This window comes from Pseudomonas sp. 7-41 (genome assembly GCF_021233075.1).
In the GTDB taxonomy this organism is placed as follows: Bacteria; Pseudomonadota; Gammaproteobacteria; order Pseudomonadales; family Pseudomonadaceae; genus Aquipseudomonas; species Aquipseudomonas veronii.
In genome coordinates this window covers 2066005-2296690 of record NZ_CP089551.1, presented here as the reverse complement: position 1 = coordinate 2296690, position 230686 = coordinate 2066005, and the positions used below count along the sequence as shown (strand labels likewise).

The 230686-nt window shown below is 59.8% G+C and carries 220 protein-coding genes and 2 pseudogenes (2 of these 222 running past the window's edge); 79 read left to right on the top strand and 143 right to left on the bottom strand.

All coding sequences use genetic code 11. The features are described 5' to 3' along the window. Positions 1–984: the 3' portion of an NADP-dependent oxidoreductase gene (locus LQ249_RS10420; protein WP_126587887.1), read on the top strand. The gene continues 24 nt to the left of window position 1, outside the view; only the last 984 of its 1008 coding nucleotides appear in the window; the start codon falls outside the window, past its left edge; the stop codon is at positions 982–984. Between the two features lie 63 nt (positions 985–1047). On the opposite strand, the gene pyrF is transcribed toward LQ249_RS10420, so the two are convergent. After that, a complete protein-coding gene (gene pyrF / locus LQ249_RS10415) occupies positions 1048–1746 on the bottom strand; it encodes an orotidine-5'-phosphate decarboxylase (RefSeq protein WP_017846795.1) in 699 nt (232 codons plus the stop codon). Positions 1747–2005: 259 nt separating this feature from the next. Between pyrF and LQ249_RS10410 the strand changes: the two genes are divergently transcribed. Both LQ249_RS10410 and LQ249_RS10405 read left to right on the top strand, forming a co-directional pair. Then, on the top strand, positions 2006–2767 hold the full coding sequence (locus LQ249_RS10410; RefSeq protein ID WP_046385333.1) for a response regulator: 762 nt from the start codon (positions 2006–2008) through the stop codon (positions 2765–2767). Next, a complete protein-coding gene (locus LQ249_RS10405) occupies positions 2767–3801 on the top strand; it encodes a sensor histidine kinase (protein WP_046384182.1) in 1035 nt (344 codons plus the stop codon). The genes LQ249_RS10410 and LQ249_RS10405 overlap by 1 nt, the downstream gene beginning before the upstream one ends. Before the next feature lie 43 nt (positions 3802–3844). Here the strand turns inward: LQ249_RS10405 and LQ249_RS10400 are convergent, their stop codons facing one another. The 9 genes from LQ249_RS10400 to LQ249_RS10360 all read right to left on the bottom strand — a co-directional run bounded on the left by LQ249_RS10400 (position 3845) and on the right by LQ249_RS10360 (position 11708). Continuing rightward, positions 3845–4906 carry an AI-2E family transporter gene (locus tag LQ249_RS10400; RefSeq protein WP_046384183.1) on the bottom strand — a complete coding sequence of 354 codons (1062 nt, stop codon included), beginning with the start codon at positions 4904–4906 and terminating at the stop codon, positions 3845–3847. A gap of 72 nt (positions 4907–4978) precedes the next feature. Continuing rightward, on the bottom strand, positions 4979–5797 hold the full coding sequence (locus LQ249_RS10395) for a DUF4892 domain-containing protein (protein WP_057003699.1): 819 nt from the start codon (positions 5795–5797) through the stop codon (positions 4979–4981). Positions 5798–5911: 114 nt separating this feature from the next. Next, on the bottom strand, positions 5912–6766 hold the full coding sequence (locus tag LQ249_RS10390; RefSeq protein ID WP_057003700.1) for an alpha/beta hydrolase: 855 nt from the start codon (positions 6764–6766) through the stop codon (positions 5912–5914). After that, entirely contained in the window at positions 6763–7566 is an 804-nt protein-coding gene (locus LQ249_RS10385; protein ID WP_057003701.1) for an alpha/beta fold hydrolase, read from the bottom strand. Before LQ249_RS10385 ends, LQ249_RS10390 begins: the two co-directional genes overlap by 4 nt. A 97-nt stretch (positions 7567–7663) precedes the next feature. After that, a complete protein-coding gene (locus LQ249_RS10380) occupies positions 7664–8107 on the bottom strand; it encodes a hotdog fold thioesterase (RefSeq protein WP_017846788.1) in 444 nt (147 codons plus the stop codon). Positions 8108–8137: 30 nt separating this feature from the next. Further along, positions 8138–9793: an AMP-binding protein gene (locus tag LQ249_RS10375; protein ID WP_177030007.1), complete on the bottom strand. Its 1656-nt coding sequence runs from the start codon at positions 9791–9793 to the stop codon at positions 8138–8140. Positions 9794–9878: 85 nt separating this feature from the next. Continuing rightward, positions 9879–10328 carry a phosphohistidine phosphatase SixA gene (sixA, locus tag LQ249_RS10370; protein ID WP_057003702.1) on the bottom strand — a complete coding sequence of 150 codons (450 nt, stop codon included), beginning with the start codon at positions 10326–10328 and terminating at the stop codon, positions 9879–9881. Further along, on the bottom strand, positions 10325–10672 hold the full coding sequence (locus LQ249_RS10365; protein WP_017846785.1) for a DUF4389 domain-containing protein: 348 nt from the start codon (positions 10670–10672) through the stop codon (positions 10325–10327). The genes sixA and LQ249_RS10365 overlap by 4 nt, the downstream gene beginning before the upstream one ends. A 10-nt stretch (positions 10673–10682) precedes the next feature. Then, on the bottom strand, positions 10683–11708 hold the full coding sequence (locus LQ249_RS10360; RefSeq protein ID WP_017846784.1) for an NAD(P)H-dependent glycerol-3-phosphate dehydrogenase: 1026 nt from the start codon (positions 11706–11708) through the stop codon (positions 10683–10685). A 195-nt stretch (positions 11709–11903) separates the two neighbouring features. Between LQ249_RS10360 and LQ249_RS10355 the strand changes: the two genes are divergently transcribed. The 7 genes from LQ249_RS10355 (at position 11904) to LQ249_RS10325 (ending at position 20420) form a co-directional block, all read left to right on the top strand. Then, positions 11904–14024, top strand: a complete 2121-nt coding sequence (locus tag LQ249_RS10355; protein ID WP_332840619.1) for a TonB-dependent receptor plug domain-containing protein — start codon at positions 11904–11906, stop codon at positions 14022–14024. A 1-nt stretch (position 14025) separates the two neighbouring features. Next, positions 14026–14955, top strand: coding sequence for an ABC transporter substrate-binding protein (locus tag LQ249_RS10350; protein ID WP_046384189.1), 930 nt, complete (start codon positions 14026–14028; stop codon positions 14953–14955). After that, a complete protein-coding gene (locus LQ249_RS10345; RefSeq protein ID WP_232566436.1) occupies positions 14952–16853 on the top strand; it encodes an ATP-binding protein in 1902 nt (633 codons plus the stop codon). The genes LQ249_RS10350 and LQ249_RS10345 overlap by 4 nt, the downstream gene beginning before the upstream one ends. A gap of 249 nt (positions 16854–17102) precedes the next feature. Further along, positions 17103–17618 carry a 3-hydroxyacyl-[acyl-carrier-protein] dehydratase FabA gene (gene fabA / locus LQ249_RS10340; RefSeq protein WP_003190035.1) on the top strand — a complete coding sequence of 172 codons (516 nt, stop codon included), beginning with the start codon at positions 17103–17105 and terminating at the stop codon, positions 17616–17618. Positions 17619–17629: 11 nt separating this feature from the next. Then, a complete protein-coding gene (gene fabB, locus LQ249_RS10335; protein ID WP_017846780.1) occupies positions 17630–18850 on the top strand; it encodes a beta-ketoacyl-ACP synthase I in 1221 nt (406 codons plus the stop codon). A gap of 222 nt (positions 18851–19072) precedes the next feature. Next, positions 19073–19489, top strand: coding sequence for an OsmC family protein (locus LQ249_RS10330; protein ID WP_046384191.1), 417 nt, complete (start codon positions 19073–19075; stop codon positions 19487–19489). A 64-nt stretch (positions 19490–19553) separates the two neighbouring features. After that, positions 19554–20420, top strand: coding sequence for a pirin family protein (locus LQ249_RS10325; RefSeq protein ID WP_057003704.1), 867 nt, complete (start codon positions 19554–19556; stop codon positions 20418–20420). Between the two features lie 98 nt (positions 20421–20518). Here the strand turns inward: LQ249_RS10325 and LQ249_RS10320 are convergent, their stop codons facing one another. From LQ249_RS10320 to LQ249_RS10305, 4 genes are all read right to left on the bottom strand, one after another. Beyond that, complete coding sequence (locus LQ249_RS10320; RefSeq protein WP_046384193.1) at positions 20519–21247, bottom strand: dienelactone hydrolase family protein; 729 nt, start codon at positions 21245–21247, stop codon at positions 20519–20521. 67 nt (positions 21248–21314) lie between these two features. Further along, complete coding sequence (gene htpG, locus LQ249_RS10315; protein ID WP_017846776.1) at positions 21315–23219, bottom strand: molecular chaperone HtpG; 1905 nt, start codon at positions 23217–23219, stop codon at positions 21315–21317. An 89-nt stretch (positions 23220–23308) separates the two neighbouring features. Beyond that, positions 23309–23761, bottom strand: coding sequence for a PaaI family thioesterase (locus tag LQ249_RS10310; protein ID WP_017846775.1), 453 nt, complete (start codon positions 23759–23761; stop codon positions 23309–23311). Further along, complete coding sequence (locus LQ249_RS10305) at positions 23758–24234, bottom strand: PaaI family thioesterase (RefSeq protein WP_126587901.1); 477 nt, start codon at positions 24232–24234, stop codon at positions 23758–23760. The genes LQ249_RS10310 and LQ249_RS10305 overlap by 4 nt, the downstream gene beginning before the upstream one ends. A 158-nt stretch (positions 24235–24392) precedes the next feature. Between LQ249_RS10305 and LQ249_RS10300 the strand changes: the two genes are divergently transcribed. Continuing rightward, positions 24393–24644 carry a hypothetical protein gene (locus tag LQ249_RS10300; RefSeq protein WP_017846773.1) on the top strand — a complete coding sequence of 84 codons (252 nt, stop codon included), beginning with the start codon at positions 24393–24395 and terminating at the stop codon, positions 24642–24644. Positions 24645–24757: 113 nt separating this feature from the next. On the opposite strand, the gene LQ249_RS10295 is transcribed toward LQ249_RS10300, so the two are convergent. From LQ249_RS10295 to sdhC, 11 genes are all read right to left on the bottom strand, one after another. Beyond that, positions 24758–25498, bottom strand: a complete 741-nt coding sequence (locus LQ249_RS10295) for a DUF599 domain-containing protein (RefSeq protein WP_017846772.1) — start codon at positions 25496–25498, stop codon at positions 24758–24760. Between the two features lie 179 nt (positions 25499–25677). Beyond that, entirely contained in the window at positions 25678–26991 is a 1314-nt protein-coding gene (gene brnQ, locus LQ249_RS10290) for a branched-chain amino acid transport system II carrier protein (RefSeq protein ID WP_057003705.1), read from the bottom strand. A gap of 431 nt (positions 26992–27422) precedes the next feature. Continuing rightward, positions 27423–28304, bottom strand: coding sequence for a succinate--CoA ligase subunit alpha (sucD, locus tag LQ249_RS10285; RefSeq protein WP_003172813.1), 882 nt, complete (start codon positions 28302–28304; stop codon positions 27423–27425). Next, entirely contained in the window at positions 28304–29470 is a 1167-nt protein-coding gene (gene sucC / locus LQ249_RS10280; protein ID WP_017846770.1) for an ADP-forming succinate--CoA ligase subunit beta, read from the bottom strand. The genes sucD and sucC overlap by 1 nt, the downstream gene beginning before the upstream one ends. A 203-nt stretch (positions 29471–29673) precedes the next feature. Beyond that, positions 29674–31110 carry a dihydrolipoyl dehydrogenase gene (gene lpdA / locus LQ249_RS10275; RefSeq protein ID WP_046384196.1) on the bottom strand — a complete coding sequence of 479 codons (1437 nt, stop codon included), beginning with the start codon at positions 31108–31110 and terminating at the stop codon, positions 29674–29676. A gap of 101 nt (positions 31111–31211) precedes the next feature. Then, entirely contained in the window at positions 31212–32435 is a 1224-nt protein-coding gene (odhB, locus tag LQ249_RS10270; protein ID WP_017846768.1) for a 2-oxoglutarate dehydrogenase complex dihydrolipoyllysine-residue succinyltransferase, read from the bottom strand. A 44-nt stretch (positions 32436–32479) separates the two neighbouring features. Continuing rightward, positions 32480–35311, bottom strand: coding sequence for a 2-oxoglutarate dehydrogenase E1 component (locus tag LQ249_RS10265; RefSeq protein WP_046384197.1), 2832 nt, complete (start codon positions 35309–35311; stop codon positions 32480–32482). Between the two features lie 261 nt (positions 35312–35572). Continuing rightward, complete coding sequence (locus LQ249_RS10260; RefSeq protein ID WP_017846766.1) at positions 35573–36277, bottom strand: succinate dehydrogenase iron-sulfur subunit; 705 nt, start codon at positions 36275–36277, stop codon at positions 35573–35575. 11 nt (positions 36278–36288) lie between these two features. After that, positions 36289–38061, bottom strand: a complete 1773-nt coding sequence (gene sdhA / locus LQ249_RS10255; RefSeq protein WP_017846765.1) for a succinate dehydrogenase flavoprotein subunit — start codon at positions 38059–38061, stop codon at positions 36289–36291. 3 nt (positions 38062–38064) lie between these two features. Continuing rightward, positions 38065–38433 (bottom strand): succinate dehydrogenase, hydrophobic membrane anchor protein, encoded by a 369-nt coding sequence (sdhD, locus tag LQ249_RS10250; RefSeq protein ID WP_017846764.1) that lies wholly within the window; start codon positions 38431–38433, stop codon positions 38065–38067. Then, a complete protein-coding gene (sdhC, locus tag LQ249_RS10245; protein WP_017846763.1) occupies positions 38427–38801 on the bottom strand; it encodes a succinate dehydrogenase, cytochrome b556 subunit in 375 nt (124 codons plus the stop codon). The genes sdhD and sdhC overlap by 7 nt, the downstream gene beginning before the upstream one ends. Before the next feature lie 363 nt (positions 38802–39164). On the opposite strand from sdhC, the gene gltA reads away from it, so the two are divergent. Next, positions 39165–40454, top strand: coding sequence for a citrate synthase (gene gltA / locus LQ249_RS10240; protein WP_017846762.1), 1290 nt, complete (start codon positions 39165–39167; stop codon positions 40452–40454). 529 nt (positions 40455–40983) lie between these two features. On the opposite strand, the gene LQ249_RS10235 is transcribed toward gltA, so the two are convergent. The 3 genes from LQ249_RS10235 to LQ249_RS10225 form a co-directional block, all read right to left on the bottom strand. Further along, positions 40984–42642, bottom strand: a complete 1659-nt coding sequence (locus LQ249_RS10235) for a cation acetate symporter (RefSeq protein WP_128192191.1) — start codon at positions 42640–42642, stop codon at positions 40984–40986. Continuing rightward, positions 42639–42950: a DUF485 domain-containing protein gene (locus tag LQ249_RS10230; RefSeq protein ID WP_017846760.1), complete on the bottom strand. Its 312-nt coding sequence runs from the start codon at positions 42948–42950 to the stop codon at positions 42639–42641. Before LQ249_RS10230 ends, LQ249_RS10235 begins: the two co-directional genes overlap by 4 nt. Before the next feature lie 262 nt (positions 42951–43212). Further along, positions 43213–44064, bottom strand: a complete 852-nt coding sequence (locus tag LQ249_RS10225; RefSeq protein ID WP_057003706.1) for a glycine betaine ABC transporter substrate-binding protein — start codon at positions 44062–44064, stop codon at positions 43213–43215. 331 nt (positions 44065–44395) lie between these two features. Here LQ249_RS10225 and LQ249_RS10220 point away from each other — a divergent pair, with 331 nt between their 5' ends. Continuing rightward, positions 44396–45949 carry a glycoside hydrolase family 17 protein gene (locus LQ249_RS10220; RefSeq protein WP_177030009.1) on the top strand — a complete coding sequence of 518 codons (1554 nt, stop codon included), beginning with the start codon at positions 44396–44398 and terminating at the stop codon, positions 45947–45949. A gap of 94 nt (positions 45950–46043) precedes the next feature. Here LQ249_RS10220 and LQ249_RS10215 read toward each other — a convergent pair whose 3' ends face one another. After that, on the bottom strand, positions 46044–46412 hold the full coding sequence (locus tag LQ249_RS10215; protein WP_232566435.1) for a hypothetical protein: 369 nt from the start codon (positions 46410–46412) through the stop codon (positions 46044–46046). Between the two features lie 236 nt (positions 46413–46648). Here LQ249_RS10215 and LQ249_RS10210 point away from each other — a divergent pair, with 236 nt between their 5' ends. Then, positions 46649–47947 (top strand): serine/threonine protein kinase, encoded by a 1299-nt coding sequence (locus LQ249_RS10210; protein WP_046384200.1) that lies wholly within the window; start codon positions 46649–46651, stop codon positions 47945–47947. Further along, complete coding sequence (locus LQ249_RS10205; RefSeq protein WP_046384201.1) at positions 47940–48728, top strand: MlaA family lipoprotein; 789 nt, start codon at positions 47940–47942, stop codon at positions 48726–48728. The genes LQ249_RS10210 and LQ249_RS10205 overlap by 8 nt, the downstream gene beginning before the upstream one ends. 71 nt (positions 48729–48799) lie before the next feature. Here LQ249_RS10205 and LQ249_RS10200 read toward each other — a convergent pair whose 3' ends face one another. The 4 genes from LQ249_RS10200 to LQ249_RS10185 are packed head-to-tail and all read right to left on the bottom strand — an operon-like array spanning position 48800 to position 51799. Next, positions 48800–49576: an amino acid ABC transporter ATP-binding protein gene (locus LQ249_RS10200; protein ID WP_269783951.1), complete on the bottom strand. Its 777-nt coding sequence runs from the start codon at positions 49574–49576 to the stop codon at positions 48800–48802. A gap of 17 nt (positions 49577–49593) precedes the next feature. Beyond that, complete coding sequence (locus tag LQ249_RS10195; protein WP_046384203.1) at positions 49594–50316, bottom strand: ABC transporter permease; 723 nt, start codon at positions 50314–50316, stop codon at positions 49594–49596. Next, positions 50313–51029, bottom strand: coding sequence for an ABC transporter permease (locus tag LQ249_RS10190; protein ID WP_046384204.1), 717 nt, complete (start codon positions 51027–51029; stop codon positions 50313–50315). Before LQ249_RS10190 ends, LQ249_RS10195 begins: the two co-directional genes overlap by 4 nt. Before the next feature lie 17 nt (positions 51030–51046). Beyond that, positions 51047–51799, bottom strand: coding sequence for a transporter substrate-binding domain-containing protein (locus LQ249_RS10185; RefSeq protein WP_108524425.1), 753 nt, complete (start codon positions 51797–51799; stop codon positions 51047–51049). Positions 51800–52082: 283 nt separating this feature from the next. Here LQ249_RS10185 and LQ249_RS10180 point away from each other — a divergent pair, with 283 nt between their 5' ends. Beyond that, positions 52083–52688 carry a TetR/AcrR family transcriptional regulator gene (locus LQ249_RS10180; protein WP_046384206.1) on the top strand — a complete coding sequence of 202 codons (606 nt, stop codon included), beginning with the start codon at positions 52083–52085 and terminating at the stop codon, positions 52686–52688. Positions 52689–52823: 135 nt separating this feature from the next. Here the strand turns inward: LQ249_RS10180 and LQ249_RS10175 are convergent, their stop codons facing one another. Continuing rightward, positions 52824–53264, bottom strand: a complete 441-nt coding sequence (locus tag LQ249_RS10175; protein ID WP_057003710.1) for a GlcG/HbpS family heme-binding protein — start codon at positions 53262–53264, stop codon at positions 52824–52826. Positions 53265–53530: 266 nt separating this feature from the next. Here LQ249_RS10175 and gcl point away from each other — a divergent pair, with 266 nt between their 5' ends. From gcl to LQ249_RS10135, 8 genes are all read left to right on the top strand, one after another. Next, complete coding sequence (gcl, locus tag LQ249_RS10170; protein ID WP_232566434.1) at positions 53531–55306, top strand: glyoxylate carboligase; 1776 nt, start codon at positions 53531–53533, stop codon at positions 55304–55306. Positions 55307–55316: 10 nt separating this feature from the next. Then, positions 55317–56099, top strand: coding sequence for a hydroxypyruvate isomerase (hyi, locus tag LQ249_RS10165; RefSeq protein WP_126587907.1), 783 nt, complete (start codon positions 55317–55319; stop codon positions 56097–56099). A 107-nt stretch (positions 56100–56206) separates the two neighbouring features. Beyond that, positions 56207–57097 (top strand): 2-hydroxy-3-oxopropionate reductase, encoded by an 891-nt coding sequence (locus tag LQ249_RS10160; protein ID WP_046486391.1) that lies wholly within the window; start codon positions 56207–56209, stop codon positions 57095–57097. A 130-nt stretch (positions 57098–57227) separates the two neighbouring features. Beyond that, positions 57228–58586, top strand: a complete 1359-nt coding sequence (locus LQ249_RS10155) for a glycerate kinase type-2 family protein (protein WP_201022057.1) — start codon at positions 57228–57230, stop codon at positions 58584–58586. A gap of 69 nt (positions 58587–58655) precedes the next feature. Further along, positions 58656–59531: an urea transporter gene (locus LQ249_RS10150; RefSeq protein WP_126587911.1), complete on the top strand. Its 876-nt coding sequence runs from the start codon at positions 58656–58658 to the stop codon at positions 59529–59531. Between the two features lie 31 nt (positions 59532–59562). Beyond that, positions 59563–60387 (top strand): ion transporter, encoded by an 825-nt coding sequence (locus LQ249_RS10145; RefSeq protein ID WP_046384212.1) that lies wholly within the window; start codon positions 59563–59565, stop codon positions 60385–60387. A 95-nt stretch (positions 60388–60482) separates the two neighbouring features. Continuing rightward, complete coding sequence (locus tag LQ249_RS10140; RefSeq protein ID WP_046384213.1) at positions 60483–61487, top strand: sulfate ABC transporter substrate-binding protein; 1005 nt, start codon at positions 60483–60485, stop codon at positions 61485–61487. 322 nt (positions 61488–61809) lie between these two features. After that, positions 61810–63006: an MFS transporter gene (locus LQ249_RS10135; RefSeq protein ID WP_082643794.1), complete on the top strand. Its 1197-nt coding sequence runs from the start codon at positions 61810–61812 to the stop codon at positions 63004–63006. Between the two features lie 30 nt (positions 63007–63036). Here LQ249_RS10135 and LQ249_RS10130 read toward each other — a convergent pair whose 3' ends face one another. After that, a complete protein-coding gene (locus LQ249_RS10130; RefSeq protein ID WP_232566433.1) occupies positions 63037–64545 on the bottom strand; it encodes a M10 family metallopeptidase C-terminal domain-containing protein in 1509 nt (502 codons plus the stop codon). A 461-nt stretch (positions 64546–65006) separates the two neighbouring features. Here LQ249_RS10130 and LQ249_RS10125 point away from each other — a divergent pair, with 461 nt between their 5' ends. After that, on the top strand, positions 65007–65888 hold the full coding sequence (locus tag LQ249_RS10125; RefSeq protein WP_169864005.1) for a LysR family transcriptional regulator: 882 nt from the start codon (positions 65007–65009) through the stop codon (positions 65886–65888). Here the strand turns inward: LQ249_RS10125 and phnN are convergent. The 15 genes from phnN to ccmA form a co-directional block, all read right to left on the bottom strand. Beyond that, positions 65877–66440, bottom strand: a complete 564-nt coding sequence (gene phnN / locus LQ249_RS10120) for a phosphonate metabolism protein/1,5-bisphosphokinase (PRPP-forming) PhnN (protein ID WP_017849448.1) — start codon at positions 66438–66440, stop codon at positions 65877–65879. The two genes, LQ249_RS10125 and phnN, sit on opposite strands and share 12 nt — an antisense overlap. 168 nt (positions 66441–66608) lie before the next feature. After that, complete coding sequence (locus LQ249_RS10115; protein ID WP_046384216.1) at positions 66609–67205, bottom strand: LysE family translocator; 597 nt, start codon at positions 67203–67205, stop codon at positions 66609–66611. After that, positions 67206–67373 carry a rubredoxin gene (locus LQ249_RS31720; protein ID WP_017849446.1) on the bottom strand — a complete coding sequence of 56 codons (168 nt, stop codon included), beginning with the start codon at positions 67371–67373 and terminating at the stop codon, positions 67206–67208. Between the two features lie 32 nt (positions 67374–67405). Next, positions 67406–68218: an iron-containing redox enzyme family protein gene (locus LQ249_RS10110; protein WP_046384217.1), complete on the bottom strand. Its 813-nt coding sequence runs from the start codon at positions 68216–68218 to the stop codon at positions 67406–67408. A 377-nt stretch (positions 68219–68595) separates the two neighbouring features. Continuing rightward, positions 68596–68865: a hypothetical protein gene (locus LQ249_RS10105; RefSeq protein WP_046384218.1), complete on the bottom strand. Its 270-nt coding sequence runs from the start codon at positions 68863–68865 to the stop codon at positions 68596–68598. Between the two features lie 363 nt (positions 68866–69228). Further along, entirely contained in the window at positions 69229–69624 is a 396-nt protein-coding gene (locus tag LQ249_RS10100; RefSeq protein ID WP_017849443.1) for a hypothetical protein, read from the bottom strand. Positions 69625–69639: 15 nt separating this feature from the next. Beyond that, complete coding sequence (gene ccmI / locus LQ249_RS10095) at positions 69640–70824, bottom strand: c-type cytochrome biogenesis protein CcmI (protein WP_057003715.1); 1185 nt, start codon at positions 70822–70824, stop codon at positions 69640–69642. Beyond that, positions 70817–71290, bottom strand: coding sequence for a cytochrome c-type biogenesis protein (locus LQ249_RS10090; protein ID WP_017849441.1), 474 nt, complete (start codon positions 71288–71290; stop codon positions 70817–70819). Before LQ249_RS10090 ends, ccmI begins: the two co-directional genes overlap by 8 nt. After that, positions 71287–71823 carry a DsbE family thiol:disulfide interchange protein gene (locus LQ249_RS10085; protein ID WP_017849440.1) on the bottom strand — a complete coding sequence of 179 codons (537 nt, stop codon included), beginning with the start codon at positions 71821–71823 and terminating at the stop codon, positions 71287–71289. Before LQ249_RS10085 ends, LQ249_RS10090 begins: the two co-directional genes overlap by 4 nt. After that, positions 71820–73808 carry a heme lyase CcmF/NrfE family subunit gene (locus LQ249_RS10080; protein ID WP_017849439.1) on the bottom strand — a complete coding sequence of 663 codons (1989 nt, stop codon included), beginning with the start codon at positions 73806–73808 and terminating at the stop codon, positions 71820–71822. Before LQ249_RS10080 ends, LQ249_RS10085 begins: the two co-directional genes overlap by 4 nt. Before the next feature lie 3 nt (positions 73809–73811). Continuing rightward, positions 73812–74267, bottom strand: coding sequence for a cytochrome c maturation protein CcmE (ccmE, locus tag LQ249_RS10075; protein WP_017849438.1), 456 nt, complete (start codon positions 74265–74267; stop codon positions 73812–73814). Continuing rightward, positions 74264–74440: a heme exporter protein CcmD gene (gene ccmD, locus LQ249_RS10070; RefSeq protein ID WP_017849437.1), complete on the bottom strand. Its 177-nt coding sequence runs from the start codon at positions 74438–74440 to the stop codon at positions 74264–74266. Before ccmD ends, ccmE begins: the two co-directional genes overlap by 4 nt. Further along, entirely contained in the window at positions 74437–75192 is a 756-nt protein-coding gene (locus LQ249_RS10065; protein WP_108524408.1) for a heme ABC transporter permease, read from the bottom strand. Before LQ249_RS10065 ends, ccmD begins: the two co-directional genes overlap by 4 nt. 90 nt (positions 75193–75282) lie before the next feature. Continuing rightward, the gene (gene ccmB, locus LQ249_RS10060; protein ID WP_017849435.1) at positions 75283–75951 is read right to left on the bottom strand and encodes a heme exporter protein CcmB; all 669 of its coding nucleotides are present in this window, start codon (positions 75949–75951) and stop codon (positions 75283–75285) included. After that, positions 75948–76583, bottom strand: coding sequence for a cytochrome c biogenesis heme-transporting ATPase CcmA (ccmA, locus tag LQ249_RS10055; protein WP_017849434.1), 636 nt, complete (start codon positions 76581–76583; stop codon positions 75948–75950). The genes ccmB and ccmA overlap by 4 nt, the downstream gene beginning before the upstream one ends. Before the next feature lie 200 nt (positions 76584–76783). On the opposite strand from ccmA, the gene fliK reads away from it, so the two are divergent. Then, positions 76784–78367: a flagellar hook-length control protein FliK gene (gene fliK, locus LQ249_RS10050; RefSeq protein ID WP_232566432.1), complete on the top strand. Its 1584-nt coding sequence runs from the start codon at positions 76784–76786 to the stop codon at positions 78365–78367. Further along, positions 78364–78693 (top strand): EscU/YscU/HrcU family type III secretion system export apparatus switch protein, encoded by a 330-nt coding sequence (locus LQ249_RS10045; RefSeq protein ID WP_046384221.1) that lies wholly within the window; start codon positions 78364–78366, stop codon positions 78691–78693. Before fliK ends, LQ249_RS10045 begins: the two co-directional genes overlap by 4 nt. 67 nt (positions 78694–78760) lie before the next feature. On the opposite strand, the gene LQ249_RS10040 is transcribed toward LQ249_RS10045, so the two are convergent. Both LQ249_RS10040 and moaB read right to left on the bottom strand, forming a co-directional pair. Further along, the gene (locus LQ249_RS10040) at positions 78761–79987 is read right to left on the bottom strand and encodes a molybdopterin molybdotransferase MoeA (RefSeq protein ID WP_232566431.1); all 1227 of its coding nucleotides are present in this window, start codon (positions 79985–79987) and stop codon (positions 78761–78763) included. Continuing rightward, a complete protein-coding gene (moaB, locus tag LQ249_RS10035) occupies positions 79971–80510 on the bottom strand; it encodes a molybdenum cofactor biosynthesis protein B (RefSeq protein WP_017849430.1) in 540 nt (179 codons plus the stop codon). Before moaB ends, LQ249_RS10040 begins: the two co-directional genes overlap by 17 nt. Before the next feature lie 76 nt (positions 80511–80586). On the opposite strand from moaB, the gene mobA reads away from it, so the two are divergent. Then, entirely contained in the window at positions 80587–81189 is a 603-nt protein-coding gene (gene mobA / locus LQ249_RS10030; RefSeq protein WP_046384223.1) for a molybdenum cofactor guanylyltransferase MobA, read from the top strand. A gap of 79 nt (positions 81190–81268) precedes the next feature. After that, entirely contained in the window at positions 81269–81490 is a 222-nt protein-coding gene (locus tag LQ249_RS10025; RefSeq protein WP_017849428.1) for a YgdI/YgdR family lipoprotein, read from the top strand. Positions 81491–81544: 54 nt separating this feature from the next. On the opposite strand, the gene LQ249_RS10020 is transcribed toward LQ249_RS10025, so the two are convergent. The 3 genes from LQ249_RS10020 to LQ249_RS10010 all read right to left on the bottom strand — a co-directional run bounded on the left by LQ249_RS10020 (position 81545) and on the right by LQ249_RS10010 (position 83153). After that, positions 81545–82435, bottom strand: a complete 891-nt coding sequence (locus tag LQ249_RS10020; protein ID WP_128192182.1) for a pseudouridine synthase — start codon at positions 82433–82435, stop codon at positions 81545–81547. Between the two features lie 71 nt (positions 82436–82506). Then, positions 82507–82842 (bottom strand): hypothetical protein, encoded by a 336-nt coding sequence (locus tag LQ249_RS10015; RefSeq protein WP_017529348.1) that lies wholly within the window; start codon positions 82840–82842, stop codon positions 82507–82509. Positions 82843–82916: 74 nt separating this feature from the next. Further along, positions 82917–83153 (bottom strand): glutaredoxin family protein, encoded by a 237-nt coding sequence (locus LQ249_RS10010; protein ID WP_079443162.1) that lies wholly within the window; start codon positions 83151–83153, stop codon positions 82917–82919. 152 nt (positions 83154–83305) lie between these two features. Here LQ249_RS10010 and LQ249_RS10005 point away from each other — a divergent pair, with 152 nt between their 5' ends. Continuing rightward, positions 83306–85036 (top strand): cation:proton antiporter, encoded by a 1731-nt coding sequence (locus LQ249_RS10005; RefSeq protein ID WP_026140340.1) that lies wholly within the window; start codon positions 83306–83308, stop codon positions 85034–85036. Here the strand turns inward: LQ249_RS10005 and LQ249_RS10000 are convergent. Continuing rightward, a complete protein-coding gene (locus tag LQ249_RS10000) occupies positions 85023–86231 on the bottom strand; it encodes an ammonium transporter (RefSeq protein WP_026140339.1) in 1209 nt (402 codons plus the stop codon). The two genes, LQ249_RS10005 and LQ249_RS10000, sit on opposite strands and share 14 nt — an antisense overlap. Before the next feature lie 346 nt (positions 86232–86577). Between LQ249_RS10000 and LQ249_RS09995 the strand changes: the two genes are divergently transcribed. The 8 genes from LQ249_RS09995 (at position 86578) to LQ249_RS09960 (ending at position 95365) form a co-directional block, all read left to right on the top strand. Continuing rightward, positions 86578–86892, top strand: coding sequence for a DUF883 family protein (locus LQ249_RS09995; protein ID WP_017849423.1), 315 nt, complete (start codon positions 86578–86580; stop codon positions 86890–86892). 4 nt (positions 86893–86896) lie between these two features. Then, a complete protein-coding gene (locus LQ249_RS09990) occupies positions 86897–87286 on the top strand; it encodes a phage holin family protein (protein WP_017849422.1) in 390 nt (129 codons plus the stop codon). Further along, entirely contained in the window at positions 87283–87624 is a 342-nt protein-coding gene (locus tag LQ249_RS09985) for a hypothetical protein (RefSeq protein WP_017849421.1), read from the top strand. The genes LQ249_RS09990 and LQ249_RS09985 overlap by 4 nt, the downstream gene beginning before the upstream one ends. Positions 87625–87716: 92 nt before the next feature. Next, positions 87717–88880, top strand: a complete 1164-nt coding sequence (locus LQ249_RS09980; protein ID WP_057003720.1) for an EAL domain-containing protein — start codon at positions 87717–87719, stop codon at positions 88878–88880. A 71-nt stretch (positions 88881–88951) separates the two neighbouring features. Continuing rightward, a complete protein-coding gene (locus tag LQ249_RS09975; RefSeq protein ID WP_017849419.1) occupies positions 88952–90283 on the top strand; it encodes a deoxyguanosinetriphosphate triphosphohydrolase in 1332 nt (443 codons plus the stop codon). A gap of 172 nt (positions 90284–90455) precedes the next feature. Continuing rightward, positions 90456–90842 carry a response regulator gene (locus LQ249_RS09970; protein WP_017849418.1) on the top strand — a complete coding sequence of 129 codons (387 nt, stop codon included), beginning with the start codon at positions 90456–90458 and terminating at the stop codon, positions 90840–90842. A gap of 255 nt (positions 90843–91097) precedes the next feature. Beyond that, positions 91098–91721 carry a response regulator transcription factor gene (locus LQ249_RS09965; protein ID WP_017849417.1) on the top strand — a complete coding sequence of 208 codons (624 nt, stop codon included), beginning with the start codon at positions 91098–91100 and terminating at the stop codon, positions 91719–91721. Positions 91722–91729: 8 nt separating this feature from the next. Then, the gene (locus LQ249_RS09960) at positions 91730–95365 is read left to right on the top strand and encodes a transporter substrate-binding domain-containing protein (RefSeq protein WP_201022051.1); all 3636 of its coding nucleotides are present in this window, start codon (positions 91730–91732) and stop codon (positions 95363–95365) included. Between the two features lie 39 nt (positions 95366–95404). Here the strand turns inward: LQ249_RS09960 and LQ249_RS09955 are convergent, their stop codons facing one another. After that, positions 95405–95887, bottom strand: coding sequence for a GAF domain-containing protein (locus LQ249_RS09955; protein WP_017849415.1), 483 nt, complete (start codon positions 95885–95887; stop codon positions 95405–95407). Beyond that, positions 95884–96774 carry an ATP-binding protein gene (locus LQ249_RS09950; protein ID WP_026140337.1) on the bottom strand — a complete coding sequence of 297 codons (891 nt, stop codon included), beginning with the start codon at positions 96772–96774 and terminating at the stop codon, positions 95884–95886. The genes LQ249_RS09955 and LQ249_RS09950 overlap by 4 nt, the downstream gene beginning before the upstream one ends. Before the next feature lie 169 nt (positions 96775–96943). Between LQ249_RS09950 and LQ249_RS09945 the strand changes: the two genes are divergently transcribed. Then, positions 96944–99253, top strand: coding sequence for a hybrid sensor histidine kinase/response regulator (locus LQ249_RS09945; RefSeq protein ID WP_232566430.1), 2310 nt, complete (start codon positions 96944–96946; stop codon positions 99251–99253). Here the strand turns inward: LQ249_RS09945 and LQ249_RS09940 are convergent. From LQ249_RS09940 to msrB, 3 genes are all read right to left on the bottom strand, one after another. Beyond that, positions 99234–99698, bottom strand: coding sequence for a MarR family winged helix-turn-helix transcriptional regulator (locus LQ249_RS09940; RefSeq protein ID WP_046384229.1), 465 nt, complete (start codon positions 99696–99698; stop codon positions 99234–99236). The two genes, LQ249_RS09945 and LQ249_RS09940, sit on opposite strands and share 20 nt — an antisense overlap. Beyond that, positions 99695–100180, bottom strand: a complete 486-nt coding sequence (locus LQ249_RS09935; RefSeq protein WP_017849411.1) for a glutathione peroxidase — start codon at positions 100178–100180, stop codon at positions 99695–99697. The genes LQ249_RS09940 and LQ249_RS09935 overlap by 4 nt, the downstream gene beginning before the upstream one ends. Before the next feature lie 127 nt (positions 100181–100307). Then, complete coding sequence (gene msrB, locus LQ249_RS09930) at positions 100308–100700, bottom strand: peptide-methionine (R)-S-oxide reductase MsrB (RefSeq protein WP_134939760.1); 393 nt, start codon at positions 100698–100700, stop codon at positions 100308–100310. A gap of 202 nt (positions 100701–100902) precedes the next feature. On the opposite strand from msrB, the gene LQ249_RS09925 reads away from it, so the two are divergent. Beyond that, on the top strand, positions 100903–102114 hold the full coding sequence (locus tag LQ249_RS09925) for a pyridoxal phosphate-dependent aminotransferase (protein WP_017849409.1): 1212 nt from the start codon (positions 100903–100905) through the stop codon (positions 102112–102114). Between the two features lie 305 nt (positions 102115–102419). Further along, positions 102420–103307 (top strand): protease HtpX, encoded by an 888-nt coding sequence (htpX, locus tag LQ249_RS09920; protein ID WP_017849408.1) that lies wholly within the window; start codon positions 102420–102422, stop codon positions 103305–103307. A gap of 71 nt (positions 103308–103378) precedes the next feature. Here the strand turns inward: htpX and LQ249_RS09915 are convergent, their stop codons facing one another. After that, entirely contained in the window at positions 103379–104035 is a 657-nt protein-coding gene (locus LQ249_RS09915) for a thiopurine S-methyltransferase (RefSeq protein WP_126587923.1), read from the bottom strand. Positions 104036–104137: 102 nt separating this feature from the next. Between LQ249_RS09915 and LQ249_RS09910 the strand changes: the two genes are divergently transcribed. Then, complete coding sequence (locus LQ249_RS09910) at positions 104138–104905, top strand: DODA-type extradiol aromatic ring-opening family dioxygenase (RefSeq protein ID WP_232566429.1); 768 nt, start codon at positions 104138–104140, stop codon at positions 104903–104905. 189 nt (positions 104906–105094) lie between these two features. On the opposite strand, the gene LQ249_RS09905 is transcribed toward LQ249_RS09910, so the two are convergent. Beyond that, positions 105095–106090, bottom strand: a complete 996-nt coding sequence (locus LQ249_RS09905; protein WP_232566428.1) for a hypothetical protein — start codon at positions 106088–106090, stop codon at positions 105095–105097. A gap of 369 nt (positions 106091–106459) precedes the next feature. Further along, positions 106460–108133 carry a DEAD/DEAH box helicase gene (locus tag LQ249_RS09900; RefSeq protein WP_017849506.1) on the bottom strand — a complete coding sequence of 558 codons (1674 nt, stop codon included), beginning with the start codon at positions 108131–108133 and terminating at the stop codon, positions 106460–106462. Between the two features lie 423 nt (positions 108134–108556). Between LQ249_RS09900 and LQ249_RS09895 the strand changes: the two genes are divergently transcribed. Continuing rightward, complete coding sequence (locus LQ249_RS09895; protein ID WP_046384235.1) at positions 108557–109348, top strand: crotonase/enoyl-CoA hydratase family protein; 792 nt, start codon at positions 108557–108559, stop codon at positions 109346–109348. A gap of 117 nt (positions 109349–109465) precedes the next feature. On the opposite strand, the gene LQ249_RS09890 is transcribed toward LQ249_RS09895, so the two are convergent. After that, positions 109466–110221 carry a spermidine synthase gene (locus tag LQ249_RS09890; protein WP_017849508.1) on the bottom strand — a complete coding sequence of 252 codons (756 nt, stop codon included), beginning with the start codon at positions 110219–110221 and terminating at the stop codon, positions 109466–109468. A 125-nt stretch (positions 110222–110346) separates the two neighbouring features. Between LQ249_RS09890 and LQ249_RS09885 the strand changes: the two genes are divergently transcribed. Then, positions 110347–111693: a class II 3-deoxy-7-phosphoheptulonate synthase gene (locus LQ249_RS09885; RefSeq protein ID WP_017849509.1), complete on the top strand. Its 1347-nt coding sequence runs from the start codon at positions 110347–110349 to the stop codon at positions 111691–111693. Between the two features lie 102 nt (positions 111694–111795). On the opposite strand, the gene LQ249_RS09880 is transcribed toward LQ249_RS09885, so the two are convergent. Both LQ249_RS09880 and LQ249_RS09875 read right to left on the bottom strand, forming a co-directional pair. Next, entirely contained in the window at positions 111796–113019 is a 1224-nt protein-coding gene (locus LQ249_RS09880; RefSeq protein WP_232566427.1) for a winged helix-turn-helix domain-containing protein, read from the bottom strand. A 45-nt stretch (positions 113020–113064) separates the two neighbouring features. Beyond that, positions 113065–113271 carry a DUF1127 domain-containing protein gene (locus tag LQ249_RS09875; protein ID WP_164887030.1) on the bottom strand — a complete coding sequence of 69 codons (207 nt, stop codon included), beginning with the start codon at positions 113269–113271 and terminating at the stop codon, positions 113065–113067. A gap of 70 nt (positions 113272–113341) precedes the next feature. Between LQ249_RS09875 and LQ249_RS09870 the strand changes: the two genes are divergently transcribed. Beyond that, positions 113342–114223, top strand: coding sequence for a LysR family transcriptional regulator (locus LQ249_RS09870; protein ID WP_032805034.1), 882 nt, complete (start codon positions 113342–113344; stop codon positions 114221–114223). On the opposite strand, the gene LQ249_RS09865 is transcribed toward LQ249_RS09870, so the two are convergent. Continuing rightward, complete coding sequence (locus LQ249_RS09865; RefSeq protein WP_108524459.1) at positions 114213–114962, bottom strand: sulfite exporter TauE/SafE family protein; 750 nt, start codon at positions 114960–114962, stop codon at positions 114213–114215. The two genes, LQ249_RS09870 and LQ249_RS09865, sit on opposite strands and share 11 nt — an antisense overlap. 108 nt (positions 114963–115070) lie before the next feature. On the opposite strand from LQ249_RS09865, the gene LQ249_RS09860 reads away from it, so the two are divergent. The 3 genes from LQ249_RS09860 (at position 115071) to LQ249_RS09850 (ending at position 117151) form a co-directional block, all read left to right on the top strand. Further along, positions 115071–116021: a LysR family transcriptional regulator gene (locus LQ249_RS09860; RefSeq protein WP_046384239.1), complete on the top strand. Its 951-nt coding sequence runs from the start codon at positions 115071–115073 to the stop codon at positions 116019–116021. An 80-nt stretch (positions 116022–116101) separates the two neighbouring features. Next, positions 116102–116554, top strand: a complete 453-nt coding sequence (locus LQ249_RS09855; protein WP_026140352.1) for a MarR family winged helix-turn-helix transcriptional regulator — start codon at positions 116102–116104, stop codon at positions 116552–116554. A 177-nt stretch (positions 116555–116731) separates the two neighbouring features. Then, positions 116732–117151: an organic hydroperoxide resistance protein gene (locus tag LQ249_RS09850; RefSeq protein ID WP_010211852.1), complete on the top strand. Its 420-nt coding sequence runs from the start codon at positions 116732–116734 to the stop codon at positions 117149–117151. A gap of 151 nt (positions 117152–117302) precedes the next feature. On the opposite strand, the gene LQ249_RS09845 is transcribed toward LQ249_RS09850, so the two are convergent. Both LQ249_RS09845 and earP read right to left on the bottom strand, forming a co-directional pair. Beyond that, positions 117303–117875: an elongation factor P gene (locus LQ249_RS09845; protein WP_057003728.1), complete on the bottom strand. Its 573-nt coding sequence runs from the start codon at positions 117873–117875 to the stop codon at positions 117303–117305. 49 nt (positions 117876–117924) lie between these two features. Beyond that, complete coding sequence (gene earP / locus LQ249_RS09840; protein ID WP_134939759.1) at positions 117925–119058, bottom strand: elongation factor P maturation arginine rhamnosyltransferase EarP; 1134 nt, start codon at positions 119056–119058, stop codon at positions 117925–117927. 132 nt (positions 119059–119190) lie between these two features. On the opposite strand from earP, the gene LQ249_RS09835 reads away from it, so the two are divergent. Then, the gene (locus LQ249_RS09835) at positions 119191–119559 is read left to right on the top strand and encodes a hypothetical protein (protein WP_017849518.1); all 369 of its coding nucleotides are present in this window, start codon (positions 119191–119193) and stop codon (positions 119557–119559) included. 12 nt (positions 119560–119571) lie between these two features. Further along, positions 119572–120060, top strand: coding sequence for a GreA/GreB family elongation factor (locus LQ249_RS09830; protein ID WP_046384241.1), 489 nt, complete (start codon positions 119572–119574; stop codon positions 120058–120060). Between the two features lie 6 nt (positions 120061–120066). Here the strand turns inward: LQ249_RS09830 and cysB are convergent, their stop codons facing one another. The 5 genes from cysB to LQ249_RS09805 form a co-directional block, all read right to left on the bottom strand. After that, positions 120067–121041, bottom strand: coding sequence for an HTH-type transcriptional regulator CysB (gene cysB / locus LQ249_RS09825; protein ID WP_017849520.1), 975 nt, complete (start codon positions 121039–121041; stop codon positions 120067–120069). Positions 121042–121145: 104 nt separating this feature from the next. After that, positions 121146–121646, bottom strand: a complete 501-nt coding sequence (locus LQ249_RS09820) for a universal stress protein (RefSeq protein ID WP_046384242.1) — start codon at positions 121644–121646, stop codon at positions 121146–121148. A 70-nt stretch (positions 121647–121716) separates the two neighbouring features. Next, the gene (locus tag LQ249_RS09815) at positions 121717–122634 is read right to left on the bottom strand and encodes a 5'-nucleotidase (protein ID WP_046384243.1); all 918 of its coding nucleotides are present in this window, start codon (positions 122632–122634) and stop codon (positions 121717–121719) included. Positions 122635–122649: 15 nt separating this feature from the next. Then, the gene (locus LQ249_RS09810; protein ID WP_057003730.1) at positions 122650–123603 is read right to left on the bottom strand and encodes a putative 2-dehydropantoate 2-reductase; all 954 of its coding nucleotides are present in this window, start codon (positions 123601–123603) and stop codon (positions 122650–122652) included. After that, positions 123600–123986 carry a hypothetical protein gene (locus LQ249_RS09805; protein WP_017849524.1) on the bottom strand — a complete coding sequence of 129 codons (387 nt, stop codon included), beginning with the start codon at positions 123984–123986 and terminating at the stop codon, positions 123600–123602. The genes LQ249_RS09810 and LQ249_RS09805 overlap by 4 nt, the downstream gene beginning before the upstream one ends. Between LQ249_RS09805 and LQ249_RS09800 the strand changes: the two genes are divergently transcribed. Further along, a complete protein-coding gene (locus tag LQ249_RS09800) occupies positions 123985–124419 on the top strand; it encodes a PilZ domain-containing protein (protein ID WP_017849525.1) in 435 nt (144 codons plus the stop codon). The two genes, LQ249_RS09805 and LQ249_RS09800, sit on opposite strands and share 2 nt — an antisense overlap. Before the next feature lie 131 nt (positions 124420–124550). Then, complete coding sequence (locus LQ249_RS09795; protein WP_017849526.1) at positions 124551–125627, top strand: 3-deoxy-7-phosphoheptulonate synthase; 1077 nt, start codon at positions 124551–124553, stop codon at positions 125625–125627. 70 nt (positions 125628–125697) lie between these two features. Here LQ249_RS09795 and LQ249_RS09790 read toward each other — a convergent pair whose 3' ends face one another. After that, the gene (locus LQ249_RS09790; protein ID WP_003189869.1) at positions 125698–125979 is read right to left on the bottom strand and encodes a GNAT family N-acetyltransferase; all 282 of its coding nucleotides are present in this window, start codon (positions 125977–125979) and stop codon (positions 125698–125700) included. 612 nt (positions 125980–126591) lie between these two features. Here LQ249_RS09790 and oprI point away from each other — a divergent pair. Further along, the gene (oprI, locus tag LQ249_RS09785; RefSeq protein ID WP_003172710.1) at positions 126592–126843 is read left to right on the top strand and encodes an outer membrane lipoprotei OprI; all 252 of its coding nucleotides are present in this window, start codon (positions 126592–126594) and stop codon (positions 126841–126843) included. Positions 126844–126977: 134 nt separating this feature from the next. Here oprI and LQ249_RS09780 read toward each other — a convergent pair whose 3' ends face one another. The 3 genes from LQ249_RS09780 to LQ249_RS09770 form a co-directional block, all read right to left on the bottom strand. Further along, the gene (locus LQ249_RS09780) at positions 126978–127946 is read right to left on the bottom strand and encodes a L,D-transpeptidase family protein (RefSeq protein WP_017849528.1); all 969 of its coding nucleotides are present in this window, start codon (positions 127944–127946) and stop codon (positions 126978–126980) included. Positions 127947–128032: 86 nt separating this feature from the next. Further along, entirely contained in the window at positions 128033–128326 is a 294-nt protein-coding gene (locus LQ249_RS09775) for a hypothetical protein (protein ID WP_017849529.1), read from the bottom strand. A 58-nt stretch (positions 128327–128384) separates the two neighbouring features. After that, entirely contained in the window at positions 128385–128990 is a 606-nt protein-coding gene (locus tag LQ249_RS09770; protein ID WP_026140353.1) for an arylesterase, read from the bottom strand. A gap of 10 nt (positions 128991–129000) precedes the next feature. Here LQ249_RS09770 and LQ249_RS09765 point away from each other — a divergent pair, with 10 nt between their 5' ends. Both LQ249_RS09765 and LQ249_RS09760 read left to right on the top strand, forming a co-directional pair. Further along, entirely contained in the window at positions 129001–129684 is a 684-nt protein-coding gene (locus LQ249_RS09765) for an ABC transporter ATP-binding protein (RefSeq protein ID WP_017849531.1), read from the top strand. Then, on the top strand, positions 129684–132194 hold the full coding sequence (locus LQ249_RS09760; protein ID WP_057003731.1) for an ABC transporter permease: 2511 nt from the start codon (positions 129684–129686) through the stop codon (positions 132192–132194). Before LQ249_RS09765 ends, LQ249_RS09760 begins: the two co-directional genes overlap by 1 nt. Positions 132195–132237: 43 nt before the next feature. Here LQ249_RS09760 and greB read toward each other — a convergent pair whose 3' ends face one another. Together greB and LQ249_RS09750 are read right to left on the bottom strand one after the other, a co-directional pair. Beyond that, entirely contained in the window at positions 132238–132711 is a 474-nt protein-coding gene (gene greB / locus LQ249_RS09755) for a transcription elongation factor GreB (RefSeq protein WP_026140354.1), read from the bottom strand. A gap of 126 nt (positions 132712–132837) precedes the next feature. After that, positions 132838–134001 carry a hypothetical protein gene (locus tag LQ249_RS09750; protein ID WP_057003732.1) on the bottom strand — a complete coding sequence of 388 codons (1164 nt, stop codon included), beginning with the start codon at positions 133999–134001 and terminating at the stop codon, positions 132838–132840. 257 nt (positions 134002–134258) lie between these two features. On the opposite strand from LQ249_RS09750, the gene LQ249_RS09745 reads away from it, so the two are divergent. The 3 genes from LQ249_RS09745 to LQ249_RS09735 are packed head-to-tail and all read left to right on the top strand — an operon-like array spanning position 134259 to position 137611. After that, positions 134259–135185 carry an ABC transporter ATP-binding protein gene (locus LQ249_RS09745; protein WP_057003733.1) on the top strand — a complete coding sequence of 309 codons (927 nt, stop codon included), beginning with the start codon at positions 134259–134261 and terminating at the stop codon, positions 135183–135185. Further along, positions 135182–135907 (top strand): ABC-2 transporter permease, encoded by a 726-nt coding sequence (locus LQ249_RS09740; RefSeq protein WP_046384248.1) that lies wholly within the window; start codon positions 135182–135184, stop codon positions 135905–135907. Before LQ249_RS09745 ends, LQ249_RS09740 begins: the two co-directional genes overlap by 4 nt. A gap of 15 nt (positions 135908–135922) precedes the next feature. Continuing rightward, positions 135923–137611 (top strand): Gldg family protein, encoded by a 1689-nt coding sequence (locus LQ249_RS09735; RefSeq protein WP_057003734.1) that lies wholly within the window; start codon positions 135923–135925, stop codon positions 137609–137611. Positions 137612–137615: 4 nt separating this feature from the next. Here LQ249_RS09735 and LQ249_RS09730 read toward each other — a convergent pair whose 3' ends face one another. The 3 genes from LQ249_RS09730 to LQ249_RS09720 all read right to left on the bottom strand — a co-directional run bounded on the left by LQ249_RS09730 (position 137616) and on the right by LQ249_RS09720 (position 140150). Then, positions 137616–137924, bottom strand: coding sequence for a hypothetical protein (locus LQ249_RS09730; protein ID WP_017848810.1), 309 nt, complete (start codon positions 137922–137924; stop codon positions 137616–137618). Between the two features lie 260 nt (positions 137925–138184). Next, positions 138185–138619, bottom strand: coding sequence for a DoxX family protein (locus tag LQ249_RS09725; protein ID WP_232566426.1), 435 nt, complete (start codon positions 138617–138619; stop codon positions 138185–138187). 103 nt (positions 138620–138722) lie between these two features. Then, positions 138723–140150 (bottom strand): transglycosylase SLT domain-containing protein, encoded by a 1428-nt coding sequence (locus LQ249_RS09720; protein ID WP_057003735.1) that lies wholly within the window; start codon positions 140148–140150, stop codon positions 138723–138725. 236 nt (positions 140151–140386) lie between these two features. On the opposite strand from LQ249_RS09720, the gene LQ249_RS09715 reads away from it, so the two are divergent. From LQ249_RS09715 to LQ249_RS09705, 3 genes are all read left to right on the top strand, one after another. Beyond that, a complete protein-coding gene (locus tag LQ249_RS09715) occupies positions 140387–141193 on the top strand; it encodes a TatD family hydrolase (protein ID WP_046483457.1) in 807 nt (268 codons plus the stop codon). Positions 141194–141291: 98 nt separating this feature from the next. Beyond that, complete coding sequence (locus LQ249_RS09710; RefSeq protein WP_046384251.1) at positions 141292–142773, top strand: methyl-accepting chemotaxis protein; 1482 nt, start codon at positions 141292–141294, stop codon at positions 142771–142773. A gap of 109 nt (positions 142774–142882) precedes the next feature. Beyond that, positions 142883–143245: an Mpo1-like protein gene (locus tag LQ249_RS09705; protein WP_017848815.1), complete on the top strand. Its 363-nt coding sequence runs from the start codon at positions 142883–142885 to the stop codon at positions 143243–143245. Positions 143246–143248: 3 nt separating this feature from the next. On the opposite strand, the gene LQ249_RS09700 is transcribed toward LQ249_RS09705, so the two are convergent. The 3 genes from LQ249_RS09700 to LQ249_RS09690 all read right to left on the bottom strand — a co-directional run bounded on the left by LQ249_RS09700 (position 143249) and on the right by LQ249_RS09690 (position 145259). Then, on the bottom strand, positions 143249–144046 hold the full coding sequence (locus tag LQ249_RS09700; RefSeq protein ID WP_046384252.1) for an acyl-CoA thioesterase: 798 nt from the start codon (positions 144044–144046) through the stop codon (positions 143249–143251). A 90-nt stretch (positions 144047–144136) separates the two neighbouring features. Further along, entirely contained in the window at positions 144137–144898 is a 762-nt protein-coding gene (locus LQ249_RS09695; RefSeq protein ID WP_128192174.1) for a CHAD domain-containing protein, read from the bottom strand. Positions 144899–144980: 82 nt separating this feature from the next. Further along, the gene (locus LQ249_RS09690) at positions 144981–145259 is read right to left on the bottom strand and encodes a hypothetical protein (RefSeq protein ID WP_017848818.1); all 279 of its coding nucleotides are present in this window, start codon (positions 145257–145259) and stop codon (positions 144981–144983) included. Positions 145260–145476: 217 nt separating this feature from the next. On the opposite strand from LQ249_RS09690, the gene LQ249_RS09685 reads away from it, so the two are divergent. Next, on the top strand, positions 145477–146514 hold the full coding sequence (locus LQ249_RS09685; protein ID WP_017848819.1) for a patatin-like phospholipase family protein: 1038 nt from the start codon (positions 145477–145479) through the stop codon (positions 146512–146514). Between the two features lie 146 nt (positions 146515–146660). On the opposite strand, the gene LQ249_RS09680 is transcribed toward LQ249_RS09685, so the two are convergent. From LQ249_RS09680 to kdpF, 6 genes are all read right to left on the bottom strand, one after another. Then, entirely contained in the window at positions 146661–147350 is a 690-nt protein-coding gene (locus LQ249_RS09680) for a response regulator (RefSeq protein WP_026140251.1), read from the bottom strand. Positions 147351–147387: 37 nt separating this feature from the next. After that, positions 147388–150039, bottom strand: coding sequence for a sensor histidine kinase (locus LQ249_RS09675; protein WP_057003736.1), 2652 nt, complete (start codon positions 150037–150039; stop codon positions 147388–147390). A 106-nt stretch (positions 150040–150145) separates the two neighbouring features. Further along, complete coding sequence (gene kdpC, locus LQ249_RS09670; RefSeq protein ID WP_057003786.1) at positions 150146–150691, bottom strand: potassium-transporting ATPase subunit KdpC; 546 nt, start codon at positions 150689–150691, stop codon at positions 150146–150148. Positions 150692–150758: 67 nt separating this feature from the next. After that, positions 150759–152816 (bottom strand): potassium-transporting ATPase subunit KdpB, encoded by a 2058-nt coding sequence (gene kdpB / locus LQ249_RS09665; RefSeq protein WP_232566425.1) that lies wholly within the window; start codon positions 152814–152816, stop codon positions 150759–150761. An 11-nt stretch (positions 152817–152827) separates the two neighbouring features. Continuing rightward, a complete protein-coding gene (gene kdpA / locus LQ249_RS09660) occupies positions 152828–154522 on the bottom strand; it encodes a potassium-transporting ATPase subunit KdpA (protein WP_057003737.1) in 1695 nt (564 codons plus the stop codon). Between the two features lie 9 nt (positions 154523–154531). After that, positions 154532–154621 (bottom strand): K(+)-transporting ATPase subunit F, encoded by a 90-nt coding sequence (gene kdpF / locus LQ249_RS09655; RefSeq protein WP_003218754.1) that lies wholly within the window; start codon positions 154619–154621, stop codon positions 154532–154534. Between the two features lie 412 nt (positions 154622–155033). Between kdpF and eat the strand changes: the two genes are divergently transcribed. Together eat and LQ249_RS09645 are read left to right on the top strand one after the other, a co-directional pair. Continuing rightward, positions 155034–156398 (top strand): ethanolamine permease, encoded by a 1365-nt coding sequence (gene eat, locus LQ249_RS09650; protein ID WP_079443147.1) that lies wholly within the window; start codon positions 155034–155036, stop codon positions 156396–156398. A gap of 109 nt (positions 156399–156507) precedes the next feature. Next, a complete protein-coding gene (locus LQ249_RS09645; RefSeq protein WP_079443146.1) occupies positions 156508–156675 on the top strand; it encodes a DUF2897 family protein in 168 nt (55 codons plus the stop codon). A 57-nt stretch (positions 156676–156732) separates the two neighbouring features. On the opposite strand, the gene LQ249_RS09640 is transcribed toward LQ249_RS09645, so the two are convergent. The 6 genes and pseudogenes from LQ249_RS09640 to LQ249_RS09615 all read right to left on the bottom strand — a co-directional run. Then, positions 156733–157581, bottom strand: coding sequence for an urea carboxylase-associated family protein (locus LQ249_RS09640; RefSeq protein WP_046384258.1), 849 nt, complete (start codon positions 157579–157581; stop codon positions 156733–156735). Between the two features lie 15 nt (positions 157582–157596). Further along, a complete protein-coding gene (locus LQ249_RS09635) occupies positions 157597–158241 on the bottom strand; it encodes a GntR family transcriptional regulator (protein ID WP_169863973.1) in 645 nt (214 codons plus the stop codon). Between the two features lie 178 nt (positions 158242–158419). Further along, positions 158420–158752 (bottom strand): ComEA family DNA-binding protein, encoded by a 333-nt coding sequence (locus LQ249_RS09630; RefSeq protein ID WP_126585891.1) that lies wholly within the window; start codon positions 158750–158752, stop codon positions 158420–158422. Positions 158753–158866: 114 nt separating this feature from the next. Further along, a complete protein-coding gene (locus LQ249_RS09625) occupies positions 158867–160861 on the bottom strand; it encodes a polysaccharide biosynthesis protein (protein WP_232566602.1) in 1995 nt (664 codons plus the stop codon). A 184-nt stretch (positions 160862–161045) separates the two neighbouring features. Continuing rightward, the gene (locus LQ249_RS09620) at positions 161046–162218 is read right to left on the bottom strand and encodes a DegT/DnrJ/EryC1/StrS family aminotransferase (protein WP_232566424.1); all 1173 of its coding nucleotides are present in this window, start codon (positions 162216–162218) and stop codon (positions 161046–161048) included. Between the two features lie 493 nt (positions 162219–162711). Continuing rightward, positions 162712–163047 (bottom strand): annotated as a pseudogene (locus tag LQ249_RS09615) (IS3 family transposase); the annotation flags it as partial. A gap of 316 nt (positions 163048–163363) precedes the next feature. Between LQ249_RS09615 and LQ249_RS09610 the strand changes: the two are divergent. After that, positions 163364–164518, top strand: a complete 1155-nt coding sequence (locus tag LQ249_RS09610; RefSeq protein ID WP_134939660.1) for a hypothetical protein — start codon at positions 163364–163366, stop codon at positions 164516–164518. 564 nt (positions 164519–165082) lie between these two features. Here the strand turns inward: LQ249_RS09610 and tnpC are convergent. The 29 genes and pseudogenes from tnpC to mtnA form a co-directional block, all read right to left on the bottom strand. Then, on the bottom strand, positions 165083–166615 hold the full coding sequence (tnpC, locus tag LQ249_RS09605) for an IS66 family transposase (RefSeq protein ID WP_232566423.1): 1533 nt from the start codon (positions 166613–166615) through the stop codon (positions 165083–165085). Positions 166616–166633: 18 nt separating this feature from the next. Next, complete coding sequence (gene tnpB / locus LQ249_RS09600) at positions 166634–166993, bottom strand: IS66 family insertion sequence element accessory protein TnpB (RefSeq protein WP_019412232.1); 360 nt, start codon at positions 166991–166993, stop codon at positions 166634–166636. A 166-nt stretch (positions 166994–167159) separates the two neighbouring features. Continuing rightward, entirely contained in the window at positions 167160–167756 is a 597-nt protein-coding gene (locus LQ249_RS09595) for a sugar transferase (RefSeq protein WP_134939661.1), read from the bottom strand. Beyond that, complete coding sequence (locus tag LQ249_RS09590) at positions 167753–168982, bottom strand: glycosyltransferase family 4 protein (protein WP_232566422.1); 1230 nt, start codon at positions 168980–168982, stop codon at positions 167753–167755. The genes LQ249_RS09595 and LQ249_RS09590 overlap by 4 nt, the downstream gene beginning before the upstream one ends. A 15-nt stretch (positions 168983–168997) precedes the next feature. After that, a complete protein-coding gene (locus tag LQ249_RS09585; RefSeq protein ID WP_134939663.1) occupies positions 168998–170818 on the bottom strand; it encodes a glucosamine 6-phosphate synthetase in 1821 nt (606 codons plus the stop codon). A gap of 143 nt (positions 170819–170961) precedes the next feature. Continuing rightward, positions 170962–171996: a glycosyltransferase family 4 protein gene (locus tag LQ249_RS09580; RefSeq protein ID WP_332840618.1), complete on the bottom strand. Its 1035-nt coding sequence runs from the start codon at positions 171994–171996 to the stop codon at positions 170962–170964. 112 nt (positions 171997–172108) lie between these two features. Next, complete coding sequence (locus tag LQ249_RS09575) at positions 172109–173257, bottom strand: N-acetyl sugar amidotransferase (RefSeq protein ID WP_134939665.1); 1149 nt, start codon at positions 173255–173257, stop codon at positions 172109–172111. Then, the gene (locus tag LQ249_RS09570) at positions 173244–174458 is read right to left on the bottom strand and encodes a hypothetical protein (RefSeq protein WP_232566420.1); all 1215 of its coding nucleotides are present in this window, start codon (positions 174456–174458) and stop codon (positions 173244–173246) included. The genes LQ249_RS09575 and LQ249_RS09570 overlap by 14 nt, the downstream gene beginning before the upstream one ends. A gap of 73 nt (positions 174459–174531) precedes the next feature. Next, complete coding sequence (locus LQ249_RS09565; RefSeq protein ID WP_232566419.1) at positions 174532–175278, bottom strand: AglZ/HisF2 family acetamidino modification protein; 747 nt, start codon at positions 175276–175278, stop codon at positions 174532–174534. Beyond that, a complete protein-coding gene (hisH, locus tag LQ249_RS09560; protein ID WP_134939668.1) occupies positions 175279–175893 on the bottom strand; it encodes an imidazole glycerol phosphate synthase subunit HisH in 615 nt (204 codons plus the stop codon). Continuing rightward, the gene (locus LQ249_RS09555) at positions 175890–177170 is read right to left on the bottom strand and encodes an oligosaccharide flippase family protein (RefSeq protein WP_232566418.1); all 1281 of its coding nucleotides are present in this window, start codon (positions 177168–177170) and stop codon (positions 175890–175892) included. Before LQ249_RS09555 ends, hisH begins: the two co-directional genes overlap by 4 nt. A 103-nt stretch (positions 177171–177273) precedes the next feature. Then, on the bottom strand, positions 177274–178356 hold the full coding sequence (locus tag LQ249_RS09550; protein WP_232566417.1) for a DegT/DnrJ/EryC1/StrS family aminotransferase: 1083 nt from the start codon (positions 178354–178356) through the stop codon (positions 177274–177276). Beyond that, a complete protein-coding gene (locus LQ249_RS09545) occupies positions 178357–178938 on the bottom strand; it encodes an acyltransferase (protein ID WP_080761408.1) in 582 nt (193 codons plus the stop codon). A gap of 573 nt (positions 178939–179511) precedes the next feature. After that, positions 179512–181365, bottom strand: coding sequence for an acyltransferase family protein (locus LQ249_RS09540; protein WP_232566416.1), 1854 nt, complete (start codon positions 181363–181365; stop codon positions 179512–179514). A 95-nt stretch (positions 181366–181460) separates the two neighbouring features. Beyond that, positions 181461–182411 carry a Gfo/Idh/MocA family protein gene (locus LQ249_RS09535; RefSeq protein ID WP_134939672.1) on the bottom strand — a complete coding sequence of 317 codons (951 nt, stop codon included), beginning with the start codon at positions 182409–182411 and terminating at the stop codon, positions 181461–181463. Positions 182412–182491: 80 nt separating this feature from the next. Next, positions 182492–183805: a UDP-N-acetyl-D-glucosamine 6-dehydrogenase gene (wbpA, locus tag LQ249_RS09530; RefSeq protein ID WP_134939673.1), complete on the bottom strand. Its 1314-nt coding sequence runs from the start codon at positions 183803–183805 to the stop codon at positions 182492–182494. 321 nt (positions 183806–184126) lie between these two features. Then, positions 184127–185476, bottom strand: coding sequence for a Wzz/FepE/Etk N-terminal domain-containing protein (locus LQ249_RS09525; protein ID WP_232566415.1), 1350 nt, complete (start codon positions 185474–185476; stop codon positions 184127–184129). A 422-nt stretch (positions 185477–185898) separates the two neighbouring features. After that, positions 185899–186129 (bottom strand): LapA family protein, encoded by a 231-nt coding sequence (locus tag LQ249_RS09520; protein WP_232566414.1) that lies wholly within the window; start codon positions 186127–186129, stop codon positions 185899–185901. 24 nt (positions 186130–186153) lie between these two features. Next, positions 186154–186450, bottom strand: a complete 297-nt coding sequence (gene ihfB, locus LQ249_RS09515) for an integration host factor subunit beta (protein WP_008437689.1) — start codon at positions 186448–186450, stop codon at positions 186154–186156. 200 nt (positions 186451–186650) lie between these two features. Next, entirely contained in the window at positions 186651–187313 is a 663-nt protein-coding gene (locus tag LQ249_RS09510; RefSeq protein ID WP_134939675.1) for an acetyltransferase, read from the bottom strand. 361 nt (positions 187314–187674) lie between these two features. Then, positions 187675–188601: pseudogene (locus LQ249_RS09505) on the bottom strand (reverse transcriptase domain-containing protein); the annotation flags it as partial. A 528-nt stretch (positions 188602–189129) separates the two neighbouring features. Then, positions 189130–190824, bottom strand: a complete 1695-nt coding sequence (gene rpsA / locus LQ249_RS09500; RefSeq protein ID WP_003218806.1) for a 30S ribosomal protein S1 — start codon at positions 190822–190824, stop codon at positions 189130–189132. Between the two features lie 119 nt (positions 190825–190943). Next, on the bottom strand, positions 190944–191633 hold the full coding sequence (gene cmk, locus LQ249_RS09495) for a (d)CMP kinase (RefSeq protein ID WP_017848848.1): 690 nt from the start codon (positions 191631–191633) through the stop codon (positions 190944–190946). Beyond that, a complete protein-coding gene (locus LQ249_RS09490) occupies positions 191630–193840 on the bottom strand; it encodes a bifunctional prephenate dehydrogenase/3-phosphoshikimate 1-carboxyvinyltransferase (RefSeq protein WP_057003756.1) in 2211 nt (736 codons plus the stop codon). The genes cmk and LQ249_RS09490 overlap by 4 nt, the downstream gene beginning before the upstream one ends. Before the next feature lie 28 nt (positions 193841–193868). After that, entirely contained in the window at positions 193869–194981 is a 1113-nt protein-coding gene (gene hisC / locus LQ249_RS09485; RefSeq protein ID WP_232566413.1) for a histidinol-phosphate transaminase, read from the bottom strand. A 9-nt stretch (positions 194982–194990) separates the two neighbouring features. Further along, complete coding sequence (pheA, locus tag LQ249_RS09480; RefSeq protein ID WP_017848851.1) at positions 194991–196085, bottom strand: prephenate dehydratase; 1095 nt, start codon at positions 196083–196085, stop codon at positions 194991–194993. Next, entirely contained in the window at positions 196085–197170 is a 1086-nt protein-coding gene (serC, locus tag LQ249_RS09475; protein ID WP_046384280.1) for a 3-phosphoserine/phosphohydroxythreonine transaminase, read from the bottom strand. Before serC ends, pheA begins: the two co-directional genes overlap by 1 nt. 237 nt (positions 197171–197407) lie before the next feature. Beyond that, positions 197408–200062 carry a DNA gyrase subunit A gene (gene gyrA / locus LQ249_RS09470; protein ID WP_017848853.1) on the bottom strand — a complete coding sequence of 885 codons (2655 nt, stop codon included), beginning with the start codon at positions 200060–200062 and terminating at the stop codon, positions 197408–197410. Positions 200063–200485: 423 nt separating this feature from the next. After that, on the bottom strand, positions 200486–201562 hold the full coding sequence (mtnA, locus tag LQ249_RS09465; protein ID WP_057003757.1) for an S-methyl-5-thioribose-1-phosphate isomerase: 1077 nt from the start codon (positions 201560–201562) through the stop codon (positions 200486–200488). A gap of 109 nt (positions 201563–201671) precedes the next feature. On the opposite strand from mtnA, the gene LQ249_RS09460 reads away from it, so the two are divergent. The 4 genes from LQ249_RS09460 to LQ249_RS09445 all read left to right on the top strand — a co-directional run bounded on the left by LQ249_RS09460 (position 201672) and on the right by LQ249_RS09445 (position 205283). Then, entirely contained in the window at positions 201672–203003 is a 1332-nt protein-coding gene (locus LQ249_RS09460) for a TRZ/ATZ family hydrolase (protein ID WP_046384283.1), read from the top strand. A gap of 62 nt (positions 203004–203065) precedes the next feature. Beyond that, complete coding sequence (gene ubiG / locus LQ249_RS09455) at positions 203066–203764, top strand: bifunctional 2-polyprenyl-6-hydroxyphenol methylase/3-demethylubiquinol 3-O-methyltransferase UbiG (RefSeq protein ID WP_017848856.1); 699 nt, start codon at positions 203066–203068, stop codon at positions 203762–203764. A 4-nt stretch (positions 203765–203768) separates the two neighbouring features. Then, positions 203769–204440 (top strand): N-acetylmuramic acid 6-phosphate phosphatase MupP, encoded by a 672-nt coding sequence (gene mupP, locus LQ249_RS09450; protein ID WP_026140262.1) that lies wholly within the window; start codon positions 203769–203771, stop codon positions 204438–204440. Positions 204441–204542: 102 nt separating this feature from the next. Then, positions 204543–205283 (top strand): YciK family oxidoreductase, encoded by a 741-nt coding sequence (locus LQ249_RS09445; protein ID WP_017848858.1) that lies wholly within the window; start codon positions 204543–204545, stop codon positions 205281–205283. 118 nt (positions 205284–205401) lie between these two features. Here the strand turns inward: LQ249_RS09445 and LQ249_RS09440 are convergent, their stop codons facing one another. From LQ249_RS09440 to LQ249_RS09415, 6 genes are read right to left on the bottom strand one after another with little or no spacing between them, the layout of a single operon-like run. Further along, entirely contained in the window at positions 205402–206916 is a 1515-nt protein-coding gene (locus LQ249_RS09440) for an ABC transporter substrate-binding protein (protein WP_134939678.1), read from the bottom strand. A gap of 47 nt (positions 206917–206963) precedes the next feature. Then, positions 206964–207935 carry an ABC transporter ATP-binding protein gene (locus LQ249_RS09435; RefSeq protein ID WP_232566412.1) on the bottom strand — a complete coding sequence of 324 codons (972 nt, stop codon included), beginning with the start codon at positions 207933–207935 and terminating at the stop codon, positions 206964–206966. After that, complete coding sequence (locus tag LQ249_RS09430) at positions 207932–208888, bottom strand: ABC transporter ATP-binding protein (RefSeq protein ID WP_169863928.1); 957 nt, start codon at positions 208886–208888, stop codon at positions 207932–207934. The genes LQ249_RS09435 and LQ249_RS09430 overlap by 4 nt, the downstream gene beginning before the upstream one ends. Next, positions 208885–209742 carry an ABC transporter permease gene (locus LQ249_RS09425; protein WP_017848862.1) on the bottom strand — a complete coding sequence of 286 codons (858 nt, stop codon included), beginning with the start codon at positions 209740–209742 and terminating at the stop codon, positions 208885–208887. The genes LQ249_RS09430 and LQ249_RS09425 overlap by 4 nt, the downstream gene beginning before the upstream one ends. Next, positions 209739–210686, bottom strand: a complete 948-nt coding sequence (locus tag LQ249_RS09420; RefSeq protein WP_046384288.1) for an ABC transporter permease — start codon at positions 210684–210686, stop codon at positions 209739–209741. Before LQ249_RS09420 ends, LQ249_RS09425 begins: the two co-directional genes overlap by 4 nt. Positions 210687–210689: 3 nt before the next feature. Then, positions 210690–211577, bottom strand: a complete 888-nt coding sequence (locus LQ249_RS09415) for a proline iminopeptidase-family hydrolase (protein WP_017848864.1) — start codon at positions 211575–211577, stop codon at positions 210690–210692. A gap of 184 nt (positions 211578–211761) precedes the next feature. Between LQ249_RS09415 and LQ249_RS09410 the strand changes: the two genes are divergently transcribed. Together LQ249_RS09410 and LQ249_RS09405 are read left to right on the top strand one after the other, a co-directional pair. After that, positions 211762–212526 (top strand): LuxR family transcriptional regulator, encoded by a 765-nt coding sequence (locus LQ249_RS09410; RefSeq protein WP_046384289.1) that lies wholly within the window; start codon positions 211762–211764, stop codon positions 212524–212526. Between the two features lie 94 nt (positions 212527–212620). Then, complete coding sequence (locus LQ249_RS09405) at positions 212621–213553, top strand: proline iminopeptidase-family hydrolase (RefSeq protein WP_057003762.1); 933 nt, start codon at positions 212621–212623, stop codon at positions 213551–213553. A gap of 87 nt (positions 213554–213640) precedes the next feature. On the opposite strand, the gene LQ249_RS09400 is transcribed toward LQ249_RS09405, so the two are convergent. Beyond that, positions 213641–215143: a nucleobase:cation symporter-2 family protein gene (locus LQ249_RS09400; RefSeq protein WP_046490485.1), complete on the bottom strand. Its 1503-nt coding sequence runs from the start codon at positions 215141–215143 to the stop codon at positions 213641–213643. Positions 215144–215301: 158 nt separating this feature from the next. On the opposite strand from LQ249_RS09400, the gene LQ249_RS09395 reads away from it, so the two are divergent. Beyond that, positions 215302–216135 carry a hypothetical protein gene (locus LQ249_RS09395; protein WP_046384292.1) on the top strand — a complete coding sequence of 278 codons (834 nt, stop codon included), beginning with the start codon at positions 215302–215304 and terminating at the stop codon, positions 216133–216135. 118 nt (positions 216136–216253) lie between these two features. Here the strand turns inward: LQ249_RS09395 and punC are convergent, their stop codons facing one another. Then, complete coding sequence (gene punC / locus LQ249_RS09390) at positions 216254–217438, bottom strand: purine nucleoside transporter PunC (RefSeq protein ID WP_134939682.1); 1185 nt, start codon at positions 217436–217438, stop codon at positions 216254–216256. Between the two features lie 122 nt (positions 217439–217560). Between punC and punR the strand changes: the two genes are divergently transcribed. Beyond that, the gene (gene punR / locus LQ249_RS09385; RefSeq protein WP_046384294.1) at positions 217561–218475 is read left to right on the top strand and encodes a DNA-binding transcriptional activator PunR; all 915 of its coding nucleotides are present in this window, start codon (positions 217561–217563) and stop codon (positions 218473–218475) included. Positions 218476–218593: 118 nt separating this feature from the next. Here the strand turns inward: punR and LQ249_RS09380 are convergent, their stop codons facing one another. Then, complete coding sequence (locus LQ249_RS09380; protein WP_046490477.1) at positions 218594–219763, bottom strand: aspartate aminotransferase family protein; 1170 nt, start codon at positions 219761–219763, stop codon at positions 218594–218596. Positions 219764–219866: 103 nt separating this feature from the next. Between LQ249_RS09380 and LQ249_RS09375 the strand changes: the two genes are divergently transcribed. Further along, the gene (locus LQ249_RS09375) at positions 219867–220772 is read left to right on the top strand and encodes a LysR family transcriptional regulator (RefSeq protein ID WP_057003766.1); all 906 of its coding nucleotides are present in this window, start codon (positions 219867–219869) and stop codon (positions 220770–220772) included. Here LQ249_RS09375 and LQ249_RS09370 read toward each other — a convergent pair. Beyond that, entirely contained in the window at positions 220769–221392 is a 624-nt protein-coding gene (locus LQ249_RS09370; protein ID WP_057003767.1) for an HAD family hydrolase, read from the bottom strand. The genes LQ249_RS09375 and LQ249_RS09370 overlap by 4 nt on opposite strands. 176 nt (positions 221393–221568) lie before the next feature. Then, a complete protein-coding gene (gene fabV / locus LQ249_RS09365) occupies positions 221569–222762 on the bottom strand; it encodes an enoyl-ACP reductase FabV (RefSeq protein ID WP_046384297.1) in 1194 nt (397 codons plus the stop codon). 320 nt (positions 222763–223082) lie between these two features. On the opposite strand from fabV, the gene LQ249_RS09360 reads away from it, so the two are divergent. The 4 genes from LQ249_RS09360 to LQ249_RS09345 all read left to right on the top strand — a co-directional run bounded on the left by LQ249_RS09360 (position 223083) and on the right by LQ249_RS09345 (position 226245). Next, complete coding sequence (locus tag LQ249_RS09360) at positions 223083–223907, top strand: aspartyl/asparaginyl beta-hydroxylase domain-containing protein (RefSeq protein ID WP_046384298.1); 825 nt, start codon at positions 223083–223085, stop codon at positions 223905–223907. Positions 223908–224056: 149 nt separating this feature from the next. Continuing rightward, positions 224057–225430 (top strand): nucleotide 5'-monophosphate nucleosidase PpnN, encoded by a 1374-nt coding sequence (ppnN, locus tag LQ249_RS09355; protein ID WP_046384299.1) that lies wholly within the window; start codon positions 224057–224059, stop codon positions 225428–225430. A 165-nt stretch (positions 225431–225595) separates the two neighbouring features. After that, complete coding sequence (locus LQ249_RS09350; protein ID WP_026140263.1) at positions 225596–225853, top strand: AbrB/MazE/SpoVT family DNA-binding domain-containing protein; 258 nt, start codon at positions 225596–225598, stop codon at positions 225851–225853. Further along, entirely contained in the window at positions 225850–226245 is a 396-nt protein-coding gene (locus tag LQ249_RS09345; RefSeq protein ID WP_057003768.1) for a PIN domain-containing protein, read from the top strand. Before LQ249_RS09350 ends, LQ249_RS09345 begins: the two co-directional genes overlap by 4 nt. A 7-nt stretch (positions 226246–226252) precedes the next feature. Here the strand turns inward: LQ249_RS09345 and LQ249_RS09340 are convergent, their stop codons facing one another. Together LQ249_RS09340 and LQ249_RS09335 are read right to left on the bottom strand one after the other, a co-directional pair. After that, positions 226253–226582 carry a YXWGXW repeat-containing protein gene (locus tag LQ249_RS09340; RefSeq protein WP_046384301.1) on the bottom strand — a complete coding sequence of 110 codons (330 nt, stop codon included), beginning with the start codon at positions 226580–226582 and terminating at the stop codon, positions 226253–226255. A gap of 176 nt (positions 226583–226758) precedes the next feature. Beyond that, on the bottom strand, positions 226759–227655 hold the full coding sequence (locus tag LQ249_RS09335; protein WP_169863919.1) for a LysR family transcriptional regulator: 897 nt from the start codon (positions 227653–227655) through the stop codon (positions 226759–226761). Positions 227656–227754: 99 nt separating this feature from the next. On the opposite strand from LQ249_RS09335, the gene LQ249_RS09330 reads away from it, so the two are divergent. Beyond that, complete coding sequence (locus LQ249_RS09330; protein WP_046384302.1) at positions 227755–228426, top strand: NADPH-dependent F420 reductase; 672 nt, start codon at positions 227755–227757, stop codon at positions 228424–228426. An 84-nt stretch (positions 228427–228510) separates the two neighbouring features. Here LQ249_RS09330 and mqo read toward each other — a convergent pair whose 3' ends face one another. Then, positions 228511–230157, bottom strand: coding sequence for a malate dehydrogenase (quinone) (gene mqo / locus LQ249_RS09325; protein ID WP_046384303.1), 1647 nt, complete (start codon positions 230155–230157; stop codon positions 228511–228513). A gap of 506 nt (positions 230158–230663) precedes the next feature. After that, positions 230664–230686, bottom strand: the final stretch of a protein-coding gene (locus LQ249_RS09320; RefSeq protein WP_057003769.1) for a hypothetical protein. Its footprint extends 199 nt past the window's final position; 23 of the gene's 222 nt are visible here — the last part of the coding sequence; the start codon falls outside the window, past its right edge; it ends in the stop codon at positions 230664–230666.

The window sequence follows — 230686 nt, the reverse complement described above, 5'->3', positions numbered from 1 at the left end:
TTCCTGCTCGCCAAACGCCCGGTCGGCGCGGCCACGCGGGAGACCTTCACCTACCAGGAAGTGCCGGTGGGCACGCCACAGGATGGGCAGGTGCTGGTGCGCAACGAATACCTGTCCCTCGACCCGGCCATGCGCGGCTGGATGAATGAGGGCAAATCCTACATTCCGCCCGTCGGCATCGGCGAAGTGATGCGGGCGCTGGGTGTAGGCAAGGTAATCGCCTCGAACACCCCTAAATTCGCCGTCGGGGACTACGTGAACGGCGCCCTGGGGGTGCAGGATTACTTCCTCGGCGAGCCGCGTGGTTTCTACAAGGTCGACCCCACGCTTGCGCCCCTGCCGCGCTACCTGTCGGCGCTGGGCATGACCGGCATGACCGCCTACTTCGCCCTGCTCGAGACCGGCGCACCCAAGGCCGGCGAAACCGTGGTGATTTCCGGCGCGGCCGGGGCGGTGGGCAGCATTGCCGGGCAGATCGCCAAGATCAAAGGCTGCCGTGTGGTGGGTATTGCCGGTGGCGCCGACAAGTGCAAATTCCTGGTGGATGAACTGGGCTTCGACGCCGCCATCGATTACAAACACGAAGACCTGCCCACCGCGCTCAAGCGCGAGTGCCCCAAGGGCGTGGATGTGTATTTCGATAACGTCGGCGGCGACATTCTCGACGCCGTGCTCAGCCGCCTGGCATTCAAAGCCCGCGTAGTGATCTGCGGTGCGATCAGCCAGTACAACAACAAGGACGCGGTAAAAGGCCCGGCCAACTACCTGTCATTGCTGGTCAATCGCGCACGCATGGAAGGCTTCGTGGTGATGGATCACGCGGCGAACTTTGCCGCCGCCGGGCAGGAAATGGCCGGCTGGATGGCGCAGGGCAAGCTCAAGAGCAAGGAAGACATTGTGGAGGGACTGGAGACGTTCCCGGAGACGCTGATGAAGCTGTTCAACGGGGAGAACTTCGGCAAGCTGGTGCTCAAAGTCAGCTGATACACAGCAGATGTCAATGTGGGAGGGGGCTTGCTCCCTCCCACATGGTTGATCGGTGATCGATCAGGCGATCTCGGCGACGACTGCCGCCAATGCCTTGGCCGGGTCCGCCGCCTGGCTGATCGGGCGGCCGATCACCAGGTAGTCCGAGCCGGCGTCCAGGGCCTGACGCGGCGTGAGGATACGGCGCTGGTCATCCTGGGCGCTGCCCGCCGGGCGAATCCCCGGGGTGACCAATTGCAGCGACGGGTGGGCGGTCTTGAGCGCCCGGGCTTCCAGCGCCGAACAGACCAGGCCATCGAGGCCGGCTTTTTGCGCCAGGGCCGCCAAGCGCAGCACTTGCTCCTGAGGTTCGATATCCAGGCCGATCGCGGCCAGGTCTTCGCGCTCCATGCTGGTCAGCACGGTCACACCGATCAGCAAGGGTTTAGGGCCGCTGCGCTGTTCCAACACTTCACGGCAGGCGGCCATCATGCGCAGGCCGCCGGAGCAGTGTACATTGACCATCCACACGCCCATTTCGGCGGCAGCCTTGACCGCCATCGCGGTGGTGTTGGGGATGTCGTGGAATTTCAGGTCGAGGAACACCTCGAAACCTTTGTCACGCAGCGTGCCGACGATGTCCGCGGCGCAACTGGTGAACAGTTCCTTGCCGACCTTGACCCGACACAGCTTCGGGTCCAACTGGTCAGCCAGCTTCAGTGCGGCGTCACGGGTGGGGTAATCCAGGGCGACGATGATAGGAGTCTGGCAGACGGACATTGGAATGGGCTCTCAGGCAAGTCGAAATCGGCGCGGATTGTAGCGCAAGCGACGCCGTTGCGGGATCCGATGATCGGTAAATACTGACCAAGCGCACTCAGGCGGACCTTTCGGCTATTTGTATCAAAGCAGATACATTCACGACATGCCCTCAACACGCCCTACCGCTAGCCTCGCCCGCACGACCCACCGACCAGCACTACCAGCCATGGGGCTGGGCGCCTATGCTGACCGCTACCACCAGGCAGATGATCGCACTATGCATACTTCCGTCCCGCTGAACGACGAGCAAAAAAACGCGGTGAGCGCCGATGAAAAGCGCTGGAACACCCGCGCGCTGATTGTCGACGACGATGTGCCGATCCGCGAACTGCTGATCGACTACCTGGCGCGCTTCAATATTCTCGCCACCGGCGTCACCGACGGCACCGCGATGCGCGTGGCGATGCAAGCCGAAACCTTTGATGTGGTGGTGCTCGACCTGATGCTGCCGGGCGAAGACGGCCTGTCACTGTGCCGCTGGCTACGCGCCGAGTCGGACATTCCGATCCTGATGCTCACCGCCCGCTGCGAACCCACCGACCGCATCATCGGCCTGGAACTGGGCGCCGACGACTATATGTCCAAGCCGTTCGAGCCGCGTGAATTGGTGGCGCGCATCCAGACCATCCTGCGCCGGGTGCGCGACGACCGCACCGAGCAGCGCGCCAATATCCGCTTCGATAACTGGCGGCTCAACAGCGTGTTGCGCCAATTGGTGGCCGACGATGGCCTGGTGGTGCCGCTGTCCAACGCCGAGTTCCGCCTGCTGTGGGTGTTTATCGAGCGGCCGCGCCGGGTGTTGAGCCGCGAACAGTTGCTGGATGCGGCCCGCGGTCGTTCCATCGAGGCCTTCGATCGCAGCATTGACCTGCTGGTCTCGCGCCTGCGCCAGAAGCTGGGCGATGACCCCAAAGCACCGCAGTTGATCAAGACCGTGCGCGGTGAAGGCTATCTGTTCGACGCACGGGATATCGGCTGATGCGCAACGCCCTCAACACGCTGTTCGGCCGCTTGTTCGGAGTGTTGCTGTTGGCGATTGTACTGGCCCATGCGTTGGCATTTTTCTGGTTCCACCACTATGACCCGCCTCCGCCACCGCGCAAGGACACCTTCGTCGAGCAACCGGACGGCACGATGAGGCCGCTGCCTAAACGCCCTCGCCCATGGTTTGGCGGCCCGGTGGTGCCGCTGACGTTTCAGTTTTTCTCGTTGATCATCGCCGCCTGGTATGGCGCCAAATTGTTGAGCCGGCCGATCCAGCGCCTGAGTGAGGCCGCCGAGCGCTTGAGCCTGGACCTCGACAGCCCGCCTCTCGACGAATCGGGCCCCCGCGAAGCCCAGCAGGCCGCGTCAACCTTCAACCTGATGCAAAAACGTATTCGCGAACAAGTCGGTCAGCGCGCGCGCATGCTCGGCGCGGTCTCCCATGACCTGCGCACCCCGCTGTCGCGCCTCAAGCTGCGCCTGGAGCAGATCGAAGACGCCAAGCTGCAAGGCCAGATGCGCCAGGACCTGAACGACATGATCGGCATGCTCGACGCCACCTTGAGCTACCTGCACGAACAACGCACCAGCGAAAGCCGGCACTGGCTGGATGTGCAGGCGCTGGTGGAGTCGATCAGTGAGAACGCCCAGGACCAAGGTTCCAATGTGCAATGTGCCGGCACCTGTGCGCCTTTGCAGGTGCAGCCGATGGCGTTGCGTTCATGCCTCAACAACCTGATCGACAACGCCTTGCGCTACGCCGGCAGCGCGCGCGTGGAACTGGAGGACAGCCGCGAGGCCCTGACCATCCGCGTGATTGACCACGGCCCCGGGATTGCCGCCGACAAGCGCGAGGCGGTGTTCGAACCGTTCTATCGGCTGGAAGGCTCGCGCAACCGCAACTCCGGCGGCGTGGGCCTGGGCATGACCATCGCCAAGGACGCGGTGGAACGCCTGGGCGGACGGTTGAGCCTGGAGGAAACCCCGGGCGGCGGGTTGACCGCCGTGATGTGGTTGCCCCGCGCCTGACGGCCAACGCCGGCCAGCTCCCCCATAAATCTTGGCCACTCAGCTACAGCGGTTCGTCTTCGCGGCGGCTCTGGGCCTGGGTCGCGCTCCAATCCATCAGCAGGCTGTACGCCACGGCGAGCAAGGTCGGGCCGATAAACAGGCCGATGAAGCCAAACGCGATCAGGCCGCCGAATACCCCGAGCAACACGATCACCAGCGGCAGGTTACCGCCACGGCTGATCAGGTACGGCTTGAGCACGTTGTCCACGCCGCTGATGATGAACGTGCCCCACACGCCGAGGAACACTGCGTAGGTGTAATCGCCCTTCCACGCCAGCCAGGCCGTGGCCGGAATCCACACCAGCGGCGGCCCCATGGGGATCAGGCTGAGCAGGAACGTGACGATACCCAGCACCAGCGCGCCCGGCACCCCGGCGATCAGGAAGCCGATCAGCGCGAGCACGGCCTGGGCGGCGGCCGTACCGATCACGCCATTGACCACGCGCTGCACGGTGCCGGCCACCAGTTCGATGTAGTAACCGGCACGTTCGCCGATCAAGCGCTCCAGCAGGCGGTGGACGAACATCGCCAGGCGCGGCCCGTCACGGTAGAAAAAGAACACGAACACCAGGCTGAGGGTCAGCTCCAGGATGCCGCCGCCGATCTGCGCGCTGCGCGCCAGCAGCCAGTTGCCCACCTGCCCCAGGTACGGCTTGAGGCTGACCATCAGCGCCGCGCCCTGCTGGTCGATGCTGTCCCACATCGCCACCAGCCGTTCTCCGACAAAGGGAATCGACCCCAACCAGGCCGGCGCCGCCGGCAAACCGTCGACCTGAATATCCTTGATCAACGTCACCGCGTCGCGCACATGGTCCGCGAGGTTGAACCCCAGCCATACCAGCGGCACCGCCACCAGCAGCATCCAGCCCAAGGTCAGGATGCCAGCGGCCAGGGATTCGCGGCCGCCCAGCCAGCGGGTCAGCAACACCATCAGCGGCCAACTGGCAAACGCCAGCACCGCCCCCCAGAACAGCGCCGACCAGAACGGCGCCATCACCCAGAAGCTGGCACCGAACAGCACCAGCAGCAGGATTTGCACCAGCAGGCGATCGTTATTGAGCATGGAGTTTCTCTAGGAAAAGGCTGAAGGCAGTCAGTTTAGGCGAACGGCGCGGGTCCGTTCGCCCTGTTTCGGTCAGCGTATCAGATGCAGGTGCAGGCCTTTGGCTGGCTCGGTACCGGTTTCCAGGCGTGCGGCCCGCACGCCCTTGTCAATCAGGGCCTGGCGCCACGCTTCGGCATGGGGGCCGGTCAAACTGACACGCAGGGTGGTGTCGAGGTTCAAACCGCGAGAAATCAGGGTCAACCAGGTGGCATCGGGGTCTGCACCCAAAGCCGGGAAATCCAGCTCACCGGTGCTTTTGAGTTCGCGCAACAGCGTGGCGGAGGTCGGCAGCAGTTCCCCGAGCGGGGCGTCGGCATCGATCTGTTCGACATGCAGGTAAGCCCGGCGATTGCCGCGGGTGATGCCGTACAACGCCACCAGGGAATTGTCCTGCGGGGCGGCCAGACGCAACAGCAGGTATTCCTGCTGGCCATCGGCGCCGACCAACTTGGCATTACCGAACACTTCATTGGCCCACAGGCTGCTTTCACCGCAGTCACGGGCCTGGCACCAGAACAACAGCTGCGCGCCCTGCTGCTGCAGCGCTTCGCGCGTGGCGGTGAACGCAGCGCTGGAGGTGTGCTCGGCGGGCAGTTCATAGGTGATGGCGGTGGCCTGGCCGCGCGCGGTGGCCTGGGCTTCGTAACGCAACTGGCCGCTGATCTTGCGGATCGCGCCCATGGGGTAGATGCGCTCTTTTTCTTCGGCGGGACGATAATCGACGATTTGCGCGTCGACCTGACGGGCCACGGCGGGCAAGTCCTGGCTACCCGGAACATCGGCGGCGAACACCAACGGGCTGAACACACACAGCCCGAGGGCACGGATACAGCCTTTACGCACGCTCATCGGATAGTTGAGCCCTGGCCATCGGAGGTCGCAGCAGTTTCAAGATCGGTGTTGAGATCGTTCATGGTTGACTCCCTTTCAATCCGCCCAGCCTCGGCAGTTGACCGCGCCAAGTCAAGGTGCAGAGAAGAACCGATTGAAACAGTCTGCAACAAGGACCGCGCCCGCCTCGTCATTCAAGTGCAAATGATGGCCACCGGGCAGGGTCGTCACGGTAAACGGTAGCTGGGAAAGCAATTCGGGATGTCTCGCCAGCATGCCGTCAGCGGCGACCACCAGTTGAGTAGGACAACCTACGCGGCGCACGAAAGCCATGGCTTGCTCGTCGGTCAGACGCATCGGCGATGCCAGGGTCAAGCGGCTGTCCGTTCGCCAGGTGTAACCGCCCGGCACCGGCATCAACCCGCGCTGGGCCAGCAGTTCAGCAGCTTCGCGGCTGACGGCCACCAGCCCTTTCATCCGCGCTTCGACGGCGCGATCAAGGTTGCTGTAGACCGGCTTGCGCTTGCCCTGCAGGTTCAATTGCGCCTGCAACGCCATGCCCAGGCGTTCGGCGGCGTTCTCGCCGGAGGCGGTCGGCGGGATCACACCGTCGATCAAACCCAGGTGCGTCACCCGCTCCGGCAAGGCACCGGCCAATACCAGAGAGACGATGGCGCCGAGGGAATGGCCAAGTAATGCAAAACGTTTCCAGCCCAGTTGTTCGGCGACCTGCAGCACATCGTGGACGTAATCCCACAAGGCATAACCGGCCCCCGTCGGACGATGCGCCGAATGCCCGTGGCCGGCCATGTCGAGGGCGACGATACGCATGCCCTGCAGTTTCGGCGCCAACCGCGCGAAGCTGTTGGCGTTGTCCAGCCAGCCATGCAAGGCGATCACCGGCAGACCGTCTTCGGGACCGAACAGATGCGCGGCCAATTCGATATGCGGCAGGCTCAGGCGCACTTCTTCGACCGGCGTACTCATGCGCAACTGCGCTCGCGGGCTTCCCAACGGGCGAACAGTTGCTTGAGCAAGATCGCGGTGTCCTGGGGGCGTTCGAGGGGGAACATGTGGCCGCCGGGCATGGTGAGCATTTCTCCCATGGGCAGGCGCCCGACGCCGCTGGCGTGGTGGCGCATCACCACCCGGCTCTGGCGCCCGCGCACCACCGCCAGCGGCACTTTCAACTGGCGCACCTGGCCCGGGCTGGTATGGGGCACGCCCCGGTAGATACTGATTTCAGTGGCCGGATCGAAACGCAGGCGCAGGCGATCGCCGACCTGATACAGGCCATGTTGCAGGTAAGCGTCGAAGCATTCCGGGTCGAAGCCGCGAAACAGGGTCTTGCCGGCGAAGTAACTGCGCGCGGCGTCCAGGTCGGCGAATTCTTCACGGCGGCCCAGGGTGCGCCCGGCCGGGGTGAGGCGGTCGATAAAACCAAAGCGCTTGGCGGCGCGGATCACCCAGCGGTCGGCACGGGTCAGCACCGGCGAGTCGAGCATCACCACGCCGCGATACAACTGCGGGCAGCGCATGGCCGCGTGCAAATGCAACACGCCGCCCAGGGAATGGCCCACGCCCCACACCGGCTCGGGCTGCTGTTGCAGATGGTGGATCAGTTCGTCCACCAGGTTCTGCCAGTTGTCGTCCACCGGAAACCGTGGATCGTGGCCGTGCTGCGGCAGGTGCGCGACGGTATATTCCGGGGCCAGGCCGGCAAACAACTTGCCGTAGGTAGCCGAAGGGAAGCCATTGGCGTGGGCAAAAAACACGTGCTGCGACATACCGGTTCCATCTATAAAAACAGACATTGATTGTCACCACGCCCGACCGTTACGGCAATGACCGTAACCGCCAGGAATGATGACACTCACGCCACGCCTATCGCGCCGGCGGGTTCTCGCCCAGGGGCACTACGGCCATGGTCAGGCGCGAGACGCAGCTGGACTTGCCATCATCGTTGGTCAGGCGGATGTCCCACACCTGGGTGGTGCGGCCGATATGAATCGCCCTCGCCACCGCCGTCACCCGCCCGCTGCGCACCCCGCGCAGGTGGTTGGCATTGACCTCGAGGCCGACGCAATAGAACTTGCTCGCATCGATGCACAGGTAGGCCGCCATGGAGCCGACGCTTTCGGCCAGCACGACCGACGCGCCGCCGTGCAGCAGGCCGTAGGGCTGATGGGTACGCTGATCGACCACCATGCTGGCGGTCAGGGATTCTTCGTCGAAACTTTCGAAGCGAATGTCCAGCACTTCACCGATGGTGTTTTTCTGCAGAGCGTTGAGTTGTTCGATATTGGGTTGGGTGCGCCACAGGCTCATACCGTTGTCCCTATTGGTTATATGATGGCCCTAATCCTGCCACAGAATGACTTCGGTGCGCTCGCTCCACACCTGAAACTGTGGGCCGTAGGTCGATTCGATGACATTGCGCCTGATCTTCAAGGTCGGTGTCAGGAAGCCGTTTTCCACCGCCCAACTGTCTTTCACCACCACCAATTGACGCAGGCGCTCATGCTTGTCCAACGCCGCGTTGACCTGCTCCAGCCAGCGTTCAAGGCTGCCGTGCAAGGCCTGGCGCGCATCCGCCGGGCCCGCCGCCGACAGCACGCACAGGCCCATCGGCGCAGGCAGGCCGTCGCCGACCACACACACCTGTTCGATCCGTGCATGTTCGGCCAGGCGGTTTTCGATTGGCGCCGGGGCCACGTACTTGCCCTTGCTGGTCTTGAAGATTTCCTTGAGGCGCCCGGTCAGGCGCAGACGGCCCTCGGCGTCCTGCTCGCCCTTGTCGCCGGTGCGCAGGAAGCCGTCCGGGGTGAGGGTTTCGGCGGTTTTTTCCGGGTCCTTGAAGTAACCGAGCATGGTCGCGCCACTGCGCACCTGCACTTCGCCGAGCGGGTCGATACGCACTTCAACGCCCGGGCATGGCAGGCCGATCCAGCCGATTGTCTGCTGGCCGGGGCGACACACATGGGAATAGCCGCAACTCTCGGTCATGCCGTACACCTCCAGCACATCCAGGCCCAGGCGCTGATACCAGCGCAACAAGGCTTCGGGCACCGGCGCCGCGCCGGACAGCGCAATGCGTAACGCGTCCAGGCCCAGGCCGGCCAGCACCTTGCGGCCCACGCGTTTGCCGATAAAGGGCAGCCGCAACAGGCGCTCCAGGCGCGTCGCCGGGATCTTGCCGTAGACGCCCATCTGGAATTTGGTCCAGATACGCGGCACCCCGAACAGCGCCGTCGGCCGTGCCCGACGCAGGTCCCGCAGAAAAGTCTCAAGGCTTTCGGCGAAATACACGGTTTGCCCGGTATAGATCGCCGCCAATTCCACAAACATCCGCTCCGCCACATGGCACAAGGGCAGGTACGACAGCAGCCGGTCACCCTCCCCCAGGCCGAACAATTCGGTGCCTCCGGTGGCGGCAAAGCCCAGGGCGCCGAAGCTGTGCATCACGCCCTTGGGCAGGCCGGTGGTGCCGGAGGTGTAGATGATGGTGGCCAGATCCGACGCGGCAGGTAGCGGCTGATCCTGGATCGGTGAACAGGCTTGCAGCTCGGCCCAGCTGAAATCCAAGTCGCCCGCCGGACACAGCGGCAGGCCGATGGTGGGCACGTCGGCCGGAACCCCGGGCGCCATGGCGGGCCAGTCATCGAGCTTGCCGATGAACACCAGCGCCGCCTCGGAGTGCTTCAGCACATGGGCGACGGAATCGGCGGTGAGGTTGGGATAGAGCGGCACCGAGACATGCCCGGCCATCCAGATGGCCAGGTCAGCGATGATCCAGTGCGCGCAATTTTTCGAGATCAGGGCTACGTGCGAACCCTGGGGCAGTTCCCTCGCACGCAGCCAATGCGCGGCGCAGCGGGCCTGGTGGCCGACCTCGGCCCAAGTGAGGGTCTGTACCTCGTCGCCGCCGACGGGCTGCACCAGGAAGGGTTTGCGCGGATGCCGCGCTTCACGTTCGAAGAAGACCTGCAACGGCAAACGAAAAGCGACGGGCATGGGACGCGCTCCTTTGTGGTCCGATGATAGCCAACCAAGCACTTGCTCGGCTGACTATATAGCACACACAAAGCAGTGAAAGCGCCTACGGATGTTTCACACTGACCAGGCTCATCAGCCCCGCCAGCGGGCATTCCCCCTCCAACTCCGCCAGGCTGGCGGTGTACATCGGCAGCGGTTGACGCTGATGACCATGCTGCAAAAAGCTGATCAGGCTGCCGACCAGCGGCTGATGGCTGACCAGCAGCACATTCTCATCCGTGTCGAGCTTTTCCAGCACCTGCTGCGGATTGCCGTCCGGTGTCAGCCAGGGCACGGTGCGGATGTCCGGCACGAAGCCCAGCGCTTCACGCACCAACTGCGCGGTCTGCTGCGCCCGTACATACGGGCTGGCAATGATCGCGCTGATGGGCTGGCCGATCAGGTGCGCCGCGCTGCGCAAGACTTCGGCGCGGCCATGCTCGGTCAGCTCGCGCTCGGCATCGGTGCGGGCATGCGCTTGGGCCTCACCGTGCCGCAAAATCCACAGTTTCACAGTTTTGGCTCTTCATCGCGCACCGGGTGCGGTGCTGGCGGCACGCTGTGGGCGGCTTCGCCTTCCGGCGCACGCGGCGTCGGCCAGTCGGCGAATGGCCAGGGCTTTTGCTCGGTGTGGAAACTGCCGAAGCGGCCGATCTGCGCGAGGAACTGGCTCAGGCTGTCGCCAAAATTCATCAGGCCCAGGTTCGGCGCGCCGTAGACCAACCGGTAAATCAGTTGCACCACCACCAACGCACCGAGCAGGAATTGCGCCACTTGCCACACCAGGGCAAACACCAGCATCCACAAGATGCGCAGGGCGATGGACTCGTACTTGGGAGCTGCTTTCGGATCGTTCATGACGCGTTCCTCAGTTGAAACCACTGGTGGAAATAAAGTCGACATCGGTTTTCGGCTCGGCGCGCATCAGCAACTCGATGACCTGATTCAGGGTGCGCCCTTCAAACAGGATCGCGTGCAACCCGGCGACCAGCGGCATGTACACGCCGGCCTCCTGGGCCTTGGCCTTGAGCACCTTGAGGGTATTGACCCCTTCGGCCACTTCGCCCAGGCGCGCCACGGCGTCTTCCAGGCTCAGGCCCTGGCCGAGGGCGAAACCGACCTGATAGTTACGGCTTTTCGGCGACGAGCAGGTGACGATCAGGTCGCCCACGCCCGCCAGGCCCAGGAACGTCATCGGGTTGGCGCCCTGGCTCACCGCGAAGCGGGTCATTTCCGCCAGCGCGCGGGTAATCAGCATGCTCTTGGTGTTCTCGCCCATGCCCAGCGCCACCGCCATCCCGGCAATGATCGCGTAGACGTTTTTCAGCGCACCGCCCAGCTCGACGCCGAAGCGATCGCCACTGGCGTACACGCGGAAGGTGCGCCCATGCAGCACGGCCTGGACCCGCTCACACAGTGCTTCATCTTCACTGGCGATCACGGTGGCGGTCAGCGCATGTTCGGCCACTTCCCGCGCCAGGTTCGGCCCGGACAGCACGCCGATGCGCGCCTGCGGGGCGATCTCTTCGAGGATTTCGCTCATCAGCTTGAAGGTGTGCGCCTCGATGCCCTTGGTCAAACTGACCAGCAGCTTGCCCGCCAGGCGTTCGGCGTGAGGCGCGAGTACCGAACGCAACGCACTCGAAGGCAGCGCGACGAAACACAGCTCGCAGGCCTCCAGGGTCGCCTGCAAGTCGGTGACCGGCTCGACCGCCGGATGAATCTTGATGCCTTTAAGGTAACGAGGGTTTTCTCGATGGACGCGAATGGCCTCGGCCTGTTCGGGATCGCGCATCCACTGGCGCACCGCATGACCGTTCTCAGCCAGCAGGTTAGCCACGGCGGTACCAAAACTTCCGCCTCCCAGGACCGCAATAGGGCGCTGTTCAGTCATATGCAATCCGTTAATCCATACCAGTGGCGATGGCCGCATTATACGGAGCCCCCCGCTTGCGGCCAGCCCCCGTATCAATTCACACGCCTGTCGGAAAATGCCATAGCGACGCGGGGTAATTGCAAAGGCGACGACTGGCAAATGGCCCGGCCTCGGTTAACATGGTCGGCTATCCGTAATTATCAAGGCCGTGCCGTGTATTTGGGCCCTCCTCCCCGTTCATCGTTGTGGTTGATGCTGTTGTGCAGCGGCGCGGTGTTCGCCGACGACCTGTTCCTCGACAACCAACCGCTGCCACAGGTGCTGACTGCCACTCGCCTCAAACAATCGGCCGCCGCCGTGCCCGGCAGCATGACCGTGATCGACAGCGAACTGATCAAGGCCAGCGGCGCGCGGGACATCGCTGAGTTGCTGCGGCTGGTGCCGGGCATGATGGTCGGCTACACCAGCGGCAACCAGGCGGCGGTGAACTACCACGGCACCAATGCCAGCGATGCGCGACGCATGCAGGTCTTGATCGACGGCCGCTCGGTGTACCGCGCAGGCCTGGCCACGGTGGACTGGAGCGATATTCCGGTGGCCATGGAAGACATCGAGCGCATCGAAGTGTTCCGCGGGCCCAACACCGTCAGCTACGGCGCCAATGCGTTGATGGCTGTGGTGAATATCCTCACGCGCTCACCGGCCGACAGCCACGGTTCAAGGGTAAAAGTGGTACGCGGCGAACGCGGGATCAACGACTTCTATGCCAGCCAGGGCGTAGGCTGGGAAACCGGCGACCTGCGCCTGTCGATGTCCGGGCAGCAGGACGATGGCTTTGACAGCAACGCGGTGGGCGCCGACCGTCGTGACGGCCGGCGTCTCAACCGCTTCAGCCTGGCGGTGAGCCAGACGCTGAACACACTACAGAGCATCGACTGGCAACTGAATGCCAAGGAAGGGACCAACCAGCGTCCTTATACCTACACGCCGGTATTCGCCGGGATTACCGAGGGCGGCAACAATTCCGACGTTACCGCCAAGGACTATGCCGGCTCCCTGCGCTGGAATTTCGATTTCAATCCCGAACACAGCCTGTATATCCAGGGCTCGGCCCAACAATGGGACCGCCGGCAGATCTGGAAAGCCTGTGACGCCAAGGTGTCGTTCAGCCCGGAATTGACCCGGCTGTGGCAGCTCAACCCCAATTATGCCGAGCGATTGGCCCGGCATATGGACACCTACAGCCAAGGTGTTGCGCCTCCCGGCAGCGCCGACGAACAAGCACTGGGCAACCAAGTATTGGACCAATGGCGCAACGGCGCCAGCCAGAGCGTATGCGGCGACATCGACCAAAGCACCCGCGAAAGCCGCTACGACCTGGAGATCCAGGACACCCTGAGCCTGTCCGACAGCCTGCGCCTGGTCAGCGGTATGAACTATCGCTATGACCGCGCCGACTCCGACACCTATTTCAACGGCACTCTGGATGACACCACCTGGCGCCTGTTCGGCCAGCTTGAATGGCGCGCCAGCGAACACTGGTTGCTGCAGGGCGGCGCCATGTACGAAGACACCCACCTGAGCGGCAACTCGCTGACGCCGCGGGTGGCAGTCAACTACCTGATCAACCCGCGCCACGGCCTGCGCGCGGTGTACTCCGAGGCGATCCGTTCGCCGGACATGTTCGAGAACAACGTCAACTGGAGCTATCGCGTCACCAACCTCGACTCGCCGGCCTACGGGCAGAATTCCGGGCAGTACTTCGTGGTCACGCGCGGTCCGGGCAACCTCGACAAAGAACTGATGAAATCCCGCGAATTGGGCTATAACGGCTTTTTTGCCGACATCGGGCTGAACATGGACGTGAAACTGTTCTACGACGAAATCACCGACATGATCAGTTCGCCGCTGCGCAACAATCAGTACATTGCCAGCAACGCCAACAGCTCGCGCTTTACCGGCGCAGAATCCCAATTCGATTGGCGCATGAGCAACGCCGACCGCCTGCGGCTGACCTACGCTTACGTCGACGCCAGCACCAGCAACCCGCTGGACAAGGCGCAAACCGCACGCAACAGCGGTTCGGCCGGCTGGTTGCGCGAATGGGGGCAAGGCTGGTCCAGCGCCCTGTTCTACTATGGCGACGACGCCCTTAACCGCTATCGCTTCGAACGGGTCGACCTGCGGGTCGCCAAGCGCATGGCCCTGGGCAACGCCAACGTGGAACTGGCCGGCATGTTGCAACAACGCCTGGACAACCAGCCCACCACCTGGGCCGACAACAACTACGACCATCGCCAAGTGCTCTACTTCAGCGCGGAGTTAGAGTTCTGACATGGGCGCTCAGTCACGGATGACCCTCCTCTCTCTCCCCAGACGCTGGCAACGCGGCCTGCTGCTGCTGTGCCTGCTGCTCAGCGTACCGGCCTGGAGCGCCGATATCCTGCTGACCGCCGCCGAAGACGGCGCCGGAGTGCAGGCCTTCGTCCAGGCGCTCACCCAGCAGCGCCCCGACGACCGTGTAACCTTCACCCCCCTCGCCAACCTGCCCGTGCCCAGCCGCCTACCGGCCAATACGCGCCTGATCCTGTTGGACCTGCCCAGCCTCGACTGGCGCCTGCAAGACGCCCAGGGGCCGTCGACCCTGGTGTTGCGCATCAGCCGCCTGCAGGCCCACCAGCGCATGGGCCAGGGCGTGCCGGGCAAAATCAGCCTGCTGTGGAGTGACCCGCCGCTGGAGCGCCAACTGCGGCTGATCGCCACAATCCTGCCCCAGGCCCGCCGCATCGGCGTGCTCTACGGCGCCGACAGTGAATTCCTGCTCCGCGAGTTGCGCCAGTACGCCGCGCCGATGGGCCTGGAGATCGTGCCCCAGCGCTGGGACGACATTAACGACAGTCGCCCGCTGCAGCATTTGTTCAGAAACAGCGATGTGCTGCTCGGCCTTGACGACCCGCAGTTATACAACCCGAAAACCGCGAAGAACCTGCTGCTCAGCAGTTATGCCCGGCAACTGCCGCTGGTGGGGCCCAATGCCGGCTTCGTCAAGGCCGGCAGCCTGGCCAGTACTTACAGCGACCAGACCGACTGGCTGGCCGTGCTCGACCGCCTGCTCGATCACCCGCCGGCCGGCTGGCCGCGCGCCGTGTACCCGGAGCGTTTCAAAGTCGTGGGCAACCCGCAAGTCGCACGCTCACTGGGCATCGAACAGGTCGACGAAGCCAACGTCGCCGCCCGCCTGGCCGAAGGAGAACAACGCCCATGACCTTACGTCGTCGTTGGGACATCAACACCCGCACCCAGCTCATCACCCTGGGGCCGGCGCTGTTGCTGACGTTGCTGTTGATCAGCTTCTTCACCTTCGTGCGGATCCAGGACCTGCGCCAGGAACTCGACCACACCGGCCAGTTGATCGCCAACCAATTGGCCCCGGCCACCGAATACGGGGTGATCTCCGGCAACAACGACGTGCTCGACAGCCTGCTGCGCGCGACGCTGGCCACGCCCCATGTGCGCTTCCTGGAGATCCAGGACAGCGCCGAGAACATCCTGGTGTACGTCGAGCAACCGTCGGAAAACCACGACCGCTCGCTGTCGGTCAAAGTGTTCCAGGCCCCGATCCGCCTGCAACACATCCAATTGGGCAATGACTTTTTCCAGGACAACCTCAACGAACCCAAGGCGCCGCGTGCCGACTACCTGGGCCGGGTGATCGTCGGCATGTCCAACGATGCCTTCAGCCAGCGCCAACAGGAGATTCTGTTCAAGGCCGGCGTGCTCGCGCTGTTTGCCCTGCTGTTCACCTTTTTGCTCGCGCGGCGCCTGGCCGCCAGCCTGTCGCAGCCGATCAGCGCGATGGGCAATGCAGTCAAGGCGATCCAGCAAGGCGACTACAAGACCCCGCTGCCGATTGTCGATGACTCCGAACTGGGCGACCTCTCGCGGCACATCAACAACCTTGCCGAAGGCCTCAACCAGGCCAGCCGCGAACAGCAGCAGGCCATGGCGCAACTGATCCAGACCCGCGAGGAAGCCGAACGGGCGAACAACGCCAAGTCGGACTTCCTGGCGATGATGAGCCACGAGCTGCGCACGCCGATGAACGGCGTGCTGGGCATGCTGCAGTTGCTGGAAACCACCGAGATGACCGAAGAGCAGACCGAATATGCCGCGCTGGCCTCCGAGTCCACGGAACATTTGCTCAAGGTCATCAATGACATCCTCGACTTCTCGCGCATCGAACGCGCGGCCCTGGAGCTGGAACACATTCCGTTCAACCTCGCAGACCTGATCAACAGCTGCGCCCAGGCCTTCCAGCACAGCGCCCAGCAGCGCGGGCTGAGCCTCGAACTGCCGATCCCGCCGGGCTTGGACACGTTGCGCGTGCAGGGCGACCCGACGCGTATCCGCCAGATTCTGGTGAACCTGATGGGCAACGCGCTCAAGTTCACCGAGCACGGCAGCGTCAGCGTCGAGCCCCATTGGCAACCCCTCGACCATGAACTGGTGTGGTTCACCTGCACCGTGCGCGACAGCGGCATTGGCATTTCCGCCGAGCGCCTGGAACTGATGTTCGATGCGTTCCAGCAGGCCGACAGTTCCATTTCAAGACGTTACGGCGGCACCGGCCTGGGCCTGCCCATCGCCCGCACCCTGGCCGAACGCATGGGCGGCACCCTGCGCGCGCAGAGCGAAGAAGGTCGCGGTTCGGTATTCACCCTGGAAATCCCGCTGGCCATCGACCAGCACAGCGTGCCGGCCATCGCCGCCAACACCGAAGGCAAAGCCAGCGCGGGCGACGGCCGCCATGTGCTGCTGGTGGAAGACAACCCGGTCAACCGCACCGTGGTCGAAGCCATGCTGCGCAGCCTGGGCTTTGAAGTCAGCCTGGCCACCGACGGCGCCGAAGCGATCCGCAGCGCCGAGAGCCTGATTTTTACCGCGATCCTGATGGATTGCCGGCTACCGCTGATCGACGGCTACGAAGCCACCCGCCAGATTCGCCAACTGCCGGGCTGCGCCGAGCTGCCGATCATCGCCCTCACCGCCAACGCCTTGCAGGGCGATCGGGAACTCTGCCTGGCCGCCGGAATGAACGATTACCTGGCCAAGCCGTTCAAACGCACGGATTTGCAGCAAATCCTGCAGCGTTGGGTGCAATAGCGCCGCGCCATCAGCCAACTGCGACTGGCGTGAAAGACGAAAGTGCGGCAGTCTTAGGCACCCGAACGGACCGATAAACAGGCCCGGTTTAAAATTTCAGTGAACAAGTGTACATTCAGTGCCTTGACGCTGTGACTTTCACTACAACGCAATAGTCTATGTGTAGGCTGCCGATGTGAGGCATGAACGCTTCAGTCGGTTCGGGAAGATTTGCCCTACCCTGCCGCATGGGATTATTGAGGAGCTCGCATGACCAAACAAAACGCCTTTACTCGGGAAGACCTGCTGCGCTGCAGTCGCGGTGAGCTGTTCGGCCCAGGTAACGCGCAACTGCCCGCCCCGAACATGCTGATGGTGGATCGCATCACCCATATCAGTGAAGAGGGTGGCAAGTACGGCAAAGGTGAATTGGTCGCCGAGCTGGATATCACCCCGGACCTGTGGTTCTTCGCCTGCCATTTCGAAGGCGACCCTGTCATGCCGGGCTGCCTGGGCCTCGACGCCATGTGGCAACTGGTCGGTTTCTACCTCGGCTGGCAAGGCTTGCCGGGCCGCGGTCGCGCCCTGGGTTCGGGCGAAGTGAAGTTCTTTGGCCAGGTTCTGCCGAGCGCCAAGAAAGTCACCTACAACATTCAAATCAAGCGCGTCCTCAAGGGCAAGCTGAACCTGGCGATCGCCGACGGTTCGGTGACTGTCGACGGTCGCGAGATCTATACTGCCGAAGGCCTTCGGGTCGGCGTATTCACTTCCACTGACAACTTTTAAGGGTTATCCGCATGCGCCGCGTCGTTATCACTGGTCTGGGCATCGTTTCTTGCCTGGGCAATGACAAAGAGACCGTCACCGCTAACCTGCGTGCAAGTCGCCCTGGCATCCGCTTCAACCCGGAATATGCCGAAATGGGTCTGCGTAGCCAGGTTTCCGGCTCCATCGACCTGCCCCTCGAAGAGTTGATCGATCGCAAGATCTACCGCTTCGTCGGCCACGCTGCCGCCTACGCCTACCTGGCCATGAAGGACGCCATCGCCGATTCCGGCCTGAGCCACGATCAGGTCTCGAACGTGCGTACCGGCCTGATCGCCGGTTCCGGCGGCGCATCCACCCTGAACCAGATGGAAGCGCTGGACATCCTGCGCGAGAAAGGCGTGAAGCGCGTTGGCCCGTACCGTGTCACGCGGACCATGGGCAGCACCGTTTCCGCCTGCCTGGCCACGCCGTTCCAGATCAAGGGCGTGAACTACTCGATCTCCTCCGCTTGCGCCACCAGTGCTCACTGCATCGGTAACGCGGTTGAGCAGATCCAGCTGGGCAAGCAGGACATCGTGTTCGCCGGCGGCGGCGAAGAAGAACATTGGAGCCAATCGTTCCTGTTCGACGCCATGGGCGCGCTGTCCACCCAGTACAACGACACCCCGGAAAAGGCCTCCCGCGCCTACGACGCCAAGCGTGACGGTTTCGTCATCGCCGGCGGCGGCGGCATGGTGGTGGTCGAGGAGCTGGAACACGCTCTGGCCCGTGGCGCGAAGATCTACGCGGAAATCGTCGGCTACGGCGCCACTTCCGACGGCTACGACATGGTTGCGCCAAGCGGTGAAGGCGCCATCCGCTGCATGCAGATGGCCATGTCCACCGTGGATACCCCGATCGACTACCTGAACACCCACGGCACCTCGACTCCGGTCGGCGACGCCAAGGAAATGGAAGGCGTGCGCGCGGTATTCGGCGACAAGGCACCGGCCATCAGCTCCACCAAGAGCCTGTCGGGTCACTCCCTGGGCGCCGCCGGCGTTCACGAAACGATCTACTGCCTGCTGATGATGGAAGGCAACTTCATGGCCGGCTCGGCCAACATCGAAGAGATGGACCCGGTCGTGGCCGATATGCCGATCCTGACCAAGACCGTCGAAAACGTAAAAGTCGACACCGTGATGAGCAACAGCTTCGGCTTCGGTGGCACTAACGCCACCCTGGTGCTGAAACGCTGGCAGGGCAAGTAAGCCCCGCAGCTTGATCAGATGAAAACGCCCCGACTGGTTCGGGGCGTTTTTTTTGCGCTTGAATTCGGGGTCGCCTCGCTTGTACGCGGGTGTTGTTCCGCTGCCTCGAACTGATGCTGGGAATCCTGCTCGCCGCTACCTGGAAAAAATCCTGGAACACTTGAGTGCCAGCATGTTCTATAACTGCATGACTTTCTTCCTGCCACGCTTGAGAGGTTCGCCATGCCTGTTACCGTCAACACCCTGAATGCCGACAACTTCCGCCACAGCCTCAACATCGATAACCACGAGTTGTTCACCGATCTGCCCAAAAGCCTGGGCGGTGACGACACCGCGCCCTCGCCCCACGACTATTTCGACGCAGCCCTGGCGTCGTGCAAGGCCCTGACCCTGAAGCTGTATGCGCAGAGAAAGGGCATCCCGCTGACCGGCGTAACCGTGGAAATCACCCACGACGACAGCGAAGAGCAAAAGGGCAAGTACCACCTCAACGTCAAGCTGACGCTCAAGGGCGTGCTCACCGATCAGCAACGCGACGAACTGCACCGCATCGCCGACCGCTGCCCGATACACAAGCTGATGACCACCGCCGAGGTGAGTATCGAGACAAAATTGTCGGAAGGTGCCTTCAGCCAATAGCGGCAACCTCCGGTCGAGCGGGTTATGCTCAGGGCTATCCAACCCGCTCCGACAGGGACGCACCATGACCACCCTCACCGTGATCCGCCCTCGCCTCGAAGATGTCGAAGGCCAGCCCATCCTGCGCCCGCTGCCATCGCGAGAATGCCGTAGCGTCGGGCCGTTCGTGTTTTTCGACCATATGCTGGCGACCCGCTATGCACCGGGCAGCGGCATGAATATCCGCCAGCATCCGCACATCGGCCTGTCGACCCTCACCTACCTGTTCGAAGGCACCTTGCAGCACAAGGACAGCCTCGGTTCGGACCAAATGGTTCAGGCCGGCGATGTGAGCTGGATGACCGCCGGCAGCGCGATTGCCCACGTCGAGCGCACGCCCGAAGCAATCAAGAGCAAGGGGTTCAGCCTGCATGGGCTGCAAGTGTGGCTCGCCTCCCCCAAGGACCACGAGAGCGGCCCGGGGCATTACAGCCACCATCCGGCAGCCAGCTTGCCCACCAGCGACAACCTGGGCGTGCAGATCCGCCTGATCGCCGGCAATGGCTTCTGCCTCAAATCACCAGTGCCGGTGCTGTCGCCCACGCTGTACGCCGATGTGCAGATGCAGACGGCCACCACCCTGCTGATCCCCGACGAGCATGAAGAACGCGCGGTGTATGTGCTGGAGGGTGACGTACAGTTGGACGGTGAGCCGCTTGAGGCACACAGCCTGGTGGTGTTGCCGAGCGGACAGGCGATGACCCTGTCTGCCGACAGCGATTGTCACCTGGTGGTGTTCGGTGGCGCGCCGCTGGATGGGCCACGCCGGATCAACTGGAATTTTGTCGCGAGCGACCCGGCCGTGATCGAGCAGGCCCGGCAGCGTTGGGCGGCTGGGGATTGGCCAACGGTGCCCGGTGAAACCGAAAGAATTGAGTTGCCGATGAGATAGCCGCCTGCTCCCACATATAACCGCGTTTACCCTGTAGGAATGCGCTCGAATGTGGGAGCTGGCTTGCTCGCGATGAGGCCAGGACAGACGCCAGAGACTTAGCCCTTGAACACTTCATCCAACAAGTTATGCATCGACTGGAACGCCCGCGCAGCGGTCTTCGCGTCGTACATCATCATGCCCGGCACGTTGGCGTGCGGGTCGGTGAAGGAATGCACCGCACCGCCATAGCTCAGCAGTTGCCAATCCACACCGGCCGCGTTCATCTCATCTTCGAACGCCGGCAGTTGCGCTTTCGGCACCAGCGGGTCGGAAGCACCATGCAACACCAGCACGGAACCCTTGATGTTCTTCGCATCCGCCGGGTTTGGCGTGTCGAGGGTGCCGTGGAACGACACCGCAGCCTTCAACGCTGCGCCGGTGCGCGCCAGCTCCAGCGCACAGCAACCGCCGAAGCAAAAACCGAAGGTGGCCAACCTGGACGTATCCACCGCAGCTTCGCTCTGGCCTTGCAGTTGCGCTAACGCGGCCTGCATGCGCTTGTTCAGCAAAGGGCGGTCATTCTTCAACGGCATCATCGCCGCACCGGCCTCATCGTTATTCGACGGGCGCACGGTTTGCCCGTACAGGTCGGCGATCAGCACCACGTAGCCTTTGCTGGCGACGCGCTTGGCAATCTCTTCGGCCCCTGCACTCACGCCCATCCAGTTCGGTGCCATCAACAGGCCCGGCAGCGGGCCGGTTTGGCTGGCATCGAAGGCCAGGCGGCTTTCATAAGACTGGCCATCAATCTGATAGACCACGGAACGCACAGTGACTTGGCTCATCATTTACTCCAGTTGAGGTTGCACAAGAACGAAAAAACCCGCCGAAGCGGGTTTTTCTACAACGGGGTTAAACCGACAGTTCAACCAACAGCTTGTTCAGTCGGCGCACATAGGCGGCCGGGTCTTTCAGGCTGTCGCCGGCAGCCAGGGCTGCCTGGTCGAAGAGGATGTGCGACAGGTCGCCAAAACGCTCTTCGCTCTGTTCGCCGTCGAGTTTCTCGATCAGCGGGTGAGCCGGGTTGAATTCGAAGATCGGCTTGGAGTCCGGCACCTTCTGACCGCTGGCTTCGAGGATCTGACGCATCTGCATGCCCAGGTCCTGCTCGCCGATGGCCAGGATCGCCGGGGAGTCGGTCAGACGGTGGGAAACCCGCACTTCGCTGACGGCGTCGCCCAGGGAGGCCTTGATCCGCTCAACCAGGCCTTCCTTGGACTTGGCCACTTCTTCAGCGGCTTTTTTGTCTTCTTCGGAATCCAGGTTGCCCAGGTCCAGGTCGCCACGCGCCACGTCGACAAAGGTCTTACCGTCGAATTCGCTGAGGTAGCTCATCAGCCACTCATCGATACGGTCGGTCAGCAGCAGCACTTCGATGCCTTTCTTGCGGAAGACTTCCAGGTGCGGGCTGTTCTTGACCTGAGCGTAGGTCTCGCCGGTCAGGTAGTAGATCTTGTCCTGACCTTCCTTGGCACGTGCCAGGTACTCGGCCAGGGACACCACCTGCTCGCCGTCTTCGCCCTGGGTGGAGGCAAAACGCAGCAGGCCGGCGATTTTTTCCTTGTTGGCGAAATCTTCCGCCGGGCCTTCTTTCATGACCTGGCCGAAGTTCTTCCAGAAGCCTTTGTATTGCTCAGGCTCGTTCTTCGCCAGTTTTTCCAGCATGTCGAGGACGCGCTTGGTCAGCGCCGACTTCATGGAGTCGATGATCGGGTCTTTCTGCAGGATTTCCCGCGACACGTTCAGCGACAGGTCGTTGGAGTCGACCACGCCTTTGATAAAGCGCAGGTACAGCGGCAGGAACGATTCCGCCTGGTCCATCACGAACACGCGCTGCACGTAGAGCTTCAGGCCCTTTGGCGCTTCGCGCTGGTACAGGTCGAACGGCGCGCGGGCCGGTACGTAGAGCAGCGAGCTGTATTCCAGCTTGCCTTCGACCTTGTTGTGGCTCCAGCTCAGCGGGTTTTCGTAGTCGTGCCCGATGTGCTTGTAGAACTCCTGGTATTCCTCGTCCTTGATCTCGGTACGCGGACGGGTCCACAGAGCGCTGGCGCGGTTGACGGTTTCCCACTCAACGGCCGGTGCTTCTTCGCCTTCGGCGGCGGCCTGCTCTTTCGGCAATTCGATCGGCAGGGCGATGTGGTCGGAATACTTCTTGATGATGTTGCGCAGGCGCCAGCCATCGGCAAATTCGTCTTCACCGGGTTTCAGGTGCAGCACGATGCGCGTACCGCGATCAGCCTTGTCGAGGGTGGCGACTTCAAACTCGCCCTCGCCTTTCGAAGACCAATGCACGCCTTCGCTGGCGTCAAGGCCGGCGCGGCGGCTGAACACTTCAACCTTGTCGGCGACGATGAAGGCCGAGTAGAAGCCCACGCCGAACTGGCCGATCAGGTGCGAATCTTTCTTCTGGTCGCCCGAAAGGTGCTTCATGAAATCGGCAGTGCCGGATTTGGCGATGGTCCCCAGGTGGGTGATCGCATCCTCACGGCTCATGCCGATACCGTTATCTTCGAGGGTGACGGTCTTGGCGTCTTTGTCGAAGCTCACGCGGATTTTCAGTTCGGCGCCACCTTCCAGCAACTCCGGCTTGGACAGGGCTTCGAAACGTAATTTGTCGACAGCGTCAGAGGCGTTCGAGATCAACTCGCGAAGGAAAATTTCCTTGTTGGAATACAGCGAATGGATCATGAGGTGCAGCAGTTGCTTCACCTCGGTCTGGAAGCCCAGGGTTTCCTTTTGAGTTTCCACACTCATGGTCATCAAACTCCAATTGGATGGCAGTGGCCGCGCCCTGAAGGGTTGGCGGCGGGTTGTCATCAAAGTTGGGGGCTAAGACCAGGATTTCAAGGGCGGGACACTTCTCCGATCTTGAAATGCGCGCGGGCGGTGGCGATGGGTTCGGCCGCGGTGCTTTGCCAGGCGGTGATCGACACGTTCGCCACCCGTCGACCCTGGCGCCAGACCTGGCACTTGGCGTAAGTGTCGCGAAACTGGCCGGCGCGCAGGTAATCCAGGGAAAAGTCGATAATTTTCGGCAGGCCCGGTGCGCCGGTGAACACCAGCAGGTGCAACGCGGCGCAGAGTTCCATAAAGCCTGCAATCACACCGCCGTGCAGTGCCGGTAATATCGGGTTACCAATGTTGTCCTTGTTGGCCGGCAGGCGGAACAGCAGCTCATCGCCTATCCGCGTGCATTCGATGCCGATCAGCTTGGCGTAGGGGATCAGATCGAGCAGCGCCTTGTAGTTACCGTGCTCATGGGCCTGCTCCAGACGTGTCTTGAAGTGATGTGTCATACCTGTTCTCCCGTGACTGTACTGCCCAGCCCCTGCGCGCCCTTGAGGCGCTTGCCCATACGCATGAACGTCCCCACCGTGTGGGCGACGGGTTGTTGCGGGTCATCCTGGTAAGCGAAACCACGGGTGAAAATCACGTCGGTGGTCACCCGGTAGCACTGGGCGAAACCATACACCGGCTTGTGCGGTTCGGCGGGATGCATGTAGTCGATGCGCAGGTCGAGGGTCGGGCACACCTCGAACTCCGGTAACACGCACAGGGTGGCCATGCCGCAGGCGGTGTCCATCAGCGAGGTCAATGCGCCACCATGGATCACGCCCGTCTGGGGATCACCCACGATCATCGGGCTGTAGGGCAGAACCAGGGTAATCCCCTCCTCGCTGGCTTGATGAACGGTAATGCCCAGCACTTGGCAATGGCGCAACGCTGAAATAAAGCGCTTGGCACGCTCTAACAAGGGATTTTCGGTCATTCGGTTCAGACTCTGATGAATGTGGGTCCGGCGCAGTATGGACCGTCGGAAAAAGTTCCTTGGGAAAATGCTTTATATATCTGTGGGATATAAGGAACTAATGCTGGCCCCATGTGCTCGAAAGGCCAGTAGATATCTTCACTAAGGAGAAACACCCAATGCGCAAGACTTTAGCTATTTCCATGATGCTGGCCGCTGCCCTCGGTCTCGCTGCCTGCGACAAGAAATCCGAAAACAAAGCCCAAGATGCCGCCGCGCACTCTGAGCAAGCTCAGAAAGATATGGCTGCAGCACAGGATAAAGTGAACGAAGCTGCGAAAGAAAACGGCGATGCTGCCAAAGCTCAGGCCGAATCGAACAAAGCCGCAGCACAAGAAGCAGCACCTGCTACCCCAGCAACCGGTTCTTGATACCGGGGCTTGAAATAGCTTGGCTGCAAAAAGAAAGCCCGCTTAGATAGCGGGCTTTACTTTGTCTGCTGTTGGCGCGCAGTGCGATAAACCGGCGCTATGCCTGCAGCGCTTTACGCCACCGGGTCTTTGGCCACGTCCGGCAGCGACGTATCGGTCTGCGTATACACCATCACTTGCAGTACGTCGGAATGAAACTCTCGGCGATACAGCACCAATACCACCCCGGCGCTCATCGACATGAACAGCCAGGGACTGACAAACCATGCCAGCATGGTCATCCCGAAGTAGTAAGCGCGCAGGCCAAAGTTGAACTGGTTGGCCGCCATCGAAATCACCCGCGCCGCCCGCAGGGCAAACGCCTTGCGCTCCTGTTCCGACACGTGCCGCTCACCGATCATCGGCGCCGACCCCACCAGCACCGCGGCAAAGTTGTACTGGCGCATGCACCAGCTGAACGTGAAGAACGCGTAGACGAACACCAGTGCCAGGCACAGCAGCTTGATCTCCGACATACCCTGGGATGCCTGCTGCACCAGCGGAATATCGGCCAGCAATGAAACCGCCCGCTCCGAGGCGCCCAACACGGTGAGAATGCCCGCAAGGATGATCAAGGTGCTGGAGGCGAAGAACGAGGCGTTGCGCTCAAGATTGCCAATCACACTGGCGTCGGCGATGCGGTTGTCACGCAGCAGCATGCGACGCATCCAGTCTTCGCGATACAGGTGCAGCACGCTGGCCAGACAGGCAGTGTCGCGGGCTTTCCAGGTGGCATAACGGGTGTAGCCGCCCCAACAGAGGACGAACCAGAGGGCGGCAAGCAAGTGGATCAGGTTGGCTTCGATAAACGGCATGCGGGTCCTTATACACGAAAGATTTCATGAACCCGGTTAAGTGTGGGCGCCGAGTTCCAGCTTGAGCTTTGCGTTACTCCTTCGACGTTAGCCCACGGAAAAAGACACTGCTCGCCGCCCATAAAAAATGCCCCGTATCAATCGATACGGGGCATTTCAATACAGCGTGAAGCCGGGGGTTACGCGACCGCTTCGCTGCGCTTGCCCAGCATGCGGTCAACCACCACCGCGGCCACCAGCATCATCACCGATGGCACCAGCCACGCCAGGCCCTGCTCGCTCAACGGCAGGTTGGCCAATTGCGACGGCATCCAGCCCGCCAGGCCGGCGCCCTTGAGCGCATCGATGCAGCCGAAGATGAACGACACCAACATCACCGGGCCAACGATGCGGCTCTGCTCCTGCCAGAAGTCTTTGCAGAAGCTCAAAGCCACCAGCACGATGCATGGCGGGTAGATCGCAGTGAGCACCGGGATCGAAAACGCGATCAGTTTGGTCAGGCCCAGGTTGGACACGAACAGCGAGAACAGCGCCAGGATCACCACCAGGGTCTTGTAGGACAGCGGCAGGATCCGGCTGAAGTACTCGGCGCAGGCACAGGTCAGGCCGACGGCGGTGACCAGGCAGGCCAGGGAGATCAGCACGGCCAGGAAGCCACTGCCCAGGGAACCAAAGGTGTGTTGCACGTAGGCATGCAGGACAGCGGCGCCATTGGCGGCACCGGCGGCGATCTCATGGCTGCCCGCCCCGAGGCGGAACAGGCTGACATACACCAACGCCAGGCCGACGCCGGCAATCAGCCCGGCAATGATCGCGTAGCGGGTGATCAATTTAGGCGATTCGACACCACGGGAACGGATCGCGTTGACGATCACGATACCGAACACCAGCGCGCCCAGGGTATCCATGGTCAGGTAACCATTGATAAAGCCTTGGGAGAACGGCGCGGCCACGTATTCCGGGTTGGCGACGCCCACGTCACCGGCCGGCAAGGCAAACGCGGCGATACCAAGGATGGACAGCGCGATGATTTTCAACGGTGCCAGGAAACGGCCCACGGTGTCCAACAGACGGCCCGGGTACAGGGAGACGAAAAACACCACCAGAAAGTACACCGAGCTGTAGAGGAACAGCGCCAGCGGGCTTTCACCGGTCAACGGCGCCAGGCCCACTTCAAAGGACACTGTCGCGGTACGCGGGGTGGCGAACAGCGGCCCTACCGCCAGATACGCTGCCGCCGCCAGCAGGCCACCGGCGATCTTGCCGATCGGGCTGCTCAACGCATCCATACCACCACCGACCTTGGCCAGGGCGATCACGGTGACCACCGGAAGCCCGACTGCGGTGATCAGGAAACCCAACGCCGCCATCCAGACATGGGGCCCGGACTGCAAACCAACGATAGGCGGGAAGATGATGTTGCCGGCCCCTACAAACAGGGCAAAAGTCATGAAGCCCAACGCCAGGATGTCCTGACTTTTCAACACTTTCATTTGAGGAAATACCACACTACTGAATCGGAATTTAGAGAGGGCTTCCCTATGGATGAGGGAAATGCTGCCGGCCCTTGTGGGCACCGACCGGTCTAGCGCGCGGCTTCCTTTTGGGATGCGAGCGCTTAAAGAGGCGGCAAGGTTACAGAATTTGGCCGATAAACGCACTGTTGCAGGGCGAACTGTCCGATAAGCGACATTGGAATGTCGTGTTTTCATACTTAATGTGGCGATACAGACAAAAAATGTGGGAGGGAGCTTGCTCCCGATAGCGGAGGTTCAATCACATCATCAGTGACTGAGCCACCGCTATCAGGAGCAAGCCCCCTCCCACATGGGACCACGTACATTTCAATAAATGGGCCGCCCAGAATGCACAAAGGCCACCCGAAGGTGGCCTTTGCTGGTGAAGCGTCAGTTAAGCGCGAGGCTTACTTGACTGCCCAACCGGTCAGCTCGGCCAAGGCCTTGCCGATGTCTGCCAGCGAACGCACGGTTTTTACGCCTGCGTCTTGCAGTGCAGCGAATTTCTCGTCTGCAGTGCCTTTGCCGCCAGAGATGATTGCGCCAGCATGGCCCATGCGCTTGCCAGCAGGGGCAGTCACACCAGCGATGTAGGAAACAACCGGCTTGGTCACGTGGGCCTTGATGTAGGCAGCCGCTTCTTCTTCAGCCGAACCGCCGATCTCACCGATCATGACGATCGCTTCGGTCTTCGGGTCTTCCTGGAACAGCTTCAGGATGTCGATGAAGTTCGAGCCTGGGATCGGGTCACCGCCGATGCCGACGCAAGTCGACTGACCGAAACCGGCGTCAGTGGTCTGCTTCACAGCTTCGTAGGTCAGGGTGCCGGAACGGGAAACGATACCGACTTTACCTGGCAAGTGAATGTGACCAGGCATGATGCCGATCTTGCATTCGCCTGGAGTGATCACGCCTGGGCAGTTAGGACCGATCAGGACCACGCCCAGCTCGTCGCACTTGACCTTGGCATCCAGCATATCCAGGGTAGGAATGCCTTCGGTGATGCACACGATCAGCTTGATGCCGCCGAACGCCGCTTCCAGGATCGAGTCTTTGCAGAAAGGAGCCGGAACGTAGATCACGCTGGCGGTCGCGCCAGTGGCAGCTACTGCGTCTTTAACGGTGTTGAACACTGGCAGGCCCAGGTGCTCGGTGCCGCCTTTGCCCGGCGTTACACCACCAACCATCTTGGTGCCGTATTCGATGGCTTGCTGGGTGTGGAAGCTACCTTGCGAACCGGTAATACCCTGGCAGATAACTTTGGTGTCTTTATTGATCAGGACGCTCATTATTTGCCCTCCGCAGCTTTGACAACTTGTTGAGCAGCGTCGGTCAGGCTGGTAGCCGCGATGATGTTCAAACCGCTTTCTGCCAGTACTTTAGCGCCCAGTTCAGCGTTGTTACCTTCAAGGCGAACAACAACCGGGATTTTCACGCCGACTTCTTTCACTGCACCGATGATGCCTTCGGCAATCATGTCGCAACGAACGATGCCGCCGAAGATGTTGACCAGTACTGCAGCGACGTTGGAGTCGGACAGGATGATCTTGAAGGCTTCGGTTACGCGTTCTTTGGTAGCACCACCGCCCACGTCGAGGAAGTTGGCTGGTTTGCCGCCATGCAGGTTGACGATGTCCATGGTACCCATGGCCAGGCCGGCACCGTTGACCATGCAGCCGATGTTACCTTCCAGGGCTACGTAGTTCAGTTCGAACTTGGCAGCGTGCGCTTCGCGCGGATCGTCTTGCGACGGATCGTGGAAAGTCTTCAGCTTAGGCTGACGGTACATGGCGTTGGCGTCGATGTTGATCTTGGCGTCGAGGCAATGCAGATCGCCGTCAGCCTTGATCACCAGCGGGTTCACTTCCAGCAGGGCCAGATCGTGATCCTGGAACAGTTTGGCCAGACCTACGAAGATCTTGGCGAACTGGGCAACTTGCTTGCCTTCCAGACCCAGCTGGAAAGCCAGCTCGCGACCCTGGAATGGCTGAGCGCCAACCAGTGGATCGATAGTGGCTTTCAGAATTTTTTCAGGGGTATCGTGAGCGATCTTCTCGATGTCCACGCCACCTTCGGTGGAAGCCATGAACACGATGCGACGGCTCGAACGGTCAACGACAGCGCCCAGGTACAGCTCTTTAGCGATATCAGTGCACGATTCAACCAGGATCTTGGTGACTGGCTGGCCATTGGCATCAGTCTGGTAAGTCACCAGACGCTTGCCCAGCCACTGCTGTGCGAAGGCCTTGGCGTCTTCTTTGCTGCGAACCAGCTTAACGCCGCCCGCTTTACCGCGACCACCTGCGTGAACCTGGGCTTTTACAACCCATTCGGTCCCGCCGATTTTATCGCAAGCTTCTGCTGCTGCTTCCGGGGTGTCTACTGCGTAGCCCTGGGATACTGGCAGGCCGTATTCAGCGAACAGCTGCTTACCCTGATACTCGTGAAGATTCATGCTTTTTACCGTCTTCGTTAGGTACTGCGCATTCGGCGCTGCGCTCATTATGAGTGCCGCGCCACCTGTGACTGCTGCTTACGCAACTTGCCGGACTCAAGCCCGGTCAAGCTGCGCAAGACTGCGTCCAGCGGATATTCCGCGGTGAGTCTTGCGCGCAAGGCTCACGACGGGCAACCGCCGTGGTTTCTTATTATCTCGTTTTAGCGCTTCTTCTTGTTCGCGATGTGAATGGCATGACCATTCACTGCCAGCGCGGCTTCGTGCAATGCTTCGGACAGGGTCGGATGGGAGAAAACCATCATGCCGATGTCCTCGGCACTGGTGCCGAATTCCATACCGATTGCGCCCTGCTGGACCAGTTCTGCTGCGCCTGGGCCAATCACATGGACGCCCAATACGCGGTCAGTCTTGGCATCAGCGATGACTTTGACAAAACCACCGGTGTCGTTGGCTGCCATGGCACGACCAGAAGCAGCGAACGGGAAGGTGCCGACGTTAACTTCAACGCCTTCAGCTTTCAACTGCTGTTCGTTCTTGCCGACCCATGCAATTTCCGGGTGGGTATAGATAACCGATGGGACCAGGTCGTAGTTCATCTGGGTTTTGTGGCCCTTGATGCGCTCGACAACCATGATGCCTTCTTCGGAAGCCTTGTGCGCCAGCATCATGCCGCGAACCACGTCACCAATGGCGTAGACGCCTGGAACGGTGGTAGCGCAGTGATCGTCAACGTGGATGAAACCACGCTCGTCGATGTTCACGCCGCTGTCGGCTGCCAGCAGGTCGGTGGTCACTGGACGGCGACCAACGGCTACGATCAGCTTGTCGAAGGTGATGGTCTGTTCGCCATCCTTGTCGGTGTAGGTCACGACTACTTCTTCGCCGTTGACCTTCGAGCCGGTCACGCGAGCGCCCAGCTTGATGTCCAGACCCTGTTTGGTCAGGGTTTTCAGGGCTTCCTTGGACACTGCGGTGTCAGCAGCCAGCAGGAACGTGTCCAGGGCTTCGAGCACAGTGACCTGGGAACCCAGGCGGGACCAGACCGAACCCAGTTCCAGGCCGATCACGCCAGCGCCGATCACGCCCAGACGCTTGGGAACTGCTTGGAATTCCAGGGCGCCGGTCGAATCAACGATGACTTTCTGGTCAACAGGTGCTGGTGGAATGTCGATCGGACGCGAACCTGGAGCCAGGATCACGTTTTCGGCTTCGATGATTTCGACCGAACCGTCCGGCTTGGTGATTTCAACTTTCTTGCCGGCCAGCAGCTTGCCGTGGCCTTGCAGGGAAGTTACGCCGTTGGCCTTGAACAGGGTGGCAACGCCGGAGGTCAGGCCTTTGACGATGTTGGCTTTACGGCCAACCATCGCGGGTACGTCCATGGTCACGCCAGCGTGGCTGATGCCGTGGATGGCAAAACCGCTTTGCGCTTCGTGGAATTTCCAGGAGCTGTCCAGCAGCGCCTTGGAAGGAATGCAACCAACGTTCAGGCAAGTACCGCCCAGTGCCAGTTTGCCTTCCTTGTCGGTGTATTTTTCGATGCAAGCAGTCGAGAGGCCCAGTTGTGCGGCCTTGATAGCGGCAACATAGCCGCCAGGACCTGCACCAATCACTACAACGTCAAATTTCTGCGACATGAAAATAGTTCCTCTATTTAGCAGCAAGCTGTCAAGCCGCAGGCCCCAAGCCCGACTGCCGTATCCGGCAGCCTGTCACTTGAGGCCCGCAGCTGCTTCTATCAGATATCCAGCAGCAGACGAGCTGGGTCTTCCAGCAGGTTCTTGATGGTCACCAGGAAAGTCACGGCTTCTTTACCATCGATCAGGCGGTGATCGTAAGACAGCGCCAGGTACATCATCGGACGGATCACGACTTGGCCGTTGATGGCCATCGGACGCTGGATGATGTTGTGCATGCCCAGGATCGCAGCTTGCGGCGGGTTGACGATCGGAGTCGACATCATCGAACCGAAGGTACCACCGTTGGTGATGGTGAAGGTGCCGCCGGTCATCTCGTCGATGGTCAGCTTGCCGTCACGGGCTTTCTTGCCGAAGCCGGCGATGCCGCCTTCGATTTCAGCCAGGCTCATCAGCTCGGCGTTACGCAGAACCGGAACCACCAGGCCGCGGTCGCTGGACACGGCAACGCCGACGTCTGCATAACCATGGTAAACGATGTCGCTGCCGTCGATGGAAGCGTTGACTGCCGGGAAGCGTTTCAGCGCTTCGGTGGCCGCTTTCACGAAGAACGACATGAAGCCCAGGCGCACGCCGTTGTGGCTCTTCTCGAACAGGTCCTTGTACTTCGAACGCAGGGCCATGACTTCGGTCATGTCGACTTCGTTGAAGGTGGTCAGCATCGCCATGTTCGACTGTGCTTCAACCAGACGCTTGGCCACGGTGGCACGCACGCGGGTCATGGGCACGCGCTTCTCGGTGCGGTCGCCAGCGGCGAACACAGGAGCAGCGGCAGCAGGTGCTGCAGCCTTGGCAGGTGCGGCAGCTGGAGCGTTTTTCTTGGCTTCAACGGCAGCAACCACGTCTTCCTTGGTCACACGGCCGTCTTTGCCGGTGCCTTTGATGGAAGCCAGGTTGATGCCGTTCTCTTCGGCCAGCTGACGAGCAGCCGGTGCGGCGATTGGATCTTCGCCACCCGCCGCCGGAGCGGCAGCTGGAGCAGAAGCAGCAACAGCCGGTGCAGCGGCAGCCGGAGCGGCAGCAGCGCTGCCCGCTTCGATCGAGCCCAGTACCTGGTTGGACAGGACGGTATCGCCTTCGTTGGCAATGATCGCGCCCAACACGCCGTCAGCTTCAGCCAACACTTCCAGAACGACTTTGTCGGTCTCGATGTCGACGATCAGTTCGTCACGCTTTACAGCCTCGCCTGGTTTCTTGTGCCAAGTGGCAATGGTGCCATCGGCAACCGATTCCGGGAATGTCGGGGCTTTGATTTCGATAGCCATTATCTGTGGGTCCTTAAAATTCGGTTTCAGTCAGCGCGAAGGCGTTAAACAGTGAAAGCATCTTGCAGGAGTTTTTCCTGCTGCTCGGCGTGCATCGATGCATAACCACAGGCAGGCGCGGCAGAAGCATCGCGACCGGCGTATTCCAGGCCCAGGGCCTTGTTGTGGTTACCAATGCTGCGACGCAGATGATGCTGGCTGCTGTACCAGGCGCCCTGGTTCATCGGTTCTTCCTGACACCACACTACATGAGTGAGGTTGGTGTAAGGCGCGATGATCTCCATGAGGTCATCTTCCGGGAACGGGTAAAGCTGCTCGATACGCACGATGGCGATGTCTTCGCGGCCTTCGGCACGGCGTTTTTCCAGCAAATCGTAGTAGACCTTGCCGCTGCACAGGATCAGGCGAGTGACCTTGGCCGCGTCCAGTGTATCGATTTCTGGAATAACGGTCTGGAACGAGCCTTCCGCCAGATCTTCCAGGGTCGAGATGGCCAATTTATGACGCAACAGCGATTTCGGCGTCAGCACTACCAGCGGCTTGCGCAGCGGGCGAATGACCTGGCGACGCAGCAAGTGGTAGATCTGGGCCGGGGTAGTCGGCACGCACACCTGGATGTTGTGCTCGGCGCACAGCTGCAGGTAACGCTCCAGACGGGCCGAGGAGTGCTCCGGACCCTGACCTTCATAACCGTGTGGCAGCAGCATGGTCAGACCGCACAGACGGCCCCACTTGTGCTCGCCGCTGGTGATGAACTGGTCGATAACCACCTGGGCACCGTTGGCGAAGTCGCCGAACTGGGCTTCCCAGATCACCAGCGCGTTAGGCGTGGTGGTCGAGTAACCGTATTCGAACGCCAGTACGGCTTCTTCGGACAGGAACGAATCGTACAGGTCGAAACGTGGCTGGCCTTCGTACAGGTGTTGCAGCGGGATGTAGGTGCCTGCGTCTTTCTGGTTGTGCAGAACCGCGTGACGGTGCGAGAACGTACCACGGCCGATGTCCTGGCCGGTCATGCGGATCGGGTGACCTTCGAACGCCAGGGTCGCATACGCCATGGTTTCGGCGTAACCCCAGTTGATCGGCAGGCCGCCGGCTTGCATCTTCTGACGGTCTTCGTAGATCTTCGCGACCTGGCGCTGTACGACGAAGCCGTCAGGAATTTCCAGCAGCTTGGCAGACAGTTCCTGCAGAGTCTTCAGATCGAACGACGTATCGTGACGCGCAGTCCAGGCGTGGCCCAGGTACGGACGCCAGTCGACGAACAGCTCTTTGTTCGGCTCTTTGACCAGGCTTTTTACAACATGCAGACCGTTGTCCAACGCGTTGCGGTATTCGTCGACTTTCGCCTGAACACGCGCTTCGTCAACCACACCGGCCTTGGTCAGGCTTTCGGCGTACAGCTCACGGGTGGTGCGCTGCTTGGTGATCTGCTGGTACATCAACGGCTGGGTGCCGCTTGGTTCGTCCGCTTCGTTGTGACCGCGACGGCGGTAGCAAACCAGGTCGATCACCACGTCACGCTTGAACTGCATGCGGTAGTCGACAGCCAGTTGGGTCACGAACAGCACGGCTTCCGGATCATCACCATTCACATGGAGGATCGGCGCCTGGATCATCTTGGCAACGTCGGTGGCGTACTCGGTGGAACGCGCGTCCAACGGGTTGCTGATGGTGAAGCCCACCTGGTTGTTGATGACGATGTGAACGGTACCGCCGGTCTTGAAGCCGCGGGTCTGCGACATCTGGAAGGTTTCCAGGACCACGCCTTGACCGGCGAATGCCGCGTCGCCGTGGATGGAAATCGGCAGAACCTTCTCACCGGTCGCGTCGTTACGACGATCCTGGCGAGCGCGCACCGAACCCTCGACCACTGGAGAAACGATTTCCAGGTGGGACGGGTTGAAGGCCATGGCCAGGTGAACTTCACCGCCGGTGGTCATCACGTTCGACGAGAAGCCCTGGTGGTATTTAACGTCACCGGAACCCAGCTCGACCTTTTTCTTGCCTTCGAACTCGTCGAACAAGTCGCGCGGGTTCTTGCCGAAGGTGTTGACCAGCACGTTGAGACGGCCACGGTGGGCCATGCCGATCACGATTTCCTTGGTGCCGTAGGAGCCGGAACGCTGGATCAGCTCGTCGAGCATCGGAATCAGGCTCTCGCCGCCTTCCAGGCCGAAACGCTTGGTGCCCGGGTATTTGGTGCCCAGGTATTTTTCGAGGCCTTCGGCTGCGGTCACGCGCTCAAGCAGGTGGCTGCGCACATCGGCAGACAACACCGGACGGCCACGCACGCCTTCCAGGCGATGCTGGAACCAGTGACGCTGTTCGGAGTCGGTGATGTGCGTGAACTCAGCGCCAATGGTGCGGCAATATGTCTGCTGCAACGCTTCGTGAATTTCGCGTAGGCTCGCTTCCTCTTTGCCGATGAACAGGTCTCCGGCACGGAAGGTCGTATCAAGATCGGCATTGGTCAAGCCGTAATGATTGATCGACAGGTCTGCAGGTGCAGGACGCTTCCAGAGCCCCAGCGGGTCGAGCTGGGCCGCCTGGTGGCCGCGCATACGGTAGGCCTGGATCAGTCGCAGTACTTCAACTTGCTTCTTCTCATGCTCACTGCTCACGCTTCCGGCGGAAACCGGTTGGGCGCGGCGCTGGTTCTTTGCCAGCAGCACGAACTGATCGCGAATTGTTGCGTGCGATACATCGGTGGCAGCGTTGCCGTCTGAAGACAACGTCTGAAATTTGGTGCGCCATTCTTCTGGCACAGCGTTAGGGTCGTGCAGGTAGAGCTCATAAAGCTCTTCCACATAGGCAGCGTTACCACCTGAAAGATAGCCGCTGTTCCACATGCGCTGCATCACGCTTTCTTGCATGCTTGGTCACCCTCGATTTGGGGACACCACCGGCGGCGACACCGAGTTTGCTTGCAAAAGGCCAAGTGCAGCGACCAAAACAAGCCACTTAGGATCACGCTGATAGTTCGGGTACCAACCCGAATGCCCCTGCTTGTCTCATTTCTTCAAAATAAGAGCCGCGGCTTTGTAAGTCGCTGCTCAAGTTAAGACTACGGCGCCGGTTGAAGCCTGCGCCGTAGCATTTACGGGCACAACGGTCCTGCTTTGCTACAACGTCAATTACACGCCGCTTTGCAGCAGCATGTTACGGATGTGACCAATGGCCTTAGTCGGGTTCAGGCCTTTAGGACATACGTTGACGCAGTTCATGATCCCGCGGCAGCGGAATACGCTGAACGGGTCATCCAGTGAAGCCAGACGCTCGGAGGTCTGGGTGTCACGGCTGTCTGCCAGGAAGCGATATGCTTGCAGCAGAGCAGCCGGGCCCAGGAATTTGTCCGGGTTCCACCAGAAGGACGGGCACGACGTCGAGCAGCAAGCGCACAGGATGCACTCGTACAGACCGTCGAGCTTCTCGCGCTCTTCCGGGGACTGCAGACGCTCGATGGCCGGAGCCGGCGTATCGTTCTGCAGGAATGGCTTAACCTTCTCGTATTGCTTGTAGAAGATGCTCATATCGACGACCAGGTCACGGATAACCGGCAAACCTGGCAGAGGACGAATGATCAGCTTGTTGCCTTTGACCACGGCGGACAGCGGCGTGATGCACGCCAGGCCGTTCTTGCCGTTGATGTTCATGCCGTCGGAGCCGCAAACACCTTCACGGCAAGAGCGACGATAGGAGAACCCTTCGTCCTGCTCTTTGATCAGGGCCAGCACATCCAGCACCATCAAGTCTTTACCACCGGTATTGACCTGGAATTCCTGCATGAACGGCGCAGCGTCCCGATCAGGGTTGTAGCGATACACACTGACTTTCAACATGGCAGCCACCCTTAGTAAGTCCGAATTTTCGGTTCAAACATCGGAACCGTCTTCGGCGAGAAGTTAACGGCACGCTTGGTGACGCGCTTTTCACCCGGGAAGTAGAGGGTGTGGCACAGCCAGTTTTCATCGTCACGGTCTTCGTAGTCTTCACGAGCGTGAGCACCGCGGGACTCTTTACGAACCTCGGCGGCAATCGCAGTCGCTTCAGCCACTTCCAACAGGTTTTGCAGCTCAAGGGCTTCGATACGAGCGGTGTTGAACGCCTGGCTCTTATCGTTGATCTTGACGTTGGCGATGCGCTTGCGCAGGTCAGCCAGCAGGGCAATACCCTTCTGCATGTATTCGCCGGTACGGAATACACCGAAGTAGTTCTGCATGCAGCTTTGCAGCTCGCGACGCAGGGTAGCCACGTCTTCGCCTTCGGTACGCTCGTTCAGAGCGGACAGACGCGCCAGGGCAGCTTCGATGTTGGCGTCGGTAGCGTCATCGTATTCGATGCCGTCGGTCAGCGCCTTTTCCAGGTGCAGGCCGGCAGCGCGGCCGAAGACCACCAGGTCGAGCAGCGAGTTGCCGCCCAAACGGTTGGCGCCGTGTACCGATACGCAAGCCACTTCGCCCACCGCGAACAGACCATGAATGATCTCGTCCACGCCGTCGGCATTCTGGGTGATTGCCTGGCCATGGATGTTGGTCGGCACGCCGCCCATCATGTAGTGGCAAGTCGGAACAACCGGAACCGGAGCAACCACCGGGTCAACGTGCGCGAAGGTTTTGGACAGTTCGCAGATACCTGGCAGGCGGCTGTGCAGCACTTCCTCGCCGAGGTGATCGAGCTTGAGCAGCACGTGGTCGCCGTTCGGGCCACAGCCGTTGCCGGCAATGATTTCCTTGACCATGGAACGGGCTACAACGTCACGACCGGCAAGGTCTTTCGCGTTCGGAGCATAACGCTCCATGAAACGCTCACCGTGCTTGTTGATCAGGTAGCCACCTTCACCACGGCAACCTTCGGTGACGAGTACACCGGCGCCGGCGATGCCGGTTGGGTGGAACTGCCACATTTCAATGTCTTGCACCGGCACGCCGGCACGCAGCGCCATGCCAACGCCGTCGCCGGTGTTGATCAATGCGTTGGTGGTCGAGGCGTAGATACGACCTGCACCGCCAGTCGCCAGAACGGTAGCCTTGGCGCGGATGTAGGTGGTTTCACCGGTTTCGATGCAGATAGCGATCACGCCGACGAATGCGCCGTCCTGGTTTTTTACCAGGTCAACCGCGTAGTACTCGTTCAGGAACGTGGTGCCGGCTTTCAGGTTGCCCTGATACAGGGTGTGCAGCAGCGCGTGACCGGTACGGTCGGACGCGGCGCAAGTACGGGCAGCCTGGCCGCCTTTACCGTAATCCTTCGACTGACCGCCGAATGGACGCTGGTAGATACGACCTTGCTCGGTACGCGAGAACGGCAGACCCATGTGGTCCAGCTCGAACACGGCGGCCGGGCCTTCCTGACACATGTATTCGATAGCGTCCTGGTCACCGATATAGTCGGAACCCTTGACGGTATCGTACATGTGCCAGCGCCAGTCATCGTTCGGGTCGGCGGAGGCGATGGCGCAGGTGATGCCACCCTGGGCCGATACGGTGTGGGAACGCGTCGGGAACACCTTGGTGATCACGGCAGTCTTGTGACCACCCTGAGCCAGTTGCAGCGCTGCGCGCATGCCGGCGCCGCCGCCACCAATGATGATGGCGTCGAAGGAAATAGTTGGAATGTTAGCCATGGATCAGATACCCCAAAGAATCTGCACACCCCAGACGAAGTAAGCGAACATCGCGACGCCGCATACTGCCTGGAAGAGAAACCGTACTGCTGTCGCAGACTTGCCCAGCGCCATCGGCGTCAGGTAGTCGGTCGAAATGGTCCACATGCCGACCCAGGCGTGAGCGCCCAGGGCTACAAGGGCCAGCAGACTGAAGATTCGCATCGCATTGTGGGAAAACAGGCCATGCCATTGCTCATAGCCGATGCCCGGATTGGCGACGAGGTATCCGATCAGGAAAATGAAATAAGCCGCGAGAACGACCGCAGACACACGCTGTGCCATCCAGTCATAGAGGCCCGAACGCGACAGATTCGTTACGCTGGTTACCATATCCAAACTCCTGCCAGAACGATCAGCGCCACGGAAACGGCGATGACGATTTTCGAGCCCAGGCGGCCGCCTTCCAGCGTCTCACCGATGCCCATATCCATGATCAAGTGGCGCACGCCGGCTACCAAGTGATACAGCAGAGCGGACAAGAGGCCCCATGCTACGAACTTGGCCAGCGGACTGGTCAAGCATGCCTTCACCTCGGCATAACCTTCCTCGGAACCCAGGGATTTGCTCAATGCATAAAGCATGAAGCCCAGGCCCAGGAAGAGGATGATGCCGGAAACACGGTGCAGGAACGACGTAACGCCGGTGATGGGGAGTTTGATGGTCCTTAGGTCTAGGTTTACAGGTCGTTGGCTATTCACGGCTTTTTTTCACACTGAAGAGCCCCTAACAATCAGGGCAAAGTTGTTGGGGAGCGGACTGGTCAGGTAACACCACCCAGGGAGTGCGACCCCCAATGAAAGCAAGCCCAAAAGCCCTTGGCGGTCGGTGGCCGAGTATAGACAGTTAGGTTACTAATGACAACGCGCTGACCTCACCCTAATAGCGCATTGCGTTGGCAGGATAAAAGGCGTAAATGGCGGTAAATTTCGAGGAAAAAGTCCGGTTAAAGCCTTCTGGGGCAAGACTTTAGGCAAATTGACATCTGAATTTATCTCACTATAGTGGTGCGGGCCCTGCGTGGGGGGTCTGTCTGATGATTTGAAGCATAAATAGGAGGCCACATGGCTGACAAAAAAGCGCAGTTGATCATCGAGGGCGCAGCCCCCGTCGAGCTGCCCATTTTAACCGGCACCGTTGGTCCTGATGTTATCGACGTACGGGGCCTGACGGCCACGGGCCGTTTCACTTTCGACCCAGGTTTCATGTCGACCGCCTCATGCGAGTCGAAGATTACCTATATTGATGGCGATAATGGCATTTTGCTGCATCGGGGCTACCCGATCGAGCAACTGGCTGAGAAATCGGACTACCTGGAAACCTGCTATCTGCTACTAAATGGCGAGTTGCCAACCGCCGAGCAGAAAGCCCAGTTTGTCAGTACTGTAAAGAACCACACCATGGTTCACGAGCAGTTGAAGACGTTCTTCAACGGCTTCCGTCGCGACGCCCATCCGATGGCCGTCATGTGCGGCGTGGTCGGCGCCCTGTCGGCCTTCTATCACGACTCCCTCGACATCAATAACCCGCAGCATCGCGAAATCTCCGCGATCCGCCTGGTTGCCAAGATGCCGACCCTGGCCGCAATGGTTTACAAGTACTCCATGGGGCAACCCATGATGTACCCGCGCAACGACCTGACTTACGCGGAAAACTTCCTGCACATGATGTTCAACACCCCGTGCGAGATCAAACCGATCAGCCCGGTGCTCGCCAAGGCAATGGACCGGATCTTCATCCTCCATGCCGACCACGAGCAGAACGCCTCCACCTCTACCGTGCGTCTGGCCGGCTCTTCGGGTGCCAACCCGTTCGCCTGTATCGCCGCCGGTATCGCCGCGCTGTGGGGCCCTGCCCACGGCGGTGCGAACGAAGCCGTATTGACCATGCTCGATGAAATCGGCGATGTCTCGAACATCGACAAATACATCGCCAAGGCCAAGGACAAGAACGATCCGTTCAAGTTGATGGGCTTCGGTCACCGGGTCTACAAGAACCGCGACCCGCGCGCCACCGTCATGAAGAAAACCTGCGACGAAGTGTTGAGGGAACTGGGCATCAAGAACGATCCGCAACTCGAACTGGCCATGCGCCTGGAAGAGATCGCTCTGACCGACCCGTACTTCATCGAGCGCTCGCTGTACCCGAACGTCGACTTCTACTCGGGGATCATCCTCAAGGCGATCGGCATTCCAACCAGCATGTTCACCGTGATCTTCGCCCTGGCGCGGACCGTGGGCTGGATCTCCCACTGGAAAGAAATGCTCTCCAGCCCGTACAAGATTGGCCGCCCGCGCCAGCTGTACACCGGCTACGAGTCGCGTGACATTACCAAGTTGGAAGATCGCAAGTAAGCATCTGACCGACGCGCAATAAAAAAGCGGCCTCCTTCATGGAGGCCGTTTTTATTTGTGCAGGAACCAAGAAACTGTTTTGTCTGAAATTCAGCTATCGGGAGCAAGCCCCCTCCCACATCCGACTGCATTCCAAGATAGATACCCGGTCGAATGTGGGAGGGAGCTTGCTCCCGATGACACTAGCCCAGTCAACACAAAACCCCAGCCTATCGACCGGGACACGTCCTATTAAGCCCCCCAAACCTGACCGACTACCCACCTTGGAATGCAACCAACTGTGGGAGGGGGCTTGCCCCCGATAGCAATGGCCCAGCCACCACAAAACTCCAGCCAAAAAAATGCCCCAGCCTATCGACCGGGGCATTTCCTATTAAGCCCCCCAAACCTGACCAACTACCCACCTTGGAATGCAATCAACTGTGGGAGGGGGCTTACCCCCGATAGCAATGGCCCAGACACCACAAAACTCCAGCCAAAAAAAATGCCCCAGCCTATCGACCGGGGCATTTCCTATTAAGCTACAACCTTAGTGAGAAACCGCCCCACTCGCCCCCAGGCCAGTCTGCGAACGCACAAACTGCGGGAAGTACAGTGCCCGTTCCTTGACTGCCGCCGCCGACTTGTCGGTGATGGAGAAGAACCAGATGCTGACGAACGCGATGAACATCGAGAACAGCGCAGGGTACTCATACGGGAAGATGGCTTTTTCGTGATGCAGGATTGACACCCAGATGGTCGGCCCCAGGACCATCAGGCCCACGGCACTGACCAACCCGAGCCAGCCGCCAATCATTGCGCCACGGGTGGTGAGGTTTTTCCAGTACATGGAAAGCAGCAACACCGGGAAGTTACAGCTGGCAGCGATAGAGAACGCCAGGCCGACCATGAACGCAATGTTCTGGCTTTCAAACAGGATACCCAGACCGATTGCCAGCACCGCCAAGGCGATAGTGGTGATCTTCGAGACGCGAATCTCCTCTTTGTCGTTGGCCTTGCCTTTCTTGATCACGCTGGCATACAGGTCATGGGACACCGCCGAAGCACCGGCCAGGGTCAAGCCCGCAACCACCGCGAGGATGGTGGCAAACGCCACAGCCGAGATGAAGCCCAGGAAGATACTGCCACCCACCGCGTTGGCCAGGTGAACCGCCGCCATGTTGTTACCACCGAGCAAGGCGCCTGCAGCATCCTTGAACGCCGGGTTGGTGCTGACCAGCAGGATCGCGCCGAAACCGATGATGAAGGTCAGGATGTAGAAGTAGCCGATGAAACCAGTGGCGTACAACACGCTCTTGCGCGCTTCCTTGGCGTCGCTCACGGTGAAGAAGCGCATCAGGATGTGCGGCAGGCCGGCGGTACCGAACATCAGTGCCAGGGCCAGGGAGAACGCGGAGACCGGATCTTTCACCAAACCGCCAGGGCTCATGATCGCTTCACCTTTAGGGTGAACCTTGATCGCCTCGGAAAACAGCGTGCTGAAGTCGAAGTTGACGTGCTTCATCACCATGACTGCCATGAACGTGGCGCCGGACAGCAGCAACACAGCCTTGATGATCTGCACCCAGGTGGTCGCCAGCATGCCGCCGAACAGCACGTACAGGCACATCAGGACACCCACCATGATCACCGCTACGTGGTAATCAAGGCCGAACAACAGCTGGATCAACTTGCCCGCGCCTACCATCTGCGCGATCAGGTAGAACGCCACCACCACCAGCGAACCGCAAGCCGACAGGCTACGGATCTGGGTTTGCCCGAGGCGGTAGGACGCCACGTCGGCAAAGGTGTATTTGCCCAGGTTACGCAGGCGCTCGGCAATCAGGAACAGAATGATCGGCCAGCCCACCAGGAAGCCGATCGAGTAGATCAGGCCGTCGTAGCCGGAGGTGTATACCAGTGCGGAAATACCCAGGAAGGACGCGGCCGACATATAGTCGCCGGCAATCGCCAGGCCGTTCTGGAAACCGGTGATCTTGCCGCCGGCCGCATAGTAGTCGGCCGCCGAGTTGTTGCGCTTGGACGCCCAGTAGGTAATGCACAACGTCGCGCCGACAAAGACCACGAACATCAGGATCGCTGGAATATTCAGCGGTTGTTTTTGCACTTCACCGGTCAACGCCTCCCCCGCCCATATAGCAGGCGCGAAGACCGAAGCACCCAGTACAGCGAATAGACGACGGATCATTGCGCAGCCTCCTTGAGAATCGCATTGTTCAGATCGTCGAATTCGCCGTTGGCGCGTCGCACGTAGATCGCAGTGAGGACAAAGGCCGATAGAATCAGCCCGACACCGATAGGGATTCCCCAGGTGATGGACGAAGTGGAGCTGATCTTAGCCCCCAGCAATTGTGGCCCGTAGGCAATCAACAGGATGAATCCGGAGTAAAGCCCTAGCATGATCGCCGAGAGAATCCAGGCGAACCTTTCCCTTTTTCTAACCAGCTCCTTGAAGCGCGGGCTGTTTTGAATCGAGAGGTAAATGCTGTCGTTCATTGTTTTTATCCTCGCAGCACAGCTTTGTTATTATTGAAACAATAGCCACTGTATGCGGCTACGGGGCAGGTTCCAGACGACCTTAGTATTAGAGGGAGTGTAGCGAGGGTTTGCGAGGGCGCAGAAACATTTGCGGGCGGCGAAAATAATAATGTGGGAGGGGGCTTGCCCCCGATTGCGGTGTGTCAGTCGCTGATGATCTGACTGATCCATCGCAATCGGGGGCAAGCCCCCTCCCACAAGGGGTTACATCAAAGGGGGGTTACTTGGCGAGCCACTCGGCAACCCGCTCAGGGTGCTTGGCAACCCAGTCCTTGGCGGCTGCATCGGGCTTGGCGCCCTCCTGGATGGCGAGCATGACTTCACCGATTTCGTCCTTGGAAGCCCATTGGAATTTCTTCAGGAACGCCGCGACTTCCGGGGCTTTCTTCTCCAGGCCCTTGCTACCAATGCTGTTGACGGTTTCAGCAGCGCCATAGATCCCTTTTGGATCGTCCAGGAACCGCAGTTTCCACTTGGCGAACATCCAGTGCGGCACCCACCCGGTGACTGCAATGGATTCCTGCTTGTCTTCGGCGCGGGTCAGTTCGGCGATCATCGCGGCACCGGAGCTGGCTTGCAGCTTGTAGTCCAGGCCATAGGCCTTGATCGCTTCGTCGGTCTTGAGCATCACGCCTGAACCGGCGTCGATACCGACGATCTTGTTCTTGAAGGTGGTGTCGGTCTTGAGGTCTTCGATGGACTTGGCCTTGACGTACTCCGGCACGATCAGGCCGATCTTCGCATCCTTGAAGTTGGGGCCGTAGTCGACCACCTTGTCCTTGTTCTTGGCCCAGTATTCACCGTGGGTCACGGGTAGCCAGGCAGAGAGCATGGCGTCGAGCTTGCCGGTGGCAACACCCTGCCACATGATCCCGGTGGCGACCGCTTGCAACTTGACGTCATAACCGAGCTTTGCCTTGATCACCTCTGCCGCCACATGAGTGGTGGCAACGCTGTCGGACCAACCGTCCACGTAGCCGATGCTCAGGGTTTTGCTGTCGGCGCTGGCCAGTGTGGAGCTCATCGCAACTACCAGAGTGGCAACTGCGCCCAAGAGTCGTCGCATCTTCATCGTACTTCCCCGAAAGTGCTGCGCCCGACGGATGTCGAGCGACGTCAACCTGTTGTTATGTGGTGCGCCACGCCCCCTTCACGCGCATCGATCCGGCGGCAACGACATCAGTGGAGTGCTGATACTTCGATCATCAACCTGCCGGGGCCTTTGTCCTGCTCTGTCAGCGACCTCAGGTAAGCAAGAAACGACATCACATCGCCAGCTAGCGCTGTTATGGGACGCTCACCTCATACCCCGCCCGAACTTTGCATGTCTAAATCATGCAGCCCCACTGGGACGCGACAAATCCGGGTAAGATGCGCGCCTTTGCTCCCCAGATAAGCCGACCATGCCCGCAACTGCCCGCTTCCCTGCCCTGCCCTATTTATTCGCCTTGATCCTCGGCCTGCTTGCGCTGGTCGGGTACTGGTATGGCCTCGGCCGGCCAGTGGTGCTGCCGGACGTGGCCAGCGCCAGCCACAAACTGCAATGCGCCTCCTACACACCGTTCGACAAGGACCAATCACCGTTCGACCAGCCGTTCAAGCTGCGCCCCGAGCGCATGGACGCCGACCTGGCCCTGCTGGCCACCCGCTTCGAATGCATCCGCACCTACTCCATGACCGGCCTGGAAGCCTTGCCGGACCTGGCGCGCAAGCATGGGCTGAAACTGATGATCGGCGCCTGGGTCAACGGCAACCCGGTCGACACCGAAAAAGAAGTCGACGCCTTGATCGCCTCGGCCAACGCCAACGCCGACGTGGTGACTTCGGTGATCGTCGGTAACGAAACCCTGCTGCGCAAGGAAGTCACGGCCGCACAGTTGGTGAAGCTGATCCATAAGGTCAAAAGCCAGATCAAGCAGCCGGTCACGTATGCCGACGTCTGGGAGTTCTGGCTGCAACACCCGGAAATTGCCCCGGCGGTGGATTTCCTGACCATCCACTTGCTGCCGTACTGGGAAGACGCCCCCTCGGGAATCGACCAGGCGCTCAAGCATGTCGGTGACGTGCGCCAGACCTTCGGCAATAAATTCGCGCCCAAGGACGTAATGATCGGCGAGACCGGCTGGCCCAGCGAAGGCCGCCAGCGTGAAACCGCGGTGCCGAGCCGGGTCAATGAGGCCAAGTTCATGCGCGGTTTCGTGGCCATGGCCGAAGCCAATGGCTGGCACTACAACCTGATCGAAGCCTTCGACCAGCCGTGGAAGCGTGCCAGTGAAGGCGCTGTCGGCGGCTACTGGGGCTTGTTCGATGCCGATCGCCAGGACAAAGGCATCCTCGCAGGCCCAGTGACCAACGTACCGTACTGGCCACTGTGGCTGGGAGTCGGTGGACTCATCCTGCTGGGCACCCTGGCGCTCGGCGGGCGAGTGCGCAGCGTGCGCGCCGCCTGGCTGCTGCCGCTGCTCGGGGCCGTCGCCGCCTGTTCCATCGGCACCTGGGCCGAACTGACCCGCGTAACCGCACGCTTCAATGATGAATGGGTGTGGGCGGGGCTGCTGGTCGCGTTGAACCTGCTGGTACTGGCACATGCGGCCCTGGCCTTGAGCAGCCGCGAGGGTTGGCGCGAGCGGGCGTTCAACTGGCTGGAGCCGCGCGCGGGCTGGCTGGTGGCAATCGCCGGGTTCGCTGGCGCGGTGATGATGCTGGCGCTGGTGTTTGACCCGCGCTACCGCAGCTTCCCAAGTGCGGCGCTGGTGCTGCCTGCACTGGTCTATCTGATTCGCCCGGTGACCGGGCCACGGCGGGAAATTGCCCTACTGGCCTTTATCATCGGTGCCGGCATTGCGCCGCAGCTGTTCCGCGAAGGTCTGTTGAACCAGCAGGCGTGGAGTTGGGCGCTGGTCAGTGGGTTGATGGTTGTGGCTTTGTGGCGGTGCTTGCGGATGCGCAAGGCTTAAGAGTGCCATCGGGGGCAAGCCCCTCCCACATTTGGAATGCGTTCCCATGTGGAAGGGGCGGTGCGACGATTCGACTTGCCCCCGATTGGCCCTATCAGGCCGCCCGTGACTTGCGGACCAAGCGCAACCCGGCAATCACCACCGCAAACACCGCAAATGTGGTGTTGTACAACGCCAACGCCGGCAACCCGAACACCAGCCCCAGCACCGCCAACCCCCTCCCCGCACGGCCCGGCACGAAAAACGCCAGCACCGACGCGATCAGCGCAGCCCAGCCCATCACCTGGAAGTGAATCATCAAGCCCAGGTTCGAACGCACCTGGCATTCCCAGCGGCTGGCTTCATCCGCGCAAATGCCGACCCACCGGCCATCCTCCATGAAGCCATAACGCGCGGCATAACTGGCGGCCAGCCATAATGGCAAGGCAATGAGCAGTAGGGTCAGCGGCAAGCGGCGGGACATGGAGCACTCCGATAGGCAAAAACGGCGCTCAGCTTAATCCCCCGGTGGCCGTTAGCAAGATGTGTACGCAGATAAGTGTCCATCAATACGCGGCAAAGTGTATCTTCTGCCTACTATTACCCCGACTCCGACGTTTTTTATCCGACTTTTCGTGCCGATGGCTGGCACTTCGGTGGCAACGCGGTGGTCATAGCCTGCGAACTTCATTCAGCACGTTTCCTCTTAGGGATTAAGTCATGCTCCGTTCCTTGCGCTGCGCTGCCTTGCTGGGCAGCCTTTTTTTGAGTGCGTCAGCACTGGCCGTCGACATCGACCAGGCCAGCTATGGCTTCCCTTTGACCAACCCGTTCGAAGCGACCATCGCCACCACGCCGCCTGACCTTCGGCCCAGCTTGCCGAGCGACGACGAAATCAACCAGTCCGACTACACCCTGAACATGCGTCCCGAGCGCGAGTTCAGCCTGCCCGACAACTTCTGGGCAGTGAAGAAACTCACCTACCGCATCGCCAAGCAAGACCGCGCCGCACCGCTGATCTTCCTGATCTCGGGCACCGGTGCGCGGTTTGACAGCAGCATTAACGAATACCTGAAAAAACTGTACTACCAGGCCGGCTACCACGTCGTGCAACTGTCATCGCCGACCAGCTTCGACTTCATGAGCGCCGCCTCGCGCTTCGCCACGCCGGGTATCACCCAGGAAGACGCCGAAGACATGTACCGCGTGATGCAAGCAGTGCGTGCGCAGAACGCCTCACTGCCGGTCACCGACTTTTACCTCAGCGGCTACAGCCTCGGTGCGCTGGATGCGGCCTTTGTCAGCAAGCTCGACGAAACCCGCCGCAGCTTCAACTTCAAGAAAGTGCTGCTGCTCAACCCGCCGGTCAACCTGTACACCTCGATCACCAACCTCGACAAGCTGGTGCAGACCGAGGTCAAGGGCATCAACAACACCACGACCTTTTATGAACTGGTGTTGAACAAGCTGACCCGCTACTTCCAGCAAAAGGGCTACATCGACCTTAACGACGCCCTGCTCTACGACTTCCAGAACTCCAAGCAGCACCTGACCAACGAACAGATGGCCATGCTGATCGGCACCACGTTCCGTTTTTCGGCGGCCGACATCGCGTTCACCTCGGACCTGATCAACCGCCGCGGCCTGATCATCCCGCCGAAGTACCCGATCACCGAAGGCACCAGCCTCACGCCGTTCCTCAAGCGCGCGCTGCAATGTGACTTCGATTGCTACCTCACCGAACAGGTCATCCCGATGTGGCGCGCCCGTTCCGATGGCGGCAGCCTGTTGCAATTGGTCGATCAGGTCAGCCTGTACGCCCTCAAGGACTACCTGCACACCAGCCCGAAAATCGCCGTCATGCATAACGCCGACGACGTGATCCTCGGCCCGGGCGACCTCGGCTTCCTGCGTCAAACCTTCGGCGATCGCTTGACTGTCTACCCGCTGGGCGGCCATTGCGGCAACCTCAATTACCGCGTCAACGCCGACGCCATGCTGGAGTTTTTCCGTGGCTAAATATCTTCTGCTGCTTGCCGCCCTGATGTGCGCAAGCGTGGCCAATGCCGACAACAGCAAGGCGCACGCGCCCACCGTCGTGGGTGCCGACGGCTTCAAGGAGCCGCTGAGCAAGCTCAAGTTCAACCCGGGCCTGGACCAGCGCGAGTTCGAACGCTCGTCACTGACCGCCCTCAACGTGTACGACCCGCTGGAATCGTGGAACCGTCGCGTTTACCACTTCAACTACCGCTTCGACCAATGGGTGTTCCTGCCGGTGGTCGACGGTTACCGCTACGTCACGCCGAGCTTCCTGCGTACCGGCGTAAGCAATTTCTTCAACAACCTGGGCGATGTGCCCAACCTGTTGAACAGCCTGTTGCAACTCAAGGGTCACCGCTCCCTGGAAACCACCGGGCGCCTGCTGCTCAACACCACCATCGGCGTTGCCGGGCTGTGGGACCCGGCTACCGCCATGGGCCTGCCGCGCCAGAGCGAAGACTTCGGCCAGACTCTGGGTTTCTACGGCGTGCCTGGCGGCGCCTATCTGGTGCTGCCGATCCTGGGCCCATCGAACCTGCGCGATACCAGCGGCTTGGTGGTCGACTACAGCGCCGAATCGCAGATCAACTTCCTGAACGTCTCCGAAGTCAGCTCCAACCATCCGGAGATCTGGGCCCTGCGCGTGGTCGACAAGCGTTACCAGACCAGCTTCCGCTACGGTCAGTTGAACTCGCCGTTCGAGTACGAAAAGGTGCGCTACATCTATACGGAATCGCGCAAGTTGCAGATTGCCGAATAAGCGCAGCGCGCGGTAAAAAAGCCATTCGACGCGCTCGAATGGCTTTTTTTTGCCTGCTCGATACCAGCCGCCTACCCCAGCACCTGCGCCAGAAACGCTTGCGCGCGAGGTGTGCGTGGCGCAGTGAAAAACGCCTCCGGCGGCTGGTCTTCGATGATCCGCCCGCCATCGAGAAACAGCACACGCCCGGCGACTTGCCGGGCAAAGCCCATTTCGTGGGTGACGCAGAGCAAGGTCATGCCACTTTCGGCGAGCATGACCATCACGTCCAGCACCTCGCCGACAGCCTCCGGGTCCAGTGCCGACGTCGGCTCATCGAACAGCATGATTTTCGGGGTCATGCACAATGCCCTCGCTATCGCGACCCGCTGCTGTTGGCCGCCCGACAGTTGCGCCGGGTATTTTTTCCAGTGTTGATCGATCCCGACTTTTTTCAGCAGCGCCATCGCCTGGTCCTGCGCGCTGTCGCGGGGCATGCCGCGCACGGACATCGGCGCCAGCATGCAGTTTTGCAAGACGGTCAGGTGCGGAAACAGGTTGAAGCCCTGAAACACCATGCCGACCTCACGCAAGGCCGCGCGGCAGAGCGTCGGCGAAGCGCTCAAGTCGGCGCCCAGCACCTGGATTCGGCCCTGCTGCGCCGGTTCCAGACGATTGAGGCAACGGATCAATGTGGACTTGCCGGAGCCCGAGGTGCCGCACAGCACAATCCGCTCGCCCTGCACCACGCGCAGGTCGATACCGTGCAGCACCTGGTATAGGCCGTACCATTTACTCAGCCCTTCGACGTCGATCACCACCGGCGCAGGCGCGCAGATCGACCGCTCAAACTCCCCTGATGACCCCATGTATCCACCCTTCCCTATCATTCGTCAGTTGGCCGCATGTGGCGGGTGAGTCGACGATTGATCCGGTTCACCCCTCGCCGGACACACTCGACCACCAGCAGGTAGACCAGCGCCACCCACACATACACCTGGAAATCAAAAGTGCGTGAGAACGCCAGCTTGGCCACGCCCATCAAATCCAGCAAGGTCACCAGCGACACAATCGCGCTGGCCTTGATGATCAAAATCAGTTCATTGCCCAGTGGCCCCACCGTCACGATGAGCACCTGCGGCAAGGTCACCTTGAAAAACGTGGTGGTGCGGCTCAACCCCAACACCGTCGCGGCTTCATAGTGGGCACGGGGCACGGAGAGCAACCCGCCGCGAAAGATCTCGGCCTGATAGGCCGCCGTATTCAAGGTGAACGCCAGCACGGCGCAAAACCACGGGTCGCCGAACCAGCCCCACAGGCCAAGGTCGCGCCAGAAACCGTGGAAGGAACCCAAGCCGTAATAGATCAGGAACAACTGCGCCAACAGCGGCGAGCCCCTGAAAAAGTAGAGATAGGCCCTGCACCCGTACTGCAACAAACGCCAGCGTGAAGTCCTGCCCAACGCCAACAGCACGCCAAGCACCATCCCGGCGCTGCTGGATATCGCCACCAATTGCAGGGTCAGCAACAAGCCATCGAACAACTGCGCACCGTAGCGCTGAAGCAGTTCAAGCCCGAGCCACTCGGCAAAACGCTCGCCCCCCATCATGAGGCACGCTCCCGACCCTGGCCGTAGTGCTTTTCAAGCTGCGCGATGCAAAACCCCGACATCGACGACAGCAGCAGGTACAGGCCACACGCCGCCAGATAAAACAGCATCGGTTCCTTGGTGGCGTTCACCGCCAGGCTGGTCTGGCGCATCAGGTCCACCAGGGAAATGGTCGACACCAACGCCGTGTCCTTGAGCAGGCTCAACCAGTTGTTCGAAAGCCCCGGCAAGGCGATCCTCATCACCTGCGGCAGCACCACCTTGAAAAACGTGTGCCTGCGGCTCAAGCCCAGTGCCTGGGCGCCTTCGTACTGGCCGCGCGCCACGGTCTTCAACGCCCCCAGCCACACCTCGCTGGAAAAGGCCGCCAGCACCAGGCTGAACGCGATCACCGCCGCCACGAAGGCGTTGATGCCAAACTCGGCCGAACCGCCCCAATACGCCTGGAACTTCTGCAGCGCGATCTGGATGCCGTAATACACGATCAATAACGTCAGCAACTCCGGCAGGCCACGAAAACAGGTGGAGAACAGCGCAGCCATCGCCCTCACCGTGGCGTTTGCCGATCTGCTGCACAGCGCCACCAACAACCCCAATGGCAACCCCAGCGGCACACACGCCAATGCCAGCGCCATCGTGACCCCTGCGCCCGCCAGCAGCGCGCCGCCCCACCCACCGGCGCCCAACGACAACAACCCTAATGACTCGAACATGGAAGACGCCCCCGCGCTTAATCATCCTCAAGGCCATGGGCCAACTTGAGCTGTCGATACGTGCCGTCGGCGATCACGTCCGCGATGGCCTGGTTCAGCCTGGCGCGCAACGCCTCATCGGCCTTGCGCACGGCAATACCGGCGTCGCTTTGCGTACCGGGGATAGCCAGCACCCGGCAACACTGCGGGTCGGTGTTCTTCAACCACTCCTGCATTGGCGCGCTGTCGTTGACCACCGCATCCAGGCGGCCGTTGAGCAGGTCGCTGTTGGCCTCGTCCTGGCCGACGTACAACTTGACCCGCGCCCCATTGGCGCCATAGACATCCTGGTTGTAGATACCCTGGGTGGACGACGACTGAGCGCCGACCGTCTTGCCGGACAACGTGGCCGGCGCAGCGTCCTGAATGTCGCTGCCCCTGGGCACTGCCAGAACCATGCGCGTGCGGTTGTAGGGCTGGGTGAAGCTGACGGTCTTCTGGCGCTCTTCGGTGATGGCCATCGAGGCGATGATCGCGTCGTACTTTTTCGCGAGCAGGCCCGGGATGATGCCCTCCCAGTCCTGGGCAACAATCGTGCATTCGACGCCGAGCCTGGCGCACAGGGCGTTCGCCATATCGACGTCAAAACCACGCAGTTGGTTATTCGAGTCCACATAGTTGAAAGGCGGATAAGCACCCTCCGTGGCGAAACGCAGCGGTTGCGCATGGGCTACCGACAACAGCCCGAGGGTGATCGTTACGGCATAGAGCGTCTGTTTGACCTGTTTCATGAAGGCACCTACCGAATTATTTTTATTCTGGGTAGTGCCTGAGGCCTGGCTAACCCGAAGGAACACGGGTGATTGACGCAGGCTCAGTCACTGACCCAGCGGACACTACGCCAACCTAAACAATTCGTCTATATTTTACAGATAGTCTATTTCCGAGTTTTTTGTAGGCCAAAACCGGGATGCACGATCGACCCCAAGAGTGTCGCGGGCACATTGTTGAGGCTCGCGGATGGCCGGTGCTACCATGCGCAACCGCCTGTCATGGCAAGGAACCCTCTGGTTTATGAGCAGCATTCGCGAGCGCAACAAAGAAAAGATCCTGCGGGCGGCGAGCGAGGAGTTTGCCGACAAGGGCTTCGCCGCGACCAAAACCAGCGACATCGCCGCCAAGGCCGGGCTGCCCAAGCCCAACGTCTACTACTACTTCAAGTCCAAGGACAACCTCTACCGCGAAGTGCTCGAGAGCATCATCGAGCCGATCCTGGCAGCCTCGACGCCGTTCAACCCGGAGGGTGAGCCTGCGGTGGTACTGAGCAACTACATCCGCTCGAAAATCCGCATCTCCCGCGACCTGCCCTTCGCCTCCAAGGTGTTCGCCAGCGAAATCATGCACGGCGCCCCGCACCTGAGCGCCGAACAGGTCGAGCAACTCAACGCCCAGGCCAAGCACAATATCCAGTGCATCCAGCACTGGGTGGACCGCGGGTTGATTGCGCCGATCGATCCCAATCACTTGATGTTCAGCATCTGGGCCGCAACCCAGACCTATGCGGATTTCGATTGGCAGATTTCGGCGGTGACCGGCAAGGCCAAATTGGATGAAGCGGATTACGAGGCGGCGGCGCAGACGATTATTCGGTTGGTGCTCAAGGGCTGTGCGCCGGACTAAAACACCGAGGCGCCTGTGGCAATCGGGAGCAAGCTCCCTCCCACCTTTAACTGTGTTCACACATTTCTATTTGTGAATACCGTCAAATGTGGGAGGGAGCTTGCTCCCGATGAGGCCCTGGCAATCATCCAATAATCAGGCTGACACCCCCGCATCCGCCCACAAACCCAGCGCTTCAATCGCCGTGATCGCACACTGCTCATCAATATCCGACGTGTCCCCGCTGATCCCGATCGCCCCCAGCACCAGCCCTTCCTGATCCCGAATCAACACCCCGCCCGGCGCCGGCACCACGCTGCCCTGCCCCAAGCTGTTCAATGCGGCGATAAACGCCGGACGTTGCTGCGCATCCAGCGCGAGCAAGCGTGAGCCTTTGCCCAGGGCAATCGCGCCCCAGGCCTTGCCGATGGCGATTTGCGGGCGCAGCAGGCTGGCGCCGTCGTCCCGTTGCAGGGTGATCAGGTGGCCGCCGCCGTCCAGCACCGCAATGGTCAGCGGTGCCGAGGCAATGGCGCGGCCTGCGGCGAGGGCCTGGCCGGCCAGGTTGACTGCGACTTTCAAGGTTAAAGCGCTCATGGGTGCCGTCCTTATCTTGTTATGGGAAAGCCGTGGGCTCTGTTGGAACAGATACCGGATGCGACAAATAGAACACAATAGAGTTATCTTTTGTATACAATATTTTCGCGCAAACCTACCGAATGTCGAAAAAATACCCTGCAAAGACCTTCCGACGAACGCAAAGGCTACTGAATAAAATGCATTGACCTGTGGCGCTCGCCGTGAATACACTTCGACCAAACACCACTTGTATACAATTACAAAACGCAAGAGGCACCAAAACAATGAGCAAAATGAGAGCAATCGAAGCCGCCGTTCTGGTGATGCGTCGTGAAGGGGTAGACACCGCCTTCGGTATCCCAGGCGCCGCGATCAACCCGCTGTATTCGGCCTTGCAGAAGGTCGGTGGCATCGATCACGTCCTTGCTCGCCACGTTGAAGGCGCTTCGCACATGGCCGAGGGCTACACCCGCACCAAGGCCGGCAATATCGGCGTGTGCATCGGCACATCGGGCCCGGCGGGCACCGACATGGTCACCGGCCTGTACAGCGCCTCGGCCGACTCGATTCCGATCCTGTGCATCACCGGCCAGGCCCCCCGGGCGCGGATGCACAAGGAAGACTTCCAGGCTGTGGACATCACCAGCATCGTCAAGCCGGTGACCAAGTGGGCGACCACGGTCCTCGAACCCGGCCAGGTGCCGTATGCGTTCCAGAAGGCCTTTTATGAAATGCGCTCCGGCCGCCCTGGCCCGGTGCTGATCGACCTGCCGTTCGACGTACAGATGGCCGAGATCGAATTCGACATCGACGCCTACCAGCCGCTGCCCCTGGCCAAACCGCTGGCCACGCGCATCCAGGTGGAAAAAGCCCTGGCCCTGCTCGACCAGGCCGAACGCCCGCTGCTGGTGAGCGGTGGCGGCGTGATCAATGCCGATGCCAGCGACCTGCTGGTGGAGTTCGCCGAGTTGACCGGCATCCCGGTGATCCCGACCTTGATGGGCTGGGGCACCATCCCCGACGATCACCCGCAGATGGTAGGCATGGTCGGCCTGCAAACGTCGCACCGTTATGGCAACGCGACGCTGCTGAAAGCCGACGTGGTGCTCGGCATCGGCAACCGCTGGGCCAACCGCCACACCGGTTCGGTGGAGGTGTACACCGAGGGGCGCACGTTCATTCACGTCGACATTGAACCGACGCAAATCGGTCGCGTATTCACCCCGGACCTCGGCATCGTTTCCGACGCCGGGGCCGCACTGACGCTGTTCATCGAAGTCGCCCGCGAGTGGAAAGCCGCAGGCAAACTCAAGGACCGCAGCGCCTGGCTGTATGACTGCCAGCAGCGCAAGGCCACCTTGCAGCGCAAGACCCACTTCGACAACGTGCCGGTCAAGCCGCAACGGGTGTACGAAGAGATGAACCAGGTGTTCGGCAAGGACACCTGCTACGTCAGCACCATCGGCCTGTCGCAAATTGCCGGCGCGCAATTCCTGCATGTCTACAAGCCACGTCACTGGATCAACTGCGGCCAGGCCGGCCCGTTGGGCTGGACCATCCCGGCGGCGCTCGGTGTGGTCAAGGCCGACCCGAGCCGCAAGGTGGTGGCGCTGTCCGGCGACTATGACTTCCAGTTCATGATCGAAGAACTGGCCGTGGGCGCGCAGTTCAAGCTGCCGTATATCCACGTAGTGGTGAACAACTCCTACCTGGGGCTGATCCGCCAGGCCCAGCGCGGGTTCGAAATGGACTACTGCGTACAGTTGTCTTTCGACAACCTCAACGCCCCGGAACTCAACGGCTATGGCGTCGACCACGTCGCCGTCGCCGAAGGCCTGGGGTGCAAGGCCCTGCGCGTGTTCGAGCCCGGCCAGATCCAGCCGGCACTGCGCCGCGCCCAGGAAATGCTCGAAGAATTCAAGGTTCCGGTGATCGTTGAGATTATTCTGGAGCGCGTGACCAATATTTCCATGGGCACCGAGATCAACGCCGTCAACGAATTCGAAGATCTGGCCCTGGTCGGCAACGATGCGCCGACCGCCATTTCCCTGCTCGATTAAGGAGAACCTTATGCCGCGCTTTGCCGCCAACCTGTCCATGCTGTTCACCGAACAGGCGTTTCTCGCTCGCTTCAAAGCGGCCGCCGATGCGGGCTTTGCAGGCGTCGAATACCTGTTCCCCTACGAATTCAGCTCTGCCGAAATCAAGGCGCAGTTGGATGCCAATGGCTTGACCCAGGTGCTGTTCAACCTGCCGGCCGGCGATTGGGCCAAGGGCGAACGGGGCCTGGCGTGCCATCCGGATCGGGTCGAGGAGTTCCGCGCCGGGGTCGACCTGGCCATCGCTTACGCCCAGGTGCTGGGCAACACCCAGGTCAACTGCCTGGCGGGCATCCGGCCGCAGGGCGTGGACGATGCCATCATAGAAAAGGCCTTTGTCGCCAACCTCAAATACGCCGCCGACACCCTGCAAGCGGCGGGTATCAAGCTGGTGATGGAAGCGATCAACACCCGCGACATCCCTGGGTTCTACCTGAACAACACCGCGCAGGCCCTGGCGATTCGCGAACAGGTGGGCAGCGCCAATCTGTTCCTGCAATACGACATCTACCACATGCAAATCATGGAAGGCGATCTGGCCCGCACCCTGGCTGCGCATCTGGGTGAGATCAACCACATCCAACTGGCGGATAACCCGGGTCGCAACGAGCCCGGGACCGGGGAGATCAACTATCGGTTCCTGTTCGAGCATTTGGACCGTATCGGTTATCAGGGTTGGGTCGGCTGTGAATACAAGCCGTTGACCACCACCGAAGCGGGTTTGGGTTGGCTCAAGACCCATAACGCCCTCTGACAGGCACAACACGCAACCAACCTGTGGGAGGGGACTTGCCCCCTCCCACATTTGGACCCCATGTGTTTGGCAGACCGCGCTCTATCGAATAAAAAGAGGATTTTTTCATGGCTAAAATCGGATTCATCGGCACCGGCATCATGGGCCAACCCATGGCCGCCAACCTGCAAAAAGCCGGTCACCAACTGTTCCTGTCCGAGCATCACGGCAAGGCGCCAGCCGAGTTGATCGCCGCCGGCGCCATCGCGCTGGCCACCCCGCAGCACGTCGCCCAGGAAGCCGAATTCATCATCGTCATGGTGCCCGACACCCCGCAGGTCGATGACGTGCTGTTCCGCGCCGATGGCGTGGCCGCCGGCCTGTCGCCGAACAAAGTGGTGATCGACATGAGCTCGATCTCCCCCACCGCCACCAAGGCCTTTGCCGCCAGGATCAACCAGACCGGCGCGCAGTACCTCGATGCGCCGGTGTCCGGCGGTGAAGTCGGGGCCAAGGCTGGCACCTTGAGCATCATGGTCGGCGGTGAGCCGCAGACCTTCGAGCGTGCCTTGCCGCTGTTCCAGAGCATGGGCAAGAACATCACTCTGGTCGGCGGCAACGGCGACGGCCAGACAGCCAAAGTGGCGAATCAGATTATCGTCGCGCTGAACATCCAGGCGGTGGCCGAAGCGCTGCTGTTCGCGGCCAAAAACGGCGCCGACCCGGCCAAGGTGCGTGAAGCGCTGATGGGCGGCTTCGCCTCGTCGAAGATCCTTGAAGTACACGGCGAACGCATGATCAAGGGCACCTTCGATCCGGGCTTTCGCATCAACCTGCACCAGAAGGACCTCAACCTGGCGCTGGCCGGGGCCAAGGAGCTGGGGATCAACCTGCCGAACACCGCTGGCACCCAACAGGTGTTCAGCACCTGCACCGCGATCGGGGGCGGCAACTGGGACCACTCGGCGTTGATCAAGGGCTTGGAGCATATGGCGAACTTCTCGATTCGCGACAAATAACCCACACCGCTGCCCTTTTGAAATGCCGTCAAATGTGGGAGGGAGCACGCCCCCTCCCACAGGTTGATCGCATTTCAATAGCCGCAATTGCTGCATCTCTAATAACAAAAAAATCCCCGGGAGCCCGCTTATGTCGGTCGATCCGCAACACCTGCTTCGTGAGCTGTTTGCCACAGCCATTGACGCCGCCCATCCCCGGCAAGTCCTCGAAGCCTACCTGCCCGCCGACCGCAGCGGCCGGGTGATTGTGATCGGCGCCGGCAAAGCCGCGGCCGCCATGGCGCTGGTCGTGGAAAACGCCTGGCACGGTGAAGTCACGGGCCTGGTGGTCACCCGCTACGGCCATGGCGCGCCGTGCCAGAAAATCGAAGTGGTCGAAGCCGCCCACCCGGTCCCGGATGCTGCCGGCATCAAAGTGGCGCAGCGTGTGCTGGCGCTGATCAGCCAACTGAGCGAAGACGACCGGGTGATCTTCCTGCTCTCCGGCGGTGGTTCGGCGTTGCTCGCCCTGCCCGCCGAAGGCATCAGCCTGGCCGACAAACAGGCCATCAACAAAGCCCTGCTCAAATCCGGCGCCACCATCGGCGAGATGAATTGCGTGCGCAAGCACCTCTCGGCGATCAAGGGCGGCCGACTGGCCAGGGCGGCATGGCCGGCGACGGTCTATACCTACGCGATTTCCGATGTGCCGGGCGACCTGGCCACGGTGATCGCTTCCGGCCCCACGGTCGGCGACCCAAGCACTTCGCAACAGGCCCTGGCCATTCTCAAGCGCTATGGCATCGACGCGCCGGCGTCCGTGCGCAGCTGGTTGCAGAACCCGGCCTCGGAAACCGTCAAACCCGGCGACCCGCTGCTCGCCCGCAGCCACTTCCAATTGATCGCCCGCCCACAACAGTCGTTGGAAGCGGTCGCGGTAAAAGCCCGCCAGGCCGGGTTCAGCCCGCTGATCCTCGGCGACCTCGAAGGCGAAGCGCGGGACGTGGCCAAGGTCCACGCCGGGATCACCCGGCAGATCGTGCAGCACGGCCAGCCGTTGGCGGCGCCATGCGTGATCCTGTCCGGCGGGGAAACCACCGTGACCGTGCGCGGCACTGGCCGTGGCGGGCGCAACGCCGAATTCCTGCTGAGCCTCACCGACAGCCTCAAGGGCCTGCCCGGCGTCTATGCCCTGGCCGGCGATACCGACGGCATCGACGGTTCGGAAGACAACGCCGGCGCGCTCATGACCCCCACCAGCTACGCCCGCGCCGAAGCGCTGGGGCTGTCGGCCTGCGACGAGCTGGACAACAACAATGGCTACGGCTATTTCGCCGCCCTCGACGATCTGATCATCACCGAACCGACCCGCACCAACGTCAACGACTTTCGCGCCATTCTGATTCTCGAGGCTGCCCACCCTGTTGAATGCCCCCTTCAGCATCCCGATGGACCTGCAAGGGCCGAAACTGCGGGTTGCTCAACCGGGGTCGATCAGACGTTGATCTAGCGCCGGTCAGGGCCTCATCGCAGGCAAGTCTGCGATGAGGACAACTCGCTCTCACTGAATCACACAACAATGCCCACTCCCTCCTGCCCCGACTGGGCCGAAGCGCTGCTCAACGGCTTCAGCCAGATCGTCCTGCAGCGCCAGCCGCTGTGTGGCCTGCTATGTCTGCTGGCGATCCTACTCGGCGCTCCGGCCCTGCTCGGCGGTGCACTGCTGGGTGGTCTCGCCGGCTTGCTCACGGCCCAGCGCCGCGACTATCCCAAGGCGGAACGCCAGGCCGGCCTGTACAGCTACAACGGTGTGTTGCTGGGCCTGTTGATCAGCCAGCACTTTGCCTGGTCGGTCATGGTGGTGCCGCTGATCCTCGCCTGCGGCGGCCTGAGTGCGATCCTGGCCCGACAATGGCTGCGACACACCACCCAGCCCGAGGCCTTGCCCGCCTATACCGCGCCGTTTGTCGGCCTCGGCTGGCTGCTGCTGGGCGCGGCCGCCGAAAGCGCCGTAGCCTTGCGCGAACCCGACGCTCTCGGCATCGTCAGCGCGCCTTTTAGCGGCCTCGCGCAAATCCTGCTGCTGGACCAGCCCCTGGCCGGCGCATTGATTGCGCTCGGGTTATGCCTGGCCAACCGCCGTGCCGCAGCATGGGCATTGACCGGCGCCGTCCTCGGCGTGCTGTTCGCCCTGCTGCTGGGCGAGCCCGTCGGCGCCCTCCTCGGCCTGCACAGCTACAACCCGGCGCTGGCCGCCCTGGCCCTGAGCGGCACACGCCGCCGACCTGGGTTGCCGCTGGCCGGCATCGCCCTGGCGATCATCCTCACCCCCGGTTTTGCCGCGCTGCACCTGCCCGCGTTGACCGCGCCCTTTATCCTCGCCTGCTGGTTGGTGCGCGCCAGCCGCCGGATGTGGCACAAAGCCCGCGTGGACAGCCCGTTCGAATCCCCCTAGGCTTGCCCGATATTCGATAGGGGCGAACGTGATGGACAGCAACAACGACTGGCGCCAGCGTCTCTATGTCATGGTTTTCCAGAGTGACACACCGGCCGGGCGGCGTTTCGACAGCACCCTGCTGCTGATCATTCTCGCCAGCCTGGTGGTGGTGATCCTCGACAGCATCCAGGAAGTCCACGACAATTACGCCGCCGTGCTGGCCTACATCGAGTGGGGCTTCACCGTCATCTTCGCCATCGAGTATGGCCTGCGCCTGTACTGCTCGCCCAAGCCGTTGCGCTATGCCTTCAGTTTCTATGGCCTGGTGGATTTGCTCGCCATCGTGCCCGGCATCCTCGCGCTGTATTACAGCGATGCCCAGTACCTGTTGATCATCCGCATCATCCGCATGCTGCGCATCTTCCGGGTGCTCAAGCTCGGGCCGTACCTCAAGCAGGCCAACTACCTGATGTCGGCGTTGCGCGGCAGCAAGCAGAAGATCGTGGTGTTCCTGCTCAGCGTCTGCACCCTGGTGACGGTGTTCGGCACCTTGATGTATGTGATCGAAGGGCCGGAGCACGGCTTCACCAGCATCCCCAAGGGCATCTACTGGGCGATCGTGACCCTGACCACCGTGGGCTTCGGCGATATCGTGCCCAAGACCCCGCTGGGCCAGGTGATCTCGTCCCTGGTGATGATCACCGGTTATTCGATCATCGCCGTGCCCACCGGGATCTTCACCGCCGAACTGGCCAACGCCATGCGCGGTGAACAGTTGCAAACGGACTGCCCGGTGTGCAAGAAAAACACCCATGACGCAAACGCGGCGTTTTGTTCACGGTGTGGCAATGCACTGTTTAATAAGTTGAAATAAGCAAAGATCTTTTTGATCTTTAAGCGAATGTGCCCCCCCGGCTATAGTCGCTGGCAAAGTGCCTCTCTCTACTCTCGTACAACAAGGAATGAGCAGTGAAAAAACTCGTTAGCGCCTCTCTTCTGGCCGCCGGCCTTGCATTGGCCGGTGTCGTCCAGGCCGCACCGACCACCCTGCTCAACGTGTCCTACGACGTGATGCGCGATTTCTACAAGGACTACAACGCCGCCTTCCAGAAACACTGGGAAGCCGAGCACCCGAACGACAAGCTGACCTTGCAGATGTCCTTCGGCGGCTCCAGCAAACAAGCGCGCTCGGTGATCGACGGCCTGCCGGCTGATGTAATCACCATGAACATGGCCACCGACATCAACGCCCTGGTCGACAACGGCAAACTGGTGCCGGACAACTGGGCTACCCGCCTGCCGAACAACAGCGCGCCGTTCACTTCGGCCACCGTGTTTATCGTGCGCAAGGGCAACCCGAAAGCCCTGAAAGACTGGCCGGACCTGCTCAAGGATGGTGTGCAAGTGGTCGTGCCCAACCCGAAGACCTCGGGTAACGGTCGCTACACCTACCTGTCGGCCTGGGGCTACGTGCTGAAGAACGGCGGTGACGAAGACAAGGCCAAGGCCTTTGTCGGCAAGCTGTTCAAGCAAGCGCCCGTGCTGGACACCGGTGGCCGTGCCGCGACCACGACGTTCATGACCAACCAGATCGGCGATGTGCTGGTGACCTTTGAAAACGAAGCGGAAATGATCGCCCGCGAATTCGGCCGCGATCAGTTCGAAGTGGTCTACCCAAGTGTCTCCGCCGAAGCCGAGCCACCGGTCACGGTGGTGGACAAAGTGGTCGAGAAGAAAGGCACGCGCGCAGTCGCCGAAGACTACCTGAAGTACCTGTGGTCGCCGGAAGGCCAGGAAATCGCGGCCAACAACTACCTGCGCCCGCGTGACCCGAAAGTGCTGGCCAAGTACACCGATCGCTTCCCGAAAGTCGACTTCCTGTCGGTCGAGAAGACCTTTGGCGACTGGCGCACCGTGCAGAAAACCCACTTCAACGATGGCGGGGTGTTCGACCAGATCTACAACGGGCAGTAAGCCGCTTGCACTGAAGAAACGCGAGCCCATGTGGGGGCGGGCTTGCCTGCGATAGCGTCGCCCGGGTGTGTCCGATACACCGGGGTGTCCGCATTGCAGGCAAGCCCGCTCCCACATTCGTTTGATGCCAAGCGTGATCGTCAGGCCGCCGGGTCGCCTGTTTCGGCCGGTGCGTCTGCATGTATCATGGGCGTTCGAAGCCAACGCCAAGGCTTCAGTCATCATTTCACGGCATGAGTGTTATCACCGCTAACAGCCTACTCGTCGCAGTGTCTTGTCTTTACTCTCGCTCGCCATCTTCCTTCGCTTTTATGAGAACACCATGAACGCTACTCCCCACGCTACGAGCACCATGACCCGCGGGATGGTGATGCTGTTTGCGTTTTGCTGCGGCGCCATCGTCGCCAACATCTACTACGCGCAACCGATCATCGAGCTGATCGCGCCGGACATCGGCCTGACGCCCGCCATGGCCAGCCTGATCGTATCGCTGACGCAAATCGGCTACGCCCTGGGCCTGTTCTTCCTGGTGCCCCTGGGTGACTTGCTGGAAAACCGCAAGCTGATGATCAGTACCACCGTGATCGCCATCGCCAGCCTGCTGGGTGCGGCGTTTACCGAGCAACCGAACCTGTTCCTGCTGGTGTCGTTGTTGATCGGTTTCAGCTCGGTGTCGGTGCAGATCCTGATCCCACTGGCGGCGCACCTGGCACCCGCCGAGTCCCGTGGCCGCGTGGTCGGCAGCATCATGGGCGGCCTGTTGCTGGGCATCCTGCTGGCGCGGCCGGTGTCCAGTGTGGTCGCCGACCATTTCGGCTGGCGCGCGATGTTCATGGCCGCCGCCGCGTTGATGGCCGTTATCAGCGTGGTCTTGCTGATGACCATCCCCAAGCGCCAGCCCGACCACAGCGCCAGCTATGGCCAGTTGTTGCGTTCCCTCGGCACCCTGCTGCGTGAACAACCGCTGTTGCGCCAGCGCGCCTTTTATCAAGGTTGCATGTTTGCCACCTTCAGCCTGTTCTGGACCGCCGCGCCGCTGGAGTTGGTGCGCAACCATGGCCTGAGCCAGACCCAGATCGCGATCTTCGCCCTGGTCGGTGCCATCGGTGCCATCGCCGCGCCCATCGCCGGGCGCCTGGCCGATGCCGGCCACACCTACCGCGCGTCACTGCTGGCCATGGTGTTTGCGGTGCTGAGCTTCCTGCCGGCCTTCGTACACCCGCTGTACAGCGTGATCGGCCTGGCGGTGACCGGCGTGGTCCTCGACTTCTGCGTGCAGATGAACATGGTCCTCGGCCAACGCGCCATCTACGCCCTCGACGCCAACAGCCGCAGCCGCCTGAACGCGCTGTACATGACCAGCATCTTCATCGGCGGTGCCTTCGGCTCGGCGATTGCCAGCAGCGTGTACGAACACGGCGGCTGGCTGGGCGTGATGCTGGTGGGCAGTGCGTTCCCGCTGGTGGCGCTGCTGCGCTTTCTCAGTGCTTCGCGCCACACTTCGGCGGTCACTGCCTGACGGCATGATGCCTCGGGATCGTGGGTGGGGTTACGAGCGCGGCCTGCCACTGGACGATGGGGCGATAATCTGCAGCAGCTGTAACACGAACGCTGACAGCGTCTTGGCAAGCATTTCGATCAGTGCGGACGGCCCGTTTGGGGTTTCACCCGGCGGCGGGGTTGGGGTTGGGGTTGGAGCTGGAGTCGGAGTTGGGGCTGGCGTCGGCACAGACTGAACTTCAGGCTGCGACCCATCCCACCGTACATCGCCAGGCTTGATCTGCCCCTTGCTGTTGATCACCATGTCCGCGTTGCCCGTCCCCTTCAGATCAATGGCCAGGCTCGCCCCCCCCGTACTGGCATCGTGTTTGAGCACCGCTTCACCGGCGCGGCCGCTGAACCGATCGGTAAACACCAGGGCGCGCACACCTGCCGCTTTTAACGCACCCGAGACGTCGATCTTATCGGTACCGCTGGTGAAGTCCTCGATCAGGTCGGGGCTCTGTGCGGCGGAGTCGCTGACGTTATCGTAGACAAACGTATCCGCGCCGCCGCCGCCCCTCAACGTGTCGGCGCCGGCACCGCCCTTGAGGCGGTTGGCCGCATCATTGCCGATCAAGGCATCACGACCGGCACCGCCGATCGCGTTTTCAATAACACATCCCTTGGCGACGGACACATTGCCCTTCAAGCCGCCCACGTCAGAGAACGACTCCGCATTCAGATCGACCTTCTGATCCTGGGAAAACCCGGAAAAATCCAGCGTATCCACACCACCACCATCCCACACACAGAACACCGGTTTGTCCCTGGCGCTGGTAAGGCTCATCACTTCGCGCTCGGTATTGGAGTTGAAACCATAGACGGTGTCGGTCTTGCGGGTCTGGTGGTTGGCGCCATACAAGCGTTGCGCCGCGGCGATATCGTCCATCATCGGGGCAGACGGATTGAGCGATCTGAAGTCATGACCGGATTGATGGCGTTCCGACCAGTAACTCATCACGGTGCGTGCCTTGGTGTCCTGCGCGTAGACCGCGCCGTTTTGGTAGTTGGCACCGTCGCCGTTATAGCGTCCCGGATGTTGCAGGCCAATAGCGTGACCGATTTCATGAATAGCCGTGACCGAAAAGTGACTGCCCAGCGCAGGCGAAGCCGCCCCGCCCCGGGTGCCGATCGTGGCTGCTGTCCGATTCGTGGAACCATGAGGTAAGTCGGCAACCCCCCGGTCGCCGCGAGGGTTGTTGTGGATACTGAGCGCTCCGTCCGTACCGTTTGACTGCTCGCGGAAACTGATATTGGCCACATCCTGCCAGGCTTGCACTGCCTGGTGCACGCGCTGTTTCTGCTGGGCGGTGAAACTCGCGTCGACCGTGTAGTGCAAGTCGATCTTCTGATCGCCGTTACGGTCACGGAAACGATGATTTTCCCGCGTGATTTGTTTGGCCGCCTGGTCCGTCGTAAACGACGGTTTCTTCGAGGCCCCGGCACCAAACGGGCCGGGGTCCGATATCGGAAACCCCATGCGGGAAGTTACAGAAAACAGATCAGGTCCATTCATTGTGCGGCACTCGTATTATTAATGAATACACAAGAACACCGAATCGAATCGATCCGGAGATTAAGTATCAATAACCGCGAGCCGCGTTAAACCAGGCTCATCGTTATCGCCGATAATCTCGCACAGTGAAAAATAGCGGACCAACACTATTTTAGTTTCAGCTGAAACAACCACACGCCGCGTAACATGCAGTCAGACAACCAGGATTTTATTTGCAATTTAAACATCCAACCACACAACCGACTCACCAATACCGGGTTGCTTTTACAATAAAAAAACAAATTCTAAACAAATACCCGTCACTGGCTTACTTCAATTCCCGCCAGACAAAGACATATCCACTTAAGCTTCTTCACGGCGATAAACCCCGCCTGGGAGCGGGTGACAAGCCATAGCCATTCCCCGTAGGCTTTGCGCCGTACTGCGTCGCGATGCGCTCAATCACAAGCAAGGGACACCCGATGGACCGCCTGACCGCCATGGAAACCTTCGTCCACGTTGTCGAAACCGGCTCGTTCTCCGCCGCCGCCAAACGCCTGGGCATCGGCCAGCCCGCGGTGTCGAAGAGCGTCGCGCAGTTGGAAGCGCGCCTGGCGGTGCGCTTGGTACTGCGCTCAACCAGGGGCCTGACGCCGACCGAAGCGGGCCTGGCGTATTTCGAAAAAGCCAAGCGCGCCATCGATGAGGCCAACGAGGCCGACGACGCTGCCCGCAGCGCTGGCGCCGGGCTGTCGGGTAACTTGCGCATCAGCGCCGCCGTGACCTTCGCCAGCCTGCATATCCTTCCGCACCTGGGGCCGTTCCTGGAGCAGTACCCTGGGTTGAACATCGATGTGGTACTCAACGACCACAGCCTCAACCTGGTGGAAGAAGGCATCGACGTCGCCCTGCGCATGGGCAACCTGAGCGATTCGGGGCTGACCGCACGCAAGATCGGGGCGTCGCCCTGCCATATCCTGGGCACCCCGGCCTACTTCGAACGCTTCGGCGAACCCGCCACGCCAGCCGATCTGCTGCGACACCAGGCGGTCATCTACACCCAGGGCGAGGGCGCGCGCTGGACATTTACCCGAGACGCCCGCGAATACCCGATCGTCGTCCATGGCCGCTTGCACATCACAGCGGCGGAAGGGGTGCGCGCGGCTGTGCTGAACCACTTGGGCCTGACCCTGGCATCGGCCTGGATGTTCGCGCCGGAACTGGCCAGTGGCGCGGTGAAGCCAGTGCTGACCGACTGGCATTTGCCGGCGCGAGACTTATGGGCGGTGTTTCCGACAGGGCGGATGGCGAGTGCCAAGGCGCGGGCGTTTGTGGAGTATGTGGAACGGTTGTCAACGCGCTGACGGGTCCAGGTAGCGCAGCAAACACTCGACCGTATGCTCCAGCGGGCCGGAGTTATCCAGCACGAGCAACCCCGCCCCCATGCCGGCCAGCAACTGCGCCGTAAACCGTGCATTACGCGCCAGGCGCGCATCGATATCCGCCACCGACTCACGCCCCCGCGCCAGCAAGCGCTGGCGCAGCGCCGCCTGATCGACACTCAGCAACACCACCAGCAACGCCGGGTAACGCTCGCGGGCCTGCGCCAGGTGGGCACGGGAGCCGTTGACCAGCACATCCTCCCCCGCCGCCAGCCACGCGTCGATGTCCGTGGGTATGCCATAGGACAACCCATTGGCCTGCCAACTCAACGCAAACGCGCCCTCGGCTTGCATCGCGACAAACTGCTCGGCGCTCACCCCCTGTGCCGCCTCGCCCACCGCTTCCGCCGAGCGCGTAATCACCCGACGCACAATGCGGCAGCCACGTTCGGCCAAACGTGGTCGTGCAGCGTCCAACAGGCTGTCCTTGCCCGAACCCGATGGCCCGATGAGATAGATCAACCTGCCCGCCATCAATACACCCTCTTCGCTTGTCTGCAGATTTGTTGCATGACCGACTACGTTTCACGGCGGCGGCCACAGTATCGGATTGTGACGCGCTACGCACTCGGTCAGGCGTGCGCGTAGGCGCTTTCATGTTCGGGTGCAGGAACTGTGCACGGTTTCCCGGAAGGCAGAGGGTCAGCCTCCAGACAAAACGCGCGCGCATTGCCACACCGCAAAGCCAATCAATAATCCACCGCTGATACGATTGATCACATCAAGATCAGGATTATCGATCAGCGCAGTCCTGATGAGGCTGCCACCCAGCGCATATAACATCTGGCCTAAAAATGAACCCACCAGAAAACCCGCCAGACTCAGGTAGAGCCCGAGCCCCTCAAACAGCGTGCCGCTGGCAATCACATAGGAGGAGATCGCTACGATAGTGAGTGGGTTCATTAGCGTCAGTAAAAAGACCGGGATAAATCCTGCTGTCGTTTTTACTTGTGCCACAGCTGTATGTTTTGCAAATGTAATGCCCCCCAGATAAAACAGGTAAGCAATTGCCACCCAGGTCAACAGACGGTTATTGGCTAGCCAAAATGCCTTGATTGTCTGCAAACCATAAAATGCGACAGCCGCAAAAACCGCATCTGCAACTGCCGCACCTAGAGCCCCAGGTAGTGCGCCGCGAAAGCCACAGGCGATGGACTGCCTCAGGATGATCAAGGCTATCGGTCCAAAACCTATGGAAAGCATTGTGGCGAATACCATCGAACTCAGAAAACCCTGCATCTAACTCAGAACCTCAATAAACAGCTTTTTCTTCGCTTGGCAGTGCGGGCATTGAAACGCCTCCCCAATCTCATCCCAAGTCGTGCCGGGTTCTATATCGACTAGAGCCTCGCCTGAAGACTCTGAATAAACGTAGTGGCAAATCTGGCACTCATAAGACCGACTCATAATAATGTCCTTCACTATCAGAAGTTCGATTTTCAGGCCAGCCGCCGATTCAAAGCGGCAAACATTTGCTCGAACCCATCCATAAATGCCATCGCCCCGCGCATTGCATGCGGGGCAATAGTTGGATTTTTCTCCAAGTACGAAATCATGATTTCGCGCCCGGTCGCGACATGCATAGGTTCAACCTCACAATGAATCGCAAAGAATGCCAAAACGGGGTCATCTTCGTCGACCAGGCCATATTCGCCGGCATATTTTTGAAATCCTTTCAGGAAAAACTGAAACTCTCGTGAGGAAGTCATTTCTGACGCCAAATGAAAACCCAATGCCTCACCTAAAAACTCAGAACGGTACATTCGATGGGTATTATTACCCATGGCGGTGCCCTCAGGAAGAATGTAGTGAGGATTGAACAGCTCAGCATCGGAAAGTCCCAGGTGAGTGGTCAGTTGTTTGAACATTTGATGATGGGTTGGCAACATATGCTTGCTATGTTGATGTAGACCGTATTCATCCACGGATGCGTAAAGAATATGCGCGGCTTTAGCCGTGCCGTGCCACATATCTTCTTTAATCCATTCATCCGTAACGCGCGCAGCCAATGCGACGATTCCAGCCGGAACATCCTTGAAGAAAGCCCAAATAGTTGCAAAAAATAGAGCCCTTTCTGGATGACTTAGTGGCTTATCGGAAATAATTTTCCCAAACGACTCAAGCTCACGTAGGGCAGAGTGCCGCACTATCGCATTTGCGATTTCATTATAACCAGCCTCGCACACTTTATATATTTCACCACGAGTAGATCTTTCATTTGATCCCGCGCCGATCGGATTCTGAACACTCATATAATTATCCTTGTTTTTATAACAAATGAATTTCAACCCGCCTTTAAAAAGGCATTGCACACAAAATTATTAGCATCACGCCACACATGTCAATCCACAAATCAATTATTTCCAACAAACCTATGAAACATGCGACTTAGAGCCTTGCCATCCGCTACGAACCAACTATGAGCCAACCGCCAAGTTTAAAAAAAACCTCCTTCCTACTCCAACAAAAGTAGGCAACACATAGAAACTTCCTTTTTTATTGAGTGAAACCTCTCATTTAATGGAGTTACATCCCCAACACCGCATCAACCATCCCCTGACGGGCAATTTCAAACTTCAACTTATGAGCTACCGGGCAGCATAATTACAGGTTTGCAGTTACCCCTCGCTCATCTCGCCCTACCTTTACGGTAGGCGTACTGTGGCGCGCAGGCCTCCTCGGCTCGCTGACCAGCCGCCGTCTCAATCAATACGGATATTGCGGGCGTGTCGCAGATCGCCATCCTGCGGAGTTCAAGTGCGAGTATCACGAAATCAATGTGACCCAGCCCTTCAGCAGTACAGGCGCGGTTTTCCGCCATGCCATCGCAGTAGTTTTCGCCTTGTCTGAAACTCAATTCCCTGGTCACCAAGTACGTGTCCGCAGAGGTGGCATTCATACCTACCTGCTCGCTACAGGGTCCGTCCTACAAGGCTAAGAAAGCAGCAACGCCGCGCCAGCAGCTTGTAGGTGTCGAGCCGATTTTTTCACCCAAACTGTCCGTCTAGGGGCGAATGGCGGCAGTCCGTGTGGAAAGTGCGAAGACAGCACAATCTTTTATCGAACGGCACTTGTTGAGAGTAAGGATGAAGATCCGCCGAATGACGCCATCAGCCTATGACGGACTCATGGCGCTGAGTTCGGAAATCATTTTTATCTGACAGACCTCTATCTCGGACAAGTCCGGCCCCGGCATTGGATCTCCAGCGTTTGAAGGACCACACTGCAGGCATGAAAAAGGCGACCCAAAGGTCGCCTTCTGTCACTGCGCGTACTGCTTGCTCAACCCCGGCGGTACGCCATGCACGTCGGTCTCTTCCCACGGCCCGTCCGGGCTGATGGAGCGGCTCCAGCCGTTGCTCCAGCGGTAGTAGGTGCGCTGGCGGTAGAAGGTGTCGGGCTGGTCTTCCAGCACATACACCTGCATCTTGCCGTCCCAGTGGCTGGCCGCGCCGGGTGGCGGGGCGAAGGTCGGCGACTTGCTCGGTGGCGCTTTCGCGGGTGCGGTGACCGGGCTGGAGGGTCTGGTGGCTGGCTTGGTCGAGGGGCCCGATGGGGGAATGGTCGGGCCGGTGGGTGCCGGAGGTGGGCGGTGGACCGCACAAGCGCTCAAGCCCAATACCAGGCTGAGCAGGGTGATGCGTGCAAGGGCGGTCATAGGCGTTTCCTCGAATTACTTGTCCGGACTGTCGATGGTCAGCTGCTGCAGCGCAGTGGTGGTGCTGGCCAGGGGTTGGCTGCGGCCGATCCACTCGCCAGTGGTCGGTTGACCGGCCCGGGATATGCGCGCAACCAGTTGGACTTCAGGGAAGTTGGACAGTTTCAACTGCGGCATCATTGCGTCGGCATCGCCCAGTTCGACGGTGACCGGCAGGTCGGCGACGGTCACACGCTTGGCCGCCAGCGGCGCCGGCGGGCCGGAGACAGCGCGAGCGAAGATGAACACGCTGTCGCTTGGCAGGGCTTTGGCCTTGATGTCGGCGGAGAGGTCCACGCGCACTTTCATCACGGCTTTTTGGGCGACGGTGCCACCGCTCGCTTTCAGCCGCTCTGCCGCGCGGTCGATCCCGCCTTGCAGGGCGACGCGGGAGTTGTCTTCGGGCGGCAGTTGCGCCAGCAGACGGCTCCAGTAATCGATCGCCTCCTGGTAGCGCTGGCCTTCAAAGGCCGCGATGCCAAGCAGACCGAGGCTGGTGACTTCTCGCGGGTCGAGCTTGAGGGCTTCATCGGTCAGGGCCTGGACCTTGGGCGACCACTGCTTGTTGTCGGCGAAGTACTGGGCCTGGGCCCACTGGCCCAACAGCTCCGGCTGGCGCCCGGCCAGGGCCACGGTGCGCTCGAAGACCTTGGCGGCATCGGCGGAGCGATCCTGGGCCATGTAGGCGCGACCGAGGAAGTACAAGCCTTCTGCCGAATCCGGCTGGGCGGCGGCGGCGCGCTCCAGGCGGTGGGTCATGTCTTCCATGGACACCGGTGGCTGGGAGAATTCGCGGGTCAGTTCGACCTTGTCGCTGGCACCGAAGTGCAGATACAAGCCAATGCCCAGCACGGGCACCAAAACCGCTGCGAGCAATGGCAGCGGCTTGCCCAGGCGCGATTCGCGGGGCTTTTCCATGCCTTCGGTGTCGGCCAGCAATTCGCGCGCGGCTTCAGCGCGGCCGGTGTCGAGTTGCGTGGCGTTGAGCACGCCTTCGTCCTGCTGGGTTTGCAGTTCGGCCACGCGTTCTTGATACAGCGCCACGTTCAGCGCGGTGCGATCCTCTTCGCGCTGGGCACGACGGCCGCGCAACACAGGGATCAACAGGAAACTCAGGGCAATCAGAAGCAGCAAACCGGCTGCGAGCCAGAAATCAATCATCAGTCTTGGTGTCCAGCAATTGGTCGAGGCGTTGGCGCTCGTCGGGGGATAGCGCGTCGGAACCATCGGTAGGCGCGGCGCGGCGACGGCGGACGATCACCACCATCACCACCATGCCCGCCAACAGCAGCCCGGCGGGGCCGAACCAGAGCAGTGCGGTCTTGCCGGTGAGGGCCGGTTTGTAGCGCACGAAATCGCCGTAGCGGTCGACCATGAAGTCGATGATCTGCTGGTTGTCCTTGCCCTCCCCCAACATGCGGAAGATCTCTTTGCGCAGGTCGGCGGCGATGGGCGCGTTGGAGTCAGCGATGTCCTGGTTCTGGCACTTGGGGCAGCGCAGTTCCTTGGTCAGTTCGCGAAAACGCTCACGCTCGGCGTCGTTGGCGAATTCGTAGGTGTCGATGGCGGCGTGGGCCACGCCCGCCAGGCCCAGGGCCAATACGGCAGCAGCTAACCAGCGCTTCATGGCTTGGCCTCGTCGACCAGGGCCTGATACTTGGCGGCCAGTTGTTCGCGCCAGACCACTTCATCGATGACGCCGACATACTTGTCGCGGATCACGCCCTTGGCATCGATAAAGAAGGTTTCCGGGGCGCCGTAGACGCCGAGATTCAACCCCAGGTTGCCGTCTTCATCGCGGATATCCAGCTGGTACGGGTTGTGGAATTCCGCCAGCCACTTCAAGGCCGCCGCATTGTCGTCCTTGTAGTTGATGCCGTAGATCACCACGCCGTTCTCGGCGAGTTTGTTCAGCACCGGGTGTTCTACGCGGCAGGAAATGCACCAGGTGCCCCACACGTTGACCAGCGCCGGTTTGCCCAGCAAATCGGCCTGGGTCAGGGTCTTGTCGCCCTGCACCGTCGGCAGGGAAAACGCCGGGAACGGCTTGCCGATCATGGCCGAGGGCAACTCGGCCGGGTCCAGGTACAACCCGCGATACAGGAACACCGCCACCAGCAGAAACAATGCCAGCGGCACGACCATCAACCAACGCTTCATACCGCCGCTCCTTGCAGGCCCAGGGCTTCACGCACCCGGCTCTTGACCTTGACCCGATAGCGCCGGTCCAGCGCCGCGAGCACACCACCCAGACCGGTGAGCAAACCGCCGAACCAGATCCAGCGCACGAACGGTTTGACATGCACGCGCACCGCCCAGGCACCTTCGCCCAGCGGCTCACCCAGGGCGACGTAAAGGTCACGGGTGAAACCGCCGTCGATCCCGGCTTCGGTCATCATCGAACTCTGCACGGTGTACAAGCGTTTTTCCGGGTGCAGCACGGCGACTTCCTTACCGTTGCGGACTACGCGCACAGTGCCTTTGTCGGACGTGAAGTTCGGCCCTTCGAAGTGCTTGGCGCCTTCGAAGATGAAGTGGTAACCGGCCAGGTCCATGGACTCGCCGGGGGCCAGGCGCAGGTCACGCTCGGCGCTGTTCTGGCTGGAGAGCACCACACCGAGGGCACACACGGCGATGCCGATGTGCGCAATCTGCATGCCCCAATAGCTGCGGGTCAGGGTGGGCAGGCCTTTGATCAGGCCTTTGTGACGGGTCTTGTCGACGATGTCGCGCATGCCGGCCAGCAATACCCAGGCGGCGAGCATGAACGTGGCGAGGACCGCCCAGTTGAAATCGCCATAAGCGATACCGGCGATCACGGCCAAGGCGGCGCTGCCCAGCAGCACCGGGGTCAGCATGCCCACCAGCCATTTCACCGGGGTGTCTTTCCAGCGCACCAGCACGCCGACGGCCATTACCACCATCAACAAGCCCATCAACGGAATGAACAAGGCGTTGAAATACGGCGGGCCGACCGACAGCTTGGCACCGGTCAGCGCATCCAGCACCAGCGGGTACAGGGTGCCGAGCAGGATCATCGACGCGGCCACCACCAGCACGAGGTTGTTGCCCAGCAACAGGGTTTCCCGCGACCACAGGTTGAAGCCGACCTGGCTCTTGACCACCGGCGCGCGCAGGGCAAACAGGGTCAGGGAACCGCCGACCACACACAGCAGGAACATCAGGATGAACACACCGCGGGCAGGGTCGGACGCAAACGCGTGAACCGAAGTCAGCACGCCCGAACGCACGAGGAAAGTGCCGAGCAGGCTGAGGGAAAACGCCGCGATGGCCAGCAACACCGTCCAACTCTTGAACACACCGCGTTTTTCGGTGACGGCCAGCGAGTGAATCAGCGCCGTACCCACCAGCCATGGCATGAAGGACGCGTTTTCCACCGGGTCCCAGAACCACCAGCCGCCCCAACCGAGCTCGTAATAGGCCCACCACGAACCCAGGGTGATACCGATGCCGAGGAAGGCCCAGGCGACGATGGTCCATGGCCGCGACCAGCGCGCCCAGGCCGCATCGAGGCGCCCGCCGAGCAAGGCGGCGATGGCGAAGGCGAAGGCCACGGAGAAACCCACGTAGCCCATGTAGAGCATCGGCGGGTGGACGATCAGGCCGATGTCCTGCAGCAGCGGGTTGAGGTCATGCCCGTCCACCGGAATCTGCGGCAAGATGCGGCTGAACGGGTTGGAAGTCATGATCAGGAATAGCAGGAAGCCGACGCTGATCATGCCCATCACTGCCAGCACCCTGGCCAGCATGACTTGCGGCAGTTGCCGGGAGAAGATCGACACGGCGAAGGTCCAACCGCCGAGGATCAGGGCCCACAACAGCAGCGAACCTTCGTGGGCGCCCCACACGGCGCTGAACTTGTAATACCAGGGCAAGGCGCTGTTGGAGTTGCTGGCCACATAGGCGACGGAAAAATCGTCGGTCATAAAGGCGTAGGTCAGGCAACCGAACGCGAACACCAGGAAGGCAAACTGGCCCCAGGCGGCCGGCTGCGCCAGGCTCATCCACAGGCGGTCGCCGCGCCACGCGCCGAGCAACGGCACCACGGCCTGGACGATGGCGAAGCACAGGGCGAGGATCATCGCCAAATGGCCCAGCTCCGGAATAAACAGTGCGGACGTCATCACTTAGCCCTCCTTGGCTGGAGTTGGAGCGGTTTGGCCGCTGTCTTTCAACGCTTTGGTGACTTCCGGCGGCATGTATTTCTCATCGTGCTTGGCCAGTACTTCATCGGCCACCACCACACCATCGGCATTCAGTTTGCCCAGGGCGACGATGCCCTGGCCTTCGCGGAACAGGTCCGGGAGGATGCCGCGATACGTAATGGTCACGGCCTTGTTGAAGTCGGTGACCACGAAGGTGACGTCGAGAGAATCGCCGGAGCGTTTCAACGAGCCCTTCTCCACCATGCCGCCGGCGCGGATGCGCGTGTCCAGCGGTGCTTCGCCGTTGGCGATCTGGGTTGGGGTGTAGAACAGGTTGATGTTCTCCCGCAGGGCGCTCATCGCCAGGCCCACGGCAATACCGACGCCGGCCAGAATGGCAAGGATGATCAACAGACGCTTTCTACGCAGCGGATTCACTTTTCGGTCTCCCGGCGCAGACGACGCGCCTCTTGTTGCAGGTAACGCTTGCGGGCCAGGATCGGCACGGCAACGTTGAGGGCCAGTACCGCCAGGCAGATGCCGTAGGCCGTCCAGACATACAGGCCATGGTGGCCCATGGCGAGAAAATCACTGAAAGAAGCAAAACTCATCCACGCACTCCCAGGCTGCTCTGCACTTCGGCCTTGACCCAACTGGCGCGGGCTTCGCGCTTGAGCACTTCAAGGCGCATCCGCATCAGCAGCACAGCGCCGAAGAAGCAGTAGAACCCCAGCACCATCAGCAACAGCGGCGCCCACATTTCCACAGGCATCGCCGGTTTTTCGGTGAGGGTGAAGGTGGCGCCCTGGTGCAGGGTGTTCCACCACTCCACCGAGTATTTGATGATCGGGATGTTGATCACACCGACAATCGCCAGCACCGCACAGGCCTTGGCGGCGCTGTCACGATTGCTGATCGCGTTGCCCAGGGCAATCAGACCGAAGTACAGAAACAGCAGGATCAACATGGACGTTAGTCGCGCATCCCACACCCACCACGAGCCCCAGGTGGGTTTGCCCCAGATCGCGCCGGTGACCAGCGACACGGCGGTCATCCACGCACCGATGGGCGCGGCGCATTGCAGGGCGACGTCCGCGAGTTTCATCTTCCACACCAGGCCGACGATGCCGCACACCGCCAGCATCACGTAGCAGGACTGGGCCAGCATTGCGGTAGGCACGTGGATATAGATGATGCGAAAGCTGTTGCCCTGCTGGTAATCCGGCGGCGCGAAGGCCAGGCCCCAGACCAGGCCGAGGCCGATCAGCACTACGGCGGCGATGCTCAACCACGGCAGCAGCTTGCCGCTGATGCCGTAAAACCATTTGGGCGAGCCGAGCTTGTGAAACCAGGTCCAGTTCATTGCTGTTTCCATCACGGTTGCGTCTTGTGTTTGCAAGAAGCGTAGGGTCTTTCTTATGTTGAAGAACGGGTTACGCGTAACCCGACTTCATTATTCGCCGACGCTGATCTTCAGGCCGGCGGCTATGGCAAAGGGTGTCAGGGTTACCGCCAGGGCGGTCAGGCTGCCAAGCCACAGGAGGTAACCGGTCGCCGGCATGCCCATGAGCGCGGCTTGCAAAGCGCCGCTGCCGAGGATCAACACCGGGATATACAAAGGCAGAATCAACAGGGCCAGCAGCAGGCCGCCGCGCTTCAAACCCACCGTCAGCGCCGCGCCCACCGCTCCCAACAGGCTGAGCGCCGGCGTGCCGAGCAACAAGGACATGAGCAATACCGGCAGGCATTCACTGGGCAACCCTAGCATCATTGCCAGCAACGGCGAGAGCAACACCAGCGCCAGGCCGGAAAACGCCCAGTGTGCCAGTACCTTGGCCAATACCAGAAGTGGCAGGGGGTGCGACGAAAGGACCCACTGTTCCAGGGAACCGTCCTCGAAATCACTGCGAAACAGCCCGTCCAGCGAGAGCAGCACGGACAAAAGGGCCGCCACCCACACCAGTCCCGGAGACAAGGTTTGCAACAGTTTAGTCTCGGGGCCGACCGCCAGCGGGAACAACGCGATGACAATCGCAAAGAACACCAGCGGATTGGCCAGTTCGGCCGGGCGCCGGCACAACAGCCGCGCCTCGCGGGCCACCAACAGCGCGAACACACTCATACCGACCACCGCCCCAGGTCCAGCTCGCGGTAACCGGCGGGCAGGCGCGTCAGGCTGTGGTGCGTCGTCAGCACGACGAGGCCGCCCTGCTCGCAATGCCGCGCCAGGTGTTCTTCCAACTGGGCGACGCCTTGTTTGTCGAGGGCGGTGAAGGGTTCGTCGAGAATCCACAGCGGCGGGCCGGGCAGATACAGGCGCGCCAGGGCCACACGGCGCTGCTGGCCGGCCGACAAGGTGTGGCAGGGCACATCTTCGAAGCCCTTGAGGCCGACGGCGGCGAGTGCCTGCCAGATCGCCTCGCGGCTGGCCGGATGATGCAGGGCGCTGAGCCAACTGAGGTTTTCCTCGGCGCTGAGCACGTCCTTGATCCCGGCGGCGTGGCCGATCCAGGTGAGGTTGCGGGCCAGCTCGGTGCGTTGTTCGTTCAGGGGCTTGCCGTTGAGCCGCACTTCGCCCGCCGTGGGCTGCATCAACCCGGCCAGCAAACGCAGGAGGCTGGTCTTGCCGCTGCCGTTGGGCCCGCTGATCTGCACCATGTCACCGCCCGCCAGGCGCAGGTCGAGGTGCTCGAACAGCAGGCGCAGGTCGCGTTCACAGGCAAGCGCTACGGCTTCAAGAAGAGGGCTGGTCAAAAGATCGCGGGCCTTTACGGTTCAAGTCGGCGGTGCTGCGGCCGTTATAGAAAGGAGCACAATAACGGCTTTGGCGACCGATTTTAGAGAGCTGGATCAAATAGTTGTGAGGTTTTTACCGCTCTCATGGCAGACGGGCCGCATTATACATGCGATGCCCTACGCTAAAGAGGGCTATTTCCCCTGAGACGACACGCACGATGACCGGCGAGATCAACCTTCCTACGCTTTCTCCTGCCCCGACAGCCGGGCCGGCCCCTGCGCCAGCGCCAGCAACCGGTGAGTTGCTGAAACTGCTGGAGCCGCAGATCGGCTTGATCGACCCGGGAAAAACCGCGAACGCCGAAGTCATCGCACTTAAACAAGGCGGCGAAGCCTTTCAGTTGCTGCTCAAATTGACCCTCGACGGTGGCCGCCAGACGCTGGTGCAGGCCAGCAGCCCGCAACCCTTGCCGCTGGGCAGCAATGTGGCGGTGAGCCAGACGTCCGCCGGTAACCTGACCCTCAGCCTGCAGCAGGCCTTGAGCGCCAACGTCGCCGCCCTCACCCGCATCGACACCACACAAATGCCGGCGGGCACCTTGCTGCAAGCCAAAGTCCTGACCAGCCAAGCGCTGCCCCAAGGCACCACGCAACCGACGATCTACCGTTCGTTGGTGACGGTGCTCAACAGCACCCTGGCCGGCACGACCCTGACCCTGGAAAGCCCGCAACCGCTACGCGTCGGCAGCCTGCTCAGCGCCGTGGTACAGGACACGCAGACCCTGAACTTTGTGCCCTTGAGCGGGCTCAAGGATCAACTGGCCGTGACCCAGCAACTCGCCACCCAGCAAAGCCGCCAGGGCTCGTTGGATGCGGTGTTCACCGCGTTGCAACGCCTGCCCCAGGACGACAGTACGTCCGTCGAACTGCGCTCGGCCGCCACGCGGCTGCTCGCGGCATTGCCCGACCTGGCGCAAGTCAGCAATCCCAAGGTGCTGGCGCAAGTCATCCAGAACAGCGGCGCGTTTCTTGAAGCCAAGTTGCTGGCCGGGCAAAACCCGCAAATTCCACCGCTGGATATGAAAGGCGCGCTGCTGCGCCTGGTCGCCGATCTGCTGCCCGCCCTGCCCGTCAGCACCAACCTCAATGCCATCCTCGCCGCCAACACCCTGGCCCAGATACTGCCCAACTTCGTGCGCAGCCCGCTGAACACCCTCGGGCAGATCAGCGCCCGCCAGGCACCCGCCGGTTTTCCATTGCCGGAGCGGCTGATGCAACGCCTGGAAGGCGAAGGCGACCTGGAAAACCTGCTGCGCCTGGCCGCCGGGGCCATCTCGCGGTTACAGAGCCATCAGCTGTCGAGCCTGGAACAGACCGGCACCACCGCCGACGGCCGCCTGCAAACCACCTGGCAGCTGGAAATCCCCATGCGGACCCTGCAGGACATCGTGCCGCTGCAGGTCAAGTTCCAGCGCGAAGAGCCCGCGCTGGACAAGGACCAGCCTGAACGCAAGGACAAAAAAGACCCCAAGCAGATGCTCTGGCGCGTGGAACTGGCCTTCGACATGGAGCCGCTGGGGCCGTTGCAGGTCCAGGCGCAGTTGTCTCAGGGCAAACTGTCGAGCCAGTTGTGGGCGACGCGACCGTTCACCGCCAGTTTGATCGAAAGTCACTTGGGCAGTTTGCGCGAGCGCCTGGTGACGTCGGGCATCAATGTCGGCGACCTCGACTGCCACCTCGGCACGCCGCCACGCGGGCCGAAAACCGGATTGGAGCAACGCTGGGTGGACGAAACCGCATGAACAACGCCAACCCACCGCGCCAGGCCATCGCCCTCAAGTATGACGGCCAACAAGCGCCAACCCTGACCGCCAAGGGCGACGATGCCCTGGCCGAAGCGATCCTCAAGCTGGCGCGGGAAAACGAAGTGCCCATCTATGAAAACGCCGAGCTGGTGAAGCTGCTGGCGCGCATGGAACTGGGCGACAGTATCCCGGAAGAGTTGTACCGCACGATCGCCGAGATCATTGCGTTTGCCTGGACGTTGAAGGGCAAGTTTCCGGCGGGGTACGACCCGCACGCCGAGCCGGTCGAGCGTGATGTCACCGAGCGTGGCGACGACTACTGAGTAGCCCCAGACAAACAACAATCCAAATGTGGGAGCGGGCAAGCCCCCTCCCACATTCAGATCGGCTTCAGTTCAGGACTTCGCTCAGGGGAATGAAATTCACCCGGTCGCCCATCGCCAGCGTCGTCCCTTCCAACACCTCCACCAACCCTTGCGCCCACGCCGCGCTGCGCAGCACGCCGGAGCTCTGGTTGCGATAGATGACCGCCTTGCCCTGCTCGATGCGCCCGCGCAAATATTCGCGGCGGTTGCCCGGTTTGGGCCAGACGAACCCCGCCGGCACCTCGAACCGCATCGGCTCGACCTCCGCCACACCTTGGCGGCGCAGCAGATAGGGGCGTGCCAACAGGGCAAACGTCACCAGCGTCGACGCCGGATTGCCCGGCAGGCCGATCACCGGCACGCCACGGAAATGGCCGAAGGTCAGCGGCTTGCCCGGTTTGATCGCGAGCTTCCACAAGGCCAGCTCGCCTTCTTCACGCAGGGCAATGCCGAGAAAATCCGCCTCGCCCACCGACACACCGCCGGTCGACAGAATCAAGTCAACCGCGCCCAGGCCCGCCAGACACGTGCGCGTCTGGTCCAGGTCATCGGGAAGAATGCCCGCATCGATCACTTCGCATCCCAGGCGCTCTAGCCAACTGCACAGCACGCGACGGTTGCTGTTGTAGATCTGCCCTGGGCCGAGGGGCAGGCCGGGCTCGATCAACTCATCGCCGGTGGACAGCACCGCGACCCGCACGCGGCGCACCACGGCCAATTGGTCGAGACCGAGGGACGCAGCCAGGCCGAGTTCGATCGGCCCCAGGCGCGTGCCCGCGGTCAGCACCACTTCGCCGACGGTGGTTTCCTGCCCTTGCGGGCGAATGTTCTGACCGATATGCAACGGCTCGGTAAAGCTCACACGCGCGTCGGCGTGGACCACGGCGTTTTCCTGCATTTCCACGCAGTCCGCGCCTTGGGGCACGGGCGCCCCGGTGAAGATGCGTGCGCAGGTGCCGGCAGCCAATGGCGCGGGGGCCTGACCGGCGAAGATGCGCTGGCTCACCGCCAACGGTTCGCCCGTCCAGTCCGCCAGGCGCATGGCATAACCGTCCATGGCGCTGTTGGGCCACGGCGGCAGATCGAGGGTGGAGATCAAATCCTGCGCCAGTACGCGGCCATCACCCGCGGCCAGGGGCAATACCTGCCGCTCGCGAATCGGCGCGGCCTCGGCCATCTCGAGCAAGCGTTGCAGGGCTTCTTCCACCGGCATCAAGGCGCCGGTCTTGCCCGGCTTATCCACGGGATTCACAGGGTTCGGCCTGCTTCAGGTGCGGTACGAAGTTGCAGGGGCGGTGACGGTTGTCCAGTTGCTCGGCGAGGATGCCGTCCCAACCGGTACGCACGGCGTTGGTCGAACCCGGCAGGCAGCACACCAGGGTGCCGTTGGCCAGGCCGGCCAGGGCGCGGGATTGCACGGTGGAGGTGCCGATGTCGGCCACGGAGATCTGGCGGAACAGCTCGCCAAAGCCATCGACCTGTTTGTCGAGCAGGCAGCTCACCGCTTCGGGCGTGCTGTCGCGGCCGGTGAAGCCGGTGCCACCGGTGATCAGCACGACCTGCACCACGTCTTCGGCGATCCAGTGGGCCACCTGGGCGCGAATCTTGTAGAGGTCGTCCTTGAGCAGCACGCGCTCGGCCAGGAGGTGGCCGGCGGCGATCAGGCGGTCGACGAAAACCTGGCCCGAAGTGTCGGTGTCCAGGGTGCGGGTGTCGCTGACCGTCAGTACAGCGATATTCAGGGGTACAAAGGGCGCATCTGCCTTGGCTTTCATGGCACGGTCCGGTTGTCGAAGGAACAGCCCGATGTTATATCACAGGCCCCTATTTACCTGCCGCTGCGGAACCCCCATGCCCGACGATTCTTCGCCTCTGCCCTGTTCGATTCTGCTGTTGGCCGGTGGCCGCGGCCAACGCATGGGCGGACAAGACAAAGGCTTGCTGGAATGGCAGGGTCAGCCATTGATCGCGCACTTGCACCACTTGGTGCGCCCACTGACCGACGACCTGATCATCTCGTGCAACCGCAACCCGGACCGCTACACGCCGTATGCCGACCAGTTGGTGAGTGACGACAGTACGGATTTCCCCGGGCCGCTGGCCGGTATCCGCGCAGGCTTGAACGCCGCCCGCCATGAGCACTTACTGATTTTGCCGTGCGATGTGCCGCATCTTGACGCTCGACTGCTCGCCGACCTGCGCAAGACGGCGCAGCGCAATCCGCGGCTGCCGGTGATGGTGCGCCACGGTGAATTCTGGGAACCGTTGATCTGCATCATCCCCACCCACCTGCAAAGCGCGGTAGAACAGGCCTGGCAAGCCGGTGAGCGCAGCCCGCGCAAGATCTTCCTGCAGTTGGGGGGCATCGGGCTGGAATGCCCGGCAGATGACCCGCGCCTGGCCAACCTGAACACGCCTGCGCTGTTACACACCAGGCCCGACGTGTCAGAATGAACCCCGCACAAGGAACTTTGTCGACGCGCCACGCGTCACACAGTCAGCAATCAAAAAGAATTTTCTTGGAGACACACTCATGACTCAACGGACCATCGCCGCTTTCATGCTTGCACTGGGCCTCGCTACCCTTGCCGGTTGCGCCTCGCCGACAGTGATCACCCTGAATGACGGTCGCGAAATCCAGGCTGTCGATACCCCGAAATACAATGAAGATACGGGTTTCTACGAATTCGAACAGCTTGACGGCAAGCGCACCCGCATCAACAAGGATCAAGTGCGTACCGTTAAAGACCTGTAAGCCGCAACGCTTGCATACAAGGCCCGCCTCGCGCGGGCCTTGTCGTTTCTGCGGTTACCAGTCGAGCGTGATCTGGCTGCGGAAACTGCGTTCTGCACCCGTGACCGGATCGATAAAACGCACCCCCTGGGCGAGCAGCTTCAAGGGATTGGCGTAGTCGTCCACGGCATCCTTGATCACCTCGGGGTAGAACGGGTCATTGCAAATGCTCGCGCCGAGCGCCGTCATGTGTACACGCAACTGGTGCTTCTTGCCGGTCACAGGGAACAGCCCATAGCGCCATAAGTCGCCGTGGGTTTCGCGCACTTCCACGGCCGTTTCGGTGTTGCTGGCGCCCGGCCCTTCCTGCATGCGAAAGAACGGCTCGCCATCCACCAGACGGCTTTTGTGGACCAGCGGGAAGGTCAGGTTCGGCAAGGCCGGGGCGATAGCCTCGTAGAACTTGTCGATTTGACGCGTGGGAAACAACTGCTGATAGGCCGAGCGGCTTTGCGGGTTGGCCGAGAACAGCACCAGCCCCGCCGTATGCCGGTCGATACGGTGCAGGGGCACCAGGGACGGGTTGTCCAGGCGGCGGATCAGGCGGCGCAACAGGGTTTGCTCGACGTACTCACCCGCCGGGGTGACGGGCAGAAAGTGTGGTTTGTCCGCCACCACCAGGTGTTCGTCGGCGTACAGGATGGTTTCCTGCACCGGGATGACTTTTTCGTTCGGCACTTCGCGGAAGTAGTAGATGCACAGGCCTTCCTTGTAGGCCAGGTCCTGGCGGATCGGGCTACCCTGCAGATCCAGCACCCGGCCACGGGCGATGCGGTCCAGCCACTGCGTGCGGCCGATCGCCGGGAAATGCTCGCACAGGCAGTCGAGCACCGTCGCCCAAGGGCCAGGCGGCAAGTACAAGGTGCTGGCTTGATGCTGGGACGCGGAAAAACCGGAAGTGGACATGCAGATGCTCGAAGCCTGGGAAACAGGCCGGCATTATCCCGCATGGAGCGGGATTGAGCCTAGGGCGGATCTCAGGCCTTGGCCAATTGCGCCCGCAGGATCGGCGAAGCACTGGCGGCCTCGGTAAATTCCTTGAGCCAGCGCAGCACGTCCACCGCTTCCCAACGGCCCGGATCATATAGCGCGTACAGCAAGCCCTGGTAACCCACCACATCCAACTGCTTGTGATAACCGGCGCGTTGGAACAGCGCTTCGATCTCGGCAAAGCAGGTATTGAAATGCACTTTGTTAAACGGCGTCTTGCCTTCCGTGACCAGGCCGTCGAGGCGCAGCTCGTTCACCGCATCGCGCACGACGTCGGCGGACATGCGATTAACGCTGCTTTTCAGTTGTTCAACATTCACCACGGGCGTTCCCTCTATTCAATCGCTGTACAAACATACAGTAACCCAATATTGAGAAAGCTGCCATCGCCCAAGCGCTAGAATAGGAAGGCCACCACCTGCTCCGTGTCGAACGGCCACCCCAGTTCAGCCCCGGTATCCACCCGGCGCAGCACCGGAATCGTTAGGCCATAAGCTTCAAACAAGGCTTCGGAATCGGCGATATCCACCAGCTCAACCAGCAACCCATGTTCGACCAACGGCATGATTTCTGCTTCGGCGAGCTCACACAGATGGCAACCCGAAGTAGTGAACAACTGGCATTCAGAAGGCATGACGACAGGACCTGATCAGGGATAGGCGCCCATTTTAGGCCGACTCTATAGCGCTGGCGAGCCGATAAACCCTGACCCAGATCACCATGCCCTATAACTGATTCAGCGATTCTCGCGGCTTTTTGTCCGCTCGCCCTGCAACGGAGATGCTTGTGTTCGCCAACCTGCTGATCATTCTGGCCTCATCCCTGGTGGTGATTGCGCTGTTTCGCCGGCTGCAATTGCCGCCCGTGCTGGGCTACCTGTGCGTGGGCCTGGCCGTGGGGCCGACCGCCCTCGACTGGGTGAATGACAGCGAAAACCTGCCCGACCTCGCCGAGCTGGGCGTGGTATTCCTGCTGTTTTCCCTTGGCCTGGAGTTCTCCCTGAGCAAGATGTTCGCCCTGCGCCACGTGGTATTTGGCCTGGGCAGCTTGCAAGTGCTGGGCTGCGGGTTGCTGCTGGGAGGCCTGTTGATGGCCTTTGGCGTGTCGCCGAACATCGCCTTGATGCTCGGTGCGGGGCTGGCGTTGTCGTCCACGGCCATTGTCAGCAAAGAGCTGAGCAGCCTCGGGGAAATCTTCAGCAGCCACGGCCAGAACGCGATTGGCGTGCTGCTGTTCCAGGATGTAGTGGCGGTGTTGCTGCTGACCCTGGTGCCGGTGTTCGCCGGTGGCAGCGAGCAGGCCTGGTACTGGGCACTGCCGTTGACGCTGGCCAAGACATTGTTGTTGTTCGTCGGCCTGTTGCTCGCCAGCCGCTGGTTATTGCCGCGTCTGTTCCATGAAGTCGCCGCCTCCCATTCGGCCGAGCTGTTTGTGCTGCTGGCGCTGGTGATCGTGTTGCTGACCGCCTGGCTCACGCACTTGCTGGGCCTCTCCCCGGCGCTTGGCGCGTTCCTGGCCGGCATGCTGCTGGGGGAAAGCCATTACCGGCATCAGATCGAGGCGGATATCCGGCCGTTTCGCGACATTCTGCTGGGGCTGTTTTTCGTCAGCATCGGCATGCTCATCGACCTGCAACTGTTCATCAGCCACAGCCTGCTGATCCTCGGCCTGACCTTCACGCTGATGCTGACCAAGGGCTGCGTGGTCGCGGCGCTGGTCAAACTACGCGGCAGCGACCGCGAAACCGCCTGGCGCAGCGGCCTGGCCCTGGCCCAGGGCGGCGAGTTCTGTTTTGCGCTGATGGCGCAGATGCAACAGAGCCGGCTGATTCCGGATGAGTTCAACGGCTTGCTGCTGGCCGCCACCTTCTGCTCGATGCTGCTGACCCCGCTTTTGCTGCGCGCGGCACCGGGCATTGCCCTGCGCCTGCACCGTAAACCCAACCAGCAGGTGCAACTCGAAGCCATCACCGCGCTCAACGCCGAGTTACGCGACCATGCGGTGATCTGCGGCTATGGCCGCGTCGGGCAATCCATCGGGCGCTTTCTGCACCACGAAAAACAGGCGTTTATCGCCCTGGATGACAACCCGGAACGGGTGCAGGAAGCCGCCACCGAAGACAACAGCGTGCATTACGGCGACTGCCGCCGTGGCGCCCTGCTCAGCGCGGTCGGCCTGGAGCGGGCACGGCTGGTGGTGATCGCCGTGGATAACACCGAAGTCGCCTTGCTGGTGCTGAAGGAAGCCCGCCGGATCAACGCCGACGTACCGATCCTGGTACGCACCCGCGACGACAGCCAATTAGCCGAACTGAAAGCCGCGGGCGCCAGCGAAGTGGTGCCCGAGCTGCTGGAGTCGAGCCTGATGCTCGCCTCCCACGCCCTGATCCTGCTGGGCCTGCCGGACCAGCAGGTACAAGCGCGGGTCGATGAGGTGCGGCACAACCGCTACCGTCTGCTGCACGGCTTCTACCCGCGGGCGGCCCCTGACGAAGAGGCGCCGATCAATCCTGACTGATCGCACCGATCTTGTGGATCGACAGGTCCGCGCCGTAGTACTCCTCTTCCTGGCTCAGGCGCAGCCCGTGTACGCGCTTGATCACGCCATACACCAGCAGGCCGCCGGCAAACGCCACCAGCACACCCAACGCGGTGCCGATCAATTGGCTGATCAGGCTGACCCCGCCCAACCCGCCAAGGGCGGTCTGGCCGAAGATGCCGCAGGCAATGCCACCCCACACGCCACACAGGCCATGCAACGGCCAGACACCCAGCACATCGTCGATCTTCCAGCGATCCTGGGCGGCAATGAAGCACCACACAAACAGGCCGCCGGCGACAACCCCCGTGACCAATGCGCCCACCGGATGCATCAGGTCGGAACCGGCACAAATCGCCACCAGCCCGGCCAGCGGGCCGTTGTGCAGGAAGCCGGGGTCATTGCGGCCAATCACCAGCGCCGCAACCGTACCGCCGACCATGGCCATCAGCGAGTTGACCGCCACCAGGCCGCTGACGCCGTTCAGGGTTTGTGCGCTCATCACGTTAAAGCCGAACCAGCCGACAATCAGAATCCACGAGCCCAGCGCCAGGAACGGGATGCTCGACGGCGCAAACGCGACCAGGCGCCCTTCGCGATAACGCCCGTTGCGCGGCCCGAGCAACAGCACCGCCGCCAACGCCAGCCAGCCGCCCATGGCATGCACCACCACGGAACCGGCGAAGTCATGGAAGCTGGCACCGAAGGTCGCGAGCAACCAGGCCTGCACGCCGAAATTGCCGTTCCACACCATGCCTTCGAAAAACGGGTAGATAAACGCCACGATCAGCGCGGTAGCGCACAGTTGCGGAACAAATCGTGCACGCTCGGCAATGCCCCCGGAAATGATCGCCGGAATCGCCGCGGCAAAGGTCAGCAGGAAGAAGAACTTCACCAGACCATAGCCGTGATCGGCACTGATCACCGCCGCCGGTTGCATGAAGCTCACGCCATAAGAGATCCAATAGCCTATAAAGAAATAGGCCAGGGTGGAGATCGCGAAGTCACTGAGGATTTTCGACAGGGCGTTGACTTGGTTCTTCTGACGCACGGTGCCGACTTCGAGGAAGGCAAAACCGGCGTGCATGGCCAAAACCATGACCGCACCGATCAGAATGAACAGGGTGTTGGAGCTGTGGACGAGGGTGTCCACTGCGCTTTGCAGATTTTCCATGGAGGTTGGCAGGCCTGCGATAAAGGCAAAAAGCACCAAAGCGGTTCAAACCGGCGTTTCGCGCACTAAATTGGTACCACCGGCTCCGCCCCTCTTCTGAGGGCGTGAACCGCTTTAGCGCAGCGATCAGCACAACCGGCCATTCCCGACAGGGTTTTTCCGCGAGTTTCAGTTATATAGGGTAAGGTTTTCACCGGTTTGCGGCCCAACCGCCCAGATTCAGCGCAGACCCAGGGGCCTGCGCACCAAGGCAAAGCAAAAGCTGTACCAGTCATTTGCAATGAACCTTCACCGATACCGGTGACTCGAAACCACACGTACCGATCAGCCACTCACGGAGATAACCATGGCCAGCAAAACAGCACAGACGGCTCAAGAAATACTGATGGCGGATTTTCAAACGCTGGTCAGTGATACTGAAAAGTTGCTGGACGACACCGCCATCCTGGCCGGTGACCAGGCCGACGAGCTGCGCGCCAAGATCCACGACAGCCTGCTCAAGGCCCGTGAAACCCTGCAACTGACCGAAGACTCCCTGCGCGACCGCAGCAAGGCCGCCGTCACCGCGACCGAAGATTATGTGCAGGCCAACCCTTGGCAATCAGTGGGCATTGCCGCTGGCGTGGGCTTCTTGATCGGTCTGTTGGCTACAAGGCGCTAATCCTATGTCTATCGGCGAATCCGGCTCGTCCACGGGCCCAAGTTCAACGTCCCGACGCCTGGGCGCAGCCGTACTGGGCTTGCTGCACAGCCATGTCGAACTGTTCGGCATCGAGCTGCAGGAGCAGAAAGCGCGCACCGTCAGCCTGCTGCTGTTTGCCGGGCTGGCCCTGGTGTTTGCCCTGCTGTTGCTGGTGGGGTTGTCGACATTGGTGATGATTCTGGTGTGGGACACCGGCTACCGCCTGACCGGAATCATCTGCCTCTGCGTGTTCTATACCCTGGCCGCTGCATTCTGCGGTGTGCGCTTGAAGGCGGCGGTGTTCGATGAGTCCACGCCGTTCCACGCCACCCTCGAAGAGCTGGCCAATGACCGGGAGCGCCTGCTGCCATGAGCCTGACTGAAATCCCACCCACCAACTCGCGCCGGGAAATGCGCAAGGCATTGATCCGCCTGCGCATGGAAATGCACCGCCAGGAAATCCGCCACGAGTCCCAGCAACTGATGGCGCCCCTGAATAAGGTGCGCAACATGGGCCAGCACTGGCAGGACAGCCTGGGCATCAAGCATGCGCCGCTGTGGGGCGTGGCCGCAGTGACGCTGATCGGCTTCTTTACCGGCAAGGGCGCCAAGGGCGGCAGTCTCAGCAGCCTGACCCGCCTGGTGCGACTGGGCGCCGGTTTGATCCCACTGATCAAATTAGCCATGCAGGGCGCCTCACGCAAAGGTTGAGGCCTGCTGGCTGCATTCTTGCAAACAGAATCGGCCCGGCCCTCGTCAACGAGGGCCGGGCACTTTGTTGCCAACGTTTTTAAGGAGGCCCCGTGATCGACGGGCAACCGCTCGCCTGCTTCCAACCCTTCATCGACACCGCCACCGGGCGCATCGCCGGCGTCGAGGCTCTCGGCCGCCTGCGCCAGGCTGACGGTCGCCTGCTGTCGGTCGGCCCGTTGTTCGCCGACCCGCGCACCTCAGGCGTGGCCTTGCGGCGCCTGGACCGACAGATCCGCGACAACGCCTTGAGCCGTCTGCACGAGGTACCGCAGGACTGGTTTCTGAGCCTGAATATCTCGCCGCGCTGGATCAATCGCCTGCGCGCCGGCCAGGCCCTGCCCAGTTTGCAACAGGTGCAGGCCCACGGCGTCGATCCACAGCGCATCGTGTTCGAGATCACTGAACTGGGCGGCGATATCCAGCGCCTGGCCGACGTGGTGGCGCGCTATCGCGAGGCCGGCGCGCGCATCGCCATCGATGACTTCGGCGCCGGCTATTCGCAGCTCGACCGCGTGCTGGCGTTGCAGCCGGACATTCTCAAGCTGGACATGCGCCTGTTTCAGGAGGCCGCCAAAGGGGGCCCCAGCAGTGAAGTGGTGCGGGCACTGGCGCAAATGGCGGAAAAAACCGGCTGCTGGATCATTGCCGAAGGGGTGGAGACCGAGGCGCAGTTGAGTTTTGCGCTGGAATGCGGCTCGCGGTATGTGCAGGGTTATCTGTTTGCCCAGGCGCAACTGGACTGGTTCGCCACCGATGCTTTCGTGCCGCGCTTCGCCCAACTGCGTGGCGCCTACGTGCAGAAAAAACTCGCCGAACGCGGACGCATCATGCAATTGCGCCAACAACTGGCCGAACTGATGAAAATCCTCCAGACCTGGGCCCAGGGCCAGGCGCCGCTGAGCCATTTGCCGCAATTGCCGGATTATCCCTGGCTGCTGCGGTTCTACCAGTGCGACCGGCATGGCACCCAACTGACCCCCAATTTCGAATGGCGCCAGGACGCCTGGCAAGCCGACAGCCGCTACCTCGGCCACAATTGGTCGTGGCGCCCGTATTTCTATCATCTGCTGGCCGAAGGCTGGGACGAGCGCCGTTTGACGCTGTCTTCGACCTACCGCGACGCCACCACCAACCAGTATTGCCTGACCGCCGGACAATTCTTCGATAACGGTCAGCGCTTGCTGTTAATCGATATCGACGCGGTCGGCCTGTAGATTTTCGCTTGCTCCGCCCACCCGGAACCGGGAAGCTGGGCGAGTCATTCACCGCACGGAGAGTACCCGCCTTGGATTGGCCCACCCTGCTGACTCGCGAACGTCTTGGAAAGCCCCTGCACAGCCCGGAAGAATTGGGCCGTAGCCCGTTTCACAAAGACCATGACCGCATCATTTTCTCCGGCGCGTTCCGCCGCCTGGGGCGCAAGACTCAAGTCCACCCGGTGTCGAGCAACGACCATATCCACACCCGTCTGACCCACTCCCTGGAAGTCAGCTGCGTCGGCCGCTCCCTCGGCATGCGCGTGGGCGAAACCCTGCGCAGCGCCCTGCCCGAGTGGTGCGACCCGAGCGACCTGGGCATGGTGGTGCAATCGGCCTGCCTGGCCCACGACATCGGCAACCCGCCCTTCGGACACTCCGGCGAAGACGCCATCCGCCATTGGTTCCAGCAGGCCGCCGGGCGCGGCTGGCTGGACGACATGAGCGTGGCCGAGCGCAATGACTTCCTCAATTTCGAAGGCAACGCCCAGGGCTTCAGGGTGCTGACCCAGCTGGAATACCACCAGTTCGACGGCGGCACGCGGCTGACCTACGCGACCTTGGGCACCTACCTGAAATACCCGTGGACCGCCCGCCATGCCGACTCCCTGGGCTACAAGAAACACAAGTTCGGCTGCTACCAGAGCGAACTGCCGATCCTTGAGCAGATCGCCCACAAGCTCGGCCTGCCGCAACTGGAAGAACAACGCTGGGCGCGCCATCCGCTGGTGTACTTGATGGAGGCCGCGGACGACATCTGCTACGCGCTGATCGACCTGGAAGACGGCTTGGAAATGGACTTGCTGCAATATGCCGAAGTCGAGTCGCTGCTGCTCGACCTGGTCGGCGACGACCTGCCGCAAACCTACCGGCAACTGGGCGCCCAGGATTCACGGCGGCGCAAACTGGCGATCCTGCGCGGCAAAGCCATCGAACACCTGACCAACGCCGCCGCACGCGCTTTCGTCGAACAACAGGACGCCTTGCTCGCCGGCACCTTGCACGGTGATCTGGTCGAGCATATGCACGGCCCCGCCAAACGCTGCGTGCTGGATGCCAAGGACATGGCGCGCAAGAAAATCTTCCAGGACAAGCGCAAGACCCTGCATGAAATCGGCGCCTACACCACCCTGGAAATCCTCCTCAACGCCTTCTGCGGGGCGGCGCTTGAACAGCACGGCGGGCGCACGCCGTCGTTCAAGAACCGGCGCATCCTCGACCTGCTGGGCAACAGTGCCCCCGACCCGGCCTGGTCGCTGCACGCCTCGTTCCTGCGGATGATCGATTTCATCGCCGGCATGACCGACAGCTACGCCACCGAGATGGCGCGGGAAATGACCGGGCGTTCCAGCCCGCAATAGATGACTGATCCAGCTGCCTGTTGCCTGAACAGAATCTACCTACGAAGGGAACAGAGCGGCCTGATCGAATCAGTACAAACACCCGATGAATAATCACGCACGCTCTTAAAGGGCATAGGGCGCCTTCCTACGCCCCGCCCAATCGCCGCTTGACTCACCGTGTGCCCTTCCTATGTTCAAGAATTGCCTTCGCATCCTGTTGGTGGAGGATCACCCCTTTCAGCTCCTGGCAACCCAGTGCCTGCTCAACAGCTTCGGCTTCGAGCACCTGACCCTGGCGGAAAACGCCGAACAGGCGATCCGCTTGATGACCCAGTCCGAACGGCCCTTCGACCTCATGCTGTGCGACCAATGCCTGCCAGATCTGCCCGGGCTTGAGTTAGTCGAAATCGCCGGTCGGCGGGGGTTTATCGCAGGGGCGATCCTGCTGAGCGGCCTCCCCCTGCCCGAACTGGCGAATCTGAAGACTCAAGCCTTACAACGTAACTTGCCGTTACTTGGTTATTTATCAAAACCGTTAAACCGGGACGAACTAATGACGCTGATAAGCCCGCTGTAAATGTAGGAATTTAAACATCTCCACATAGGAAAAACTCACCACAATAACCGCTTAACCGGTGGGCCAAGGCCCGAACCCGCATCGCCGACCGAATTCTGAAACAGACGTCCACAAAGCCTTGATAGATCGTAAGGAAATACCTTTTTTAATGTAGGAATATTCCTGTTCTGTATCTACGCCCCCTCACCTCCATGCTCCCGCCTCGCCTTCTGAGCTAATGTGCCCGCTTTATTTGCACTTGCATGGAATGTGATTATGAACACAGTTTTCATCATTGATGACCATCCTGTTATCAGGCTGGCGATTCGTATGTTGTTGGAACACGAAGGCTATAAAGTCGTCGGCGAAACGGATAACGGTTGTGATGCAATACAAATGGTTCGCGAATGCCTTCCAGACCTGATCATTCTGGATATCAGTATTCCAAAACTTGATGGCCTCGAAGTGCTGTGCCGATTTAACGCAATGAATACTTCGATGAAAACCCTGATTCTGACGGCCCAATGCCCAACCCTGTTCGCCACCCGCTGCATGCGCTCGGGCGCCGACGGCTATGTGTGCAAAGAGGGCGACCTGAGTGAACTGCTGAGTGCCATCCGCGCTGTATTATCCGGCTACAACTACTTCCCCAGCCAGGCATTGAACGCCTGCGGCCCGGACAGTAATTCCCAGGAACTGGAACTGTTCAAGGCAGTGAATGATCGCGAATTAATGGTCTTGCAACTTTTTGCACAAGGTCGCACCAACAAGGAAATTGCCAAAGGTATGTTTCTCAGTAACAAAACCGTCAGCACCTACAAAAAGAGGCTTATGCAAAAACTCAAAGCCAAGTCCTTGGTAGAACTTATCGAGTTGGCAAAACGAAACGCGCTAGTGTGAGAAAGCGGATGCCCAGGCGTATAAAGGACTATCTGATCATATTGAGCGCAGGCGTGTGCTTGAGCACCTCTGTGCTCGCTGCTCAAACGGAACCGGAACACTTCACCTTATTGAGCCGCGCAGGCGCCGTTCAACTGGACACTCAACTGGACAAGACGCAACGCCAGTGGCTGCAGAACAAACGCGAACTGGTGCTCGGCGCGGCAGCTCCCGACTACCCGCCCTTCGACCTCACGGCCAGCGGACGCGACTATGAGGGGCTCACGGCCGATTACGCCGGGCTGTTGGCCAAGGCGCTGGCGCTCCCCGTCAGGGTGCTGCGCTACCCCAACCGGGAAGCCTCCATCCAGGCGCTTGAAGCCGGTGAAATCGACCTGCTGGGCTCGTCCAATGGCTTTGAGGCCACCAACCCGCTGCTCACCCTTTCAGCACCGTATGCCGTGGACCAGCCAGTGCTGGTGACACGCGAGGGCGAAACCCGCAGCCTCAGTGAGGGCCTGGCCGGGCTGCGCCTGAGCCTGGTCTATCACTACCTGCCGCTGGGCGAAGTCGAGAAGCTGTATCCCGAGGCGATCATCCACACCTACCCCTCTTATCAGAACGCCCTGAATGCAGTGGCATTCGACCAGGCGGATGTGTTTCTCGGCGATACCATTTCCACCCATTACATGATCAACAAGGGCTATCTTAAAAATATCCGCATGGCCAACTTCGGCAAGCACGAAGCCTATGGTTTCAGCTTTGCCGTGCGCCAGGACCAGCACACCCTCTTGAGCATCCTCAACGCGGTGCTGGCGGCGGTGCCGACCAATGAGCAGGAGAGCATTGCCAAACGCTGGAGTGCGGGCAGCGACATCCTGCTCACCGCGCAAAAACTGCAGCTGACGCAACGCGAAGAACGCTGGCTGAAGACGCACCCGGTGGTCCGGGTAATCGCCAACGAAACCTTCGCGCCATTGACCTTCTTCGATGCCGACGGCAACTTCCGCGGCATCACCGCCGACCTCCTGGAGCTGATCCGCCTGCGCACCGGGTTGCGCTTCGAGATCCTGCGCGCACGCGATGTCAACGCGATGATCGAGCAAATCGATACCGGCAAAGCCGACCTCATCGGCGCCATCATTCCCAGCACGGAACGGGAAGCTCAACTGAACTTCAGTCGTCCCTATCTGGAAAACTCCTACGTATTGCTCACGCGCAAGGAACCCAACGCCCCATCGAATCTTGAACAGATGGCAGGCAAGCGCCTGGCGATCACCCAAGGCAACCCTCTGGAAAGCCTTCTGCGCAAGGATTTCCCGCACATTCGCCTGGTGGAAACCAGTGATACCTTCAAGGCCTCGGAACTCCTGGCCCAGGGGCATGTGGAAGGCGCGGTGAACTCGTTGGTGGTCGCCAACTATTTCCTGTCCTCCCAAGTGTTTCAGGACAAACTGCAGATCAGCGGCAGCATCGGCACCCTCCCCGCAGTCTTTGCGCTGGCCACGTCACGGGGTGCCACCGAGTTGAGCGCGATCCTCGACAAGGCGCTGCTGAGCATCGCCCCCGATGAGCTCGGGGTGATCAACAGCCGTTGGCGAGGCTACGCCGCCGCCTCCGACAGCTACTGGCGCAACTACCACCACCTGATTGCCCAGATCATCCTCGTCACCGGCCTGCTGCTGCTGATTTCCCTGACTTGGAACGCCTACATGCGCCGGGAGATCAAGCACCGCAAGATGGCCGAACGGGCCCTCAACGACCAGTTCGAATTCATGCGCGCACTGGTCAACGAAACGCCGCACCCGATCTATGTCCGCGACCGCAACGGCCTGTTGCAGACCTGCAACGACAGCTACCTGCAGGTGTTCGACGTCAAGCGCGAAGAGGTCATCGGCAAAAGTGTGATGCAGATGAGCACGGCCCAGGCAACCGAAGCGGCTCAGTATCACGCCGACTATCTGCGCGTGGTCGCCGAGGGCAACCCGCTGATCCTTGATCGCACCCTGCTCATCAATGGCAAAAAACTGACGATCTACCACTGGATACTGCCCTACCGCGACTCCACCGGCGAAGTCCAGGGCATCATCGGCGGCTGGATCGACATCAGCGAACGACGCCAGCTGTTCGATGAGCTGCGCGCCGCCAAGGAACGTGCCGACGAAGCCAACCGTGCCAAGAGCACCTTTCTGGCAACCATGAGCCACGAAATCCGCACCCCGATGAACGCGGTGATCGGCATGCTCGAACTGACCCTCAAGCGCGCCGACCAGGGGCATCTCGACCGCCCGGCGATCGAAGTGGCCTACCACTCGGCCAAGGACCTGCTGGAGCTGATCGGCGATATTCTGGACATCGCGCGGATCGAATCCGGCCGCCTGAGCCTGGCACCGGAGCGTGTGAACCTGCGGGAAGTGATCGAGTCGGTGGTGCGGGTGTTCGACGGCCTGGCACGCCAGAAAACCCTGAGTTTGCTGCTGGAGTTCAAGCCCGAACTCGATGACACCGACGTGCTGATCGACCCGCTGCGCTTCAAGCAGGTGCTGTCCAACCTGGTGAGCAATGCGATCAAGTTCACCGAGCGCGGGCAGGTAAAGATCAAGGTGCAGGTGCAAGCCACCGAATTGGCACAGCAGGTCGAAATGAAGCTGGTGGTCGAAGACACGGGGATCGGCATCAGCCGCGACGACCAGTTGCGCCTGTTCGAACCCTTTGCCCAGGCCGACAATTCCGGGCAATTGGCCCGCAGCGGCGCGGGCCTGGGGCTGGTGATCTGCCGCAGCCTGTGCGCGATGATGGGCGGGCAACTGAGCCTGAGCAGCGTGCCCATGGTCGGCACCCAGGTGCATGTCAGCCTGAAGATGAACTGCCTGCAGCCCATCCAGGCCGCGGATGAACCCCTGCCGGCTGCGCCCGCACCGGCGCCGGTGCTCAACGTGCTGGTGGTGGATGATCATCCGGCGAATCGCCTGCTGATGTGCCAGCAACTGGGTTACCTGGGCCACCAGTTCACCGCAGCCCAACATGGCGCCGCCGGGTTCCAGGCCTGGCGCCAGGCACACTTCGACCTGGTGATCGCCGACTGCAACATGCCCATCATGAATGGCTATGAGTTAAGCCGCTCGATCCGTGAGTATGAGCAGCGGGAGCAACTGACACCCTGCGTGGTCCTGGGGTTTACCGCCAACGCCCAGCCCGAAGAGAAGCTGCGCTGCGCCGAAGCCGGGATGAACGACTGCCTGTTCAAACCGATCAGCCTCACGGCGCTGGAACGGCAACTGGCGCAGATCGCGCCGCAGCCGTCCGGCCCGCGACTCGACCTCAGCCACCTGGATGCGCTAACGGGCGGCGATCCGCAACTGACTCGGCGGCTGCTTGAGGAACTGCTGAGCAGCAGTTGTCACGATCGCCAGATATTGGTCACGTTGTGGGCCCAGCAGGCTTCACTGCAGGACATCATCGAGCAGGCCCACAAGATCAAGGGCGCCGCGCGTATCGTCCAGGCCAGTGTACTGGCGGCGCAATGCGAAGCGCTGGAGCAGGCCTGCGCCCGCGGCGATGATCGGGCGGTGATCGAAACCGGCATCAAGACCCTGGAAAAGTGCATGCTGGAACTGGAGCGCCTGCTGCACATGCAACTCAACGGCCTGGGCTCTCCAGGATAGGCAGGAGCGCGCCGCACGGCCCGCCCCCGCAACGGTCGGTCAGCAGTCGGTCAGGCGCAGGAAAATCGCCGCCAACTGCTCGATACCAACCTGGTCTTGCGCGGTAAACCGGGCCAGCGACGGGCTGTCGAGGTCGAGGACGCCAATCAGTCGGCCATCCTTGACCAGCGGCACCACCAGTTCACTGTTCGATGCGCTGTCACAGGCGATATGCCCCGGGAACGCATGCACATCTTCCACCCGCTGGGTCTGGCGCGACGCGGCCGCCGCACCGCACACGCCACGCCCGAACGGAATGCGTACACACGCGATCTGCCCCTGGAACGGCCCCAACACCAACTCTTCGTGACGGTTGAGGTAGAAACCGGCCCAGTTCAAGTCATCCAACTGATTGAACAAAAACGCAGAGAACTGCGCGCTGTTGGCGATGAAATCGCGCTCATCGGCCAGCAGCGACTCCAACTGCGCACACAACATGGCATAGCCATCCAGACCGCTGCCGGCCTGCTGCAAATCGATCATGGTTGACGCTCCAGCAATTTGAGGCCCACCCAGTAACGGGCGAATTGATACGCGCAACGGCCGTTGCGGTTGCCACGCCCGGTGGCCCAGCGCACGGCGAGGATATCGAGGTCTTCATCACGCTGCCACTGCAGGCCGGCCTTGCGCGCCAGCTCGCCGATCCAGTGTTCCACCACGTTCAGGAAATGTTCCTGGGTGAATGGGTAGAACGACAGCCACAGGCCAAAACGGTCGGACAAGGCGATCTTGTCTTCCACCGCCTCACTCGGGTGCAGCTCGCCATCCACGCGTTTCCAGTTATCGTTGTCGCTCTGGTTTTCCGGCACCAGGTGACGACGGTTGGACGTGGCATACAGCAGCACGTTTTCCGGCGCCTGTTCCAGGGAACCGTCCAGCACGCTCTTGAGCACGCGGTAATCGCCTTCACCGGCCTCGAACGACAGGTCATCGCAGAACAGAATGAAACGCTGCGGCAGCTTGAGCAGTTGTTCGACCACACGCGGCAGGTCGGCGAGGTGATCGCGTTCGATTTCGATCAAGCGCAAACCGGCGCTGGCGTGCTGGGCGAGCAAGGCGCGCACCATCGACGATTTCCCCGTGCCGCGCGAGCCCCACAGCAACGCATGGTTGGCGGGCAGGCCGTCGAGGAACTGTTGGGTGTTGCGCGCCAATGTTTCACGCTGCTTGTCCACACCGATCAGGTCGGACAGACGCATGTCCAGGCTGACCTCCAGCGGCAGCAGGAAGCCGCTGCGACCCTCACGCTGCCAACGGGCCGCAAGGCATTGGTTCCAGTCGATGGTTTGGCGCGGGGCTGGCAACAGGGGTTCCAGGCGCGCGAGTACGGCATCGGCACGCTCAAGAAAGGCATTCAATCGAGAATCCACGACTATTCCTCTGGCAAGTTCTTGTAAAAGATGGCGTATTGGCAACCCTGCGGCCGAGCGCTCCGGGCTGCACCTCTAAAACTGACGATTCGTGCCGGGCAAGCCTGAACCTGTGGATGTTCAGCTATGCTTGCCGGGCGAAGGGAAACGTGAAGTGGTTCAACACTCGATGGATATCAAGTTCGCCCACCGCTTGTCTTATAAACAAGCCAGATTGACTGTGCTGGTCGGTTTCGTCTTGGGAACCTTGCTCAGCCTGATCCAGATCGGCATTGATTATGCCAGCGAAGACGCATCCATCAACCGTGAAATTCGTTCGCTGATTGAAATCAGCCATAACCCGGCGTCGCGCATCGCCTACAACATCGACGCCGAGCTGGCCCAGGAGCTGACCCTCGGCCTGTTGCACTCCCCCGCCATCATTCAGGCGCGGTTGACCGACAACAACGGCGTGGTACTGGCCGACGTCGGACGGCCGCGCAAAGAAAGCCCCTACCGGCCCGTCAGCGATTTCCTGTTCGGCGCCAACCGCCAGTTTGAAGACCGGCTGTTCCTCAGCCATATGCCCAACGAATCCCTTGGCGTGCTGCGCCTCGACGTAGACACCTACGCCTTTGGCAGCCGCTTCCTGCACCGCGCCGAGGTCACCCTGATCAACGGATTTGTGCGCAGCCTGCTGCTGACCGGGATCCTGCTGGGCCTGTTCTATGTGATGCTGACCCAACCGCTGGTACGCATCATTCGCGAGCTGAGCACGCGCAGGCAGACACGCCTGGATTGCCCGCCGGGGCACGAGCACGATGAAATCGGCGTGCTGGTCAACGTGGCCAACCAGCAATTCGACACCCTGGAAACCGAGATCCAGCAGCGCCGTCACGCCGAGGACCGCCTCACCGAGTACCTGGGACAACTGGAAAACATCGTCTCGGCGCGCACGCTGGAGCTCAAGGCCAGCAACCAGCGCTTGAGCCAGTCCAACGATGAGTTGGAAGCAGCAAAAATGAACGCGCTGGGCATGGCTCAGGCGCGGGCGGCGTTCCTGGCCAATATGAGTCACGAAATCCGCACGCCGCTCAATGGGTTGCTGGGCATGATCGCGCTGTCGCTGGACAGCCTGCTCAACGCCGAGCAGCGCCAGCAACTGTCGATCGCCCATGATTCCGGCAAGGTGCTGGTGGAACTGCTCAACGATATCCTCGACCTGTCCAAGTTCGACGCGGGCCAGTTGGAGCTGGAGCGCATCCCGTTCGACCTCGGCGCGCTGGTGGAAGACACCGCCAACCTGTTATCGCAGAACGCCGCGCCGAGTGTCGAACTGACGTGCCTGATCGACCCGAAGTTCCCGGCGCAGGTGCTCGGCGACCCGACACGTGTGCGGCAGATCGTCAGTAACCTGCTGTCCAACGCCTTGAAGTTCACGCGCTTCGGCCGCGTGGATGTGCGCCTCAGCGCCCAGGATGGCCGAGTAAAAATCGAAGTGTGCGACACCGGGATCGGCATTGCCCAGGACGCGCAGGTGAAGATCTTCCAGCCGTTCACCCAGGCTGGCGCGGGCATCACCCGCCAGTTTGGCGGCACCGGCCTGGGCCTGGCGCTGACCCATAACCTGTGCGAGGCGATGCACGGTCGGCTGAGCATCAGTTCGGAAGTCGGCTTCGGCAGCCAGTTCTGCGCCGACCTGCCGCTGCCCGCCCATTTACCCGCGCCCCGGCTCGCGCCGCTGACGGGCGAAGTCATTGCAATCACCAGTGCCGACAGCGGCCTGGCGGAGCTGCTCAGCACCCTGTTACCTCACTGGGGGCTGACAGTGCATTGCTATTCTATCGATGAGGACTTGAGCGGGAAAAAACCCGACTTGCTGATCACGGACTGCCCGGAGTGCCTGTTTCGCCTGCGCCCGGCCATCACGGCGCCGATCCTGCTGGTGACCGCCTATGGCAATTTCATGCCCAGTGAGGAAGTCGCGGCCCTGGCGCCGTTGCAGCAACAGGCGCGCCCTTTGAGCCGCAACGCGCTGTACCAGATCCTGCAACGTAATCTGCGCAGCGACGCGCACTTGATCCTCGACCCGATCGCACTCGATGCCACGCCCCTGGTCCACCGGGCACGCATCCTGCTGGTGGAGGACAACCCGGTCAATCAGCTGGTGGCCAAGGGCATGCTCAGCAAGTTGGGCTGCGAAGTGATCGTCGCCGCCCATGGTGGCGAAGCGCTCAAGTTCCTCGAAGAACAGCACTTCGACATGGTGTTGATGGACTGCAACATGCCGGTGATGGATGGCTACGAGGCCAGTCGGCAGATTCGTCGCAGCGGGCGCTGGCCGGACCTGCCCATTGTCGCCCTGACCGCCAACGCGCTGTCGGAAGAACGCGAGCGTTGCCGGGCGGCGGGGATGAATGACTACCTGGCCAAACCGTTTCGCCGCGAAGAACTCAATGCGCTGCTGGACCTGTGGGTGCCTAAGACGACAAGTCTCTGATCTGCGCGAGCAATTGGTCCAACCCCTCGCGCAAGGCATCGGCCTGGTTGAGGTCGACACCGCTGTCGCACAGTAAGCGGGTTTTCAATTGATGGGCCTGGCCGCGCAACTGCACCCCGGCGTGGCTCAGGCTCAAATGCACTTCGCGTTCATCCTGCGCGCTGCGCTGGCGCCTCACCAACCCAAGCTGCTCCAGGCGCTTGAGCAGCGGTGTCAGCGTGCCCGAATCGAGCATCAAGCGCTCGCCCAAGGCCTTGACCGTGGGCTGTGGCGGCGTCGCGTGGTGCCATTCCCACAACACCAGCATCACCACATATTGCGGGTAGGTCAGGCCCAACTGGTCAAGCATCGGTTTATAGGCGCGGGTCACCGCGCGCGATGCGGCGTAGAGCTTGAAACACAACTGGTTGTCCAGCGCCAGGGACACGGTGGGCAGGTCGGTCATTTGAGCAGGGCTTCGATCTCTTGGGTCAACTCCTGGGGTTTGGTGGTTGGCGCAAAGCGCTTGACCACCTGGCCGTCGCGACCGATGAGGAACTTGGTGAAATTCCACTTGATGCCCTTGGAACCCAGCAGGCCCGGCGCGCGTTTTTTCAACTGCACGAACAGCGGGTGGGCAGCGCCACCATTGACGTCGATCTTCTTGAACAACGGGAAGCTGACGCCGAAATTCAGCTCGCAGAACTCGGCAATCGCGCCTTCGTTGCCCGGTTCCTGCTTGCCGAACTGGTTGCACGGAAACCCCAGCACCACCAGGCCCTGATCCTTGTACTGCTGCCAGAGTTGCTCCAGGCCCTTGTACTGCGGGGTGAAGCCGCATTTGCTGGCAGTGTTGACCACAAGAATGGCCTTGCCGGCAAAATCGGCCAAGGTCTTTTGCTCACCCTTGATGGTGGTGCAAGGGATGCTCAGCAGGTTGTCGCTCATGGCAATGCCTCGGATCAGGAGAAAGAAGGCAAAACATAGCGAGCAATTCAATTGTGTGCAATTGAATTGATCAAACTGATAGCCCGGTATACATCGCCCCCGCGCAAGACGCAGGGGCGACTCAGGCTCAGCGCGGCACGAGGTCCAGGCACACCGAGTTGATGCAATAGCGCAGGCCGGTCGGCGGCGGGCCATCCGGGAACACATGCCCCAGGTGCGCGTCGCACTTGGCGCAGGTGACTTCGGTGCGGATCATGCCGTGGCTGACATCGCGGATCTCGATCATCGCGCGGTCGGCGATCGGTGCGTAGAAGCTGGGCCAGCCGCAGCCGGAATCGAACTTGGTGGAAGAATCGAACAGCGGCTCATTGCAGCAGATGCAGTGATACACGCCGTCGGTCTTGGTGGCATTGTACTTGCCGGAAAACGGCCGTTCGGTGCCCTTCAGGCGGCACACGTTGTATTGCTCCGGATCGAGCATCGCTTTCCATTCTTCAATGGTTTTCTGCAGCTTTTCCATCAGTACACCTCGGCAACTGAAAAACCCTGATCTGTGTCTTTTCCAGGGATCAGGCGGCACGTATGATTGCGCCTCTTCAACCCGGCAGTCTGGCACCCGCGTTAGCGGCATTCAAACGTATTTATGGGTGCGACCAACGCAGGATTCTCAGCACGGTAGGCTTCGCACCGTCTGGATCGTTCATTTTCAGGATCACATCGCCATGCAGGTCAGCAAATCGAACAAGCTCGCCAACGTCTGCTACGACATTCGCGGCCCGGTGCTCAAGCACGCCAAGCGCCTGGAAGAGGAAGGCCATCGCATCCTCAAGCTGAACATTGGCAACCCGGCGCCCTTTGGTTTCGAAGCGCCGGACGAAATCCTCCAGGACGTGATCCGCAACCTGCCCACCGCCCAGGGCTACAGCGATTCCAAAGGCCTGTTCAGTGCGCGCAAGGCGGTGATGCAGTATTACCAGCAGAAGCAGGTCGAAGGTGTCGGCATCGAGGACATCTACCTGGGCAACGGCGTGTCCGAACTGATCGTGATGTCGATGCAGGCCTTGCTCAACAATAGCGACGAAGTGCTGGTGCCGGCGCCGGACTACCCGCTGTGGACCGCCGCGGTGACCCTGGCCGGTGGCCGCCCGGTACACTACCTGTGCGACGAAGGCGCCGACTGGTTCCCGGACCTGGCCGACATCAAGGCCAAGATCACCCCGAACACCAAGGCGCTGGTCATCATCAACCCGAACAACCCGACCGGCGCCGTGTACTCGCGGGAAGTGCTGCTGGGCATGCTCGAGCTGGCGCGCCAGCACAACCTGGTGGTGTTCTCCGACGAGATCTACGACAAGATCCTCTACGACGATGCCGTCCACATCTGCACCGCCTCCCTCGCGCCGGACCTGCTCTGCCTGACCTTCAACGGCTTGTCCAAGTCCTACCGCGTGGCGGGTTTCCGCTCCGGCTGGGTCGCCATCTCCGGGCCCAAGCACAACGCCCAGAGCTACATTGAAGGCATCGACATGCTGGCCAATATGCGCCTGTGTGCCAACGTACCGAGCCAGCACGCGATCCAGACTGCGCTGGGCGGTTACCAGAGCATCAACGATCTGCTGCTGCCTCAGGGCCGCCTGTTGGAACAACGCAACCGCACCTGGGAATTGCTCAACGACATTCCCGGCGTCAGTTGCGTGAAGCCGATGGGCGCGCTGTACGCCTTCCCACGCATCGACCCGAAAGTCTGCCCGATCCTCAACGACGAGAAGTTCGTGCTCGACCTGCTGCTGTCGGAAAAGCTCCTGGTGGTGCAAGGCACCGCGTTCAACTGGCCGTGGCCGGATCACTTCCGCGTGGTGACCTTGCCGCGTGTGGATGACCTGGACATGGCCATCGGTCGCATCGGCAACTTCCTCAAGTCCTATCGCCAGTAACGACTATGACGCTGTACGACCGGGATCTGGTCGTACAGCGAGTATCTGGCAACACTTCTCTGCCCATTGCCCCCGCTCCGCACTGCGTTTGCCCCTCTCCCAGCGCGTGCCCCCTATAATCAAAGGGCCGCGAGGCAACAGGAGGCTGATCAAGCGGGGCAATACAGGTGGGAAATTCCCTTCAAGACTCTACATTCAGGCTGTAGGACACAGTTTGAAATAGTCGCTCGGTTGAATCACCCCATGTCGCACCTTATATACCCCGCAGTACGCGACATATTTAGCATGAGGAGAACTCTACAACCATGATGCGCATCCTGCTGTTCTTGGCCACCAACCTGGCGGTCGTGCTGATTGCCAGCATCACCCTGAGCCTTTTCGGCTTCAACGGGTTCATGGCGGCCAACGGGGTCGATCTGAACCTCAATCAGCTGCTGATCTTCTGTGCGGTCTTTGGTTTTGCCGGCTCGCTGTTCTCGCTGTTCATCTCCAAGTGGATGGCGAAGATGAGCACCAGCACCCAGGTCATCACTCAGCCACGCACCCGGCATGAGCAATGGTTGCTGCAGACCGTCGAACAGTTGTCCCGCGAGGCCGGTATCAAGATGCCGGAGGTCGGGATCTTCCCGGCCTATGAAGCCAACGCCTTTGCCACCGGCTGGAACAAGAACGACGCGCTCGTTGCGGTGAGCCAGGGCATGCTGGAGCGCTTCTCCTACGATGAAGTCAAGGCGGTGCTGGCCCACGAGATCGGCCACGTGGCGAACGGTGACATGGTCACCCTGGCGCTGGTCCAGGGCGTGGTGAACACCTTCGTGATGTTCTTCGCGCGAATCATCGGCAACTTCGTCGACAAGGTGATCTTCAAGAACGAAGAAGGCCGCGGCATTGCCTACTACGTGGCAACCATCTTCGCTGAACTGGTGCTGGGCTTCCTGGCCAGCGCGATCGTGATGTGGTTCTCGCGCAAACGGGAATTTCGCGCGGACGAAGCCGGTGCCCGCCTGGCTGGCACCGGGGCGATGATTGCAGCCTTGCAGCACCTGCGCTCCGAACAGGGCCTGCCGGTGCATATGCCGGACAGCCTGACCGCCTTTGGCATCAACGGCGGCATCAAGCAGGGCCTGGCGCGCATGTTCATGAGCCACCCGCCGCTGGAAGAGCGGATTGACGCACTGCGTCGTCGCGGCTGACCGCTTGGCGGCGACACGGAAAGGGGCGATCTGATCGCCCCTTTTTTGTGGGCGCCTTACCCGCCCAGGACTCAGCGCTTCGTGAGTCGATAGACTCGCTCTTCCAGCCGGGTTACGCCGTCCTGAACGAACTTCCAGCTCTCACCCAAAACGTCCTGCTCCTCAAGCACTTCGAGGGCCCAGTGCGCCCCCAGCAGCACCTTCACCTCATCATCGGTCACCGCAAACGGTGGGCCGGCCTTTTGCGTCTGGTCGTAGTCGAGGGTAATCAGCAACCCCTTGCAACCCGGCCCCAGAAGCGTATTGAGGTGCTCGGTGTAGCGCGCCCGCATCAGCGGCGGCAAGGCGATCAACGCCGCGCGGTCATAAAGCGCCGTGCAATCGAGCAGCGCCTGCGCGTCCAGCGCGAAGAAATCACCGCACCACACCTCGATCACATCCGCCTGGTACACCTTGAACACGCCGCGTTGGCTGATACGCGGTATCAGCCCCTGCTCACTGAAGAATGCCTCAACCGCCTGCTCCGACAGCTCTACCCCGAGCACGCGACAGCCTTGACTGGCCAGCCACACCAGATCCAGGCTTTTGCCACACAAGGGCACCAGCACCTTTGCCCCCTGCGCGACCGCCAACTGCGGCCAGTGCCGTTGCAGATAGGGGTTGACCTCGGGCAAGTGAAAACCGATCTGATTACGTGCCCAGCGCTCCCGCCAAAACTGAGAATCCATACATCACCCTGAAAATTCGATCAAAAGGCGCTAAAACTTATATTAGATTTAGATCATTGATCTGATTGAAGATGGGGCATGTTAACCCTGAGGGCCCTTCTTATGCTCCCCACTCTGTTTATCTCCCATGGTTCGCCCATGCTCGCCCTGCAACCCGGTGCCAGCGGCCCGGCCCTGCAGCGCCTGGCAGCTGAACTGCCACGGCCGAAGGCGATTGTGGTGGTGTCGGCGCATTGGGAAAGCCAGGAATTGCTGGTCAGCGGCAACGCCGCACCGGAAACCTGGCATGACTTCGGCGGCTTTCCGGCCGAGTTGTTTGCCGTGCAATACCCGGCGCCGGGCGACCCGCAATTGGCGCGCGAGATTGTCGAGTTGCTGCACGCCGATGGCTTGAATGCGCGCATCGATGAGCGCCGTCCCTTCGACCACGGCGCCTGGGTGCCGCTGTCGCTGATGTACCCGGCCGCGGATATCCCGGTGGTGCAGGTGTCCTTGCCCAGCCGTTTGGGCCCTGCCCTGCAGACCCGGGTCGGACACGCCCTCGCCAGCCTGCGCGAACAAGGCGTGTTGCTGATCGGCTCCGGCAGCATCACCCACAACCTCGGCGAGCTGGATTGGCACGCCGGGCCCGAAAGCATCGAGCCGTGGGCGCGGGCGTTTCGTGACTGGATGGTGGACAAGCTTGCCGCCAACGACGAAGCCGCGCTGCACGATTATCGCCGCCAGGCGCCCAACGCCGTGCGCAGCCATCCCAGTGATGAACATTTACTGCCGCTCTACTTTGCGCGGGGTGCCGGCGGCGACTTCAGCGTGGCGCACCAAGGCTTCACCATGGGCGCGCTGGGCATGGACATCTACCGCTTCGGCTGACGCACATCCCGATGCGCGGGAAAACCCAGATTGAGGGCCGCCCATAAAGCGAGCGCGGCCCAAGAAGAAAACCCGGAAATCCTCACCTGCGTGGGCCTTCCGAGTTTTTGCATCGCCAACCTTTTCAAGGGGCGCAACTCCAACAGGCGTAGCGTTGAAACGCTTACTCAGGCTCTATCAACAGCGCCTTCAGGCTTTCTTCTCATAACCTGCGCCCTGAAAAGAGAATTGTATTTCCTTACCTTTACCCGCTTCGCTGATCACCCGCTGCAGTCCCACCATCGAGTTCTTGTACCGGCCATAGAGCCCATCACTCTTGATTTCACCCACCCTGACATTGCCCTTATCGTCTGTAGTAAAGGGGGCGGAGAAACTACCGCGAGTAGGTGCGATCTGCGAACTTCGGTCTATTTTCGCGCCATAATGTTCGACGAAGCCTCTGTCTCTGCCAGCCAAGGCAAACTTCTGATCGACATAAATATCTTTGACATGCTGCTTGGGGCCCGGCATGTCGGAATCGGTAACGTCCTGAATAAACCCCCTCAACTTATGGGCATCCTCAGGATCTCGTTCTACCGTGAGGTTATATTTATTCCCAAATTTAAAATCTACCAAGGTGCTGTTACTGGCGCCTTTTCCCCCATCAAACTCGGGGCGGCCTTGTGGCGCCTTGAAATGCTCACCGTTTCCAGAAAACACAATCAGCGCCTTGCCATCCCCGCGCGGCTGCATCCCAATATAGCCACGGCCAAGAGGCCGACCTTGCGCATCATTGACGCCAAACTGCATCGCATAATAAATCCCTGCGTCCTTGCTTCCTTTTCGTTGAAGGCCTTCGTCGATACTCATTGGAAACGTAATGTTACTCAACCCAGCGCCAGGCGCGGACAGCGAGTAACTCAGGCCATACAACCCATTAGGCGATGTGGCTACCTTCTTGATTTCCAGTTTCGGATCGCTGACTTTATTAAGCGTTGACGTCGTGGTCGCAGACGCTACAGGCATGGATGGCGTATTTCTTCTTGAACGAGCGGCCGCGGCATCCGAAGCGAGTGCGCGCTCGGTCCATGGCAAACCGTGCTCGCGCGCTGGCTCTCTCGCCTGATTAACAGGCGGTTGGCTGGGAGGATAAGTCGCAGGCTCAGGCATTGTTTGTGGAAACAACTGTGAATTACTAATACGCATAATAGCCACAGCTCCTTTCTGGAAAAATCAATCAATAGCCGTCAAGCCCGGCGCCTATCCCTCGACACGGTTACAAGCGAACCTTTCCAACTTGAACAACTGACGAGAGCAGATTGAGAGCGTTTTTTACCCTTGAGCGATGCAACTCAGGTTTATCCGCCCCCCCGTCACTTGATAGTAAAAACTTTACGCAAAGCCGGCTGCCAGAAAGGCCGCTCAGAAACTCAGACTTTTCCTAAACCCAATAAGATCAGTAGCTGACCGTTATGGCCGACCACCCCACGACGATCCGCGCCAATTGCCGGGCAAAAAAAATCCCCGAACCAGTCGGGGATTTTTTTAGGTGCGATCAATCAGCCCAGGGGCGGATCAATCTTCGCGGTAGCGACGCAGCTTGAGCTGCTTACCGGCAACGCGTGTGTCTTTCAGCTTGGTCAGCAGTTTTTCCAGACCGTCTTCCGGCAGCTCCACCAGGGAGAAGCTGTCACGGACCTGGATGCGACCGATGGCTTCACGTGCCAGGCCACCCTCGTTGAGGATAGCGCCCAGCAGGTTCTTGGCCGCGATACCGTCACGCGCGCCCAGCGCGGTACGGCAGCGAGCACGACCTTCAGCCAATGGCACCGGAGCGCGACGCTCACGATCACCACGCTCAGGACGGTCGCCGGAACGCTCTGGACGATCACCGCGTGGCGCGTTGTTCGGTACCAGTGGGCGTTCTTTCTCGATGGCTGCCAGGGTCAAGGCCTGAGCGTTGGTGGCTTTGCGCAGCAGGGCTGCAGCCAGGGCACGCGGGGTGCAACCGATATCGGCGGTCAGGCGGTCCAGCAGGTCGCCGTGGGTCGATTCAGCGTCAGCCACCAGTGGCGACAGGCTGTTGGTCAGTTTCTTGATGCGCGCATCGAGAACGGCCTGGGCATCCGGCAGGCGGACTTCAGCAACCTTCTGACCGGTCACACGCTCGATCACTTGCAGCATGCGGCGCTCACGCGGCGTCACCAGCAGCAGTGCGCGACCTTCGCGACCCGCACGGCCGGTACGGCCGATACGGTGAACGTAGGACTCTGGATCGTAAGGCATGTCAACGTTGAACACGTGGGTGATACGTGGAACGTCGAGGCCACGAGCAGCTACGTCGGTCGCTACAACGATGTCCAGACGGCCATCCTTGAGGGAGTCGATCACGCGCTCACGTTGGTTCTGGGCGATGTCACCGTTCAGCGCAGCGGCTTTGTAGCCTTTGGCTTCGAGGGCACTGGCCAGGTCCAGGGTCGCTTGCTTGGTACGCACGAACATGATCAGCGCGTCGAAGTCTTCGACTTCCAGCAGGCTCAATACAGCCGAGGTCTTCTGGTCAGCGTGAACCAACAGGTGAGCCTGTTCGATCGCGGTAACGGTCTGAGTCTTGGTCTGGATCTTCACGTGTTGCGGATCGCGCAGGTGGCGTTCGGCAATGGCACGGATCGACTGCGGCAGGGTGGCCGAGAACAGCACGGTCTGACGGGTCGGTGGCAGTGCCTTGAAGATGACTTCCAGGTCATCCATGAAGCCCAGCTTCAACATTTCGTCAGCTTCGTCCAGAACCAGGTGGTTCACGGTCGACAGGACTTTCTCGTCACGACGCAGGTGGTCGCACAGACGACCCGGAGTGGCGACAACGATCTGTGCGCCATTACGGATAGCCTTGAGTTGCGGGCCCATCGGCGCGCCGCCATAGACGGCTACAACGGTTACGCCTGGCATTTGCTTGGCGTAGGTTTCAAAAGCGGTTGCTACTTGCAGCGCCAACTCACGAGTTGGCGCCAGGATCAGGGCTTGCGGTTCGCGCTTGGCAGGATCGATGCAGTGCAGGATAGGCAGGGCGAACGCGGCGGTTTTACCGGTACCGGTTTGCGCCTGGCCAATCATGTCGTGGCCGGCCATGATGATCGGGATCGATTGCTGCTGAATCGCCGAAGGTTCTTCGTAGCCAGTCGCAATGACGGCAGCAAGAATGTTCGGGTTAAGATTAAAAGCGGCGAAGCCGCCGGTTTCCTGGGTCATGGGTCTGCCTCTAAGTGCATCCGCAAAGACCCATGCTCCAAAGCTGCGCATGCCGTGTTGAGACTCAAGAGTCGCCCTGGCTGCTTTGTCGGCGGGGATTTGCGAAAACGAATGAATGAAAAAGATTCGTCAAGGAAGAGTCCGCTGTGCGGACGTGCAGCCGAAGCTGACTTCGGGGAATTGCGCTACCTAAACGCGGCCCGGTTAAAGGCCGGCGCGCACTATACCGGAAATAGCTGAAAAAGGGAGCTTTTTTTATCGCAAAGCACCGATAAACCGCACTGCGTCACCGCCTTTGCGCAGATGGGCTCCAGGGTCTATTTTTCAAGTGCCCGGCCCTGTTGGCTGAAACGCTTAAACGGTTCACCCGCACACTCGGCCCCTTTGGTCCGAAACCCCTTACTGCACCCGAGGGCACACCCGATGAATCAAGCCAGCAGCAGCCTCGTCAGCCGTGAACTCCTGGATCATGTCCTGTTGTTGGGCCTGGATCGGGTCGCCAAGCGCAATGCCTTTGACCTGGATCTGCTCAACGCACTGAGCCTGGCCTATGGCGAATTTGATCGAAACGACGATGCGCGGGTGGCCGTGGTGTTCGCCCACGGCGACCACTTCACCGCCGGGCTGGACCTGGCCAACGTCAGCGCAGTGATGGCCGGAGGCTGGCAACCGCCACCGGGGGGCTGCGATCCCTGGGGCGTGTTCGCCGGCCCTCGGGTCGGCAAACCGGTGATCGTCGCCGCTCAGGGCTACTGCCTGACCCTTGGCATCGAGTTGATGCTGGCGGCGGATATCAATCTCTGCGCGAGCAACACCCGCTTCGCGCAGATGGAAGTACAACGTGGGATCTTTCCATTTGGTGGTGCGACGTTGCGCTTTCATCAAATAGCAGGCTGGGGCAACGCCATGCGCTGGCTGCTCACCGGCGATGAGTTCGATGCCCACGAAGCCCTGCGCCTGGGGTTGGTGCAGGAAGTGATGGCCAGCGAAGACCTGCTGCCGCGCGCCATCGAACTGGCCAGCCGCATCGCGCGCCAGGCGCCCCTCGGCGTGCAAGCCACGTTGATGTCGGCCCGCCTGGCGCGCTTGGAGGGCGAAGCTGTCGCGGCCGCCGCGTTACCGCCGCTGGTCGCGCAATTGTTCAACAGCGAAGACGCCAAGGAAGGCGTGCGCGCCATGCTCGAGAAGCGCCCGGGGGTATTCAGGGGAATTTGAGTTGGCCGTGCCGCAGTCATCGCGAGCAAGCCCGCGCCCACATCGACCGCATTCCTTCAGGATGTGCTCGGTCAAATGTGGGAGTGGGCTTGCCCGCGATGACGCCCGTTCAGACAACTAGGTTGCCGGCCGAATCGCCTTGATCAATGGCTGCAACGAATAGCCCAATCGCGGCGCCAGCGCTTCGGCGCGGGCCGAGAGCGCCGCAGCGTCCAGCGCCTGATCCAACTCCGAAGGCACCAGCAGGATCACATTGCCCTCCTTCACCGGCAGCTCCCAATAATGCCGGTGATACAACCCGCGCAGCAGGGCCGCACCCAACGGTTTGCCGTCGTCGGTGGCCCACTGATTGATCACCAGCCAACCGCCGGGGTTGAGTTTCTTCTGGCAGTTTTCCAGGAAGGTCCAGGCCAGGTGCCCAACGCCGGGGCCGACATCGGTGTACAGGTCGACGAAGATCAGGTCGGCCGTTTCGGCGGTCTCGAGCAATTCCAGAGCATCGCCAATGCGGATGTACAGGCGCGGATCGTCGTCCAGCCCCAGGAACTCAATGGCCAGGCGCGGCACCTCGGGGCGCAGCTCGATGGCTTCGACATCCTCCAGCGGCAGGAACTTGAGGCACGCCTGGGTCAGCGTGCCGGCGCCCAGGCCGAGGAACAACGCGCTTTCCGGCTGCTCGTGGCACAACGCACCGATCAGCATCGCACGGGTGTAGTCGTACTCCAGCCAGCTCGGGTCGGCGGTGAACACGCAGCTTTGCTCGATGGCGTCGCCAAACTCGAGAAAACGGTAATCGGCCACTTCGAGCACGCGGATCATGCCGAAGTCATCATGGACCTCGGCCAGCAGGCGCTCGACACGCTCCTCGCTCATCTACAACTCCTAACGGGTTCACCCCAGGGCAAAGGCGCGATTGTCGGCCAACCGGCGGCAACAGGTCACGCACTAATTGCTGATAACATTGGCGCCCGACCGTCAATCACCCTATCGAGTCCACGATGAGCCAACCCTGGAGCCCAGACAGCTGGCGCGCCCTGCCGATCCAGCAACAACCCCAGTACCCGGACGCTGCACACCTGTTACAGGTAGAGCAGAGCCTGGCCAGCTACCCGCCGCTGGTATTTGCCGGGGAGGCCCGCGAGTTGCGCCGCCAGTTTGCCGAGGTGACCCAGGGTCGCGCCTTCCTGCTGCAAGGCGGCGACTGCGCCGAGAGTTTTGCCGAGTTCTCCGCCGCAAAAATCCGCGACACCTTCAAGGTGCTGCTGCAGATGGCTATCGTGATGACCTTCGCCGCCGGCTGCCCGGTGGTGAAAGTCGGGCGCATGGCCGGCCAGTTCGCCAAGCCGCGCTCGTCCAACGATGAAACCATCGATGGCGTCACCTTGCCGGCCTACCGTGGCGATATCGTCAACGGCATCGGCTTCGACGAAAAAAGCCGTGTGCCGGACCCCGACCGCCTGCTGCAGTCCTACCACCAGTCCACCGCCACCCTTAACCTGCTGCGCGCGTTCGCCCAGGGCGGGTTTGCCGACCTGCACCAGGTACACAAGTGGAACCTGGACTTCATCGCCAACTCCGCACTGGCCGAGAAGTACAGCCAGTTGGCGAACCGTATCGACGAAACCCTGGCCTTCATGCGCGCCTGCGGCATGGACAGCTCGCCGCAACTGCGCGAAACCAGCTTCTTCACCGCCCACGAAGCGCTGCTGCTCAACTACGAACAAGCCTTCGTGCGCCGCGACAGCCTGACCAACGACTACTACGACTGCTCGGCCCACATGCTGTGGATCGGCGATCGCACCCGTCAGTTGGACGGCGCCCACGTCGAGTTCCTGCGCGGGGTACACAACCCGATCGGGGTCAAGGTCGGCCCGAGCATGAACCCGGATGACCTGATCCGCCTGATCGACATCCTCAACCCGGACAACGACCCCGGCCGCTTGAACCTGATCGCGCGCATGGGCGCCAACAAGGTCGGCGACCACCTGCCGGCGCTGCTTCGCGCCGTGCAGCGTGAGGGCAAACAGGTGCTGTGGAGCTCCGACCCGATGCACGGCAACACGATCAAGGCCAGCAGCGGCTACAAGACCCGCGACTTTGCGCAGATCCTCGGCGAGGTGAAGGAATTCTTCCAGGTACACGAGGCCGAAGGCACCTATGCCGGCGGGATTCATATCGAGATGACCGGGCAGAACGTCACCGAATGCATCGGCGGCGCGCGGCCGATCACCGAAGATGGCTTGTCGGACCGCTACCACACCCACTGCGACCCACGGATGAATGCCGATCAGTCGCTGGAGCTGGCGTTCCTGATCGCAGAGACGTTGAAGCAAGTAAAACGGTGACCCCATTCGGTAGGCGCGAGCTTGTTCGCGAAAAACCTGAGAATGCCGCGGGGTGTCGGTTTCCCGCGTCATCGTTAACGTTTCTCGCGAGCAAGCTCGGGCCTACCGTGATGTGAGCATCGCCGCCCTTAATCGGTCGGCACTCGGCCGTGGGCAATTGAGCTGCACCTGTTCGAGCCCCAGCCACTCGGCCATTTGCCGCAAGTTCAGCGCCAGCGCGCACATCCCCTCCTCGTCCAGCCCCGGCGTTTCTTCATGCACCGCATGCACGGCCAGGCGGCCGTGGGCGCGTTCGGCACGCAGGTCGACGCGCGCGGCGATCCGCTCGTTGTGCAGAAACGGCAGCACGTAGTAGCCGTACACCCGCTTGTCCTGCGGCGTGTAAATCTCCAGCCGATAACGGAAATCGAACAGCCGCTCGGTGCGGCTGCGCTCCCAGATCAGCGAATCGAACGGCGACAACAGTGCGCTGGCCGGCACCTTGCGCGGCACTTTCGGCTCCGGCAGGCAGTAGGCCGGCTGCTTCCAGCCCTGCACGCGGCACATCAGCAATTGGCCGTCCTCGACCAGTTCGGCCAAGCGGCTGCGAGTGTCGGCGGGGTCCAGGCGGAAGTAATCGCGCAGATCTTTTTCGCTGCCCACACCCAGCGCAGTCGCACTGTGCAGCAGCAAACCGCGCTGAGCCTCGGCCTCGCTCAGCGGCGCCTGGTGAAGCCGGTCGCCAGGGATGACGCGCTCGGGCAAATCGTAGAGCCGCTCGAACCCGCGCCGACCGGCAACCGTGACCAGGCCAGCGGCGAACAGCCATTCCAGCGCGTGCTTTTCATCGCTCCAGTCCCACCACGGGCCGGCGCGCTCGGCGCGGGTCGACAGACTGCCTGCACCCAGGGGGCCCTGTTGTTCGACAGTGTTCAACACGCGCTGGATGATGGCCTGCTGCTCGCGACCAAAACGCGCCATCTGCGCGTAAATCCCCTGCCCTTGTCTTGCCCGCTCCATGCGCCAGCGCATCAAGGGGTACAGCGCCATCGGCAACAACGAGGCCTCATGCCCCCAATACTCGAACAACGAACGCTGTCGGCCCTGGCTCCAGGCCGCCTGCTCAAGCAGTGACGGGGTGTACTGACCCAGGCGGGAAAACAACGGCAGGTAATGGGAGCGCACCACGGCATTGACCGAATCGATCTGCAGCACGCCCAGGCGGTCGATCAAGCGGTTGAGGTGTGCGGCCTTGATCAATGCAGGCGCCTGGCGCCCGGAAAAGCCCTGGGCGGCCAGTGCCATGCGGCGCGCTTGCTTGAGGGAAAACGACAGGTCGGCGGGCATGGGCATCTCCGTATGAACGTGCCGACCACCCTACTGCATCCTCGGTCATTTTCGCAGTGGGTCTTCCCAGAAATGCCGATGGGCTTCGTGCTCCACATCAGCGCGGCTCAGCCCGATATCCTTGAGCGCCGCATCGCTCAGCGTGGCCACTAACCGACGCTCGTACCGCAATACCTGCCACCGCGCAATCGCTTGGAACAGCCCGGAAAGCGGCCGCTTCGTCCATCCTGCACAACCTGTTTGACCTTTCATCTTCTCGCCCTCCCTTGGGGATGACGCGAGTGTGTGCCGGCAGCTATGATCAATCCAACGAATGTTTCTTATGAAATACATCTCAGGAATTGATCAATTGGCTGCCTACCCAAGCATCGACACCGACGTGCTGCGCACCTTCGTCGCCATCGCCGACCAGGGCGGGTTTACCCGTGCCGGCGAGCAGGTCAACCGCACCCAATCGGCGGTCAGCATGCAGATGAAGCGCCTGGAAGAAGACGTGCTGCAGCGCAAACTGTTCGAGCGCGACGGCCGCCAAGTGCGGCTGACGCCGGAGGGCCAGGTGCTGCTGGGGTATGCGCGGCGCATCCTGAAACTGCACAGCGAGGTGTTCAACACCCTGCGAGAACCGCATATGGTCGGGCTGGTACGCATCGGCACCCCGGACGACTATGTGATGCGCTTCCTGCCGGGGATTCTCAAACAGTTTTCCAAGGCCTACCCGCTGATCCAGATCGAGATGCACTGCGAGGCATCCACCGTGCTGATGCAACGGCGGGATCTGGCGTTGACGGTGATCAGCCGCGAACCCGGCAATGATATCGGCGAGTTGTTGCGCACCGAGCGCGTGGTGTGGGCGGCGGCGCCGTGTTTCTGCGTGGACGAGCACGACGCCCTGCCACTGGCGATGTCCGGCGCCGATTGCCTTTACACCCAGTGGGCGCGTACCTCACTGGATACCGTCGGGCGCAATTATCGCCTGGCCTACAACAGCACCAACGGGGCGGCGATCCAGGCCGTGGTCAGCGCCGGCCTGGCAGTGATGGTCAGCATGGAAAGCCTGGTGACGGATGACCTGCGCGTGCTCGGCAGTGACGAGGGTTTCCCGCCCTTGCCGTCGATGAATCTGCGCTTGTTACGCAACCCGTTGATGACGTCACCTATCACCGAATGCCTGGCGGAGTACATCATCGACGGCTTCAAACCTTAAACATCAGCATCACGGCGCACACCACCAGGAAACCGCAGAACAAACCGCGCAACAGGCGCTCCGGCAGCGCGTGGGCGACTTTTACCCCCCAACTGATGCTGAGCAGGCCACCGACCGCCAGGGGGATGCCGATCATCCAGTCCACTTCGTGGTGCCAGGCGTAAGTGACAAGAGTCACCCCGGTGCTGGGCAGCGCCAAGGCCAGGGACAAGCCTTGGGCCACCACCTGGGTGGTGCCGAACACACTGGTCAGCACTGGCGTGGCGACCACCGCACCACCGACACCGAACAAACCGCCCATAGAGCCGGAGACCGCGCCCAACACCCCGAGCCACGGCCAGGCATGGCGCATCTGTGCCGTCGGCGGCGCATTGCGGGTGAACATGCGCAGCAGGTTGTAGGCCGACAGCGCCAGCAGAAATGCGATAAAGCCGATACGCATCGCGCCGGCGTCCAGGCCCACGGCCCAGATCGAGCCGAGCCAGGCAAAGCTGAAGCCCATTACCCCCAACGGCAGCGCGTGGCGCAGTTCAATGCGATTACGCTGGTGATAACGCCACAGCGCGAGCATCACGTTGGGCACCACCATCACCAGCGCGGTGCCTTGGGCGATCTGCTGATCGAGGCCAAACAGCACGCCGAGCACCGGGATGGCAATCAACCCGCCGCCAATGCCGAACAGGCCGCCCACCGTGCCCAATGCCGCGCCCATAACCAAGTACATCGCTAAATCCAACACCACGCATTACTCCACAATCCCAAGCCTTGCATGCTACGCAGTCCGCTCTGGCGCGGATACGCACAGCAACGCACAATGGCTGTGCCAATCCCGCATAAGCGTCGACCGATGAACCCGCATATCCTCACCGACCAACTCAGCCTGTTTCTCGATGTGCTGGAAACCGGCAGTTTTTCCGCCGCCGCGCGTCGCCATCCGCTGACGCCCTCCGCCGTGGCCCGGCGTATCGACAGCCTGGAAAGCTCGGTGGGCAGCCGCTTGTTCCAGCGCAGCACCCACGCGGTGCTGCCAACACCGGCCGGCCTGGCGTTCGCCGAACGCGCGCGGCGCATCGTCACCGAGTTGCAATTGGCACGGGCGGAAGCGGTGTCCTTGAGCCATGCGCCGGAAGGCTTGATTCGCGTGGACGCACCGGCGGCGTTCGGTCGACGGCATCTGGCGCCGGTGATCGCCGACTTCCTGAACGTCTACCCGGGGCTGGATGTACACCTGCATTTGATCGACAGCTTCGTGGACATGCAGGGCGCGCACCTGGGTAAGGTCGATCTGGTGCTGCGTGCCGGGCATATCGTCGACACCCGGCTGATCGCCACGCCGCTGGCCAGCATCGTGCGAATTGCCTGTGCCAGCCCGGCCTACCTGAAAAACCGTGGCACGCCGACCCATCCGCGAGACCTCAGCGAACACGACGGCCTGGACTGGGATGGCCTGGCGCCGATCTTCGCCTGGCGCTTCGAACTGGACGGGCGTCGCGCCACCTATCGCCCGCAACGCATCCGCATGAGCGCCAACAACGCCGAAGCCCTGCTCTCCGGTGCCCTGGCCGGCCTGGGTATCGCGCACCTGCCCACCTGGCTGGCGAGTGAATACCTGGTCCGCGGCGAACTCTTGCCCCTGTTTTGCGAAAACGGCCTGCCCAGCCCGGAAACCACCGGCATCTATGCGCTGCGCCTGGAACAACAGCCGAACGCACGTAGCCGCTTGTTGCTCGAATACCTGAAATCGCGCTTCAGCCCAGTGCCGCCCTGGGACCTGGCGCTGCAAAGCGGATTGGTCTGACCCCCCGGACAGAATTACCTGGCGCATTAAAGATTTGCCCGCTAGATTCCAGCCCAGATACGCTTTTTTGAGGCAGCACCATGAGCAAAAATCCCGATCCTTGCCAATCCCTGTTGCTGGATAACCAGCTGTGCTTCGCCCTGCACTCCACTTCATTGCTGATGACCAAGGTCTACAAGCCGCTGCTGCAAGCCCTCGGCCTGACCTATCCGCAGTACCTGGCCATGATGGTGCTGTGGGAAGAGGATGGCTTGACTGTCGGCGAAATCAGCAGCCGCCTGCTGACCGATCCCGGCTCCCTGACCCCCCTGCTCAAGCGCCTGGAAGCCGAGGGCCTGCTCAGCCGCACGCGCAGTCGCGAAGACGAGCGAGTGGTGGTGGTGGAACTGACCGACGCTGGCCGTGCCTTGCAAGACAAGGCCAAGGGGATTCCTCAGTGCATCCTCGGCGCCAGCGGCCTGGAGCTGGAGCAACTGCGCAAGCTGCAAGCTGATTTGATTGCGTTGCGGGGCAATCTGCAAGGCGCGGTCTAAACACACCCAAGCCCAATACCTGCGGAGGGGGCAATCCCCTCCCACAGGTGGTTTTGAGGTGCCCTTACGAAAAAATTCTGGAATTTATCTTGCGCACTAAACATTAGCGCTATACATTCACCTCACCAACTACTTAGCGCGCAAACATTTAGCGCAAAACACCAAGAGGGCAACACCATGCAAACGCTCTATACCGCAGTAGCCACCGCCACCGGCGGCCGTGATGGTCGTGCCGTGTCCAACGACAACATCCTCGACGTCAAACTCTCCACCCCCAAGGAACTGGGCGGTGCCGGCGGTCAGGCCACCAACCCGGAACAACTGTTCGCCGCCGGCTACTCGGCCTGCTTTATCGGCGCACTGAAATTCGTCGCCAGCCAGACCAAACGCAAAATTCCGGATGATGCGTCGATCACTGCCCATGTCGGCATCGGTCAGATCCCGGGTGGCTTCGGTCTGGATATCGACCTGCACATCAGCCTGCCGGGCCTGGCCCAGGACGACGCGCAAAGCCTGGTCGACGCTGCCCACCAAGTCTGCCCGTACTCCAACGCCACCCGCGGCAACGTCGATGTGCGTCTGCACGTCACCGTCTAACCCGCGCGGCTCGCCAACGACACGCCGCCAGCCACGTGCCGGCGTTGCGGCAAGCATCGGATGAGCTGAGGCAATACTTGAAGTGACAGGTAAACGCCCACAAAAAAGCCCGACTCAAGGTCGGGCTTTTTTCGTACCGGTGGGGCCAGAATTACTTCTTGGCGCGACCTTTGTACGAACCGCCTTCACGGGTATCGATCTCGATCATGTCGTCGATTTCGATGAAATCGGCCACTTGCAGTTCGGTACCGTTAGCCAGCTTGGCAGGCTTCATGACTTTGCCCGAAGTGTCGCCGCGAGCGGAACCTTCGGTGTAGGCAACCTTACGCACGATGGTGGTCGGCAGCTCTACGGAAACCAGGCGGTCTTCGAAGAAAACGGCTTCGCAGACGTCGGTCATGCCTTCTTCGATGAACGGCAGAACGGCTTCGATATCTTCAGCGTTCAGCTCGTACATGGTGTAGTCGGTAGTGTCCATGAACGTGTAAGAGTCGCCGCTGATGAAGGACAGGGTCGCTTCTTTACGGTCGAGGATCACGTCGTCCAGCTTGTCATCGGCGCCGTAAACGGTTTCGGTCTTGTAACCAGTCAGCAGGTTTTTCAGCTTGGTCTTCATGATCGCGCTGTTACGGCCCGACTTGGTGAATTCAGCTTTCTGAATCAACCAAGGATCGTTGTCGATACGGATTACCATACCGGGTTTCAGTTCTTTACCAGTTTTCATTGCGTATATCCGAAATTTGGATGGGGTTTACAAAAATCAAGGTGGCGTATCATATCCAACTTTCATAAAACTGTACCAGCGCCGTCGCAAGATCCGCCTGCAAGGCCTGTTCCAGACACCATGTTTCGGCGTGTGCAGCCACTTCCGGCCAGTGTTCCAGCAGCTTTTTCCACGGCTGGGCCATATCACCCTCGGTGTTCCAGGCCTGCCAAAGCGCTACCACCGCGACTTTTGCCGCCGGCGAGAGGGCTGCGGTGTACAGCTCCAGAAAGGCGTCGAGCTTGTCCAGGTGGATGTCTTCGTCCTGGCGATAGATATGCCACAGCAACGGGCGCCCGGCCCATTGGGCCCGCACGAACGAGTCTTCGCCGCGCACGGCGTTGAACTCGCAACACCACAGCAGGCGGTCATATTGCTCCTGGCGCACGAACGGCAGCACCTGCACGGTCAGGGCGTCGCGCTGATGAGTATCGCCCGCCGCCAGCCGGTCCACGCCGAGCCAGCGCTGCACATCGCCGAGGATGCGCCCTTCCGGCACCAGCAGATGAGTGGCGCGCCCGTCCGTCGCCAACACGTCCAGCCAACCGGCAAGCGCGGCATTTTCGTAGGCAAACAGCGACATCAGCCGCGCACCGGTTGCGGGAAATACGCCCAGGCTTTGCAGGAAATGTTTCTGCGCGCCAGCATCCTGCTGAAACGCCTGACGCTGTTGCAGCAACCCCGCCTCACGCAACAGGCCACCGGTGCCGGGCCGGAAGCCGGGAAAGAAGAAGTACTTCTGCACCCCCTTGAACTTCACCGACGGCAGACGATGGCACCCCACCACCCAGTCCTCGGCACTCAGGTAGTCCAGGTTCATCCACAACGGCGCGTGCTCGCGCGCGGCCATCGCGTCCATGTAGTCAGGCGGCAACTGGCAGGCAAACGCGGCGATCACCACATCCGCCGATGGCGTGGCCGACCATTGCGCCGGCCAATGGCGCACGTCGACGCCCTCTTGCCATTGCTGCTCCCGTTGCACATCAATCTCCGGGCACATGCGTTCGAAGGCCCGCAGGTCATCGACCCACAAGCGCACGTCACAGGCGTGCTCCACCACTAATTGCCGGGCCAGGCGCCAAGTCACGCCAATGTCGCCGTAGTTGTCGACGACGCTGCAAAAAATATCCCAGCGGGCTTTCATTCCGGGCTCCCACGCTCAAAGGCTCGATTGTCCGCATAAATGCCCCGATGCAGAAGGCTTGATCGCGATTATTCTGCACGGTGGCTGTGCGACAATCGCCGCCACGCCGTAAATGCCTGCCAGGAGGCCGCCATGTCTGACCGTCCGCTGTCGTTGTTCAAGCTTTGTCTCGCTATCGCCCTGGGCGTGTGGCTGGGGTTTATCGCGATTGCGCTGACCACCTGGCTGGCGTCGCGCTATCTGTTCCCGCAGAGCCTGGCGCCGGTCGCCCAGGCCGTCGAGCAACTCGGCAAGCCCGCGCCGGTCGCGGTGGAACCGCCGAACCGCCTGTTCGAGCAGTATCAAGAGAACCTGCGCAAGCAGGAACAACGGCAGAGCCTGGATCAGGCGCGCAACAATGCGCGCAACCTGTCCAACCCCAAATGCCAGTTCTGGCTGCAACAGGACCAGAACGCGCCCAATGAAAAGAGCAAGGCGAATGTCCTGCAATTTTGCGAATGATCAAGCCCAACCATGAATAAACACGCCGTCCTCCAGTTGATCCTGGAAAAACTCAGCGTCGACCTCGACATCGCCCAGCGCGCCGCGCAGACCGCCTACGAAACCGCGACCCACGAAGAAAACATCGCCGAAAACAAATACGACACCCTCGGCCTGGAAGCGTCTTACCTGGCGGCCGGGCAGGCCAAGCGGGTGGAGGAAATCAAGCAGTCGCTGGCGCTGTGCCAGAACCTGCAACTGCAGCTGCGTGCATACGATGAGCAACGGGGCATAGAAGTCGGCGCGCTAGTGGGCCTGGAGGACGAAAACGGTCGCCAGCAATGGTTGTTCCTGGCGCCGGATGCTGCGGGTTTGAAAGTCGATGTGGTGGGGCAACCGGTCACCGTCATCACCCCGCGCTCGCCCCTGGGCCACAGCCTGCTGGGCAAGTTCGAAGGCGATGAGGTGGAAATCCTGGTGGCGGGCGCCCGGCAACACTTTACGGTGACCGAGGCCCGCTGAAACCACTCAGTGGACGGGCAGTTCTACGCCGTCGAACAACTCTTCCAGTTCCTGCTTGTTGTGGCACTGGATCGCCTTGGCCATGACTTCGCGCGTCAGGTGCGGGGCGAATTTCTCGATGAAGTCGCACATGAAACCACGCAGGAACGTGCCGCGACGGAAACCGATCTTGGTCACGCTGGACTCGAACAACTCGCTGGCGTCGAGCACGACCAGGTCTTTATCGAGCTGGGTGTCGACCGCCATCTTGGCGACGATCCCCACGCCCAGGCCCAGGCGAACGTAAGTCTTGATCACGTCGGCGTCGGCCGCGGTGAACACCACTTTCGGCGTGAGGCCGCGGTGGCTGAAGGCTTCGTCGAGCTTGGAGCGGCCGGTAAAGCCGAACACATAAGTCACGATCGGGTATTCCGCCAGGGCTTCCAGGGTCAGCTTCGGCAGCTTGGCCAGCGGGTGGCCTTGCGGCACCACCACACAACGGTTCCAGCGATAGCACGGCATCATCACCAGGTCGCCGAACAACTCCAGCGCCTCAGTCGCAATCGCGAAATCGACGGTGCCGTCGGCGGCCATTTCAGCGATCTGCATCGGCGACCCCTGGTGCATGTGCAGGGCCACGTCCGGGTATTGCTTGATGAAATCGCGGATCACCGGCGGCAACGCATACCGTGCCTGGGTGTGGGTGGTCGCGATCGACAGGGTGCCCTTCTTCTCGTTGGAGAATTCCTGGGCGATCTGCTTGATGCTTTCGACTTTGCGCAGGATCTCGCCGGCGGTGGTGATGATGCGCTCACCGGCCGGGGTGACGCGGGTCAGGTGCTTGCCGCTGCGGGCGAACACTTCGACACCCAGCTCGTCTTCGAGCAGGCGGATCTGTTTGCTGATACCCGGTTGCGAGGTGTACAGGCTTTGAGCGGTAGCGGAAACGTTGAGATCGTGGTGCGCCACTTCCCAGATGTAGCGCAGTTGTTGAAGCTTCATATGTATCCCTCAAAGCAGATAGACGCCACGGGTATCAGCGACGGTATATAACTATATTAAAGGTTAGACGGATAAATCTAGAACTTTTTATCTATCACTCCCCCTCACACGTCATCACTGCGTCGACGTTGTAACGATGGCACCAGGTAAACCGGCACCGGAGACAGCTGCAACACCCGCGCGGCAGTGCGCCCAAGGGGTGTGGCCGCGGCCGTTGCGTGGCTATGACTGCCTACGATCAACAAATCCACGGAAAGTTTACGCAACTGGTCGAGAATCACCTCGCACGGGTCACCCTGGATCACCCGCACCGAGTGGATCAGTTGCAAGTCTTGCGCGCCGTCCCCCAGCTCCTCGCGAAAACTCTCAAGGACCCGCTGCTCGATCGTCGCCATCACTGTGCTCAGGCCCTGGCTCTGCCATTCGTTCAGGGCCTTTTCATCAAGGTAGCTTTGCAACACCGATTCGGCGAACAGCCCGATGGGTTCGACCACATGAATCACCGACAGCTCAGCCTTGAACGTTCGCGCCAGCGCCAGCGCATGTTGCATCACATAAGGCGCATACAGACCAAGGTCCGTGGCATACAGCATCGAACGGATCATAAAACCTCCTGGACTGCCAGGATGGCGGAGATTGAATGAGCTTAGCAGCGCCTTGGGGAATTCGACTGACTTAGCTCGGCGTCTGAACCTTCACCTCATTACTGATGCCATGGGGCACATGCCCGGTGGCCACCACCTCCCTGGCTTTCTCGCAATGGCCGGCCTGGTCGTCGAAAAAAACGTCGGCGGCGAACGCCTCCAGGAACGCGGATTTCTCCAGGCCGCCGAGGAACAACGACTCGTCCAGGCGGATATCCCACTCGCGCAGGGTACGGATCACCCGCTCGTGGGACGGCGCCGACCGGGCGGTGACCAGGGCAGTGCGGATCGGGCAGGCCGCGTCCGGAAACTCACGCTGCAACAGGTTCAGCGCCGCGAGGAAGCCCTTGAAGGGGCCGCCATGCAACGGCTGGCGCGCCGATTCGCGTTCGCTGGCCTGGAACGCTTCCAGCCCGCCCTGTTGGTAAACGCGCTCCGACTCGTCGGAAAACAACACCGCATCGCCATCGAATGCGATCCGCAGTTCCTCGCTCGATGCACGGCGCGCGCCGCCCGACAGAATCGTCGCCGCGGCGAACCCAGCATCGAGCGCACTGCGCACATCGTCAGCATGGGTCGAAAGAAACAGATGGCAACCAAACGCCGCCAAATAAGGATATGGACTACGCCCTCCTACGAAAGCGGCGCGGGAAATGTCCAACCCGTAATGCTGGATCGAATTGAACACGCGCAGGCCGGTGTCGGCACTGTTGCGCGACACCAGCACCACCTCGACCCGGGCCCGGCCCAGGCTGGCGTTGAGGCTCAGCAGTTTTTTGACCAGCGGGAAGGCATCGCCCGGCTCGAGCGTTTCTTCTTCGTGCTCGATCTGGTATTTGCGGTAGGCCTCCACGCCTTGGGCCAGGTAGACCTTGTGGCTATCGCTCAAGTCGAACAGGGCCCGCGATGAAATCGCCAGCACCAGTTTGTCGCCCAATCCGTTTGCCATGGTGGTTCCCCCCAATCAGCGGTTATGCCGATCAATAAAACTCAAGGCCTGATACAACGCCTGCATGCGCGGCAGCTCGCAGCCGGCGGCCTTGGCGGCGGCGAGTGGGCGAGCGTAGATCGCCGCCAGTTCCAGCGGGCGTTTATGGATATGGTCGTGGTACATGCTGGGCAGGTAGTCGTCCATGCTTTCGGTCATGGTAAACATCTGCTCGGCATAGCTGGCCGGAATGTCGTGACCGCAGGCGTGAGCGCCCTTCACCACTTCGGCCATCAGCGCCTGGATCAGTTCGCGGCTGGACTCGTCCGCCATCATCGCCGTGGTGCCACAGCCCAACAGCACGGAGAGACCGTTATAAGGCACGTTCCACACCAGCTTGTGCCAGCGCGCCAGGTGTACGTTGGCCATGGCCTGGGACTCGATGCCGGCCTGATGAAACAACGCGGCGCCTGCTTCGACAATCGCCTTCTGGCGCGCTTCGTCGTTGGCGGCGGTACCGCTGTGATAACCCAGGTTGACCCGGCCCAACGCCTGATGCTCGACGACGCCGGGGGCGGAACGGTGTACGCCGATATAGCACAGCCCACCGAGCAGATGCAGGGACGCCGGCAAGTGTTCGCGCAGGCTGTCTTCGACGTCGAGGCCATTTTGCAGCAACACAACCTTCGCGTCGGGCGCCGCGACCTGGGCGATGGTCGGGGCCAGGTCGACATTGCCCGTGGATTTGGTGCCCACCAGCAGCCAGTCGCACGGCGGCATGTCGGCGGCGTGGGCGTAGGCCTGCACGGGGTTCAGGTGCAAGGTGCCATGCACGCTGCTGTTGAGGCGCAGGCCACGCTCACTGACCGCTGCGTATTCGCTGCGCAGCAGGAAATGCACATCGAAGCCGGCGCGCGCCAGCATCAGGCCGTAGAAACCACCGATGGCGCCGGTGCCGATAATGCCAATGCGTGGCGACAATGCGGTCATGGCAAATCCTCTGGAGTGCGGGTAAGCGCTTGATGAATAGCGTCGGTAAGCTCGGAAGGTGTAAGACGTGTCTGTATCTGCCCGAAGAATTGACCCTCGCACACCACGAACAGCGCCGGCAAATGAAAGACCTGATAACGTTCCACCGCGCCGCCGTTGTGCCCGGCATCCACCCAGCACAACCGATCCACCGGCAACTGCCAGCCCGGTAGCTGCTGATGCGCCCAACGGCAACCGGAACAGCCCACGCTGGTAAACAGCACGAGCGAAATGCCTGGTAATCCCAGCAGTTGCTGGTCAATATCCAGGTCGGTCAATGCCTGCTCCTTCACTATACTGCTGCCACCGCCGTCGACTGGACGGTGCTCGGAGTCCGTGTACATGGGTCGTTTTTTACCTCATCCTGATGATGTCGCTGCCCTGTTGATCCAACGTCCCTCTCCCCCCATTCCCCGCCAACGCCTGCACACTATCGGCCTGGGCGGCATCGCCTGCAATTGCCCGCGTGCCTGGCGCCAGGGTACAGCGGTTGACCTGCATATCCCGTCCCTGGGCGCCGGGGCCCGCTACCCGGGCTATGTGGCATGGTGCCGCAAGGTAGAAGACGGCTATCGCGTCGGCATCTCGTTTACCGATGAACATGCGTTGTTCGGCGCACGCATGGGTGAGCAAGCATGCCGGATAGAGCGCTACTGCCGCCAGCACGAAGACGCCGAGTCGACGCCCGAGCAGTTCGAAACCATGGCCCGCGAGTGGGTGGCGCGGCATGCCGGTGAATTCTCCCATGAGGCGTTTGTAGCGCCGGCACTGGATTAAAGCGGGCTTTGCCCATTGTCGCGGGCCCGTGTTACGCGCTAAGGTTCCTCCCCCCTGCATTCAAATCATGCTGTGCTCCGCCGCACGGGGATGGCTGGCGGCCGGCACCCGTGACCCTGACGAGTAACACGATGGCTGATTTACCGATCAACGACCTGAACGTCGAATCCAACGAGACCCTGATCACGCCCGATCAGCTCAAGCGCGAAATCCCCCTGAGCGACGCTGCCCTGCAGACCGTCACCAAGGGTCGCGAAGTCATTCGTGACATTCTCGACGGCACCGACCACCGCCTCTTCGTGGTAATCGGGCCATGCTCGATCCACGACCTCAAGGCGGCCCACGAATACGCCGAGCGCCTCAAGGCGCTGGCCGAAGAAGTGTCCGACACCTTGTATCTGGTCATGCGCGTCTATTTCGAGAAACCGCGCACCACCGTCGGCTGGAAGGGCCTGATCAACGACCCGTACCTGGACGACTCGTTCAAGATCCAGGACGGCTTGCACATCGGTCGCAAGTTGCTGCTGGACCTGGCCGAAATGGGCCTGCCCACCGCCACCGAAGCCCTCGACCCGATCTCCCCGCAGTACCTGCAGGACCTGATCAGCTGGTCGGCCATCGGCGCGCGCACCACCGAATCGCAAACCCACCGCGAAATGGCGTCCGGCCTGTCTTCGGCCGTGGGCTTCAAGAACGGCACCGACGGCGGCCTGACCGTGGCGATCAACGCGCTGCAGTCGGTCTCCAGCCCTCATCGCTTCCTGGGTATCAACCAGGAAGGCGGCGTCTCCATCGTCACCACCAAAGGCAACGCCTACGGTCACGTGGTATTGCGCGGCGGCAACGGCAAGCCCAACTATGATTCGGTCAGCGTTGCCCTGTGCGAACAGGCGCTGAACAAGGCCAAGATCAAGCCGAACATCATGGTCGATTGCAGCCACGCCAACTCCAACAAGGACCCGGCCCTGCAACCGCTGGTGATGGAAAACGTCGCCAACCAGATCCTGGAAGGCAACCAGTCGATCATCGGCCTGATGGTCGAAAGCCACCTGAACTGGGGCTGCCAGGCGATCCCCAAAGACCTGGCCGACTTGCAGTACGGCGTGTCGATCACCGATGCCTGCATCGACTGGGCGACCACCGAGAACACCCTGCGCAGCATGCACGCCAAGCTCAAGGACGTGTTGCCCCTGCGCAAGCGCAGCTGAGTCTGATCCTGATCAGCGCACACAAAAACGCCGGGCTAAGCCCGGCGTTTTTCATGTTGCAGTTCATGCCTTACAGCTTGGCCGCATGGCGCTGGTGGCGCTCCATGTAGCGCTCGACGTAAGAGCACGACGGGATCACCGTGTAGCCGGCCTCTTCGGCGAACTTCAAGGCTTCCTCGGTCAATGCAGCCGCGATACCGCGACCTCGCAGTGCGTTGGGCACGAAGGTCCGATAGATGTCCAAGGTCTGCTTCCCGAGGTCCATATAGGTCAGGTAGGCACGATGACCGTCCACATTGGTCTCGAACTGATGACCAGCCTGGTCATGGTGGATGGACAACGCCTCGCTCATCACTACTCCTCGCGGGTCTTGGATTCTGACCCCTACCTTACCGATGTTTTTCCGGCGAAGGAACATCTACGCCACCCCGTGCCGGTTTCGACAACGAGAAAACCGTGAGCGCTCACAACCAGCACGTAGAGAATAGTAGGCGGCAATCCTGAAATTGCTCAAGACGCACTCGTCATCCCTGGGGCTGGCGGATATAGAAAGGGCCTCGATCAATCGGTGACCGAAAGCCTGAACATTGCCGGCAGTTGAAGCTTGAGACGAACAGGCGCTGTTAAAGTCACCTCTACATGCGCAAAAGATACAGGGTTTGGCAAAGTCAACCTGTACAAAAGTGTTAGCTTCAGTATATAAATTTTCATCTACTTACAAGGCTTGACACATGCTGGCCGGCCCTTTCAGGGCGCATCCATTCTTCAGCAGACTGCTAAAAATTGAACGCTTTTTATACAATTTCCCAAAAGATTAGCCAAAATAGATTCAGCACAGAAATTTTTTTTTGCTTCTTGCGCTACGTCAGTTTACTTACTACAAGTAATGAGTAGTATGTACGCCGGCTATTAGCTCACTCTGAGATAGTAGCTATCTTATAGAAAGTCCTTGAAGGGGAACACGATGAACAACGTTCTGAAATTCTCTGCTCTGGCTCTGGCCGCAGTTCTGGCTACCGGTTGCAGCAGCGTCTCCAAAGAAACCGAAGCTCGTCTGACTGCAACTGAAGACGCAGCAGCTCGCTCCCAGGCTCGTGCAGACGAAGCCTACCGTAAAGCTGATGAAGCTCTGGCTGCTGCTCAAAAAGCACAACAGACTGCTGACGAAGCTAACGAGCGCGCTCTGCGCATGCTTGAAAAAGCTAGCCGCAAGTAATAGTCCTTCGGGGTTGTTACCAAGCCGGTCCATTCTTGGACCGGCTTTTTATTGCCTGCGATTCGGTCCCGGATCACGGGCAATAAAAAGCCCGCCGCAGCCCAAGGCCGTGGCGGGCGATTGATCGAACCGGCTTATTGCAACGGATCGAGCGGCGCGTTCGAGACCATCGACGCCGCAGCCGGCACACCGATTTCAGTCGGCAGGCCATCTTCCGCCGCGACCACGTCGCGCACCTGATCCCAGTTCACCCGCAGGTGATTGGCCAGGTCTTCACGCTTGAGCAGCGCGTTGATCACCGCGGTGTGCTTGTCGACCACCGACGGCGTGCCATCGTCGTTCAGCGGCGTATGCGCTTCGAGGTAGACCTTGCCGCCACTGCTGCCGAACTTGTAGGCATCGTTGATGATACGCACCGGAGTACCCACCGGTACCATGCCGGCCATTTCCAGCACGTTATTGTTGAACATGCGGAAGCAGCCGTGGCTGGTACGCGTGCCGATACCGAACTTCATGTTGGAGCCGTGGATCAGGTAGCCCGGCGTGCCCAGGGTGAACTTGAACGGCCCCAGCGGGTTGTCCGGGCCGGCCGGTACCACGTTGGGCAACGGATCGCCGTTGGCGGCGTGCTCGGCCTTGATCGAAGCGGGTGGCGTCCAGGTCGGGTTCGGCGTTTTCGCGACAATGCTGGTATGGGCGATCGGCGAGCCCCAGCCTTCACGACCAATCCCCAGCGGGAAGGTGTAGACGACGTTCTGGCCCTTGGGGAAATAGTAGAGCCGGTATTCGGCAAGGTTGATCACGATGCCTTCGCGGGGGCCCGGCGGCAGGATGAACCGCGTCGGCAGGACGATCTCGGTGCCCGCCCCCGGCAACCAGGCATCGACGCCCGGGTTGGCGGCGACCATCTCCGAGTAGCCCAGGTCGTAGGTGGTACCCAGGTCGGCAAACGTATCTTCGTACTTGGCCTTGATCACTTGGACCTGGCCGACGATGTCTTCGCCCGGGGGTGGCAAGGGCAACTGCAAGGCCGCCGCGGAACCCGCCGCACACAGGGCGGCAAGAGACAGGCAGCAGGTGACGGCGGAAAGGCGCGACAACATCCGGAAAATCCTTCGCAGAACAACGTGTAGGTAAAAAGCGATTGTATACGCGATGCGGGCTTCAAGCTGCAAGCTCGTAGCGCCCCTCACCACTCGAAGCGCAGCTCCGGCCAGATCGGCGGCGTGCCACGCTTTTGCGACTCCAAGATGGCACGGCACAGGGGGCACAGGCGCTGATCCTGGAAAATCGAGCGATCCACCGCCGACCAGCGTGGCTGAGCCGGCAACAACGTGCCGCAGAGCGTGCGATCGATCGTGCCGCCCAGCTCCAATTGACGCGTGACCAGATGCACCCGGACTTCCTGGCAGGCGAACAGATCCAGCTGCTCGTCCGGCTCGATCAGTTGGTAATTAAACAGGGACCAGGCAGGACGCGACATCGAGGGCTCCAAATCGGGGGGGCGCCACCTTAGCCGAAAGCCTGCCGGTAGAAAAGCGTCATAACAGCGGTTTTAGCGTCGGCCAGACATTTTCCAGCAACTTACCCTGGGCGCCGACCGCCGGGTGCAGTTGATCGGCCTGCATCAGCTCGGGATGACCGCCCACGCCGTCGAGGAAAAACGGCACCAACGGCACGCTCTTCTCCTTGGCCAGGGCCGCGTAGACCCCGGCAAATGCCGTGGTGTATTTCGGACCGTAGTTAGGCGGCAACTGCATGCCCAGCAGCAGGACCTTGGCGCCGACCGCCTGGGACTGCTCGATCATCGACGCAAGATTTTGTTTCAATTGCGCGGGCGGCTGTCCACGCAGGCCGTCATTGCCGCCCAGCTCGATAATCACCAGGTTGGGCTTATGCTCCGCAAGCGCCGCCGGCAGCCGCGCGAGGCCTCCGGCGCTGGTGTCGCCGCTGATGGACGCGTTGACCACTTTATCGTCGAAACCTTCGTGTTTGAGCCGCTGTCCCAACAAGGCTACCCACCCTTTGCTGGTATCCAGTCCGAAACCGGCACTGATACTATCGCCAACGATCAGGACTGTACCCGCCGCTGCGTTCTGGGCCATGCACATCAAGGCCAGGCCAGCACTCAAAAACCACATTCGCATCGGATTCTCCATGGGCGCAAGCATTCTCATCGCGCGAAACCTTAGCAAAGTGGTTCCCAGCGCGGAAGGTGAACTGACTATCCTGCACGAACTGAGCCTGGAACTGAACAAGGGCGATAGCCTGGCTATCGTCGGTGCCTCCGGCTCCGGCAAGTCCACCCTCCTCGGTCTGCTGGCCGGCCTCGACCTGCCCAGCAGCGGCGAAGTCATCCTCGCCGGCCAAGCCTTGAGCAGCCTCGACGAAGACCAGCGCGCGCGCATCCGCGCCGAACACGTGGGCTTCGTCTTCCAGTCATTCCAACTGCTCGACAGCCTCAACGCCCTGGAGAACGTCATGCTGCCGCTGGAGCTGGACGGCCGCAAAGACGCCCGCGAGCGCGCCAGGTACCTGCTCGAACGGGTCGGCCTGGGCCAACGCCTGACCCACTCGCCACGCCAACTCTCCGGGGGTGAGCAGCAACGGGTGGCGATCGCCCGCGCCTTTGCCGCCGAACCGGACGTGCTGTTTGCCGACGAACCCACCGGCAACCTCGACAGCCATACCGGCGAGCGCATCAGCGACCTGCTGTTCGAACTGAATAAAGAAAGCGGCACGACCCTGGTCCTGGTCACTCACGACGAGCGCCTGGCGCACCGTTGCCGACGCCTGATCCGCCTTGAAGCCGGCCTGCTGGTCGCGCCCCTGGAGCCTTGATGGCACGCTTGCCGCTGTTGCGCCTGTTCAGCCTTGCCCTGCGCCAATTGCTGCGCGATGCCCGCGCCGGCGAATTGCGCGTGTTGTTCTTCGCCCTGCTGGTGGCCGTGGCCTCCAGCACCGCCATCGGCTACTTCGGCGCACGCCTTAATGGCGCCATGCTGTTGCGCGCCACCGAGTTCCTCGGCGCCGACCTGGTGCTCGAGGGCAGCTCACCCGCGCGCCCCGAGCAAATCAGGTCCGGGATCGAACTGGGCCTGGATCACGCACGCGTCGTCGAGTTTTCCAGCGTTATCGCCACCGATAACGGCATCCAGCTGTCCAGCATCAAGGCGGTCAACGAGCAGTACCCGCTGCGCGGCGAACTGAAGAGCGCAGCCGCGCCATTCGCTGACGAAACCGCAGGCGGCGGCCCGAAACCCGGCGAAGCCTGGGTGGAGGCACGGCTGCTCACCGCACTCGACCTGAAAGTGGGTGACAGCATCGACGTGGGCATGAAGTCCCTGCGCCTGGCGCGTGTGCTGACCTATGAACCGGACCGCGCCGGCAATTTCTACAGCCTCACGCCACGGGTGATGATCAACCTGGCCGACCTGGGCGCCACCGGCGTCGTCCAGCCCGGCAGCCGCGTCAGTTACCGCGAGCTGTGGCGCGCAGCCCCCTCAAGTACGGCACTGCAAACCTATCGTGACCTGATCAAGCCGGGTCTCGCGGCCAACCAGCGCCTGCAGGACTCGCGGGATGGCAACCAGCAGATCGGCGGCGCCCTGGGCAAGGCCGAGCGCTACCTGAACATGGCCAGCCTGGTGGCGGTGTTGCTGGCCGGCGTGGCCGTGGCGTTGTCCGCCAACCGTTTCGCCAGCCGACGTTTTGATGCCAGCGCGCTGTTGCGCTGCCTGGGTTTATCGCGGCGTGAAACCATGCTGTTGTTCAGCCTGCAACTGAGCGTACTCGGCCTGTTGGCGAGCCTGGCCGGCGCCCTGCTGGGCTGGCTGGCGCAATTTGGCCTGTTCTATTTCCTCCACGACCTGCTGCCGGCGGACGTACCGCCCGGCGGGCTGCTGCCGGCCATTGCCGGGATCGGCACCGGGCTGGTGGCCCTCGCCGGTTTCGCCCTGCCACCGTTGGCGGCACTGGGCCGCGTCCCACCGCTGCGCGTGTTGCGGCGCGACCTGCTGCCCATCCCGTCCAGCACCTGGATGGTCTACGGCGCGGCGCTGCTTGCCCTGGGCCTGATCATGTGGCGCCTGAGCCTCGACCTGGTGCTGACCTTCGCCCTGCTCGGCGGGGGCGTGGTTGCGGCGTTGATCCTCGGTGGCCTGCTCCTGCTGCTGTTGCAGAGCCTGCGCCGCCTGCTGGCCCGGGCGTCCCTGCCGTGGCGCCTGGGCCTGGGCCAGTTGCTGCGTTATCCGTTGGCGGCGGCAGGCCAGTCGCTGGCGTTCGGCTTGATCCTGCTGTCCATGGGCTTGATCGCCCTGCTGCGCGGCGAATTGCTCGACACCTGGCAAAACCAGCTGCCCAAGGACGCCCCCAACTACTTCGCGCTGAACATCCTGCCCGCCGACAAGGACGCCTTTGGCGCTCGCCTGCTCGAACTGCAGGCACAATCGGCGCCGCTGTATCCGGTGGTGCCCGGCCGGCTGATCAGCGTCAACGGCGAGCCCGTGCAGGCGATCGTCAGCAAGGACTCCAGCGGCGACCGCGCGATCCAGCGCGACCTGAGCCTGACCTGGGCCGCCGACCTGCCGCCGGGCAATGCCCTGACTGCGGGTACCTGGTGGTCACAGCAACCGGGCGATGAAATACCGGGGGTGTCGGTGGAAGCCAAGGTTGCCGAAAGCCTGAAACTCAAGCTCAACGACCACCTGGTGTTCACCGTGGCGGGCGAAACCCGTGAAGCGCGGGTCACCAGCCTGCGCACCATCAATTGGGATAACTTCCAGCCCAACTTCTTCATGATTTTCCAGCCTGGCACCTTGAAAGACCTGCCGGCCACCTACCTGACCAGCTTTTATCTGGCCCCCGGCCATGACCGGCAGATCGTCGACCTGTCCCGGGCCTTCCCGGCGGTCACGATCCTGCAAGTCGAGGCCCTGCTGGAACAGTTGCGCAGCATCCTCGCCCAAGTAACGCTGGCCGTGGAGTATGTGCTGCTGTTCGTGCTGGCGGCAGGGATGGCGGTGCTGTTCTCCGGCCTGCAGGCCACCCTGGACGAGCGCATTCGCCAAGGTGCGCTGCTGCGTGCGCTGGGCGCCGAGCGCAAGCTGCTGGTGAAGGCCCGACGCATCGAGTTCGGCCTGCTCGGCGCCGTCAGCGGTTTGCTCGCGGCGCTGGGCACCGAGCTGGTGACCTGGGTGCTCTACCGCTATGCCTTCGACCTGGCCTGGCACCCACACCCGTGGTTGTTGTTGCTGCCGGTGATCGGTGGCGTGCTGATCGGCGCTGCCGGGGTGTTCGGGACGCGCCGCGCGCTGAATGCCACGCCATTGGCGGTATTGCGCGAAGGCTGAGACGACAATGGCCCGCGCGTCACAGACCGCGGGCCACCATTGTCTATTTCACATACTCGATAGCGGTGATCCACCAGCACACCTCGCCGTTCGGCGTCTGCACGATGGCCTCATCGTCGACTTGCTTGCGCAGCAGCGCCCGCGCCATCGGCGAGTCGATGGAGATGTAGTCCATCCGTTCGTAGATCTCGTCATAGCCGACGATGCGAAAACGCTTGGTTTCGCCCTGCTCGTTTTCGATATCGACCCAGGCACCGAAAAATACCCGCCCTTCCTGTTCGGGCATGTACTCCACCACGCGCATGTCTTCCAGACGCTTGCGCAGGTAGCGCACCCGTCGGTCAATCTCACGCAGCAGCTTCTTGTTGTACTGGTAGTCCGCGTTCTCGCTGCGATCCCCCAGGGAAGCGGCCCAAGTCACTTTGCGCGTGGTGTCCGGACGCTTTTCGCGCCACAGGTAATCCAACTCCTTCTTCAGCGCCTCATGACCTTCTTTGGTAATCAGCTTGGTACTCAAACGTGTGCATCCCCAGGCAATGTCCATTGATTCCAATACGCCGCGGCATGCAGGCCCCGGCGTCGACGAACAGAGGGTGATGATAAATGAACCGGGGAAAGTAGCCAGACCCTCTGACGCCTCGCATCACAGCTGGATTGCGCCCGGCTCGCTGCTGGCTTGAACCAGCTCATTCCTGGCCAGGCCGTCCAACGCCTGGTCGAGTTCAAAGAGAATGGCATGCACATTCTGGCGCAACCCTGGTAACTGCACGAGCAGCGCCGCCAACGTCTCGCCTTTCTGACGCGCCCGCAGCTCTTGCGCCTCGACTTGAATGGCCCGCTCTTCGAGGACGCGGGTGCGCTCATCCATTTGACGCTGCCCTTGCTGCTGCATGACCACGGCATTTGCCAACTGCGCTTCACGCCCCTCCAACGCCTGCGCCTGCAACTGCACGGCGCCCTCCTCCTGCACCATGCGACGGGTAAGTTCCTGGCGCTTTTGCTCAAGCTCCGCCAGCCCTCGCTGCAGTTCAACCTGGCGCTGTTCGAGCGCTTCTTCGCGCTTTTGCATCGCAAGTTTTTGCTGGGTCAGCTCCTGGGCGACACGCGCGAGGTTGGTCAAGGTGCTGTCCACCTCGAACAGTGAATTGTGTTCTGCCTGTTCGTTGGATGCCGGCGGCGCACTGGGTGCAACCGCGACGACCGGCGCAGCAGTTGGCGCCACGACCGCGGGCACCTGCCGCTGAGGTTCAGCCAGCCCCTCGATCACCACGGGCAAGACCTTTTCAGGCGCCTTGGTGACTTTGGGAGCCGAGACCAATTTGGAAGAAAAACGAATGGACGGGACAATCAGCGTGGGACTTTCAATCGCCTCTGACGCAGGGGCCGATGTGCCCAAGGTAATCACCTTCATCACCAAGGCTTTCTTGATGTTCATTGAATGATGATCTTCGGGCCTGGCGGGCGGCAACTTGCAGCCTTTCAAGTCGACAAAGTGATAGGGAATCTGGCCGTCGCCGACGCTACCCGACTTGGTACCGGACGCGGCCAAGGTCAGTATTTGTTTAAACACCCGCATCGCAACTTGCAGATCCTCTTGGGCATCCACCCCACCCAAGAAGTAGCGTTCAACTTTCCTACGCAATGCTGCGACATATACCCGGGAACTACCCGGCTCTATTTCTTCATCCAGGCTGTACACAAGAAAGTTCGACGCGATCTGGGGAACAGCAAAACCACAGAGCAGAGCACCGTTGACCGGCGCATCCTCACCAGAGCGTTCAAGAACTAGGGTACGTAGAAGCATCATAGTAATCAGGCCTCATGACAACAAGCAAAGCGTATATAAACATCAGATAAACATCCGACCATCAACATGCATTTATCACTCAACGATTGTTTCAGCGAGGTAACAGACTGAACGTAGGACTTCTCTTATTAAGATACTTCAGCGTTTCCAAGCGCTGTACATTGAACGTACCATTTTTAAACCCGAGCCCTATATCACTCAACAAAGGCGCTTGCCTCTTCATTCTTCTTGCCTCACCAACCGAACAGAAAAGCATAATGATCGAGATAAGCAACCTCACAAAATACTTGAACAAAAAGAGTGTAATCAGCGATGTCTCATTTTCTGCCAAACGCCAAGAGTGCCTTGGTTTATTTGGATTGGAGGGGGCAGGTAAAACGACACTTTTAAAAATGATCGCCGGCGCCATCCAACCCTCCTCGGGGCAAGTGCGGATTCTGGGGCTGGATACACATACACACGGCTATCACGCACGCAAGGCAATAGGCTATCAACCCGAATCCGGAGTCAGTCACCCGACCCTGTCGGTCAAGAACCTGCTCAGTTTCATCGCCACCCTTCGGGGATTCCAAGGCGCGGAGCGACGCAGGCGGGTGGATCACGCGGCCAGCCGACTCGAACTCTGGCCAGTCCTCGATTACCCGATCAACACCCTTCCCCCTGGCCTGAAACGCAAAGTCGCGTTTGCCCAGGCCCTGCTGCACGACCCCGACGTGCTGTTACTGGACGAACCCAGCGAAGGGTTGGCGCCCCATCAGCAAGGCAAGATCAGCAGGCTTATCCAGTCGTTGGCCGACGAGATGACGATCATCGTTGCCTCACGCGATTGCGAAGCACTGGCCGGCGTCTGCACCCGCGCCCTGGTCATTGGCGGCGGGCGCCTGTTGGCGGACACCCCGATGCCCGAGCTGCAGCGCAGTTCCCGGCACTTTCGCGCAGTCACCCTGGCGGCGGAGTCAGCCCTGGATTTACTGGCACTTGCCGTACTGCCCGGCGTGGCAGGTATCGAAGAAGACCGGCACGGCCCGGGCACGGTAACCGTTCTCGCCATGCCGGGACACTCCATCTACCCCGCCATCTGCGCATTGATTGCCAACCGACGCTGGGAAATACACTCACTGAATCTGGAGCCAGGCCGCCTGAACGATGTCGTTCACCACCTGAGCCAGGAGGCATCCCATTGAACCTGCTGCCATCTGTTTTCAAACGCCAGCTTGCCAGCTATCTATCGGCACCTGCCACCTACCTGAGCGTTGCGCTGTTCCTGTTGCTGTCGACCTTGCTGGGGTTGCACACCAGCCAACTGCTGGAGCGCAGCAGCAGCGATTTGCAGGGCTTTTTTCAATGGCACCCTTGGTTGTACCTGTTACTGATCCCTGCACTGTCGACTCAACTTTGGGCGGACGAGAATGAGACAGGCTTTGGCGATTTCATGAAAACACTGCCTGTGCGGCCCGCCGAACTGGTTATTGGGAAGTTCCTCGCCGCCTGGGTCGTGGCGGGCCTGGCATTATTACTGACATTCCCCATCGTGACGGTGGTCAACTTGTTGGGCAGTGCGGACAACCGGGTCATCGCATCCCAATTCCTGGCCAGTTGGTTATTGAGCGGGAGCTATCTCTCAGTGGGTGTTTTTATTTGCGCACTGACCCGCCAGCGCCTGGCCATTTTCATATTGACGCTGAGCCTGCTGTTATTGGCCAGCGGCGTGTCTTCGATATTGGATGCACTGGAGCGTCAAGCCCCCATCTGGATCATCGACAGTTTGACATCTCTCAGCCCACTCCTGCGTTTTGGCCTGATTGATCACGGGACACTTACCTTTCAGGACGGCGCGTATTTCATCAGCATGATCATTGCTTTTCTTGCTGCGACGACCGTTATCCTCAACTACAAGAACAGCTGAGAAGGAACACTCTCGATGCGATATCCATTGCGCACCGGCATGACACTTAGCGTCATACTGCTGCTGTTCCTCGCATTCAACCTGGTATGGGTAGTCAAACTTCCTGATTTACGCCAGGACTTTTCCCAACAACAGACCAATACATTGTCACCCGCGGTATTGCACTTACTCACCACACTGGAAAGCCCACTGGACTTCTATTATTTCAACTCAAGCATACCGGCCAAAAAAAGCATCCTGAAACACTATGCCAAACGCGTTGAAGAAAAGCTCAGGGCGTTTGAACACGCAGCAAACGGCAGGATCAATCTGCACATTATCGATCCCACTCCCTTTTCAGAGGATGCCTACAAAGCAGGACTGTATGGCCTGCGCGATCAACCGGGGTTCTTCGGTCTTATCGGCGCTCGGGAGGGACAAACCGCCCAACGCATCGAGTCGTTCAACCCGGAGAACGAGCCGCTGCTGGAGTATGAAATCAGCCACTTGATCACCCAGTTGCTGCACCCCGAGCCCGCGATCGTCGGGCTGTTATCAGGGTTACCGGCCGGCGCATCCATCGAGCCGCTGGTACTGGAGTTGCACCGACATTTCGATCTCCTGGAGCTGGAGCCGACGGCCGATCATGTGCCCTCGCGGATTAAAACCCTAATGCTGGTACATCCACGCGGGCTGCCGGAAAAAACACTGTATGCGATCGACCAGTTCGTCCTGGGCGGCGGCAAACTGCTGATGTTTATCGACCCCCTCGACAAAGGCGGCTCAAAGACAACGTCCTCCGCCACCCGGCTAGACGGCTTGCTCGCCGGCTGGGGGGTCAGCATGCCGAGCAACAAAGTGCTGGTCGACCCCACCTATGCCCCGTCGGAACATCAACCGGCCACATTCACCCTGCCACGCCAAGCAATGAATACCCGCGATGTCAGCAGCTGGAAGCTGGGCACAGTGACCGTGTCGAACAGCGGCGCCCTGTTCTCCCTGGATAAAAGCCGCGCCATCTTCACGCCGCTGTTGCGCAGTTCCAGACAGTCGTTACTGATCGATTCAGACGCCGTGGGCAGTGCGTTACCCACGCGTGGCGAGCCTCACGTGATCGCTGCCCGCCTCGAAGGGCCAGCCTATTCGGCGTTTGCCGACGGATTTGGCGGGCGGCCGCCGGGGTTGCAGAAGGCGGCGCAGATCCATGTGGTCGTGGTTGCAGATACGGATATGTTGAGCGAGCCTCCCGGCGAATCCGCGCGAAATGCCAACAAACTGTTTGTCATGAACGCACTGGATAACCTGGCCGCGCCGCAGGCCCTGGCGGATATTCGCCCGCGCGCGGTGGCCGGCCATTCATTGAAGCTGCTGGCGAAGCGGCGCGAGGCTGCCGAACGCGCCTATCGGGATCAGGCTGCCGAGCTGGAACGGCGCCTGGCACGAACGGAAAAGGAATGGCAGCGCCTTAACCCCGACGTCACGGCCCTGGGCACGGAGTCGGTCGATACCAGTACCCAGTTGCAAGCGCTCAACAAGGAACGCCTGCGTCTACCGATGGAACTGCATACGCTGAAAAACACGCTTTACGCGCCAGTGCAGCGCCTGGAACGCAACGTAAAACTGCTGGTGATTGTGCCGTTGCCGGCACTGCTGTGCCTGATTGCCTGGGGGCTGTTTCGGCGGCGGCGTCGTCGCTGGCCGGTGCCGCCGTCGGCGTTTTATTGAGGGCTCAGCGCCGCGCGATCAAGCCTTGCCGGGCAATGCGCGTCAGTTGGCGGATCACCTCAGCCGCGTCACTGGCGCTGGGCGCCTGGATCACCGCGAGGTCAAAGCTGTTGCTGGCAAAGCGTGCCAGGGAATCGCCATCTTCGACAAATTGGATCAGGAACGCCGAGGGCCGCCCGCCCCGACGCGGCCAGCCGTCCAGGTAACGCAACAGCGTCGGCTGGTGCTTGCCGCCCAGGAGAATTCTCGGATTGCGTTGAGTCAGCTCCGCAGTGATCGGAGCCAGGCGTATGAGGGGGCGTGGTGCATTCATCGTGTCGTGTCTCTGCCTCAAAAGTCTGCGGGCAGGTGAGAGGCAACACCGAACCAGCGCTTTAGCGGTATTTCGAAGCCGGCGTCTGCAATGAGAACTGGCTTCTGTCGGGCTGCATCGAGTCCCAGTGGCGCCCCGCAATTAGCTGTTTAAATCGGCGCATAACCAACATCCTAGAGAAGCCGATGGGGCGGTGTCAAGAATCCCGCGCAACGAAAAGGCCCGCACATGGCGGGCCTTCTCCAGCGGTTACAGGCCGATCAGTGGGTGATGGCGCGGTCGGCGGACAGTTTGCCGGCACCTTCGAACAGGACGGCCAGGGAGCCGCCGAGCAAGGCCAGGGCGAACTCATAACCATTGTTCGCCATGAACAGACCGTTATGGATATGCACCGAGAAGATCGCCACCAGCGACAGGATCGTCAGGCCCAAGGCCCCAGGGCGTGCCAGCAGGCCGATGATCAAGGCCAGGCCGGCGAAGAACTCGGTACCGCCCGACAACAAGGCCATCAGGGTGCCCGGCGCCAGGCCGATGCTTTCCATCCACTGCGCGGTGCCCGCCAGGCCGTAGCCGCCAAACCAGCCAAAGAGTTTTTGCGAACCGTGGGCAGCGAAGATGATGCCGACGACAATGCGCAGAATGGTCAAGCCATAGCCGGCGCGGGTGGACAGGATGCTTTTGATCAGTGGGCTCATGGGGATAATCCTTTTCAGAGTAGGGGTTGGTTGGCCGCTATATTAATCAGTTTAGACAATGATAAAAGCCGAAAAAATGCCTGATTAATATCTATAAAATCGATCACTTGCGCGAAGCGATTTTCGGCTCCAACGCCGACGGCTCCAGGGAGTCCCGCTCCCGATCAAACGCCAGGTAGTACTTGTTGACGCTATTCACATAGCTCACGCCGCTCATCCCCACCTGCTCCATGGCAATGCGCTCCACCTGGAAGAACCACTGATTGGGGTTCAACCCACGCCGCTTGGCTTCGGTACGCATGCCTTGCACGCGTTCCGGCCCCATGTTGTAGGCCGCCAGCACGAACGCCATGCGCTCACGCTCGTTGAGCTTGGGGCTGGCGAAAAACTTGCGGCGGATCATCGACAGATAACGTGCGCCCGCCTGCACATTGCTGTCGAGATTCTCGATATTGTTCACGCCCACCCGCTGCGCCGCCGAAGGCGTGATCTGCATCAGGCCGGTGGGGCCACCGCTGCTGCGCGCGCTTGGGTCGAGGGCGGACTCCTTGAAGGCCAGCGCGGCGAGGTTCAACCAATCCATGCCTTGCTCGCGCGCATGTTTTTGCAGGATCGGGCGCAGTTTCTCCAGGCGCTGGCGGTCGATGCGGGCCAGCGGGTTGCGCACTTGGTAAAGGCGTCGATAAATGCGCTGAAACGCCACGTCCTGGTCGGACGGCGTGCGGTAGGTCTTGAGGAAGCGATCAATACTCGCCCGCAGCATCGCGGCGTCCTGCCGCACGAACCAATACTCTTCGCCCGGCTCATTGATCACCACCTGCTTGTCGAAGCGCAGCTTGGGCAGGATCTTCGACCAGCGTTCGGCGATGGGCTTCTCGACGATAGTCAGGTGAAAGATGCCGGCCTGGACCATCTCCAGCACGTCCTCCACCGCCAGGCTCGGGTCGACCCACTCCACCTTGATCGGCGGCTGCTTGTGCAGGGCCAGTTTCTGGTTGACCTGGTTGATCGCATCCGCCGCCGCGCTGCCGGTGGTCAGCGCCAATGTGCGCCCGGACAACTGCTCCAGCCGGGTGAACCGGCGCTCGCCCTTGACCCCCACCAGCCATAACGGCACGCCGCTGGCAATCGGGTCGCTCGCACTGATCTTGTGCGTGGCCTTCACTTCCAGCAATTCCCCGGGGGCTACCAGATCGCCTTCACCCCGCGCCAGCGCGCCGAGCAGTTGGTCCTTGGCCTTGGGGATGATCTTCAGATTGATTTCCTGGCCATCGCGGGCTTGGTCGTTGAGGTACTGCTCGAACGCACGCAGGCGATGGTATTCGACACCAATGGCCTGGCCCTGGATTTCGCCGGAACTGTTGCGGCTCTGGTTGACCAGTACGCGCAGGGTACGACTGGAGCGAATCTCGGCCAGGTCGCGCACCTTGCTCGGTTTGGTCACTTCCAGCGGCCCGTCCAGCCGCGCGACCGCCGCCATGGGCAGCGATAACGTCAGGCACAACATAAGCAACGCCGAGGGTCGGATCATCCGCTCTCCGGAAAGAATACTGGCCAGCACCTTCGCGAAAAACGAGGGGCTGGAGGTCAGAAACAGAGCGCTTTATGCGCTGACAAGGCACGCAACGGCGGCACCAGGGTAGGCGATAGACCCACCACAATGTCACTTGCGACGTTCAAAGACAGCTATAACTCGTTGTAGTTCTAGGTTTTTCTTATAAATCTACAGCTCTGATATGCTTTCCGGCCGCAGGCGGAGATAGCACCATGCAACTCATTGATATCGGCGTCAACCTGACAAACCCAAGTTTCGACGAGAAGCACCAGGCCGTTCTCGAGCGTGCGTATGCCGCCGGCGTGCAACAATTGGTGCTCACCGGCACCAGTGTCGACGGCAGCGAACAGGCCCTGCAATTGTGCGAAAAGCTGGATGAAAGCGGCCAGCGACTGTTCTGCACCGCTGGCATCCACCCCCACTCCGCCAGCGACTGGAACGGCGACAGCGCCCAACGCCTACGTGGTTTGCTCAACGACAGCCGCGTGCGCGCGGTGGGCGAATGCGGGCTGGATTTCAACCGCGACTTCTCACCGCGCCCGCAGCAGGAAAAAGTCCTCGAAGAACACCTGGCCCTGGCCGTCGAGCTGAAACTGCCGGTGTTTCTCCACGAACGCGACGCCAACCAGCGCCTGCTGGAGATCCTCAAGGATTACCGCGATCACTTGTCCGCCGCCGTGGTGCATTGTTTCACGGGCGAGCAGCAGGCGCTGTTCAGCTACCTCGACCTCGACTTGCACATCGGCATCACCGGCTGGATCTGCGACGAACGCCGTGGGACGCACCTGCATCCGCTGGTCAGAGAAATTCCTCGGGGCCGCCTGATGCTGGAAAGCGATGCGCCTTACCTGCTGCCGCGCACCCTACGGCCCAAACCGAAAAACGGCCGTAACGAACCGGCCTACCTGCCGGAGGTGCTGCGCGAAGTCGCCCTGCACCGCAACGAAAGCCTGGAAGACCTGGCCCAGCACAGCACCGCCTGCGCGCGTATTTTTTTTGGCCTACCCGCTGTGGTTTGATGTGGCGTATTGACCCATATCAAAGTGGTATTTTTTCAGTAGCGGCACAATAATGGCACCTTGCCAATGCTGTTTCCGCTATCAGAGAAAAACCTTCTATGGGTGCCTGGCTTAGCAATATCTCGCTGAAATACAAATTCTGGGCCGTCAACGCGGTCGCCTTTATCACCACGCTGCTGTTGGTGCTATACGCTGTGCATCTCGAACAGCAGTCGCGCAGCCAGGCGTCCCAGGCCTCGGCACAAGCCCAGGCGCGCTTGCTCAGCGCCTGGCCGGCCGACAAGGCGCTGCCCAAGGGCGAGGCGTGGCTGACGTTTGCCCGTGGCCAAGTCCCACAGTTGGCTGATCAAGATCTGTCAGACCTGAGCAGTGCCAGCGGCTGGGTCGAACTCAATCACCTGCCCTTATTCGGCGAAAACCCGTTGATGGGCGCTGAAGTGGTCGCCCGCGCCGACGGGCAACAGGTCGCCGTGCTCGCTTACGCGCCAAGCCTGAGCCAGGTGTTCAGTGAGCGCTTCGCCAACTACGCGGTGGCGGTGCTGATCCTGATGCTGGCGATGCTCTGCGCGTCGCAGTTGCTGATCCGCTTCCTGCTCAGCCAGCTCAACACCCTCAAGGACGTAATGCTGCACGTCGAGAAAACCGGCGACTTGTCGGCGCGCGTCCCGCTGGCCTGCAAAGATGAAGTCGGGCAGATGGCCAGCGCGTTCAATGCCATGCAAGCCGGCTACCAGCGAGTGGTCAACACCGTGGCCAGCACCGCCAAGCAACTGGATGAGGGCGCGGCGCGCCTGGCCAGCAGCATGAACGAGGTGCAGCACGGCATGCTCGGCCAGCAAAGCGAAACCGACCAGGCCGCCACCGCCATCAACGAGATGACGGCCACCGTCCACCACATCGCCCAGCACGCCGGCGCCACCCGCGATTTGTCCCAGACCGCCGACACCCTCGCCGGCAGCGGCCGCGAAGTGGTGGATCGGGTGCAGCGCTCAATCGCCGGGCTGTCCAGCGGCGTGCAACAGACCGCCGAGATGATCCAGAAACTCGCCGAAGACAGCCAGAAAATCAACGGCGTGGTCAGCGTGATCCACAGCATCGCCGAACAGACCAACCTGCTCGCGCTCAACGCCGCCATCGAAGCCGCCCGCGCCGGGGAGATGGGCCGCGGTTTCGCCGTGGTCGCCGACGAAGTGCGCAACCTGGCCAAACGCGTGCAAACCTCCACCGACGAAATCACGCTCATGGTCTCAGCGCTGCAAGCCGGCACCCGCGATGCGGTGGACTTCATGCAAGAAAGCTCGTTCAAGGCCGATGACTGCGTGCAACAGGCTCAGGAAGCCGGCGCGGCACTGGCCGAAATCACCGGCGCCGTGGCGCAGATGCGCGAAAGCAACACCCAGATCGCCGTCGCCGCCGAACAGCAGAGCCATGTCGCCGAAGAGATGAACCGCGCCGTGGTGAGTATTCGTGATGTGACCGAGAACACCGTGCAGCAGACCGTGGATTCGGCCACCACCAGCAATCAGCTCGCCACATTGGCCGGGGAGTTGAGCAAGGCGATTGGCCAGTTGAAGCTATAAGCAATACAAGGCGAGGCTATGGCCCCCATAGCCAGCCTTGATTCGCCGCGCCAGCCGACCCGACCTAAACTCTGTTCAAGTTGTTTCAACGGACAGAGGATTCATCATCATGGGCAAACGTCATCCCAATCTCCCCGCCTGGCAATGGCGTCAGTACCCGCAAAACCACCAGCACCCGACCAACCTGGCGTTGCACATGATCGCGGTGCCGCTGTTTATCATCGGGTTTCTGTTGGTCGTTTCCGGGGTGTTCAGCCTGAGCCTGGCCAGTTTGGCCGTGGGCGTTGTCGGCATCCTCGCCGGCCTTGCCTTGCAGCGGCATGGCCACAGCCTGGAAGCCCAGGCCGGTGAACCGTTCAGCGACCGCAAAGACGCGGTCCAACGCCTGTTGGTCGAGCAGTTCGTGAGCTTCCCGCGCTTTGTGCTCAGCGGTGGCTGGTGGCGCGCCTGGCGTCAGCGTCATCGGCACTGAAGGTCAGGCGAAGACCACCACGGTCTGGCGGCTGATGGCGATCAACTCGCCGCTCGGGCTCCACAGCGCCGCAGCGGCATGGCCGTAGCCGTCACGGGCGTGTTCGATGTTGACGTAGTACTGGCACCAGTCAAGTGTGGTGAGGTCTTGCAGCGGCTGGATAAACTCGATGGTCCAGGTCAGGGTACTGCCCGGCGCGGGCTTGCGCAGGTGCGGCAGCAACGCCGGCGGCCAGGCATCCACCAGGGCGAGGATGTGCGACTCGGTCAGCGGCTCTTCCTTCACATCGCCGCGCAAGCGCACCCAACCGCCCATGTCGCGGGAGGTATTGCCGGTAAACGGCAGGCCGCCGACACTCCAGCGCATCGCCAGGTGCCGCATGAATTCCGGGGTGACGCCCTGGATATACGGCAGCTCCTGGCATTCATCCCAATGCTTGAAGGTCGGCGGCGGCTCGCTCGGCACCACGACTTGCGACTCACGGGACGCACCGAAACTGGCCTGGACCAGCGTCGCCACTTCACCGTTCTGCACCACCCGGCCAAGCAACTGGCTGACCGCCTTGCCTTCGCGCAGCACTTCGACGTGATAACTGGCGGGCACATCCGCGGCGACCGGGCCGACAAAAGTGATTGCCAACGAGCGTAACGGCCGGTCGGCAGGGACCTGGGCGCGTAGCGCTTCATATTGCAAAGCGGCCACCAGGCCACCAAAGGTCGCGCGACCCTGCGCCCATTCGGCGGGGATGGTGACCTCAAGCGGGTGGTTACGGGCAGCGTCGAGCAAATCACTGAAGCGCATGGCGACCTCACATCAAAAAGACCGGAGCAGCGATCTTAACCAGCGCACCCACCAGGTACAGCGCCTATTCCGGCCAAAAACCGGACCGGCTCAGAAACAATCCGCGCAGAGTTTGTCCAGCACCCGATCCGCCTCGCCTTCGGCCTGGGCCATGGTGCGACGCCAAATCGTCACACAGGGCTGCAGATCGGCTTGATGCTCGGCCTGGAGCAGCCACTGCCAGCAATCATGCCAATCGCCCAGGGCGCCTTGGGCTTGCTTGAGGCGCAACACGGCCTTGACCGGCAGCTTGTCCAGCTCGGGGTAGGCTTCGGCGGCGTAGCGCACGCGCTTGATCAACAAACGCAGACGGTGGCGATCGTGGCTGGGGTCCTGCAGGGCGTCATCGAGGTTGTGCCATTGCTTGGCCAGGCGTTTCTCGATACGCGTGCGCAGGCCCCTGAGCAGTTTCTGGTGTTGCGAGGCACGGATAAACCGCGGGAATGCATCGAGGATCTGCAGCAGGTGCGCCAGCTCCGGGCCCTCGGCGACGTGGCGATAGGCCTCGGGTTGCAGGCGCAGACGACGGTCGGCGGCGGCATGGTGACCGTGCTGGTGCAGATGCGCGGCCAGCACTTCACGATCGCGCAACGGGGTGGTCAATTGGCCGACGGTGCTGGCGGCCAGTTCGAGTTGTTCGACCCCCGGCAAGCCGCGCAAGGGTCGCAACAGGCTACGCAGGCGCCGCACGGTGGTGCGCAAATCATGCAGGGCTTCATCGTCGGTGACGGCGGCGAGCCGAGCCTGGCAGCTCAGTAACCCTACTTCCAGGCCGATGACCTGAGCGACTAACTGATCTACCAAGGCTGACATGCTTTCCCCCACTGACGACGAATAATCCCTGCATCACTCAAACCGCTGACGCAGCCTGGTTGCACTCGACAGCTGCGACGAATCAGCGGCCGGCGCGCGACTCACGAATATAGAAACGCGCCTTCTCGGCCTTGTTGGCGCAGCCTTCGAACGCTTCGAATTGCTGCTGGGTCTTGGCGCCGGTCAGCAGGGACAAGGCCTTGGAGTAACTCACGGTGCCGGCAAAGCCTTCGGCCTTGGCCAGGTCCAGCTCTTTCCACGCGGCGTCCAATTGGCTACCGCAGCTGTCGCGATAGGCAGTTTTCCCGGCGCAACCGGCCAGGGCCAACATGATCACAGGCACACACATCCAGGCTTTCATCGATGACACCTCAAAATAAAGAAAAACGGTCGTACCGTGTAGACGTTGCCTACAAAGAAAAGTGCCTTGTCCGCCACCCGAAATCAAAAGCGCCTATTGCCAGAGCATACCCGAGCCTAGCCGCTATTCTGGAAAAATATTGCGCGGTGGCGCGAAGATTGAAGCCGCCCCCGTATTGGGTGCATTGTGGGCGCCTGCTTAACGAAGGACATCGACCATGAAGAAGCGTGTTGCCTTGGTGCTGGGCTCCGGTGGGGCCAGGGGCTATGCCCATATCGGTGTGATCGAGGAAATCGAACGGCGCGGCTACGACATCGCCTGTATCGCCGGCTGCTCCATGGGCGCGGTGGTGGGCGGAATCTATGCTGCTGGCAAACTCGACGAGTATCGCAACTGGATCGAAAGCCTGGATTACCTCGACGTACTGCGCCTGGTCGATGTGAGCTTCCGCCTGGGAGCGATTCGCGGCGAGAAGGTCTTCGGGCAGATCCGCAAGATCGTCGGCGAGATCAATATCGAAGAGCTGCGCATCCCCTACACCGCCGTGGCCACCGACCTCACCAACCAGCAGGAAATCTGGTTCCAGGAAGGCTGCCTGCACCAGGCCATGCGCGCATCGGCGGCGATTCCGAGCCTGTTCACCCCGGTGATGCAGGGCAACCGCATGCTGGTGGACGGCGGCCTGCTCAACCCGCTGCCGATCGTGCCGGTGGTGTCGAGCCATTGCGACTTGATCATTGCGGTCAACCTCAACGCGACCAACCAGAAACACTACCACTTGCCAGTGATCCAGCGGCCGCCGGCATTCAAGAGCCGCTTCAACAGCCTGGCGAAGTCACTGGGTTCGCACTTGCCGTTTCGCCGCAAGCAGGCCGAGCAGTTGATGAAGCTCGAACAGGAAGCCTTGCAGGCCCAAGCGGCCGAGATCAACCCGTGGCTGGAGTCGGCCGAACCGGAATCCCAGCAGCCCGCCGCCGCCCCGGAAAAAGCCGGGGCGCCGAAGTCGGCGACCGGATCGTTCATCATCGACAACGTCGGCCCGGCATCATTGCTGGACCTGATCAACCAGAGCTTCGAGGTGATGCAGACATCGCTGGCGCAATACAAGATCGCCGGCTACCCGCCGGATGTGCTGATCAACGTGCCGAAGCGGGTGTGCCGGTTTTTCGAGTTCTACAAGGCGCCGGAACTGATCGCCCTGGGGCGCGAGATCGCCAGTGATACGTTGGATCGGTATGAGAGTGAGCAGCACTGAGATTGGCGGTGTGGCTGGGGGCCCTATCGGGGGCAAGTCGAATCGTCGCACCGCCCCTCCCACATTTTGATTTGTGAACGCCTTCAACCTGTGGGAGGGGGCTTGCCCCCGATGAGGCCCTGACAGCCAACGAAAACCCACCAGGCCTAAGCCCCCAGCAACCGATACCCCACCCCCGCCTCGGTCACGATAAACCGCGGCTGAGTCGGATCATCCGCCAGCTTCTGGCGCAGGTGGCCCACCACGATGCGCAGATAGTGGCTGTCCTCGGTATGGGTCGGCCCCCAGATGTCCTTGAGCAGTTGTTGCTGGGTAATCACCCGCCCCGGATGTCGCGCCAGTTGCGCCAGCACCGCGTATTCCTTGCGGGTCAGCGCCACTTCGGCGCCGTCCAGCAATACGCGGCGGAAGGCCAGGTCCACCGTCAGCGGGCCAAAACACAACGCCGCTTCCTGGGCTTCACCCGCTGGGGCCTGGCGCAACAAGGCGCGCACGCGGGCCAGAAACTCCTGGATGCCAAAGGGTTTGGTGACGTAATCGTTCGCGCCCCCATCCAGCGCCTCGACCTTTTGCACTTCGCTGGCGCGCACCGACAACACCAGCACCGGCACCGTCGACCACTCACGAAACTCGCGCAGCACCTGCTGGCCGTCCATGTCCGGCAAGCCGAGGTCGAGTACCAGCAAATCCGGCTTGCTCAAGGCGGCCTGGGCCAGGCCTTCGTTGCCAGTGCCGGCCTCGATCACTTTGTAGCCCTGGGAGGCCAGGCTGATGCGCAGGAATTTGCGGATCTGCGGTTCGTCGTCAATGACCAAAATCGTCGCGGTCTGGCTCATGGTGTCCAATCAAAATCCATCGAAAAAAGAGAGTAGCTCACGCCTCGCGTTCCAGGCCAGGCTGTGCGGGTAAAGGCAGGAACAGCGTGATGCAAGTACCCCGCCCGCCAATCCCATCGGCGACGCTGATATGCCCGCCATGGGCGCCGACCATGCCCTGGCAGATCGCCAGGCCCAGACCGGTGCCCTGCCCGCCGCGATCGCCACGGGCAGCGGTGTAGAACATATCGAAAATCTTCGCGCGCTCGTCTTCGGGAATCCCGGGGCCCTCATCCGCCACGGCGAAGAATAGCTGGTTATCCGACACCCCGGCGCTGACGTGCAAATGGCCCTGGGCCGGCGAGAATCGAGCGGCGTTTTCCAGCACGTTGACCAGCGCCTGCTCGATCAACGCGGCATGCACATACAGCAACGGCAATTCAGACGGCACATCGATCCTCACCTGCAACGGCGCCAGCACCGCGCGCAAACGGCCGAGGGCGCTGCCGACGATATCACCGGGCGAGACCCAATCGCGCGCCAGCTTCAACGCGCCGTGGCCCAGGCGGGTCATGTCCAACAGGTTCTGGATATAGCGGTCGAGGCGCTCAGCTTCATCGCGGGTGCCTTCGAGCAACTCGCGGCGATCCTCCAGCGGGATGGCTTCGCCGAGTGCCAGCAGGCTGTCGATACTGCCGCGCATCGACGTCAACGGCGTGCGCAAATCGTGGGACACCGAGGCGAGCAAGGCACTGCGCAGTTGCTCGGTCTCGCCGTGCAGGCGCGCGGATTCCAGCTCCTGCGCCAATTGCGCGCGGGCCAACGCCTGGGCCAGCGGCTGGCTCAAGGCGATCAGCAAGCGACGCCGCTGGCCGCTCAGTTCCATACCGGGTTTTGCACTGACGCCGAGCAACCCCAGCGGGCCCTCTTCGCTCGACAGCGGCCACCACCACCAGCCCCCGAACGGCAACGTGCCGGTGCCCTTGCCCGCCGGCTGATCATGCTGCCAGGCCCAGTCGGCGGCGGCGCGTTCGGCTTCGGTGAAGGTCAGCGGCCCGCCGGTCTCGACTTTCCAGCCGCCCTGGCCGTCGCGGTTGACCAGGCACAGATCCAGGTCGCTCCAGCCTTCCAGGTGATGCGCCGCCGCGCTGATCACCGCCTGGCGGTCGGTGGCGGCGGTGAGTTTGCGCGACAGGTCGAGCAGCTCGCTGGTTTCTTCCTGGGTATCGCGCAACGCCTGCAACTGCCGACGCTGGCGCGCCGCGAGGTTGCCGGTCAGCGCCGCCATCAGCAGGAAGAACAACAGAGTCAGCACGTCTTCTTCACGCTGGATGGCGAAGGAGAATTTCGGCGGAATAAACAGGAAGTCATACGTCAGGAACGACAGCGCCGCGCACATCAGGGACGGCCCCAGGCTGCTGCGCACCGCCACCAGCAATACCGCCGCGAGAAACACCAGCGAGATATTCGGCAACGGCAACACACTGGCGACCGCCCAGGCCAGGGCCGCCGCGATCACCGTCGCGACCACCGCCAGCGCATAGTCGAACCACACCAGCCCGCGCACATCCGGCAGACGCGGCGGTGCAGGTACGTCGTCGCTGTCGAGGATATTGATTTCCAGACCGCGCGCATTGCGCATCAGGCGCTCGGCCACGCCACCGCCGAACAGCCGACGTCGCCAGTTCATCCGCGACTGCCCGACCAGCACCAGGCTGGCGCGGCGCTCGGCGGCATGCTGGATCAGCGTCTTGGTCACCTCACCCGCACGCAGCAGCACCACGTCACCGCCGAGGCGTTCGGCCAGTTGCTGGGCATTTTGCAGACGCAGGCGTGCTTGCTCATCGCGTGCGCGGCCGTTATCGATATGCACCAGGGTCCAGGGCAGATGGCGACGCTGCGCCACGCGGCTGGCATGGCGCACCAGGCGTTCGGCTTGTGCATCGCCGTCGACGCCGACCAGCAAGCGCCCACGCACGGCCGGCGCGGCCTGGCCGAGTTGGCGGTAGCCCTGGGCCAGGTCGTCGTCGACGTGAGCCGCGGCGGTTTGCATCGCCAGCTCGCGCAGGGCCATCAGGTTGGTCTGGGTGAAAAACGCGTCGATGGCCGCACGGGCCTGTTCTGGCACATACACCTTGCCGTCGCGCAGGCGCTCCAGCAACTCGCGGGATGGCAGGTCGATCAGCAGCAGCTCATCGGCCTCCTGCAAGACCCAATCGGGCAGGGTTTCGCGCACCTGCACGCCGGTAATGCCACGCACCTGATCGTTGAGGCTTTCCAGGTGCTGGACGTTGACCGTGGTGAACACGTTGATGCCGGCGGCGAGCAGTTCCTGAATATCCTGCCAGCGCTTTTCATGGCGGCTGCCGGGCGCGTTGCTGTGGGCCAGTTCGTCCACCAGCACCAGTTGCGGCTTGGCGGCGAGCAGGCCGTCCAGGTCCATTTCCTCGAGCATCACGCCCCGGTATTCACTGCGCAGCAACGGTTGCTGCGGCAGGCCGCTGAGCAACGCTTCGGTCTCGGCGCGGCCGTGGGTTTCGACCACGCCAGCGAGCAACCTGACGCCCTGGCGCAACTGTGTGTGGGCGGCCTGGAGCATGGCGTAGGTCTTGCCCACACCCGGCGCGGCGCCCAGGAAGACTTTGAGCCGGCCACGGCCGTCCCGGGGCAGATCGGCTAACAGGGCATCGGCGCGGCCGGAGTCGCTCATGCGCGGGGGTTCCTTCAGGGGTTTATAGGGTGTCTTTCAGGGCGCTATCGCGGGCAAGCCCTCTCTCACATTTGGAACGCATTGCCCGCGATAGCGGCGCTCCTGTTTACAATTTTTCCAAGGCCATGTTCAGCGCCAGCACATTCACCACCGGCGGGCCCACCAGTGGGCTTTCGATGTGTTCATCCAGCAAGCGTTGCAGGGTGGCCACCGGCATGTTCCGCGCGGCGGCTACCCGCGCCAGTTGATAGGCAATCGCCTGCGGAGGCAAGTGTGGATCAAGACCGCTGCCGGAGGTAGTCAGCGAGGCTAACGGCACCGGCCCTTGCGCGGGCACGAACTGTTTATTCGCGTCATCGAACACGCGCGTGGCCAGTGCCGGGTTGCTTGGCCCCAGGTTGCTCGCGCTGCTGGACACGGTCGCGAACGCGCCTGCCGAAGGACGCGGGTGGAACCAGCTGTCGCCGGTAAAGTCCTGGGCGATCAGGCTGGAGCCGCGCACCTTGCCGCTGGCGTCGCGCACCAGGCTGCCGTTGGCCTGGTCCGGGAAGGCAACCTGGGCGACGCCGGTCACCACCAACGGGTAGGCGACGCCGGTGATCAGGGTCATGAGGACCAGCAGACTCAGGGCCGGGCGGATGATATTGGACATTTCAAATTCCTCGATTCGGTCAGTGCAACCTGTGGCCACCGCTTTGCCGGTGCCCACAGGCATCGGGTCAAACCAGGTGCAGCGCGGTCAGCAACATGTCGATCGCCTTGATGCCCACGAACGGCACCACAATCCCGCCCAGGCCGTAGATCAACAGGTTGCGCCGCAGCAACGCCGCCGCACTCGCCGCCTGCACCCGCACACCGCGCAGCGCCAGGGGAATCAGCACGACGATGATCAGCGCGTTGAACACGATGGCCGAGAGGATCGCGCTCTGCGGGCTCTGCAGGTGCATCACGTTGAGCACGCCCAGTTGCGGGTAGATCGAGGCGAACAGCGCCGGCAGGATCGCGAAGTACTTGGCCACGTCGTTGGCGATGGAAAAGGTGGTCAGCGCGCCGCGGGTCACCAGCAATTCCTTGCCGATCTGCACCACGTCCAGCAGCTTGGTCGGGTCGCTGTCGAGGTCGACCATGTTGGCCGCTTCGCGGGCAGCCTGGGTGCCGTCGTTCATCGCCATGCCGACGTCCGCCTGGGCCAGCGCCGGGGCGTCGTTGGCGCCGTCGCCGCACATCGCCACCAGTCGGCCGTCGTTCTGTTCGTGGCGGATCCGTGCGAGTTTTTTCTCCGGGGTGGCTTCGGCCAACACGTCGTCCACCCCGGCTTCCGCAGCAATCGCGGCCGCTGTCAGCGGGTTGTCGCCGGTGACCATCACGGTGCGGATCCCCAGCTTGCGCAGCTCGGCAAACCGTTCGCGGATGCCGGGCTTGACCACGTCCTTCAGATGGATCGCACCGAGCAACTTGCCATCGGCGCACACCAGCAACGGCGTGCCACCACTCTGGGCGATCTTGTCGACTTCCCGCGACAGAGCCGGTTGCAGGTCGCCGCGAGGCTGACCGATAAACGCCAGCAGCGAGTCCACGGCGCCTTTGCGGAACACGCGGCCCTGATAGTCGACGCCGGACAAACGGGTTTCGGCGGTGAACGGCACAGCAGTCAGTTCCGCCAGGGACGGCTCGGCCTGTGGGTGCAGGGCACGCAGGTATTCAACGATGGATTTACCTTCTGCCGTGTCATCCGCCAGGGACGCCAGCAGCGCGCCCTCGGCCAGTTCCCGGCCGCTCACGCCCGGCGCCGCCACCACTGCCGCGCAGCGACGGTTGCCAAAGGTGATGGTGCCGGTCTTGTCCAGCAACAACACATGCACGTCCCCCGCCGCTTCCACGGCGCGACCGGACTTGGCGATCACGTTGAGGCGCACCAGGCGGTCCATACCGGCGATACCGATGGCCGAGAGCAAGCCGCCGATGGTGGTCGGAATCAGCGTCACCAGCAGGGCGACCAGGAACACCAGGGGCAAGCTGCCATTGGCGAAGTGGGCGAACGGCTGCAGGGTCACGACCACCAGCAGGAAGATCAGGGTCAGGCCGATCAGCAGGATATCCAGCGCCACTTCGTTGGGGGTTTTCTGGCGTTTGGCGCCTTCCACCAGCGCGATCATGCGGTCCAGCGTGGACTCGCCGGGGTTGGCGGTGATGCGGATCAGCAGCCAGTCCGAGACCAGGCGCGTGTTGCCGGTGACGGCCGAGCGATCGCCGCCGGATTCGCGGATCACCGGTGCGGATTCGCCGGTGATCGCCGCTTCGTTGACCGCGGCGATGCCTTCTATGACCTCGCCGTCGCCGGGGATCATTTCCCCGGCGGCGACGCGCACCACATCACCTTTGCGCAGGCTGGTGGCGGGCACGACCTTGAAGCTGCCATCGGCCTCCTTGCGCCGAGCGCTGAGGCCTTCGCTGCCGGCCTTGAGGCTGTCGGCGCGGGCCTTGCCACGCCCTTCGGCCAAGGCTTCGGCGAAGTTGGCGAACAGCACGGTGAACCACAGCCACACGGCGATTTGCGCGGCGACGAAGGTCGGCACGGAGGTGTCGGGCACCAGGCACAGCACGGTGGTGAGAATGGCGGTCAGTTCGACCACCAGCATCACCGGCGAGCGTTGCAGTTGCCGTGGGTCGAGCTTGACGAACGCCTGGACCAGCGCCGGGCGCCACAGCGCGGAGATCGCGGTTTTGGCGGGTTCGTGGGTTTTGACCGGGCTCGCGTTTTTTGCAGGCATATTCATTTTCATATCCTTCAGAAGCCCATGCTCAGGTGTTCAGCAATAGGGCCCAGTGCCAGTGTCGGCAGGAAGGTCAGGCCGCCCACCAGCAAAATGGTCACGGTCAACAGGGTCACGAACAGCGGACCATGGGTGGGGAAGCTGTTCTGGCCAATCGGTGCGGTCTTCTTCATCGCCAGGCTGCCGGCCAGGGCCAGTACCGGGAGGATGTAGCCGAAGCGACCGATCAACATGCCCAGGCCCAGCATCAAGTTGTGGAACGGCGTGTTGGCACTGAAGCCGCCGAACGCCGAACCGTTGTTGGCACTGGCCGAGGTGTAGGCATAGAGCAACTGGCTGAACCCGTGGGGGCCAGGGTTGCTGATCGCACCGGCCGGGCCGGGCAGGCTGGAAGCTATGGCACCGAGCACCAGCACGCCGATCGGCATCACCATCAGGGTCACGACCAGCAATTGCACTTCCTTGGCCTGCAGCTTCTTGCCCAGGTATTCCGGAGTGCGGCCGATCATCAGGCCGGCGAGGAACACCGCGATCAACACGTTGAGCAACATGCCGTACATACCGGCGCCGACGCCGCCGAAGATCACTTCGCCGACCATCATGTTGACCAGTGCCACCATCCCGCTGAGGGGGCTGAGGCTGTCGTGCATGCCGTTGACCGAACCGTTGGACGCCGCGGTGGTGGTCACCGACCACAACACGGTGCCAGTGGTGCCGAAGCGCGCTTCTTTACCTTCCAGCGGCGCGGTCTGCTCAACCGCCGGGTTGTTCAAGGTCGGGTTGGGCTGGTACTCGGCCCACAGCGAGGTTGCACCGCCGATCAGGAACAGGGCCAGCATGCAAGCGAGGATCGCCCGGCTCTGACGCAGATCCTTCACGTAATGGCCGAAGGTAAACACCAGCGCCACCGGGATCAGGATGATCGCCGACAACTCGAACAGGTTGGCCCAGGCCGTCGGGTTTTCAAACGGATGCGCCGAGTTCACGCCAAAGAAACCGCCGCCGTTGGTGCCCAGTTGCTTGATCGCAATCTGGCTGGCCGCCGGGCCCAAAGGGATCACCTGGTCGACACCCTGCAGGGTCACGGCATCAACATAATGCGCGAAGGTTTGCGGCACGCCCTGCCACACCAGGAACAACGCCATCACCAGGCACAACGGCAACAGGCCGTAGAGCGTGGCGCGGGTCATGTCGACCCAGAAGTTGCCCAGGGTCTGGGTGGATTTGCGACCGATCCCACGGCACAGCGCGACCAGGACTGCCAGACCGGTGGCCGCACTGACGAAGTTCTGCACGGTGAGGCCGGCCATCTGGCTGAGGTAGCTGAGGGACGCTTCACCGCTGTAGGACTGCCAGTTGGTGTTGGTCATGAAGCTGACCGCGGTGTTGAAGGCCAGGGTCCATTCCTGGCCCGGCAATTTCTGCGGGTTTAGTGGGAGGTAGTCCTGGAACAACAGGATCGAGAACAGCAACACAAACCCGGCGAGGTTGAACGCCAGCAACGCCAACATGTATTTCTGCCAGCTCTGTTCCTGTTGCGCGTCCACGCCCGAGAGGCGATAGCACGCGCGCTCCACGGGCCCGAGCAGCGGCGTGAGCCAAGTGCGCCGGCCTTCCATCACGTTGTAATAGAACCGCCCCAGGAACGGGGCCGGCACCAGTACCACGGCGAAGAAGGCGATGATCAGCCAATAGTCATAACTGTGCATAGCCTGCTCCTAGTTCCGATCCGCGCGTAACAGCGCAACCAGCAGATAAATGAACAGCGCCACGGCCAATAGCAGTGACACCCCGTCCAGAACGCTCATGGAAGTCTCTCCGTTTTGCGGCGAGTGCCGCGTGTGGGGCAATTGTCGGCAGGAGTGGTGTAAAGGAACGAGAGCGAGGGGCTGGGTGAGGCGTAAAGATGGCGTAAAGAGTGGGTTTATGCGGGGTTTACACCGGGGGTTTCGGTGCCTGGGCGGGCGCTATCGGGAGTAAGCCCCCTCCCACAGGTTGATCGGCGCTCGGCGTGACAACTCGGCCAAGTGTGGGAGGGAGCTTGCTCCCGATAGCACCGGCACAGTCACCGCCGCACTTATCTGGTGCAGCAACAGGAAATTTCAAACGCCAAACCATCCCCCAAACGACAGTAGCGCAGCTTTACGACAATGATTCTCAGGCTGGCATGGCCGCTGCAACACCTTGAATCATTCCAACCGGTTCAGGGAGCGCAATACGATGAACACACAACTCAAACCCACCTTGGGCACCCTGCATTTGTGGGGCATCGCGGTCGGGCTGGTGATTTCCGGGGAATACTTCGGCTGGAGCTATGGCTGGGGCGTGGCCGGGACCTTGGGCTTCCTGGTGACCTCGTTGATGGTCGCCGCGATGTACACCTGCTTTATCTTCAGTTTCACCGAACTGACCACCGCCATTCCCCACGCAGGTGGGCCCTTTGCCTACAGCCGCCGCGCGTTTGGGGAAAAAGGCGGCCTGATTGCCGGCCTGGCGACCCTGATCGAATTCGTGTTCGCCCCGCCCGCCATCGCCTTGGCCATCGGTGCGTATCTGAATGTGCAGTTTCCCGCACTCGATCCGAAACACGCCGCCGTCGGCGCCTATATCGTGTTCATGGGCCTGAACATCCTCGGCGTGAAACTCGCCGCCACCTTCGAACTGGTGGTGTGCGTACTCGCCGTCGCCGAACTGCTGGTATTCATGGGCGTGGTCGCCCCCGCGTTCAGCTTCAGCAACTTCGCCCTTAATGGCTGGGCCGGCTCCGACACCTTCGGGGCCCCGGCGATTGCCGGAATGTTCGCGGCGATCCCCTTCGCGATCTGGTTCTTCCTCGCCATCGAAGGCGCGGCCATGGCGGCCGAGGAAGCGAAAGATCCCAAGCGCACCATTCCGAAAGCCTACATCAGCGGCATCCTGACCCTGGTGATCCTGGCCATGGGCGTGATGTTCTTCGCCGGCGGCGTGGGCGACTGGCGCACCTTGTCGAACATCAACGACCCGCTGCCCCAGGCGATGAAAACCGTAGTAGGCGAAAGCTCCGGCTGGCTGCACATGCTGGTGTGGATCGGCCTGTTCGGTTTGGTGGCGAGCTTCCACGGCATCATCCTTGGCTACTCGCGCCAATTCTTCGCCCTGGCTCGGGCCGGCTACCTGCCGCCGTTCCTGGCCAAGCTGTCGCGTTTTCATACACCGCACCGGGCAATCATCGCTGGCGGCGTGGTCGGCATTGCCGCCATCTACAGCGACGGTTTGATCAACCTGGGCGGCATGACCCTGACTGCAGCAATGATCACCATGGCCGTATTCGGCGCCATCGTGATGTACATCATGAGCATGCTCAGCCTGTTCAAACTGCGTAAGACCGAACCGCTGCTGGAACGCACCTTCCGCGCTCCGGGCTACCCGATCGTGCCGGGCATCGCGCTGGTGCTGGCGGTGGTGTGCCTGGTGGCCATGGCCTGGTTCAACGCACTGATCGGCATGATCTTCCTCGGCTTCATGGTGGTCGGCTTCATCTACTTCCAGATGACCGCGCACGACCGCGCCGCGGCACCGGCAGATGCAATGTTGACCGGGCTCTAAGGTTTTGAGGCGGAACAGGCCTACACTGAACTACTCAGAAAGCCTGTAACTCAAAGCAGTTATTACCGTGGGAAAACCTCCCACGGCAATCTGCCTCAAGGAGAGCGTTATGCCGTGGTATGCATGGTTGATTATGGTGGTTGCGATCGGGTCGATCGTCGGCGGGCTGCTGATGCTGCGTGACAGCGCCAACAAAGTGGAACTCACCGACGAACAACGCAAACGCGTGGCCGAGCGCAATGCGCAGGCGGATGCCAAGGATGGGCAGGACCGCTGATCCCATGTGGCGAGGGAGCTTGCTCCCGTCGGGCTGCAAAGCAGCCCCTCTTCTGCCCTACTCCCATTCCGCCTTGGCAATCTGCAAACCGTGCTGCCCTTTATAAGCAGCACGCTCCGGCTGACTCCAGCCGTTCAGCAACTCGGCTTCCAGTCGATAAATCTCAACCCCCAGCGGACGACACACCGTCAGCGGGTCCTGTGCATCCGGGCCCCACATCGGCAGCGACAGATCCCCGCCCGGGCAGGTCGACAGCGCACACAACAAATCGATCTCGGCAAAAAACTCCAGGTAATCGCCCTTCTGCGCCGGACAGGCTTTCATGAAATACATGTCGTCGTGATTGAGGCCGGTGCATTGGAAGATGTTCAGCACGTCATGCACGTCGAATTCCGTCAGACCGTGAGGCAACACCGCACGGGTCAGGTTCGAGTGACAGTGATGATGGAAATCTTCACCAGTGAGCATGCGGTTCACATACGGATCGCAGCGCGTACCGAGCAAATCATGCAGGCGCCCGCCGTGCTCATCAATGCCGTAGCTGGCCAGGCTGTCATCGGTGATGGTCACCAGCGGCCGCAGGAACGGCAGGTTCGACCACAACCGGTCATGGGTGCTGACATGCGCGCCCTGCAACTGACGCGTGCGCGCGGCCCACAGGCGTTCGCGCGGGTCGTTGGCGTTCCACACATTGAAGTCGCCCACCTGTGGCCCCACCGGCGTAGTCACACGGAACACATGCCCGGCCGGCACCTTCCACGCCCTGCCCGTGCGAATCGGCACCTCGAACTGTTCGACCAAGGTGCGTTGATCCTTGCGCTCACGGATACGCTCATAAAACGCGGTGTCGACCTGCAACGCCGAACCTTTGCTGACCTGGTAAGCGGCTGGATAGTCTTTGTACATGGTGCGAATCCTCGATCAAGGGAAAGTAAACAGGGCCAACGACTGCCGTTCTGAATCATCCAGGTACACGCTCATCGCCTCCCCGGCCGCCAGCTTGTTGTTATTGGCTAATAACGTGTGGATCTCAAGGTCCCGTTCCAGCCAGGGCGACTGGAAACGCTGCTCATCGGGCGCGGCGCAGAACACCAGACGCAACTGCGCAATCACCTGGGCGAAAAACTCGTCGAACAACGGGCTGCGCATCAGCCCGACAATCTGCTGATGCACCAACAGGCTGTGGGTCGCAACCGCACGCCAGTCCTCACGCTCCCGGGCCAGCGCGGTGGCCTCGATGGCGTTTTGCATACGCTCGGATTGATCCTGGGTGAACGCACCGCTCTGGGCAATGGCCTGCAATTCGAGCGTGCGGCGGACGACAAATAAATCACGCACCTCTTCGCGCTCCAACCGACGAACCACCACGCCCTTGTTGCGCACGTAGCGCGTCAACCCTTCCTGGCCCAGACGGTGCAATGCCTCACGAATCGTATTACGCGACGCGTTATAGGCCTTGACCAGCTCGGCTTCGACCAATGCCATTCCGGGCAACAGTCGGCCACCGATGATGTCGGCACGCAGCTCCAGGGCGATCTGGTCGGCTAAGGACAAGCTGAGTGTCATCGTTACCTCACGATTGTTGAACAATCCTCCCTCTGTCAGTAATCACTTTTCATGCCAACGCCTGCGCGATGTAAAAAGATTCAGCGTGGTAAACACGCATCGTCGAAATCGTGCGTGACGGTTTGTAAGCGCAGATCCCGGATGAAAAAAGGCCGGTCACTGACCGGCCCCTCGATGCTTACTTGATCTCTAACCTGCCACGATTCTTCTCCAGCAACGCCTTGCCGATGCCCTTTACCTCCAACAACTCATCCACCGCCATGAACGGACCGTTGCTCTCGCGATAGGCGATGATTGCATTGGCCTTGGCAGCACCGATGCCGAAAAGGTCACGACGCAGGGTTTCGGCGTCGGCGGCGTTGAGGTTGACCTTGGAGGATTGCTCAGCCTGCATTATCTGGACGGCGATCGGGGTTGGGGGCTCGGGTTTGATCGATGGGGCGGCGGTAGTGGCGGCGGAGAGTGTGGTGAGGAAGGCGAAGATTAGGGAGGTAAGGTAGGTGTTTTGCATTGGTGAGGCTCCATGACATCGGTGAGGTAGAAAAAGCAGCTTTTCCGAAGCTGCTTTTCTAACTTAGGCGATGGTTGGAGGGTGTCAAAAGTGGGTACGTAACTGGGTGTGAGCTCAGGGATCCAGTCGGCGTTGCTGATAAATCCAGTCTACAATTTCGCCGTCCGGGGCGTAACCGCTGACAGTGTCGCGCAGCAACAAGCGGACACGAACGTAATCGTCCTGATCTACGGCCGATAACAACTCGGCCAACCTGACTTTCAATATCTCCCATGGGAGATGATCCTCATTGGCACTCATGATCATAGGGTGTCGAGTGGCGACCACGTTGTCACCGATGAGTAACTCTTCATAAAGTTTTTCGCCGGGACGTAAGCCGGTAAATTCAATCGCAATGTCACCGTGGATGTTTTTGTCCGAGCGTATGCTCAGACCGGACAGATGAATCATCTTTTCTGCCAGTTCGACGATTTTTACCGGTTCCCCCATGTCCAGTACAAATACATCCCCCCCCTGCCCCATAGAGCCTGCCTGGATAACCAACTGTGCGGCCTCAGGGATCGTCATGAAGTATCGAGTGATTTTCGGGTGGGTGACCGTGAGAGGACCACCAGATTTGATTTGCCTATGAAATAGCGGAATAACCGAGCCTGAGGACCCTAAAACATTACCAAAGCGGACCATTGTAAATCGGGTTTTATTCACACGTGAAATATTGGACCTATCCCCAAACAACACAGGAGCCAACTCACGGCTTAGAGCCTGCAGGGTTAGCTCGGCCAAACGCTTGGTACTACCCATCACATTAGTTGGACGTACAGCCTTGTCCGTGGAAATCAAAACGAAATTGGCAACACCTGCCTGCAGTGCAGCTTGTGCAGTATTAAGTGTACCAATAACGTTATTCAAAACACCTTCGGCGATATTGTGTTCGACCATCGGAACATGTTTATAAGCTGCAGCATGGTAGACTGTATCTACGTGCCAAGTTCTCATCACATCAAGGAGTTTTGACTGATTGCGTACAGACCCTAAAATCGGAAGTAGTTTCACAGGTAGCGATTCACGACTAATGCGCTGCTCAAGCTCAGAAAGAATACTGTAAAGATTGAATTCACTATGTTCGAACAGCAACAGAGTCGTCGGGCGGAGCGTCAAAATTTGTCGGCACAACTCAGAGCCGATGGAGCCACCAGCCCCCGTAACCAGAACGCTCTGGGCCTTGATGCAATGTTCCAATAATTCCTCTTGAGCAGGTACGGCATCACGACCCAACAAATCAGCGATATCAACCTCTTGGATATCGTCCACTTTGACCCGACCACTCGCCAGATCCATAAAGCCAGGAACACTGCGTACATGAAGCGGAAAACCTTCAAGGAAACCAAGAATCTCACGTCGGCGCGCACGATTAGATGAAGGAATAGCGAGCAGAATTTCTTGCGCCCCTGTGACGTCAATCATCCGTTGAATATGTTTTGGTTTATAGACTTGAAGCCCAGAAATAACGCGATCACTGATGCTGACATCATCGTCGATAAACGCTACAGGCCTCATGACCCGCCCCATTCTGAGAGCAGCTACTAATTGGTTTCCCGCGGCACCCGCACCATAAATGGCTACTCGAGGTAAACCGTCTTCTCGACTCGTAAACGGAACGTGTTGAGTTGCGGCAAACCAGTCACCCAAGAAATACTGGCGCATTCCCAATCTCAAGCCACCCACCATAATAAGACTGAGCCACCAGTAGTTGAAAATAATAGAACGAGGAATAACATGTTGATGATTGCTATACCAGTATACGACCACCCCTAAAATCAGCGCTGACAGACTGACTGCCTTAATAATGGCGATGAGCGCATCATTCCCGAAATAACGCATAACTGCGCGGTACATACCGAAACGTATGAACAAAGGTATTGCAACCACAGGCGCAGCTAGAAACAACCAGAGATGATCGAAGAAGGGATTGATCATTTCGTCAACGCCGAGTCGAACGACGAATGCCAGCCAAAGCGCACACCAGACCACCAATACATCAGTAGCGACCTGGATCAGTCTTTTTTTCCGGCGCGGCAGTCCAACCAGATATGTCCGAACCCTTTCCATAAACCCTTCGTCCACCTCAAACCGCTCCTGTAATTGACGCATCATTTTTCATAGTACGGCTCCGTACCGCATTCTAGCTTGGCAAATTTTCACCGCATTACGTGCAGGCGCTAGGGAAGCCTTACCACTGCCATGACCCGTTGAATGACGGCCATTGAGTCGTACGACAGCGTCAGTTCATCAATTAACATGCCTTGGCCATAACTTCAGCCAGCACTTCACATGTCTTACTAATTTCAGCCTCAGTAAGTGTTGGATGCACCAAAAACATGAGACTGGATTCGCCAAGCTCTCGAGCAACAGGCAGTCGTACTTGCGGCCGCCAGCCGGTTTGGTCAAACGCTTTTTCCAAATAGACCTCAGAACATGAGCCTGAAAAACAAGGCACACCAAGTGCGTTGATCTCATTCAGAATGCGGTCGCGCGACCAACCTTCATTTAGCGCGGATGATTCGACGAATATGTAGCACTTGTAGGCCGCGTGTTTGATTTCCATAGGCACGTCAGGAACGCGCAAACCAGAAAAAGCTCGGGCAGCATCCCAAATACGCTCAGCATTTTCCTGTCGCGCAGCGCTCCAACTAGCCATCCGTTCCAACTGGATACGCCCGATCACTCCCTGTACCTCCATCATTCTCCAGTTAGTACCGAAGCTTTCATGAAGCCATCGGAAGCCAGAAGGATGCTCGCGCTCATAGACCGCCGGCCAGGATTTACCGTGATCCTTGAAAGACCACATGCGCGACCACAACTCTGGGTCACTGGTCGTGACCATCCCTCCTTCCCCGCCAGTCGTCATGATTTTGTCCTGGCAGAACGACCAGGCGCCAATATGACCGATTGAACCTACTGAACGTTTTTTGTATTGAGCCCCATGCGCCTGAGCGCAGTCTTCGATGACCTTGAGATCGTGCTTCTCGGCTAAGGCCATGATTGGATCCATATCGCAAGGCCAGCCGGCAAGATGCACACAGATGATCGCTCTCGAGCGAGGTGTGAGCACGGAGCGAATCGTCTCGGCCGTGATGTTTTGGGTATCCCGATCCACCTCGGCGAAAACCGGAATCGCACCAGCATTAACAATACTCGATACAGAGGCAAGAAAAGTCCGGGGGGTAACAATCACCTCGTCACCTTTCCCAATACCCAACGCCAACAGGGCTACATCTAACGCTAGCGTGCCATTAGCTAGGGCAACCGCATGCGTAGAGCCAACCCAGGATGCGAAGCTCTTTTCGAACAATCGGCATTCCTGTCCTGTCCAATAGTTGACTTTGTTGGACAAAATCACATCTCGGACCGCATCAGCCTCCTGAAAGGTAAAACTTGGCCAAGGTGAAAAAGGTGTATTAAGCATAAAGCCCCTATTGAAATAACTCTTTCAGTTAGCGTACCAGCCCTTATGACCCCATGGTAAATTACCCACCACAGGCTATACGATCAGCTAGAACGCTAATGTTCCAAAAAATAAGTCACTTTGCATCAAATTTGCAAAGTCCTACGTTCAAAAACAATACGAAAAGCGCAAATCTAGTCTGCCTACCTTGCTCCCTTAGCTTCTCTGGGAAAGCTCACTTCACGTAGAAATACTGTGCAGGTCACGCACAAACCCGCCCCCTACTTGTGAGCATGCCTTCCCAGCCCCCCAATGAATGGACACAAACACCCCCCTCTCGAAGGCATCAGAGAATGACCTAAGCAGAATACCCTCTATCGGCCTGAACCAAGGCAGGGGGAACGCCTTGATTTGTAACGCAAGCAGAATATTTTCCTCAATGCCTTCTGTGCAGTCCACCTTCAGGCTCTAAATTCCGGCATTTTTCAAGGTAGTTATCGCATCAACCGTCTAACTATGCCGCTCTTTTCTCGACCTGTTGCTCTCGCTCTGGATTCAACAGCACGGTGGCGATTGGCTCCCGGTTACGCGTTCGACCCGACCACCGTTCCGGCTTTTTGCTCTTTGGCTCGTTCGTACAACTCATATCGCCGTGCGAAGACCTGATGGTCCAGCCCTTGATGTCGTTCAGCCGGTGTGAAGAACCGGATTCGGCCATGCCGGTACTTGTTATCGTACCAGCGCATGAAACCCCTCACCCAAACGCGTGCGGCGTCCAGACCGGCGAAACCATCAGTTGCCTTTGCGGGTAGCATTTCAGTTTTCTAAACTGCGACTCCGAGACAGGAATCGCATTTGTCGAGCATGCACCAGCGCTTGCTGGCTCCTTACCAGAGACTACCGAAACCGCTGTACTAGCCAATGAATTTTTTTGGTGATGCTGGTGGCTCATAGGGGCACCCGGCCAATCGATCATAAGCCAACTGACACGCCCGGCGGTAGCTTGTAGAATCCGCCGCCATACTCCTGGTTGCGCTATCACGCAGGATGCCTTTGGAAGACGAGGCACAACCGACTTGCCCCTTTGCATAAGGCAAAGCTGAGTGTGATAAAAAATGAATGAATGATTAAGAGGCTATGCAGTGTTGAGAAGTACGCGCTTTTGCTTGAAGTTCTTTACCGTGGCATATGCTGTCGCCATCCCCCAAGGAGTCTTTGCAGACGCCGCTACGAATGACTCGTCTGAACGGATAGAGAAGCGTTGGACATCCTCGCCAGTTGACCATTGGCAAACGTACTCCCAAAGCGGATCTAATGGAATTCACAAATTTATTGAAAGCGAACACAGCTATAAAATAAAAAAAATCAGCCCACCCTCGAAAAAATTTCGAACTGGTTATGCCTTCGTTCACAAGGGATCGCTATATTTTGAAGATCGAGGAAATCATATCAGCTACAAAAAAAACTGGCTCGGCGGTTATACAACTGTAAATTTTTCGGCCGACAGTGACTATAGCGCTCTCGGATACAACTTTGAGGCCGACTCTTACTCTGGTTTCATTTCAGCATGCCCACTATCAAATGACAGCGAATGTAAAATATTCAGCTTCCAGCCAGGCACTTTTCCTTATGTCTATGCCAAAAAGGAAGGCGCCGTCCTGTCTATCACAAACTACGGGGATGCATTACTTTTCAAAGACGGCGAGTGGTGCCGAATGTCAATGCATAACGATATTTATTCGTGTGCCAATCCAGAGCAAACTCAATTAACCGCGCCTAGAGCGATACAATTCTACAGTTCAATAAACTACCAAGGAAAGGTCTTACTAGGAGAATGGCCGACGGGCCGTCTGTATGAGTTTGATGGGACCGAGCTAAAACCGTCTAGCATGACGCCTCCGAAAATTGCAGAACTGGCTAATCAACGTTTGGGCTATGAAGCACAGACGATGGCAGAGTATTGCGGTGATTTGTTTGTCGGGTACTGGCCGAAGGGTGAAGTCTGGCGATACGATCACACAGCAAGAGTATGGAAATTCTTCAATAGGTTCTTCAGCAACGTAGAAGGTGAGACTTTCATCCCTTACTCAGATAGGGAGGTCGACGGCCTGGACTCATCGTTCTTCGGCCAACGGGTCACCGCCATGGTTCCGTTTGAAGGCGCTCTGTATGTAACCACTTCAAATCTGAGGACTTGGACATCGTCGGATTCAGCGCCAGAAACAATAGCCCCATCCAAAGTAGCTGAATACGGGGCCATCTATAAAGTCACCAAACCTGGTTGCACAACAAATTATAGTTATGCAAAAAATTATAATTAACATCAGACGGTCGCCATCCCTCACCATCATGTGGTAGCGCTGGACCGGATAAACTGCATGGGCGAAGTCTCCGCGCAGCGCTTAAAGCGAACGTGGGCGCCGGGTAACCCGGCGCCATAACTAGCGGGCAACGCTAGAACTTAATCAATATAGAAAACTGCGCATTGTCGGATACTACCGTACGCATCTCTGACCTGAAGGTTTCCACAAAAGAACCAGCTACGGAAGCTGCATGATGAATATCTCTGCCGAAAACACTCTCGTAGTTTTGATCGACGGATTTTTAAGCGCAGTCAGCATGAGTTTCCGTAAAGGCTGAACACTTTCAGCGCAGAAAGGTAAGCGCTCCATAAACCTCACGTTTAAAGCGCTTAGTTGGTCCCAGATGCTGTGCTCCCGACTTCTTTCTGGAGCCCCACCACCATGATGGGACCCGATGCCAAAGTCGAAAAAGTGTATCTGTGCCCCAAGCCGATCAACTTCCGAAAATCCATCAATGGCCTCGCGGCTCTGGTCGAACGTAAGCGCTCCATGAACCCCACATTTTAAAGGTGGGATCTATGGCTATCTTGGAATTTGCGGCGTGCAGTTCCACGGCAGCAAGGCCTCGAAGTCTTCTACGATCAAGGCTTGTGGCAGGCGCTCAAGTGCGTGGCGCAGCCACGCATAGGGCTCCTGGCCGTTGGCTTTAGCCGTCTCGACCAAACTGTAAAGTTGAGCACTGGCCGCTGCGCCTTTGGGTGTGTCGCTGAACAGCCAGTTCTTACGCCCGATAACGAAGGGCCTGATCGCACGCTCGGCGGCGTTGTTGTCGATCGGCAAGTAACCGGCTTCGGTGTAGCGAACCAACTTGATCCAGTTGCTGGCCAGGTAGCTGATGGCTTTGCCCAGTGCATTTTGCGCCGTCACTTGTGGCTGGGTTTTCTCCAGCCATGCTTGCAACTGCGCCAACACCGGCAGGCTGCTTTGCTGGCGGCTTTCGTAGCGATGTTCATCGCCGACTTCTTTTAAATCTCGCTCGATACCGTAAAGCTTGTTGATCAGATTCAGGGCGATATCAGCACGCCCGGTTTTGCCTTTAGGCTGCACCTTTTGCGCCTCAACAAACTTGCGTCGCGCATGTGCCCAACAGCCTAAACGTTCGACACCGGATTGCGCGCCCAAGGCGTTATAACCAGCGTAATCATCGGTCATCAGGTAGCCGCGATAACCTTCGAGCAGGCGCGATGGAACCTCCTGCGCCCGGCTGGTCGAGTAGTCAAAAAGGATGACAGGCTGATCCGGCGGCCCGCCGGTTTGCACCCACATCCAGGATTGACTGGTCGGCTCTCGATCAGGCTCTTTCAGCACCTGCACGCGCGTTTCGTCGCAGTGGATGACGCGACTTTCCAGCAGTCGATCACGCATCAAGTTGAGCAAGGGTTGCAGGTGTTCGCCGCACTGGATAACCCAGCGTGCCAAGGTTTGTCGTGGAATATCGACGCCGTGGCGACCGAGTACTTTTTCGAAGCGATGCAGGGGCAGGCCATCGACGTATTTGGTCGTCAGCAACATCGCCAAAACGCTGGGGTTAGCCATGCTCTTTTCGATCAGCTGCGCCGGTTTGTCGGCGGTGACCAGCGCGGTTTCACAGCTACGGCAGGCGTAGACCTTGCGCACATGTTTGATCACGCGGATTTGCATCGGCACGATCTCGAGCTGCTCGCTGATTTCCTCGCCAATACTGTGTTTACGGCAACCGCAGGCACAGGTCAGCTCGTGATCGGGCAGTTCGTGAATGACTTCGATACGTGGAAGATCGGCGGGCAGAGGCTTGCGCTTGCCTCGTCGTTTGCTCGGCGCTACGACCTCTTCTTCAACCGTTTCGTCGACAGACTCGGCCACGCTTTCAGCTTCGTTGAACAAGGCCATTTGCGGGGTCGCGGGATCGGCTGTCTGCTCTGACTTGCACCCGAAAAGGTGCTGACGCAACAGCGCGTTTTCTTCTTCAAGATGAACGATCTTGCCCTTATCCGACTCGCGCTCACTCAGCATTTGCTCAAGCAGTTGCTTGAGCAAAACAGGGTCGTCAGGAAGGTCTTTGGGCATGGAAATCATGCCGTGGATTATACCGAATCAGGCGACGAATCGAGGCGTCAAAACTTGATGCGGCCGGTTGCGCCACAAATCAAAACCGTCCAATAACCAGTTGAGCTCTTGAACCGTCAGCACGATGGCTTCATCCGAACAATCCGGCGACGTTTTGAAACGCTCGGACTCCAGGCGCTTCAGCCAAAGGCAAAAGCCGTTGCGTTCCCAATACAAAATCTTCACTCGGTTTCGAGGCTTGTTGAGGAAGACGAAAAGCACCGGATCAAACACCGCGACCTTGATGTCCAGTTCGACCAGAGCGGCGAGGCCGTCGATGGATTTTCGGAAGTCGACGGGCTTGGGGTACAGATAGACTTTTTCGACTTTTGCGTCGGGACGCATCATGAGGTGCTGGCTCCGGAAAGAAATCGGGAGCACAGCATCAGGCATCAAATCGTGGCTTTGAATGTGGGGTTCGTGGAGCGCTTACCGTGGAACTGCACGCCAGAGATACGACGGTAATCATCAAACCCGCATCTTAAAAAGTGGGGTTTATGGATCGCTACATTGCTTATCTCTTTTCGCTACCACGAAAACGAGACATGGTCGCCTCACCTTCAGCACTGATACCGTCGCGGACAAACACTTTCTTCACCGTCATAATGATGATCTTTGCATCTAGCCAGATACTGTGGTTATCAACATACCACACGTCCCGTTCGAACTTGGCCTCCCAGCTCAAAGAGTTGCGTCCATTCACTTGTGCCCAACCGGTAATCCCCGGACGAACATCATGACGGCGAGCCTGTTCAGCTGTATATAAAGGAAGATATTCAGTTAACAGCGGCCGAGGCCCTACGAGGCTCATATCGCCCTTGATAACGCTCCACAAACCAGGCAGTTCGTCCAGGCTACTGGAGCGAAGGAATTGGCCAAATGGTGTCATCCGTTCTGAGTCAGGTAACGGGTTGCCCTGTGAATCAACCGCGTCCCGCATCGTACGAAACTTGACAAGCTCAAATGGCTTCCCATGTAAGCCTGGCCGGACTTGGCGAAAAATAACCGGTGTTCCAAGTTTCTTGCGAACTGCCCATGCTGTCCACACCATGACCGGCCATAAGACCGATAGTGCAAGAATGGATAGCAGGACATCAAAGAACCGCTTCATGAATGGTGTCCCTCGAATATCACATCCATGTAGTCCTTGGCTAACTTAGGATAATTTCGTCTATCCAACAGCCACTGCCGCCCGCGCATACCCATCTCTTCACGCTCAATGGGGGTTCGGGATTTCATCTCTAGAATACAAGTTACCAAACTTTCTACATCACCTGCCGGAACATAAACACCACAGTCCGCCTCATTGATCATAGAAGGGTAGCCACTGTATGAAGCAACAACCGGCTTACCCGCAAGCATGTAATCGATTACTTTATTCAAAGATTGTCCGTAATCCCAGACCTTTGAAGGGTAGACCGAAAAATACAGTATGTCGGCGTTAACCAACACAGCCTGTACTCTATCCCTGGAAACTTTTGGAGCAAAAACCAGGTTCGATAAATGCCCATACGTTTTTTGAAACTGTTCTTTAAGAGCTCCGTCCCCGACCATCACGAACTCTATGTCGCCATGATCTTTGAGCGCTTCAGCAGCCTCAAAAAAAGGCTCAAGCGCATTGGTGATCCCAATAGTACCCGCATGGACAATTCTGAATTTTGGCACCGAGAAAAACGTACTCTGGTAGTCATCAGTCAATGTCTTGGTTTGACTAAGGTGATCCTCACTCACTCCCATCGGAATACAAAATACCGGACGCTCGTGCCCGATCTCGTTCTTCACATGTTCAGCGAGATTGGGCATAGTACCGATAATAGCGTCTGACTTTTTATAAGCCATTTTTTCAAGAAAGGATAAGCCTCTGACAAAAATATTATCTTTACTGAATCCTCCCTCTTCAATGATGGTGAGCGGCCAAATATCGCGGACCTCAAACACCAATCGACACTTGTATTTCCGCCGAAGCAACAACCCATTAAGTATCGTGAAAAGCGACAAACTGGAGACAACGATAACATCAGGACGTGGAAGTCTTTTTTTATCCAGAAGTAGAATATTCCATTCGAAGTGAAGCCAACTCAAAATCCTGCGAGATGATTTGGCAACGGAATACTTCAAGGTTTTAAGCCAAACAATTTTCACGCCAGATACTTCCTGCGTGGTCACCCGTCGGGACAACTCGGGAACGTCGACCAAATTGTTCGAGTCAGACGTAATGACTACAGCCTCACAACCGGCCTTCTGCATTTCTTCAACCAGAAACCAGCCGCGCCCCCCCGGACTGCTGGCGGTTTTCGGAGAGAAATACTTTGTGATGTACCAGAATGTCTTATTCATCAAAATCAGGCCGACTTAAAATTTGTACAGTTTTGGTATAGAGTTTATAGTTTTTATAACATCACTAAAATCCATACCTAAAGCATCAAGGTACCAGCGTATATTTTGATATCTTGGTTGATTTTCATCTCGTACAAGTTCAAGTGCTCGCTCACGCGTCATGACACCTTCACGAATCTGGTTACTGCGGAACGTATCATGTTCAGAGAAACCCGCAACTGTGTAGTAAATATAATTATAGAACGCCGCCGTGCCATCACCGATGCGCCAGGTAGTGCTGGTATCGACAGCCGTCTCCCAATCGTATTCACCAATCAATGTGTCATCGATGGTTTTCTCATCCCAGCTCCAGTAATCAAAGATATGATAGTAATCTTTTTTTTCGGTAAAACTTCTGTAATATTCACCGGACAACGTATCCCAGAGGGACGAATTAAAGTAGCCAGGGCTCTTCAACATAGCCTTGAAGCGCAGGCTCTGGTACTCAACCTGCTTTTGCCAACCATGCATGTAAACACGCTTTTCCTCAAAGTCAGGCGGTATACCCAGAAAGCCTGCTTTGAAGTGTGTAACTTCCAATGGATTCACACCCCACAAGTTCAAACCAACACCTGTTTGACGCTTAACGGTCTCCACATGACGGAAAAAGTGTTTGTCACCTGCGGTCAGAATACTAATCATCCCGAGGTGCGGAGATTTCAGCCAAGCCTTCAAGTTGACTGCAATATTATTTCTCTTCTTGTCAATATCATCAGCAATGATAATATTTTCGACACCCAGCTCAGCACACATCCTACTGATATTGCGGCGCCCCAAATCCGTGACCATTCCCCAATCATAGGTATACGTCACTGGATTCATGCCCAGCTCTTTAACTATCAAGTGCAAACCGTAACAACTATCGCGTCCTCCGGAAAAGGGCACAATACAATCCAGTGCACCATTACGGCGATAAGGCGCTACCAGATCAAAGATTTCCTGCTTCGGCTTAGGTACATTCCGAAGCTTGTAAGTGTTGCAATAATTACATACGCCAATCGCGTCAAATGTAATATAAGGCATGGTCTCCGGAAGAATGCATTTGGTGCAGCGCCGCAATTCGGGAGTGTTGAACTCTAGCAACTTCTCCTCGATCTGATTAAATTTAAACGGCGGAATCAGGTTGTGAACACGACGGTTATCATCAGACACCGTCAGTTTCGATGAGGTAGGGATATCAATTTCTACCGCATCCTCACGTACCTGCTTGATAGAGGTACAACCGATTTCAGCTAGCGGGAAGCGCTCGGACGAAAAACAGACATTTCCATTTGATTCGCCTACGTACAGACTGCCGTTGTTGGAAAAAATCAATGCCTTTCCACGCTCAGGCAAAAGGATTGCGCACGCAACCACGCCCTTACAAAGAGAAAGGACCGCAGCGGCAAGGCCGCTCAGATCGACATTATTAGCCAGGTATTGCTCGGTAATAGCGGCGATAACCTCACTGTCGATTTCCAACTTGCGCTCGGGCGTGATCTGATCCCAGATTTCAGCATCATTCACAATGATACCGTTATGGAATACGCAGATATTTTCACGCACGACTGGCTGATTATCGGAAAGCCCATTAGTTATCAAGCGGCTATGGCCTACCACCAAGGTGGCATTTTTTACCGGATTTCGCTTCAAGAGTGAGACAACATCGTAGTCGGCTCTTGTAGCTTTATAGGTGGACGAGTCCCACATCAAAAAACCACTTGAATCTCTACCACGTTGCATCGCATGCCGAGCCAAAAAAGCCAAATCCTTTTCGACCACGGCGGATGAAGAAACAATACCAAATATCCCGCACATAGTTTAAACCCTATAAAATCATGATGCTGATCGGAGATATTCAGCCCCATCAGCGCTCTACCAACGCGACGCCCCTAACCATAAATAATGGCAAGGCGCAATCTAAATTCAACCCCTCCAAGGCGCTCAATGGAGGGCAGCACTTATCTACCGAGTGCTTTGTAATAATTGAGCAATTTCCGCTCTTCTATCTGCCAATTATACTTGTTTTTTATAGCTAGCTGACCATTGCTTCCCATTATTCGCGCCTGCTCAGGATTCTCGCATAAGAAATCAATTGCACGTGCGATGGACTGACTATCAAGAGGATCAACACACAGGCCACATTCACTCTCGATCACAACACTACGCCACAACGGAAAATCTGAAGCAATGACGGGTACGCCCGCACTCATATACTCGAACATCTTAACCGGCAGCGCATCAATGTAATTGATGGTCGGATGAAGAGTGACCAGCCCTGCCAAAGAACGCTGCAAGACGTCTCTAATGCCCTCTCTATCCAGATAACCTAAAGCGTCCACCTTCTTCCAAGCGAGCATGCCTTGAGCCTGCGACTCGACAGCAGGCTCTGAAAACACACCGGCTAGCAAGAGTTTGACGTCATGCGCGCTACGCCCCACCGCGTCGATAATCTCCAAGATCCCGCGATTCTTCGAAATACCGCCGACATAACAAACATTGGGACTGAGACTTTGTTGCGCTGGCGCGCCATCGGTCAATTCACCCAAGATAGGAAAATTATTGATATCAACAACATTCGAGTTAATTCTTAAAAACTTATCTCTGATGAAAGGCGTTGCCGCTATGACCCCGGTAAATTTTGACAAGACAATATGTTCGTACAAGTAAAATACGCGGGAAAGCACATGTCTAACCACAACGTTCATGTAAGATTTAGCTAAAATTTGCTTTGGCAGATCTTCGTGTGCATCGAAAATTACTTTTTTATTACGACGCAGCAGCTTTCTGCCAACCGGGATCAGCTCTGGATCATGGATATGGTAAATATCGGCATCCACCAAAATTGCTCGTTGGAACACCCTTCGAGTGGTAGCGTACATCCGATTCAGTCTGCCTCTGGACCTGCCAACATCATGAATATTGATTCCGTTTTTAACTTCCTCACCCATACCATCGGCCACAACTAGCGACACTTCATATCCGGCATTTTTCAAGGACGCACACTCCTTGAAGAAAATTCGACTATCAAAACGAGGATGCGCCGATGTCAGGTGACATACTTTCATGATAAAACTTCCGAACGTTGAATGTTAAAAACACGTGGCATCAGGAGTACACGCTAAATCGCCGCCCCGTTAAACGAGCAATCACTCTTTGTACAAGCTTCAGAGTTCGATATCGCCCATTCCAGGTGGAAAAATCAGTATGACTATGAATCGGAGCATTCATCAGGTCATCGAACTCGGCCCTAGAGATCCTCAATTTTTTGCAAAAATAAGCAATATCAAGCTCAAGCTCATCCAAGTCATATAGTGGATCCTCGAGCTTCTCTAGCGCCGTTTCTCTGCTCATCTGACCGGAAACTATCAGGCTAGCCAAGTGTGGGCGACGCTTATCGTAGCCAAATTTCTTGGGAAGATAATAATTCTGAAATAGCTTAGTAAACTGCGACTCGCCATGCTTACGGGCGTATGGCTTGTAGCCAACAGTATCCCTTAACTCTTGCAGCGCCTGTTCCTTATCGTATGGCATATAATTCAAGGGCCGCACAGTACGCATTTTTTTTATAAACGGGTACCAAATATAATACTGAAAAAAACTGATAGTCTTATAATTCTTAAGCTTGCGGGTACCGAATTTCTTATGAATTGCCTTCAGATTAATGGCATCCATTGCAGTCCCGTGCCACGACTCTGGAAAAACCCCTTCCGTCGCTAGATTTCCGCCAGACATCATGCAGTTAATACCATTCTTTATGGCGAAGTGATAAAGACTCGAGAAAAATATGTGATCTTGAGGAACGTCTTGGTTAGAGATGCCGGCTCTCATGTACGCAAGATGTAAATCACGCATTTCCTCCCAATCGACCACATGCGTGTGAAGATCATAATCGCAATGCTTGACGATGGATTCAATGTTCGCAACCGCCAGCTCACTGTTCCATCCAGCATCTACATGAACCACCAGCGGACGGAGCCCCCAGTCCTTCACCTTTATCGCCAAGTAAGAACTATCAACGCCGCCACTTAACCCCAGGACACAGTCATACTCCTTCCCCTTTCCGGCCTGTTTTATCTCTTCAATAATTTGCGCCCACTTCGCAGCCCCGGCCTCATTAGGAAACCAACTGCTCTTAGAAACCAGATCGAACTTCAAACAGTGATTACAGACACCTTCCTCATTAAAGGTAATCTCCTTATCAGAGGTATCCATTACACACTTGGTGCAGATCCTATATGTGTCATTTTGCAGCATAAGTACTGTCCACATTTCGTTTAGAGAAGATCAAGAGCGCCATCAACATACCTATTCCAGATGATAGCAACGCGGTTGTAGCGGCCTGCTCAACGACTAAGATGGCATAAGAGAAGCCAAGACATATAAAGCTAGGATTATTTTTCAATAGAAATGCAGAATCCAATATAAGAAAAACAACGCCTACCATCACGATTGTCAGAAAATAGTACGGCAGCCCTCCTGCCCCTAAACTATAGACAAATGCATTGGTATTGGCATTAAGACCTTCCATACCTAGAAAATTTTCGCCTACAAGAAGGCTGACGGGCTTATCCTCAATCGCTCCACCCAACAGCGTCCAGGAGGTATGGTCTGAACTCATAAATTCAAAAAAAGATGACATCACCCATGGTGGAACGGTAAACGACCTACGAATGAAATAGTCGGCTACATAAGAGTAGCCATTCAGGCTGTATTCAATAATAAATATGCAAAACGCCCCAACCACAAGCCAATATACATATTTTATAAAAAAAACTATCTTCGCCTTGTTTGCCGCCACTCCCAGAAGAGCAGCCACACCGATAGCTAACAGAGGCGCCTTAACTCCCAACAAGTAAAAAAATGTCAACCAGCACAACATTGGCACTATCATTAGCCAGTGTTTTTTCTTCCAGCATGCCCAGAAAGCAATAAAAGGCGAAACCCCATTAATGATTGCAGAACTGATATAGGAAAAGAGAGAGCCTGAAATAAATATCTCCCGCCCCTCCAACCTGCGCTCATACACACTAGAGAAGTCAAAGCCTGCAGACGCGGTCGGGTTAGACAACGCAACGGCAATACCGACCGCGACAAGAGAACAAAGAATAAAGATCACACTACCTTGAGTTAGAATTCCAGGCACCCGGATGACTGGCATGCTAATGACCATTAGCTTGACGATCAAAAGAGGTAGCACCAATACCGAGAAAAGCATGAAAAACTCTTCAATCGCTACATTTCCGCGTACGGAACTTAACATCACATAAGGGAGTAAAACAAAAAAACCATATAGGAACGAAAAAAAATCAGACGGCCTGATAATTTTCTTAGGTAATAATACACCGAGCAAGACTACCCCGCACAGGACGCGGAACATGTAGGCCATATCCGCATCTATATGTGTATAGCCTATATATTCATTATCCTGCTGCAGCTGCAGGACGTACGAAATCATTATAAACAACCCAATGACTCCCAACACCATTGAGTTAATTACGCTTGCTTTGATCAAACGCCCATTGCCCATACTATAACTGAATGCTTTTAGGGTAATTGATTAGGACCGCGCGATGCTTACCGTGAAAAACAAACATACTACCCGCTGCTGCCCCCGAGACACGCCCTTCTCGAATGACACTCGCTAGATCTTCGATAGACCCTGCACCTCCACACGCGACCACGGGAACATTAACTCTACTGGTGGTACGCAAAATAGGGTTTAAGTCATAACCGCTCATCGTGCCGTCACGATCAATATTATTTATAAAAATTTCGCCGACGCCCTCGGATACCAAATGATCGATGTGCTCGTCCAAGCTGCACTTCACTTCGACCGTTGAAGACCTCACATAGAATTTATAGGTACCGAATATATTCCTCTTAATATCTACAGCACCAACAATCGCCTGGCTTCCAAATATATCCGCAGCCTCCCTTATAAGCCCTTTTGACTCAACCGATGCAGTGTTTATTACTACTTTTTCAATACCCAACCTGATCAACTGCCTGACTTGGGAAATAGTCCTAATGCCTCCCCCATATGCCAGAGGCATAAAGGCCTCCCCCGCTATCTCCTCAATCAACTGATAATTGGGCTCGACTTGATTTTTCGATGCATCGATATCAAGAACAACGATCTCATCCGCTTCCTTGTCACTAAAAATTCTGACAGCATTAACAGGATCGCCGATATACGTCGGATCCTTGAATTTTTTGGTTTTTACCAAGCCATTGCCGCTTATCAGCAAACAAGGAATTATGCGTGGGCGGTGCATTTATAGTCCTCGCGCAAAAGAATTTAAAAGGCGCTTGCCAAAGCGATGACTTTTTTCAGGATGAAACTGGACGCCGCATATATTCCCCTGTGCAACACCAGCCGCGAACTCTAGACCATACTTCGCAGTCAATATAACATTGCGTGGGTCGGCAGGTTGCATAAAATAGCTGTGCACGAAATAGAATCGGGCATCGTTCTCAATATCATCCGTCAAATAGTGTCGTACGCCAGCGGACGCAAATACGTCATTCCAACCCATGTGAGGTACGCGTAAACCTTCTATTTCGGGAAATTTTTTCACTTCCATATCGAGCCATCCAAGACCAGCTTCATTTCCTTCAGAGCTACTCTTGCCCAGCATCTGGGCGCCCACGCAGATCCCCAAGAGTGGAGTATGTTGCCCCAACACCTTGCCTTCCAACAGACCAATCAGACCACTGGCTTTTAAATTTTTCATGCAGGCATCAAACGAGCCATTACCAGGCAGAATGATTTTACTTGCCTTCTCAATTTCCTGCGCATCTGAGGTGATCAGCGATCGAATACCCAAACGCATCAGCATGTTCGATACAGCGGCCACATTGCCTATATCGTAATCGACAATAACAATCATCTTTTCTCACCCAAGCTGAAATGATACGACATGGCTATGTAAACGAAATACAAAGCAGCATATCCAGCACTGTAAATCTTCAACGCCGTCGCGTAATTCTGAAAGACGCTCAACGCGGTCACAGTCATCGCCAGTAGAGCCAACTGCCACATCAAATCAAGATTTTGCTTACCAGCGATGTAAACCATATAGCTCAGAGGACTGGCTATAAATGCCAACGCAAAGTAGGGCAACATCCAAGTAGCGATGGTTCCAGAGAAACGCCACTTCTCTCCAAAAAACACAACAAAAAGCGACTCACTCAAAAATAACATAGCTACGACAAATATTAATGAACCAACGGACAACACCTTAAGCGTGCGAATATACATATCGCTGCACTCTCCATATTGCCGATAGTGGGAAGCGGCATGCCGTTTGAAAACGTCCAGCACCGACTTCCCCAACAGGCCAAGCGGAGCGCCTAGAATCCGCAATGTCATGGCCAGCAACCCAGCCACCTCAGCCCCATATCGATGCGCCACAATGATAATGGGCAACTGCGCAGCTGCGGAATTTATCGCATCCGCAGGTAGCGAAAATTGTGGAAACCTACGCTGACGGGACCAGAACTCTTTGATTTTTTTTACTTTAGTTGCATCCTGACCAGGGACACGAAGCGGGATGAGCTTCATGGCGATGCCACAAGCAATCAGTCCGCCAAGAAAATAGCCAACACCGAGCGTTGTGGCGCTTGGCTGAATCCAGCCCAACCCAATTTGTAAAAGGGTGATCGCCGACGCGCTGCAGATTCTCATTCTCGAAAGCTGGCCATAATTGCCTTCTGCGGCCGCCCAAGATTGCCAAGTCTGGAGAACGCCAATAGTGAGGGCAGTAGGGACGGCACATAGTAGTAACGTAGTGGAAATACTCTGGGTGATTGCCGGGAACGCATATGACAGTACCAAAATCGCAAACATCAAACCGAAAGCGACCATAAGTGACGTGACCAGCACTGCATAGGCAGCATGACCTCGGGGTTCCCCGTCCTGCTCGATAGCCAGTGCGGTCTCAAACCTGCCGGTTACGAGTACGCCCAAAAAGACCACACCGCCCAACCACGAAGCAAAAACACCAAACTCACCGGGCGAATAGAGCCTCGCGATGACCAAAGCACCTAGAATGGGGATGATTTGGGCAATCGCCGACCCGGTCAGTACCGAGGCTATACTTCTCCAATAATCACTCTTTAAGATGAGCCTCATTAAAAAATATTCACTATTGTATGTGTTGGACAATTAAGATCTGTTTGAGGGCTGCGCCTTAATTCGACGTGTGTCAGGCAGTTTTTCATCCGCCACCAACACTATCACCATAAAAAGGCGCCTGCTCATGCCGACATTAGCTAATGGCTACTTCGACGATTTTCTTTTGATCCTCCACACTCAAGTATGGCCCCATCGGCAAGCTAATTACCTGATCGGCAATAAGATCACCCACTGGCAACTTTGCATCCGGGTCAGCAACTGCTGGTTGCTTGTTCAGAGGAATCGGATAGTGAACTGCCGTAGGAATTCCAACGTCACTGAGTTTTTTCTGCAATTCCTCTCGATTTTCGACACGCAAGGTATATTGCGCCCACGCACTCGAATTGTAGGATTCGACAAAGGGAGGTGAAAACTTACCGGACGCTTTGAATAAATCATTGTATCTGCCAGCCACCTCCTCACGACGCTCCAACTCGTCAGAGAAAATCTTTAACTTTGGCAGTAAAATGGATGCTTGAAGAGTATCCAAACGGCTGTTCACACCTACTCTAATGTGATGGTAGCGCCTATCCTGTCCATGTCTGGCAATCTGTCGAATGATAGTTGCTAGACTATCGTCATTGGTAAAGATCGCGCCGCCATCGCCATAACAGCCCAGAGGCTTACTAGGGAAAAAGCTTGTGCACGCAACCTTGCTCAGGTTGCAGGAGCGTCGACCTTTGTAAATAGCACCAAAGCTTTGCGCCGCGTCTTCAACAACAGGAATGCCATACTTCTCGGCGACTGAGTTAATCGCGTCAAAGTCAGCGCATTGGCCATAAAGCGATACAGGAATAATAGCTTTCGTGCGGGTCGTGATCGCAGCAGCCAGCAACGTAGGATCGAGGTTATACGTTTTTGCGTCGACATCGATATACACAGGCTTTGCGCCAAGCAGTGCCACCGTTTCCGCCGTAGCAATATAGGTGAACCCTGGGGTGATTACTTCGTCCCCCGGACCTACCCCCAGCGCCATCAAAACGATCTGCAGCGCATCTGTTCCATTTGCACAGGTAATACAGTATTTAACGCCAACGAATTCTTTCAGCCGATCTTCTAACTCATAGACTTCTGGGCCGAGTATATACTGGCCATGAGCCAGGACTTTTTGTATACCCGAATCTATTTCATCTTTTATTCTGGCTTGCTGAGTTTTTAGATCAATGAATTCAATCATTTAAGCGTCCATTTTTTTTAGTTCATTTTGACACAACACATACACCGCGGCTGTATGCTGACATTTCACCGCCCCTTCCCCATTTAACGGAAGGTCAAGTTGCTCGCCAAACTCACTCATCCAGCCAATCTGCTTAGCAGGCACGCCGACCACTAAAGCATATGCCGGCACATCTCTATTTACCACAGCACCCGCACCAACAAAAGCGTAACGCCCAACTGTAGTACCACACACTATCGTGCAGTTAGCGCCAAGCGTCGCACCTTTCTGTATAAGCGTATTACGGTACTCATCTTTTCGCTGAATCAGTGATCGGGGGTTATAGACATTTGTAAACACCATGCTAGGACCACAAAACACCCCCTCTTCTAATGTAACATTATCGTACACCGAAACATTGTTTTGAACCTTGCATCGGTCGCCAATGACGACTTTATTACCAACGAAGACGTTTTGCCCGAGAGAAACTTCCTCACCGATTACGGCGCCGCTACATACGTGTACAAAATGCCAAACTCGGGATCCACGCCCGATACTAGCCCCGTCATCAACAATCGCACTTGGATGTACCGTATAATCCATTTCGCCCTCATCATTAACATACAAAAGCAACATATCCAAAAAATAGCTTAACTATTAATATCCGACAGATCAAACTATCGAATCTCAGCTATTCATTTCAACTCACAACCCAATACCCCAACCAACTGCTGCTCAATAAAAAATTCGTGCCCCGCATCAGCAGGAAAAATGCACACGCTCGGTTGGCAATTCATCATAGCCTTCCCAAGAGATAGGAATCCCCACGAGCGACTCTCAGCGTGGAAATATTTGCGCCCATTACACACCGCAGACACCCTGGAGTTTGCATTTTCCCGCTTACATTTATCGCCATGTAAAAACGAAAAATAATCAGCTATTCCTATAAAAATCATACATTTGCGAAAATATTTTCAATTGGGCTTATCGCTTCTGGCGTGAAATTAGTCCGAGCACGGGGATGCACACACAATAATCGTGCCTCCCCCCGCTATCAAGCAGCTTGAATGAAAAATATCGGCGCAAAATCAATTCCCGTTTGCGGCGCGCAGTGAACTGAGAGGCCGCCATCACCTGGCAGAACTACCACGAATGGTATGTGATGGCGGTCAGGTCTCATTCTGAAGACGCTGCCAGGGCCGCTTTCAGGAACGGGACTGCGAACAGGCCATACTGCCGCGCCCCCAGCTCATTTAAATGACTGTCATCCATGTAGATCAATTGCCCTTGTGCAAAGGGTGCATCGCGGAAGAACTCGCTGCGGGACAAATCAAGAAACTGCACCCCGCGGTAGCGATTAGCCAGCTCAGAGACCTTTTGGTTGGCGCCTGCCCATTCGCTATTTTCCGCAATACTCACCGGCAATCCCAGCGCAGCAAAACGCTTTACCCTAACCAGGTTGGTGTTAAACATCGGAACCTGAGCCAGGACAATGACTTTCACATCACGCTGGGCGGCGGTGTCTAGGAAATCAGCGAGCGCAGCCATAAAATCTTTACTAGGGACATGCCATTGCCACATAGCGGCTATTACGATCACCTTAGCGTTATCGATGTATCCCTTCAGGGCGGCAATCTGCGAACGGCAATCAGCACGGGAAAAATCAGGAATTCGCTCAACGTCGAATTCGGCGATCGGAACACAATTGCTCGCGGTGATAACTCTCGCGGAAAACTTGCCTGAAACACCTGCTACGTCGAAAAACTCGTTCAATTGCGCAGCATGACTGTCTCCAATAATGAGTACAGGCTGGCTTTGCTCGTGATCACCACGTAAGCAATCTCCAATGATCCGCCCATGACAAATCTGGTCAGGAGGGGCATATCGGGTCATTTCTATAGGCAGAGGCTTTTCAATCATTGGATTCAGAATCAGGCTAAGCGCAATCAAGCAAGCGGTAATCGCAGACAACACGACCCAGCGCCTAATCTTGACTAAACGACTTCTCAGGGGGATTTCCACCCACCGGTAAGATACCCATGACAACAGATAGGTTAGAAGTACGAAGCTGCAGATCCATACAATCGGGAGCTTATCCTGGCCAAGGTAATAACGCATAAACGCCAATACAGGCCAGTGCCAGAGATATAGCGAATAGGACAGTGCGCCGATTGTAACTAACAGTGGCAAAGCCAGCAGGTTATTAACCACACCGCGCCGGGAAGCGATAATCATACCTACGGCAATACATGGCAAGCTCGAAGAGAATCCCGGAAAGTTCTTTTCATCGATAAATACGAGTGAAAACAGCAACAATGCAGCGCCAATCACTCCCACTACAAATGACAGCCTTGGAGACCACGATCGACCAACGCCACTTACCGTAATCAGCGCGCCAACTAGAAACTCAGGGACCCTGGCAAGAAGTGAGAAATACACGTGCCTCTGATTATCCGCTGCGCCTAGCTTTACCTCGGCATATGTGAAAAAAGCAACAGACAACACACCGAGCAAAGGCGCAAGGAACTGACGAGGAACATAGTAAATAATAATCGGCAAAAACAGATAAAACTGCATCTCAATTGCCAGCGACCATGTATGCAACAATGGTAACTCGTGCGCGCCCGGCGCAAAATAATCCCCAAATCCAGCGTAATACTGATTACTCACAAACAATAATGCAGAGCGTAAAGAGCTTTTAAAAAATGAAAAATCTACCGGTGTGAGCAACAGAGCGGAAACCACACACACCAAGGACAACATAACCAGGTAGGCCGGGACAATTCTTTTGACTCGCGCCCAATAGAACTGACTCCAACTCAGCGCCTTGCCTTCCTTAAGAAGGACAGAAGAAATAATATAACCAGAAATCACAAAAAAAATATCCACACCAATGAATCCAGCCGGCAACCAGCTGCTATTGGCATGAAAAATCATGACGGCCAAGACCGCAATCGCTCTCAACCCTTGAATATCACCCCTGAAACTAATACCACTGTGTTCATTCGAGTCATTATTTTTTTTTGACATCAGCAATGTACTTTTCGCCTCACCAGCCACTACAGATTATTAATATTGGAAATCGTAAAGGATGGCAAACGCCATCCTATCAGCACGAGAACCAATCAACGTAGCAGGGTTGCAAGCATCGGGTGACCCTCACCAGCGCCCGGTGCCACAGGTGCGGAAGCACGAATGGTCTCCACAGTTTGAACACAGTGGCGTGCGTCTTCTATACCATAGCCACGACCAGCTAATATTTCTTGGTAACTGGTGGTATGAAGATCAGTAAAGCCTTCCGAGAACTCCAGTTCCTCACCATCTACTGTAATAGAACGGTAGGTCGACTTTTTACCTTTAACCGCGGCGGGCAAATCATTGGCGTCGATAGTCAGAAACCAACGCACCTTCGCTTTCTCGTATTCCAGATAGCCAGCCGCCTTGTGTTCATTAACAAAATGCACGACGTTTCGCTCAAGCTTGCCAAAAACGAAATGCAGCATGTCGTAGAAGTGAACGCCAATATTGGTCGCCACGCCAAATGACTTACGTGGGTCGCCTTTCCAGCTTTCCATGTACCACTTGCCACGAGAGGTCATATAGGTAAGTTCGACTTCGTACTTACCGTCTTTTTGCTCACTGGCGACCTTGCTCTTCAAGTCTAGGATTGCTTGGTGATGACGAAGTTGCAGGATGTTAAATACACGCTTACCGGTTTCTTTTTCTACGAGCGCAAGCTCATCAAGAATTTCGGTGGTAGGCACTAGCGGCTTTTCACAAATAACGTCACAGCCCAGTCGTAGGCCCGCAACAATGTGAGCATGGTGCAAATAGTTTGGTGAGCAGATTGCAACGTAATCAAGCGCTGTGCTCGAATCTCGCTTCAATCGAAATGCATGCTCTTGAAAACGCTCAAACTCAGTAAAAAACTCGCTGTCTGGAGACAAGCTGTCGATGATTCCAACCGAGTCATTGATGTCATACGCAGAAGCCAGCACGTTACCCGTGTCTTTGATGGCACGCATATGGCGCGGCGCGATGTACCCGGCAGCGCCAATAAGAGCAAAATTCTTCATGAGTCTTTCCTATAACATTCGAAGATTCCCGGCATTCCACGAATGGAAGCCGGGAGCGCGCGTCATTCAGGACGGCTTGATCACGCCTTTACAATATGAGGTGCGGCAACACGGTACTTACCGCGGCTGTCCACGATCAGTTGGGCAGAAGACTTGATCAGTTCGTAGTCGAACTTCTCGTGGTCAGTGGCCAGAACAACCGCGTCAAAACGTGCCAGGCTATCGGCGGTCAGCTCTACACTGCTGAGGTCAAAATGGTGTTCACGCATTTTAGGGAATACCGGTACATGCGGATCACTGTAGGCAACCGTGGCGCCCTTGGCTTCGAGCATCTCCATGATTTCTACTGAAGGCGACTCACGCATATCATCTACGTTTTTCTTGTAGGCGATACCGAGTATCAGGACTTTGCTCCCCTTTAGCGGTTTACCCCGGTCATTCAAGCCGTCTGCCAACTTGCTCACAACGTATTCGGGCATTGCCTGGTTAACCTCACCAGAGAGTTCGATGAAGCGAGTGTGCAAGCCGTATTCGCGAGCCTTCCACGTCAAGTAGAACGGGTCGATTGGAATGCAGTGGCCGCCAAGACCCGGCCCCGGGTAATAAGCGGTAAAGCCAAATGGTTTAGTGGCTGCGGCATCCACCACTTCAAAAATATCAATACCCATACGGTCAGCAACGACTTTCATCTCGTTGACTAGACCGATATTGACGGCGCGATGGATATTTTCCAGCAACTTGGTCATCTCTGCCGCTTTAGTAGAGCTGACCGGAACAACCTGATCGATAGCTTGTTCATAGAGCGCAGTACCGACTTCCAGGCACGCCGCCGTGTCACCACCGATTATTTTCGGGATAGTGCGGGTTTCAAAGTTTGGATTGCCTGGATCTTCACGCTCAGGGGAGTAGACCAGAAAGATGTTCTCACCCACTACAAGACCACCTTCCTGTACGCGAGGGAGCAGCTCCTCAACGGTAGTACCAGGATAGGTAGTACTTTCCAGCGATACGATTTGACCTGCACGTAGGTAAGGCTTGATCGCGTCGGTGGTGTTGATGACGAAGCTCATGTCCGGCTCGCGGTACTTGTTGAGCGGTGTGGGCACGCACAAGATCAACGCATCACATTCAGCAACACGCTTGAAATCGACAGTAGCTTCAAAGCCCGAGTTGCGTGCGGCAGCAATTTTCGCGGAGGGGATATGCTCGATGTAGCTTTTGCCAGCGTTAAGCTCGTCGACTTTCTCTAGGTCAATATCGATGCCGAGTACGCGAAAGCCAATCGCATTGTAACGAAGCATTAAAGGCAGCCCGACATAACCAAGACCAACAATCCCGATCAACGCCTCCTTACTTTTGAACTTGGTAACACTGGCCAGCTTCTGCAGGTGCATTCGTAACGCTCCAATTAAACTAAATAAATTTTAAAGTCAGTACATGGCCCGTCATATGGTGATCTCTTGTTATCAAGCCTCACTCACTGGCTCCAACCTTGCGCGGGTCTACCGTTACTCAAAGGCAGGCAGCATCAGGTGACGGGTGTGCGGGTTAGCTCTCCCAAGGCGAATCGCTTCGCATCAGACATGAAACGAATTAAATCATAGCTTCGTTCCGAAATCCGCATAAAGATAGCGTGACAGGGGTACACGGTCATGATAGACATCATAAAGCCATCATCCCTGACCGCGGCAATACCCCTTTTGACAGTACCCGTCTCAGAGCGCTTCAACATTCGACAGTAGCGCTTTTTTTGCAGGGATTGATGAATGTGGCAGCAACGTCGTATCCGAACTGTTTTCACGGCGACTTTGGACGGTGCCTCGCACAACTGCAGCAACCAGGCCCAACATCAAACCAAACACAATTCCGATAATGATGAGCAACATTTTCTTAGGTTTCACGGGTCCCAACGGATCAATGGCCTTTTTGTCAATTGTAACAAGCTTCAAGCCGCTCATATCGACATTTAGGTTGCGCAGTCGCACTTCTTCAGCGCGCAGAGGCTGTACACCACTGAGGAACAGATCTTCGTTTTTCCGCTGATTGAGCACTTCGACCTCACGATTAGCCTGCAGAAGCTGAAGCTCCTTGGCTATCTGGGCGATCCGCGCCTCGGTGAAGTCATCTGACTTGCGTTGCAACAGCGCAGCCCGCTCAGCCAACAGGGCATCTACGCCCATGAAATACAGGGGGATTTGCTGATTATTTACCTCTGTCCGCATTACAGGCTGGCTTCCCTGGACACCCGCCGCCCCCAGAGAAGAAGGAGTGGTCGGCTTCTGGATACCTAGAGATTTCGCGATCCCAATCGCTTCGTTCAACTGCGCAATTTGGTCAGCACGCTGATTTTTCAGCTGGGTACGCAGAGCTTTCAATTCATCCTGCAGCTGAGCCCGCTTGAGATTATCCTCCTCGGTCAACTTAGCGATTTTAGCCGCCTTGTCAGTATCATAACTGGAGCGCGCTGCATCGAGCCTGCCAGCAAGTTCACTCAAACGATTCCTGACAATCACTTCCATATCAGCAGCGATTTGCTGACGCTGACTTTCAATCGCGTACTGAACAAAGCCGTTTAGAATAGCGACGCCAGCAACACCCTCGGGATAGTTCATTACGAGTTTAATATAAGCATTCAAGGAACCCGCGTTCTTGGCATCAGGAACCACTAATTTAATTGAGTTATAATTAAACTCTTCAAAACTTTGCTCCAAAGTTCTGCCGGGGTGTTCAAAATTTTTGAACAACTTTTGGTTCGCCCTGAAAAAACCAAGGCGAGTCTCATAGGACTCAAGAGAAGCACCCACCTTTGTTAAAGCATCACCAGGTGGCAACTGGTAAATTTCAGAGCGATTCAACGCATCTAGCTCATTGATCGCCGCTGGGCGCAAAACGCTACTAACTTGATATTCCGGACGCACGAGGAAAGCATATGCACTTGCTAACGCTGCGACGACAACCGTGACCAACAATATCAGAGCCTTTTGCTGCCATACCATACGGTAAAAAATGTAGAGATCCATTTCATCAGATGAGGAAACGCGGGGAATTTGGAAGCTACTACTCACAACAAAAACCTGCCTTCAAAGAGAAACTGCGGGCTCGTTATGCGGAGCAAATTGTGTATTTTTTATTTTATTTTGATGACCGTGAAAACCCAGCGTCTCTGCCAGATTTTCAGCGCACAAAATGCACGTTATCGAGAACAGATTGCATTCTGCCATCTCTCTGACATATTACAAGCCTTGACATATCTGTAGAATGCCTCCTGCCTGACTAGGGGATACCCTCAAACAACTCACCTAGGATGAGGAGAAAGAAAGGAGCTCACTGAACGGGTTGCCCGCAAGCGACATCACCGATGTTTACGATGCCCAAAGCCCATGCCCGCCTATACACAAAATGCAGCTGAAACGGCCAGGCCAAGAGTGCTTTCTAGCAGGCGGTCGCGCACCCCACTTACCGATTTCGAGCACAGGCGATGTGACAGCTATTGGATGCGCCTGGAACCTCGATTGCCGAACAATACGCCCAACAGCGGGCCTACCAACATACCAACAATCAAGGACACCACCACAAATACTGATACCGGCATCTGCCCCGTAGCCAGGCCAAGGAACGTAAGGGAAACACCCTGCTGATTTTCCAACACGAACGCTAACACTACCAGAACAACAATCAGCGTCGCCAACACAACTACAACTCGCTTAACCCCACGCATAACCCTCTCCCACTCCAAAAACACTCAGACGCTTTCTTCTTCGTCTTCGTTCACCCGGTCACGCAACTCTTTTCCAGGCTTGAAGTGAGGTACAAATTTTCCGTCGAGACTGACGGACTGGCCCGTCTTTGGATTGCGGCCGACGCGCGGAGCACGATAGTGCAGCGAAAAGCTGCCAAAACCGCGAATTTCAATCCGATCCCCGGTGGCAAGGCATTGGGACATCTGTTCAAGCATCGTCTTGATAGCCAGCTCAACATCCTTGGATGAAAGCAGCCCTTGATGGGTGACAATTCGTTCGATCAACTCCGACTTCGTCATATTTTTCCCTTCTTTTTCAAGCAGCTAGATCAGCGCTTCAGAGGTTTTAGCACGACTTCAAGTTTTTGAAAAGCCCGCCCGGTGACTTCACATGGTATGAACCGTAAAAAACCTGTACGCCACTATGAAGCACATTCTCATCCCCACTCCAAGCGAACTTCAAACAGGCAGTACGGAAATATAAAGGGCTTCCGGCGACCTCATAAATACTTCTCCCCACGTCTCCTAGACCTGACAGCTTTAGCCGGAGAACCGTAAGCGACGGTATAGGACTGTACATCATCCAAAACCATCGATTGCCCTCCAACCACCGCATGCTCACCTACGTGCACGCCATGACGCAAGCTCGCGCCAATCCCCACAGCCGAATACCTCCCCACCTGACAGTTCCCACCAGTGGTGACACCAGGCGCCAAACTGGAAAAATCCTGCATTGTAGAGTCGTGATCAAGAGACGCCTTTGTATTAACGATACAGAAATCACCTATCTGGCAGCTTGGATTTACAACCGCCCCAGCCATGATTACCGTCCCAGCCCCAATTGAAACATCGCTTCCGATAACCGCTGCGGGATGTATTGCGCTGACAAAAGCCAGACAAGGGCAGAGCATTGCGATTCTAGTCGCCACCTCCTCCCTAACCGCGTTATCTCCTATGGCAACAATCGCCCCGTCGATGTCATGCTTGCTGATAAGGCCAGGGAGATCTGCCTCATTGCCAATAATTTCATAGCCGAGCGTTTGTGCCCCCAACGGCCTAAAACTATCTATGAAGCCGACGATTTTATAGCGCGCCTGTTTTTCGACGATATCAACAATTACTTTGGCATGACCGGAGGAACCGATCAGTACGATTTTTTCCACACTAAACTCCTAGAGATACAGCCCCCATTGTCACCCCTCGGCGACAGCCCGACGGATGCATAGTTGTTGCCCTTACACTAAGATCAGCACAACGCAGATCGACTATTTAACACTTTGACCATCACTCTATAAACTTATACACGCCTGCAGACCATGCCTACTCATCCACGTCACAGTTTAATTGGAGGCTGCCAATATCTCATATGTGACATGCATCGCTACGACGACTTCAGCCAAAAAATCAACTACGTTGACTCCCGGCCATTGTTTCAACAAATTTCAGGCATCGAGTACGACGCGGATTCACATCCACCGCCCTTTTACACCACCGCACATACGGCTCCATATACGGCGGTTCAGGTTAGGCGGCTAAGCCGTTTTTCGTATCCAGTATTGAAACCAATCCGAGGCGGCCCCACAGCTTCTTCGGCAGCGCCTGATTCATATGTGACGCTCCCGAGCTCCCCATGGACCTTTGCCGTTAACGGCAGATTGGCAGGCACGGACTTCCGTGAGGTCCAGGCGCACCAAGTTGTGCATTCTCGTAGAGAGCGGCTTCCATTGCCGCCACAGCACACATCGAAGTTTGTGTCGCACCCAACCGTCCAACTTTTCGAAGGCCCTTTTACCCTGACTCAGCTTAAAGTAGCTCGCCCAACCGCGCAAAACGCGGTTTATTCGCTCAACAGTCCTGACCATCTTGCAACCCCGTGCTCCCCGCAGAGGATTCTGAGCCGATCACGCAAGCGGTTCAGACTCATCATCACTCTTAGCCTCGGCTGTTGATGCCAACTCACCCCATAACCCAGGCAATCGCAAACCCAAGGCCGTGCCACGGGGATCTTTTCCCGATTCACTGCCAGTTTCAGATGCCAGCTCAGGAAGCGCTCAACACCCGCTCGCCAGCGCGATAACTGCACACATAGATGTTGGCGTCGTCGACATAGCGAACAAAGCGGTGACCTCTCCGCTCCAATTCACGGTCCAGTTCATCAAGAAGGATATTCGACAGCAACAGCAAGAGGAGGCCGCCTTGTGACATTCCTTCCTGCCGTCGGCTGGCGATCCCGCCCGACATAAATCCCGCTTCAAGGTAACGGCGGATCAGCCTGAGTACGCGCCTATCTTCGATGTGACGATCTATCTTGGCCATCAGAACATCGTGATTCACTCGATCAAAGAACTTCTCCAGATCGAGTTCCACGCATCAACGGTGACCCGCTGCCACATGGGCGTGAGCTGTTTCGATGGCTTGATGGGCGCTCCGACCCAGACGAAAACCCCGGATTCCGTCCGGGACTTGGGGTGACAACCCTCTTATCGAAAGATTTCTGCTTTATCGGCATTCGATGAGACGCTAACGCCTACTGGCGGCATAACCACCACGGCTTCGGCTGATTTCTGCTGGCTCATCCCGCCGCCTCTCGACGCTCGGCAAAACAGCGGCAAACCTGTAGATCTCCCAGGGTAATTCGCGCGACCTTCCTGCTTATGGCTGTCGGATATACGTAGTAGCATTCCTTGCAGGTAATGCGCTTTAACGATTTGCGCAGTCTTACCCCACTACGCCACCTCTGTCCGCTTCCTGTTCGTCGGCCAGCATTTTGCCTCGGGCTTCCTTCAGATTCGCAGTCACCCACGACACCCTTGCCTCTGGCTAAGACTTCCCCTTGCTGGGTGTGTGTGAGGGCTTTCACCTCCAAGTCACCAGCAAGGCCAGCACAGCCAAGCTGGTTGTACTTCGCGCAACGCGCCATGCCTGTCGCGCACAAAAAAGGGCGACCGAAGTCGCCCTTTTTCTATGGTCTGACAGAACTCAGTTCTGTTTTTCCATTTGTGCACGCAGCAGGTCGCCCAGAGTGGTAGGACCAGCAGAAGGCTCAGAGGTAGCTGGCTTGTCGCGCAGGCTCTGGATGGCTTCTTTCTCTTCAGCATCGTCTTTCGACTTGATGGAGAGCTGGATTACGCGGCTCTTGCGGTCAACGCTGATGATCTTGGCTTCTACTTCTTCGCCTTCTTTCAGAACGTTGCGCGCGTCTTCAACGCGGTCACGGCTGATTTCGGAGGCTTTCAGAGTCGCTTCGATATCGTCGGCCAGGGTGATGATGGCGCCTTTAGCGTCAACTTCTTTCACGATGCCTTTAACGATTGCGCCTTTGTCGTTCTCTTGAACGTACTCGGAGAACGGATCGCTTTCCAGTTGCTTGATGCCCAGGGAGATGCGCTCGCGCTCTGGGTCAACCGACAGGATAACGGTGTCCAGCTCGTCGCCCTTCTTGAAGCGACGAACAGCTTCTTCGCCCACTTCGTTCCAGGAGATGTCGGACAGGTGAACCAGGCCGTCGATGCCGCCGTCCAGACCAATGAAGATACCGAAATCGGTGATCGACTTGATGGTGCCGGAGATTTTATCGCCCTTGTTGAACTGGCCAGAGAAATCTTCCCATGGGTTAGATTTGCACTGCTTGATGCCCAGGGAGATACGACGACGCTCTTCGTCGATGTCCAGAACCATAACTTCCACTTCGTCGCCGACTTGTACGACTTTCGAAGGGTGGATGTTTTTGTTGGTCCAGTCCATTTCGGAAACGTGTACCAGGCCTTCAACACCTTCTTCCAGCTCAGCGAAGCAGCCGTAGTCAGTCAGGTTGGTAACACGCGCGGTCACGCGGGTGCTTTCTGGGTAACGGGCTTTGATAGCGACCCATGGATCTTCACCCAGTTGCTTCAGGCCCAGGGAAACACGGTTGCGCTCGCGATCGTATTTCAGAACCTTGACATCGATCTCGTCGCCAACGTTGACGATTTCGGAAGGATGCTTGATACGCTTCCAAGCCATGTCGGTAATGTGCAGCAGGCCATCGACGCCACCCAGATCGACGAATGCGCCGTAATCGGTGAGGTTCTTGACGATACCTTTGACTTGTTGGCCTTCCTGCAGGGATTCCAGCAGAGCTTCACGCTCGGCGGAGTTCTCTGCTTCCAGGACGCTGCGACGGGAAACGACAACGTTGTTGCGTTTCTGATCGAGCTTGATGACCTTGAATTCGAGTTCCTTGCCTTCCAGGTGCGTGGTGTCGCGCACTGGACGGACGTCGACCAAAGAACCTGGCAGGAACGCACGGATGCCGTTAACGTCGACAGTGAAGCCGCCTTTAACCTTACCGTTGATAACGCCCTTGACCACTTCTTCAGCTGCGAAGGCTGCTTCGAGAACAATCCAGCATTCAGCGCGCTTGGCTTTTTCACGGGACAGCTTGGTTTCACCGAAACCGTCTTCAACCGAGTCCAGAGCAACGTGAACTTCGTCACCGACATTGATAGTCAGATCGCCAGCGTCGTTGTAGAACTGCTCAAGCGGGATGAGTGCTTCAGACTTCAGACCAGCGTGAACGGTTACCCAGCGAGCTTGGTAATCGATATCAACGATAACACCGGTGATGATGGAGCCTGCCTGAAGGTTCAGGGTTTTTAGGCTTTCTTCAAAGAGTTCCGCAAAGCTTTCGCTCATTTTAATTCCTGTTGATAAGGGCGAAGAATACGCCCATCTCCACGCCCCAGACGGTGTGGGTTAGTTTCAATTAAAAGAAGCACCGCAGGACTATGACTGGTCCCCTGCAGACTTCTTGGTCACCCGGCGATATCGCGAATAGCGATTTCACTCAAGATGCGTTCCAACACCTGCTCGATGGACAACTCCGTGGAATCCAGCTGTATGGCATCAGCCGCCGGCTTGAGCGGGGCTACTGCGCGCTGGGTATCACGCTCGTCGCGTGCACGGATCTCATCTAGCAGACTCGACAGACTAACACCATCCACTTTGCCCTTCAACTGCAAGTAGCGGCGACGCGCCCGCTCCTCGGCGCTGGCGGTCAGGAAAATCTTCAGCGGCGCCTCGGGAAATACCACCGTGCCCATGTCGCGGCCATCGGCTACCAGGCCCGGCGGTTCCTGAAACGCCCGCTGGCGCTGCAGCAGCGCATCACGCACGGCCGGCAACGCGGCAACCTGGGAGGCCCAGGAACCGACTTGTTCGTTACGCAGGTCATCGGTCACATCGTCCCCTTCCAGGATGATGCGCTGGGGATGACCTTCCGTCGCAGCGACGAACTGCACATCAAGGTGCGCCGCCAGCAGCTTCAGGGATTCTTCGTTGGTGAGGTCGACGCCGTGGTTGCGGGCGGCAAATGCCAGCAGGCGGTACAGCGCGCCGGAATCCAGCAGGCACCAGCCCAGGCGCTTGGCCAGGATGCCGGCGATCGTGCCTTTGCCCGAGCCGCTTGGCCCGTCGATGGTAATCACCGGTGCTTTGATATTCACAATTGAGCCTCTTGGGCAACACGGATGCCGACTTGGGCACACAGTGTAAGAAAGTTCGGAAAAGACGTAGCAACATTGGCGCAGTCACGGATACGAATCGGCGCCGTTGCCCGCAGCGAAGCCACGCTGAACGCCATGGCGATCCGGTGATCGCCATGGGCATGCACTTCGCCACCGCCCATCAGGCCACCGTCAATGATAATCCCATCGGGGGTGGGTTCACACTTCACGCCAAGGGCGAGCAGACCGTCGGCCATGACCTGGATACGGTCGGACTCCTTGACCCGCAATTCTTGAGCACCGCGCAGGACGGTTCGCCCTTCAGCGCAGGCAGCAGCCACAAACAGCACAGGAAATTCATCGATTGCCAACGGCACCAGCGCTTCGGGGATCTCGATCCCTTTCAACGCGGCCGCCCGCACCCGCAGGTCGGCCACCGGTTCGCCGCCCACTTCGCGCGGGTTTTCCAGGCTGATATCCGCGCCCATCAGCCGCAGGATATCGATCACCCCGGTGCGCGTCGGATTGATGCCGACATGTTCCAGCAACAGCTCGGAACCTTCCGCGATTGACGCCGCCACCAGGAAAAATGCCGACGAGGAAATATCCCCCGGCACTTCGATATGGGTGGCGACCAGCGCATGGCCCGACTCGACCGTCGCCGTTGCACCCACGACCTCTACCGGATAACCGAAACCGCGCAGCATGCGCTCGGTATGGTCGCGGGTCGGTGCCGGCTCGGTGACGGACGTCTTGCCCTCGGCATACAGGCCCGCCAGCAGCAGGCAGGATTTGACCTGCGCACTGGCCATCGGCAGCACATACGTCAGGCCTTTCAACTTCTGGCCACCACGGATGGTCAGCGGTGGGCGCCCTTCCGGCCCGGTTTCGATCACCGCGCCCATCTTCCGCAGCGGCTCGGCCACGCGGTTCATCGGGCGCTTGGACAACGAAGCATCGCCGGTCAGCACGCTGTCGAAGACCTGTGCGGCGAGCAAACCGGACAGCAGGCGCATGGAGGTGCCGGAGTTACCGAGATAAATCGGCCCCGGCGCCGGCTTCAAACCATGAAGCCCGACACCATGAATGGTCACGCGCCCGTGGTGCGGCCCCTCGATCACCACGCCCATGTCGCGAAACGCCTGCAAGGTCGCCAGGGCATCTTCACCCTCAAGGAAACCTTCGACTTCGGTCACGCCCTCGGCCAACGAACCGAGCATGATCGACCGATGGGAGATCGACTTGTCGCCCGGCACCCGGATACGCCCGCTCAAGCGGCCGCCCGGGTTGGCGAGGAAAGTCAGGTCGTCGGCGTTCACTGCGGTTTCCATGTAGGCCCGGCGTGCCAGGATCTTGCTGAAATGTTCACGCGCCACCCGCGCACGGGTAAACACGCCCAATAATTGGTGGCCATCCCCGGCATCGACCGCGTCGCGCAAGGCGTCAAGGTCGCTGCGGAAAGTGTCCAGGGTGCGCAACACGGCCTCGCGGTTGGCGAGGAAGATGTCGTGCCACATCACCGGGTCGCTGCCGGCGATCCGCGTGAAATCGCGAAAGCCACCGGCGGCATAGCGGAAAATCTCGAGGTTTTCGTTGCGTTTGGCCAACGAATCCACCAATCCGAACGCCAGCAGATGGGGCAGATGACTGGTCGCCGCCAGCACTTCGTCGTGGCGCTCGACCTGCATATGCTCGACATCCGCGCCCAGCTCGCGCCACAGACGGTCGACCACGGCCAAGGCCGCCGGATCGGTTTGCGCCAGCGGCGTCAGAATCACTTTATGCCGACGGAACAACTGCGCATTGGACGCTTCCACCCCGCTCTGCTCGGAACCGGCAATCGGATGGCCCGGCACAAAACGCGCGGGCATCTCGCCAAACGCCTGCTGCGCCGCCCGCACCACATTGCCCTTGGCACTGCCGACGTCGGTGAGGATCGCCTGGCCGAGGTCCATGCCGGCCAGCACCGCCAGCAACTTCTCCATGGCCAGGATCGGCACGGCGAGCTGGATCACATCGGCGCCCTGGCATGCGCGCGCCAGGTCGGTTTCACAGCGATCGACGACACCCAGCTCAACCGCCAACTTGCACGATTGCGGGTCCAGGTCCACGCCGACCACTTCGCCACACAACCCGCTCTCGCGCAGGCCCTTGGCGAAGGAACCACCGATCAACCCCAGACCGACCACCACCAGGCGACCGATCATAGGCACAGCAGGTTGCAATGCAGTGACATCAACCACGGGCCAGAACCTTGGCCAGCGCCTCCAGGAAGCGGCTGTTCTCAGCCGGCAGACCGACGGTGATGCGCAGGTGGTTCGGCATGCCGTAGTTGGCCACCGGACGCACGATCACGCCTTCGCGCAGCAAGCCCTGGAACACCGGGGCCGCCACTTGGCCGAGATCGACGCAGATGAAGTTGCCCTTGGACGGAATCCAGCCCAGGCCCAGCTCACGAAAGCCTGCCTGCAACTGCAGCATGCCGCTTTCGTTGATGCGACGCCCTTCTTTCAGGTACTCGGCATCCTGCAACGCTGCGCAGGCCGCCGCCAGGGCGAGGCTGTTGACGTTGAACGGCTGACGCACACGGTTGAGCACATCGGCCACCACCGCCGTCGACAGGCCGTAGCCGACGCGCAGCGACGCCAGGCCATAAGCCTTGGAGAACGTGCGCGAGACCAGCAGGTTCGGGTAGGCCGCGAGGAAATCCAGGCCGTCGGGCAGGTCGCTGCCTTCGGCGTACTCGATGTAGGCCTCGTCCAGCACCACCAGCACATGTTCCGGCACATCCTGTAGGAAGTCGTTCAGTGCCTGTGCATCGAACCAGGTGCCGGTCGGGTTGTTCGGGTTGGCGATAAACACGACGCGGGTCTGTGCATCGATCGCCGCCAGCATGGCCGGCAGGTCGTGACCCCAGTCCTTGGCAGGAATCACCCGCGCATCGGCACCGACGGCCTGGGTGACGATCGGGTAGACCGCAAACGCGTGCTCGCTGAACACGGCGTTCAGGCCGGGCGCCAGATAGGCACGACCGACCAGTTCAAGAATGTCGTTGGAGCCGTTGCCCAGGGTCACCTGATTCAGCTCGACCCCGCACTTCTGCGCCAGCAGGGACTTGAGGGCAAAACCGTTGCCATCCGGATAACGGGTCAGCTCGGCCAGCTCTTCACGAATCGCCGCCAGCACCTTGGGGCTTGGACCCAGAGGGTTCTCGTTACTGGCCAGCTTGACGATCTTCGCCGGGTCCAGGTTCAACTCACGCGCCAGCTCGTCCACAGGCTTGCCTGGAACGTAAGGCGACAGTTGTTGCACGCCCGGCTGCGCCAGGGCGAGGAAGTTGCCACTCATGTTAACGCCTCACAAAACCGCTTTCGGGTAAGAGCCCAGCACCTTGAGTGCCACGGCTTCCTGACTGATTTTCTCGAGCACGCTTTTGACCAGCGGATCGCGGTGATGGCCGATGAAGTCGATAAAAAACACGTAGGTCCATTTACCGCTGCGCGAAGGACGAGTCTCGATGCGCGTCAGGTCAATCCCGTTGTCGTGGAACGGCACCAGCAGTTCATGCAGCGCGCCGGGCTTGTTGCTCATGGAGACGATGATCGAGGTCTTGTCGTCGCCAGTCGGCGGCACTTCCTGGCTGCCGATCATCAAGAAGCGCGTGGAGTTGTCCGGGCGGTCTTCGATTTTTTCGGCCAGGCGCGTCAGGCCGTACAGGCCCGCGGCCATATCGCCAGCAATCGCCGCCGAGTTCCACTCGCCCTTGACCCGCTTGGCCGCTTCGGCGTTGCTGGACACCGCCACGCGCTCGACATTCGGGTAATGGGCATCCAGCCACTTGCGGCACTGGGCCAGGGACTGGGCGTGGGAGTAGATGCGGCTGATGCTGTCGGTCTTGGTGTTTTCACCCACCAGCAAATGGTGGTGGATGCGCAGCTCGACTTCGCCGCAGATCACCATGTCGTGCTCAAGGAAGCTGTCCAGGGTGTGGTTGACCGCGCCTTCGGTGGAGTTTTCCACCGGCACCACGCCAAAATTCACCGCGCCGGCCGCCACTTCACGGAACACTTCGTCGATCGCTGCCATCGGCTTGCTGATCACCGCGTGACCGAAGTGCTTCATCGCTGCCGCCTGGGTGAAGGTGCCTTCCGGGCCGAGGTAAGCCACTTTCAGCGGCTGCTCGAGCGCCAGGCAGGAAGACATGATTTCACGGAACAACCGCGCCATCTCTTCGTTACCCAACGGTCCCTTGTTGCGCTCCATCACGCGCTTGAGCACCTGAGCTTCACGCTCCGGACGGTAGAACACCGGCACTTCGCCTTCCGCCAGGGACGCCATCTTCACCCGCGCCACTTCCTGGGCACAGCGCGCGCGCTCACTGATCAGCTCCAGGACTTTCTCGTCCAGGCTGTCAATGCGTACACGCAGGGCCTTGAGTTCTTGCTCAGACATTAGCCGTGTTCCTTTTCGAACTCTGCCATGTAGGCCACCAACGCGTTGATGGCATTGATATCGACAGCGTTATAGATGGAGGCGCGCATGCCGCCCACCGAACGGTGACCCTTGAGGTTCAGCAGGCCGCGCGCCTCCGCACCGGCCAGGAACGGCTTGTCCAGACGGTCGTCGGCCAGGCGGAACGGTACGTTCATCCACGAGCGGTCGGTCAGGTTGATCGGGTTGCTGTACAAACCGCTGGCGTCGATGAAGTCGTACAGGGTGCGCTTCTTCACTTCGTTGAGCTTGCCCATGGCGGCAACGCCGCCCTGCTCTTTGAGCCACTCGAACACCAGGCCCGAGAGGTACCAGGCAAACGCCGGCGGCGTGTTGTACATCGAGCCGTTGTCGGCCGCGACCTTGTAGTTGAGCATGGTCGGGCACAGCGAGCGGGCGCGACCGAGCAGGTCTTCACGGACGATGTTGACCAGGATGCCGCTCGGGCCGATGTTCTTCTGCGCGCCGGCGTAGATCATGCCGTACTTCGACACATCGATCGGCCGCGAGAGAATGTCCGAAGACATGTCGCACACCAGCGGCACGTCACCCACTTGCGGCACCCAGTCGAATTCCAGGCCGCCGATGGTTTCGTTGGCCACGTAGTGTACGTAGGCCGCGTCCTTCGACAGCTTCCACTCGTTCTGACCTGGAATCGCGAAGTAATCGTAAGGCTTGGAGGTACCGGCGACGTTGACGTTGCCGTAGCGCGCAGCTTCTTCGATGGCTTTCTGCGACCAGATACCGGTGTCGATGTAATCGGCCGTGCCGTCTTCGGGCAGCAGGTTCAGCGGCACCTGGGCGAACTGCTGGCTCGCGCCGCCCTGCAGGAACAGCACCTTGTAGTCGGAGGGAATGTCCAGCAAGTCGCGCAGGTCCTGCTCGGCCTTGGTGGCGATGGACACGAACTCATCACTGCGATGGCTCATTTCCATCACAGAGAGGCCTTTTCCATGCCAATCGAGGAGTTCACCCTGCGCGCGCTGCAGGACTGCTTCAGGAAGCGCCGCGGGACCGGCACAGAAGTTATAGGCTCTCTTGCTCACATCCAATCTCACTCTGATCTGGTGGGGGTGGTGCAATAAATCGAATATTAACTGCTAACGCTGCCTGTAGGAGCGGGCTTGCCCGCGAAAAACACAAGATCACCGCGTTTATCCAGGATGCACGCGTTATCGTTGACGATTTTCGCGGGCAAGCCCGCTCCTACAGGGGGAGCATTGATATTTCAAAGGTGACAAACAACAAGGGGCGAATCTTCATCCGCCCCCCTGTTTGTCCGCTTATTCCTGCGGTTCTTCTTCGTCTGCGGCAGCGTCGAGGGTCGGCTCGTCGACGCTGTCATCGCCGGTTGCGATCACCTCGCCGTCAAATGCCTCGCCTTCCAGCTCTTCGCCTTCGACTTCCGACGGTTCCTGGACGCGTTCCAAGCCAACCAGCGTTTCGTCGTTGGCCAGCTTGATCAGCGTCACGCCCTGGGTGTTACGGCCCAGGCTCGATACTTCAGCGACACGGGTACGCACCAGGGTGCCCTGGTCGGAAATCAACATGATCTCCTCGCCATCGAGTACCTGTACCGCGCCAACCAGACGGCCGTTGCGGTCGTTGCTGACCATGGCGATAACGCCCTGGCCGCCACGCTTGTACTCCGGGAACTCGCTGATGGCGGTGCGCTTGCCATAACCACGCGCCGAAGCGGTGAGGATCTGGCTGCCTTCTTCCGGGATCAACATGGAAATCAGCTTCTGCCCTTCCGGCAGGCGCATCCCACGCACACCGCGGGCGGTACGACCCATGGCACGCACGTCGGATTCTTTGAAGCGCGTCACTTTGCCGCCATCGGAGAACAGCATGACTTCACGCTCGCCATCGGTGATGGCTGCGGAGATCAACACGTCGCCTTCATCCAGCTCCAGGGCGATCAGGCCCACGCTGCGTTGACGGCTGAAGGATTCCAGCGGGGTCTTCTTCACGGTGCCCTTGGCGGTGGCCATGAAGATGAAGTGACCTTCGGTGTATTCATCGACCGGCAGCATGGTGGTGATGTACTCATCACTGTCCAGCGGCAGCAGGTTGACCAGCGGACGCCCACGGGCGGCACGGGAGGCTTCCGGGATTTCGTAGGTTTTCAGCCAGTACACCTTGCCCTTGCTGGAGAACAGCAGCAGCGTGGTGTGGCTGTTGGCGACCAGCAGGTGAGCGATGTAGTCCTCATCCTTGACGCCGGTAGCCGATTTGCCTTTACCGCCACGACGCTGGGCCTGGTACGCAGCCAATGGCTGGGTCTTGGCATAGCCACCGTGGGAGATGGTCACGACGCGCTCTTCTTCCGGGATCATGTCCCCCAGGGTCAGGTCGAGACGCGCATCGAGGATTTCGGTGCGGCGCACGTCGCCGTATTCGGCGCGGATCACTTCCAGTTCTTCGCGGATCACTTCCATCAGGCGCACGGCGCTGTTGAGGATGCGGATCAGCTCGCCGATCTGGTTGAGGATCTCCTGGTACTCGGCCAGCAGCTTCTCGTGCTCCAGACCGGTCAGGCGGTGCAGGCGCAGTTCGAGGATGGCCTGGGCCTGTTCCGGCGACAGGAAGTACTTGCCGTCGCGCAGACCGTATTGCGGGTCGAGGGTCTCGGGACGGCAGGAATCAGCGCCGGCGCGTTCAACCATCGCCACCACGGCGCTGGATTCCCACGGCATCTTGATCAGCGCTTCCTTGGCTTCCGACGGGGTCGGCGAAGCCTTGATCAGGGCGATGACCGGGTCGATGTTCGACAGCGCAACCGCCTGGCCTTCCAGGATGTGGCCGCGCTCGCGGGCCTTGCGCAGTTCGAACACGGTGCGGCGGGTCACGACTTCGCGACGGTGACGGACGAAGGCTTCCAGCAGATCCTTGAGGTTCAGGATGCGCGGGCGACCGTCGATCAGGGCCACGACGTTGATACCGAACACGCTTTGCAGCTGGGTCTGGGCGTAGAGGTTGTTGAGGATCACCTCAGGCACTTCGCCACGACGCAGCTCGATCACGACGCGCATACCGTCCTTGTCGGACTCGTCGCGCAGCTCGGTGATGCCTTCGAGCTTCTTCTCCTTGACCAGCTCGGCGATCTTCTCGATCAGACGCGCCTTGTTCAACTGGTAAGGCAGCTCGGTGATGACGATCTGCTGGCGGCCACCGACCTTGTCGATGTCTTCGATGATCGAGCGGGCGCGCATGTAAATGCGGCCACGGCCGGTGCGATAGGCTTCGATGATGCCGGCGCGACCGTTGATGATCGCGGCGGTCGGGAAGTCCGGGCCCGGGATGTATTGCATCAGCTCATCGACGGTCAGCTCGGGGTTGTCGATGAGGGCCAGGCAACCGTCGATGACTTCACCGAGGTTGTGCGGCGGGATGTTGGTGGCCATGCCCACGGCGATACCGCTGGAGCCGTTGACCAGCAGGTTGGGAATACGGGTTGGCATGACCGCCGGGATCATCTCGGTGCCGTCGTAGTTCGGCACCCAGTCCACGGTTTCTTTGTGCAGGTCGGCCAGCAGCTCGTGCGCCAGCTTGGTCATGCGGACTTCGGTGTATCGCATGGCCGCGGCGTTGTCGCCGTCGACCGAACCGAAGTTGCCCTGGCCGTCTACCAGCAGGTAGCGCAGGGAAAACGGCTGGGCCATCCGAACGATGGTGTCGTACACCGCAGTGTCGCCGTGAGGGTGATACTTACCGATCACGTCACCGACAACACGGGCAGATTTCTTGTACGGCTTGTTCCAGTCGTTACCCAGCTCGCTCATCGCGAACAGCACACGCCGGTGCACGGGCTTCAAGCCATCGCGCGCATCAGGCAGTGCCCGACCGACAATTACGCTCATCGCGTAGTCGAGGTAGGACTGTTTCAGCTCGTCTTCGATATTGACCGGGAGGATTTCTTTGGCCAGTTCGCCCATGAGAAGCCTGATTCCTTTTTCGGGTGAAACCTCGTCACATCCATATGGGACGAACGAAGCTCGCCGCTGCCGGCATGGTGCCTGGCAACGACTTACGACAAATCAACGAGTTATGACACGGATCTGCACGTTAAAGGCAGCCCCTCGGGGCGACCCTGGAAACCGCCGGATGTTATCACAATCGCCGCCACGCACCTATCCCCCTGACGGGCATGGAGCATAGTAAGTTGACGGATGACAGGCTTGAGGACGACGAGAGGGGCTTAGAGCCGGGGTGGTGCTGTTTTTGCGCGGCAGATCCGAAGAAACTATGGCCTTTCAAGGCCAATCGGGAGCAAGCCCCCTGCCACACTCAAATTGTGAACACAGTCAAATGTGGGAGGGAGCTTGCTCCCGATGGCAATCTAACAACCACCAAAGCCCTCAATGCAGGCGTTTACGGCACATCAACTTGGCGAGCTTGGCCGTGTCAGGCCGTTCGACAACACCCTTTTCGGTCACGATCACGTCGATCAAGTCGGCCGGGGTCACATCAAACACCGGATTGAAGGCATTCACATCCGCAGCAAAACGCTGCCCGGCGACGTCCAGCAACTCGCCCGCAGCGCGCTCTTCCAGGGCCACGTCATCGCCGGAGGCCATCATCAGGTCCAGGGTCGAACTCGGCGCCACCACCATGAAACGCACGCCATGGTGCATGGCGCAGACCGCCAATTGATAAGTGCCGATCTTGCCGATCACATCACCGTTGGCCGCAATGCAGTCGGCACCGACGATCACCCAGGTCACGCCTTTGGTCTTGAGGATATGCGCGCCCGCCGAGTCGGCATTGACTGTGACGGGCAGCCCCTCGCCAGCCAATTCCCACGCCGTCAGCCGCGAACCTTGCAACCATGGCCGGGTTTCGTTGACATAGACCTGCTCGACCAGACCCTCCAGAAAGGCCGCGCGAATCACGCCGAGGGCCGTGCCGACGCCTCCTGTGGCCAGGGCGCCTGCGTTGCCATGGGTCAGGATCGCCTGGGCGTTGCCCTGGTGCTTGCGAATCCGCTCGACGCCCAACTGAGCCATGACGACGTTGGCTTCGCGATCGCTCTCATGGATCGCGATGGCTTCGGCCTCCAGCACCGCCAGCGGATCGGCGTGCTGTTTGAGACGGTCCAGGCGGTCGCGCATACGTTTGAGGGCCCAGAGCAGGTTTGCGCCGGTCGGGCGGGTATCGGCCAAAAGTGCGTAGTCTTCTTCCCATCCAGCCTGCCAGTCATCGCCCTCGGCGATCCGTTCGCGGGCGGCGAGTACCAGGCCGTAGGCGGCACTGATGCCGATGGCCGCTGCGCCGCGCACGACCATCGAGCGTATGGCCGCGGCCACTTCATCGACCGTGGAGCAGGTCACCCAGCTTTCCCGGGACGGCAAAACACGCTGGTCGAGCAGGTGCAGTGCGCCATCGCGCCAATCGATGGCCTTCACTTTCTCCGCAGCCAACAGTCGATCGCGCATCCCTCACCCCGCACTCATGAACAAAAGCCGCCGATTATAGCGATCCGCCAGCCAGGACGCTCGGGTATACTTCGCCCTTCTTTTATTGCTGCCCGGGAAGAAGCCTGCGATGACCTCCACTGCCGCCCCGCTCGACTTATTGCTACTGCCGACGTGGCTGGTACCTGTCGAACCCGCCGGCGTGGTGCTCAAGGAGCATGGCCTGGGCATCCGCGATGGGCGCATTGCCTTTATCGGCCCGCGGGCCGCGGCGCTGAAACTTTCCGCCAGTGAAGTGCGCGAGCTGCCGGGCATGCTGCTCAGCCCCGGCCTGATCAACGCCCACGGCCACGCGGCGATGACCCTGTTTCGCGGCCTGGCCGATGACCTGCCGCTGATGACCTGGCTGGAAAAACACATCTGGCCCGCCGAGACCAAGTGGGTCGATGAAGCCTTCGTGCGCGACGGCACCGACCTGGCCATCGCCGAACAGCTCAAGGGTGGCATTACTTGCTTCTCGGACATGTATTTCTTTCCCAAGGTCGCCAGTGATTGCGTCCACAACAGCGGGATGCGCGCGCAGATCGCGATTCCGATCCTCGACTTCCCGATTCCCGGCGCCAGCAGCGCCGACGAGGCGATTCGCCAGGGCATCGAGTTGTTCGGCGACCTCAAGCATCACCCGCGCATCAAGATCACCTTCGGCCCGCACGCGCCCTACACCGTGAGCGACGCCAACCTGGAAAAGATCCGGGTGATCGCCGAGGAGCTGGACGCGGCGATCCATATGCATGTGCACGAGAGCGCGTTCGAGGTACAACAGTCTGTCGAGCAGACCGGCGAACGCCCATTGGCGCGCCTCGGCCGGCTTGGCCTGCTGGGCCCGCGCTTTCAGGCCGTTCACATGACCCAAATCAGCGAGGACGACCTGGCTTTGCTGGTAGAAAGCAACACCAGCGTCATCCATTGCCCGGAATCGAACCTGAAACTGGCCAGCGGCTTCTGCCCGGTGGAGCGTCTGTGGCAGGCTGGCGTCAATGTGGCCATCGGTACCGATGGCGCCGCCAGCAACAATGACCTCGACCTGCTGGGCGAAACCCGTACCGCCGCGATGCTGGCCAAGGCCGTCTCCGGTTCGGTGACCGCCCTGGATGCCCACCGTGCCTTGCGCATGGCGACCCTCAACGGCGCCCGCGCCATGGGCCTGGAGGGCGAGATTGGCTCGCTGGAGGTCGGCAAGGCGGCGGATATCGTCGCCTTTGATCTTTCGGGGCTGGCGCAACAACCGATCTACGATCCGGTCTCACAGCTTATATATGCCACCGGACGCGATAGCGTGAAACACCTTTGGGTCGCCGGCAAGCAGTTGCTCGACAACCGGCAGTTGACCCGCATGGATGAACCACAGTTGACCGCCATGGCCATTGCCTGGGGCCAGCGCATCAGCGGGCACCGCGAATAACGCCGGTCCTGAACCCGTGTTCAGGGCCGACAAACCGATTTATCCGATTTAGAGGAACCACCATGAGCAACGTCGACCACGCCGAAATCGCCAAATTCGAAGCCCTGGCCCACCGCTGGTGGGACCGCGAAAGCGAGTTCAAACCCCTGCACGACATCAACCCGCTGCGGGTCAACTGGATTGACGAACGCATCAACCTGGCCGGCAAGAAGGTGCTGGACGTCGGTTGCGGCGGCGGCATCCTCAGCGAAGCCATGGCCCAGCGCGGCGCCACGGTGCTGGGGATCGACATGGGCGAAGCGCCGTTGGCCGTGGCCCAGTTGCATCAGCTGGAATCCGGGGTGAACGTCGAATACCGCCAGATCACCGCCGAAGCCCTGGCCGAGGAAATGCCCGAGCAGTTCGACGTGATCACCTGCCTGGAAATGCTCGAACACGTGCCGGACCCCTCCTCGGTGATCCGCGCCTGCTTCCGCATGGTCAAGCCCGGCGGCCAGGTGTTCTTCTCCACGATCAACCGCAACCCCAAGGCCTACCTGTTCGCGATCATCGGCGCCGAATACATCATGAAGCTGCTGCCGCGCGGCACCCACGACTTCAAGAAATTCATCCGCCCTTCCGAGCTGGGCGCCTGGAGCCGTCAGGCCGGGCTGAGCGTCAAGGACATCATCGGCCTGACCTACAACCCGCTGACCAAGCACTACAAGCTGGCCAGCGACGTCGACGTCAACTACATGATCCAGACCCTGCGCGAGGAGTAAGCCTGTGAAGTTGCGAGCGGTTCTCTTCGATATGGACGGTACCCTGCTGGACACCGCGCCGGACTTTATCGCCATCTGCCAGGCGATGCGCGCCGACCGTGACCTGGCGCCGATCAACGATCAGCATATCCGCGATGAAATCTCCGGCGGCGCGCGGGCGATGGTCGCCGTGACCTTCTCGATGGACCCGGAATCCCCGGGCTTTGAAGAACTGCGCCTGGAGTTCCTCGAGCGCTACCTCAAGGGCTGCGCGATCCACAGCGCGTTGTTCGACGGGATGGCCGAGCTGCTGGCAGACATCGAAAAATCCAAGCTGATCTGGGGCGTGGTCACCAACAAACCGCTGCGGTTTGCCGAGCCGATCATGCAGCAGCTGGGCCTGGCCGAGCGCTCGGCGCTGCTGATCTGCCCAGACCACGTGACGAACAGCAAGCCGCACCCGGAGCCGCTGATCCTGGCGTGCCAGATGCTCAACCTGGACCCGGCCAGCGTGCTGTTCGTCGGCGATGACCTGCGCGACATCGAGTCCGGCCGCGACGCCGGCACCCGCACGGCAGCGGTCACCTATGGCTACATCCACCCGGACGACAACCCACGTCACTGGGGCGCGGATGTGGTGGTGGATCACCCGCTGGAATTGCGCAAGGTGCTGGATAACGCGCTGTGCAGTTGCTGATGGTCTACCGGTCTTGCTGACCTATGAAGCCCCTCCCACAGGGGATCTTCAGTGTTTTCCAGCTCGGTGTTGGTCACCTAGTGAATTTTGTCGAGGCTATTTATGTTTGATTACTCTGCACGTCCCGAACTGCTCAAAGGCCGTGTCATCCTGGTGACCGGTGCCGGTCGCGGGATTGGCGCGGCGGCGGCGAAAACCTATGCCGCCCATGGCGCGACCGTGCTGCTGCTGGGCAAGACCGAAGCCAACCTGGCCCAGGTGTACGACGAGATCGAAGCCGCCGGCCACCCGCAACCGGTGGTGATCCCGTTCAACCTGGAGACCGCCCTGCCCCATCAATACGATGAGCTGGCGGCGATGATCGAAAAGGAATTCGGCCACCTCGACGGCCTGCTGCACAACGCCTCGATCATCGGCCCACGCACGCCGATCGAGCAGTTGTCCGGTGAGAACTTCATGCGGGTGATGCACATCAACGTCAACGCGATGTTCATGCTGACCAGCACGCTGTTGCCGCTGCTCAAGCTGTCCCAGGACGCCTCGGTGGTGTTCACTTCCAGCAGCGTCGGGCGCAAGGGCCGGGCGTATTGGGGTGCCTATGGCGTATCGAAATTCGCCACCGAAGGCCTGATGCAAACCCTCGCCGACGAGCTCGACACCGTTGCGCCAGTACGGGCCAACAGCATCAACCCCGGCGCCACGCGCACCAGCATGCGGGCCCAGGCGTACCCGGGGGAAAACCCGGCCGACAACCCGGCGCCGGAAGACATCATGCCGGTGTACCTGTACCTGATGGGGCCGGACAGCAGCGGGATCAACGGGCAAGCGTTCGACGCGCAGTAACGGCCGACACATGTGGGAGGGGGCTTGCCCCCGATAGCAGGGTGTCAGTCACTGCATCTGTGACTGACCCACCGCCATCGGGGGCAAGCCCCCTCCCACATTTATTTAGCGGTGTTCTTTAGTTTTTCACGACTTCCTCGAGGGTGAAGCGACCCAATGGGTTTTGCAGGAAGTTGCTCACATTCTTGCGTGAGATGTTGATGTACGGGCTGTAGTACAGGTCGATCCAGTTCACATCCTGTTTCGCCAGTTTCTGCAGGTCGACATACATCTGCTCACGCTTGGCCGGGTCGGCCTCGATGCGTGCGGCGGCGACCAGTTCCTTGACCTTGTCGTTCCTGTAGCGGGTCATGTAGTTCTTGTTGGTGTCGTGGCCCAGCACGAAGGTGGTCTTCTGGTCCGGGTCGAGGATGTCGTTGGTCCAGTACATCACCGAAATATCGTACTCACCGTCCACCAGCATCTGCCAGCTTTGGGTCGGGTCGACTTTCTGCAGGTTGGCCGTCACGCCGACCTTGGCCAACTGGTCCTTGATGATCACCGCGATCTGCTCGTCGGCTTCGTTGCCGGCGTTGACCACGTAGTTCAGTTTCAAGTCCTTGGCGCCGGCGTCGGCCAGCAGTTTCTTCGCCGCGGTCGGGTCATACGGGCGCTGCAGGTTGTTGGCGTAGTGGTACAACGAACCTTTGGGGATGTAGGAATAAGCCACGGTGCCTTGACCGTAAGTGGCCGTCTTCACCAGCGATTGTTTGTCGATGGCCATGTCCAGCGCCTGGCGTACTTCCGGCTTGGCCAGCAGGCCGTGCTCGTGGTTGATCAGCAGGTGATCTTCGCGGGTGGACGGGTCGGAATGGATCACCACGTTTTTGTCTTTCTTCAGTTCTTCAACCCGGGAGAACGGTACGAAGATCGCCGTGTCCAGCTCGTTGTTCTGCACCATACGCATGCGCGTGTTGTCGTCGGTCACCGAGACCCACTCCACGCCATCCAGGCTGACGTTCCCGGCCTGCCAGAAGTTCGGGTTTTTCTTCAGGATCACCCGATCGCCCTTGCGCCATTCGCCCACGGTAAACGCGCCGGAGGTCACCGGGTTTTCCGCGTAGGCGTCTTCGCCCATTTTGCTCATGGCCTTTTCCGACAGGATCGACACCGTCGGCGACGCCAGTTGCGAGAGGAAGGCAACCGCCGGGGTCTTCAGCGTCACCACCAGGGTTTGCGGGCCGGCGGCCTTGGCCGTGTCGATCAGGCTGAATGGGTCGCTCCACAGCGAGGCCTTGTTGTCACGGATGCGCAACAGGCTGAACGCCGCATCCTCCGCGGTGATCGGCGAGCCATCCGAGAACTTCGCCGCACGCAGCTTGAACGTGTACGTCAGGCCGTCCTTGGAAATCTCCCAGCTTTCAGCCAGCCCCGGCTCCATCTTGGTGCCCAGGTTGTCCACGCGCACCAGGGTGTCGTAGACGTTGGCAAAGACCCAGGTGTCGCGGTTTTGCGCGCTTTTGATCGGATCGAACGTGGTGCTGTCTTCCCGGCAACCGATGGTGAGAACACCGGCGGCCTGGGCAAGACCGGCGGTCAGCGACCAGGCGGTCAATGTGGCGGCGGCGAGCAACTTCAAGTGGCGCGATTGCATGTCATAACTCCTTGTTTATAACGGCGGTTGTTCAAGAATGGCAGGGGTCAAAGCAAAGGTTCTTCAAGCACGCAACTGTACCGATGCTCGTGCAGGAAATGGGTCGGCGGCAACACCACGGAACACATGGCCTGGGCATACCGGCAACGCGGGTGAAAAGCACAGCCTGTAGGCAAATTCAGCGGGCTCGGCGGCTCGCCAGGCAAGGGCTCCGTGGGCAACGGCCGATGCGGATCGATCTCGGGAATCGCCTGGATCAACGCCGCCGTATACGGGTGACGCGGTGAAGTGAAGACCGCTTCCACCGGCCCCTCCTCGACGATCTGGCCCAGGTACATCACCGCCACGCGGTCGCACAGGCGGCGCACGATGGCCAGGTCATGGGCGATGAACAGAATCGCCAGGTTCATGCGCTGTTGCAGCTCCAGCAACAGGTTGATGATCTGCCCCTGGATCGAGACATCCAGTGCCGCCACGCATTCATCGGCAACGATCAAGCGCGGCTCCACCGCCAGCGCCCGGGCGATGCCGACTCGCTGGCACTGGCCGCCGCTGAGGGAACCGGGCTTGCGAGCGGCCAATTCAGGGCGCAGGCCGACCAGCTCGAGTAACTCGTCGACACGCCGCGCGATCTGCTGCGGCGCGACTTTGTGCTGCACCCGCAACACTTCGGCAAGGGTTTCGCCGATGGTGTGGCGTGGGTTCAGCGCGGCATACGGGTCTTGGAAGATCATCGCGGTTTCATGGCGCAGGCGGGCGATGTCGACGGCGCTGCCGTGGGCCATGTCGATGCCGTCGAACAGCACCTGCCCGGCGCTGATCGGGTTGAGGTGCAGAATCGCCCGGCCGAGGGTACTTTTGCCGCTGCCGGATTCGCCCACCAGCCCCAGGGTCTCGCCCGCCGCCAGGTTCAGCGACACACCGTTGAGCGCCCTCACCCACTGTTTGTGCAGGCCGAACATCCCGCTGCCGGACGCGGCAAACCGTACCTCCAGGTCCTTGATCTGCAACAGGCTCATGGGCGATCTCCCAACGGATAGTGACAGGCCACCCGCGCACCTTCCGGCAAGCGTTCGCGACACAGGCTGCCGACTTGCGGGCAACGCGGGTGGAAGCGGCACCCGACGGGCAACGCATCGAGCAACGGCGGCTGGCCAGCAATGGTGCGCAGCAAGGCGTGGCCGCTGCTGTGGGCCGGCTGGCAATCGATCAGCCCCGCGGTGTACGGGTGTCGGGGATGGGCGAGCAACTCGTATTTACTGGCGTGCTCGCACAGGCGCCCGGCGTACATCACCGCGATGGAGTCGCAGGTTTGCGCCACCACGCCGAGGTCGTGGGTGATCATGATGATCGACAAGCCACGCTGGTCGCGCAGCTCCAGCAACAGCCGCAGGATTTGCGCCTGCACGGTCACATCGAGGGCCGTGGTGGGTTCGTCGGCAATCAGCACTGTCGGGTTGCAGCCCAATGCCACGGCGATCATGGCGCGCTGGCGCATGCCGCCGGAAAACTCGTGGGGGTAGTTGTCGACCCGCGCCTGGGGATCGGGAATGCCCACTTGGCGCAACACCTCGATGGCTTGCCGGCGCGCGTCTTTTTTCGACGCGCCTTGATGCAGGCGGATGCCCTCGGCGATCTGCTCGCCGATACGCATCAGCGGGTCGAGGTGGCTGCTGGGGTTCTGGAAGATCATGCCCAATTGCCCGCCACGGATTGCGCGCATGCCTACGTCGTCCAGTGGCAGCAAGTCCTGGCCGGCCAGGCGCACCGCGCCGCCCTGCACGCGCAGGTTGGGCGACGGCAACAGGCGGATCAGCCCGCGACAGGCCATGGTCTTGCCCGAGCCGCTTTCGCCTACCAGGCCGAGGATCTCGCCTTCGGCCAGGTCGAAGGAGACGCGGTCGACCAGGGTCACGTCGCGCCCGGCATTGTTGGCGATCACGCTCAGGTCGCGCACTTGCAGCAGGCTCATGGGCGCTCTCCCAACACTTGCGCCACGCCATCGGCCAGCAGGCTGAAGCCCATGGCCAGGGTCACGATGGCCAGCCCCGGAAAGGTGCAGATCCACCAGGCGGTGGTAATGAAGGCCTGCCCTTCGGCGACCATCGTCCCCCACTCGGCGGTCGGCGGTTGCACGCCCAGGCCCAGGTAACTCACCGCTGCGCCGTTGAGCAGCACCAGCACCGCGTCAGACATGGAAAACACAATCGAGCCAAACATCGCATTCGGCAGCAAGTGCCGGAACAGAATGCGCCCATGGCCAAAGCCGAGGCTTTTGGCCGCCAGGGCGAAGTCACTTTCCTTGAGCACTAGGATCTGCGAGCGGATCAACCGCGCATACGACACCCAGCCCACCAGCGCCATGGCGATATAGAAACTCTTCAAGCCCGGACCGAGGATGGCCATGATTGCCAGCATCAACACCAGGAACGGGAACGCCAGGATCACGTCGATGACGCGCATGCAGACGCTGTCGAAACGCCCGCCGATATAGCCGGAGACCGCGCCGATAAAGGTACCGATCATGAACGGGAAGATCACCCCGACAATCGCTAATTGCAGGTCGATGCGTGCGCCCCAGATCACCCGCGAGAGAATATCGCGGCCATAATTATCCGTACCGAAGGGATGGCCCAGGCTCGGCCCGAGCAAGCTGAGATCGGTGTTCTGCGCGATCGGGTCGAACGGCGCGAGCCACGGCGCAAACAACGCCAGGCCCAGCCACGTCAACAGAATCAGCAACCCCCACGCGGCGGTCAGCCGCCCGTCGCGCAAGCCAAAGCGCAGGCGCAAGCGCCATGGCGCGATCAGTGGACGAGTGCTCATTGCATCTTCACCCGTGGGTCGAGGGCGACGGTCACCACATCCGCGACGAAGTTGACCACCACCGTCGCACAGGCCAGCACCATGGCCACGCCCTGCACCACCATGTAGTCGCGGGTAAAGATGCCGCGCACCAGTAACTGGCCGATGCCGGGAATGGCGAACAGGCTTTCGATAACCACCGTGCCGCTGATCAGCCAACCGATATTCACCGCCAGCAGGTTGACCGTCGGCACCAGGGAATTGGGCAGTACATGCCGGCGAAACACCGCCGCTTCCGACAACCCGCGCGCCCGGGCGGCGGTGACATGGTCCGCCTGCAACTCCATCAACATGCTCGCCCGCAGGTTGCGCACCAGCACCGCCGACAGGGCCAGGGCGATGGTCAGGCACGGCAGGACCATATGGTGCGCCTTGTCCAGCCAGGTGCGACCGTAGCCGGACACCGGAAACAGGCCCCATTGCACGCTAAGCAGCAGGATCAGCATCAACCCCAGCCAAAATGCCGGCATGCCCAGGCCGACGGTGGTGAACACGCGGATCAGGTTGTCCGCCCAGCCGCCTTTGCGACGCGCCGCGACGGTGGCCAGCGGCACTGCGATCAGCAGCGCCAGCAACACACTGCCGAGCACCAGCACCAGGGTCGGCTCGATACGGGTGACGATCAGCTTCAACGCGTCGACCTTGTACAACAGCGATTGGCCGAGGTCGCCCTTGAGCAGGTTTTTCAAGAAGTAAAAATATTGCAGCCACAGCGGCTGGTCGAGCCCGAACTGTGCGCGGATCTTCAGCAACGCATCCGGCGTGCTGCGCGAGCCGAGCAGCGCGCGCGCCGGGTCACCGGGAATCGAGCGCACCAGCACGAAGGTGATCAGGCTGATGCCGAACAGCACCGGCAGCAATTGCAGCGGCCGGGTCAGCACGAAGCGGTAGCGCGCCAGGTTCATCCGTCAGCCTCGGTGACGAGCGAGGAAGTCCAGCAGTACCGGGAAGTACGCCTGGGGCTCTTCGTAAAATGGCATATGGCTGCTGTTGCGGAACACATGCAATTCGGCGTGCCGGGCGGCCAGTTTCATGCGCAGGGCGCAGGCCGGGGTGAGCTCGTCGTGCTGGCCGGTGGTGATCAGCATCGGCATGTTGAAATCGGCCATCTCGGCGATGCGGTTCCAGTCCTTGAGGTTGCCGATATACAGAAATTCGTTGGGGCCCTGCATGGTCGCGTAGGGGCCCATGTTCCAGTCGTCGAGGGAGCGCCGGAGCGGCGCCGGCCATTCGTCCAGGCGGCACACATGGCGATAATTGAGCAAGGTGATCGCGGCCTGGTACTGCGGATGATCCAGCGTCCCCATGGCTTCATGGCGCTGCATCATCGCCACGGTTTCACTGCCGAGGGCGCCGCGCAGGCGTTCGAGTTCCTGGGAGAGGTGCGGAATGTCGCCGACGGTGTTTTCCAGGATCAGGCTTTTCAGCGCATCGGGGTAATGGATGGCGTATTCGATGCCCAGCCAGCCGCCCCAGGAATGCCCGAGCAAATGCACACGGCCCAGGCCCAGGGTTTGGCGCACGGTTTCGACTTCTTCGACATAACGGCCGATTTCCCACAGGGAAACATCGGTCGGTCTGGCTGAAGCACCGGTGCCAAGCTGGTCGAATGCAACCACTCGCAGGTCATGCTCTTTGAGCCAGCCATGGGCGTCGCGCAAATAGTCACACGGTAGCCCTGGCCCGCCGTTGAGGCACAACAGCACCTCATCGCCTTCGCCAAAGCTGTAGACCGCGAGGTCATGGCCATCGACTTGCACGGTGTACTGCTGGTCGGGGGCTATTTCACGCCACATGCATACGTTCCTTGTGTGGTATCGGCCTGGCGGGTTGCGGCCGCTTATGAGGCCATAAGCTACCGAGGATGCCGTGCATCCATAACCTAGTATTTCTTATAGGTTTGGCCTGGCAGTCCTTCGCCGGGGCGTGGCATTCTACTTGCAGCAAGTCGAGATTCATATGAATTCGGGAGCAGAACGGATGCTGGCCAAGCTAACTGCCTTCAATCACCGTCTCATGCCGGGCAGGAGCCTGGACGAGCAGATGGACAATGCGTTTATCCTAGCCCAACAGTTGGGTTTCGATGCACTGGTGTATGACTACTCACCGGTGCCCATCGACCTCAACGGCACGTTGATCACACCTTCGGTGCTGCAACTGCGCAACACGCCTTCCGATTGGCATGCCTTGTGGTGCGGCGAAGGGTTCTACCAGATCGATCCGGTGCAGCACCTGGCCTTGAATACGGTGTCGCCGTTTGTCTGGTCCTACGAGGCCAAGGCGCAGACGGCGCTGCAGAAGATCATCGACCCGTGCCACGCCCCCGTCTCGTCTTACCTGCATGACCAGCAACTGACCTGCGGCGTCAGCGTGCCGATTCATCTGCCCCGGGGCGGCTTCGCATCGTTGACCGGCTTGCGCACCGGCAAGGCGCATACGGTGCTGGAGGACGCGCAACAGAGCTTGTCGGATTTCGGCCTGATTTCCCATGCCCTGCAGGAAGCGGCCTACCCACTGTTCAGCAATGAACTACGCACCTACCCGCATATCCGTCTGACCAAACGCGAGCGCGAGTGCCTGAAATGGGCCGCCGACGGCCTGACCGCCGCCGAAATCGCCACGCAACTGAGCCGCTCGCTGGCGGTCGTTACCCTGCATCTTGCCTCGGCAATGCACAAACTGGGGGCGAAAAATCGCGTACAGGCCGTGGTGCGCGCCACTCATTACCGTTTGCTGGAAGATTGACCCTTCGGCAAAACCTAGCTGTTTTGCTAGTTACCTAAACGTCGCGTGCCGATTATCGTGTCCCTGATACTTTTTTTTCAAAGCAGGATACGAAATGGAATTCATTGAAAAAGTCCGCGAAGGGTTTGCGCCCTTCGGCCCCTATCAGACCTGGTATCGCGTCACCGGCGACCTGACCTCGGGCCGTACACCGCTGGTGATCATCCACGGCGGTCCCGGCTGCACCCATGATTACGTCGATGCCTTCAAGGACGTCGCCGCCAGTGGTCACGCCGTCATCCACTACGACCAACTGGGCAACGGCCGCTCCACGCACTTGCCCGACAAAGCCCCGTCCTTCTGGACTGTCAGCCTGTTCCTCGACGAACTGAACAACCTGCTGGACCACCTGCAAATCAGCCAGGACTACGCGATTCTCGGGCAATCCTGGGGCGGCATGCTCGGCAGCGAACACGCGATTCTGCAACCCAAGGGCCTGCGTGCGTTTATCCCGGCCAACTCGCCCACCTGCATGCGTACCTGGGTCAGCGAAGCCAACCGTCTGCGTCAGTTGCTGCCCGAAGGCGTGCATGAAACCCTGCTCAAGCATGAAGCCGCCGGCACCTACCAGGACCCGGAATACCTCGCCGCCTCGCGGATTTTCTACGACCAGCACGTCTGCCGGGTCAACCCATGGCCGGACGAGGTTGCGCGCACGTTCGCCCAGGTCGATGCAGACCCGACCGTGTACCACGCCATGAGCGGCCCGACCGAGTTCCATGTGATCGGCAGTTTGAAGGACTGGAACGTGATTGGCCGTCTGTCGGCAATCAAGGTGCCGACCCTGGTGATTTCCGGCCGGCATGACGAAGCCACGCCGCTGGTGGTCAAGCCGTTCCTGGATGAAATCGCGGATGTGCGCTGGGCGCTGTTTGAAGACTCCAGCCACATGCCCCATGTCGAAGAGCGCCAGGCGTGCATGGGGACAGTGGTGAAGTTTTTGGATGAGGCGTGTTCAGTGCCGCACAAGACCCTCAAAGCAAGCTGACGAGCAATGTGGCAGCGGGCCTGCTCATGATGGCGGTGGTTCAGTCAGCGCCTGACCGCCATCGCGAGCAAACCCGCTGCCACCGTTTCAAACCTCGCTGGTCTCGGCCTTCGCGGTTTTTCTCGGCACCTCGGCCACCACTGGAATCTCCTTGCCTTCGGCATCGAACAGCTTGCCGCCCCTGAAGTAATCGCCTTCGCGCAAGACGGCCACATCCTGGAAACACAGGCTGCGCTCAGTCCCGGCCACAAACACCGACTGCTGGTCCGAATTGCCGGCGGTGAAGTGGTTGAACGCCAGGTTCAGCAAGATCGCCATGATCGCCGACGAACTGATGCCCGAATGGAAAATGGTCGCGAACCAGCTGGGAAAATGATCGTAGAAGCTCGGCGCGGCAATCGGGATCATGCCGAAACCGATGGACGTGGCCACGATGATCAGGTTCATGTTGTTGCGGTAATCCACCTTGGACAGTGTGCGAATACCGCTGGCCGCCACGGTGCCGAACAACACGATTCCGGCACCGCCCAACACCGAGGTCGGCACTGCCGCAATCACCCGCCCCATGAACGGCAGCAGGCCGAGGACGACCAGGAACAACCCGCCTGTCGCGACCACAAAACGACTTTTCACCCCGGTGACCGCCACCAGGCCGACGTTCTGGGCGAACGCGCTCTGGGTAAACGAACCAAAGATCGGCGCGAACAGACTCGACAGCATGTCGGCACGCAAGCCATTGCCCAGGCGTTTGGAGTCGACTTTGGTGTCGATGATCTCGCCCACGGCCAGGATGTCCGCCGAAGTCTCCACCAGCGTCACCATCACCACAATGCACATGGAAATGATCGCGGCCACATGGAAGGTCGGCATGCCGAAATGGAACGGCGTGGGGAAGCCGAACATCGGCCCCTGGGTCACGCCGGAAAAGTCCGCCATGCCCAGGAACACCGCAATCACGGTGCCGATCACCATCGCCAGCAGGATCGATAACCGCGAGATCGTCGCGCTGCCGATCTTGCTCAGCAACAACACCAGCAACAGGGTCAACGCGGCCAGGCCGACGTTCGCCATGCTGCCGAAATCCGCCGCGCGGCTGTTGCCGCCCATGGCCCAGCGTGCGGCTACCGGCATCAGCGTCAGGCCGATGGTGGTGATCACAATGCCGGTCACCAACGGCGGGAAAAACTGGGTGATCCGCGAGAACACCGGCGTGATCAGCAGCCCGATAAACGACGCAGCCATCACCGCCCCGAGAATCGCCGGCACCCCACCGGCGCCATCACTGCCGACAATCGCCACCATCGTCGCCACGCCGGCAAACGACACGCCCTGCACCAGCGGCAACTGACAACCAAAGAACGGCAGGCCAAGGGTTTGCAACAACGTGGCCAGGCCGCCGGCAAACAGCGACGCGGCGATCAACAGGCCGATATCCGCCGGCGACAACCCGGCCGCCTGGCCGACGATCAACGGTACGGCAACGATGCCGCCGTACATGGTGAGCACATGCTGCAGGCCGTAAGCCATGTTGGCGGCGACGCCGAGATTCTCATCTTCGGGTCGTTGCGATGACGCCTTCGGGATAGTCATGGTGAGGGGTTCTCTGTTTTTGTTGTGGCGCCACTGTATGCAATACCGAGACTAGATGTCCATAGAGTTGTATACAATCATTCGAACAAGATACCCTCCACCGGCGTTACAAAAACAATCCGGCCGTCATGAGCCAGAACGCCATAGGACCTAAAACAATGAAAAAGGCATTACAGGGCGCAACCGTTGCATTGACCCTCCTCGGCGGCGGGGAGGCTGTCGCGCTGGAATGGATGAACAACAGCGTAGGATTTCGCTACGGCCAGCAATTCACCAACCCGAACAACCCCGATGCATTCAGCAAGCGCATCTACAGCGTCACCCACGCCAGTGGCTACCAGTACGGCAGCAACTTTCTGAACCTCGATGTGTTTTTGTCCGACAGCCGCGACCCGCGCAAGGGCACCGACCACGGCGGCAGTGAGGTGTATGCGGTATACCGACACCAGTTGTATGCCTCTCGCGTTTTCGATACGCCGCTGGGCACCGGGCTGATCAAGGACTACGCCCTGACCCTGGGCTTCGATGCCAACCGCAACAACAACTTTGCCTCGGCGAAAAAACGCGCGCTGGTGCTCGGCCCGACCTTGAAGTTCAACACCGTCGGCGTATTGGACCTGAGCCTGATGTATTACAAAGAACGCAATCACAGCGGGATTCCCGGCGCGAAAGAGTCGGACCATACCTTCGACGACACCTACATGCTCAACCTGACGTGGATGCGTCCGTTCGAGATCGGCAGCCACGCGGCCAAGTTCCAGGGGTTTATCAACCATGTCGGCAACAAGGGCGAGGACTTCCACGGCCGCGATACCGCAGCGGAAACGCTGATGCGTAGCGCGCTGATGGTCGCGGTGCGACCCGGCAAGCGCGTAACGCCGAACCTGTACCTCGGAGTGGGCTACGAGTACTGGCATAACAAGTTCGGTGTGGACGGCGGTCGGGGCAGTCGCACGTCGACACCCACGCTGAATATGGAAGTGACGTTCTAGGATTTACCGCTCAAGACACTGAAAAAGCCGCAATCAAGTGTGGGGGTTGGCTTGCCTGCGATCGCATCGGCTCGGTAAACCTGATGCAGCGCAGGCAATCCAGCACCCACCTGTCAGATCAAGCATTCGCCAATTGCGAATCATCGGTTTTCGGCCGCGCCAACCAGTAACCCAGCACCGCCAGCGGCGCGGTCGCCAGCATCACGATCACGGTGATCAGCAGCGGCTGCTCGAGCATCGACGACACCAACAGGCTGCTGAGAAAACACAGGCCCAGTTGCAGGGTGTTTTGCAGCGCCGCTGCCTTGCCGGAATTTTCCGCAAACGGCATCAGCGCATTCGCCACCACGATGGGATAACTGGCGCCGTTGACCAGCGCCATCAGGCAGAACGGGATCAGCAAGGTGGTCAGGGTCGGCACGCTCAAGGTGGCGACCAGGTACAACGCCAGCATGCTGATGCAGTAGGCCACCAGCAGCCAGGGCAACAGCGTCTTGCCCTGGAATCGCTGCAACGCGCTGCGGCAGCTGTAGCCTCCGATCAGGAACGCGAGGGTCGGCAGCACATAACTCAGGCCGATGTCATTCGGGCTGTAGCCCATATCGCCGAGGATGAACGGCGAGGCGGTCAACCAGGCGAAGAAACTGGCGGAGCAGGCAGCAAAGATCATGACGTTGCCGGTGAACACGCGCGAGCCGAGCAGTTGTCCATAACCGAGGCGCGTCGGTTCGCCCGCCTCCGCCAGCCGTTTCGGCGCCGTGCGCAGGAACAGAGTCGGCAGCAGCAACAGCAGCGACACGCCCAGCAACACCGCGAAAATCGCCTGCCAGCCAAAGTGATTCAGCACCATGGCCCCCAACAGCGGCGCCAGGGCCGGCGACAACGACATCAGCGGCATGATGCTGGCGAACACGCGGTGAGCCTTGTCGGCCGGGTAGCGGTCAATCACCAGTGCCTGCCAACTCACGGCGGCGGAACACACGCCAATCGCCTGGATAAAACGCAGTGCCAGCAGCTGCGTGGCGGTCTCGACCCAGAACATGCCGACGCAACCCAGCACGAACAGGCTCAGGCCCGTGAGCAGGATCGGTTTGCGCCCCAGTCGGTCAGACAACGGCCCCCACAACAACTGCCCCACGGCAAAGCCCGCGAGGAAAATACTCAAGCTGGCGCCCACCGCGCCCGCGCCGATGTGTAATTGCTCGCCCATGGCGCCGAACGCCGGCAAGTACATGTCCATGGCGAGATAACCGAGCATGCTCAGCCCCGCCAGGTACCAGGTGAAACCAAAAGAATTTTTCATTGAAGCCTTGTTGAACCTGCCATCAAACTATTTGCTGACTGCTGCCCATTATGAAGCTGGCAGCCTCTCTGTGAAGCGATAATAATTGGACACTTCTATCAATTAATTTGAAGGCAACCGCCATGTGGTCCGAATACTCCCTGGATGTGGTCGATGCCGTCGCACGCCATGGCAGCTTCAGCGCCGCCGCCCAGGAATTGCACCGCGTGCCGTCGGCCATCAGCTACACGGTGCGTCAGTTGGAAGAGTGGCTGGCCGTGCCCTTGTTCGTGCGGCGCCATCGCGACGTCGAGCTCACCGCGGCCGGCCGTCTATTTATAGACGAAGCCCGCGGCGTGATGAAAACCATGCTCGGTACACGGCGCCTGTGCCAGCAAGTGGCCAATGGCTGGAGCGGCCAGTTGAAGGTCGCGGTGGACTCCATCGTCAAACCCCAGCGCTGCCGGCAGTTGGTGCTGGATTTCTATCGGCGGTTCCCTGACGTGGAATTGCTGCTGGAGTACGAGGTGTACAACGGCGTGTGGGACGCCCTCGCCGATGAGCGCACCGACATCGTGATCGGCGCCACCAGCGCGGTGCCGGTGGCGAGTCACTTTACGTTTCGCGATATGGGCCTGTTGAACTGGTTGTGCGTGGTCAGCGCGAAACACCCGCTGGCGGCGTTGGATGGTTTGCTCAGTGACGATCAACTGCGCCCGTTCGCGTCCCTGTGCATGACCGATACCTCGCGCAACCTGCCCAAGCGCGATACTTGGACCCTGGATAACCAGCGCCGGCTGGTGGTACCAAACTGGGCCTCGGCCATTGACTGCCTGCGCGACGGCCTGTGCGTCGGCATGGCGCCGGCGCATCAGGTGTTGCCGTGGATCGAACGCGGTGAGCTGGTCGCGCTGCAACTGCGCCGGCCGTTCCCGGCCAGCCCGTCATGCGTGGCCTGGGCACAGAACAAACTGTCCCCGGCGATGAGTTGGTTGCTGGACTACCTGGGGGATAGCGAGACGATGAACCAAGAGTGGTTGAATGGGAGTGACCACTGAAGGTCACCGGAATCCCTTGTAGGAGGGGGCTTGCCCCCGATGGCGGTGTGTCAGTTGCAGATTGCTCGACTGATACACCGCCATCGGGGGCAAGCACCCTCCCACAGGGGATCTCATTTCAATCCAGCAAGCGGGTGATGGCCCGCACGATCATCTCGACCTCCTTGGCCTCCAGGGTCAGCGGCGGCAGCAGGCGAATCACCTTGCCCCGCGTCACGTTGATCAACAACCCATGTTCCTCGGCGGCGCGCAGGGCCAGCTCGCGACACGGGTCTGCCAGCTCGATGCCGATCATCAAGCCCTTGCCGCGAATCGCCAAGACCTGCGGGTGCTCATCCAACTCCACCCGTAAGCGGGCCAACAAGCGCTCGCCCTGTTGCGCGGCATTCTGCAGCAGGCCTTGTTCTTCAATGATCTCCAGCACGGTGCAACCCACCCGGCAGGCCAATGGGTTACCGCCGAACGTGCTGCCGTGGCTGCCCGGAGTGAACAAGTCGGCCGCCACGTTCCTGGCCAGGCAGGCACCGATGGGCACGCCGTTGCCGAGGCCTTTGGCCAGGGTCATCACGTCCGGCACGATGCCCTCGTGTTGGAAGGCAAACCAGGCGCCGGTGCGGCCGATGCCGGTCTGGATTTCATCGAGCATCATCAGCCAGCCGTGGCGCGTGCAGTGAGCGCGCAGGGCTTTCAGGTAACCCGGCGGCGCCACTTGCACCCCGCTTTCGCCCTGGATCGGTTCCAGCAAGACCGCTGCGATGCGCGTGCCGAACGCTTGCGTGATCGCCTCCAGCGCCGCCAGGTCGCCGAAGCCGACTTTGAGAAAATCCCCCGGCAAGCGCTGGAACCCCAGGCGTACCGAAGGCCCGTCGCTGGCCGCCATGGTGCCCAGCGTGCGGCCGTGGAAGGCGTTTTCCATCACCACCACCAACGGCGCCTCGATGCCTTTTTTCCAGCCGTGCAGCCGCGCCAGTTTTAGCGCGGTCTCGTTGGCTTCGGCGCCGGAGTTGTTGAAAAACGCACGATCGAGGCCCGACAGTTGGGTCAGACGCTGGGCCAAGCGTTGTTGCCAATCGATGCTGTAGAGGTTGGAGGTGTGCAACAGCAACCCGGCTTGTTCGCTGATGGCTGTCACCAGTTTCGGATGGGAGTGCCCGACGTTGGTCACGGCCACGCCTGCCACGGCGTCCAGGTATTCGCGCCCCTGCTGGTCCCACAGGCGCGTGCCCAGGCCACGCGCAAAGCTCAAGGCCAAGGGTTGGTAAGTGGTCATCAGGCAAGCGGCGGTCATGGTGGCAAGCTCCAGTGCTGGGTTGGGATGGGTCCAGTATCGTTAGCCACCCAAGCTGGATAAACTGTGCTTTCCTGCAATGACTTTAAACCAGGGCTTGATAATGGATCTGTTCCAGGCGATGTCGGTGTATGTGAAAGTGGTCGAGACCGGCAGCATGACCGCCGCGGCCCATGCCAGTGGGATGTCGACCACCATGGTCGGCAACCATTTGCGCGCCCTGGAGCAACGCCTGGGGGTCAGCCTGCTCAAGCGCACCACGCGCAAGCAAAGCCTCACGGAATTCGGCGGGCAGTATTACCAGCGCTGCCTGGAAGTGCTGGGGCTGGTGGCCGACTCCGAGCAATTGGCCGAACAGGCCCACAGCGACGTGCCCAAGGGCACCCTGCGCATCACCGCCCCGCCCGCCTTCGGCACCGAACGCCTGGCGCCGGCCTTGAGCGAATTTTCCCAACGTTACCCGCAGATCAAGTTGTACGTGGTGCTCAGCAATCAACGCATGGACCTGGTCGACAGCGGCTTCGACGTGGCCATCCGCCTGGGCGAGCTGGAACCCTCAAGCCTGATCGCCCGGCCCCTGCAGGACTACACCATCACCCTGTGCGCCGCGCCGGATTACCTGGCGCGACGCGGCACGCCGCAAACGCCCGAGGATCTGCAACAACACGACTGCCTGGCCTTCGCCTACCCATCCGGCGACGATTGGCGTAACGCCGACAAACTGTGGCGCATGAGCGACGCGGACGGCGAAGTGGAGATTCCGGTGTCCGGCTCGCTGACCATCAACAGCTCGCAAGCCCTGCGCCAGGCGGCAGTGCAAGGCATGGGCATCGTCATGCTGCCCGATGCCCTGGTGCAGCCCGACCTGCAGAGCGGGAAGCTGGTGGCCTTGCTGACCGCCTATCAACTGCCCCGCCGCCCCATGCATTTGCTGTACGGCCAGGATCGTTACCGCCTGCCTAAACTGCGGGCTTTCGTGGATTTTGCCCTGGAGAAATGGGCGCGCTAAAAGCCCACGCCCAATTCACGCAGACGCTCAGCGGTGCGCTCGGCGCAAACGTGGTGAATGCCTTGCCAGCCCAGGGCGATAGCCGCGTCGATATTGCCCGCGACATCATCGATGAACACCACTTCGGCAGGCTGGATATCCGGCAGATGAGCGCGCACCTGGCCGAGGCTGGCGTGATAGATCGCGGCATCGGGCTTGATCAGCTTCAACTCGCCGGAGACCACGATATCGCGAAAACACTGCAGGAACGGGTAGTTGGCCCGCGCATAGGGGAACGTCTCGGCCGACCAATTGGTGAGCCCGAACAGCGGCACGTCGGCCTGATGCAGCGCCTTGAGAATGGCCACGCCCTCGGGCAACGGCCCGCGCAGCATTTCATGCCAGCGGTCGTAGTAGGCCGTGATCAAGGTTTCGTGCTGGGGATATTGCGCGACCAGGCTGCGCGTCGCCTCGGCCAGGGTGCGACCGGCGTCTTGCTCGGTGTTCCAGGCCTGGGTGCAGATGTTGTCGAGGAACCATTGCCGCTCCTCTTCATCGGCGATCAGCTGGCGGTACAGGTGCTGCGGGCTCCAATCGAACAGGACACCGCCAAAATCAAAAACGACTGCACGAATCGTCATCAGATCCTCCGTTAGCGTGAGTTGATAGCGGATGGAGTCTGGCAGATCGCGATGGCTTTACACACAACGAATGTGGGAGCGGGCTTGCTCGCGATGGCGGTTTGTCAGTGCCGGAGGTTTCGGCTGACCCACTGCAATCGCGGGCAAGCCCGCTCCCACATGTTTTTCGAGCGTGTTTAGGCTTGGACCAGACCGTTGATCTTCACGGTCGGATTCACATCAGCCTCGTAGTCCACGCCGTCGATCTCAAAGCCGAACAAGCGCAGGAACTCAGCCTTGTAGCCGGCAAAATCGCTGATCTCGTTGACGTTGTCGTCGGTGACCTGATTCCACAGCGCAGCCACGGCGTCCTGGACTTTCGGTTGCAGCTCGGCCAGGTCGGCACGCAGGCGGCCGTCGGCGTCGAGCTTCGGCTCGCGGCCGTACAGGCTGTCCTTGAACAGGCCATAGACCTGCTCGATGCAACCTTCGTGAGTGCCCTGCTCTTTCATCACTTTGAACAGCAACGACAGGTACAGCGGCATGATCGGGATCGCCGAGCTGGCCTGGGTGACCACAGCCTTGAGCACCGACACGCGGGCGTCGCCCTTCAGTGCGGCCAGGTTGTCGCGCAGGGTCAGGACTTTCTTGTCCAGGTCCTTCTTGGCTTCGCCGATGGAGCCGTTCCAGTAGATATCCTGGGTCAACTTCTCGCCGAGGTAGGTGAACGCCGTGGTCTTGGCGCCTTCGGCCAGCACGTCCGCTTCACGCAGGGCGTCGATCCACAGCTGCCAGTCTTCGCCGCCCATGACTTTCACGGTGCCGTCGATTTCTTCCTGGGTGGCCGGCTCAAGGGTGGTGTCGACGACAACGCCCTTGTCGGTGTTGATCCCGCGCAGGGTCACGGCCTTGCCGATCGGCTTGAGCGTGGAGTTGTGCACCACGCCCTGCGGGTCGGTGCGGCGTGGCGCGGCCAGGCTGTAGACCACCAGGTCGATCTTGCCCAGGTCTTTCTTGATGGTCTCGATGGTCAGGCGCTTGATCTCGTCAGAGAACGCGTCGCCGTTGATGCTCTTGGCGTACAGGCCTTTTTCGACGGCAAACTTCTCGAACGCGGCGCTGTTGTACCAGCCGGCGGAGCTCAGCTTGCCTTCTTCGCCTTCTTTCTCAAAAAACACGCCCAGGGTATCAGCGCCGCAGCCAAACGCAGCACTGATGCGCGCGGCCAGGCCGTAACCGGTGGAAGCACCGAGGACCAGCACCTTTTTCGGGCCGCCTTCGATGACGCCGTGTTGGGTGACGTAGTCGATCTGTTCCTTGACGTTCGCTTCACAGCCAACAGGGTGAGCGGTCACACAGATAAAGCCACGAACCCGCGGTTTGATGATCATAAAATTTCTGCCTCTTCCAAGGTGCCGAAGGCCAATGGTGGCCATTCAACGTAATCGTACCGGTCTATGACGTCCAAAAAACCGAAGCGTCACGATAGTCGCAAATCTTCTGTTTACAAAATCCAATCCAAAACTCGCCGCGCAAGCCGCGCCGCGGGTTAAAAACTGTGTCCGTTCTTCACAATTTCGTAATATTTAAAACGCCCATCGACCTGAGAACGTCTTATCATGACGAGGTTGTTTCGATATGTTTCGCAACCCCACCACTCGCAGCCACGCATCTGGACCTGTCGAATGGAGTCCAGCTGGAGCTGAGTTTCATGAGTAAATCTGCGTTACGCAAAAAAGCCGTGTCGTTCGCCTGGGCATTCGGCGTCCTGCTGATTATCTACCTCTTTCCCCTGACCACCGTGGTGTTCCTCGGCCTCGTGCTGGTCTGCGGTATCTATGATTTCCTGCGTAACGGCCTGTATGACCGCGACACCTTCAAGAAATATTTCATCGGCAGCGGCCGCAATACCTGGCTGCTGGCACCGTTCAACACCCTGTTCGACCTGCTGAGCAGCCGCAACCGCCACGTCTACACGATGCGCGACCTGCCGCCCGCCTGGCGTGAAGACCTGCAACAGGTGATCGACGACGCCATGGCCCACAAGGATGAAATCATCGGCTACCTGGACGAACGCATGGCCGAGAAGAAACGCGGCATGCTGTTTTTCCAATGGTACGGCCGGCCGATCGAAACCACCCTGGACATCCCGGAACTGCGCAAGAAATTGCCGTTCGTGAAGACCATCGGCGTGTCGGTGTTCAACGAAAACCGTTCGACCTCCTTCCACTTCGGCCCCCTGCGCATGATGTTCCGGGTGCTCTATAACATGGCGCCGGCGCCTCACCATGAGGGCGTGTACATCCAGGTGGGCAAACACAAGCATTACTGGCACGACGACCCACTGTTTATCTTCGATGACACGCTGATGCATGCGTCCTTCAACAAGAACGATGCCAAGCGCTACTGCCTGTTCATTGATATCGTGCGGCCGACCGCGTTGCCCGCCGTCCTCAATGCCGTGATCACAGGGTTTGCCGGCCTGGTGTTCACGCTGCGTCGGGTTTTCTACAAAAACTGGAAGCTGATCCAGTAGGTTCTGCGGCATGATGGGGCTGGACAGTATTTGCGTAGCGCCTGCGGGCCAGCGAAAATAGCCGTCTCGTGCGACCGTATCCGGCGCCCATTCTTCTCAAGCCATCGCCCCCATGACGGGCGCGGTGGCTGTGCTTTCAAGGAATCAGAATGCCCCAACGTCAAGTCATCAATGCCTCCGTCAGCCCCAAGGGCAGCCTCGAAACACTCTCCCAGCGTGAAGTCCAGCAACTGAGCGAAGCCGGCTCCGGCAGCATCTATACCCTGTTCCGCCAGTGCGCCCTGGCCATCCTCAACACCGGCGCGCACATCGACAACGCCAAGACCATCCTCGACGCCTATAAAGACTTTGAAGTGCGTATCCACCAGCAGGATCGCGGCGTGCGCCTGGAACTGCTGAACGCCCCGGCCGACGCCTTCGTCGATGGCGAAATGATCGCCAGTACCCGCGAAATGCTGTTCAGCGCCCTGCGCGACATCGTCTACACCGAGAACGAACTGGACAGCCAGCGCATCGACCTGAGCAACTCCCAGGGCATCACCGACTACGTGTTCCACCTGTTGCGCAACGCACGCACGCTGCGCCCGGGTGTCGAGCCGAAGATCGTGGTGTGCTGGGGCGGGCACTCGATCAACACCGAAGAATACAAATACACCAAGAAAGTCGGCCACGAACTGGGCCTGCGCAGCCTCGACGTCTGCACCGGTTGCGGCCCCGGCGTGATGAAAGGGCCGATGAAGGGCGCGACCATTTCCCACGCCAAGCAACGCATCAACGGCGGGCGCTACCTGGGCCTGACCGAGCCGGGCATCATCGCTGCGGAAGCACCGAACCCGATCGTCAATGAGCTGGTGATCCTGCCGGACATCGAGAAGCGCCTGGAAGCCTTCGTGCGCGTCGGCCACGGCATCATCATCTTCCCGGGCGGCGCCGGCACGGCGGAAGAGTTCCTCTACCTGCTGGGCATCCTGATGCACCCGGACAACCGCGGCCTGCCGTTCCCGGTCATCCTCACCGGGCCAAAGCACGCCGCACCGTACCTGCAACAGTTGCACGCATTCGTCGGCGCCACCCTCGGCGAGGCCGCGCAGGCGCACTACCAGATCATCATCGACGATCCGGCCGAAGTGGCCCGCCAGATGACCGCCGGGCTCAAGGCCGTCAAGCAGTTCCGCCGCGAGCGTAACGATGCGTTCCACTTCAACTGGCTGTTGAAGATCGACGAAGGCTTCCAGCGCCCGTTCGACCCGACCCACGAAAACATGGCCAGCCTGCAACTGAACCACGCGCTGCCACCCCATGAACTGGCAGCCAACCTGCGTCGCGCGTTCTCGGGGATTGTGGCGGGCAACGTCAAGGACAAGGGCATTCGCCTGATCGAGCAGAACGGCCCTTACCAGATCCATGGCGACCCAGCCATCATGAAGCCGCTGGATGAACTGCTGCAGGCGTTCGTCGCCCAGCACCGCATGAAGTTGCCGGGTGGCGCGGCATATGTGCCGTGCTACCGCGTGGTGCAATAAGTCAGCACACATGCTGTAGCGCTTTAACCTTGTGTTCAGGCTTGTCGGCGGGAGACGTCGGGCTATCGTTTTTACGAAGCCCGACTGACCCACACCGAGGAGCGACCTATGGACCAACGGATCTTGTTCTCCCAGGCGCCTTACCCTAATGTAAGGAGCATCACGATGGAGACCTTCAATATGGCGACCGCCACGCTGACTTCAAAAGGACAAATCACCATCCCCGTCCAGGTCAGGACAGCCCTGGGCCTGGAAACGGGAGACCGGGTTGAATTCGTCGAAATGGAAGACGGCAAATTTTCCATTATTGCCGCGAGCAAAACCGTTCACGACCTCAAGGGGCTGATCCGCAAGCCTGCCCAGGCCATTTCCATCGAGGACATGAACCGCGCGATTGCGGCACAGGGAGCGAAAGCCCGATGATCGGCCTGGATACCAATGTGCTGGTGCGCTATGTCACCCAGGATGATCCGGTCCAATCCGCCAAGGCATCCGAGCTGATCGAATCCCTCACCACCCTGTCGCCAGGCTTTGTCAGCCTGGTGTCGGTGGTGGAGTTGGTATGGGTGCTACAAAGTTGCTACCAGTCAGCCAAGAGCGATGTGGTGGCGGTGCTGGAAACGCTGCTGCGAACCCGTGAATTGATCGTCGAGCATGCCGAGATCATCTGGCAGGCGCTCCGGCGGTTTTCGGCGAACAAAGCCGATTTCGCCGACTGTTTGATAGCGCGCTGCGCCCACGCAGCCGGCTGCGAGTACACCGCCACCTTTGACCTCGATGCGGCCAAGGCTGCGGGCATGAAGCGACTGGCCTGAGCGGGGTTCAGCGAACCCAGCCACCATGCTGCCAGTGGTAACCGTCATTTCGTTGCACCCAATGCGGATGCACATAACGGTAGCCCTCGCGCACCGGCTCCCAATGGCCGTGTACCGCCACATAACGCCCGCCTTCCCAACGCCAGTACCCGCGTGACCATACATAACCTTCGCGCACCGCCGGCTCGACTTCGATCACTTGCATCGGCGGCGGTTGTGGCGCGACCACTTCCACATACTCACGTTCTACCGGTCGACGCTCATGCACGACACGCTCTTGCACACACCCGGACGCCGCGACGACCATGGCCGCCAATGCTGCATAACGTAGCAACATACAAACCCCTCGGGCGCTAACGCCCCACACCTGCCTCAGTAAAAAATCCCCCCTTGTTCCAGCCGCGCTCCTGCAAGGCCTGGGTACTTTTTAACAGGTGGTGTCTGTCGGGTTGCTGAACCTGCCGACAGTGCATCCCGAGGAACAGACGGAAGGCCGAGTCGCGACTTGAACGCTCAAGCCGGGCCAAAGCGCTCCAGCACAGCCTCGACAAAACGCCGCAACTTGGCGGTACGCTGGCGGTTGGCGGTGTAGACCAAATGCATGGGCCGGCTCGGCGCGTCAAAGTCCGGCAGCACTCGCACCAACTCGCCCCTGGCCAGGGCCGGGCGCAGAAAATCTTCCGGGCCGAGCACAATGCCAAACCCATCCAGCGCGGCCGACATCAAGGCCCTGCTTTCGTTGATCTGCAAACGGCTGGCAACCTGCACGGTGTGCGGGACCGAGCCCTGGTAGAACACCCATTCGCGATCTGCCGGGCGTGACCAGAAGGCGTAGCCCAGGCATTCATGCTGTTGAAGGTCCGCCGGCCACAGCGGTGTGCCTCGTGCCGCCAGGTAGGCCGGCGCCGCGCAGACCACCAGGCGATACGGCGCCAGGGGCCTGGCGGTCAGCCCCGTGATCGCCGGGGGGCCAATGCGGAAGGCGGCTTCGTAGCCTTCCTCCACCAGGTCGACAAAACGATCGGTGAGGTGCAGGTCGATGTTCACATCGGGGTTGTCACGCAAAAACGCGGTCACCAAGGGCATCAGGCTGTAGGAGCCGAAGGTCACCGGGGCGGTGATTTTCAGCGTGCCGCGTGGGGTGTCATTCATGATCTGCGCCAGGGAATCGGCGGCCTCAGCCTCCGTCAGAATATGCTTGCAACGCTCGTAGTAAGCGCTACCCAACTCCGTCAGGCTTTGTCGGCGCGTGGTGCGATTGAGCAAGCGCGCACCCAGGCGCTGCTCCAGCGCTGTGACATGCTTGGCCACCATCTGCGCCGACATATTCAAACGCTCGGCGGCTCGCGCATACGAGCCCAACTCGGCGGCGACCACAAAGGCATTCATGCTCGAAAGACGGTCCATCATTCCCAACTCCCAGTAACGACACCCACGCCAATACGCTCGTTTATCACCCTGTGATTGTTAATCATCATAACCGCTCCCCTACTTTGCAGGAGCAAGGCCATGAAGATTGGCGTGATTGGAGCAGGTTTCATCGGACGCGCGGTGGCCCAACTGGCGCTGGCGGCCGGTCACGAAGTGATGTTGAGCAACTCCCGCGGCCCGCAGTCCATGAGCAGCGTACTCAGCGGCATCTGGGGCGTTAAAGTGGGCAGCGCGCAAGACGCAGCCAGATTTGGCGACGTGGTCCTCGTGGCGATCCCCCTGGAACATTACCGCAGCGTGCCCGCGCAGTGGCTGGAAGGCAAAACAGTGATGGACGCCAACAATTACTACCCCGAGCGCGACGGGCATATCCCTGAATTGGACCGTTTTGAAACCACCACCAGCCGGCTGCTCGCCGAGCATTTGCCGCATTCCCATGTGGTGAAGGTATTCAACGCAATCTTTGCACCGGACCTGACGCGGGACGCCCGCCCTCACGGCGCACCCGACCGCCGCGCACTGCCGGTGGCGGCGGATGACGCCGCGGCGAAAGCGCAAGTGATCGAGTTACTCGACGAACTCGGTTTCGACGCCGTGGATGCCGGTGGGCTGGATGAAAGCTGGCGCTTCGAGCGGGCAAAACCGGCCTATTGCGTTGTGCTGGACCGAGCCGGCTTGACGGCGGCGCTGGCGGCAGCCGAACGAACGGTTGAACTGCCTGCGGTGGAGCGCACCCACCCCCGCGCATAAACACGCGCCCACAAAAAGCCCGCTGAGCGTCATCGGCTCAGCGGGCTTTTTTTGACCGATCGGCCCCAGTCTCAGGGCCAGGTCTTACAGCGCCAGATCAGACGCCGGTTTGCTCGGCTCAGCCGCAGGCTTGGCAGCCTCGGTGGCCTTGGGAGCGGTCATCTGCGGAATCGCTGGTGGTGGAGTCAGTTGCAGGATACCGGCGGTGTAGGCCCATTCCTTGGCAACAGCCTCAGGACTGTCGTTCAGCTTGGTGCCGTAGCTTGGCACGATCTGATGCAGTTTTTCCTGCCAGGCCGGAGTCGCGACCTTGTCCTTGAACACTTTCTGCAGCACGGTCAGCATGATCGGAGCCGCGGTCGACGCGCCTGGCGATGCACCCAACAGGCCGGCGATGGTGTTGTCGGCGGAGCTGACCACTTCGGTGCCGAGTTTCAGCACGCCGCCCTGCTCTTCGTCACGCTTGATGATCTGCACACGCTGGCCGGCTTGCCACAGGCGCCAGTCGGACTGCTTGGCGTTCGGGAAGTACTCTTGCAGTGCCTTGAAGCGGTCGTCATCCGACAGCATCAGTTGCCCGGCGAGGTACTCGACCAGCGGGTATTCGCGAATACCGACTTTGGTCATCGGCCAGATGTTGTGGGTGGTGGTGCTGGTCAGCAGGTCCAGGTACGAGCCTTCTTTCAGGAACTTGGTCGAGAAGGTCGCGAACGGGCCAAACAGAATCACGCGCTTGCCATCCAGCACGCGGGTGTCCAGGTGCGGCACCGACATCGGCGGCGCGCCCACCGAAGCTTTACCGTAGGCCTTGGCCAGGTGCTGCTCGGCGATGGTTGGGTTATCGGTCACCAAGAACGAACCACCCACCGGGAAGCCCGCGTATTCCTTGGCTTCAGGAATGCCCGACTTTTGCAGCAGGTGCAGGGCACCGCCGCCGGCACCGATGAACACGAACTTGGCGTCGGTTTCGGTCTTGCTGCCATCTTTCAGGTTTTTGTAGCTGACACGCCACGAACCGTCGGCGTTCTTGGTGATGTCCTGCACTTCGCTCGACAGTTTCAGGTCGAACTTAGGCGTGGTTTGCAGGTGAGCGACGAACTGGCGGGTGATCTCGCCGAAGTTCATGTCCGTACCCAGCGGGCTCCAGGTGGCCGCGATTTTCTGGTTCGGGTCACGCCCTTCCATCATCAGCGGAACCCACTTGGCGATCTGCGCCGGGTCTTCGGAATACTGCATGCCAGCGAACAGCGGGCTCGCTTGCAAGGCTTCGTAACGCTTTTTCAGGAACTTGATGTTGTCATCGCCCCACACAAAGCTCATGTGCGGAGTGGAGTTGATGAACGAACGCGGGTTCTTCAGCACGCCCTGCTGGACCTGCCAGGACCAGAACTGGCGGGAGATCTGGAACGCTTCGTTGATTTCGACCGCTTTCGGGATCTCAACGTTGCCGTTCTTGTCTTCCGGGGTGTAGTTCAGCTCGGCGAGGGCCGAGTGACCGGTACCGGCGTTGTTCCAGCCGTTGGAGCTTTCTTCGGCGACGCCGTCGAGGCGCTCGACCATTTCCATCGACCAGCCCGGCTCCAGCTCGTTGAGCCAGACACCCAGGGTCGCACTCATGATGCCGCCGCCGATCAGCAGCACATCGACTTTCTTTGCCTCTTCCGCATGAACGGACGTGATCCCCATCGACAAAGCCAGCCCCAGCAGGGCCGTGTTTACTTTCTTAAACATCAGTAGCACCTATGATAAAACGCCATCCGCCCCACTGCCCCTGAGCCCGGGCAACCCTCGATCACGCGGCGTCAGGCAACGCAGCGCCGGGTTTGCACATTCACTCAAAGACCGCAGGGTGGGCACACAAGGCCGACGTATCGACCTCACTTTTATGTCCCTTCTGCGCTGACTTCTTATCATTATTGGCTTCAGCTACCTGGGCGACAGCCAGCCGCCGGGACGTATACGGGTGTACGTTCCGGAGAAAGACTAGACCAAGATGGCGCGCAGAATATCACGCCATACCGCCGATATGCGCTGTTTGGCTAATTGACAGCTCTAAAATAGGCGTTTTGGCAAGGCTGATCGGGGTGAGTGTCAAGCCTGACAGACGCGACGTGAAGTCACAGGCATGGCTATTTGATAGCGTGCAGCCTCACGCGTCGGAGCCCCTCATGTGGGAGGGGGCTTGCTCCCGATAGCGGCGGTTCAATCAACACATCCCTGACTGCCCCACTGCCCCATCAGTCATCATGCAACAACCCAG

Excerpts from the sequence above, each read along its gene's own strand:
- LQ249_RS09445 (WP_017848858.1), top strand. The coding sequence starts at position 204,543 with ATGTTTGATTACTCTGCACGTCCCGAACTGCTCAAAGGCCGTGTCATC.
- LQ249_RS09415 (WP_017848864.1), bottom strand. The coding sequence starts at position 211,577 with ATGTGGCGTGAAATAGCCCCCGACCAGCAGTACACCGTGCAAGTCGAT.
- msrB (WP_134939760.1), bottom strand. The coding sequence starts at position 100,700 with ATGGAAAAGCTGCAGAAAACCATTGAAGAATGGAAAGCGATGCTCGAT.
- LQ249_RS09590 (WP_232566422.1), bottom strand. The coding sequence starts at position 168,982 with ATGAATAAGACATTCTGGTACATCACAAAGTATTTCTCTCCGAAAACC.
- LQ249_RS09885 (WP_017849509.1), top strand. The coding sequence starts at position 110,347 with ATGAGCCAACCCTGGAGCCCAGACAGCTGGCGCGCCCTGCCGATCCAG.
- hisH (WP_134939668.1), bottom strand. The coding sequence starts at position 175,893 with ATGATTGTTATTGTCGATTACGATATAGGCAATGTGGCCGCTGTATCG.
- LQ249_RS09935 (WP_017849411.1), bottom strand. The coding sequence starts at position 100,180 with ATGAGCGACAACCTGCTGAGCATCCCTTGCACCACCATCAAGGGTGAG.
- LQ249_RS10300 (WP_017846773.1), top strand. The coding sequence starts at position 24,393 with ATGCGCAAGACTTTAGCTATTTCCATGATGCTGGCCGCTGCCCTCGGT.
- LQ249_RS10000 (WP_026140339.1), bottom strand. The coding sequence starts at position 86,231 with ATGGAAAATCTGCAAAGCGCAGTGGACACCCTCGTCCACAGCTCCAAC.
- LQ249_RS10100 (WP_017849443.1), bottom strand. The coding sequence starts at position 69,624 with ATGACCGCCCTTGCACGCATCACCCTGCTCAGCCTGGTATTGGGCTTG.
- wbpA (WP_134939673.1), bottom strand. The coding sequence starts at position 183,805 with ATGCACCTGCAGAAGCTGGCCAGTGTTACCAAGTTCAAAAGTAAGGAG.
- LQ249_RS09620 (WP_232566424.1), bottom strand. The coding sequence starts at position 162,218 with ATGCTTAATACACCTTTTTCACCTTGGCCAAGTTTTACCTTTCAGGAG.
- LQ249_RS10310 (WP_017846775.1), bottom strand. The coding sequence starts at position 23,761 with ATGACACATCACTTCAAGACACGTCTGGAGCAGGCCCATGAGCACGGT.
- punC (WP_134939682.1), bottom strand. The coding sequence starts at position 217,438 with ATGAAAAATTCTTTTGGTTTCACCTGGTACCTGGCGGGGCTGAGCATG.
- LQ249_RS09880 (WP_232566427.1), bottom strand. The coding sequence starts at position 113,019 with ATGCCCGCCGACCTGTCGTTTTCCCTCAAGCAAGCGCGCCGCATGGCA.
- LQ249_RS10080 (WP_017849439.1), bottom strand. The coding sequence starts at position 73,808 with ATGACGTCCGCACTGTTTATTCCGGAGCTGGGCCATTTGGCGATGATC.
- LQ249_RS09830 (WP_046384241.1), top strand. The coding sequence starts at position 119,572 with ATGAATAAACACGCCGTCCTCCAGTTGATCCTGGAAAAACTCAGCGTC.
- LQ249_RS09405 (WP_057003762.1), top strand. The coding sequence starts at position 212,621 with ATGGAATTCATTGAAAAAGTCCGCGAAGGGTTTGCGCCCTTCGGCCCC.
- LQ249_RS10400 (WP_046384183.1), bottom strand. The coding sequence starts at position 4,906 with ATGCTCAATAACGATCGCCTGCTGGTGCAAATCCTGCTGCTGGTGCTG.
- LQ249_RS09810 (WP_057003730.1), bottom strand. The coding sequence starts at position 123,603 with ATGACCGCATTGTCGCCACGCATTGGCATTATCGGCACCGGCGCCATC.
- eat (WP_079443147.1), top strand. The coding sequence starts at position 155,034 with ATGAACACACAACTCAAACCCACCTTGGGCACCCTGCATTTGTGGGGC.
- LQ249_RS10190 (WP_046384204.1), bottom strand. The coding sequence starts at position 51,029 with ATGTTCGAGTCATTAGGGTTGTTGTCGTTGGGCGCCGGTGGGTGGGGC.
- LQ249_RS09430 (WP_169863928.1), bottom strand. The coding sequence starts at position 208,888 with ATGAGCCTGCTGCAAGTGCGCGACCTGAGCGTGATCGCCAACAATGCC.
- LQ249_RS09690 (WP_017848818.1), bottom strand. The coding sequence starts at position 145,259 with ATGAAAGCCTGGATGTGTGTGCCTGTGATCATGTTGGCCCTGGCCGGT.
- gcl (WP_232566434.1), top strand. The coding sequence starts at position 53,531 with ATGAGCAAAATGAGAGCAATCGAAGCCGCCGTTCTGGTGATGCGTCGT.
- brnQ (WP_057003705.1), bottom strand. The coding sequence starts at position 26,991 with ATGAAAGTGTTGAAAAGTCAGGACATCCTGGCGTTGGGCTTCATGACT.
- LQ249_RS10180 (WP_046384206.1), top strand. The coding sequence starts at position 52,083 with ATGAGCAGCATTCGCGAGCGCAACAAAGAAAAGATCCTGCGGGCGGCG.
- LQ249_RS09435 (WP_232566412.1), bottom strand. The coding sequence starts at position 207,935 with ATGAGCCTGTTGCAGATCAAGGACCTGGAGGTACGGTTTGCCGCGTCC.
- LQ249_RS09855 (WP_026140352.1), top strand. The coding sequence starts at position 116,102 with ATGAGCAAAAATCCCGATCCTTGCCAATCCCTGTTGCTGGATAACCAG.
- sdhD (WP_017846764.1), bottom strand. The coding sequence starts at position 38,433 with ATGGTAACCAGCGTAACGAATCTGTCGCGTTCGGGCCTCTATGACTGG.
- mqo (WP_046384303.1), bottom strand. The coding sequence starts at position 230,157 with ATGTTTAAGAAAGTAAACACGGCCCTGCTGGGGCTGGCTTTGTCGATG.
- LQ249_RS09995 (WP_017849423.1), top strand. The coding sequence starts at position 86,578 with ATGGCCAGCAAAACAGCACAGACGGCTCAAGAAATACTGATGGCGGAT.
- kdpC (WP_057003786.1), bottom strand. The coding sequence starts at position 150,691 with ATGTCCAATATCATCCGCCCGGCCCTGAGTCTGCTGGTCCTCATGACC.
- LQ249_RS10325 (WP_057003704.1), top strand. The coding sequence starts at position 19,554 with ATGACCACCCTCACCGTGATCCGCCCTCGCCTCGAAGATGTCGAAGGC.
- LQ249_RS09805 (WP_017849524.1), bottom strand. The coding sequence starts at position 123,986 with ATGTACACGGACTCCGAGCACCGTCCAGTCGACGGCGGTGGCAGCAGT.
- cysB (WP_017849520.1), bottom strand. The coding sequence starts at position 121,041 with ATGAAGCTTCAACAACTGCGCTACATCTGGGAAGTGGCGCACCACGAT.
- LQ249_RS09955 (WP_017849415.1), bottom strand. The coding sequence starts at position 95,887 with ATGATCGATTTGCAGCAGGCCGGCAGCGGTCTGGATGGCTATGCCATG.
- pyrF (WP_017846795.1), bottom strand. The coding sequence starts at position 1,746 with ATGTCCGTCTGCCAGACTCCTATCATCGTCGCCCTGGATTACCCCACC.
- LQ249_RS09595 (WP_134939661.1), bottom strand. The coding sequence starts at position 167,756 with ATGAAGCGGTTCTTTGATGTCCTGCTATCCATTCTTGCACTATCGGTC.
- LQ249_RS09440 (WP_134939678.1), bottom strand. The coding sequence starts at position 206,916 with ATGCAATCGCGCCACTTGAAGTTGCTCGCCGCCGCCACATTGACCGCC.
- LQ249_RS09775 (WP_017849529.1), bottom strand. The coding sequence starts at position 128,326 with ATGTCGCGTCCTGCCTGGTCCCTGTTTAATTACCAACTGATCGAGCCG.
- earP (WP_134939759.1), bottom strand. The coding sequence starts at position 119,058 with ATGAAAGCCCGCTGGGATATTTTTTGCAGCGTCGTCGACAACTACGGC.
- hyi (WP_126587907.1), top strand. The coding sequence starts at position 55,317 with ATGCCGCGCTTTGCCGCCAACCTGTCCATGCTGTTCACCGAACAGGCG.
- LQ249_RS10150 (WP_126587911.1), top strand. The coding sequence starts at position 58,656 with ATGCCCACTCCCTCCTGCCCCGACTGGGCCGAAGCGCTGCTCAACGGC.
- LQ249_RS09420 (WP_046384288.1), bottom strand. The coding sequence starts at position 210,686 with ATGAACCTGGCGCGCTACCGCTTCGTGCTGACCCGGCCGCTGCAATTG.
- LQ249_RS09635 (WP_169863973.1), bottom strand. The coding sequence starts at position 158,241 with ATGACACTCAGCTTGTCCTTAGCCGACCAGATCGCCCTGGAGCTGCGT.
- LQ249_RS10225 (WP_057003706.1), bottom strand. The coding sequence starts at position 44,064 with ATGAAGATGCGACGACTCTTGGGCGCAGTTGCCACTCTGGTAGTTGCG.
- tnpC (WP_232566423.1), bottom strand. The coding sequence starts at position 166,615 with ATGATTTCCATGCCCAAAGACCTTCCTGACGACCCTGTTTTGCTCAAG.
- LQ249_RS10330 (WP_046384191.1), top strand. The coding sequence starts at position 19,073 with ATGCCTGTTACCGTCAACACCCTGAATGCCGACAACTTCCGCCACAGC.
- LQ249_RS10185 (WP_108524425.1), bottom strand. The coding sequence starts at position 51,799 with ATGAAACAGGTCAAACAGACGCTCTATGCCGTAACGATCACCCTCGGG.
- LQ249_RS09565 (WP_232566419.1), bottom strand. The coding sequence starts at position 175,278 with ATGCACCGCCCACGCATAATTCCTTGTTTGCTGATAAGCGGCAATGGC.
- LQ249_RS10320 (WP_046384193.1), bottom strand. The coding sequence starts at position 21,247 with ATGAGCCAAGTCACTGTGCGTTCCGTGGTCTATCAGATTGATGGCCAG.
- LQ249_RS09720 (WP_057003735.1), bottom strand. The coding sequence starts at position 140,150 with ATGATCCGACCCTCGGCGTTGCTTATGTTGTGCCTGACGTTATCGCTG.
- sdhA (WP_017846765.1), bottom strand. The coding sequence starts at position 38,061 with ATGGCTAACATTCCAACTATTTCCTTCGACGCCATCATCATTGGTGGC.
- ccmI (WP_057003715.1), bottom strand. The coding sequence starts at position 70,824 with ATGATTGATTTCTGGCTCGCAGCCGGTTTGCTGCTTCTGATTGCCCTG.
- sucD (WP_003172813.1), bottom strand. The coding sequence starts at position 28,304 with ATGAGCGTCCTGATCAATAAAGACACCAAAGTTATCTGCCAGGGTATT.
- LQ249_RS09940 (WP_046384229.1), bottom strand. The coding sequence starts at position 99,698 with ATGACCGACCTGCCCACCGTGTCCCTGGCGCTGGACAACCAGTTGTGT.
- LQ249_RS09490 (WP_057003756.1), bottom strand. The coding sequence starts at position 193,840 with ATGATCGGTCGCCTGGTGGTGGTCGGTCTGGGGTTGATCGGTGGTTCC.
- fabV (WP_046384297.1), bottom strand. The coding sequence starts at position 222,762 with ATGATCATCAAACCGCGGGTTCGTGGCTTTATCTGTGTGACCGCTCAC.
- LQ249_RS09905 (WP_232566428.1), bottom strand. The coding sequence starts at position 106,090 with ATGCGTATTAGTAATTCACAGTTGTTTCCACAAACAATGCCTGAGCCT.
- LQ249_RS09705 (WP_017848815.1), top strand. The coding sequence starts at position 142,883 with ATGGGCAAACGTCATCCCAATCTCCCCGCCTGGCAATGGCGTCAGTAC.
- LQ249_RS09845 (WP_057003728.1), bottom strand. The coding sequence starts at position 117,875 with ATGAAAACTGGTAAAGAACTGAAACCCGGTATGGTAATCCGTATCGAC.
- LQ249_RS09410 (WP_046384289.1), top strand. The coding sequence starts at position 211,762 with ATGCTGGCCAAGCTAACTGCCTTCAATCACCGTCTCATGCCGGGCAGG.
- LQ249_RS10230 (WP_017846760.1), bottom strand. The coding sequence starts at position 42,950 with ATGAACGACAGCATTTACCTCTCGATTCAAAACAGCCCGCGCTTCAAG.
- LQ249_RS09335 (WP_169863919.1), bottom strand. The coding sequence starts at position 227,655 with ATGATGGACCGTCTTTCGAGCATGAATGCCTTTGTGGTCGCCGCCGAG.
- fliK (WP_232566432.1), top strand. The coding sequence starts at position 76,784 with ATGACCGGCGAGATCAACCTTCCTACGCTTTCTCCTGCCCCGACAGCC.
- LQ249_RS09870 (WP_032805034.1), top strand. The coding sequence starts at position 113,342 with ATGAAATACATCTCAGGAATTGATCAATTGGCTGCCTACCCAAGCATC.
- LQ249_RS09960 (WP_201022051.1), top strand. The coding sequence starts at position 91,730 with ATGCCCAGGCGTATAAAGGACTATCTGATCATATTGAGCGCAGGCGTG.
- LQ249_RS10085 (WP_017849440.1), bottom strand. The coding sequence starts at position 71,823 with ATGAAGCGTTGGTTGATGGTCGTGCCGCTGGCATTGTTTCTGCTGGTG.
- LQ249_RS09735 (WP_057003734.1), top strand. The coding sequence starts at position 135,923 with ATGCGATATCCATTGCGCACCGGCATGACACTTAGCGTCATACTGCTG.
- LQ249_RS10265 (WP_046384197.1), bottom strand. The coding sequence starts at position 35,311 with ATGCAAGAAAGCGTGATGCAGCGCATGTGGAACAGCGGCTATCTTTCA.
- LQ249_RS09380 (WP_046490477.1), bottom strand. The coding sequence starts at position 219,763 with ATGACCGCCGCTTGCCTGATGACCACTTACCAACCCTTGGCCTTGAGC.
- LQ249_RS10065 (WP_108524408.1), bottom strand. The coding sequence starts at position 75,192 with ATGAACTGGACCTGGTTTCACAAGCTCGGCTCGCCCAAATGGTTTTAC.
- LQ249_RS09330 (WP_046384302.1), top strand. The coding sequence starts at position 227,755 with ATGAAGATTGGCGTGATTGGAGCAGGTTTCATCGGACGCGCGGTGGCC.
- LQ249_RS09520 (WP_232566414.1), bottom strand. The coding sequence starts at position 186,129 with ATGCGTGGGGTTAAGCGAGTTGTAGTTGTGTTGGCGACGCTGATTGTT.
- moaB (WP_017849430.1), bottom strand. The coding sequence starts at position 80,510 with ATGAAAGCCAAGGCAGATGCGCCCTTTGTACCCCTGAATATCGCTGTA.
- LQ249_RS09695 (WP_128192174.1), bottom strand. The coding sequence starts at position 144,898 with ATGTCAGCCTTGGTAGATCAGTTAGTCGCTCAGGTCATCGGCCTGGAA.
- LQ249_RS09425 (WP_017848862.1), bottom strand. The coding sequence starts at position 209,742 with ATGAGCACTCGTCCACTGATCGCGCCATGGCGCTTGCGCCTGCGCTTT.
- gyrA (WP_017848853.1), bottom strand. The coding sequence starts at position 200,062 with ATGGGCGAACTGGCCAAAGAAATCCTCCCGGTCAATATCGAAGACGAG.
- LQ249_RS10385 (WP_057003701.1), bottom strand. The coding sequence starts at position 7,566 with ATGTCGCAGCACGTGTTTTTTGCCCACGCCAATGGCTTCCCTTCGGCT.
- LQ249_RS09780 (WP_017849528.1), bottom strand. The coding sequence starts at position 127,946 with ATGTTGTCGCGCCTTTCCGCCGTCACCTGCTGCCTGTCTCTTGCCGCC.
- LQ249_RS09535 (WP_134939672.1), bottom strand. The coding sequence starts at position 182,411 with ATGAAGAATTTTGCTCTTATTGGCGCTGCCGGGTACATCGCGCCGCGC.
- oprI (WP_003172710.1), top strand. The coding sequence starts at position 126,592 with ATGAACAACGTTCTGAAATTCTCTGCTCTGGCTCTGGCCGCAGTTCTG.
- LQ249_RS10155 (WP_201022057.1), top strand. The coding sequence starts at position 57,228 with ATGTCGGTCGATCCGCAACACCTGCTTCGTGAGCTGTTTGCCACAGCC.
- LQ249_RS10375 (WP_177030007.1), bottom strand. The coding sequence starts at position 9,793 with ATGCCCGTCGCTTTTCGTTTGCCGTTGCAGGTCTTCTTCGAACGTGAA.
- LQ249_RS09370 (WP_057003767.1), bottom strand. The coding sequence starts at position 221,392 with ATGACGATTCGTGCAGTCGTTTTTGATTTTGGCGGTGTCCTGTTCGAT.
- LQ249_RS09910 (WP_232566429.1), top strand. The coding sequence starts at position 104,138 with ATGCTCCCCACTCTGTTTATCTCCCATGGTTCGCCCATGCTCGCCCTG.
- rpsA (WP_003218806.1), bottom strand. The coding sequence starts at position 190,824 with ATGAGCGAAAGCTTTGCGGAACTCTTTGAAGAAAGCCTAAAAACCCTG.
- LQ249_RS09360 (WP_046384298.1), top strand. The coding sequence starts at position 223,083 with ATGAGTAAATCTGCGTTACGCAAAAAAGCCGTGTCGTTCGCCTGGGCA.
- LQ249_RS10215 (WP_232566435.1), bottom strand. The coding sequence starts at position 46,412 with ATGTCCCGCCGCTTGCCGCTGACCCTACTGCTCATTGCCTTGCCATTA.
- LQ249_RS09675 (WP_057003736.1), bottom strand. The coding sequence starts at position 150,039 with ATGAGCGACTCCGGCCGCGCCGATGCCCTGTTAGCCGATCTGCCCCGG.
- LQ249_RS09730 (WP_017848810.1), bottom strand. The coding sequence starts at position 137,924 with ATGAATGCACCACGCCCCCTCATACGCCTGGCTCCGATCACTGCGGAG.
- fabB (WP_017846780.1), top strand. The coding sequence starts at position 17,630 with ATGCGCCGCGTCGTTATCACTGGTCTGGGCATCGTTTCTTGCCTGGGC.
- LQ249_RS09625 (WP_232566602.1), bottom strand. The coding sequence starts at position 160,861 with ATGGAAAGGGTTCGGACATATCTGGTTGGACTGCCGCGCCGGAAAAAA.
- kdpF (WP_003218754.1), bottom strand. The coding sequence starts at position 154,621 with ATGAGCGTTCTGGACGGGGTGTCACTGCTATTGGCCGTGGCGCTGTTC.
- LQ249_RS10360 (WP_017846784.1), bottom strand. The coding sequence starts at position 11,708 with ATGACTGAACAGCGCCCTATTGCGGTCCTGGGAGGCGGAAGTTTTGGT.
- LQ249_RS09350 (WP_026140263.1), top strand. The coding sequence starts at position 225,596 with ATGGAGACCTTCAATATGGCGACCGCCACGCTGACTTCAAAAGGACAA.
- LQ249_RS10365 (WP_017846785.1), bottom strand. The coding sequence starts at position 10,672 with ATGAACGATCCGAAAGCAGCTCCCAAGTACGAGTCCATCGCCCTGCGC.
- LQ249_RS09340 (WP_046384301.1), bottom strand. The coding sequence starts at position 226,582 with ATGTTGCTACGTTATGCAGCATTGGCGGCCATGGTCGTCGCGGCGTCC.
- LQ249_RS10090 (WP_017849441.1), bottom strand. The coding sequence starts at position 71,290 with ATGAAGCGCTGGTTAGCTGCTGCCGTATTGGCCCTGGGCCTGGCGGGC.
- LQ249_RS10410 (WP_046385333.1), top strand. The coding sequence starts at position 2,006 with ATGCATACTTCCGTCCCGCTGAACGACGAGCAAAAAAACGCGGTGAGC.
- LQ249_RS09375 (WP_057003766.1), top strand. The coding sequence starts at position 219,867 with ATGGATCTGTTCCAGGCGATGTCGGTGTATGTGAAAGTGGTCGAGACC.
- LQ249_RS10145 (WP_046384212.1), top strand. The coding sequence starts at position 59,563 with ATGGACAGCAACAACGACTGGCGCCAGCGTCTCTATGTCATGGTTTTC.
- LQ249_RS09700 (WP_046384252.1), bottom strand. The coding sequence starts at position 144,046 with ATGCGCTTCAGTGATTTGCTCGACGCTGCCCGTAACCACCCGCTTGAG.
- pheA (WP_017848851.1), bottom strand. The coding sequence starts at position 196,085 with ATGTCTGAGCAAGAACTCAAGGCCCTGCGTGTACGCATTGACAGCCTG.
- LQ249_RS10345 (WP_232566436.1), top strand. The coding sequence starts at position 14,952 with ATGACCTTACGTCGTCGTTGGGACATCAACACCCGCACCCAGCTCATC.
- kdpB (WP_232566425.1), bottom strand. The coding sequence starts at position 152,816 with ATGAATATGCCTGCAAAAAACGCGAGCCCGGTCAAAACCCACGAACCC.
- LQ249_RS09925 (WP_017849409.1), top strand. The coding sequence starts at position 100,903 with ATGCAGGTCAGCAAATCGAACAAGCTCGCCAACGTCTGCTACGACATT.
- LQ249_RS10405 (WP_046384182.1), top strand. The coding sequence starts at position 2,767 with ATGCGCAACGCCCTCAACACGCTGTTCGGCCGCTTGTTCGGAGTGTTG.
- LQ249_RS09640 (WP_046384258.1), bottom strand. The coding sequence starts at position 157,581 with ATGTACAAAGACTATCCAGCCGCTTACCAGGTCAGCAAAGGTTCGGCG.
- LQ249_RS09860 (WP_046384239.1), top strand. The coding sequence starts at position 115,071 with ATGAACCCGCATATCCTCACCGACCAACTCAGCCTGTTTCTCGATGTG.
- LQ249_RS10130 (WP_232566433.1), bottom strand. The coding sequence starts at position 64,545 with ATGAATGGACCTGATCTGTTTTCTGTAACTTCCCGCATGGGGTTTCCG.
- LQ249_RS09770 (WP_026140353.1), bottom strand. The coding sequence starts at position 128,990 with ATGCGAATGTGGTTTTTGAGTGCTGGCCTGGCCTTGATGTGCATGGCC.
- LQ249_RS09990 (WP_017849422.1), top strand. The coding sequence starts at position 86,897 with ATGTCTATCGGCGAATCCGGCTCGTCCACGGGCCCAAGTTCAACGTCC.
- LQ249_RS09945 (WP_232566430.1), top strand. The coding sequence starts at position 96,944 with ATGGATATCAAGTTCGCCCACCGCTTGTCTTATAAACAAGCCAGATTG.
- LQ249_RS10195 (WP_046384203.1), bottom strand. The coding sequence starts at position 50,316 with ATGATGGGGGGCGAGCGTTTTGCCGAGTGGCTCGGGCTTGAACTGCTT.
- LQ249_RS31720 (WP_017849446.1), bottom strand. The coding sequence starts at position 67,373 with ATGAGTCGGTCTTATGAGTGCCAGATTTGCCACTACGTTTATTCAGAG.
- LQ249_RS09760 (WP_057003731.1), top strand. The coding sequence starts at position 129,684 with ATGGCACGCTTGCCGCTGTTGCGCCTGTTCAGCCTTGCCCTGCGCCAA.
- LQ249_RS09645 (WP_079443146.1), top strand. The coding sequence starts at position 156,508 with ATGCCGTGGTATGCATGGTTGATTATGGTGGTTGCGATCGGGTCGATC.
- LQ249_RS09835 (WP_017849518.1), top strand. The coding sequence starts at position 119,191 with ATGTCTGACCGTCCGCTGTCGTTGTTCAAGCTTTGTCTCGCTATCGCC.
- LQ249_RS10105 (WP_046384218.1), bottom strand. The coding sequence starts at position 68,865 with ATGAATGCCACCTCTGCGGACACGTACTTGGTGACCAGGGAATTGAGT.
- LQ249_RS10175 (WP_057003710.1), bottom strand. The coding sequence starts at position 53,264 with ATGAGCGCTTTAACCTTGAAAGTCGCAGTCAACCTGGCCGGCCAGGCC.
- ccmB (WP_017849435.1), bottom strand. The coding sequence starts at position 75,951 with ATGAGTGTGTTCGCGCTGTTGGTGGCCCGCGAGGCGCGGCTGTTGTGC.
- LQ249_RS10110 (WP_046384217.1), bottom strand. The coding sequence starts at position 68,218 with ATGAGTGTTCAGAATCCGATCGGCGCGGGATCAAATGAAAGATCTACT.
- LQ249_RS10395 (WP_057003699.1), bottom strand. The coding sequence starts at position 5,797 with ATGAGCGTGCGTAAAGGCTGTATCCGTGCCCTCGGGCTGTGTGTGTTC.
- LQ249_RS10220 (WP_177030009.1), top strand. The coding sequence starts at position 44,396 with ATGCCCGCAACTGCCCGCTTCCCTGCCCTGCCCTATTTATTCGCCTTG.
- LQ249_RS10210 (WP_046384200.1), top strand. The coding sequence starts at position 46,649 with ATGCTCCGTTCCTTGCGCTGCGCTGCCTTGCTGGGCAGCCTTTTTTTG.
- LQ249_RS09750 (WP_057003732.1), bottom strand. The coding sequence starts at position 134,001 with ATGATGCTTCTACGTACCCTAGTTCTTGAACGCTCTGGTGAGGATGCG.
- hisC (WP_232566413.1), bottom strand. The coding sequence starts at position 194,981 with ATGAGTGGCAACTTCCTCGCCCTGGCGCAGCCGGGCGTGCAACAACTG.
- ppnN (WP_046384299.1), top strand. The coding sequence starts at position 224,057 with ATGCCCCAACGTCAAGTCATCAATGCCTCCGTCAGCCCCAAGGGCAGC.
- LQ249_RS09790 (WP_003189869.1), bottom strand. The coding sequence starts at position 125,979 with ATGAGCGAGGCGTTGTCCATCCACCATGACCAGGCTGGTCATCAGTTC.
- LQ249_RS10045 (WP_046384221.1), top strand. The coding sequence starts at position 78,364 with ATGAACAACGCCAACCCACCGCGCCAGGCCATCGCCCTCAAGTATGAC.
- LQ249_RS09630 (WP_126585891.1), bottom strand. The coding sequence starts at position 158,752 with ATGCAAAACACCTACCTTACCTCCCTAATCTTCGCCTTCCTCACCACA.
- LQ249_RS09890 (WP_017849508.1), bottom strand. The coding sequence starts at position 110,221 with ATGAGCGAGGAGCGTGTCGAGCGCCTGCTGGCCGAGGTCCATGATGAC.
- tnpB (WP_019412232.1), bottom strand. The coding sequence starts at position 166,993 with ATGATGCGTCCCGACGCAAAAGTCGAAAAAGTCTATCTGTACCCCAAG.
- LQ249_RS09725 (WP_232566426.1), bottom strand. The coding sequence starts at position 138,619 with ATGAGCCCACTGATCAAAAGCATCCTGTCCACCCGCGCCGGCTATGGC.
- kdpA (WP_057003737.1), bottom strand. The coding sequence starts at position 154,522 with ATGCACAGTTATGACTATTGGCTGATCATCGCCTTCTTCGCCGTGGTA.
- ihfB (WP_008437689.1), bottom strand. The coding sequence starts at position 186,450 with ATGACGAAGTCGGAGTTGATCGAACGAATTGTCACCCATCAAGGGCTG.
- LQ249_RS09345 (WP_057003768.1), top strand. The coding sequence starts at position 225,850 with ATGATCGGCCTGGATACCAATGTGCTGGTGCGCTATGTCACCCAGGAT.
- LQ249_RS10380 (WP_017846788.1), bottom strand. The coding sequence starts at position 8,107 with ATGAGCCTGTGGCGCACCCAACCCAATATCGAACAACTCAACGCTCTG.
- LQ249_RS10010 (WP_079443162.1), bottom strand. The coding sequence starts at position 83,153 with ATGCCTTCTGAATGCCAGTTGTTCACTACTTCGGGTTGCCATCTGTGT.
- LQ249_RS09545 (WP_080761408.1), bottom strand. The coding sequence starts at position 178,938 with ATGGATTATACGGTACATCCAAGTGCGATTGTTGATGACGGGGCTAGT.
- odhB (WP_017846768.1), bottom strand. The coding sequence starts at position 32,435 with ATGGCTATCGAAATCAAAGCCCCGACATTCCCGGAATCGGTTGCCGAT.
- LQ249_RS09900 (WP_017849506.1), bottom strand. The coding sequence starts at position 108,133 with ATGACCCAGGAAACCGGCGGCTTCGCCGCTTTTAATCTTAACCCGAAC.
- LQ249_RS09550 (WP_232566417.1), bottom strand. The coding sequence starts at position 178,356 with ATGATTGAATTCATTGATCTAAAAACTCAGCAAGCCAGAATAAAAGAT.
- LQ249_RS09745 (WP_057003733.1), top strand. The coding sequence starts at position 134,259 with ATGATCGAGATAAGCAACCTCACAAAATACTTGAACAAAAAGAGTGTA.
- LQ249_RS09815 (WP_046384243.1), bottom strand. The coding sequence starts at position 122,634 with ATGGCAAACGGATTGGGCGACAAACTGGTGCTGGCGATTTCATCGCGG.
- LQ249_RS10020 (WP_128192182.1), bottom strand. The coding sequence starts at position 82,435 with ATGTCCACTTCCGGTTTTTCCGCGTCCCAGCATCAAGCCAGCACCTTG.
- ccmD (WP_017849437.1), bottom strand. The coding sequence starts at position 74,440 with ATGAGTTTTGCTTCTTTCAGTGATTTTCTCGCCATGGGCCACCATGGC.
- LQ249_RS09800 (WP_017849525.1), top strand. The coding sequence starts at position 123,985 with ATGGGTCGTTTTTTACCTCATCCTGATGATGTCGCTGCCCTGTTGATC.
- LQ249_RS09710 (WP_046384251.1), top strand. The coding sequence starts at position 141,292 with ATGGGTGCCTGGCTTAGCAATATCTCGCTGAAATACAAATTCTGGGCC.
- LQ249_RS09395 (WP_046384292.1), top strand. The coding sequence starts at position 215,302 with ATGAAAAAGGCATTACAGGGCGCAACCGTTGCATTGACCCTCCTCGGC.
- LQ249_RS09680 (WP_026140251.1), bottom strand. The coding sequence starts at position 147,350 with ATGAGCCAGACCGCGACGATTTTGGTCATTGACGACGAACCGCAGATC.
- LQ249_RS09850 (WP_010211852.1), top strand. The coding sequence starts at position 116,732 with ATGCAAACGCTCTATACCGCAGTAGCCACCGCCACCGGCGGCCGTGAT.
- LQ249_RS09575 (WP_134939665.1), bottom strand. The coding sequence starts at position 173,257 with ATGCTGCAAAATGACACATATAGGATCTGCACCAAGTGTGTAATGGAT.
- htpG (WP_017846776.1), bottom strand. The coding sequence starts at position 23,219 with ATGAGTGTGGAAACTCAAAAGGAAACCCTGGGCTTCCAGACCGAGGTG.
- LQ249_RS09965 (WP_017849417.1), top strand. The coding sequence starts at position 91,098 with ATGAACACAGTTTTCATCATTGATGACCATCCTGTTATCAGGCTGGCG.
- mtnA (WP_057003757.1), bottom strand. The coding sequence starts at position 201,562 with ATGCGCGATCGACTGTTGGCTGCGGAGAAAGTGAAGGCCATCGATTGG.
- LQ249_RS09895 (WP_046384235.1), top strand. The coding sequence starts at position 108,557 with ATGAATCAAGCCAGCAGCAGCCTCGTCAGCCGTGAACTCCTGGATCAT.
- LQ249_RS09970 (WP_017849418.1), top strand. The coding sequence starts at position 90,456 with ATGTTCAAGAATTGCCTTCGCATCCTGTTGGTGGAGGATCACCCCTTT.
- LQ249_RS09915 (WP_126587923.1), bottom strand. The coding sequence starts at position 104,035 with ATGGATTCTCAGTTTTGGCGGGAGCGCTGGGCACGTAATCAGATCGGT.
- LQ249_RS10200 (WP_269783951.1), bottom strand. The coding sequence starts at position 49,576 with ATGGGGTCATCAGGGGAGTTTGAGCGGTCGATCTGCGCGCCTGCGCCG.
- gltA (WP_017846762.1), top strand. The coding sequence starts at position 39,165 with ATGGCTGACAAAAAAGCGCAGTTGATCATCGAGGGCGCAGCCCCCGTC.
- LQ249_RS10160 (WP_046486391.1), top strand. The coding sequence starts at position 56,207 with ATGGCTAAAATCGGATTCATCGGCACCGGCATCATGGGCCAACCCATG.
- LQ249_RS09570 (WP_232566420.1), bottom strand. The coding sequence starts at position 174,458 with ATGATTTCGTACGTCCTGCAGCTGCAGCAGGATAATGAATATATAGGC.
- sucC (WP_017846770.1), bottom strand. The coding sequence starts at position 29,470 with ATGAATCTTCACGAGTATCAGGGTAAGCAGCTGTTCGCTGAATACGGC.
- punR (WP_046384294.1), top strand. The coding sequence starts at position 217,561 with ATGTGGTCCGAATACTCCCTGGATGTGGTCGATGCCGTCGCACGCCAT.
- LQ249_RS10115 (WP_046384216.1), bottom strand. The coding sequence starts at position 67,205 with ATGCAGGGTTTTCTGAGTTCGATGGTATTCGCCACAATGCTTTCCATA.
- LQ249_RS10350 (WP_046384189.1), top strand. The coding sequence starts at position 14,026 with ATGGGCGCTCAGTCACGGATGACCCTCCTCTCTCTCCCCAGACGCTGG.
- LQ249_RS09685 (WP_017848819.1), top strand. The coding sequence starts at position 145,477 with ATGAAGAAGCGTGTTGCCTTGGTGCTGGGCTCCGGTGGGGCCAGGGGC.
- LQ249_RS09400 (WP_046490485.1), bottom strand. The coding sequence starts at position 215,143 with ATGACTATCCCGAAGGCGTCATCGCAACGACCCGAAGATGAGAATCTC.
- phnN (WP_017849448.1), bottom strand. The coding sequence starts at position 66,440 with ATGGCGGGCAGGTTGATCTATCTCATCGGGCCATCGGGTTCGGGCAAG.
- LQ249_RS10295 (WP_017846772.1), bottom strand. The coding sequence starts at position 25,498 with ATGCCGTTTATCGAAGCCAACCTGATCCACTTGCTTGCCGCCCTCTGG.
- mobA (WP_046384223.1), top strand. The coding sequence starts at position 80,587 with ATGCCCGACGATTCTTCGCCTCTGCCCTGTTCGATTCTGCTGTTGGCC.
- LQ249_RS10260 (WP_017846766.1), bottom strand. The coding sequence starts at position 36,277 with ATGTTGAAAGTCAGTGTGTATCGCTACAACCCTGATCGGGACGCTGCG.
- LQ249_RS09540 (WP_232566416.1), bottom strand. The coding sequence starts at position 181,365 with ATGTCAAAAAAAAATAATGACTCGAATGAACACAGTGGTATTAGTTTC.
- ubiG (WP_017848856.1), top strand. The coding sequence starts at position 203,066 with ATGAGCAACGTCGACCACGCCGAAATCGCCAAATTCGAAGCCCTGGCC.
- LQ249_RS10125 (WP_169864005.1), top strand. The coding sequence starts at position 65,007 with ATGGACCGCCTGACCGCCATGGAAACCTTCGTCCACGTTGTCGAAACC.
- LQ249_RS10025 (WP_017849428.1), top strand. The coding sequence starts at position 81,269 with ATGACTCAACGGACCATCGCCGCTTTCATGCTTGCACTGGGCCTCGCT.
- fabA (WP_003190035.1), top strand. The coding sequence starts at position 17,103 with ATGACCAAACAAAACGCCTTTACTCGGGAAGACCTGCTGCGCTGCAGT.
- LQ249_RS10390 (WP_057003700.1), bottom strand. The coding sequence starts at position 6,766 with ATGAGTACGCCGGTCGAAGAAGTGCGCCTGAGCCTGCCGCATATCGAA.
- LQ249_RS10135 (WP_082643794.1), top strand. The coding sequence starts at position 61,810 with ATGAACGCTACTCCCCACGCTACGAGCACCATGACCCGCGGGATGGTG.
- LQ249_RS09460 (WP_046384283.1), top strand. The coding sequence starts at position 201,672 with ATGACCTCCACTGCCGCCCCGCTCGACTTATTGCTACTGCCGACGTGG.
- htpX (WP_017849408.1), top strand. The coding sequence starts at position 102,420 with ATGATGCGCATCCTGCTGTTCTTGGCCACCAACCTGGCGGTCGTGCTG.
- LQ249_RS10305 (WP_126587901.1), bottom strand. The coding sequence starts at position 24,234 with ATGACCGAAAATCCCTTGTTAGAGCGTGCCAAGCGCTTTATTTCAGCG.
- LQ249_RS09715 (WP_046483457.1), top strand. The coding sequence starts at position 140,387 with ATGCAACTCATTGATATCGGCGTCAACCTGACAAACCCAAGTTTCGAC.
- LQ249_RS09985 (WP_017849421.1), top strand. The coding sequence starts at position 87,283 with ATGAGCCTGACTGAAATCCCACCCACCAACTCGCGCCGGGAAATGCGC.
- LQ249_RS09765 (WP_017849531.1), top strand. The coding sequence starts at position 129,001 with ATGGGCGCAAGCATTCTCATCGCGCGAAACCTTAGCAAAGTGGTTCCC.
- lpdA (WP_046384196.1), bottom strand. The coding sequence starts at position 31,110 with ATGTCGCAGAAATTTGACGTTGTAGTGATTGGTGCAGGTCCTGGCGGC.
- LQ249_RS09585 (WP_134939663.1), bottom strand. The coding sequence starts at position 170,818 with ATGTGCGGGATATTTGGTATTGTTTCTTCATCCGCCGTGGTCGAAAAG.
- LQ249_RS09795 (WP_017849526.1), top strand. The coding sequence starts at position 124,551 with ATGGCTGATTTACCGATCAACGACCTGAACGTCGAATCCAACGAGACC.
- LQ249_RS09875 (WP_164887030.1), bottom strand. The coding sequence starts at position 113,271 with ATGAAAGGTCAAACAGGTTGTGCAGGATGGACGAAGCGGCCGCTTTCC.
- LQ249_RS10235 (WP_128192191.1), bottom strand. The coding sequence starts at position 42,642 with ATGATCCGTCGTCTATTCGCTGTACTGGGTGCTTCGGTCTTCGCGCCT.
- LQ249_RS09820 (WP_046384242.1), bottom strand. The coding sequence starts at position 121,646 with ATGATCCGTTCGATGCTGTATGCCACGGACCTTGGTCTGTATGCGCCT.